This window comes from Paenibacillus auburnensis, assembly GCF_927798115.1.
Taxonomy (GTDB): Bacteria; Bacillota; Bacilli; order Paenibacillales; family Paenibacillaceae; genus Paenibacillus_AQ; species Paenibacillus_AQ auburnensis.
In genome coordinates, this window is the sequence record NZ_CAKMMG010000001.1 from 461,374 (window position 1) to 692,059 (window position 230,686).

A 230,686-nucleotide genomic window follows, 5' to 3' on the forward strand; every position below is an offset into this window, starting at 1 on the left:
ATAAGTTAAGTCGCTTACCCGCGACTGAATCACTACGTCCGAATCCGTGAAGCGGACAACCGTTGCCCCCGAATTCACCAGATGATCATCCTCAAAGACCCGGACAGGCAGTTTATGGTCAATCGCTTCCTGTAAATCGCTGTCGGTCATAAGCGGGCGGTTGATAGGCATGAGAGCACTCTCCTTTTAGCGGCAAATAATAGCTGGAAATACAACCAGTATACCTGCGGAGGAGGGATAAATCCAATCCGTTAGCCCAAAAGAATAGCTGTCTGCAGTGTAAACGTAATCACATTTGATCGTAATCGTAAGTATTTCCACCTCAAATCGGAAGTTTGACTCCTCAAAAAAAGATTTCTCCTACGTTACACTAAGTCTTGTAAGAGAAACCTTTGAAAGGGGTACAAAGGAATGAAAAAAGTAAAGCACCTGGCGCTGACGCTTGCGTCCATCATGCTTGTAGGTTCACTTGCAGCATGCGGAGGCAACAACAACGCAGGAAACAATGCTACGAAAGAAAATACAGGTAACAACGCAGCAAGCACTAATGCACCGGCAACAGAAGAAGCAAGCGCAGAGCCGGCTGAGAAAGTGGAGCTCTCGTTCTGGACACTCGGTAACGTCAACTATGAAGATCTGGCGAACGAGTACACGAAGGAGCACCCGAACGTAACGATCAAAATTCAGAATACCGGTGACCAGACGGCACACCACAACAATCTGACGACTGCTTTGTCTGCCGGTTCAGGCGCACCTGATATTTTCCAGCTTGAAATCGGTTTCATGGAGCGCTTTATCAGTGCTCAGGACAAATTTTATAACCTGAATGATCTGGGTGCCAAAGATATTCAGGCTAACTATCTGGACTGGAAATGGAAGCAGGCTTCCTCCATCGACGGCAGCTTCCAGCTTGGGCTTCCGACAGATATCGGCCCTACAGTTGTATACTATCGTACCGATTTGGCTGAAGCAGCCGGTCTGCCAAGTGATCCGGAAGGATTCAGCGCAGCTATCGACACTTGGGACAAATTCGCGGCTGTAGCCAAAGCGTACAAAGACAAAACCGGCAAATATTTCTCCGATTTGACCGATCTTACGTATAACGCACTGCGTGACCAGTCTGCAGATGAAATCTACTTCAGCAAAGCTGACGGTAAATTCATCGGCGACACCAATCCGCAAGTGAAAAAGGCTTATGACTTCACCGTTAAAGGTATTCAAGAAGGCTGGATCAGCAACTATCTGCTGTGGTCGCCTGAGTGGGGCCAAGGCATGAGCGACGGTTCGTTCGCTGTAGTTATGGGTCCAGCATGGATGGCCGGTAACATCAAGAGCAATGCTCCGGATTCCTCCGGCAAATGGAAAATCGCACAGCTTCCTGAAGGTGCAGGCAACTGGGGCGGTTCGTTCATCACCCTGCCAAAAGAAGGCAAGCATCCTAAAGAAGCCTATGATTTCATTTCTTGGTTGGTCAACAAAGACAATCAGCTCGAATCGTTCAAGACAAAGGGTCTGATGCCTTCGATTCCTGCACTGTATGAAGATCCGGCATTTGTAGATTTCAAAGATGATTTCTTTGGCGGCCAGCAAACAGCGGTTGAATTCGGTAAAGCAGCAAACCGCGTAAAACCGGTATACTACGGACCACTGCATGACCAGACTGACACTTTCTTCAAAAACGCGCTTAAAAACGTGATTGAAAAGAAAGCGGACCCTGCAAAAGAGTGGGACGATGCTGTAAAACAAGCGAAGACCTTGGCTGAACGGAGCTAGGACTCCCCGGCGCCAAGACTGATATGAACTGGATATCCGGATTCCTGGAGAGTAAGCCTCCCCGGGAATCCGGATTCTTCGGAAATGGAGTTTTCTTAATTTTCCTGGAGGTGTGACATGGCAGAACCCGTAATTACGAGTCCGCATGCCGAGAGCAAACGCCCTTTTTTAACTGAACAAAGACGGAGCCGGATTACGGCCTATACCTTCATTTCTCCGTTCTTTATTCTGTTCTCGATATTTGGACTATACCCGATTTTCTTCACCTTTTATTTGTCCTTCTTTAAATGGGATGCACTCAACCCGATGAAGTTTGTCGGCTTCAAGAACTATGATCTGGTCACTAGTGACCCTACCTTCTGGATTTCTTTTAGCAATACACTCATTATGGGGCTTATGGGAACTGTTCCCCAGGTGATGCTGGCCCTGCTGCTGGCAGTTCTTCTGCACTCAGGGATGACCAAATTCAAAAAAACGTTTCGTATTCTTTACTTCATGCCGAATATTACGTCCATTGTGGCCGTTACACTTGTATTCAGCACCTTGTTCGGAAACAACGGAATGATCAACTGGATGCTAAACGGGCTCGGGCTTGATAGCGTAGCCTTTAACTCCGGCTGGTGGGGAGTGAAGATAGCCATCTCCACCATGGTAATGTGGCGCTGGACGGGTTACAATGCAATTCTCTTCCTGTCCGGGCTGCAGAGTATTCCGATGGATTTGTACGAAGCCGCCCGCATCGACGGCGCGAACCGCAGACAGCAGCTGTTCTCGATCACTTTGCCGCTGCTTAAGCCCTTCATTATCTTCGTGTCCCTGCAGTCAACGATCGGCGCGCTGCAGCTCTTCACAGAACCTTATGTATTCCTCGGACAGGCGGGCACAGGCTCTACCCGTCAGGAAGGGATTACGATGGTTACTTATCTTTACAGCGAAGCATTCCGCAACGGATTCTTCGGTACAGCGGCGGCTACAGCAGTCATGCTGTTCCTCGTTACAATTCTATTCTCCATCCTTAATATGCTGATTTCCAGAGGCACAGGCGGAGACACTGGAGGTAGAAAAGCGTGAGTACACTGCGTATATTTAGAAAAAAAACAGATGATCTCGGGTTCTTCGGAAAATTAGGCTTCTATCTCCTCTTGATTTTTGGAGCACTCATTTCGGTCTTCCCGTTTTACTGGATGTTTGTCGTAGGAACCAATGACAAGGGCGCTGTGTTTCATGTACCGCCATTGCTGACGGTCGGAGACCAGTTCATCCACAATTTCAAGCGGGTACTGGAAAAGGCGGACTTCTTCCAGGCGCTCGGCAACTCGCTGTTCGTATCGTCAATGGTAACCCTTTCCGTTGTGTTTTTCTGTACTCTGGCCGGTTATGCTTTTGCCAAATATGAATTTCCGTTTAAAAACGGGCTGTTTGTATTTGTTATTGCCACTCTAATCGTTCCGCAGCAGCTCGGTGTATTGCCTACTTATGTCATTATGGCTAAATTACACTGGATTGACAGCTATAAGGCCCTGATTGTTCCGGCCATGGTCAATGCCTTCGGGATCTTCTGGATGCGCCAGTACATTTCTACGGCCGTTCCAACCGAGCTGATTGAGGCTGGACGGATTGACGGAGGCGGTCATTTCCGCATCTTCTGGAAAATTGCCGTACCTGTTATTACACCTGCAATGGCGACCCTGGGCATTCTCAACTTCATGACGGTATGGAATGATTTCTTCTGGCCGCTCGTAGTCTTGAAAAACAAGGAACATTATACGATTCAGCTCGCCCTGCAGCAGCTATTTACAACCCGTGACGGGCTGGATTATGGTATGATCATGTCCGCAACCTTTACCGCCACCCTGCCGCTGCTGATCGTGTTCCTGCTGTTCAGCCGCTGGGTCATTGCCGGCCTGACTTCAGGCGCAATCAAGAGTTAAGTCTGGTTTTGCTGGCAAACAAGGAAACCGGAAGTTCCATGAAGAATAGTAAATAAAGCAGAAACGTCAGAGCCGTCCTTTTTTTTAAGAGGGCGGCATTCGTTTCGCTTAAGTCAGGCTTAAGGCAGCAGGGAGAAGGTAAGGAGAAATGAAGCTACGGCGCAAAATCTTATTCGCTATTATTCTTCTCGTGTTCATTCCCGTAATTATTATGGGTACCGTTACCTACGTATATTTCTCAAGTGCGATGGAGAAGAAATCAAGTAATTTCTATTGGATCTCTCTTTTGGAGACAGACCGCAAGCTTAAATTTGCTCTCAGTGAAATCTCTTCAATCACCAATTCGGCCATTACACAGCCTGCGATTCAGCAGTCGCTGAAGCAGCCGAATTTTGTGCTGACGTATGACCGCAAGCAGGAAATCAACAATCTGCTGATTAACCATCCTATGATTACCTCCTTCAGCCTATACGGCAAGGACCGGCTGCTGTATCAGTATAATGCGCCGATGTCTTTTGCAGATATGCGTAAACAGGTGTGGTATGGCGCTATGGAAAGCGCCGAAGGCAGGCCCGTCTGGTCCGGTCCCGGGGAGAACGGCTCGGAATCCTCCGGAAATCCGGTGCTTGTACAAGCCAGAGTTATCAAAGACTATTATTCCCTTGAGGATATCGGCTACCTCGTCGTGTATGTTAAACCAGATTTGCTTGATCAGATTTTCTGGGAAGCGGCGACGCTGAAAAAAGGGGATATTCTGCTGGTTAACAAACAGGGCAATATCGTCTTCAATAAATCCGGGGAGCATATCGGACAGCGGACGGATTTTCCTTTTTTGCAGGAGGATTATACCCAGACGCAGGACTATTACATCGACAATTATCAAGGAGAGAAATCACTGATTACTTTCCTCCCTTCACATAATGCGGACTGGTATCTGGCAGCGATCACACCGATGAATCTGATTTCCTCGGAGTCAGCTTCCATCCGCAATTTAGCCATTATCTTGGGAACGGTTTCACTTTTGTCCGCCTTTTTGTTCGACCGATATTTTATCAGGAGGCTTGTGCGCAGCATTAACAGTGCGGTCAACGGGATGAAAAGGGTAAAGCAGGGGATTTTTATGCCCATATACAGCCCTGTGCGTTCCGATGATGAAAGCGACCTGCTGATCGACGGATTCAACCGGATGAGCTCACAGATTAGTGAACTGATCCAGCAGGTGCAGACGGAACAGGGACGCAAAAAGGAAGCGGAAATGCAGGCGCTCATGGCGCAGATCAATCCGCATTTTATCTATAATTCACTCGAATCAATCAACTCCATGGCGGTTCTGGCAGGTAACCGGGGCATCAGTAAGATGGTCGTCTCGCTCGGCAAGCTGCTGCGGATCAGCATCAGCCAGAATCAGGAGCTGATCCCTCTGCAAATGGAGTTTGAGCATGTCCGGCATTATCTGGATATCCAGAAATTCCGCTTTGAAGATAAGTTTAGCTATGCCATCGATCTGCCGGATCCGCTCAAACTGGTAATGACACAGAAGCTGATCGTACAGCCGATCGTGGAGAATGCGCTATATCACGCCATTGAGCAGATGGAAGAGCACGGGGTGATTACAATCGGCGCACAGGAGAACGGCAAGGATATTATCATCATTGTGAAGGACAACGGCCCGGGCTTTGATCTGTCGACCTTGATGAGTCTATGGGATAAGGAACACAGCAATCCGAAGAAATACAGCGACAACGGGGTGGGGCTCCGGAATGTGCATGAGCGTCTTAATATCCGTTTTGGCAATCCTTACGGCATTCTAGTCTGTTCATCTCCGGGATTCGGCTCGACCATCTGTATCCGTATTCCAAAAATACAGCCATGAAGAACGTGAGCGGGACGAAAGTGGGGAGAAATGCTGTGAGATGGTTAACCAAATGGGGATGGATTCTGCTCTATATTTTAATAATGGCTGGAGCGGTGCTGTTTATTACAATAGGCTACAAGGAGCCGATCGAAGACAACTCTCCCGAGAAAATCACGCTGACCTTCCGCCATTTCTGGATGAAGGAGCATGACCGGCCGCTGCTTGCTATCTTTGAAGAGGTTGTCCGGGATTATCAGAAGGACCATCCGAATGTAAAGGTAAACTTTGAAGGCTTAGACCAGACCATTCACCGCGAGCAGAAGCTGAAAAGCGAAATGGTCACCGGTACGCCGCCCGATATGTTTGTGCTCTTCGGCGGTGCCGAGATCGAGCCTTATGTTCGTTCCAACCGGCTGATGGATCTGACGGATTTCGTGCAGGAGAACGGCCTGAGAGACCAGTTCAGCGATCTGCATCTCTGGACCTTCAACAATCATATCTACGGGCTGCCGATTGAAGGGAATGCGGAACCGCTCTATTACAATAAGACTTTGTTCAATAAGTTGAGTATCAAACCTCCTGGAACGGTGGAAGAGCTTGATAAAGCGATCAGACAGCTGAAACAAGCCGGCTACATCCCCTTTGCCCTCGGCAATGAGGACCGCTGGCCCGCTGGCATTTTTGCGCATTATCTGATGGACCGTTATGCCGGACCGGAGCTGATTCAGAAGCTGGTAACAGGCAAAGATGCGGTCACCTTTAAGAATAAGGCCTATCAGCAGGCTTTTGAGCACCTGAAGAAATGGATCGATGAAGGGGCATTTAGCAGCGCTTCAAATGATACTTCACCAGAAGAGGCAGTTCGGATGTTCACGGGCGGTGAAGCCGGGATGTATCTTAACGGTAACTGGGACATTAACCTTTTTACGGGGGAGACAGCTCCTGCTGACTTTCAGAACCAGGTAGGCGTCATTCCCTTTCCTTCCTTAACCAAAGGAACGGAAGCCTCGATAGCAGGCGGGTACACGATCGGGATCGGCCTCTCTTCCAGCCTGACAGAAGCTAAGCGGGAGGCGGCATTGGAATTGATGAAAGCCTTCTATACGAAGGAAATTCAGACACGGATCGTCTATGAGGGATTAAGAATTCCCTCCATGCGTATCACCTTTGATCCGGAGAAGACGGGTCCGGTGTTCGCTCAAGTCATGTCGGTGATGGAACAGAACCACCAGAGCTTCGTGCCGTATGACAATTTACTGTCACCTGAAGTGAAGAAGACCTTCCTCAGCGTGATCGAAGATATGATCGACGGCGGCCTGTCTGCTGATGATGCTCTTGGGCAGCTGCAGTCCTCGTCCGAGCAATACTGGAATCTCATACAAAGCTCAACACTTCAATAATCTGGGAGGTGCCGGAAATGGGTGCACGGCAAGAGAAATATAAAGTGCTGCTGGTGGATGATGAGCCGATCATTCTGCGCAGCCTTAAAGTAGCGATCCCGTGGGAGGAGCTGGGTCTTACCATCGCGGGTGAAGCACGGAACGGTGAAGCGGCATTAAGGCTCATTGAAGAGCATTCCCCGCATATTGTGATCAGTGATATCCGCATGCCTGTGATCGACGGGATTGCTTTAATGAAAGAAGTGCTGCCGCGGAGTGCGAAGCTGCTGTTTATTTTTATCAGCGGCTACGGTGAATTTGAATATGCGCGGGATGCGCTGCGGCTTGGAGCGTTTGACTATCTGCTGAAGCCGATTGACCATGACGAGCTGACGGAAATGCTAACCCGCGCGCGGCTTAAGCTTGACCGGCAGAAAGAGAATGAGCAGCTAATGCATTCGGTGCAGATGCTGTCCATTCTGGCGAGAGAGAGGATGTTCACCGAGTTCACACTTGGCAATCCGCGTCCGCTGCAGCATCTGAAGTGGCTGGAGAACAGCGAGCTGGAAAGGGAATATTTCATGGCTGTAGTCCGGCTGGACGATTATGCCGCCCTTACCGCCAAGTGGAGCGCCGAGGAGAAACATCTCTGGCTGTTCGCGATCCGCAATATTCTTGAAGAGTGGTCGCTGGAGAACGGGGCATTGTCGATCTTCCCGTTCTACAACGGGGAGTGGGTGCTGCTGTTCCCAGGAAGCTTGAGTACAGTCAAAAAAGAACTCGGCGAGCGGCTGGTTGCCGATATTAAGCGCTATTCCAAGCTGCATTGCTCGGTGGGCATCAGCCGCAGCACACAGGGAATTGACCAGTTAAGCACCGTATATCCGCTTGCTGCCAAAGCGCTGTACCAGCGCTTTTACTCCGGCCAGGCAGGGGTATTCATCGAAGAGGAAACGCCGGAGGAATCCGTCCGTGAGGTACAATATCCGAAGGAGCTGGAGCTTTCGCTTATTGAGAGTATCCGTACCTTGAATATGGAGCGGATGCTGGTCCTGTTCGATGAAATGGCCAGCTTCATCGAATCCCAGTCGTTGCCAAAGGAATTAGCACAGCGGATCATCATTGAGCTTGTCGTAGTCTTATACAGACAATTTGAGCAGCTGAACATGCAGGCGGAGTGGTCGCTCGAAGGGCTGCTGGGCAAGCTGCAGGGACTGGGGACCCTAAGCTCTGTTATCAATGTGCTCAAGGAGGACTTCCGCAGCTGGATGCAGGAGGGCAGCAAGCAGGTCACCCGCGAAGACGGCCGGAGTGTCGTTGATAAGGCCAAACGGTACATTGAAGAGAATTATCATAAAGATCTTAGCATCGAAGAAGTAGCGGAAGTGGCGGACTTAAGCATCAGCCATTTCTGTACCTTGTTCAAACAGGTCTCGGGCTATACCTTCCTGGAGTTTGTGACCTACTACCGGATGGAGAAGGCTAAATATATCCTTCTGAACAGCAGTGTGAAGGTATATCAGGTGGCACCGCTCGTCGGATATCAGGACCCCAGATATTTCACCCAGGTGTTCAAGAAGGCAACCGGCAAAACGCCGACAGAATTCCGAGAGCAGTATACCCAGCAGGCGAATGAGGGATATAAATAATAGTTAAATAAGGAGAGGGTATGATATTTGTCATACCCTCTCCTTGATGTTTATGCCTTACTGTCATGACACTTCCTTCTTTATAATGATAAGTATAGATGAATGTATCCCTTACCGGACACACGAGGAGGAAACGACCAGATGACGAAGAGCAATGCTACCCAGCTCTCCAGCCTAAAAAAAAGCGTGGCCCCTTTTGAACAAAACGACCATAAAAGAAGTATAAACCAGCTTATTAATACCCTCGGACCACTGATCCTGTTATGGGCCGCAGCCTACTTGAGTCTTTCTGTTTCATATTGGCTGACCTTGCTGTTTGCAGTACCGGCAGCGGGCTTCGTAATCCGCACCTTTATTATTTTCCATGACTGCTGTCATGGTTCATTCTTCAAGAACCGGAAAGCCAACGATATTCTCGGTACGCTTACAGGGGTGCTGACCCTGGTGCCTTACCGCCAGTGGAAGCACAGCCATTCGATCCATCATGCCGGCAGCAGCAACCTCGACAAAAGAGGCATCGGCGACATATGGATTATGACAGTGGATGAATATATTGCGGCGACTCCGCTTAAACGCTTATACTATCGGATTTACCGCAATCCGCTGGTTATGTTTGGTGCCGGTCCGATTGCAGTATTCCTGATTCAATACCGCTTCAATGCCAAGGGTGCAAGACGTAAAGAGCGCATGAATACTTATCTGACCAATATCCTGATTGCGGCACTGTATGGAGCGATGATCTGGGCAATCGGCTGGCAGGCTTTCCTGCTGGTACAGCTGCCAATCGTATTCGTCTCCGGCTTTCTCGGAATCTGGCTATTCTATGTACAGCACCAGTTCGAGGATACTTTCTTTGAGCATGAAGAGGAATGGAGTTATGTGATGGCTGCTGTGGAAGGAAGCTCTTATTATAAGCTGCCGAAGGTCCTGCAATGGATCACCGGCAACATCGGCTTTCACCATGTGCATCATTTAAGCCCGAAGGTGCCGAACTATAACCTTGAGCTGGCACATAATGCTACACCGCCGCTGCAGAAAGCAACGACAATCACCATTGGAACCAGTCTAAAGGCGCTCCATTTCCGGCTGTGGGATGAGGAGAATAAGGGTTTTGTAGGCTTCAAGGAGATCAAAGCCCGGCTGCGCCATCCTTTGCCTTCGGTAGAGGGGCTGAAAGTGCGCAAACCGGAACTCCAGACTAAATAGTATGATGCGTGTTTGCAGTCAGGAGAGGAAGTCAGTCCCGGAGAATATCAGGCGGGTGTGGCTTCTTCTCTTTTTTTTCGGGGATTGCCGGTTAACGTAAGCTTTATGCTAAAATGGGGGTAATCTAGCTGGCTAAAAGGATGGCTGACATGCAGAAGTGGCATCATATTTTTCATAAAAGTACAGGTCTAAGCCCTTATGTTTGGGTTGTGTTCTACATCCTTCCGTTTTACTCGATTTTCCGGTCCTCTTCGATGGATCGGTGGGTATATGGAATTGTGATGATTATTATGTTTTTTGCCTGTTACGTGCTCGCCTTCAAATCTAAGGGATGGGTAGTTTATTTCTGGACTAGTGTGCAGATTATCGTCTCCATTACGATGACGCTAATGTTCGGGTATATGTATTTTGCACTGTTTCTGGCCTTTTTTATCGGTAATATTCAGAACCGCGGCGGCTTCTTCACCATGTACACGATCCATTTGCTGACGACCATCGTAGCCATCAACTACGAGCTGATTACCCGTAATCCAGTGTTTCTGTCGCAGCTGCCGTTTGTGCTGGTGAGTATCATTGCCGTAGTACTGCTTCCCGCCACGACCTATAACCGCAATAATCAGGATAAACTGCAGGGACAGCTGGAGGATGCGAATAAAAGGATTTCGGAACTTGTCATCATGGAGGAGCGCCAGCGGATCTCCCGCGACCTGCATGATACCCTGGGCCAGAAGCTGTCGCTTATCGGGCTAAAGAGTGACTTGGCCAGCAAGTTGATCAGCAAAAATCCGGCGCAGGCGGTCGTGGAGATCAATGATGTCCGCCAGACAGCCAGAAGCGCGCTTAAAGAGGTCCGTGAAATGATTACGCAGATGCGCGGCATCCGGCTTGAAGATGAACTTGTGAGGATCCGGCAGTTTCTGCAGGCGGCAGAAATTGAATTCGAGCTGGAGGGCAGCCCTAAGCTGACCAATACTTCACTGATTACGGAAAATGTGCTCAGCATGTGCATTAAAGAAGCCGTAACGAATGTGGTGAAGCACAGCGGCGCCACATTTTGCCGGATTGGGATCGAGCCTTCCCGGACGGATCTGGTCATCAAGGTTGCCGATAACGGGAGAGGCATTAAGCCCGCAAATCAGGAGAATAAAGGCCACGGCTTGCAGGGTATGCGGGAGCGGCTTGAATTTGTTAACGGAAGTATGGAGATTGTGCAGAACAGCGGGACAACCATAGTGGTTAAGGTACCTACGGTGATCCGGCAGCTGGAGCAGGAGGGGAAAGAGGAATGATAAAGATTGTAATTGCTGAGGATCAGCGCATGCTGCTGGGCGCACTGGCTTCACTGCTTGATCTGGAAGAGGATATGAAGGTGGTCGGTCGTGCAACCAACGGTGAGGAAGCCGTTAAGCTGGTGAAGCTGCATACGCCTGATATTTGCATCATGGATATAGAAATGCCTGCCATGACCGGACTCGAAGCAGCGGAGGCCTTGAAGAGTTCCGGGTGTAAAGTCATGATCCTCACCACCTTTGCCCGGGCCGGCTATTTCGAGCGCGCGGTGAAGGCTGGAGTGGACGCCTATCTGCTGAAGGACAGCCCCAGTGAAGAGCTGGCCCTCTCCATCCGCAGTGTGATGGCCGGCAGACGGATTTATGCACCGGAGCTCATGGATGAGGCTTACAGCAGTGAAGCCAATCCGCTGACACAGCGGGAAAAGGAAGTGCTCGGGCTGATTGCCGACGGCAAAAATACCAAGGAAATCGCCAGCCAACTGTACATTACAACAGGAACGGTACGGAACTATATCTCAGTTATTCTTGACAAGCTGGATGTAGGCAACCGGATTGAGGCAATTACACGTTTTAAGGAAAAAGGCTGGTTTAAGTAAGCGGGGTTCCGCATATATTTTATTATGAGGTGAAGCTGTCATTCGGAATGTACAGTCACACCCGATCATCACGGGGGACCGCCAAGGTCTGCCCTGTTTTTTTGCGCGGATTCGCAGAAACGATTCCGTCCCTAATTGGACGGCGAAGCCGTTTCTTCTTAGGTCTACATTCAGTTATCTAGTTCCATTCTCCTGTTTTTACCATTCGGGGGCTTGAGAGATTGGAAGAGGAAATGATTTTTGCTAAGATGAATGCAAACATGTGATCTTATTCCCTGTACTTGGGTAATAGAGATCATGTTCCAATTTTGCCCAATATTCTGTTTAATTCAGCCAAACAAGTCGGGAGGAATCTGATTTGCCTGAACTTACTTCATCCTATGTAGATTCGTTAGCACCGAATGCCGCTGCTATCAAGAATGGACAGGGGCTGGTACGCAAAAAAAGCTTCATCCAGCTTCACCGTTCTGAGAACGGAGAGCTGCTGTTCGGGCAATGTGCGGGAAGCGGAAAGACACCGTATGAATGCTCTGTAGATTTTGTGGCTCCGGAGAACCCTGTCTTCCGCTGTTCCTGCCCGAGCCGGCAGTTTCCATGCAAGCACACCCTAGGCCTGCTGTATGCCTATGTGGAAGGCCAGTCCTTTACACCTGCACAAGTTCCAGAGACGATCGCCGCCAAGCGTGAAAAGGCTGAGAAACGGGAAGAGAACAAGGTGAAGCAGGCTGCCGAAGGCACCGGAAGTAAACCGAAGAAAGTCAATAAATCAGCACTTAAGAAAAAAATATCGGCCCAGCTTGAAGGGCTGGACCTGCTGGAGAAGCTGGTGCTTTCATTGATCCGCGGCGGGTTGTCCACCATTGATGCCAAGACACTTAAGACGGTTCAGGAGCACGTGAAACAGCTGGGCAACTACTATCTGTCCGGTGCACAGATTGAACTGCGCCGGTTCGCGCTGCTGCTGGGGAAGGGGCAGGACCGTGAGCAGAGCTATACATATGCTGTGGAGCAATTGACACGGCTGCATGCCTTTATTAAGAAAGGCCGGAGTTATCTGACCGCAAGAAGCGAAGATCCGGAGCTTGCGCCGGACTATGAATCGACCATAGATGAATGGCTGGGCCACGCCTGGCAGCTGGCAGAACTGAAGGAATATGGGCTTACAGAGTCAGATGTTGAACTGCTTCAGCTCGCCTTCTATAGCTATGATGATCATGCACGGCAGGAATTCGTCGATCTCGGGTACTGGCTGGACATGGCCAGCGGTATGATCCACAAGACTGTTCACTACCGCCCTTACAAAGCAGCCAAGCTGCTGCGGGAGGATGACAGCTTCTTTGATGTTGCCAAGATTCCGCTGCTCTACAAATATCCCGGGGAACTCAATGCCCGGGTACGTTATGAAGAGATGATGGCGAGACTTGTCACTCCGGCTGACCTGGCCCAGGTTCGGGTTCATGCAGACCGCAGCTTCGCGGAAGCAATCAAGAGGGTGAAAAATCAGTTAAAGAATCCGTTAAGCGATAAGCAACCGGTTCTGCTTCTATATGCAGCTAGCCTTGGAGTGACGGAGCACGGCGAATATGTCATAACGGATGAAGCTGGCGGGCAGCTTGTGCTGGGGGATATTTCCTCATTGCCCCAGGGTACGCTCCAGCTGCTGCCATTCCTGTCTCCCGCCAGTCTCAAGGGCTGCTCACTGCTGGTGATGTTTGAACATGACCTGGACCAGGGCAGGCTGGTTGCCCAGCCGCTAAGCGTCATTACTGATGAGGGGATTACACGTCTCCTATACTAAGCAAACTTTATGAATCATAATTTTCGTATACCTTTGAGTAGGGGGACTGCCCATGAGTACAGCATTATTACAAGAGCTTCATCAGGAAGTCAGAAGGCTTTATATTGCCGGCAGCGACCTGGCGGCGGACGACTTCCGCCTGAAACGCCTGCTGCCGCAGTTTCAGCAGCTGGGTGAGCGGGCAGCCGTCTTTAAGCGGCTCGGTGAAGGTGTGGCTGCCCTTCTTAAGCAGGAGAGTGCAGGGGAGGCTGCTCCGGCGGTGAAGCTGCAGGAGTTGACCCTTCTGCTGGAGTCCGTGCTCTATACACAGGGAACTACATCACCTGCCGGTATTCCAGGCGGGCTGCCGAGCAGCCGCTTTACGCTTGAAACCAAAGTATCATACCGCAAGCTGGCTGCGGTCCGGCAGGCGCTGACCACAACAGGCAGCGGCAGATATGAGACGGTAGTAGAGGCGTTCAATGAGGGGATATTTCAAGATCTGCGCCTGCTGCCGCTGGCTATCGGTGCCTTAAGCGACCCTTATGCTGAGATCGCTGAATTTGCCATGAAGCAGATTCTGCCCTCCTACGGCCCGGCAATCGCTGATTATCTTATGCGGGAATTCGATCCTTCCGGCGGGAAAAGCGATGTACGCAAGCTGCAGGTGATCGGAGAGGCAGGCGGGCCGGAACTGCTTCCTGAGATATTCAAGGCAGCGGTGAACGGCAGCGATGATGTCCGTGTTGCTGCGATCGGCTGTCTGGCCGGACATGAGGCGTATACGACGTCATTGCTGGAATGGACGAATGATAAGAAGAAGCCGATCCGTGAAGCCGCATTTACTGCAGTAGCCGCCGGAGGCTCTCAAGCCGGCATGGAACGGCTGTTGGAGGCGTTTGCCGGGAAGAAAGACCGGGCGCTTGCAGCCGAAGCAGTCGCGAAATGGCCTTCCCCACCGCTTGCAGAGCGGTTGTCTGTGCGGTTCATGGAGGAGCTTCAGGAAGCCTTACAGCAGGACAATACCGACAAGAAAAAGAATGAGAACGTCTGGACCGGCATACAGCCTTATTTAACTGCGCTTGAGGAAGCACGGAATCCGCAACTCGACCAAATATACAGCTTTGTGATACACAATTATGAAAAGTTTATCGCTTTAGGATGGCTGCCTCTGCTGGATCAGGCAGCTTATTATGAGGAAAGGGCAGCATCGGAGCAGGGCCTGGAGCTGCTCAGGGAGCTGGAGCAGCGTAATTCGCGTTATTTGCCTCACTATTTCCGTGCGGCGCAGCAATTGCTGAGTGCTAAGGAGCTCTACAAGCAGTTCGGCGGAACAATGATGAGCAGGCTGAAATCTAAAGTATCAAAAGAAGCGGCAAAGCGTGACCAACAGCTGCTGGAAACGCTGGAGCGGCAGATTATAAACGCTGAAAGCGTAGTATATGAGGTCCCATGGGATTCCTCCAGAGACCGCCAGCAAATCTGGAGGGAAATGCTGTCTGCTGACAAAATTGCTGTAGCCTGGGATCCCCGCTGGCTCGACTGGTTCATAGACCAGGATGCGCTGGATCTGGTGTGTGCCTTTGCCCGGCCGGATTCACCAGCCGCACGCAATTACCTGCTCGGCAAACTTCAGGAGCAGAGCGGTAGACGGAGAGGCCACGATTACATGCTCCATATTTTTATGGGACTGGAACGTGCAGGACTGGCAGAACCGGAACGGCAGGAGCTGCTGATGTCCGTACTGGAGAAGGATAGACTCTATAATCCGTATATGATTCCTTATTATTTGTTTCATCTGATGCTCCGCTTTCCGTCAAGCTACTTTAGCCGGATCGAGGCCATTGCACCCAATTACCGTTATGAATCCAAAACACAGCTGGAATATCTGCTAAATCATTTGCAGAGACAGGAGTAAAGTACTTAGGAAGCTGAATTCACGGTTTACACAAAGGAGAGGTGTACATGTCAACGGGACAAGAGCAGCTTCAGGATTATATGCGGCTGCCTGCTGAGGTTTTGTACCGCGAGGAGCTTGAAGCACTGCGGAGAGAGGATACGGGCAGAATACCGGCCGGCTGGCAGATGTCACCGCGAGCGGTACTCACATTCATCGCCGGGGGGAGAGCCGGAAGCAAGGTCATTACCCCAAAATATATCGGCAACACTCGGCTGATCGAAATGGCCGTTGCTACTCTGGTCACAGACCGGGCGCTGCTGCTGATCGGAGAACCGGGAACGGCTAAATCCTGGCTGTCCGAGAATCTGGCAGCGGCGATTTACGGCAACTCCGGACTGGTGGTCCAGGGGACAGCCGGTACAAGTGAGGAGCATGTGCGCTACTCCTGGAACTATGCCATGCTGCTGGCGAACGGACCGACCCCGGAGGCGCTGGTCAAAAGCCCGATTATGCGGGCGATGGAGGACGGGGGCATCGCCCGGTTTGAAGAGATTTCCCGCTGTGCCTCCGAAGTGCAGGATGCGCTGATCTCGATTCTCTCGGAGAAGACCATCTCCGTACCGGAGCTCGGCAAGGAGGCCGGTGCCCGAAAAGGCTTCTCGATCATTGCCACGGCTAACACCAGAGACCGTGGGGTCAATGAAATGTCCGCTGCGTTGAAGCGGCGTTTCAATATCATCGTGCTGCCAGCACCGTCAGATATTGAAACGGAGCTGTCTATTGTCAAGAAACGGGTTGCTGAGATAGCTTCCTCATACGAGCTTCAGGCTGCTGTACCGGCGGATGATGCGCTGCTCAAGGTCGTGACGATTTTCCGCGAACTGCGCAGCGGGATGACGCTCGACAAGAAGGAGAAGGTGAAGACACCGGCCGGGGTAATTTCCACTGCGGAGGCGATCTCTCTCCTGACCAACAGCATGGCGCTGGCCGCAAGCTTTGGCAGCGGTGAGCTGACCGACAGTGATCTGGCTGCGGGACTCCAGGGGGCTATCGTCAAGGATGATGATAAGGATAAGCTCGTCTGGAAGGAATATCTGGATAATGTCATGAAGAAAAAAGGATCGGAGTGGCGCGGCCTGTATCAGGCCTGTAAGGAGATGAACGAGTGATTAAGGCTGCTGAAGCTGGAGTGCATATTTTCGGGGTGAGGCATCTGTCTCCCGGCGGCGCACAGCATCTGCTGGAATATCTGGATGAGCTTCAGCCTACGGCGGTGCTGATCGAAGGTCCCAGCGATGCAACGGGAGAGATTACGCATCTGACCCAAGGCGCAACTAAACCGCCGGTAGCTATTCTGGCCTTTACTGATGAACTGCCCGTACGGACGGTGCTCTGGCCGTTCGCGGTCTATTCTCCCGAATATCAGGCAATGAAATGGGCTAAGACACACGGTGCTGCTGCTGCATTTATTGATCTGCCTTCTTCGGTAACGCTAGGTTTGCAGGATGCTATGAAGCGGGGGAGAGCCGCTGTACGGGAAGCAGTGCCTGCAGCTGATCCATCGGGTGAACCTTCCGCTGCCGAGATTCAAGACGAAGAATCGCTGTACAGCCGGATCGCCCAGCTTGCCGGTGAATATGACTATGATATGTATTGGGAGCGTAACTTTGAGCATAATGCGAGCACTGGTGCTTATCTGACCTCTATCCTGTCCTTCTCTTCGCAGATGCGTGAGCTCGGTGAAGGGAAGGAGCTGCGGGAGCAGCCGTCGGAATATGCCTATAATGCGCTGCGCGAAGCATATATGAGCCGGCAGATTCAGGCGACAATTGCATCCGGTCATGAGCCGGGCAAAATTGTGGTGATCTGCGGAGCTTATCATGCTTCTGCACTTGCCGGTCAAGCAGCGCCAATGAGTGACGATGAGCTGGCAGCCCTGCCGTCCCGCAGAACCAAGCTGACGCTGATGCCCTATTCGTATTATAAGCTATCTACAATGTCCGGTTATGGGGCAGGAAATGCCGCCCCACATTACTTCGAAATGATGTGGGAGACCATTGAAGCGGGGCATCCGGAGGAACTTCCGCACCGCTACCTGTCCTCGGTAGCCAGCCATGTGCGCAGCGGCGGTACGTACCGTTCTACGGCCGAAGTCATTGAGGCGGTCAGGCTGGCGGAGTCGCTGGCCGCGCTACACGGCGGCAGCAGGCCGACCCTGCGGGACTTACGCGATGCCGCGCAGACACTGCTCGGGCATGGCGATCTTGCGGCTATCGCGGAGCCGCTGGCGAGAGTGGATGTCGGTACAGCTATCGGTTCTCTCGCTGAAGGCGTCAGCCAGACACCGATTCAGGATGACCTGAACCGGCTACTGAAGACTTACAAGCTGGAGAAATACAAATCCACAGTTGCAAGCGAGCTGCAGCTTGACCTCCGGGAGAACCGCAGAGTATCAAGCAGTGAAGCCGCTTATCTGGACCTGCACCGCTCGGTTCTGTTCCAACGGCTGAATCTGCTGGGAATAGCCTTTGCCAAGAACCGGCCAAGCAGCCAGGACAGTGCCACCTGGGCGGAGCATTGGGTCATCCAGTGGTCGCCGGAGGTGGAAATCCAGGTGGTGGAATCCACACTACTGGGCGAGACAGTAGAGGTGGCTGCTGCCTATGTGCTGCGGGAGAAGCTGCAGGAGTGCCGCTCCATAGCGGAAGCTTCGGGGCTAATCCGGATCGCCTGTCAATGTGCGATGACCTCGCAGATGGAGGAAGGCAGCCGGGTGCTGCAGAACCTGGCTGCTCTCAGCAGGGATGTCGTAGGCATGGCTGCCGCGGCCCGTGAATTGTCAACCATCCTTAGCTTCGGCGATATCCGGAAGGTCGATACCGCCCCGCTGATGCCTCTGCTGGAAGAGCTGTTCCGCCGCGGCTGCCTGTTTCTGCTGGATGCCAGCGGCTGTAACGATGAAGCTGCAGGCGCGATGCTTACAGCCATGAATGAGTTAAACGGGATATCCCTTGAGCATGGGGAAAGCCTGGATGAGAAGCTATGGCTGCAGGAGCTGCTGCTGCTCTCGGAACGGGATGACCGTAATCCGCGGCTCTCCGGCTATGCCTGCGCCATTCTGATGGAGCGGGGTGCGGTCTCGGCCGGAGAGGTCGCCGCTGAGGTGTCGCGACGGCTTTCACCGGGCATCCCTGCTGATCTTGGAGCTGGGTGGTTCGAAGGACTGTCGATGCGCGGCCATTACGGTCTCCTGTCACGTATGAGTCTGTGGGAGCAGCTAAACGACTACATCAATGCACTCGATGATGATGAATTTAAGCGGGCGCTGGTCTTCCTGCGCCGTGCATTCAGCACCTTCTCGCCGCGCGAGAAGACAATGATATCCGAGCTACTGGGTGAGCTGTGGGGTGTGAATACCGAACAGGCTGCAGAGATTCTCACCGGTGAGCTGAAGGAGGAAGAAGCCAAAATGCTGGAGGAGCTGAATGATTTTGACTTCGGGGACTTTTAGATGACGAATGAATATAAGCAGGAGAATACCCTTTCCCGCTGGCGGCTGATTCTCGGCCAGGAAGCGGATGCGGCACTGTCCGGCTACGGTGAAGGTGGACAGCTGACGCTGACGGATGAGGAGAAGATAATGGATGCGGCGCTTGCCGCTATTTATGACGAGACAGGAACGGGCGGCACCTCGGGAACGGCCGCCGGCAGCGCCAAGGGCAAGGGCTCAAGCACCGGGCACGGTGCACTGCACCTGTCCAAATGGCTGGGGGATGTGCGCAGCTTCTTCCCGGAGGACGTGGTGTCGATCATCCAGAGCGATGCCATGGAGCGCAGGGGCTGGAAGCAGCTGCTGTTCGAGCCGGAGCTGCTGGCTGCAGTCAAGCCGGATATTCAGCTTGTTGGAACGCTGCTCTCGCTGAAGGGCAAGATTCCGGAGAAGACCAAGGATACCGCAAGAATGCTTGTTAAGGCCCTGGTAGACGATCTGGTCAAGCTGCTGGAGACGGACATCCGGCGCGCAGTCACCGGAGCGCTGAACAAGCGGCAGCATTCACCGCTGCCATCGCTCAGCGGGCTGGACTGGAAGCTGACGATTCAGCGGAATCTGAAGCATTATGACCAGGAGCGTAGGATCATCATTCCCGAGCGTTTTTATTATTTTGACCGCGCCCGCCGCAGCAAGGAGTGGACGGTTATTGTCGATATCGACCAAAGCGGATCCATGGCCGATTCCGTCATTTGGGCATCGGTCATCGGGTCGATCTTCGCCAGCATCCCTGCCCTTAATACCCGTGTGGTCGTATTCGATACTGAAGTTGTGGATCTGACCGAGCAATGTGCCAATGATCCGGTCGATATGCTGTTCGGCATTCAGTTGGGCGGCGGAACAGACATCCATAAATCAGTGAAATACTGTGAGCAGTTTATTGAAGAGCCGAAGAAGACACTGTTCATTATCGTTTCAGACCTGTATGAGAACGGAAACCAGGCAGGACTGGTCCGGCGGATGCGTGAGCTCCGGGAATCCGGTGTCCGCACAATGACGCTGCTGGCATTGTCGGATTCCGGGAAGCCTTCCTATGATGAACATCTGGCCAGGCAGCTGTCGCGGGATGGAACGCCTTGTTTTGCCTGTACTCCGGCGCTGCTTCCGGCACTTGTTGAAGGTGCGCTGAAGGGGCAGGATCTTGGAGAACTGGCGAAGCGGCTCGGAACCGCATAGATTTTTAAGCTTGCGACAGACTGGAGATTTTACAAAAGGAAAGACTTACTTTTCATTCACATATTGTGTAAGCTGCGTATATCATTTATAATCGGTTATTAAAAAGCACCTATCCATAGGAGCGGCTTGAAAGGAAATGAATTTCTTATGTCAAGTAAGTTGAGAGCGGGTATTGTTGGCGGTACCGGTATGGTGGGTCAACGTTTTATTGCACTCCTTGAGAATCATCCCTGGTTTCAAGTGACCGCAATTGCCGCAAGCCGGAATTCGGCAGGCAAAACGTATGAAGAATCGGTGAAGGGCAGATGGAAGCTGTCCACACCTATGCCTGATGCAGTTAAAGGGATTATGGTTCAGGATGCTGCCAATGTAGAAGAAGTGGCTGCGGATGTGGATCTGATCTTCTGCGCTGTTGATATGAAGAAAGAAGAGATCAAGGCACTGGAAGAAGCTTACGCGAAGACCGGAACACCGGTCATTTCCAACAACTCGGCACACCGCTGGACTCCAGATGTTCCAATGGTCATTCCTGAGATCAATCCGGAGCATCTCGAGGTGATTGCCCAGCAGCGCAAACGCCTGGGTACAGAAACTGGGTTTATCGCCGTGAAGCCGAACTGCTCGATTCAGAGCTATATGCCTGCACTAAATGCACTGAATGAATTCAAGCCTTCCAAGGTCGTAGTAACGACTTACCAGGCAATTTCTGGGGCCGGCAAAACCTTTGGTGATTGGCCGGAGATGCTTGACAACGTCATTCCGTACATTGGCGGCGAAGAAGAGAAGAGTGAGCAGGAGCCGCTGCGGATCTGGGGCGAAGTGACTGATGCAGGTATCGTTAAAAGCGAGCAGCCGGTAATCACCAGCCAGTGTATCCGTGTGCCGGTCGCTGATGGCCATTTGGCTGCGGTATTTGCCTCCTTTGAACAAAAACCGTCCAAGGAAGAAATTCTGGAACGCTGGAACAGCTTTAAGGGACGTCCTCAGGAGCTGGGGCTTCCAAGCGCACCGAAACAATTCATCACCTATTTTGAGGAAGAGAACCGCCCGCAGACCAAGCTTGACCGCGACATCGAGAACGGAATGGGGGTTTCCGCAGGCAGACTGCGTGAAGATTCGCTGTATGATTACAAATTCGTCAGCCTCTCCCACAATACGGTACGCGGCGCAGCCGGCGGAGCCGTGCTGATCGCTGAACTGCTGAAGGCGGAAGGTTATATCCAGCCGAAATAATAGAGTCTACAATGCAGCCTTCCGGATCTGTTCCGGGGGCTGTTTGTGTATTTACCTGACATTCTGCCTATAGTAATGGTAAGATAGATTAAGTCTAACGAAAACTGAATACTGACGGAGTGATATTGTGGCAAAAAGTAAAGGCGGCGGCACAGGCAGAGGGACAGGCAGCAAGGGCTGGACCCGCTGGAATAAAACGGCGAAGCCGGTGAAGCCGGTGAAGCCAAAAGGCGGACCCGCCGGCAGCCAAGGGGCAAAGGGTGCTGCCAAAAGCGGCAGCGGAGCAAAAACAGGCGGCAGTAAATAATCTGGCCTTGTGCCTATAGATGGAGTACATGCAGCATCTGATTTGTACGTTGAAATCAGGTGCTTTTGTATTTTCCAGCCGGAAGGAAAGAAACGATGAAGATTGATAAGTATATGAGCATGACAGGAATCTATCCGCGCAGAGAGACTGGCAGGCTGATCCAAGCCGGCCGGATTACGATAAATGGTACAGTCTGTGAAAAGGGTGCCGAGGTAGAGGATGGAGATCTTGTGGCTGTTGACGGCCAGCCCGTTAGTTTTAGCCAAGAAGAATTTGTCTACCTGGCACTGAACAAGCCTGTAGGGATTACTTGTACAGCAGCACGCGAGGTGGAAGGGAACATCATTGATTTTGTGAATTATCCTTCACGGATCTTTGCTGTAGGCCGGCTGGACAAACATTCGGAAGGCCTGATTCTAATGACAAATGATGGGGATATCGTAAACAAAATCATGCGTTCGGAGAACCATCATGAGAAGGAATACCGCGTATCTGTCGACAAGCCGGTTACTCCCGAATTCCTGCAGGCGATGTCCGACGGCGTACCCATTCTTGGAACAGTTACGAAACCCTGTGTTACTTATCCGGTTGACGACCAGGAATTCGGGATCATTCTGACCCAGGGACTTAACCTGCAAATCCGCCGGATGTGCAAAGAGCTGGGCCAAAGAGTCCTGCGCCTGGAACGGACACGGATCATGAATATCACTCTGGATGGATTGCCGCGCGGGGAGTGGCGGCATCTGACCCGGGATGAGCTGAATGAGCTACTGGCTACACTGAACCGGCAATAGCCTAAGCGAAAACTTTTGGCTCAAACTGCTTGTTATACAAATCCTTATAGACGCCGTTCTGCTCCAGCAGTGCTTCATGCGTTCCTTCCTCAGCTATGGCCCCGTCTTTAACGACGAGGATTTGATCTGCTGCCATGATGGTTGAGAGCCGGTGGGCGATAACGATGCTCGTCTTGTTCCTTAACAGGACATGCATGGCTTGCTGAATGTAAAATTCTGAGACGGTGTCGAGTGAGGATGTGGCTTCATCCATAATAATAACGGGCGGATTCTTCAGCAGCACACGGGCGATTGAGATCCGCTGCTTTTCACCTCCGGACAGCTTGATGCCGCGGTTTCCGACCACCGTATCATAACCTTCCGGCAGCCCCATAATAAAATCATGAATATATGCGGAGCGGCAGGCCTCAATAATCTCCGTTTCTCCGGCCTCAGGGCAGGCATAGAGCAGATTCTCCCTGATCGTGCCGTTGAACAGATAGGTATCCTGAGTGACGAGTCCGATCTGGGAACGCAGCGACTCCAGTGTAAAGTCACGAATATTTCTTCCACCAATGGTAATCTTCCCCGAAGTGACCTCGTACAGACGCGGAATCAGGTTCGTAATCGTTGTTTTCCCGGCTCCGCTGGGTCCGACGAGTGCCGTCAGCGTTCCCGCAGCCGCAGTAAACTGGATACCATGCAGAGCAGGTTTATCCGGTTGATAGGCGAAACCCACATTTTCGAATGCAATGCTTTTCCCGGCGGCACTGAACGGCTGTGCCTGTGGTTCATCGACGATGAGCGGCTCCATATCAAAATAATCAAAGATCCGTTCAAACAAGGCCACCGAGCGCTTAATATCCACATACAGATTGGTCATCTGCATTACAGGTCCATACAGTCTGCCGAGCAGTGCGACGAAAGTGATGATGGTACCGACGGAAAGCTCTCCCTGGATAAAAAGAAATCCGCCATACAGGTAGATCAGCATCGGCCCGATACTCGTAAAGGTGGAGAGAACCATCATGAACCAGCGGCCGGCCATCGATTCCCGGATTTGCAGGGAGGTAGCCTCCGCATTGATGGCAGCGAAGCTTTTATATTCCGCATTCTCCTTGGTGAACAGCTTCATTAGCAGATACCCGCTGATACTGAGCGTTTCCTGGATAACCTGATTCTGCTCCGATACTTTCTCCTGTGTCTGCTTGGCGAGCTTCCAGCGCACGTTGCCCATTTTGCGGGTAGGGATAATGAACAGGGGGACAACCAGAATACCCAGCAGTGCCAGCTTCCAGTTCATGATGAATAATGCCGCAGCCGTCGATCCGAGGATAAACAGATTGCTGGCAAAATTGACAATCGTGCTATTAAACACGCCTTGGACCCCGGAGATGTCGCTTGTCATTCTCGTAATAACTTCACCCTGCTTGACTCCCGAGAAGAACTGCAGCGGCATCCGCTGGAGATGGCGGTACATCTGATTTTTCATATCATGGACGATGTTTTGGGAGATAAAGGAGTTCAGATAATTCTGCAATACGCCAAGCAGGCCGGAAATCACCGTAGTTCCGAGCGAAGCGAGCACCAGCAGTACAAGCAGCGTCAGGTTTTTGTCCGGCAGCGCAACGTCGATAATCTGCTGAATCAGGATAGGCGGCAGCAGCCCCAGAACCGCTGACACAATCAGCACAAGCATTACAACAAGCGTCTGCTTCCAGTAGGGTGCAAAATATTTGGATATACGGAGCAGCAGCGCCTTGGAGATATTCGGTCTCCTTTCGTCATCATCAAATTTTAATTTCCCGTGCCCTGGGCCACCACCAAAACCCCCGCCGGGACCAAACCCCCTAGACATTACACATCACCTGCTTTAATAGGATTTAACATTATTGGTCCTGAACCTGCATCAAATGGGCGAGCAGCTGTTTGTTCATACGCAGCAGGGACTCGATATCTTCCTCTGGAAACTGCTCCAGGGCTGAGCTCAGCATTTTGAAGGAAAAAGCTTCTTCGTTATACCGCCTGCACAGCGCTTCTCCCTCAGAGGTAAGGTACAGCTTCGTTTCTCTGCGGTCCTGCTCTGAGGTTATCCGGGATACTAAGCCCTTCTCGGTAAGTGAATCGATATGGAGGCTGACTCTGCTTTTGGCAAAAACAAGCCGCTCTGTCACCTCTTTTTGCGTTTGTCCCGGATTCTCATGAATGGAGTTCAGAACGCCGATCTGATGTACGGTCAGCCCGAGGCTGGCTGCACTCTGGTGGGCAAGCCGTTTGAGCTGGCGGGCTATTTTGAAATAAGAATGATAAACTTCAATCGTGTGTTCCGGATCAATCATCGAAAACCCTGCCCTTCTGAATATAGTTATGCTTGTAAACCGTTAACAATGTAAACTGATTTTACTCCTATACGTAAGGAAAGTAAATGCTATAATTTAACAACCGATACAATGGAGGGTCCGAACGATGTACATAGACAGTCTGGAATTTCAAAGGAACGGGTTACGTTATCTCATCAGGTCAGCGGCCGAGCAGGATGCTGCGGAGTTATCCGGGTTAAGATGGCAGATCGACGGAGAGACAGAGAATTTAGAGCGGCAGCAGGGCGAGGGCTTCATTGATGGAGAGGGTTTTGCCGGGATGATCCGGGAAGATACGGAGGCTAGCCGAAATTTGTTTTTGGTTGCCGAAGTGCAGGGGAGGCTAGTCGGATTTGCCAGATGCGAAGGAAATTCCTTATCCCGAAATGCCCACAAAGTTGAATTTGGCATCTGCATTCTGCAGGAGTTCTGGGGGTATGGGATCGGATATAGTCTGCTGCAGCAAGCTACTTCCTGGGCGGATGCGAACGGAGTTGTAAAAATATCTCTAACGGTTCTGGAGACGAACGGGCCGGCGATCTCGCTGTACCGCAAATTCGGTTTCGAAACCGAAGGTATACTTAAAAAAGACAAGCTTTTGGCTGATGGGACATACTACAGTACACTTATGATGGGCAGATTTAATTAAAAAGAACGGGTGCCGTCTCCTGAAGGAGGGGCACCCGTTCTGTGTTATTGAAATATTGCCGCTTATATTATGGTGGCATCCAGCAATTGCTGTGCTGCTGCGCGGATGTCCCCGGCTGCGGCAATTGCAGAGATCACTGAGACTCCGTCAGCACCAGCCTGGATGACCGGAGGGACATTACCTGCTGTGATGCCGCCAATCCCGACCAGCGGGATGGTAAGACCGCTGCGCCGCAATTGCTCAATGACCAGAGTACCCTGCACAGCCTGTGCATCGTCTTTGGAAGAAGTGGGATAGACCGGACCGATTCCCAGATAGTCCGCTCCGTCCGCAATCGCCTGCTTCGCCTCGGCCAGACTATGGGCCGATACGCCGACGATTTTATGCGCTCCGAGCCTTTGACGGATCGAACCGGCCGGTTCATCCTCCTGGCCGACATGAATACCGTCGGCATCAAGCGCAATAGCCAGGTCTACATCATCGTTCACGATGAAGGGAATGCCGTGTTCACGGCAAATGCCCTGGAGCTGCCTGGCCAGATCGAAAGCCGCATTACCGCGCAGCGAGTCAGGCCCCTTTTCACGAAACTGAAATATTGTAATTCCGCCTGCAATAGCCTGGGTCAGTGTCTCTGCAGGGGTCAGGCGGCAGTTTACGCTGCCCATGATAAAATACAGCTTCAGCATCCTCCGCATATCCCCGGCACTGATCTGCTTCATGGCAGCATCCCCCTTTGTCTGTTCCCGTAGGCAAAATGGTTGGTCGGCCCGTGACCGGCTCCGAACCCAAGGCTGTCCTCAATCGCAGCCTGAATGAAGGACTTCGCCGTAGCAATGGCCTCCGCTACCGTATTCCCTTTAGCAAGTCCGGCGGCTATGGCTGCTGAATAGGTGCAGCCTGTCCCATGGGTATGCCGGGTTGCAATCCGCGGACTGTCCATGTATATGAACTCCTGGCCGTCATAGAGCAGATCAAGCACTCCGGATGTTCCGTCATCGTGGCCGCCTTTCAGGACCACATATTGCGGGCCCATGGCATGGAGAAGCTGTGCGGCTCTTTCACGGTCCGGAAGTCCCGAAATGGTCATTCCTGTTAATATTTCCGCTTCGGGAATATTGGGGGTCACGACAAGGGCGAGCGGCAGCAGCTCTGCAATCAGCGCTCTCACAGCTTCCTGCTGCAGCAGCGGGGAGCCGCCTTTGGCCACCATCACAGGATCAACAACCAGTGAGCTCCAGCCAAACTGCTTGATCTTTCCGGCCACAATCCGGATAATTTCGCTGCTGAATAGCATGCCGGTCTTGACCGCGTCCGGCTGAAGATCGGTTCCGATGGAATCCAGCTGGGTGGCAACGGCATCGGGTTCCAGCGGATAGACCGCCTGAACGCCAAGCGTATTTTGCGCAGTCACAGCAGTAAGTGCCGACATGCCATATACGCCCAGCTCCTGAAATGTTTTGAGATCAGCCTGGATGCCCGCGCCTCCGCCGCTGTCCGATCCGGCGATAGTAAGAGCCTTAAATACACTAGTAGTCATTATGGAGTCTCCTTTTATTACGCTGACGATTATTGGTTAAACAGCCGGATCCGTGATTTCTCGCTATAGATTTGTGGTGTGACCATAGCCAGCTGGTTCAGGAATTCGATCTGGAAGTCTCCCGGGCCTTTGTGCGCGGTCAGCTCTGCAGCAATCTCTGCGGCTACGCCATAGAAGGAAATAGCTTCCGCGGCGGCTTCCAGCCCGTTGCCTTCACTGACAGCAAGAAAAGCCCCGACGACAGCGCTCAGCAGGCAGCCGGTGCCGGTAACTTTGGTTAAGACCGGGTGGCCGTTGCTGACAATGAAAGTGCGGCTGCCGTCTGTAATGACATCCTCTTTACCAGTAATGATAACCACAGAGCCAAGCTTGAGCGCTGCCTTGTTGGCGAGAGCAATGACGTCTCCATCGCCTGCTCCGGCATCTACGCCTTTGCTGGCCCAGCTCTCCCCGGCGACATTGGCTACTTCTGCGACATTTCCTCGCAGTGCGGTAATCTGCATCTCTTTCAACAGCCTTTGCGTGACCTCGCTGCGGTAAGCTGTGGCTCCGGCTCCTACCGGATCAAGCACCAGCGGTACATTATGTTGGTTGGCAGACTGTCCCGCCAGCACCATCGAGGCGATTAACTGCTCGTTCAGTGTGCCGATATTCAGCACCACGGCCCCCGACATAGCGGCTACATCCGCTACCTCCTCATGAGCATCGGCCATGAACGGGGAGGCGCCCAGCGCCAGCAGGCCGTTTGCCGAGAAATTGGCCACCACAATATTCGTAATGTTATGAACGAGCGGATTTAGTTCACGCAGTTTAGCTAAGTAAGTCATGATTAGTCCTCCTAAAAGTTTTGTTAGGAAATGCTTCATTGAGCGGCTTCGGCAAAACTGGCATCGGAAGCACTACTTAAGTTTTGTTAGTGTATGCTTCATTGAATGGCTCCGGCAAAACTATCATTGGGAGCATTTCTTAAGTTTTGTTAGCGTATGATCATTTGTTTCGATAAACCTGAGCACTTTGCAAATAGTTGTATTTTGTACAGTTAAAAACCGGCTTCCGGCTGTCCCAGCCCTGTAATTGCACTTTGTACAATTAAATTAAAAGATATGAGGGCAAAAGGTGATTTTACTGGATTTTAAGTGTATGAAGTGCTAATAAAGCTTAAAAACTCGCGATTTGCCCGAAAATAACTGTACGAAATGCAGTTAGCGAACAGAGACGCTGTCAAACCGCAAATCCGCAAATCCGCAAATCCGCAAATCTGCAAATCTGCAAGTCTACAAATCCACGAAAGCCCCGCTGCTCCCGGTCTCTCCCTGCAGCAGCCCGTTTTCGGCCAGCCAGTCCGCAACCTTGCTCCAGGATTCCGGGTCTTGATACCCGAAGGGCTGGGTACCTGCATCCATTAGCGGAAGGAGAATTCCGAGACTTTTCCGCTCGATCTCCGGATCGAGCGGAGCCGTACTGTCCTCATGGGCGAGTAATATATCCAGTGCGTCTTCCGGCTGATCCTGCACAAACTGCTGCCCTTTGCGGGCTGCCTTCATGAACTTGCTGAAATAATCCTTTGAATCCTTTAGACCATGCTCACTTGCAACCAGCACAAGCTCATAATAATCGGGCACGCCATACTTAGTCGGGTCAATGGAGATGACGGGATGCTTTTCCTTGTCTAAGATCAGCTGCTCATGATTGATGAAGCCGCCAATGATTCCGTCAACCCGTCCCGTACTGATAGCGGGAATCAGATCGAAACCCACATCGACCATTTTAAGCTTTTGTGGATCGCCGCCATCATGTTTTACCATCGTCCGGAGCATGGCTTCATAGAGCGGAATGGAGGAGTAGCCGGCTGTCTTGCCGGAGAGATCCTTAGGGCTTGTGATGCCGCTGTCCGCAGGAACAAGCAGATGATTCAGCGGATGCCTTACGAGTGCGGCGATCGATTTCACGGGAATCTGTTCAGCGCGTGCCATCAGCACCTGGGGCTGATAGCTGAGTGCCAGATCTACTTTACCAGCAGCGACCAGCTTCAGGGCATCATTACTGTCTGCCGGCATCTGAATCTCTACATCCAGCCCTTCCTCGGCAAAATATCCCTTCTGCTGCGCAGCATAGAGAAAGGTATGAACCGCATTCGGATACCAATCCAGCATAATCGTCAGCTTATGCGGCTGCCCGCCGCCACTTTCGGGAACGGCAGACGGCGTGGGATTGGCAGAGTCAGGCCCGCTGCAGCCGCTGACTGCAGTGAGCAGAATGATCAGCAGGAACATAGGAGTATAGCGGTGCAGGATACTTTTTCGGGAATGATTAGAACTAAAGGAGTTGCTCATCGGTGGAAGCCTCTTTTCTTCAACAATATTTTTTCAAGGACAATAATACATAGAAACAGCATGATTCCGAGAGCGGAGAGCAGGCAGACTGCGGCGAACATTTCTGCACTCTGCAGATTGCCGGCCATACGGCGGCTGTAATAGCCAAGGCCCTTGCTGCCTCCAAGCCATTCGCCGATTGTGGCGCCAATGACACAGTAGACGATGGATAGCTTAAGCCCGGAGAAGAATGCAGGCAGAGCCAACGGGATTTGTATCTTAACCAGCAGCTGACGGCGGTTCGCCCCGAGTGTAAGCAGCAGTTCCCGGTATTGCTCACCGCTTTTATGCAGGCCATCGTATGTACCTACAACTACAGGAAAGAAAGCTGTCAAAAAGACGACCGCCACCTTGCCCCCGAGTGTGTAGCCGAACCACATAATAAAAATAGGTGAAAGAGCGATCAGCGGAACCGTCTGGCTGACAATAAGCAAGGGATAAACTGCTTTTGCCAGCGGCCGGGACAGATGCATCGACACTCCAAGCAGAGTTCCGCAGACTACAGATGCAGCGAATCCAAGCAGCGTTTCCTGGAGTGTTACCGGCAAATGCAGTCCGAACAGCAGGGATCGCTGCTCCACTAGCGCGGTCCAGACCGAGGACGGGGCAGGGAGGATGAAGGGAGGGAAATGGCCCAAACGCACGGCAGCTTCCCACACCACGAGCACCAACAAGACCAGCAGGGCGGCAGGGCCATAATTCCTGAGCAGCCTGTTAATGGTTGATACTCTCATGCAGTCTCCGCTCCAGCTCTTCCCGCAGGGCTATGAACTGCGGTTGATAGTTTAGTTGATAATGTCTGGGTCTCGGCAGATCAACGGTCATTTCCTGCAGTCTTTCACAGCTGCCGCCAGTCATCAGATAGATCCGGTCGCTGAGCAGCAGCGCCTCCTCCAGATCGTGCGTGATGAACAGTACAGTTTTACCAAGCCCGCCCCACAGCTCCAGCAACCAGCGGTGCAGTTCGCGTTTGGTGATTGCATCCAAAGCTCCAAAAGGCTCATCCAGCAGCAGCAGATCATTTCCTGCGGCCAGCGTCCGCAGCAGCGCAACCCGCTGCCGCATTCCGCCGGACAGCTCCTGCGGGTAGGCCGCTTCCGTGCCGGCGAGGCCGAAGCGGTGCAGCAGACCGCGGATTTGCTGCACCGCATCCTCTTTGCTGCAATCTCGCTTTAGCTCCCAGGGAAGCAGGCAATTGTCCAGAACTGTTCTCCAGGGCAGCAGCAGATCCTGCTGCGGCATATAACCGATTTTACCCAGGCGCGAAGCAGCATTTAAGGACGGCAGCCCGCTGATCCGGATATTTCCGCTTGCGGGTTCCAGCAGGCCGGCGATGATTTTGAATAAGGTGCTCTTGCCGCAGCCGCTTGCGCCGACCAGCGAGATGAACTCTCCCTGACTTGCTTCCATGGAGAGCTTTGAGAATACCGGCTGGCTATGGGCAGCGGCAAAAGAGTATTGAAGATCAGTAATGGAGAGCAGCACTGCTTATATTCCTCCTTAAATTACGAAGTGCTGTAAACGCAAGAAGACCCATTCATTTCCGGAGGAAATGAATGGGTCTGAAAGTTTCAAATCGTTGGCAGGGATAACGCAACGCTGATCATTTCTGCTCCACTTCCCTCCGCTGGTATGATCCAGATCAGGTTCCAAGGGTCCGGAGCATAAACTCCGTCTCAGTCGGCCGACTCCCCTAGTGAAAAAACAGGTCAATATTCAATTCGTAATTGCTAATTAATATACCATAACTTAGCGGATTGTAAAGATAGTCTTCCTTAAAGCGGCTGAAGACCATCCACGAACAACGCCAGGATCCCCGCTGTAATTTGCTCTTTGGTAGAGCCATATTGCTTCTGTTGAAAAAGATACAGATCGGGGCTGAGCACGGCAATCAGCGCGGTTGCGGTGAACTGAGGATCAATTGCTGGGATCTCACCGGAAGCAGCAGCGCGCACTAGCAGCTCCTTCAGAAATTCGTTCAGCCGCCGGAAGAAAGGATGCTCAAACTGGGTAAGCTGTTTTTTGCCGGTGAACTCTGATTTGATCAGCTGTAACAATTCAGCATGCTGCTCAATGAAATCGACGATCCGGCCAATGCTGCTCCGTAAGTGGCCAAGTGCGCCTGACCCGGCTTCCGGGAACACAAGCTCATGCTCCAGGCCGGTCAGAAACCGCTCCGTACTGTCCCGCAGCAGCATGGAACAGATTTCACCTTTGTCCGAAAAACGGCGGTAGAGGGAGCCTTGCCCGATGCCAGCCCGCTTGGCGATGGCGTGCATACTGACAGCTTCCAGACCGCTGGCTATAAACAGCTCCCGTGCCGCCTCCAGGATACGCCGGACATAAGGATCTTGAGTATTTTTTTCTGCCTTACCTTGTTCCGTTACTGTTGTAGTTCCCGGCGGATTAGCCGTGTTTGAAACGGGATTCGGATCTATAGGTTTCATATTCTTTCCTTTCAGGAACACTCATGTATTTGTAGTGCCGAAAGATTCATTTGACACAGCGGACAATTGTCCGTAGACTGATTGTGGATCAACGGACAATTGTCCGCTTAGCAATTATATAGATAAAGCTGTGCCGCGGTCAATGATCTCACCGCAGCACAATATTAGGAGGAGAAGAAGCATGGAAAGTGCAGTACAGCAGGATGCTGAGTTTCGTTTATCCAGTATTCTGGTTCCGTTGCTGGCGATTATAGCCGGTGTTTTTATGGTTGTACTCGACAGTACAGCAATGAATGTGGCGCTGTCCACCCTGGTTAAGGACTTTCACACGAATTTAACGACGCTGCAATGGATCGTGACCGGGTATATGCTGGCACAGGCTTCCGTAATCCCGCTTTCGGGCTGGCTGTCTGACCGTTTCGGGGCCAAAACCGTTTTTTTGACGGCAGTGGTTGTGTTTACTATAGGTTCAATTCTGTGTGCAACACCCAGCAGTGCGGAATGGCTGATTGCCTTCCGGGTGCTGCAGGGGCTCGGCGGGGGCTGTGTTCTCCCGGTGGGGATGGCCTATGTGTACAGACTGGCTCCGAAGAGCAAAGTTGGCATTGTAATGGGGATTATGGGGATTCCGGTGCTGTTCGCTCCGGCAATCGGGCCTGTATTGTCCGGCTGGCTGGTGCAGTATCATTCCTGGCGCTGGATCTTTCTGATCAATATTCCAATCGGCATCATCTGCGTGCTGATCGGCCTGCGGAAGCTGCCGAATTCGCAGCGCGGGCAAGTTCCGGGCATGGATAAGCTCGGGATGCTGCTTGGACCGCTGGCATTTGCTTCGCTGACTTACGGTGTCAGCCAAGGTGCTGAAAGCTGGTCTTCAGACAAAACCCTCATCGGCTTGTTGCTGGGTGTGGTGGCTCTGATTGCTTTTGTAATTACGGAGCTGCGCTCAAAGACGCCGCTGCTGGAGCTGCGTATTCTACGCTCTATTGATTTCAGTACAGGGATTCTCGTGCAGTGGATTGCCCAGTTTGGTCTGTACGGGGCATTGTTTCTGCTTCCGCAATTTCTGCAGCAAGCCCGCGGCTTCGGCGCTTTTGACACAGGGCTGACTTTGCTTCCCCAGGCGATTGCTTCTGGTCTAATGATGCCTATTGCCGGGATTTTATTTGATAAGATCGGGGTACGCTGGCTGGTGGTCTGCGGGCTCACTCTAGTGTCAGGTGCGCTGTTCCAATATTCCCATGTAGATCTGACTACACAGAGCCATGATCTTATCGTTCCGCTGATCATGTGCGGTGCGGGCATGGGCATGATGATGATGCCGATGAATACCCATCTGCTCAATAAAGCCCCGAGCCAGCTTGTTAACCGGGTGACTTCACTGACTAATTCGATGCAGCAGGTCATCAATTCACTGGCCGTATCCACTCTAGTCACCATTCTAACGTCCAGGGCTGCAACGCGCGGAGCTGAAATGAAGGCTGCCGCCGCGGCTTCGGGAGTTGACGCTGCATCCGCCTCTCCGGAAATGCTGAAGCAGGCTACACAGACAGTGCTCGCCCAGGGTTTTGCCGATACGTTCCACATCATGATTTATGTCGCGCTTGGCGGTGCAGTACTTGGCCTGCTGCTGCGCAGAGGGCGTAAAAGCGCAGAAGGTGAAAGTAAGCGGCAACCTGAAATCATGCACGGATAACATAAATTGTCTGTTCAAAAATGTCCCCGCTGCACCAGTTTGGTGCGGCGGGGATTTTTTTGTCATCTGCTGCGAAAGGCGAGAAAAAATTCCGTTTTTGGGCATGATAACTTCAGTCTATGTGAAAGTCATTAATTAGCGCAGAAGGAGGAATAGGCGATGAAAAAATGGAGCCTGACTACGCTGTTACTGCTTAGCGTGCTTTTGACAGCATGCGGCAACAATACGAACAATGCAAACGACGGAGGGACTGCAGGCAATGGAGGCACGGAGGCAACGGCTGCGCCGGCCGGGCAGAATAGTCTTGAATCGGTAAAGGCGGCCGGAAAGCTGCGGATCGGGACAGAGGGGACATATTCTCCCTTTACGTATCATGATGCAAACGGGACGCTCACCGGTTTTGACGTAGATATTGCCAAAGAGGTAGCCAAACGCCTGGGAGTGGATGCGGAATTTATTGAGACCCAGTGGGACGGCCTGTTTGCCGGAATGGATGCGAAGCGGTTCGACACTATTTTTAACGAGGTCTCGATCACCGATGAACGCAAAGTGAAATACGACTTCTCCGATCCATATGTAGTTTCCAAAGCCGTGCTGATCGTGGGGCAGAACAATGAAGACATTAAGAAATTCTCTGATCTCAAAGGCAAAAAAGCCGGCCAGTCTTTGACCACTAATCTGTCTGACATTGCGCGCGAGAACGGTGCGGAGATTGTAGCGGTGGAGGGCTTCAATCAGGCGATTGACCTGCTGGTTTCCGGCCGGATTGATGCGACGATTAACGATGGTTTGTCCTTTCTGGATTTGAAGAAGCAGAAGCCGGATGTAAAAATCAAGCAGGTGGATGAAATCGCAGAAGGCTCCCGCAGTGGTGCTGTTTTCCTGAAAGGAAATGAGGAACTGGTGCAGGCAGTGAATGAGGCGCTAACTGCAATGAAGGCAGATGGGACGTATCTGAGCATTTCCGAGAAATATTTTGGGGCAGACGTGTCTAAATAACGGATGAAGGAGTTTCTAAGCGATGGATGACCGCAAGCTGCACATATTCCTGGATTCGCTGCTGCCCCTGTTCAAAGCAGGGGTGGCTTATACTATCCCGCTGGCACTGGTCTCGTTTGCACTTGGACTACTGCTTGCGGTGGTTACCGCGCTCGTGCGGCTTTCATCCTGGAGAATTCCGCAGCTAATCGCCAGATTCTATGTCTGGGTCATCCGCGGGACTCCGCTGCTGGTTCAGCTTTTTATTATCTTCTATGGCCTGCCGTCGGTCGGTATTGTGCTCGATCCTTTTATCGCCGCAGTGATCGGCTTTACGCTCAGCGTCGGAGCCTATTCCTCCGAGGTTGTCCGCGCTGCCATACTATCGATACATAAAGGCCAATGGGAGGCTGCATTTTCGGTCGGAATGACCCGGGTTCAGGCGCTGCGCAGAATTATTCTGCCTCAGGCGGCGCGCGTGTCCGTTCCCCCTTTATCGAATTCTTTTATCAGTCTCGTAAAAGACACCTCGCTTGCGGCCAGCATTACCTATGTGGAAATGTTCAGAACAGCGCAGCAGATTACGGCAACCACCTACGAACCGCTGCTGCTCTACTGTGAGGCTGCGCTCTTTTACCTGCTGTTCTGCTCAGTGCTGTCCGTACTGCAAAATATGCTTGAGAGACGGTTTGACCGTTATTCGGCAAGATAGGAGGCGGCTTCGTGATTGAAATTCAAGACTTGCACAAATCCTTCGGCCCGCTGCAGGTCCTGAAGGGGATTGATCTCCGTTTGGAACACGGGAAGGTGCTTGTTATCATTGGCCCCTCGGGTTCCGGCAAAACCACGCTGCTCCGCTGCTTCAATCTGCTGGAGATCCCTGACCGGGGAACCCTGCAATTGGCCGGACTCAGGATCGATTTCACAGATAATCGCCAAATTCCGCGGAAGACAGTGCTCAGCCTGCGCCAAAAAACAGGAATGGTTTTCCAGTCGTACAATCTGTTTCCGCATATGACCTCACTGGGCAATGTAATGGAGGGACAAGTTACGGTCCAGAAGCGTTCACGGGAAGTTGCGAAAAAACGGGGCTTGGAGCTTCTGGCTAAAGTAGGTTTGGCAGATAAGACAGAGTCCTATCCCCATCAGCTGTCCGGCGGCCAGCAGCAGCGGGTCGCTATTGCCCGTGCGATGGCAGTGGAGCCGGAGGTGCTGCTATTCGATGAGCCGACCTCTGCGCTGGATCCCGAGCTGGTGGGTGAGGTGCTGAAGGTCATCCGGCAGCTTGCTGCTGAAGGAATGACCATGGTGATCGTAACGCATGAGATGAAGTTTGCCGCCGATGTTGCGGATACGATCATCCTGATGGATCAGGGAGTGATTCTGGAGCAGGGTACTCCGCAGCAGGTACTCAGGCAGACAAGGAATCCGCGTGCCCTGCAGTTCCTGAACAGGCTCATCGGGGAGGAGTAAGCATAAAGGCAGTCCGGGAGGTCCGGGCTGCCTTTTTTTATGGATGTACAGTAATAAGCTTCCTGTTAATTACCGGATGTTGCATTGCTGCGGGATTTCAGGTAGTCCAGTGCATTGTAGAGCATTACAGCCGCTTCTGCACGGGTAAGCTCGCTTTTCGGATTAAATTTGCCGTTTGCATCCAGGGTGTTGATGTTGTATTTCAGGGAGCGCTGGACACTGCCTTGATACGAGGGATCCAGTGCATCGTCGTCAGCGATATCCACCGGGACAATATTGATCATTGGCAGATTGCCTACTTTTTCTATGCCCTGAATCAGGAAGTTCGTGAACAGTTCCTTGGTTATCGGCTTGGCCGGATCGATATCTGCCGGAATTTCAATGCCATTATAGTAGGCGTTAATGAAGGCCTCCGTATACCAGACATTGTCTTTTACCTTGCTGAAAATACTGCTGGCTACAGGAGCCTTGTTGAAATCAATCGCAGCCAGGCTCAATTGCAGACCCCCGGAGATGAACTGTATCCCCTGGGCTGTCGTCACTTTAGAACCTGGAAGGAACTGGGTATCGGATATCCCTTTGATCAGACCCTGTGCTTTTAGCGCGTTAATCTTGTCTTTGCCGGTCACATTGCTAATATCTTTGAAGGTACCGCCTGCCGCAAACATAGGACTCCCGAGCGAAAAGGAGAGGAGCGAAACCGTTGTAATTACAGCAAAAGCACTCTTTTTCATGTTCATTACCCATTCCACCTCTGGCTTTAGTTGGGCCGCTTGGCCATTTTCAACTCCTTTGACGCAGCAGAATGTGGAAAAGTTGCATGCCAGTTATAATAATGTCTTTATTGAACTGCTTACATATTCTCTTGAAATAGCAGGTTCCGGTAGGGATATTTACTGAACCGGGTTTTGAACAGCAGGGCCAGGCCGTGCTCTTCTATTGTTACAGACTTTAGAGTTTGGGCCTTGATGAATCTGCGGACCATAGTATTTACGGTTTTACTATGATTTCGGTTGATTGCCGCAGCCAGATCCTCTGCATAGCTTAGGGATACAGCAAGCTTCTTGTAAAAAGGCAGAACTGCCCGGGCTACTGCGCGGTGTACCGTGGTACTAAACGTGAATTGCACTGAGCCTGGCGGGATCGTCGTCCCATTCGTGTAGAAGGCAACAGGCAGCGGGAAAGGAAAAGAGATAAAGAATCCGATGCCGTTCGTTCCATAATTCTTCACACCGGCAAGAGTAGGTATGCAGGATAGCAGCCGGCCCATTAGACTAAGGTCTGCTTTGACCACAGCGGCCGACCATTGCCCGGCAAAGCTGTGGTTTCCGGCAATTTTCCGGTAGAAGGGCAGCATGGCCTTGGCTACCCGGCGCAGAACACGGGCCGTTACGAGAGGCTGGACTTGCTGTCTTCGGTTTGGTTGTGCCATCCGGACCATCCTCACATGTTGGAATTAACTCTCTATAAGGTATGGATTCTTGCCACTTCGCGGATGGGCGGGTGCATAGTCTGTGGATATTTTTGATTCATTGTGCGGAATTTGGGGCATTAATGGTATAATGAATGTAGGCACTTTTCATATTCCGGTAATTTTGTTATGCTTATATCGTAATGGTTACTATTAAGAGGATGATGGAAATGCTTCCGGAAAGGTGGGAGACCTGAGTGAACCCAATTACTAATATCAGCCAGCAGTTTGCCGCGCAAAACTATAAATTAACACCACAGCGTGAAGCCATCGTGAAGGTGCTGCTCGACAATGAAGAAGAGCATCTAAGCGTAGAAGAAGTTTATATGAGAGTAAAAAGCAGCTATCCGCATCTTGGCCTGGCGACGGTCTACCGTACCTTGGAACTGTTGTGCGAGCTGCATATTGTGGAGAAAATGAATTTCGGCGACGGTGTGGCGCGTTACGATTTGCGGGACTGCGACCATGCCCATATGCATCATCATCTGATCTGCAATGTCTGCGGCAGACTGGAGGAAATCAAGGATGATTGGCTTCTGGAGCTGGAGCAGCGCCTGGAGGCGGAATACGGCTTCAGCGTGACAGATCACCGGCTTGATTTCAAGGGAACCTACAATACCTGTAAGCGGTCCGGCTGCAAGGGAGAAAAGGAACGCAAAGCGGTCTCCTGACTCAGGCAGTTTGTTGTAATCAAGTTCAAGGAAATGCGGAAAAAGCAAGGCTGCACAGGTCAGCCTTGCTTTTTTGTACGCCTTGCGGTGCAATCCTTAAGGTCTGGAAGGCACAAACGATTTGATCCAGTTGCCGAAGCTGCCCGGATTACGGGTCTGCACCAGTACAACACCTTCGCCGCGGAAACGGCAGACGAGAGCTTCCCCGCTGGTCAGGCTGTTCAGCCAGCCGGTGGCGGCTTTTTCAATCTTATAGTCCATATAGTCCGGCCAGGCTACCAGGTGTCCGTTGTCGATAATCATCTCTTCACCAGGCTCCAGGTTGATCGCATGAATCGCCCCGAAAGAGGAGAGGAAGACGGTTCCGCTGCCGCTGATTTCGACAATGAAGAAGCCTTCACCGGAGAACAGGCCACGGGTCAGATTCTGCATCTTGGTATTGACCTGAATGCCGTGGGTGCCTGCAAGGAAGCCGTCTTTCTGCACGTACAGCTTGTACGATCCGTCCAGCTCAATGGCTTGAATATCACCGATCGCACCCGGAGACAGCAGTACTTCACATTGCCCCCGCGTTGCTGCCAGCTCCTGGAAGAAAAATTTCTCTCCGCTCAGCATCCGGCCCAGCCCGCGCATGAGTCCACCGTCTACCGTACCTCTTAATTCAACACCCGGAGACATGGCCACCATCGCACCCATCTCTGCCTTTACACTTTCGCCGGGATTCATCTGCACCTTTAGCATTGCAAAGGCACCATCGTACAATACATCGTATTTCATCCAATTCCTCCGATTCCGCCTTTTTATAGGCTCCGCTGCTAAATTCACTTCTATCATACCATTTTCTGATTCTGCAAGCTGCCAGCGGGAAGCCCGGTAACAGTTAATTAATACTCAAGTATTACAGGTAAAGCCATCAGAATTATGTTAAAATTAAAGTACTGTCAGCCGATAGGCAGACAGATTTTACAACTGAAGGAGTGTTGCCTGAATGGCACGCACAAAAACGCAAAAAGCCCTGCTTAAAGCAGCACGCAGCGGAACCTGGGTAGCAGAGAAAAACCGGAGAACAGGACTGGATTACAGCGCAATCTCTCAGCACGTAAGAGTTACCCCGAGCAAACAGCAAAAATTGCATAAGGTCAAACACAAGGAGCGGATCTTCCAGGATGGCGCTCCTTTTCATTTGCCCTGCAATAGGACAGGCGGTTTCACCCGGCCTACATCTGTTCTCTGCTAAATACGCGGTATTGTCTAGGCGACATTCCGAAACGGCCGCGGAACAGGCGGTGAAAGTAAGTATAGTTGGCAAAACCGCAGGTTTCAGACACATGCTCCAGCGGCATCGGACTAAAGGTGATCCGCTCACGCGCCATCTCCAGCCGCACATCATTTACATACTTAACAATGCTGGTTCCAAAAGCCTCCTTAAACAGATGAACCGCGCGCGAGACAGATATATCCACATAACCTGCTACATCCTCCAGCCGGAATGGAATGGCGGCATGCTCTTCCACATACTGCTTCATCCGGTATGCAAGGTAGCCTTTGGGTGAAATCGCCGGCTGCTCAGTCATCAGCCTGTCAATCTCCATACATAAAATCTGCAGATAACAAGCTGTAATCTCCGGTGAAGAATCGGATAACCGGCGCTGTTCCAGGACGAGCTGGCGGAAGAGGCCGAGGAAATGATCGCTAAGTGGCAAACGAAGCACAGCAGGGCGGTGCTTACGGTTCCACCATTCCTCGATCCAGGGTCCGCCGCAAAAAATGTGATAATCTCCACTTTCGACCCGCGGTTTTCCTGCGGAATAGATCTCTTTGTCAATGCTTAAGTAATAAGGGTCATTAGGTGCAAACAGCATCAAATCTCCAGCTTCTACCGAAGAAAGGACGCCGTCGATGCGGGTTCGGCTCCGGCCTTCCGTCTGAAGCCGCAGCAAATAATTCTGTACGCCGTCTGCCCGTGACATGTGGAAGGGCTTGCGGTGGAATGAGAATCCGGCAGTATAAACGTGGCATGGTGCGGTGTAGGTCATGGGTCCTCCTGAGTGGCAGAAATAATAGCTGAATTGTTCATGTTTAAATCATATTATTCATTTTATTATATACGCTTTCATATTACCATGTAGCTATGCAAAAACATATAAACCATGAAAAGGGGGCTGTGCTGCGGCTCTGAGAGCTACATAGTCAGTTTAGGATAAGTAATTGTAGTGATACGGGATATATAGGCCAGCTTAGTATAGCAGCCCTTTTGTTCAGGTGACTAACCAAGTGAGTCTGATATAAGACAGCAACAGTGTTTATGTACATTAATTCTATACCAAATAGGAGTGGGAGCAATGTTAAAACTTGGCCTTCAGCTATATACACTTAGAGAAGAATTGGAACAGGATTTCGAAGGAACACTGCGAAAAGTAGCTGACCTGGGCTATGCCGGGGTGGAATTTTATCACTTTTTTGGCCGGACAGCGGAGGAAGTAAAGGGGCTGCTTCAGGAAACTGGACTGGTCGCTCTTGGAGCACATCGTCCGTATGATGCCATGCTGAATGATACGGAACAGGAAATCAGCTTCAATCTGGAGATTGGCAACCGCAACCTGATTATTCCTTATCTGACCGAAGAGCAGCGAAACTGGGAAGAGGTCGTTGCGAATTTCCGCATCATTGGAGAAAAGTGCAAAGAACGTGGTGCGGTTTTTTCCTATCATAATCATGATTTTGAATTCACGCAGTCCTTTGGAGAGCGCACCGCCTTCGACGGAATCTTCGAAGAGGTACCGGCTGAGCTGCTTCAAGTGGAAATGGACACCTGCTGGGTCTATTACGGAGGCTATGATCCTGTAGCTTACATTCAAAAGTATGCCGGACGCCTGCCGATCATCCATCTGAAGGACATGAAGAAACTCGAAGATGGGTCAGCTGAAACCGTAGTACTGGGAGAAGGGGAAGTGAATCTTCCGGCAATCCTGGAAGCTGCGGCTCAGGCCGGTGTCGAATGGGCAGTAGTGGAGCAGGATTTCTGCAGCCGCTCGCCGCTTGCAAGTGTAGAAGACAGTATGAAATGGGTTAAAGCCTATGCCAATCAAGGAGGAAAAATTCATGTCTAACAAACTCAAAATTGCTATTATCGGTTGCGGTGGAATCGCAAACGGCAAACATATGCCAAGCTTGTCCCGTCAGAGTGATGCTGAAATGGTAGCCTTCTGCGATATTATTGAAGAACGCGCCCAGGAGGCTGCCGACAAGTATGGCGCCGAAGGTGCTGCAGTATATACTGATTTCCGCGAACTTTTGGCAACAGGCGGATTTGATATCGTGCATGTATGTACACCGAATGATAGCCATTCAGAAATTACAGTAGCTGCGCTCGAAGCGGGTAATCACGTCATGTGCGAGAAGCCGATGGCAAAGACCACTGCCCAGGCTCAGGAGATGCTGGATGCGGCCCGCCGCACCGGCAAAAAATTGTCGATCGCATATCAGAACCGCTTCCGGTCAGACAGCGAATATTTGAAAGGAATGTGCGAAAGCGGAGAACTCGGCGACATCTATTATGGTAAGGCGATTGCGCTGCGCCGCCGTGCTGTTCCTACCTGGGGCGTATTCCTGGACGAAGAGAAGCAGGGCGGAGGCCCGCTGATCGATATCGGTACACATGCACTTGATTTGACCCTGTGGCTGATGGATAATTACAAGCCGCGTATGGTTGTAGGATCGACCTTCCACAAGCTCGGCCAGCGTAAAAATGCCGCCAATGCCTTCGGTCCGTGGGACCCGGAGCAATTCAAGGTGGAAGACTCGGCCTTCGGCTTTATCACCATGGAGAATGGGGCAACCATCTCGCTCGAATCCAGCTGGGCGCTGAATGTCTCCGAGTTTGGTGAAGCCAAAACGCTGCTGGCAGGTACCGAAGGCGGCGCAGATATGAAGGACGGACTGCGGATCAACGGAGAACGTGCCGGACGGCTGTTCGAAACTAAAGTAGATCTTTCCTCTGGCGGTGTTGCCTTCTACAGCGGCTCAGCTGAGACTGAGGCTGACCGTGAAGCCCGCTTATGGCTTGAGGCGGTGAGAGAAGATAAGGATCCGGTTGTGTTACCGGAACAGGCTCTTGTCGTTACCCAGATTCTTGAGGCTGTGTATGAATCTGCCCGCACCGGCCGTGCTGTATATTTTGACGGAAGCTCGGACAACGAATAGAATTAATATGGAAACATCAGACAAACAGGAGTGGAATTCATGAGTTCAAAGAAACATACTATAGTCATCGTTGGATATGGCGGCATGGGCAGCTATCATGCCCAGCTAATCGGAGAAAATGAGCATCTGGAAGTAGCAGGCTCATTTGACCCGCTGCGGGCAAGGCAGGAAGCATCGGAGGCAGCAGGCTACAAGGCTTATGCGAGCTATGAGGAAGTGCTTTCAGATCCCGCTGTTGAGGTTGTACTGATTGCTACACCGAACGATGTGCATAAAGAAATTGCCGTCCGGGCACTGCAAGCCGGCAAACATGTTGTCTGCGAGAAGCCCGTCGCCATGTCTTCGGATGAGTTTAAGGAAATGATTGCGGCAGCGGATGAATCCGGCCGTGTGCTGATGGTCCATCAGAACAGACGCTGGGATGAAGATTTCCGTGTGATCAAACAAATGTACGAGACGGAAACGATCGGGGCGTTGTTCCAGATCGAATCCCGCGTCCATGGGGCTAACGGCATTCCGGGCGACTGGCGGCATGTCAAGGAGCAGGGCGGCGGCATGCTGCTGGACTGGGGTGTGCATTTGCTGGATCAGCTGCTGTTCATGATTGACAGCAAGGTAATCAGCGTGTCCAGCACCTTGAGTTACATTCTTGGCAATGATGTCGACGACGGATTTGAAGCGGTTCTTCAATTTGAAAATGGCATCAAAGCCATCGTAGAGGTCGGCACGACCAACTTTATCACTTTACCGAGATGGTATGTTAAGGGGATAGAAGGTTCGGCCGTAATCGAGGACTGGTCTTTGAACGGAAGAATCGTCACCCGCAACAGTGAAAGCGAGCACCGGGAGCCGACTCCGATCCGTGCCGGTGTAGGTCTCACTAAGACAATGGCTCCGCCGTCGGAAGGCTCAACGATTACTGAAGCGCTGCCTCCGGCAGCCGAGCTACCGGACGGATTCTATAATAATTTTGTGGCCGTAATTGAAGGCAATGCTGAACCTATCGTAAAGAATGCGGAAGTGCTGCGTGTACAGAATCTGATCGAGGCGATTTTTGCAGCCGCTGAGAAGAACGAGGTCATTAAAAATTTTGACACTTATGAAGCATAAGAATTAACAAATATTATCGACGAGAGGCGGCAGGTCAATGAAACTTGGAGTATTTATGGTACTTTTCGGCGGTCGCAAGCTGGAGGACGCGCTGGATTATGTAGTTTCCAAGGGACTCAAAGCGGTTGAGATCGGCACTGGAGGCTATCCGGGCAACAGTCACTGCGATCCTAAGCTGCTGCTGGAGGATGAAGCGCTACTTGGAGAATTCAAGCAAAGAATCGAATCGCGCGGTCTAATCATCAGTGCGCTCAGCTGTCACGGCAATCCGCTGCATCCGCAGAAGGAGCTTGCGCTTAAGGATCATGAAGATTTGGTTAATTCCATTAAGCTGGCCCAAAAGCTGGGAGTACAGGTGGTCAACACCTTCTCCGGCTGTCCGGGTGACCATGAAGGTGCAAAGTACCCGAACTGGCCGGTTGCCCCTTGGCCGAATGATTATCAGGAGATTCTGACTTGGCAGTGGGAGAATAAAGTCATTCCATATTGGAAGGAAATGGGCGAGTTTGCAACGCAGCATGGCGTGAAGATCGGCCTGGAGCTGCACGGCGGCTTCTCGGTGCACACACCGGCTACTCTACTGCGCCTCAGAGAGGCTGCAGGGGAGGCTATCGGTGCTAACCTTGATCCGAGCCATATGTGGTGGCAGGGTATTGATCCGGTACAGGCGATTCATATTCTCGGACGTCGTGGAGCGATTCACCATTTCCATGCCAAGGATACAGTTATTGATCCGGTCAATGTTAACATGTACGGATTGACTGACATGCAGTCCTATGGCAATATGCTGGACCGCGCCTGGCAGTTCCGCTCCGTGGGCTATGGACATGATGTGAAGACATGGGCTGATATTATCAGCGCCCTCCGTCTGGTCGGTTATGATTATGTAGTCAGTATTGAGCATGAGGACGGCCTGATGTCCATTGAAGAAGGTTTCTCCAAGGCCGTCGATAATCTCCGGCAGGTGCTGATTGAGGAACCTCTCGGCGATATGTGGTGGGTGTAGCCCTTTATGGAGAGCTTCACTAAGGTCAAACTGGATGACCGGCAGCTCGGGATGCTGGTTCTCTCCGCCTTTGCTGCGGACTTGACCATCGTCTCCAGTACGGAGCTGACGGGCGGATTTTTTAATACCGCTTATGATTTGTTGCTCAGTGACGGGAGGTCTGTCATTCTGAAGGTCGCTCCTTCGGAGGAAACGCAGACTTTGAGTTATGAGAAGGACATTATGCGGGCTGAAGTGGAAGCAATGCGGCTCGTCGCGGCAGGGGGCAAAGTTCCGGTCCCTGCCGTCTACAGCTTTGACGAGAGCCGGAGCTTAATCCCCTGTCCTTATTTTTTCATGGAGAAGGTTGAAGGCCAGCCATATAGTGAAGTCAAAGAAAGTTATTCGGCTGGGCAGAGAGCCGGGGTTGAGGCTGAGCTTGGCCGGTATCAGCGGCTGATTAATGAAATTACGGGACCGGGCTTCGGTTTGTTCGGACAGGATACAGTGGGAGCCCCGGCTTCGTGGCGGGATACGTTTACTGCTATGATATCCAATCTTCTTACAGATGCACGGAATCTGGATGCAGTCTTGCCGGTACCCGAAGAGGAAATCAGGCAGGAGCTGGAGCATTATCTGCCTGCGCTGGATGAGGTGACAGAACCGCGCCTGATTCACTGGGATCTGTGGAATGGCAATCTGTTTGTTAAAGATGGTGTAATTGTATCTATTATTGACTGGGAGAGGGCGCTGTGGGGGGATGTGCTGATGGAGTATTACTTCAGGCACTTCGAGCATTCACAGGCCTTTATTCAGGGGTATGGGCAGACTTTTGACAGTCCGAACGAACTTCTCCGTAAGAAGCTCTATGATTTCTATCTTGACCTGATCCTGGTGATTGAGTGTTATTCCAGGCAGTATAAAGATGACAATCATGTACGGTGGGCTGCAGAGAATCTGGCGGAAAGCTGGAAGTCCTTCAAACATATCAATGCTTCCTAAGTATGAATCAAGAAGGCCGGATCTCGCTCATAGCGGGTTCCGGCCTTCTTGGTTTCAGAACTGGTTGGGGATGCTGACATGAGGATTCGTATCAGCTTCGTAATTAACGCCATCAGTTTCAAAGCCGAATAGCTGGAAGAATTCCTTCCTGTAGCCGGCAAGATCGGACAGCTCATAAATATTCTCAGTGGTGATTAGGGGCCATAGCCGGTCCACTTCTGCCTGAACAGAAGGCTTCAGCTCCCAATCGTCGATGCGGATCCGGCCTTCTTCGTCAACAGAAGTGCCTTCGAGCGAATACAAGCATTCTGTGAAGAGGCGGTAAGCCTGCTCAATGCAGCCTTCGTGAAGCCCCTGAGCTTTCATCACCTTGTACAGGAGAGAGGTGTAGAGCGGGACTACAGGAAGCGCTGAACTGGATTGGGTCACCAGCCCTTTACTGACAACGACATAGGCTCTGCCACCTTGAACAGCAAGTTGCTCATTAATCAGCCGTGCGGTGGCCTCGAGGTGGTCTTTGGCCTGGCCGATGCTGCCTTTGCGGTAGATTTCCTGAGTAAGTTCAGGTCCAATATAGGAGAAAGCAAGGGTCACTGCATGATCAGCCAGAACTCCCGCTTCCCGGAGACTGTCAATCCACAGCTGCCAGTCTTCTCCGCCCATGACATGGACGGTACTTTCAATCTCTAAATCTGTAGCAGGGTCTATGGTTACAGGGCTGACTTCACCTGTGTGAAAGTTTACCGTCTTGTTCGTATAGGGCTGCCTAACCGGCTTCAGAACGGAATTATACACTTCACCGCTTACAGGGTCTGTCCGGCGTGCAGTAGCTACACTGTAGATCACGAGATCGACCTGTCCCAGCTCGCGCTTGATCAGCCGGGTGGTCCGGTCCTTGGTCTCCTTGGTAAAGGCATCGCCGCACACACTGTAGGATCGCAGGCCTGCGTCAAGCGCTGACTGCTCGAAGGCTGCCGAGTTATACCATCCGGCGGACGCGGTACGCGTGTCAGTAGCTGCACTGGGGCGGTATACACCTACCGTCGCAGCTCCGGCACCAAAGGCTGCAGCGATTCTCGAGGCCAGGCCGTATCCGGTTGAGGCACCGATGACCAGTACATTGCGCGGACCTTGTACCGTAGGCTTACCCTTTATATACTCTATCTGCTCTTGAACCTGCCGGGCACAGCCCACGGGGTGGGCAGTCGTACATATGAAGCCGCGAGTGCGTGGTTTGATGATCATGAAGGAGTCATTCCTTTCTTATTTAAGAGGGTAATTGTTAATTTAGTATGACATAACACAAGACTATATTATAGTTAACAGCTTTCAAGGATCCATTTTTGTTATAGTAATAATTATGGATTCTACAACAGTTGACCTATCCGATGATCTGACTCAGCTTGTGAAGGACTAAGAAGAGGGAAATCTGACATGAATTTGGGATGATTCATTTTCAGAAAGCTCTTGACTAAGAGGCATAAAAATAGATAAAATAATACTTATTGCCTATCTATATACTGAGAATCATTATCGTACTTTTGAAAAGAGCAGAGAGGGTGACAGGATGGAGCGCCTTTTAGAGGTAAAAGACTTAGCAATTTCATTCAAAACACGCGGCGGAGAGGTTCAAGCGATCCGTGGTGTTAACTTTCATGTGAATAAAGGTGAAACACTGGCGATTGTAGGCGAATCCGGTTCCGGTAAAAGCGTAACTTCCCAAGCGGTCATGAAACTTGTTCCTCAGCCGCAGGGGCAATACAAACGCGGTCAAATCTTGTTCGACGGACAAGACCTGATTCCGAAAACCGAAAAGCAAATGCAGAAAATCCGCGGTAAAGAAATCGGCATGATCTTCCAGGATCCAATGACTTCCCTGAATCCAATGATGAAGGTCGGCAAGCAAATTACCGAAGTGCTGTTCAAACACGAAAAAATCTCCAAGGATGCTGCTTATAAACGTGGTATCGAGCTGTTGGGCCTGGTAGGTATTCCGTCACCGGAACGCCGTTTCCAGCAGTATCCGCATGAGTTCAGCGGCGGGATGCGTCAGCGTGTCGTAATCGCTATGGCACTTGCGGCCAACCCTAAGCTGCTGATTGCCGATGAGCCGACAACTGCGCTTGACGTAACCATCCAGGCACAAATTCTTGATCTGATGAAGGATCTGCAGAAGAAAATCGATACAGCGATCATCTTTATCACCCATGACCTTGGTGTAGTTGCCAGAATGGCTGACCGTGTAGCGGTTATGTACGCCGGTCAGATTGTTGAAATGGGTACTGCTGAAGAGATTTTCTATGATCCTAGACATCCTTACACTTGGGGCTTACTTGCTTCCATGCCAAGTCTGGAGAGCAAAGGTTCCCTGCTTACAGCTATTCCGGGAACACCTCCCGATCTGATCAAGCCGCCTAAGGGTGATGCATTTGCTCTGCGCAGCACTTATGCTATGGCGATTGACATGGAGAAGGAGCCTCCGATGTATAAAGTATCGGATTCCCACCTGGTGAAATCCTGGCTGATGCATCCGATGGCTCCGGCTGTCGAGCCGCCTGAAGTGGTGAAGAAGAGACAGCGTGTAATGCCGAATGCTTATCCTCAGCCAATTTTGGTAGAAGGCAACAGCGTGTATTAATTATCGGTTTAAGTTTATACTAATAAGATTAGCGTCAGTCCGTTATACGGATTGGCGCTTTTTTGCGCGATAAACGTGTAATTCAAGTGGGTTTAGGCAGTTTTATACTTTATAAAAGTATGAACTAATATTAATATATATAAATAAAAGTATTGACTATTTTTCTTTTTCACAGCACAATGTAAGGGTATACATAGGAGGTATTCTCATGAAAAAACGCGCAATGACCACATTATTATCCTTAACGCTGTTATCCGGCTGCAGTGGCAGCGGCGGCGGGGCGCCTGAGTTCAAGAATGTTTCGGTGCATGATCCTTCCGTCATCAAGGTGGAAAATACTTATTACGTATTCGGTTCCCATCTGGCTTCGGCCAAAACCAAGGACCTGATGTCATGGGAACAGATTTCTTCCATCGTAGAAGACGGTAATGTACTTATTCCGAATGTCACCGAGGAACTCAGCGAAACCTTTAATTGGGCGCAGTCAAACACGCTTTGGGCGCCGGATGTCATTCAACTTGCTGACGGCAAATTCTATATGTACTATGATGCCTGCAAGGGAGATTCACCTCTATCAGCAATGGGGATTGCAGTATCTGATAAGATTGAAGGGCCCTATAAGGATCTGGGAATTATTCTGAAGTCTGGTATGACCGGGGTAGGCGATGACGGTGAACTGTATGACGCTACCGAGAAGCCAAATGTAGTAGATCCGGATGTGTTCTTCGATAAGGACGGAAAGCTGTGGATGGTATATGGTTCATATTCAGGCGGGATCTTTATTCTGGAGCTTGACCCGGCTACGGGCTTCCCGCTCCCCGATCAGGGGTACGGCAAGAAACTGCTAGGTGCGAATCATGCCCGGATTGAAGGACCTTATATGTTATATAGCCCTGAAACCGATTATTATTACCTGTTCCTCTCGTTCGGAGGGCTGGATGCTAATGGAGGTTATAATATCCGTGTAGCCCGCTCCAAGAATCCTGACGGACCTTTTGAAGATTCCCAGGGTCAAGCCATGATCGATGCTAAAGGTAATCCGGACAAGTTATTCGATGATCCGGTCTATTCACCTTACGGTGTGAAGCTAATGGGTAATTTTGAATTTATGAACAGTGATTCGGAACCGGCCGTAAGCGGGGAAGGATATGTATCGCCTGGACATAATTCGGCGTATTATGATGAGAAAAGCGGCCAATACTATCTCATCTTCCATACACGGTTCCCTTACCGGGGAGAAGAGCATGAAGTACGGGTCCATCAGATGTTTATGAATGAGAATGGATGGCCGGTAGTAGCTCCACACCGCTATGGAGGCGAAAAGATTGGAACTTATGCTGCCTCAGATATCACCGGTGAGTACAAATACGTAAACCACGGGAAGGACATTACTCCAGAGATTGTCGAGTCACAAATGATTGAGCTGACTGCTGACGGTAAGATCACTGGAGCTGTAACAGGCACGTGGAGCTTAAGCGGGGAACATACTGCTAAGTTAACGGTGGAAGGAAAAGAATACAGCGGTGTCTTCCTGAAGGAGTGGAATGAAGCAGTGAACGGCAATGTGATGACATTTACCGCTCTTTCCGAAGAAGGAATTGCTGTCTGGGGAAGTCACGTATTAACAGAATCTAAGGAATAGTTGAAAAAATACTGTAACAGCAACCTCCGGAGCAACGTATTGACGTTGTCCGGAGGTTGTTGTGTTACTGAAACTTCTTAACCACGATTACTGCATTGTGTCCCCCGAAGCCAAAAGAATTAGATACCCCAATATTCACTTCTGCAGTACGTGAGTGGTTTGGCACATAATCGAGGTCACAGATTTCGTCAGGTGCCTCCTGGTTGATTGTAGGCGGTATCAGACCTTCCTGGATACTCTTGATCATAGCAATAGCTTCCAGTCCACCAGCCGCACCGAGGGTGTGTCCGGTCATTGATTTATTCGCGGTTACAGGAATACGGTAGGCAGCTTCGCCGAACAGCTTTTTAATAGCGGTTGTCTCTGAACGGTCGCCGATTAAGGTACTGGTCGCATGTGCACTGATCAGGTCTACTTCCTGCGGTTGTACCCCGGCCTCCTGCAGTGCCAGCTTCATCGCCTGGTAGGCGCCAATTCCTTCGGGATGGGTTGCAACCATGTGGTAAGCATCTGAGCTGGCCCCGTAGCCTATAACCTCTGCATGAATGACGGCATTTCTGCGCAGGGCGTGCGAGAGCGACTCCAGAATCAGAATAGCGCCGCCTTCGCCGATCACAAATCCGTCCCGGTTGCCGTCAAACGGCCGGCTGGCTTTCTCCGGCTCATCATTGCGGGTCGACAAGGAAGTCGCATTGCCAAAGCTGGCCAGTGCAATTTCTGAAATTGCCGCCTCAGCGCCCCCGGCAATAACACAATCCGCACCGCCATAGCGTATCAGCCGGAATGCTTCTCCAATCGCGGTATTTCCGATCGAACAGGCGGTCACCGGTGACAGCGTAGGGCCAAGCGCCCCGAACCTGATACTGATCGATGCTGCAGCCATATTAGAGATCAGCATAGGAATTAGAGTCGGACTGACCCTTTCCGGTCCGCGGGTCTTGAGCAGCTCTGCCTGCTCCATCAGTGTATTTATTCCACCAACACCTGAACCGACATACACGCCGAGGCGTTCCCGGTCAATCTTCTCCAGCTGCAGGCCGGAATCAGCCCATGCTTCCTCAGTCGCTGCCAGTGCAAACTGGGTAAACCTGTCCATCCGGCGGGCTTCCTTGCGGCCGAATCTCGCTTCCGCATCAAAGTCCCGAACCTCTCCGGCAATCTTGCTTTTGAAGTGTGATGTATCAAATGAAGTGATCGGGGAGATCCCCGATTCACCGGCGCTTAAGCGTCTCCAGAATGGTTCTACCGAGTTACCGAGTGGTGAAATTAAGCCCATGCCTGTAATGACTACCCGTTCCATATGAATCCTCCTCGAGTCTTTTGAATACTTCCCTGTACGGGGTATAACTGTATTTTTCCACTTTGCTTATCCTATTACAAGTTGTGGTTTATACTAGTATAATTACTACTATAGTAAGATCATTAATTTGAAGGGCGGCATAGAATATGTCCAATCAGACCAGATTGCAGGCCTTGTCTAATTTCCTGAAATCGCGCCGAGCTGCGATAACGCCAGCTTCAGCGGGACTCGCGGAAGGAACCCGCAGAAGGACTCCGGGACTGAGAAGAGAGGAAGTTGCACAGTTAGCCGGAGTAAGTAGTACGTGGTACACCTGGCTGGAGCAAGGGAGGGATATTAAAGTATCTCCTTCTGTGCTGGAATGTATCGCGGGTGCGCTCAGATTGACCAAGGATGAACGGAATTATCTGTTTGCCCTGGCGCTGGAGAATGGCCCAGGCATGGCCGCGTTCCAGCAGGAGGAGGCTTCTGTGATCAGTCCGTCCCTGCAGAAAATTCTGCAGGAGCTCACAACCTGCCCGACGATTATTTCGGACCGCCGCTGCGGGATTGTCGGCTGGAATGAGGCGGCGGCGCATGTCTTTCTGGATTTTGCCCAGCTTCTGCCGGAAGAGCGCAATATGATCCGCCTATTGTTCGTGCGCAAGGAATTCCAGCGGCTGGCCGTGAATTGGGAGCAGTTCGTCAGGGGGTTTTTGTCTATTTTCCGGGCGTATTACGGGCAGTATGTGGAAGACAGCTGGTATGACGATTTTATCGCGGAGATGAAAGCACAGCACCCTGCTTTTCATGAGCTGTGGGAGGAGAGCCGGGTCAGCAGTGCACCGGACGTGGTGCTGGAATTCCGTCATGCCAAGGCGGGGAAAATGCTGTTTCACCTTACCTCACTCCAGGTGCATGGCAGTAAGGATTTACGCTGCAGCATCTATACTCCGGCTAAGGATTCCAATACGGAAGCCAAGCTGAAACAGTTAATGAAATAGCTTAGTATAAGATTGATAAAAAAAATTTATGCATTCATAAAAAACAATAAATATGCAATATCGAGTTTCCGGCATATACTTTTAATGTGATGTTAACTTTCAGATGAGCGGAAAAGGAGCTAGTATGATGGCAAAGGTGACCGGATTAGAAGGCGTAGTTGCAGGAGAAACAGATATTGGATTAGTGGATGGCGAGAAAGGGCATCTGGTCTATCGGGGCTACTGGGCGAAAGAGCTTGCAGTCAGCAGAAGCTATGAGGAAGTGGCTTATTTGCTGTGGAACGGGCATTTGCCGGATCCGGGCGAATTGGAGAAACTTAAGCAAGATATGGCTGGAGCGAGAATAATCCCGGATTATTTGAGAGGAATGATTGATTTGCTTCCTCCAACCGTTCCTATGATGCTAGTGCTGCAAAGCGCTGTAGCAGCCTTAGGAGAACCGGTGAATGCGACCTGGCCGCCGACACTTCCACAGGCGCTCCGGTTAACCTCGGTGCTGCCGACAATTATTGCTTACCGATACCGCAAATTGAATAACCTGCCGGTTATTGAGCCGCTTGCCGAGCTGGGGCATGCCGCCAATTATTTGTATATGCTGAAAGGGCAAATCCCTGAAGAAGCCCATGTACGGGCTCTCAGCGCCTATCTGATTCTTTGCATGGAACATGGTATGAATGCTTCGACCTTTGCATCCCGGGTCGTCCTCTCCACAGAGTCAGATATGTGCGCGGCTGTATGCGGGGCTATCGGAGCGATGAAGGGCCCGCTGCACGGCGGAGCACCTTCCGAAGTCATTGCTATGCTTGAGGACATCGGAACAATGGACCGGGCTGAGCCGTGGATCCGCGCTGTACTTGACAACGGAGGCAAGATTATGGGCTTTGGACACCGGATCTATAAGACGAAGGATCCGCGCGCGGAAGCGCTGATGATTGCGACCGTAGAGATGAACGGTAAAGACCCGTCCTTTGATCTGGCCATTCATGTCGAGCACACCGCTATCCGTTTGCTGGAGGAATACAAACCGGGCCGCCGATTATTCACCAATGTAGAGTTTTATGCTGCGGCCATTCTGCGTGCTTTGCAGCTGGACCCTGAGATCTTTACTCCAACCTTTACGGCGGGAAGAATTGTCGGCTGGACATCGCACATTCTTGAGCAAGCGGCGAATAACAGAATATTCCGTCCTCAATCCGTATATACCGGGCCAATGCCTGATCTCGAAGCCTAATAGGTTTGAAGAAACCATGTGAAAGAGCTGCATAATCTAGCAAAAAAACACCCCTGACCGCTTAGCGGCCAGGGGTGTTTGATAGAGGGAATGCTCATGAGTGAGTATGGCGGATACTATGGTGTTCCCTTAGAAGTCTGATGTTGCGATTTCAATGGTGCCGAAAACTGCGCCGGCAGCTGTGCTTAACAGCGCGGCAACCAGCAGCAAGTTTACTGACAGCGTAAGGCTGTTCAGTGCAGGAATAGTGTAAGTGACTACTGGAGCATTTACCCGATAGATAACGAGATCGACGGGAAATGCCGAGCCGTTGTTAACAGTAACAGCAGCGTTAATGCCTCCGGCAAGATTCTCGTAATAGGATTTACCTACCGATGGAGCCAGATTGAAGTATTGAATCGGTAATAAGATAGCCATCATGATGACCTCCTTTGTGTTTGATAGAATATCATATTCAGTAAATCTATGAGTGTTATAACGGATGTCTTGGGAGATTCGCACATTTTAATAGGCTGCTGCGTCCATAAAAGAACAGCCCCTATCCGAAATGGATAGAGGCTGCTAAAGAAGAGGGTTTTTTGCCCTATGAAGAGACCTTCGGTTCTACTTCATTAGAACGATTGCCGTAAGTCCGGTAAAGAGCCAGACCGAAGAGGGTTCCGGCTAACGACATTACTGACACAAACAGATAAAAGCTTCTTCCTCCAAAGGAACCATACAGCGCACCTCCCGCATAGGAAGCCAAAATTCCTGACACTCCGAAGAACAAAAGAGCCAGTACCGTTTGACCTGTGGCCCGCCATTCTTCCGGCACAATGCGGTACAAATACTGGATGGCCGCCGAGTAGAAGACCGGGAAAGTAAAGATCTGCATAACCTGAAGGTAGGCCAGCAAGTACGGGTCTGTGATCCAGGCGGAGAGAAAAAAGCGGATAAAATAACATGCACCCGCGAAACTGATAATCTTCAGTTCCTTACCCTTGCGCAGCCACCAGAAGCTCAGAGCGAAGACCAGAATTTCGCTGATTGCCGCCAGAAAAAATGACTGGCCTATGAGTGCTGCACTGCCGCCAAGATCCAGCAGGGTCACTCCTAAAAAGGTATCGTTCATTCTTGCCGGCACGGAGATAATGAACACCAGCAATAGGAACAGCAGGGTCTCCTTATTGCTGAAAAAATGCCTGAGGCTGTTCAGTGTGACCGGTTTCCCTGATACCGGTGCATCTGGCATCTTCCAGCTGACTAGAAAGGCCAGCAGACAGCTGCCGGCAAACAGCAGGCCCAAACCACGCGCTCCTAAATAATACATTACATAACCGGTAAGCAGAGCCATGATGCCGTATCCCAGTGCACCATAGGTGCGGATGGAACCATAGCTGATACCGCTAGCCTCGGCAATCCGGAAATTGAGGCTCTCTGTCAGCGGGTCGATCGGCATTAGAAAGAAATAGAGCAGCATCGCGAGCAGAATGAGCTGTATATAGCTGCTGGAGTCATACAGGAAGTAGCCGGTGATAGCCGAGCACAGCAGTAGCAGAAGAAGCACTTTGCGGATCGTCTTCGTCCGGTCACTGATCATACCCCATAAAGGCTGGGCGATAATAGTGATGAACCCGCCTGTCCCGATTACCAGACCTATCTGTGCCGGGGTCAGGCCCTGATCATCTAAATAGACCGGCAGGAAGGGGATAAACATGGCCAGCAAGGCAAAATACAGAAAGTTAAAGCTTCGGAGCAGAATGGATGTGTTCATAGATTTAGAAACCCTCGCGTTTTTCATAGAATAATTAGAGGCAAGCCCAGTTATTGTATCATGTCTATGAACTCCAATCAGCTTAGAATATGTTACACTTGGAATAATTCTAGTGAAAATGTAAGGAGAATGACGATGATCAAACTGGTGTCCTGGAATGTAAACGGCCTGCGGGCCTGTGTGGGCAAGGGTTTTAACGAATACTTCAAAGAAAGTGCTGCCGATATTTTTTGTGTGCAAGAAACCAAACTCCAAGAGGGGCAAATTGTCCTGGAGCAGGGCGAAGAGTATTACCAGTATTGGAATTATGCCCAGAAGAAAGGCTACTCGGGAACAGCCGTGTTTACGAGAATCAAGCCCATCTCTGTAAGATACGGCCTTGAAGAGGATTCTGAACCTGAGGGCCGGACGATCACTTTGGAATTTGACAGCTTCTATCTCGTAAATGTCTATACTCCGAATGCCAAAAGGGATCTGACACGGCTGGATTACAGAATGGAATGGGAGGACCGTTTCCGCACCTATCTGCTGGAGCTGGATAAACGCAAGCCGGTCATTGTTTGCGGGGACCTTAATGTTGCCCACGCCGACATTGATCTGAAGAATGCCAAGTCTAACCGGGGGAACTCCGGGTTCACCGATGAAGAACGCGGACGGATGACTATCCTGCTGGAATCGGGTTTTATCGATACCTTCCGGTATTTTTATCCGGAGACAGAAGGAGCTTATACCTGGTGGTCCTATATGCCAAAAATAAGAGAGCGGAATGTCGGCTGGCGGATCGACTATTTCCTGGCCTCTTCACGGCTTGCGCCGCATCTGATCGATGCAGCCATCGACTGCAATGTACTGGGAAGTGACCATTGTCCGGTAGTGCTCACAATGAAGGGCCTGGAAGCTTAATAGATATCCAGTTAGGTATTAATACAAAAGGCTATGTATCCCTTAAGGAATGTCATAGCCTCTTGTTTTGTTAGAAGGTTAAAAGCTGCAATTTACTCTATGAGATAGCCTGCGACAGAAACCGGTTCATTTGGCCCCATGGCCACATTGAAGGACTGTGTGAGTTGAATCGATTTCTCTTTTACGGTTATTTCTGCTGTGATGCAAAAAGGCGTTTCCACAAGCTGCATCGTCAATTGAAGTTTGTCCACTGCCGCCCAGGTGAAACTGGCCATTATGGCATTGGAACCCGAAGAGCTTGGCATCATATTTGCGGAGTTTGCTGTCCATTCCTCCCGCCCAAAAACTACACTCTGACGCACTGAACGATCTTGAATAGTCACAACAGCTTCATTCCCGCTAAAAGAAACTTCAAGTGAGTCGCTATCCAGCTCGTTAGCTTCCAGCTTATAGACTTGGCCGTTCAAGGTGCTTTCCAGGGTTGAAGACCGGATACATCGTGGCGGCACAATCTGCAGTGTGCGGAGCTGAGCAGCCAAGTCTGCCGCTGCAGAAGAGTGCTCTTGAAGTATAGGGGCAGAATTCATGGCCGGAAGTAGAAGCTCCCAGACAGCATCCATCACCTGCTGCGTCTCATTCGTACCGCTGGTAACCACCAGAACCGCATCCTGCTCCGGCATTATGATACAGAGCTGGCAAAAGGCACCATCTGCACGGAAGGCGCCATGCCGGCAATTCCAGAACTGATACCCGTATCCTTGAGACCATTCCCCGCTGTCCGGGCTGCCGTCACCATTCGCAATTTGCTTAGAGGTTGCAGCAGCGACCCATTCCCTGGAGAGAATCTGCCGGTCATTCCACTGTCCCTGTTGTAAGTACAGCTGCCCGAATTTGGCAATATCCTCTGTAGTGAGATTTAACCCGTACCCTCCGGTGTTGATCCCGCGCGGACAGCTTTCCCAGGTGGGATCCTTAATGCCCAGCGGAGTGAACAGCCTTGGAGCGAGATACTCCAAGAGTGTCTGGCTGGTTACCTTTTGCAGAATGGCAGAGAGCATATAAGTAGCTCCGGTATTATAGAGGAAATAACTACCGGGTACCTTCTCAACCGGAAGCTGAAGAAAGGCTCTGACCCAATTGCCGTCATGGGACTGCAGCATGTCGGTCATTGTATCCATGGTGTGGCCGGTACCCATCATCAGCAGGTGGCTGATGTTCATCTGTGCCAGGTTATCACCAGGCTCTGCGGGGGATTCGTCAGGAAAAAAAGAAACCACCTTATCTTCCAGGGATAAGAGCTGTTCTGAAACTGCCAGTCCGATGGCCGTAGCTGTGAAGCTTTTGCTGAGTGAAAACAGCATGTGAGGAAGTTCGGATCTGTACGGAGACCACCAGCCTTCTGCAACAACATGGCCATGTCTTAGAAACATCAGGCTATGCAGCTCGATGTTCAGGTTCTTAATCCGGTCCAGAAATGCAGATACCGCGGTTGAGCGGATACCTTGTTCCTCGGGAAGACTTCTTGGCATTGGAGATAAAGTTCCGGTCATGTTCATGTTCACAGCTCCTCATGGGATAAATGAATAATGGCTTGTTTATTTAGACAGGCGGGGCGGGAAGCGCCGCCTTGACGCCTGTTCAAATCCATATGCGATCGAGATCAACGTTGGCTCACTAAAGGCTGTACCGGAGAAGGTGACGCCATGCGGGCCTTTGGTAAGATATCCTCCTGGTGTAACGATTCCATTGGCTGCAAAGCCGGCGGGAACTGTAATGAGCGGATAACCTGCTCTGGCAGCCAGATCTGTTCCGTGAAACCCGGGGAACATCAGGGCATCCAGCTGATATTCCTTTAAGGCATAATCTATTCCATGATCACGTGCCTGCTCGCGGGATAGGCGAAGCTGTTCAAGGTACATTTCTTCCGTAATACCTTCTCCGGACTGTTCCAGCCATTCTAACGTGCCTTGCCCGTATTTCAGAGCTTTATCACTATGCGTGTTGTTATAGGCGATAAGCTCGCTCAAGCTATGTACGGGTACTGACCCGGCAAGTCCGGCCAGATACTGGTTCAGGCCTCTTTTAAACTCATATTGCAGCATGACCGGACTCCATTCACGGTTAAGACAGGGAAGCTCAACGGGATCAACGATCACAGCGCCTTGTTGTTCAAGAAGCTCAATCGCTTCTGCCATAATAGCCATTACTTCTTCATCGAGCTCATGATAGATTGCCCTAGGGATACCTATCCGCACCCCTTGCAAATACGCCGTATCCAAAAAAACCGTGTAATCTGCTATTGTTCTCTCCCGGGCTGTTCCGGATACCTGAGTGTCTGGTTCATCCTGTCCGGTCATCGCTCCCAACAGGACAGCTGCATCGGAGACTGTCCTGGCCAGCGGTCCTGCGGTATCCTGGCTGCCGATGCCGGGAATGATTCCAGCCATGCTGACGAGTCCCGCGGTTGGTTTAATTCCTACTATACAGTTCTGGCTGGCCGGCCCGATAATCGAGCCGGAAGTTTCCGTCCCTACGGCCGCGGCAATGAGATTGGCTGCAACGGAAGCCGCACTGCCGGAGCTGGAACCCCCTACGAACAGCTCGCCGGGTCCGTAGGGGTTGAGGACGAGCCCGCCGCGTGAACTGTACCCGGCCCACATCCCGGGAGCCATAAAATTAGCCCATTCCGTCATATTGGCCTTCCCGAGAATAATGGCACCTGCAGTGCGCAGCCGGCTGATGACCGCAGCGTCCTGAACTGCCGTTGACTCAGCCAACGCAATTGACCCTGCACTTGTGTGAAGTTTATCTGCAGTGTCTATATTGTCCTTAATAAGAAGCGGAATGCCGTGCAGGCTGCTGCGGGCTCCCGATAATTGCCGCTCTTTATCAAGCTGGCGGGCAATATCCAGTGCATCGGGATTGAGCTCCAGCACGGAGTTAATGAGCGAATCATACCTGTTGATCCTATCCAGATAAAGGCTCACCAGTTGTTCAGCAGTTAACGAGCCTTTGTTCATTTCAGCCTGCATGGCGGCGATATCTGCTTCAATAATCCATTCCTGAAAGGCAAGGCTGCCGTCCTTATTGTTTAAGTTAGTCTTAAATTGGTTCACCGGATAGATTCTCCTTTTCATTTAAGGGATAACGGTAACTCTGCTGTGTCTGCCTGCTGCTGTTTCTCAGGCCAGGTAATGATATTCCGGGTCCGGCTTAATCGTTCGTAGAACAACGGCTCCTTCTTAAACATGCTGATGACTAGATGAATAAGGAACAGCAGATCTGCCAGCAGCACTATTCCACGGGCCGGACCGGATATATCCGGTCCAAGGGTGTTTACCCATGCCGAATTAAACTGCAGAATATTCATGCCGAACGTTCCTCCATAGAGCAGAACGTATCTTAGGGCAATCATCCAAGGCCGGAGGCTGCTGCTGCAGCCCTCTACACGGATACGTACAATCCATTTCCCAATGGTCTGTCCCCGGGTCCAGCATGGAATCAGCAGGAAGTATACCCCAAGTACGATCCATAAAGGGCAGGGAACCGGGAACAGGCTTAGTATACCGGCAGCGGTCAGCCACACACAGGCGTCCAGCATAAAGGCGATGCCCCTACGGGTATAAGTGACACGTTTTGTACTAAGATTCGCCCTGCTGTCCAGTTGGTCAATTCGGGGCAGCAGTCCCGAAATCCGGAGTGCAATTCTGAATCCGGCAATTCCGCCAAGTGTATTGGTAATCAGATCATCGACATCAAAAATCCGGTACGGATTGTCAAAGAAACCGTATATGCCGGTAATTTGCGTTATTTCAAACGATAATGAAAGCACAAAGGAGAGCAGAATGCACACTACCCAGCGGGTGCGGAAATAGTAGCCCAGGAACATGCCGAAAGGAACCGTCAATACAACATTGAATAAAGCTTGAAAAAAGTCGGGGTTGCGAAAAATCGTCAAATAGGTGGACGGCTGGTCAACCGATAAACTGCTGCTGCGCAGAATTTCTCCGATAAATTGCAGCGGCACAACCTGAATGCTGCTGCCTAATAAAGGCAAATTGTGTCTGGAGGAAGGGAAGGGCAGCATAATCAGATAGAAGGCATTCAGTAAATAGAGCAGCAGCAAATAGAGCACCAACGCCCGAAGCTTGTGGATATAACCATGCCGCCGGTATTGGACTATCAGGAAGGGCAAAGTGAAGAGCATCGCCGCGACCGGAAAAGACATAAAGGCATATGAGATCGGAAACAGATACGAAGTGAACATGACCCACCTGCTGTCAACTAATTTTGGCGGAGTATGCATCATTTTACCGGCAGCTTAGCTTAGGTAATCCGAATAAATGCTCCGCAGTCAGTTAGACGCTGTATCCGTCCGGATTCACTGCAGGTATCCAATATCATTATAGAATTATCTGGAAAATGGCTCTATGTATTTAATCAATATATTTAATCTCTCCGGCATACATATGTTAGGAGAGGAGCGTGAGCAAGAATGGAAAAGAAAGTGCAGCAATACTATAAACTGAAGTCCAAACAGAAGGATATCGAGAAGGAGCTGGCTGAACTCAGACAGGAGATTCTGGCCTATTGTGCGGATCAGGGGGAGACGGAGAAGGTCATCGGCAGCTATAGAGTGAAGCTTGTTACGCAGAACCGCAAAGAATATGACGATGAAAAGCTCTACAACACGCTGGCTGACCCGCAGGTGTGGCGGCTGCTCTCCAAGGCGGACCCGTCGAAGGTCGCCAGTCTGGCGAAGCTTAATGTGATTGCTGAAGAGAAGCTGGCGGGTACGTACACGGTGAAGGAAGTTACTTTATTACAGGTGGATAAACAGTAGGACAGAAATGGATTTTTTAAGAGGCGGTTCTTCAGCGGAACTGCCTATTTCTTTTGTCTGAAAAATTTTCGGCCAATGGACAATTAATCGCCATAGCCCTCATTTTGCGTTAAAATAGCTACTGGAGCTTATTTTGAGGATAGCCATAGATCAGTCAGAGATGGAGGAAGCGAAAATAATGAAGGATTTTGAGTTGATGCTGGAGAAATATGCGGATCTGGTAGTAAAGGTTGGAGTGAATGTGCAGCCAGGGCAAGTGCTGATGATTCATTCGCCTTTGGAAACGGCTGAGCTTACGCGCCTGATCGTAGGCAAAGCCTATGAAGCCGGTGCGAAATATGTAATGGTGGACTGGGATGACGAGGCGGTTACGCGTATCCGTTATGAGAAGGCACCAGCTGATTCTTTCGGTTATTACCCGCAGTGGCATGCCGACATGCTCGAAGGGTTCGCCGAAGAGGGCGGTGCCATTTTACATATTAAAGTACCTGATCCGGAGCTGTTCCGCGGAATTGATTCCGCTAAGGTCTCCACAGCCGTCAAAGCTGCAGCTATAGCCCGCAAGAAATACCAGAATTACACGCGCAGCAGTAAAATCAGCTGGTCGCTGATTAAAGCACCGACACGCGCCTGGGTGGACAAGGTGTTCGCGGATCTTCCCCGGGAAGACCGTATTGATGCGATGTGGGAAGCTGTTTTCCAGATGAACCGTGTGGGGACTGAGGACCCGGTAGCTGCCTGGCGTGAGCATATTGCCCAGCTAAAGCAGAGCCAGGACCGGATGAATGCCAAGCGGTACAAAAGCCTGCATTACCGCGCTCCGGGCACGGACCTGCATGTGGAACTGCCCGAAGGACATCTCTGGAGGGGCGGAGGCGGTGAGAACGGCAGCGGCGTGTATTTTGTGGCGAACATGCCTACAGAGGAAATCTATACCATGCCGAATCGGACCGGGATTAACGGCACTGTAACCAGTACACTTCCGTTGAACCTGAATGGCCGTCTTGTGGACGGGATTACGTTTACCTTCACTGATGGCAAGGTTACTGCTTATGATGCTGTTTCCGGACGTGAGCATCTGACCTCCCTGCTGGAGACCGATGAAGGAGCATCTTATCTGGGTGAAGTGGCTTTAGTGCAGCATGACTCACCCATTTCAAGACTGAACAGAGTGTTCTATAACACCGGTATTGATGAAAATGCTTCCTGCCACTTTGCGCTGGGCAGCGCGTATCCGGTAAATATCGAGGGCGGCGTAGGCTTAAGCAGTGAAGAACTGCTGGAACGCGGCGCCAACGTCAGCCTGACCCATGTTGATTTCATGATCGGCTCAGCTGAGCTGGATATCGACGGTGAACTGGCTGATGGAACCATCGAGCCCGTGTTCCGCAAAGGGAACTGGGTGCTGTAACGAAGATCTGACTATATCAATATTCTCACGAGAGAGCCGTTCCCGCTGGGAAGGGCTCTCTTTTTTGCCAGGGAATGAGTAAGTGAATTTACATAAAGGGAAAACCGTTTGTGGACACGCTCCGTCTTATACATTGTAAGGATAGAGAGAGGAGGGGCGAGATGACGATGTCGGGCGTGGAGATGAAAAGGTTAACGGGTGCTGCATCCAGTGAGGAGTTGCGGTTTTATGAAGCTGTGATGGAGCATAGCGATAAGCTGTACCAGATTGCCTACAGCTATTTGGGCAACCGGGCTGATGCGCTGGAGGCGGTGCAGGAGACAACCTGCCGTGCATGGATCAAGCGGAAGACACTCAAGGAACCCAGGGCTTTTAAAGCCTGGATCATCCGGATTCTGATCTATGTCTGTATCGATGAGCAGCGGAGAAGGAAACGAAGTGTGCCTACACCTGATGAGTATATGCATGAATCCATTACTGAGACTGATACCGGCAGGATGGAAATGCTCTGGGCTCTCGAACAGGTTAAGCCGAAATACCGCCATGTGCTGCTGCTCAAATATTATAATGATATGACGCTGGGGGACATTGCTGAATTGTTGAATAAGCCTGAGGGGACCATTAAAACCTGGCAGCACAAAGGACTGAAGCAATTAAGAGGCATTATGAAGGATCGGGGGGATTGGAATGATTAACAGCAGAGAAGAACAGGCCATGCTGTCGGATGCGGCCCGTCTTCAACGGCACATTCAAGCGGAACTAAGCAGCAGTGACTTAAGGATTGCGGTTCAAAGCGGAATGGAGCGGGGCATCCGGAATAGTAAACGGTCTGCGCTAACGACGTGCTCTTTGTTCGGGTTGGCAGCTGCTGCAGTAACCGCTATTTTGCTGTTTATAATCCCTATCATACACGAAGAACCCCGTACAGCGTTGGTCCCGCAAACAGTGAATTGGGGAGAGCTGCAGGCCTTTAAGGAATTAAATACTTACGATAATGACGCAGCAACTTTAGAATCCGCAATCCGTAACGATTACATCCAGCTGATTAACAAAAGTGCTGGAGCTCAGGGATATCGCATTACTTTGAACGCCGTAACAGCTGATGAGAATAAAATGACTGTTTTATATACCGCTACCACAGGTGAAGAGCAGGAATTGTATGGTGTCAGTAGCAGTAAAATGTATAACATTATAACCCAATCTTATCTAACCAGCAGCGGGGGGATGGGTGCTCATGACAAAGTGTTAGGCCAGGACAATTATCATAAGTTTTACGGGAAGACCGTGATTGTACTGGACCGGAGCAAACCATTTCCTAAGGAATTACAGGCGGAGTTTCAGATTGCTTCCGTAAACCCCGGCAAGATGGATGATCCCAAGACTGGCACCATCCTTGCGGATATGCATTACTCGCCAAGACTCAAGATCAGCTTCACGCTGGATCCTAAGTTTAAAAAGACAGTGACCAGAATTCTATATCCGGATAAGACCGTTATCCTTGATGGTCATGAAGTCTTACTTAGTAAGCTTGAATTGTCCCCGTTAATGATATCTGCACGGTTCACTCTAAAGAACCCAGATGAGAACAGCTGGGAAGCACGGCTGAAGATTAATGAGGCTTCCCTCAGAACGGTGATAAAGTCCAAGACTGAAGATGGTGTACTGGAGATGCCTATGGTTTCAGGGAACGGAACAGAGGACGGATTTGAGAAAGTGTATGCAAGTAATCTGTTGGATAATCCGGAATCTCTCATACTGGAGCTTACTACAAATACAAGTGATGAAGCAGTGAAACTGAGGATTAACCTTTCAAAATAGACGGGAGGCCTTTTGGAGTCAGTCTGATACTCGCCCAGTCTGACTCTAAAATAGGGAATGGATCATCTCATCGAATTCAGAAAAAGGTACACGTACTTCATTAATCTCCATAGCTATATCATTCCTTATTCTGAATGTCAGTTCCCCGGCAAAGATGGCGTACCCGTAATTGCGACTAAGGCAAAAAGGATGCAGGGAAGCGGTTATTATCCGGCGACATTCGCTACCATACAGGATAGGAAAGTGTAGATCGATATCCCCATACCCGCCTCTCTACTAAAAGCATCCACGTGATATACTGTTACCCCGCTCATCAGAACCTCCTATTTAATCCCGTTGTTGAATCTGAATACAAGCTTTGTTCCATCAAAGGTTTCTTCAACAGCTTCATGGTAATCGCCCTTTGTATAACCAGCTAAAGTCTTCCGCCAAAATTTCTGTCCGGTTATATTTTTTGCGGCTGGATTGGTGTACAGCTCCCACACCCCTGCAAAACGTTCAAATACCCGAAGTGCGGCTTGGGCTGCGAGTCCTGTCCCTCTAAACGGTTGAAGTACAAAAAATTCATTTACGAAAAAATCCACACCTTTAGCACAATGAGGCGGGGTGGCTATGAGCGCGAATCCTGCGGGGACCGAGCCAGCTTTGAATAAGAAAGGAAATAGGATTCCCGGTTTCTCCCACCATATATTTTGCGCATCATATTGCTGTGCCAAAGTCCGGATCTCCGGGTCGTCTTCAAAGATTCCATGCTGGTTCATCACTGTGCCTTCAGTAAATCCATAATGGCCGGATAGGTCATGCAGATAGAGCGGATAAAGGTTTTTAATAATATGTGCTTCATGCTGTTCAGCCAGTTCAACGGTGAGATTCATGATTTTCCTGCTTTCTGAAGTGATTAGTTAATATGTTCCAAGTGTATAAACGCTTAAACGCTTGAAGCAAGTGATTGTTTATTTTAAATTAAGAAATACTTGGAGAAGCGGGAGTGGAATTGATAACGATTATCAATTAGAATGAAACATAGATTGAATTTAACTAAAATTGCCTAGGCGGAGAAGAGTGACTCTTGCAGCTTAATGGCTCACTGGAGGTATAATCGATGTTCATTCAGACCAGATCCATTGTTGTTGAAAAAGGAAACAGTGATAAGGTCATTGAGAAATTCAGTGCACCGGGTGCGCTGGAGGAAATGCCGGGTCTCATTGATATCAGCGTAATGCTCAATAAGAAGGGCAAAGATAATGAGGAGGTGCTGCTGCTGATCCGCTGGGAATCCGAAGAGGTGTGGAAGAACTGGGAGAAAAGCGATGCGCATATCCAGGGGCACCGTAACAGCAGAGGACAGGAGAAACCGGCTTTTATCCTTAGTACAACCGTAAATATGTATGAAGTGCAGAAGATAAAAGAGGGTAAAGTTTACGGTAAATAGGTTTGTTTACAGGAGAAGATACTGCCAGAGGTTGCCCCAAAGTGGATTATTCCACAAAGGAGCCAGCCTCTGGTTTTTTACTGAAAGGCTAATCCATATATTTGATATTTTTCGCTACCTCCAGTAAGACTGGGAGATCTGTTTCTTATCCTACGGCTGGGATACGGAAAAAGTTTTTAGCTCAGCTACTTGAAATCGCTAACACATAGAATTATAATAAGTTTATCGAAACGATTCGAATTAATCATTCGATTAATCAGCTTTATGTTCAGCAGCGGCACTCATTCACTATTGGAAACGAGTAAATTGTCGATTTATCACCTGGATAATTGGTTAATAGTATCTGTGATGAAGGTGTGAACGCGAAAAACAACGAATCAACTCGAATTTTTTTTCGATAGTAATCGAAACGTTTCGATGTAAGGGCTTTAATCATAGTAATCTTACGTTTGGCTACACTAAAACAGGGGTGAAAGAGAATGAAAAAGAAAACTGGCTTTACCATTGCGTCACTGCTACTCTGCTTCTCCTTGGTTGCAGCAGGATGCGGCAACTCAGACAATTCGGCTTCCGGGGACAGCAAGACTCTGAAAGTATGGTTCATGGGTACATCGGATACCGTCAAGTCGATTGCTGAAATGTATGAAGCTAAGAATCCTGGAATTAAAGTAGATGTGCAAGCGATTCCCTGGGACACTGCCCATGATAAACTGCTGACAGCTGTAGCATCCAAAAACGGCCCGGACGTTGTCCAGATGGGTACGACCTGGGTACCGGAATTTGCGGCTGCCGGCGCGCTTAAAGATATGACTCCTTATATCGAACAGTATCCAAGCATGAAAGCGGAAAACTTCTTCGACGGTGCTGTAGAAACAACCAAGTATGAAGATCAAACCGTAGGTATTCCGTTCTATGTAGAGACCCGTGCGATGTTCTACCGGAAGGACCTGCTCAGCGAGGTTGGCTATCCTGAAGGCCCGAAAACTTGGGATGAGCTGAAGGATGCCAGTAAGAAGCTGGTCGAAAAAGGCGGAGCCGGACATTATGCTTTGCCGATTGAAGGAAAAGACTCCATCTTCCCTGTTATTTTTGCCTGGCAGAACGGAAGCGACATCATTGACAAGAACCGTCAGCCGCAGTTCAATCAGCCGGCGTATGTAGAAACGGTTAACTTCCTGAAGAGCTTCTATGATGAAGGTTTATCTCCAAAAGGTACGGACCTGGATACTGTGGCAGCCTTTAAAGACGGCACGATGGCGATGTTCATCAGCGGTCCTTGGATGATCCAGACGGTTAAAGAAAAGGCTCCGGAAATTGACGGCAAGTGGGCAGTAACTACGCTTCCGGCCAAAGTAACCAATACTTCATCCATCGGCGGTGCGGATCTGTCGATCTTCAATTACAGCAAAAACCCGGACGAAGCCGCTAAGTTCATAGCTTTCATGGCTGAACAGGAAGCACAGCTGAAATACTATGAAACTTCCAACTCCATGCCTGCATTGAAGGCTGCCTGGACGAATGAAGCGCTTAGTGATCCGATGATTGCCGCTTTCGGCAAGCAGCTGGAAAATTCACGTCCTGCTCCAACGGTAAAGGAATACGAGGAAATTGCCCAGGCGGCCATGGCTGCTTTTGAACAGATTACAATTGGCGGCGCAGACACGCAAACCGAGCTGGATAAATTGAATGATAAGGCCAATGAGCTCCTTGGCAATAAATAATATCTGATTTTCCTTCAGGCGGACTGCCGGGATCTCTCCATCTGAGGTTCCGGCAGTAGGCTTGTTTCTCTTCCCGAAGGAAGGCAGTGAAAGAACATGAAAGGGTGTGAGGCAAGTGAGTTCATTAGTGAAGCAATGGAACAAGCATAAATATCCTTATATGTTTATCGCTCCGGCAGTTATTCTGCTGACGCTGTTCTCCATTATTCCGATTATTATTGCACTGGTAATCAGCTTTACAGATATGGATCTGGTGGGGCTTGCGGATTATTCGAACATTCGCGGCGTTGGATTCAGCAACTACCTTGATATTTTCAAAGATCCGGTTTTCCTCAAATCGATGTACAATACGTTAATTTACGTGGTGATTGGAGTTCCGCTTGTCGTTGTATTCTCCATGGCAGTTGCAATGCTGCTGAATTACGGGACCGGCTGGCTGTTCAAAAGCTTCCGGGTCATCTATTATATGCCTTCCATCACCAATATTGTGGCAGTAGCCGTCGTATGGGGCTATTTGTATAACGGGACTTACGGTTTGTTTAACTACGTACTCTCCTGGTTTGATATACCGGCACAGCAGTGGCTTCAGGACCCGGCCCTGGCTAAATTATCACTCATTCTGCTGGCGTTCTGGAAATCCATCGGATTAAATATGATCATTTTCCTGGCTGCCCTGCAAGGCATTCCGCGTTCCTATTATGAAGCGGCTGAAATTGACGGCGCAACCGGCTGGAAAAAGATTCGTTATATTACCGTTCCTTTGCTGGGATTCGCTACTTTCTTTGTGACCATTACGACTTTGATCGGCTGGATTCAATTCTTCGAAGAACCGCTGGTAATGACCAAAGGCGGCCCGCTGAACGCGACCATGTCTATGGCGCTCTTCATTTACAACAACGGGTTCCAGCTGAGCAAATTCGGCTATGCAGCCTCGGGTTCCTTCGTGCTGTTCATTATCATCATTATCGTGACACTGATTCAATTCGCGGTCAAAAAGAAAGAAGTAGAATATTAAGCTTCCGCTATTGCTGAAGGTTTAAGAAGGAGGGAACTGGCATGGCACTCAGAATGAAAAGACTGGAAAAAGGAATCATGATCGCGCTGCTTGTTATCGGAGGATTGCTGATGATGGTGCCGTTCATTTGGATGATTGGCTCATCCTTTAAGCCTGAGAATGAATTTACGGTAATTCCGCCGTCACTATTTCCGAATCACCCTACGTTTAACAACTACCGTGATTTGTTTGTGAAAATGGACTTTCTGATCTATTTGAAGAACACGCTGATTATCGTGCTCTGTTCATTTGTCGGACTGTTCCTGAATGCGATGGCAGGTTATGCCTTTGCTAAATTTGATTTTCCCGGTAAAAACAAATTCTTTTATGTGATACTTGCGACAATGATGATTCCGGGTCAGGTTACCATGATTCCGACCTATCTGATTATCAATCAGATGCATCTGGTGAATACGATGGCAGGGATTGTACTTCCGGGTCTTGTAGGCGCGTTTGCGATCTTCCTGTTCCGCCAGTTTATGACCACAATCCCTATGGATCTGCTGGAGGCGGCAAGACTGGATGGAGCGGGTGAGCTGCGGATCTTTTTCCAGCTGATGGTGCCGATTGTGAAGCCGGTATTTGCCGTTCAGGGAATATTGACCTTTATCGGGGCATGGAACAGCTTCCTGTGGCCGCTGATTATTGCCAATGACGAGAAACTGTACACCTTATCGGTCGGCTTGTCGCTTTTGAAAGGACAATATGGTACAGCCTTTGGTCTGCAAATGGCAGGGGCTGCATTTATGGTTGTTCCGATTGTAATTATATTTATCTTCTTCCAGAAGCACATCATAGAAGGATATACGATCTCTGGCATAAAATAGTATATAGAAGCATATTGCAGTGCTGAGGAAGGATTGAACAGGATGGCAACGATCAAGGATGTGGCAAAGCTGGCAGGGGTGGCACTGTCGACGGCCTCCTACGCGATGAGCGGGGACAGCAAAGTCAGCGCAAAAACAAGAGAAAAGGTGCTGGAAGCGGCACGGCAGCTCAATTATCAAAAAAATGGTTTTGCCATGGATTTGAAACGGAGCCGCACCAATACAATCGCCCTTATTCTAAGGGACCTGTCAGGTCCATATTATTCGGAATTAATCCGCAGCATTCAAGATGTGGCCTTGTCCAACTCCTATGATCTGATTGCCTGCAGCTCGATGGGCGGAAAAGAATCAACCGCAGTCAGATACATGCTGGAAAAACGCGTAGACGGGGCAATCGTGCTGGCCCATAACATTACAGATGAAATTCTACATGCTGCGGCGGGACCGCGTTTTCCTATTGTGGCGATGGACCGTCTGATTGCTGGCGAAGGTCTCATTAATGTGGTGGTAGATGGTGAACAGGGGGGCTATAGTGCAACCCGGCACCTGATTGAAAAAGGGCATAGCTCCATCGCTTATATCAGCGGACCTGTCGATTCCTATGACAATGCGCTGCGTTATCAGGGATTCTGCCGGGCGATGCGCGAAGCCGGACTGACCGAGAAGACAAAATGGAAGCTTAGCGGGAACTTTGTGCGTGAAGGCGGTTATAAAGCGACCAAGATGATGCTGATGCAGGGTGAACTGCCCTCAGCGGTGTTTTATGCCAATGATGAAATGGCGGTCGGGGGATTAAAAGCACTGGAGGAAGCTAAAGTTTCGGTGCCGGGTGACATTTCGGTGATTGGATTCGACGATATTCAGCTGGCTGAATACATTCAGCCTTCGCTGACCACCATCCGTCAGCCGATGTACGAGTCCGGTTCTTTGGCGGGACATCTCCTCTTTCAGATGCTTAACGGTGACCTGGTCAATGATTTCTATAAGCTTAAGATTGAGCTGATTGAACGGAAATCGGTTAAAACCTACAACTAGTTAGTGATGAAATAGCTGTGCTTATTAGCTGATGTCTTGAGGCTCCAGCTGAATGCTCCGCTCTGGGAGAGCGGGGCAGCGGTCTTATCCCGTAGAAACAGTGGTTTATCGAAAATTAGTGAAACGTTTATGAAATATTAAAATAATATATAAATAAAACCTTATAAATAAAGGGATATGGAGAAAGAAACGATTCGATATTATTCGGATCGGTGGAGGAGTTACAACTATGACTGAGCATCTGTATAACAAATATGTAAAGAACATGACACTGGAAGAGAAAATAGCCCAGCTGCTGCAACTGGCAGCTCCCTTTTATGATGAACCGGGTGATCATTCGGAGATTACCGGCCCCATGGAAGAGCTCGGCATCCAAAGCGAAACGGTACGCAATGCGGGTTCCGTGCTTGGGGTAGCCGGAGCAGCCAAAATGATGGCTGTACAGAAAGCTCATCTCGCGAATAACCGGCTGGGAATTCCGCTGCTGTTCATGGCAGACATTGTCCACGGTTTCAAGACGATTTTTCCCATCCCGCTGGCCATCGGCAGTTCATGGAATCCGGAACTTGCTAAGCAAAGTGCGGAGATCGCAGCACGTGAAGCGGCTGTATCCGGCCTGCATGTGACGTTTGCACCGATGGTCGATCTGATCCGTGATCCACGCTGGGGACGGGTGATGGAATCTACCGGCGAAGATCCTTATTTGAATGGCGTCTTTGCCAAGGCGTTCGTGCAAGGCTTCCAGGGGGATGACCTGGCAGGTGACACCAGCCGTGTGGCGGCCTGCGTCAAGCACTTTGCAGCCTATGGTGCTGCAGAAGGCGGGCGGGACTATAATACGGTCGATTTATCTGAGCGCCAGCTGCGGGAGTATTATTTACCCGCCTATAAGCAGGCCCTTGATGCCGGCGCCGAAATGGTTATGACCTCGTTCAATATTGTTGATGGTGTTCCGGCTACAGGTAACCGCAAATTACTCCGTGACTTACTGCGCGGGGAATGGGGCTTTGAAGGGGTCATCATTTCTGATTGGGCCTCCATTAAGGAAATGGTTGCCCACGGTGCAGCTGAAGATGATAAAGAGGCGGCGTTCAAGGCGATACGGGCAGGCGTCGACATCGACATGATGACCACCAGCTATCTGCATCATCTGCCTGAGCTGGTGGATGAAGGACTTGTCGATGAAGCTTGGATTGACGAAGCCGTGCTGCGCATTCTGAGTCTTAAAGAGAAGCTTGGACTGTTTGATAATCCGATGCGCGGTGCAGATCCGGTACGGGAGAAGGAAATTGTCTATTCCGCTGAGCACCGTCAGGCTGCGCGGAAGCTTGCCGAGAAATCATGCGTGCTACTCAAGAACGAAGGCGTACTGCCGCTTCGTGCAGAGCAGCGGGTGGCGCTGATCGGGCCGTTTGCGGACAGCGGAGATATTCTGGGCTGGTGGTCCTGGACTGGCTCCAAAGAAACAGCGGTGAAGTTAAGTGATGCGATGCGAGCTGTAACAGGCAATCCTGACTATATAACGGTTGCCGTAGGCTCAGGGGTTGATTCCATTACCGAAACTCAGAAGGAGGAAGCTCTAACAGCTGCAGCAGGAGCAGATGTAATTGTACTGGCCGTCGGCGAATCGTCCCATATGAGCGGGGAAGGCGGGAGCCGCACCAATATCAAGTTGCCGGATGCGCAGCTGGAATTGATCCGGCTTATGAAGGGGCTAGGCAAGCCAGTTGCCATTGTGTTGTTTAACGGACGGCCGCTTGACCTTCATGGGGTGTATGATCAGGCCGATGCTGTGTTGGAAGCCTGGTTCCCGGGCAGTGAAGGCGGATCCGCTCTGGCGGATCTGTTATACGGTAAGGCCAATCCTTCCGGGCGCCTGACTATGTCTTTCCCTAATTCTGTTGGCCAGGTTCCGGTTTATTATAATTCATTCAGTACCGGACGTCCGAAACCGGCAGTGGAAGATGAGAACCGGTATGTCTCCAAGTATATCGACAGTCCGAATGAACCGCTTCTGCCTTTCGGTTTTGGACTTAGCTATACGGCCTTTACTTATGAAGGGCTCACGCTCTCTTCCGATAACATGAAAGAGGATCAGCCGCTTGAAGTGAAAGTGACGGTCACCAATACGGGCAGGATGGCCGGAACAGAAACTGTACAGCTATATGTGCGCGACATATCCGGTGAGGTTGTCCGTCCGGTCAAAGAGCTTAAAGATTTCCGGCAGATTGAATTGGCTCCGGGAGAAAGCACTGAGGTAATATTCTATATTGAAGAAAAGCAGCTTCGTTATCATCATAGCGACTTGAGCCTATCAAGTGACCACGGACAGTTCTATGTTTATGTAGGCGGCAACAGCCGTGATGTGCAGACAGCCGGATTCCGGCTGCTTAAATAACAGAAATGTGACTACTCATAATAGCGGTGTGAAGCCGTAATAGATAAGGAAGTGAATAGAAATGACAATCACAACGAATTCCAAGGTGTCACTTCAAAAAGGCGGGCTGAAATTTACGTTCCTAAATAGCGGCGATCTCTACCAGGCAACCGGCGGTACAACGATGATTAATCAGTTGTTGTCTAACAGTGTGGATGGTGCACCGGGAAATATTTATGCACGCCTGCATCTGCCAGGCGGCATTCAAGCGTTTCCGCTGCTCGGTGTGAAATCGGGCAGCCGCTTCCGCCAGGATGGTGAGCGGCTCATTTGGCAGGGAGAGATTCCTGTTAGCCCTGGTGGTCAGGGCCTTAAGGAGGCACTCCGCTATCAGGTTGTTTTTACATTAGCTGAAGGTGATATGTGGTTCTGGGATGTGAAGATAGAAGGAAGCGGCGTAGAGCTGGATGTTATCTATACCCAGGATGTAGGGATTGCCTCACCGGGGGCTGTTACCAGCAATGAAGCTTATCTGTCCCAGTATATCGACCATGCTGTATTCCGGGACTCAGCGGACGGCTATGTAGTCTGTTCCCGTCAGAATCAGCCGCAGGGCGGGGATTTCCCATATCTGCAGCAGGGGCTGCTGGGCGGAGCTGCCGGATACTCCACTGACGGCTTCCAGTTTTTTGGGCTTTCCTACAAAGAAACCGACAGACCGGAAGCCTTGTATCAGGAAAATCTGGCGAATGAAATCTATCAATATGAATTCGCCTATACTGCCCTGCAATCAGCTAAGCTGCACTTGAAAGGTGAAGCCACCTTTACATTCTACGGATTATTCCGGGCGGATCATCCTGCGGCAATCACTGCGCTGGAGTATGCCGATGATATACAGGCTGCCTGGAGCAAATCTCAGAATCAAGGGAATGCAATAGAGGAAGGCAGCTGGCTTGAACGCACATGTACTGCCCCGCAGATTGTAGCTCCTCTGCAAACGGAGTCGATCTCTGAAGCAGAATTGGATTCATTGTTCCCTGAGCGGTTTCAGGAAGAACGGGCCGACGGGGAATTGCTGGCCTTCTTTACCGGAACCTATGAGCATATCGTCCTTAAGCGCAAAGAACTGCTGGTGGAGCGTCCGCACGGACATATTCTGATGAGCGGGAACAATGCAAAGTTGAATGCTGAGGTAATGACGACTACCTCGTATATGTACGGAATATTCAATTCCCAGGTTGTTGTAGGCAATACCAATTTTCATAAAATGATGTCCAATGCCCGCAGTGCGCTAAACGTCTATAAGACATCAGGGCAGCGTATCTATGTGGAGATGGACGGGCAGTATCGTCTGCTGACGATGCCCTCACTGTATGAGATCGGCTTCAATTATGTCCGCTGGTACTACAAGACAGCTGAAGATACCTTGGTAATTACCAACTATACAGCAGTCCATTCCCCGGAGATCAGACTGCATGTCCGTTCTGCGGCCGGGAAGGCGTACCGTTTCCTGGTCAGCAACCAGATTACGATGAATGTGGCGGAATATGAAATACCATATCACCTGTCAGAAGATACGGACGGCGGACTAACCTTCCGTGCAGACAAGGCAGGAATGAGTGCTGCCGTGTATCCGGAGCTGGCTTACAAGCTTAAGCTAGAGGGAGCCGGTTATCAGCTGGGCGATGAAACTCTGCTGGCAGCTGGGGCTGTTCCAGGCAATGCTTCGCTGGTTGTTCTTGAACTTAATGCAAGCAGCGAATGGACATTAACGTTACAAGGGCTGCTTGATGGACAAACACGTACTCCAGATATTGCACCGTTTGAAACCGAGAAAGCGGAATATCGTGAGTTTTTTGCCGGGGTCATGAATGGCTTCAAGCTGACTAAAGAAAGCGGAGCTGATGGTGAGCTGTTCAAGGTAAACGCTCTGGCCTGGTGGTACACCCATAATATGCTTGTTCACTATTCTGTACCACACGGCCTGGAACAGTATGGCGGCGCCGCCTGGGGAACGCGGGATGTATGCCAGGGTCCGGTGGAGTATTTCCTCGCGACCCACAAATATGAGCAGGTCCGGGAGATTCTCCTTACGGTCTTCGCCCATCAATATGAAGATGACGGGAACTGGCCGCAGTGGTTCATGTTCGACAAATACACAACTATTCAGCAGGAAGAAAGCCACGGCGATATTATTGTCTGGCCGCTTAAGGTACTGGGCGATTACCTGCGGGCAACACGTGATTATGCTGTGCTCGATGAGCAAATTCCTTATACGCGCAAACACAGCTTTGACTTCACGGAGCGGACATACTCGCTTAGAGAACATGCTGTGAAGGAATTGGATTACATGAAGTCCCATTTCCTGCATAATACATTCCTCTCCTCTTATGGGGATGGGGACTGGGATGATACCCTGCAGCCGGCAAATGCCCAGCTGAAGCAGTATATGGTCAGCAGCTGGACGGTAGCGCTGGCTTATCAGACCGTTCTTGGCCTGTCCGCAGTCATGAAGGAAGCGGATGCGGGCTGGTCCGATGAGCTGCGCGGAATGGCGGAGGGAATCAAAGGCGACTTCAACCGCTATATGCTCGGGACGAAGGTTATTCCAGGTTTCCTCTACTTCGAGGATCCGGAGCATGCCAAGCTGTTGCTCCATCCAGAGGATAAAGAGACAGGCATCCAGTACCGCCTGCTGCCGATGACCCGCAGTATGATCGGCGAACTGCTTACCCCTGAACAGATGGAGGAGCATTATAAGCTGATCCAGGAGCAGTTCCTATGCCCGGATGGTGTCCGTCTGATGAATCATCCAGCCCAGTACGCCGGCGGGGTCAGCACTCACTTTAAACGCGCAGAGCAGGCAGCCAATTTCGGACGTGAAATCGGTCTGCAATATGTACATGCGCATATCCGCTTCGTCGAAGCGATGGCCAAGATCGGTAAACGGGATCAGGTATGGAAAGGGCTAGCTACTATTAATCCGATCGGTATTCAGGATGCCGTTCCAAATGCTGAGCTGCGCCAGAGCAACGCCTATTTCAGCAGTTCAGACGGCAAGTTTGCCAACCGCTATGAAGCACAGGAACGTTTCGGAGAGCTGCGTGACGGAACGGTTCCGGTAAAAGGCGGCTGGAGAATCTATTCCAGCGGTCCGGGGATCTATATGAACCAGCTGATCTCGAATGTCCTGGGCATCCGTGAGGACGGCGGTGATCTGGTCATAGATCCTGTATTACCTCCTGAGCTTGACGGCACACGCTTTGATTTTGAATACGGCGGTGCCCCGGTATCCTTTATTTATCATTTGACGGAGGGGAATCTCCGCTCTATCTCAGTAAATGGACAGGAAATACAGGCTGAGCGGCTGTCCAATCCTTACCGCCTTGGCGGACTGCGGGTTAGCCGTGAAGATGTTCAGCGCCTCGGCAGCACTGAAAAAACGACAATAGATATTTACCTGTAACAAATAACAGCGGCATGGGCTTAGCTTGTATCCGGATTACGGACCAAGCAGCCCATGCCGCTTTTTTTAATTCATCTTCATGTTTACTTGAATAGGGCATCTACTCCAGAAACGCGGTCACATTGTTCAACCGGACAACGTCATCCGGCACAATCTTCAAGGTATGCAGCTCATCGCCGGACCCTCCATAAATGTAATCAAGGGCAAGCAGGCTAGTGTCAAAGATGCAAGGCAACCCGTGTCCGATCAAAGGGATGGCACCGGGATAATATCCTGTCCTCTCCACAACAGCCTTTTTATCCGCCATTTTTAGTTTGGTGTAGCCGAAGGCAAGTTTCAAGCTGTTAAAGTCCAGCCGTCCCCGCTGCGAGCTGGCAATAAGGGCGATTAAACCCAGATTCGTCTGCAAAATGAGCGTCGGCGCCGCTTTCTTAATATCGAAATAGGGCTCTGCATCTATTGTTGAGTGAATAGGTGTCTGGTGGGCAATAATCTCGAAGGTACTATCATTCTGCAGCAGATAATGTTCCAACTCCTCCAGTGTAAGCATCGAATTCACTCCCTCCAGATATGGCTTCATAGGTAAGGCAGGTGTTCTGGCAATTTGTACCCGGGATAGCTTATTAATTAGACAAGCAATATAAAAGTACCGCCTGATGCATGTACAATAAATTCTTTTTGAACTGGAATCCGGCAAAATAAGGGGAGTCTATAACCTCAGCGCTGACCTCTTCGTTCCGGTAAAACGGAGGACAGGGGTTAAGCAAAGCACCGGGACGGGTACGTTTCATCCGTTCCAGAGTGATTTGATATAGATTTAAGTACTCCGCATTCTTAAATTCACCTGGCAAAGAATCGGTCAGAATGATATCACTTTCCGGCAGAACATCCTCCAGATTGGTTAGGTATGTATAGTTATTTGTATCCGGCCCCAGCGCATTTCCAGCCGAACAAACATGATTAAAGCTAAGGTTCATAACCTTGGCCATTTCGTGCCAGGTTCTTGAAATATTACTTGCAGGTCCCACGAAGGTATAAGTCAGTTCCCGGTAATTTTCTCTGATTTGGCTGATTGAATATAAATCACTTAAAATCTCACAGGGGTGGTTACGGGCAGTCATTGCATTAATGATTGGTATAGAGGAGTGGGCAGACAGTTCAACAAGCTTGGCAAAGCTGGAATGTCTGGCGACTACACCATCGGCCCAATTTTCGAGATAATGGATCACATCGCTTGATTGCTCCCGCTTATCCAGTGTTTCCGGAGGGAACAGCATATATTTGCCGCCTAAATTCTGAATGCCCTTTTCAAAAGTAATACGTGTCCTCAGGCTGGATTCCGGAAAGAACAGGATGAAGGTTTTGTCCTTCAAAAGCTGTGCCGACTTTTCCGAGCTTAAAAGGTGGGCCAATTGAAAAAGCTCGATAATTTGCTGTGACGTCAGGCTTTCAAGATCCATTAAATGCATAATAATCCCTCCCATTAAATTTTAATCCGCAGTTCCAATAGCTACGGCTGGCGACGTTGCAGGATCGAGCTGTCTCTACCGGGCACCACCGAATCATCATTATACCTTAGAATGGTTGCATATTTATACAGCCGATGCATCAGACGCTCATAAGATATCCATCGGGTGGACATGAACCTCACTTTATTTTTTATGAAAAAAAGAGCTTCAGCAGACAATCCCGCTCAGCTCTTGTACAGAAGCTATTGTATTTAGTCCGCATTACAGTCCGAGAGTAGACCCTTTCTCCAAACGCAGAATCTGCTTCTCGCCGTTATCGGCCAGTTCGCGGAACTGGCTGATGGTTTCACGCATTTTGGGCAGTGCCTCCTGCTTGTAAGTGCTGATGGAGTCCAGTGCAGACAACACATCGGAGAACGCTTGCTTTAGCGTATCAGCAGAAATACTGGTTTCAAGCGACTGCTTATGGATTGCGGCTCCTTGCTCTTTAAGCATTCTTGAGGTGCCGCTGATCAGATTGTCTGTTGTCTGATTCAGCAGCTCGATTTTTTTCAGTACAATTCTTTGGTTATATAATGCGCTGGCAACCGTAACCGAAATCTTAAGGGCCGAGACGGTCACGTTTCTGGCTCTGTCTACGCCCCGGATCAGCTCTTTGTTATTCCGGATGACGACCTCGATGGCCATAATTCCCTGCTGGTTCACGACCAGCATTTGCTGCAGATCCATTACCCGCTGGCGGAGCGGGAACAGAACCTCCTCTGTAATAAAGCGGATTTTGTCCTCGGACTCGCCGCGCACCTTGGCAGCCTCAATCTGCGTCTCAATCTCCTGATCCATCAGGAGGCCGAGCTGGATTTCCTTTTGCAGCTTTTTGGTCAGTTCACGAAGAGTCTGCTGTTCAATTTCGAGTGTTGTATTATCATTTTTAAGAATAGTCTTGCCTTTATCCAAAGATAGAATGATGTCGAAAATAACGGCGTCAGCCTTCTGATATTTAGCGAAATAAGTGCGCAGCGGGTTAAAGAATTTGCCTAACAGCCCGCTTTTGGCAAAGTCGACGGCACTCGGGTCCAAATCTTTCAGCTGCAGATGCAGCTCTGTTAAACCTTTAGCGACCTGGCCGCCTTCATCGCCGGTTTTGGAGAGATTGCCCACGGAAACCTGAAGGAGGGTGTTCTTCTCCGATGAAGCGCGCATGGTGCCCATTCCGAAGCTGTCAATGGATTGCAGTACCGCTTTACGTTTTTCCAGAGATTCCAGATCTAACTCAAGGATACTCGAAACATTGCTTACCGCAAGCTTTTTCAGCTCAGTAATCTCTTCAGGTTCGGGCTGTACCTCTTCGGCAATCGCAGACCTCAGTTTCTCAGCGCTTGGAATTTCCATCGTAAATGACATGACAGACCTCCTTGTTAAGTGTCTTACATTTGCACATTGAGCAGATTTCCGATTTTGTAGACGACGTCATCCGTATCCGCATTGATGTTCGCGGCTTCGTTGATGCTTGAAATGCTCTCCAGCGCTTTGATGTTGGCGTTGTAGCCAATGGTGTAGACCGGAATTTTGTAGGTTTCGACGAGACCTCTAATCTCATTGAGGGAATGACCCTCGTTGGTTTCACCGTCACTGAGCAGGAAAATCACAGGCTTAACCCCGGGGTTCAGGGCGATCTCATCCTGCAGCATTTTCATTGCCACCACCAAGCCGTCAAAAGTAGCCGTACCCCCGGCAGCCTGCAAGCTGTTAACCGCACCGACAAACATCGATTGCTGGTTGGTATCATATTTGGCGATCGGGAGGTTGATGGTTACGTCACTGGAGTACGAGACAAAGCCGATGCTGTTGTCTTTTCCCAGATTCTTCTGGCCTTTAAGCAGCGATTCCTTGAGACGGTTCAGCGGTTCACCGGCCATGCTGCCGGAGACATCAGCCACGAATACCGCTGCGAGCGGAGTGCTGCCGTTTTTCTTTTCCTTCCACAGCTTTTGCGCAGAGGAGAGAAGATTACCGTCCACCGGTGCCAGTTCGGAGACGTAGTCATTCAGGCCGTTGAACCCTTTGGCCTCTGCCGACTTCTGATACTTATCCTGCGCGGCAAATTCAGCGAACTTTTGGATAATCTCCTTTTTAGCCTGCGGCAGATCCCCCAGAGCATAAAGCGGACTGTCATGCCGTACCCCAAACGGAGTGAAGACATAACCACTTTTCAGGTCGGCCGCATTGATAAAGGTCTGATATTCCAGGACAAAAGCATCGAGCATTCCGGTCTTGGCCGCATCCCGCATCTGCAGGGTAGTGGAGGCGATAAACGGTACATTAGCCTGGAATTTTTCGAACCCCTGAACCGCTTGCTCACTTAGCAGATCCGAGCTGTCAAAGGTACTTAGGGCAGTTACCAGAAAATTAAGGCCGGTCGAACTGGCAAAAGGATCGGTGTATCCCATGGCCAGCTCGTTATCAGCAATCGCATCGGTAATCGTTTTGACGTTAATTGCGCCGTATTTCTCAACCAGCTCGTCATATTTTTTCTTGCCTGTTACAACACCTGCTACATTGCCGGCAAGCCGTTTGGACACGAGCTCGGTTTGGATTCCGTTTGCTTTTACCATCTCGCCCCATAGCTCATTAGAGGGTGTAAAAGCATCCGGGACATATTTGCCGGATCTTATGTAATCGGCGGCCGTGCCGGAAGCGATATTGCGGATTTTCACGGATACAGGTTTCCCGTCCACCATGAGGTTGGAATCATTGAACGCTGATGCCACTTCATTCAGCCATCCGTCATTCCCCGTACCGGATTTCTCGGTGGAAGAGAAGATCTCGACATAGCTGTCGGTTGTGTTCTCTACGGAGACCGGGAATTTGGAGATGTCAGGCAAAGAGTCTCCGATAGCCGCAGGGTCCAGATCTATTTGTCCTTTTACCTGCTGGGCCTGCGTTACCTTAATGTCTTTATAGATCTTGTTCAGTCTTTTATCAGCATCTTCTACCGTTATCTGTGTCTTGGATTTGCCCAAGTTCGAGGTTAGGGAAATCCCGAAATAGACTAGTGCAAAGACACCGGCTGCGATCAGCGCAAGGATCAAGAGTATTCTGCCTTTCCTGGCCATATACATCCTCCTCCGGCTATTGATATAGTTTCGTCTGATTGATCAAGGCGCTTAGCTCCTGCATGCAGGGCATTTCTTCGATCCTATCGTAATTCGTGCTGTCCAGCTCCGAAATCTCCAGCAGCAGCTGATCCAGCTTGAGCAGAATTTCCTCATTGGCGCCCAGGTAGCCTTTTAATGAGGTGAAAAAGTCGTTATAAAGAGCCGTTTTCTTTTGGATCAGTTTCTCGGAGAATGGAGGAGGTTTGTGGGTATTGGCAAAAAGGGAAAACTCAGAGGTGTCGAACAAACTCAACTTATTAAGCATTCCCCTGACATTCAGATACAGCAGCTTCTCTACTTCGGCAATTACAGAACTGAACTTCCTGTAGCTTAATTCCGTCGGATCAAAGCGCACGCCCAACACACGGGTCAAGGTTGTTTTTTTCTTCTCTATCCGCTCCAGCTGATCCAAGGCGAGAAGGACATCATTTTTCAGCACCTTCACATTTTTGTATTGTTGAAGCATGGCTGTGTAATCATCAGGTGAGGTTAACAGGCGGACAGATTTAGGAGCTGGGCCTTTGAAGAGAAGATTATAACTTCCGTAGAGTACAACAAGCAGACTGATGAATAATAACGTAACGCCTGTAGCTGTTTGCAGTGTGCTTTCCCCACCGATTTCCACACCCAGCAATCCAGGTGATAAAACAGCAATATTAAGAATGACAATACCGGCAATAACGGCAAGCAGCTTAACGGGTCCGGATCTGTTCAGCATTTACACCTCCCCTTAAGAGTATATTTCGTTCGCTTCTCTTGATTCATTTATCAGACAATAAGGGTTCCGGATCCAAAGAAATACTTAGCCCTGGATAGAAAAATGTTTACATTTCATGTAATGTATATATACTTTTATTTTAAAGGAATATAAATCATCCGGAAGATTCCGGCAGGGAGGAACATCATGAACAGACGTATTAGAGTAGGGATTGCAGGCTACGGCAACTTAGGAAAAGGAGTACAGCAGGCAATTAACCAGAACCCCGATATGGAGCTGGTTGCGATCTTTACGCGCAGAGACCCGGAAGAACTGGCGAAGGAAACGGGAACAACAGTGGAGCGCCTCGATAATGCCGGGCAGTACATAAACCGGATTGATGTGATGATTCTGTGCGGAGGATCGGCGACGGATCTGCCGGACCAGACACCTCAGCTGGTGAAATTATTCAATACGGTGGACAGCTTCGACACACATGCCAAAATTCCTGAATTCTATGAAAAAGTGAACGCAGCCGCTGTGGAGGGCGGGAAGGTAGGAATCATCTCTACCGGCTGGGATCCAGGCTTATTCTCCATGAACCGGCTGCTGATGCAGGCTGTTTTGCCTCAAGGGAAAGAGTATACGTTCTGGGGAACCGGAGTTAGCCAAGGCCATTCTGATGCGATCCGCCGGGTAACCGGTGTTAAAGCTGGCGTTCAATATACAGTGCCGGTGCAGGAAGTGATTGAACGTATCCGCTCCGGTGAAACTCCGGAGCTGCCGACGCGCGAGAAACACCGCCGCAACTGCTTCGTCGTGGCGGAGGAGGGTGCGGACCAGGAAGCCATCCGCAGTACGATCACCCGGATGCCGGATTATTTTGCCGATTACGATACGACCGTGACGTTCATTACGGAAGAAGAGCTTGCCAGGGAGCATTCCGGAATGCCGCACGGCGGATTCGTCATCCGCAGTGGAGTTACCGGCAACGGAAGCAAGCAGATCGCAGAGTTCGGGCTGAAGCTGGACAGCAACCCTGAGTTCACGGCCAGCGTGCTGATCGCTTATGCTAGAGCAGCCTCGCGCCTCAGCGTAGAAGGGGTGGCAGGAGCAAAGACGGTGTTTGATATTCCGCTTGGTTACCTCTCGCCTAAGTCACCGGAAGAGCTTCGCCGTGAACTGCTGTAGGAATTGACTTCACAGGTATGTTGTTAGATAAAGAAGACGCGCCGCTGGTTTAACAGCGTCGCGTCTTCTTGTGCTTATATTCAAAAATAATGAACCTTCCCTTCATGGGCGGTCTTAGACCACTCCCTGGGCCAGCATAGCATCAGCGACCTTCAGGAACCCGGCGATGTTAGCACCGGCGACAAGATTGCCGGGCATTTCATATTCATCTGCAGCCCGGACGGCACTGCGGTAAATATTCTTCATAATGAGCCGTAGCCGCTCATCTACCTCTTCGAACGACCAGGACAGGCGCATGCCGTTCTGGCTCATTTCCAGTCCTGAGACCGCTACTCCGCCTGCATTGGCTGCCTTTGCCGGAGCGAACAGGATTCCCTGCTGTAAAAAGTAATTGACCGCCGGCAGCGTGGACGGCATATTGGCGCCTTCACCGACAGCCAGCACTCCACCTGCGACAAGGGCACGTGCCGCTTCTTCATCAAGCTCATTCTGTGTCGCGCAAGGCAGGGCGATTTGGCAAGGGAGGTTCCAGATCCCGGAGCTGCCCTCTATATATTCCGCATGCGGATGCTCTTTGAGATATTCGCTGATCCGGCTACGGTTCTGTTCCTTCAACCGTTTTACCGTATCCAGCTTAATTCCCTGCGGGTCATGTATGAATCCGCCGGAGTCGCTGCAGGCGATGACAAGGGCACCAAGCTGCTGTGCTTTTTCCATAGCGTAAATAGACACATTGCCTGAGCCGGATACCACCACAGTCTGCCCTCGGAAGTCCTGTCCCTGTGCCGCTAGCATCTCCTGCACGAAATATACGAGCCCGTAACCCGTAGCTTCTTTTCTCGCTAGGCTTCCGCCATACAGCAGACCTTTGCCGGTCAACACTCCAGCCTCATGTCCGCCGCGGATCCGTTTGTACTGTCCGAACATGTAGCCGATCTCCCGAGCACCAACACCAATATCTCCTGCGGGGATGTCCGTGTCAGGACCAATATGCCGGTACAGCTCTGTCATAAAGCTTTGGGCAAAAGACATGATCTCCCGGTCAGACTTGCCTTTGGGATCGAAATCGGCACCGCCCTTACCGCCGCCGATCGGCAGGCCGGTTAAGGCATTTTTGAAAATTTGCTCGAAGCCCAGGAATTTAACAATTCCTGAGTAGACAGAAGGGTGGAAACGGATTCCGCCTTTATAGGGACCTATAGCGCTGTTGAATTGAATCCGGTAGCCGCGGTTCACACGAATGGTGCCGGAGTCATCCATCCAGGGAACACGGAAGGAGAGACTGCGCTCCGGTTCAACGAGCCGCTCCAGTATGGCATTCTCCATGTAATGAGGATGACGTGCCAATACTGGAACCAGACATTCCAGAATTTCCTTCACAGCTTGATGGAATTCTTGTTCCAGCGGATCACGGCGTTTGACGGCTTCGAATACCTGCTGGACATAATTTGCGGCGGAAGACGAAGCTTCTGATGAAATAGTGGACACTTGAAAGAACACTCCCTGTCTGCATAATGTGACTACCTATAACTGAATTATTAAAATTTTACTTAAACCTGACATCAAATTGCCAATTAATTCTTTTTTGATAGCCAATCAATTAATTCTATAAAACTAACAGAAAGTGTTATATTTATGCAAATGTACAACCCGGGACGGCATGATAAAAAGGCAAACGCAGCCCCATTGGGAACTTCGTTTGCCTATATGTTGTGCAGAGCAACGTATTTAATCCGTGCCGATGACCGAACCGCCGGCTGCCTTAAGCAGCCTGTTCATTATAGCGGCACCTAGACCGGCTTCGGGGCAAGCCTCGGCCAGGATATAGGTAGCTCCGGCTTCATCAAAGCGCCGCAATGCGCCATAAAGGGTGCGTGCACCTTCCTCAAGGGCGTTGAGCGAGCCCAGTGAAACTATGCAGCCGGCGGCAGTGGCGGGATACAAGGCCAAGTGCTCTTCGAAAAGCAGCAGGCCGGTCTTCTCGCCGCGGGCCTGCGCTGCCTGCAGCAGCGCAGCGGCTTGGGCTGCCACACGCTGCTGCGATGACCCGCTCACGATGGTGAGCGAGCCTTGCGGCGCGTAGTGGGTGTACTTCATGCCCGGCGCACGCGGTGCCGGGCTGTTGCCGGCGTCCGCTTCCGGTCCGCCGGCTGCTTCTCCGCCACCGGATAGGGGCGGAGTGACTACAACACCGGGCACAGCCGCCAGCCGCTCGGCTGTGATCCCGCCCGGGCGGAGGATGGCGACCGTCCCATCAGGCTGCACCTGCACGACGGTCGATTCCAGTCCGACGCCGGTTGGCCCGTCATCGAGAACCCCGCCGATATAACCGGCGAGGTCTTCGCGGACATGGGCGGCCGTTGTCGGACTCGGCCGTCCCGAACGGTTGGCGCTGGGTGCCGCTACGGGGCAGGTAGCCGCGCGCAGCAGGGCAAGCGCCGTAGGATGTGCCGGCATCCGCACGGCAACTGTATCAAGCCCCGCTGTTACGCGCTCGGATAGTACGCCGGCGCGTACAGGCAGCACCAGTGACAGCGGGCCTGGCCAAAAAGCATCCATCAAGGCTTCTGCTGCTTGATCTACGCCGGTAACAAATTCAGCCAGCTGCTCACGGTCTGCTATATGTACAATCAACGGATTGTCAGCGGGACGTCCTTTTGCAGCAAACACCGCTTCAACAGCTGATGTATTACGGGCATCGGCCCCCAGGCCATATACTGTTTCTGTCGGGAACGCTACCGTGCCTCCGCCGGCTAATATTGCGGCAGCTTCCCTAATGGACTGCTTATCCTCAGCAGAATACTGCCGCTCCGCACCGGTTATACCGGCAGAACTGAGCAGCCAATATTGAGTATCATTGTATTGTCCTGTCTTCCTCTGAACAGCAAAGGAGAAGTTGTCAGGTTTCATAATTACATCACTAACTTTCTTCGAGAGTTTCTGCGTACATGCGTACTGAATTACGGATTCAGTTTATCCTGTAAATAGTAACATATCTATTTTTCAAATTGAACCCAAAAGACCAAAGAACAGGCCAGACTGGAGCTCTGTTCAGTTTGGGCAGATGAGGGTGTATCCATTCGATAAAGGTTTATTAGACTGGAGACAATTGGTAGAATTAAGAGGATTCAATTTAAACCGGATACTTTGGCTACAATTATTTTCAATAGGCTAGGAGGAGATACTGTGATTTTTCGTAAAGGATTAATACAGCTCGTAATACTCATGCTCGTGGTTGTGATATTTATTGCGGGGGGAGGAGGAGAGGCTGGAGCGGCGGCGGCTGCACGTCCGGTAAGTGTATCTGGCGGTTATGCGCATGGACTTGCTGCCTGGAGTGACGGATCGGTAACCGGCTGGGGGTATAACAAATATGGTCAGGCTGGTGATGGAACTAATATTGATCAATTCATTCCGAAAAGAATTGCCGGTTTGACGGACATTGTTCAAGTAGCGGCAGGAAACAATGCTTCTTTTGCATTGAATGCAGCCGGAGAAGTGTGGGGCTGGGGCCAAACCTATGGTTCCTATATCAGCAATGACCCTGCTTTGCCTTACCAGAAGCGAGGAGGCCCGGCTGAGCTGGAAGGACTCAACAATGTCTCCTTCCTTACTACTGACGGTTCAGCGGGGATAGCAGTCAATAAGGACGGCACGGCGACTCTTTGGTACCCGTCCTATGATGAGAACGATAATATGCGTATGAAGGTCCGCTACCTGCCGCTGCCAGGGATTACCGGAATCCGCTCTGCAGTTATCGCCGGTAATAATGCGCTGTTCCTTACAGACGACGGCAGTGTGAAGCAATTGAGCATCTATAACAGTATTATGGGCAGAATCCGCTGGGCAAGTGATCCGGTTACCGTAAATACTCTGGCTGCATCAGGGATTAAGCAAATTGCTTCCTCCGGGGATAATGCCTTCCTGCTGCGTGCGGATGGACAAACCCTGCGCTGGAATAAGACGCTGAAAGCACCTTCCGAATTAGCTGGCCTTAGCAGCGTCTATAAACTTCAGACTGGCTACAATAAGCTGTATGTGCTGAAGACTAACGGAACACTCTGGCAATGGAATTATAATTCCGGACCCCTGAACAAACCGTTTCGAGTCAAAGGTGCAGAGAGTATCACCGATTTATGGGGGAGCACGGGCAGCTTCGGATTTGCACTGGATAAGAAAGGGTCGTTATTGGGCTGGGGAGAAGGATTCTATGGCGGATTAGCCACAGGCAGCGGGACCGTTACTAATGATGATATCACCACTCCTATACCTGTTCAGGCTCCGCTAACCTTTATGGTGAACGGGAAGTCTGTTGATTTTTATGGAACCGCAGGCGTTATCGACGGAAAACTGTATGTTCCTTACAGCAGTGTGTTCAAGGCGTTAGGCGTTAAGGTGAATATGACTCAGTCCAATCCCGATCCGAAGTTCAATAATTACCGCTTTAGAGTCTGGTCATTCGCATATGGCGGCACGGTTATTCATATCAAAGCCAGTGATCCGGAACAGCTGTTCATTAACGGTAAGAAGACTGAGAGTACAATTACACTAAAAGCCTTATCCGATACCACCCAGTTTCCGCTGCAGGATCTCTGCGAGCTGCTGGGGATCAGCCTGAAGTGGAACACAGTCTCTGGTGAGGTTTGGCTTGGGGATAGCGGTGAATAGGAGAGAAACCACAAATTTAAACAATTAAAGGTTGACACCCTCTCACTTGCCGTGTAACATATGAAAAGTCGTCATGCTGATAATTATAAAACAGTTTTCGTATAACCTCGCAGCCGTTCAGGCATTTATAGGGCGAGGGTTTCTACAGGAAGCCTATTCTTCCTAACTACGATGATAAAGACCGTGCTTATGGTGTTTATCCCGGAGTTAGGATTTTTTGCGTGTAACGGCCGATACAGAAGTTTCAGGAGGCATAATAGATATGAAGGATATGAAGTACTTAATTTCGGTTCTGGTAGGAGCGATGAGCTATGGCATCTTGTCGACTATAGTTGTACTCGCGTACGGACAAGGATATCAGCTGGGAGAAGTGGTCGGTACGCAGCTGATGACTGGCTGTATACTGGCCTGGATGCTGGCTCTATATACCAAAGTGAGAGAGACACGCAAGCAGCGGAAACAAGGAATCACACCGGCAGAAGCCGGAAATGTATCCCCGCGGATGACATGGAAGCACAGACTGCTGCTTATGCTGGCCGGGGCACCGACTGTCGTCACGGGCCTGTTGTATTACCAGTCTCTCCGTTACATCCCGGCATCGCTGGCGATTATCCTGCTGTTCCAGTTTACCTGGATCAGTGTGCTGATCCAGGCGGTCAGCAAACGCCAGCGTCCGGATAAAATTACCGTATTAACGTTGTTCCTGCTGTTCGGCGGAACTCTGCTTGCGGCAGGTGTGCTTGGAGAGAGTACGGCTCACTTCGATTTCTTAGGCATTACACTCGGTCTGCTGTCAGCGGTAAGCTATTCGATGTTCATCATCTTTAGCGGGAAAGCCGTTCCCTCAGTACATCCGGCTTACCGGAGTGCCTGGATGGTTACAGGCGGTCTAGTGCTGCTCTGCATCCTGTTCCCGCCGTATTTCCTGTTCAACGGCTTGCTATGGGGACAGCTGCTGTTGTTCGGATTCCTGCTCGGATTGTTCGGAGCGTTTATTCCGCCGGTGCTGTTTGCGATTGGCGTGCCCCATATCGGAGGCGGAATGGCCGGTATTCTCGGTGCGGCCGAGCTTCCGGTGGCAGTACTGCTGTCCTCGTTCGTGCTGCATGAGCAGGTAAGCGTACTGCAATGGACCGGGGTAGTTCTGGTATTGCTTGGGGTAGTAATGCCTGAGCTGTATAAACTGCGCTGGAGAAGCACAGAGACGGTAACCTCTTGAGGTTGGCCGGAAACAACAAATAGTGTTGAGCCATATGTTGAAGAAGCCCGCATGAAATGCGGGCTTCTTGCTTTTTAATGGCCTGTCTAAGTGAGGCAGGAGGGGATTATTGTTAACTGCTGCATACAGCAATGTAATCCATATCTTTGCTGGTGGTTTTGAACGAGTTGAGATCCAACAAAAGGACGAATGAGCGGAACCAGGAGGTTCCGCTCATTCGTCCTTAAATCTATGTTAGTCCACATTTGAAGTTTCATCAATTACACCATTAAGACAGACTGTTTTATTGCGACTAAATTATTCAAGGCATAAAAAAACGCCCCTAATTGTGGCGAAATTGTGAATCTTATAAAATTATTACCTTTATTATACCATAAAATAACAGAAAAATCAAGTATTGTTTCCTAATCCGGCTGAATGGTACAACAGATGTGAGGTGATAACTAATGAAAAATAAAAGCATCACAGCGCTTGTTAGTGCATTTGCGAGAGCCTATCACGCAGAGCATAATCAGATCAAAATTTTTGATGACCGGCTCGCAAGAGAACTATTAACCAATGATGAATACACGAACATCTCCAGCAACATGTCGAAGGGGATAACATTCTTCCTGCCGGAATTTACCGGCACACAGGAGGAGTGCCTGCGGGCAATCGTTGATTGGCAGCTGTCGCCGTCTCCGCTGGGGCGGGCCGCTTTTGCGGAACAGGCGCTTCAAAATGCGGTCACACTTGGGGCAAGGCAATATCTGATTTTTGCCGCTGGATATGATACCTTCGCTTACCGCCAGCCGGACTTTGCAGATAAACTGCAAATCTTTGAAATCGATCACCCCGCTACAGGTGATGATAAGCAGCGGCGGATCTCTTCGCTACATTGGCAGATACCGTCCAATGTGCATTATATTCCGGCTGATTTTCTTGACCCTGACTGGCAGAAGGGAGTGCTGGGATGTCCCGCTTATGACCCGGATCAGATCAGCTTCAGCAGCTTACTGGGCATCAGTTATTATCTGCCCAAGGATTCGTTTAAACAATTATTGTCCGCCATTGTGATGCTGCTCCCTAGCGGCAGCAGCATCGTTTTTGATTATCCTGATGAGCTTACCTTTACACCCCAGGCAGGTGAACGGACACAGAAGCAGTTAATGATGGCAGCACAGGCAGGCGAGCCGATGCAGGCAAGCTACTCTTACCGGGATCTGGAGCAGATGCTCGAAGAGCTTAATCTGCTGATCTATCAGCATCTGACTCCAGCTGAAATTAATGTACAGCTGTTCAAGGCATATAATGACAGCCAGCCGGCTCATCCCATTACGGCCTTTGATAATGTGAATTATTGCTTGGCGGTTAAGCGGTAACAATCTTAATTCTGCAATCCGCGCTAATCGTTCCCGGTGTTCAGTTTTCTGGTCAATATTTTCGCAGATCGTCCATGTTATTTACGGAAATAATCCATGTTCAAAAGGAGCAGATTTATCTATGATAATTGTGATAATGATTCTCATTATTAATAAGATCTGAGGTGGGGTAGCAGGCATGTTAAAAGGATTAAAAGGTTTGGTATTAGCTAGTGTAATGGTTTTGGGCATTGGATCTGCAGTAAGCGTCAACGCGGCACCGGTGAATGTAGGGAAAGCCACCACGTCGGCTACGCAGAAAATTACCTATAAAGGCAAGGTATATACGGTTCCTGCAAAGACCGATAACATTGTGATCGCTGGTGCACTGGAGGCTCTTGAAGACGCACTGGTGCTGAATTTCAAGCCCAAGGGTGCCCTTACCGTAGGCGGTAAGTTTCCGGCCATGTTCTCCAAAATTACATCCGGCGTTACACCGGTAGGGGAGAAGATGGAGCCAAATTTTGAGACCATCCTCAAGCTCAAGCCGGCCGTTATTCTTAGCAGTACCAAATTTCCGGCTGAAACTAATGAGAAGCTGGCAAAGATAGCTACAACCATTCCGGTATCTCATATCGCTACGGATTGGATGGACAACCTTAAGCTGCTGGCAGCACTTACAGGCAAACAGAATGAGTCGACAGCGGCCATTCTGAAGTATCAGAATGAATTAAAAGTAGCTAAAGTGAAGCTCGCTCCTAAGTTTAAAAACAAGACAGTGATGGCTTTGCGTATCCGGACAGGCAACCTGTTCCTGTATCCGCAGGATATCTTCTTTAACCGGTCCCTGTACGCAGATCTGGGTGCAGCTGTACCAAAGGAAGTTCAGCAGGCGAAGGCCCAGCAGAACATTTCGCTGGAGGCGTTTGCGGCGATTAACCCGGATTATCTTTTCGTCCAATTCTCACCGGATGAGAACAAGGATAATCCAAAGGCCCTGGAAGAACTGCAGAAGAATCCGATCTGGAAGAGCCTGAAAGCCGTCAAGAGCGGCAATGTTTATGTCAATCTGGTTGATCCGCTGGCCCAAGGCGGTACAGCTTACAGTAAATTCACATTCCTGGAGGCTTTGATGAAAACGAAGCTTTATACAGGTAAATGAGTCAATATTCATACGAAGCATAATCGTACAAGAGAGCCGCAGGTCGGCTCTCTATTTTTATACATACCCTTCTTTTTGGAAAAAATATGGTTTTTAATCATTCCAGTTTATGGTATAATTTGGTTGATATGTCGAAATTGCTCGCTTGATTAGGGAATGGGTCGAAATGAGGAACAATACCGAACCGAAACTCTATAACAAAGAAAGTGGTGTTTTGATGAATCACAGATTTAGCGGGAAAGTAGCCATTGTAACCGGAGCGGGGAGCGGAATTGGAAGGGCTTCTGCTATCAGACTTGCCTTAGAGGGGGCTTCAGTCGTATGTGTAACCATATCAAACTCCGGAAAAGCTACTGCGCGGGAAATTACTGAACTGGGAGGGGAATCGCTTTTTATTCAGGGGGATGTTTCAAAAGAGGCTGTTGTTAAGGGCATAATCAAGGATACTATTGATCGTTACGGTAAAATTGATTGCCTGTACAACAATGCTGCTATTACCGGCGATAATCAGCTAGTGGAAGAATACCCGGTAGAGACTTTTGAAAGAGTAATTGACACGAATCTTATCAGCCAGTTTATGATGATGAAATACGCAATTCCGTACATGCCGTCCGGTTCGGCCATCCTCAATTGCGCCTCCCTTCACGGTACCATTGGGATGGCCGGTGATGCGGCCTATTCCGCAAGCAAGCACGCAATTATCGGGTTAACCAAATCTGTTGCGGCTGAGGTAGGTCCGCGCAATATCCGGGCCAATGTACTTGCGCCAGGGCCTGTACCGACAGTCATGATGGGACGTTATGAACGGCTCCTTTCAGATGACATAGAAGGTTTACAATCCGCAATTGCCAGCGGGACAGCGCTTAAACGCTACGGAACTGCTGATGAGATTGCGAATTTTGTATGCTTCCTGCTAAGCGATGAAGCCGGCTTTATTACAGGCACTGTTCATCTTATCGATGGAGGATATTCCGCTACCAAATAAGCTCTCTAAATTAACAGAAAACAGAAATTTGTTAAATACATTAATAAAATTCCTTTTTCTCTCAACTTGCTTCTAAGAACTGCCGATATAAATTTTGTAGGTACATATTTACAATTTCATATTTGGAGGAATCAGCATGCCTTACACAATGGAAGTAAATCTTCAAAAAAATCAAGTGGTGGTAAAAGCATTAGGTCTTACAGAAGCGGACGTGCCATCCTATATATCTGATTTTGAAAAAGCGATGAAGCAGCTTAAACCGGGCTTTACGGGAATAACTGACGTAACAGGTTCAGCGACCATTCTTTCCCCTGAGGTTGCCGGAATGCTTGCACCTACTGGCGATATGGCTGTTGCTAACGGCCTTGGCGGATGGGCTTATGTAGCAAACTCCCCAATCTGGAAAATGCAGATGAAGAGACTTTTCGGAAGTTTTGCGGTGCATTATCCAACTTATGAAGAAGCGGATGCTTATCTGCAAAGCTTATCTAAATAATCCCTCCATCTTTAGAGAAGGTCCAATACGGGCCTTCTCTTTTTGTTACATACGGATAACATTAAGGTCTGCGGGAGGGAGGAATACTCTGCGGATTGTTAAAGACATTACCCGGGTCATATTTAGCTTTCACTCTCCGCAGCCTCGGATAATTACTTCCATAGTACACCGGTCCCGAATTTTTAATTCCCTGGTCCGGAACGTTGATATAGGAACCTACAATATATGGCTGGAGCTTACGTCTTGTAGTGCGCACAATGGCGATATTTTTCGCGGCTTCCGATTTCTTGGTCCATGAGCTGTTCCACTCAACATAAAATTTTGCTTTACGCCAGTAGAAGGCAGTTGATTTAGGAGATTTACGGCTTACAGCACCACCCCAGTTAAGGAAAAAGAATCCCGCGGGGTCCCCGTCCACTTGCTCTAAAAATTCACGGACGCTCTTAATTGCCTTGTCCGGGAACGGCGATTTGGCGAAGCCGCTGGAGAACTGGTTACTGAACCTTTGGGTAAGCACCGGATCCGGTGCTAATAAAAAGCTAACTACCTGCGTGTAGGGTAAGGAGCTGATGAGCTTAGTTGTCGGCGTTCCTACTCCTGTAACTGGTTTTAACAGCCTGGTAGCCTCCGCTTTTGATCCGAGGAACAGCCCAAGCATACTGACGTTGCCACCTTTTTTCGGTCCGATGGATAATTCGCTGCCCAGTTTGGTGTTGACGGAAGGAGCCCATAATTGCCAAGCTTTGAAGACTTTTTCGAATTGCTCCCACGGCCAGGTGACACGGAAGACGGTAGCAGTGGCTGGAGCGCGGCGCACTTTGAATTTGTATCTTGTGTATACGCCAAAGTTCCCTCCGCCGCCTCCGCGTGAAGCCCATAGGAGATCAGTGTTACTATTTTTGTTGGCAGTGATAACATTACCCTTCGCGTCAACCATTTCGAGTCCGATCAGATTATCACTGACAAGGCCTACCGTCCGTTGAAGCGGTCCGATTCCGCCGCCCAATGTGATTCCGCCGATTCCAACCGTAGGGCTGTCGCCAAAAGGAGCAAGGTAGCCCAGGCGGGCAAGCGTATGTGCAATTCTCCCGACTGTATTTCCAGTCTCAACAATTACAGTTCCATTTTTTTTATTGAGCGTGATTTTCCGCATTTCACTTACATCGATGACTATCCCGCCGTTAACCTGTGACAGATTGACCTCCAGCGAATGTCTCCCGCTTCTAGGCCGGATGGGGACCTTATTCTCGCGCGCCCATTTGATGGCATTTGCAACATCTTGAGTTTTTTGAGCAAACACAAATACTTTCGGGAAACGATCGGTATGGGGATCCCAATTTCTTCGTGCCTTTTCATAACCCGGATCTCCTTTAAAGATAACCCGTCCGGTAAGCTGCGTTTTTAATTTCATGAATCACAACTCCTACTTTAGTTATAAATTCAATGTAAGCGAGTAAATCAAGACCTGATAGCTTATGAGGGGCATCCGTCCAGGGAGTGGGCGAAACAAAACATTTTCTGATCATGTTGTCTCGTGAACCGCTAATAAATATAAGCGCGACCCTTCGGATGGATTCCGTAACCTAACTGCTTATTGTCCGTATAAGGATAAAAAGCTTGAACCGAATCATACATTCTCCAAGGTGAATTGCAGCTATGTATATCAAATAAGACATTGAGGTTGTGCATCATATGAATGTAAATTTTACGAAGCATGTTAATGAGGGCTATCAACTGGCTGAGGAGAGGGCGGCCCGGTATTTTACATCGCTCTATAATCAGGTCAGGAACAAGTCTTATGTGCCAGCGCTGACAGAGGATATTCAAATATGGAAACGGAAGCATGTGCGCGGTTATTCGGGCGTAAGCTTCTTTTCACGGGGAAAGAAAAAACCGGATACCCGGGATTACTATCGGTACATTCAATGGCTGAATTACACAGGGAAATTGGATGATTATCTGGACCGGAGTGTCTCTTACATTTATTTGAGGGATTTGGGGAAAACGCTGGATTCACCGGTCACACAGAACCGGATTCAGAGAACCGTGGCTGATTTGAACAAACATTTGCTAAAGTCCACCAACACAAACAAAGGTGAGTCGCCGGAATTTATGAATCTAGCAGGGGTGTACAGGTGGGCACAGAAGGAAGGTACTGAAGCTGCAGTGATCTGGTTGTTCAAAAAACTAAGATCGGTAGCTTCACATATACCTGAGGGAATGAGTGCGGAGCATGCCCAGCGTAAGCTGATCAAGATTATTCTGGGCGTTGTTCTGCATGTGATGGATGAGCTGGGGGATGCTGCATCGCCCGGGGAGCGTTCCCGCAGACTTGATGAAGCGATCAGGCTTGGATATTCCTATGGTCTCACCTATCCATTCATTGATGATCTGCTGGATTCTCAGATTTTGACTCTTCAAGAGAAAGCGCAATATTCCGATCTGATTCGTTCTGCACTGCTTTCCGGAGCTGTGCCAGAGCTTGGTGTATGGACCGGGGAGAATGTGAAGCTGATTCATTATATCCATTCGGAGCTCACAGAGGCTTTTGAGTATATTAAGCAGCATCAGAGCCCTGACACTCAGCAGACCTTTTTTGAACAGTCCTATGTTTTTTTCCATGCCCAGGATATCGACCGTGTTAAGGCGCTTACACAGCCCGATTACACCAATGAGGAACTGTATATCCCTGTGATTTTGAAGTCTTCATCGTCCCGGTTGATTGCGCGTTCTGTAATCAGTGCACCTGAAGATGCCGGCTTTGAAGAGCGGACCTTCTTTTTTGGCATCTACAATCAGCTTGCCGACGATTTCGCGGATATGGAGCAGGATCTGAAGGATGGTGCGGTGACACCCTATACTTATTATTTACAATATCATGAGCAAAGACCGGATTTGATTAATCCTTTCGAATTGTATTGGGCAGTCGTTGCCAATCTCATCCGCAGTGTTTATGATTCCAATGCCAAAGTCCGTGAGGTGATATTGGACCGGGTGATTAATGGACTTAAGCGTTTCAAGGAGCGGGCAGGAGCTGAGAAGTACAATAAGACGATGGGGATGTTTGCAGCCGGCTTTCCGGAACTCAATCAGCTTATCCAGAAAATGGTGCGCAAAGCGGATGATGTTGACTTTTTCGATAAACTGCTGCGGGACCGGATGGTTGAGCATTTGAAAAATGATGCAAGGGAACAGGAGGACTTCCACACTACATTCAAAAGTGCCCGTACTCTGATTAACAGCGAGCTGAAATTCGTCAAGCCGCAGGGGATTACGGCAATGAAGGAACAGCTGATCGATGCGGCCAATTATAGTCTGGAAGGGGACGGGAAGCGGGTTCGTCCTATTCTGACCTGGGTCATGGGCGTGTATGAATACGGGTTGGAGTCTGAGGCGATTATTCCGCTTCTGAGATCACTCGAATATATGCATACTGCATCCCTGATTTTTGATGATCTGCCCTCACAGGATAATGCGTCTACCCGCAGAGGCCGGGAGACCTTGCACCAGGTTCACAATAGTGCTACTGCCGAATTAACCGGGCTGTATTTGATACAGAGAGCGATTGGAGAACAAGCCTCCCTTACCCGCTTCAAAGCGGAGACCGTTCTAGCTCTGATCCGTTACTCGTCCCAAAAGGCAGAAGACATGTGTATGGGGCAGGCTATGGATCTGGATTCAAAAGGAAAGAATTTGACCCTGGAGCAGCTGAATATGGTTTGCTTTTATAAGACTGGGGTGGCCTTTGAGGCATGCCTGGTCATGCCGGCTATGCTTGCAGAGGCCAGCGAAGCGGAAGTTATTGCCCTTAGAAAATTTGCCTATCATATGGGGATTGCATTTCAGATCAAAGACGATCTGCTCGATGTAGAGGGAGATACGGATGTGCTTGGCAAACCGGTCGGCAAGGATGTAGCGAACAATAATTCGAATTTCGTCTCGATCCTTGGAACCGAAGGTGCCAGTAAAGAGATGTGGGAACACTATTGTCTTGCTACGGAAGCATTACAAGCGATTCCCCGCAATATACCTTTCTTAAAACATCTAATGAATTATGTGGTGAACAGGGAGCGTTAAGCCCGTAATCAGAGTTATTTTGCACGAAATTCACACTGTCATTATTTCCTATAACAAGCCCGCACAGGTTGCGGGTTATTTTTATTTGGTCTGTAATGTAAAGAAAACTTGACACTAAGAATGGTTTGATATACATTGTGTATAACGAACTTAACTAGTAATTATTCTGTAGGAGGGGTACAGCATGACTTATCAGGAAAAAAAGAGCATCGTATCGATCATTAGCGCCATTCTCATTTTCGTATCTTTTAGCGCGTACAAGTATGTGCGGTATCCTGCGGAAGGAATGGAGCAGACAGAGATGTTTCACTACTGGGGCTCTTTTGTCCTCGTACTGACTTTGGTTTCCATCTTTGCGCATATCGTGATCAGTATCATTTTCAATATCGTTTTTCGGATCACGACCGGGGAGAAGGAGCCGAATTTCGCGGATGAATTGGATAAACAGATCGAACTGAAGTCACACCGAAACGGCTTCTTCATCTTTATTCTCGGTTTTCTTCTAGCCATGGGGTCACTTGTCATCGAACAGCCAGTACAGGTGATGTTTGTCATCCTGATTGTCTCGGGATTCATTTCCGATGTCGCGGGCTCTGTGACAAAGCTATATCACTACAGGAGAGGAGTCTAAAATGAGTAAAAATCTTGTTGGCAATCACATCCGCAAATTAAGATTCGAATATAACGAAATGACGCAGCAGCAATTGGCTGACAAGGTGGGTGTAACCCGGCAAACCATCGTGGCTTTGGAAAAGGGCAATTATTCGCCTTCGCTCGAGCTGGCTTTTCGCATCGCTCAGGCATTCAGCTTGCATTTGGAAGAGGTATTTTTTTATGGGGAACAAACTCGTAAAGAAGAAGATGGAGGTTAAAACATGAAATCAGCCAATTCAGCCAAATCAGCCGGGAAAGTCGTAGGATTGCTGTTTATTCTTGCAGCTGCATCATCGATCGTTGCGCTTATCCTTTACAGTCCGATTCTCAAAGATACTGGTTACCTGAATGATGGTGCTGCACACGCAAACCAGGTGATCCTGGGGGCACTGATGGAATTGATCCTTGTCGTTTCGGCGGTTGGGACGTCTGTTACCATGTTTCCATTCTTACGCAGGTACAATGAAAGCATCGCGCTTGGTCATGTTCTCTTTCGGTTCATGGAAGCAGTAGTCATTACTGTCGGCATCGTCAGCATATTGTCCCTGCTAACTTTAAGCCGGAATTATGTAGCTGCAGGCGCCCCGGATCCCTCAACGTACCTTGCGTCCGGCACTGTATTGCAAGCCGTTCATGACTGGACCTTCCTGCTTGGACCTAACTTCATGCTGGGGATTAATACGTTTATGTATAGTTACATCTTCTATCATACCAAGCTTGTTCCTCGGTTTATTTCGATCTTGGGAATGATAGGCGGGGTCTCCGTTTTCCTTGCTTCGTTGTTTGAAATGTTCGGCGTATTTTCGCAGCTTTCGGTCTGGGGCGCTCTATTCTCACTTCCTGTAGCGGCGAATGAGATGATTTTAGCGGTATATCTTATTGTCAAAGGATTTAATGAGTCTGCGGTTGCACGTTTATACAAGGGGTAGGATGTTTGAAATGTTGAAGAGGCGAGTTTGGAAAATAGCATTCTGGATGTTGGCAGCATGTGTTGCTCTGACAGCTATCGGAGCCTGTTATCAGTGGTATTGTGCGATCCAGGACAGGAAAACCTACCAGCCGGTTGGAAGGCTGTATGAGGTCAAGGGAAATAAGATGCATTTATATTCGGATGGTGAAGGGGAAACAACCGTTGTATTTGCATCCGGTTGGGGGACACCGAATCCATATGCTGACTTTTCGCCTTTATACGAAGGACTGAAACAGCATGTGAAAATCGCAGTCTACGATCGCTTCGGTTACGGATTTAGTGACGTGACAGGCAAAGAACGGAATATTGATGAGATTACAAGTGAAATTCACGAACTGCTACAAGTTTCAGGTCAGAAGCCGCCATATGTTTTTGTTGGGCACTCGATGGGTGCACTGGAGACGATCCGTTATGCCCAGCGTTATCCCGAGGAAGTGAAAGGAATCCTAATGATTGATGGCGGAAGCCCTGAATATTATGCACATAGCCCTGAACTGATCTTCATCCCAATCCTCTACAAGGGGCTCAGGGCAATAGGTGTCCTTCGGACCTTATATCATTTGGACGCCTTTAAGAATTGGGCAGCCAGCGAAAGCAACGAAGAAAGATTGCTCCCTGAAGCGCAAAGGACATTAAACCGTAAATCAATGCTTCTGCTGGCCGGTAACCGGGATATGGTTGATGAAATGCGCCAGAGCCAAGAGAATGCACAGATTGTTTTAGCCGGTGAGAAGCCGCTGCATCTACCCATTCGCGTTCTGACCGCAGATTATTTCGGCAAGCTGGCAGAGGACCCGGCATGGGCAGACAGTCAAGCCGAGCTGGTTTCATGGTCGGTTGACGGCAAGCAAATTATTGTAGAGGACAGCTCACATTACATCCACAGTTATCACCCTGATCTTATTATCAAAGAACTGTTGCAATTGATTGAGTAGTTCAGCACACCCCGGTGAAAGCGTCGAAAATAAAGCACACAGCGGTCTCCAATACTGGGGGCCGCTCTTTGGTATGTGGAGGAAGTGTGGAGAACCGAAATCCGCATATGGTTTATTTTACAAAATTATGCGCCTTTGTGTGAGAATACTTGTTAGAATAGGAGAGCTGCAAGAATTTACTCGACTAAAGGAGAGGTCTTATTGTTAAGAAGAGGATTCACACTTGTGTTCTCGATACTATTATTATTGTCTTTTAGTATCACAGCGTTTGCAACGGATAAAGTTAGCGGTGGGGCAGGGGGAACAACCCCTTCCGGGATTCCGCTAGCTGGTTTGGAAGCTTTTGTCGATGATTATGTAAAGGAATACATAGGTGAATATACCGTAGGTGCGTCTGTTGTTATGATCAAGGATGGCCGGGTGGTACTGTCCAAGGGGTACGGTTACGCCGATGTGGAGCAGCAGATCCCTGTCTCGAAGGATACGGTAATGGAGTGGGGCTCAATAAGCAAGCTTACTGTATGGACGTCCGTGATGCAGCTGGCAGAACAAGGAAAAATTGATCTGAATATAGATATCCGCAGCTATTTGCCGGAGAATTTCCTATCTAAGCTGAAATATGATGATCCTATAACGATGCTCAATCTGATGAACCACAATGCCGGATTTGAGGAGTATATGTTCGATATGGCCTATCAATCTCCTAAGGAAGTGCGGTCGCTAGAAGAGGGGCTGCAGCTTGCCCAGCCGGCACAGATTTACAGACCCGGTGAGGCTGTAGCCTATTCGAACTATGGCAACTCCCTGGCTGCATTTATCGTGGAGAGAATCAGCGGCCAGCCTTATCATGAATACATTCAGCAGCATATCTTTGATCCTCTGGGAATGAAAGATTCCATTGCCTATTCCGTCGTAGAGGACCGCCCGGAGCTGCTGAAGCATAAAGCAAAAGGTTATTTCTTCGAAAAAGAAGGGTCCTTTGCGGAAGGTTCATGGAATTATATGTCCATGTACCCCAACGGAGGGAATAACGGCACTGCAGAGGATCTGGCAAAGTTTGCGATGGCATTCCTGCCGGCAGCCGGAGAACAGTCTCCTCTATTCGAGAAACCTGAGACGCTGAACACGATGCTGGCACGGAGTTATACCTCAGGGAAAGGTATGCCGGGCAATGCACACGGGTTCTGGGAATATCCCGGACTGCACCGGACGTTAGGACACGGCGGGAATACAATTGCTTTTGCCACCAATCTGCAGATCGTCCCTGAAGACCGGTTTGCGATCGTAATTATGTCTAATCAGGCCAGCGAATCCAATATTGTTTATGGCCTGACTAAAGCGATTGTGGGCATGCGTGAGAAGGCCGCCGCTGTCAATCTACCCGATGCGTCTGAGGTTCAAGGCAAGTTTATGGCTGCGCGCCGCCCTGGACACGGCTTCATGAATCTATTCCCTTACCTTACGCTGATGACGCTTGAGCCGCAGGGAGTAAACCAGCTCCGGGTATCACTGGCAGGCATGACCGGAAGCTATGAGCAGGTACAGCCTTATCTCTATCAGAAAGTTAGCGGAGACTCGGCGCTCGATGCCTGGCCCATGCTTCATGCAACAGTCAGTGATGGTAAGGTAAAGGTGATCTCGGTGTATACCACTGATTATTTGCCGCTGCCTGCCGGTAAATCGATGCCGGTGCTGCTCTTGAGTGCCGTGCTCGCGGTGCTGGCCGTTGTCTATTTCATGTTCGCCCCGTTTGTATTACTTGTGCAGACGGTCTTACACAAACGGAGAGCGAGAATAAGCCCGGTACTGGCAGGTGCTGCCCTTAGCCGCAAGCTGGCTGCAGGCCTCACCTTAACGGGTACCGGCATTGTGGTGAACAATCTGATCCTGGCCCTGCGAATGATCAGCAATAATGAGCGTGCCTATGCAGAAGTATACCCACAGATTATAGTTAACTATAGTCTGACTGGACTGGCGGTATTGTTCTTGGCGGCACTTCTGGTACCGAAGAAGAGAAAGCGGTCTGCTTTAACTGCCCGTGACAAGTGGTCGGCCATTCTTCCAGGGGCGATGATGGTTGTTCTGGTGAGCCTGCTCGTATTCTGGCAATTCTATAGTTAACCTAGAAGTGTTCTGAGCTGAAGTGATTAGAAGAGGTGTTCCACAAGCTATTCGTATGGCAGTGGACACCTCTTTTGTTTAAATAAATGCCTAGAAATTTAGCTGGTGCCCGTGGTGATGAATAATTCGGAAACGTTTCCGATTAATGGTCTTGTCCGGATAATTTTCGTGTTATAATGCGAATTGGAATTATTAATTATTATGGGAGGTTTTGGATGGTGGATCGATATAAAACATCCCTGGTTATATTGGCGGCATGTTGTATGTTAATGACTGCATCAGGTTGTACGGAAGCGCAACCGGACAATCAAGCGGAACCCAAAGCGACAGCAACTACTCAAGCGGTAAGCCCTGAGAACACAGTAACGGCAGAACACACGGATTTGAAATCGTCAACGGATCAGCCGGATTTTACTCAGCTGGTGAATACATACGGGCATCTGGGACTGATCGACGCTCATAATCATGATGCATCTGGCAAGCAGTTTCAAAGGATGGAGGATGTATGGACGAAGTATAAAGTGCGAAATGTCATTCTTTTCGGAGACGTTTCCGAACATAGCGCAATTCTGACCGATTCTTACAGCTGGTACGCTTACCAGAGCAATCCCGACTTTTATATTCCCTATTTCTCCGGCTTTGATCTCCATGATCCTGGCAGTCTTGATGTAGTCAAAGACAATTTAGAAAAGGGCTACTTCGGCCTGGGCGAGATTGCTGCGGCTTCAACTCATTCTCCGGTACTTTCGAATGTGGAATGGAAGGCGAACGATCCCATGGATGGTTATCTTCCACAGATTTATGATCTGATTGCGAAATATAAGGCACCAATTCTTTTGCATATCGATCCGCCAAGCGGAGAGCCGGTAGCCAAGCTGGAGCAAGCTTTGAGGCAGCATCCGGATACGACTTTTATTTTCGCCCATATCAATGCCTACAACACTCCTGAAGAAGTCGATCGCTTAATGGCGAAATATCCGAACCTTTACGCTGATTTTTTTGCCGGCTTCTCCGTCTACAATCCAGAAGGAGGGCTGCACCCGGAACTCTTCATTCCTGTGATTAAAAAGTATCCCGATCGTTTTATGCTAAGCACAGATTCCGGATATGGACTTGATGGCGGGGAAGAGAAGGCCATTGAGGGTATGTACCGCATGCTGTATCTGTTAGACGATCCCCAGATAGCACAGATGATCGCCCGGGATAATCTCATGAAACTGATTCAAATGCAACCAGCGACAGAGACGCAGTTGAGAGCCATTGTTGAGCTGGAGAAAAGCACTGGTAAATCCTACGGGGAAAATCTAAGCAAGCTGGAGGCAGGGAAAATACTTGCTCTGGCGGATAAAGGTTGATAGCATAGGCGGCAACCATTAAGGACTTTTCGAAAAAGGTTGGATGCTGCTCCATCAGCGGCAGCGGAGCGAAGCCATGAATACAATTTTAGCACAAAAAGCCCGCACCCCGTGCGGGCTCTTCCTGTTGACTATTCACCAGTGGCGATAGGGTTTGAAGGATACGATATCCAGTCACTCCAGCTCCCTACATACAGCCGCCTTTCAGCAAAATGTCGGCACTCTCTTCCCGGTGTGCGATCGCATATTGATAGCCTTTTTCCGTTGCTTTGAGAAATTTGCTGATTTCTTCTGGATGTTCCTGTATTGCTGTACCGGTTTGTGATGAGCAGCGGGGTATAATAATCGAGCGCCGGATCAAGCTCACGAGCCGAAATATAGAATAGTTCCATGCCTTTAAGCTTTACTTCAATTCTTGTCCAGCCTTCGAAAATCCAGGCGAAATCAATGCTGCTTTGCGTAGGGGGAGGGTCAAGAACAAAAAGTGTGGTCGCACTCATTACGAAAAAATAACCAAAACAGCAGGCCGGAACGCTTGCAAATTTGCACCAATTTCTTTATCGTTTTATAATTGTAGCTTACAGAATCGTATTACAGGAGGAACGGGGACTATGGTGAAAAGTGGGAAATACATGCTTGTCGGTGCGCTTCTGACAGGGGTAGGCGTCTCTTTGATGACCTATTCAGCAAGTCGCTATACTTCGTTTAAACGAATCATAGCCAGCACCATCCGTTTGGAAGAAATCGCCTCTCTAGAAATCACCCGATTGTCGTCAGTTCCCGGTGAGAAGAAAGACGTCATTATTACTGATCCTGCAGTCATTAAGAGGATTTATGATGATTTTTCTCCTATTCAGTTAATGAAATCGGCCCGTAATGTAAACTCTGACACAAAATTCAGCTACTATATTACGATCGTGCAGGCTGACCGCAAGCAACGATTTGATATTATTTTAAAGGGCAGACAGCATATGATCATCTATGACAATGATTTGAACAATCCTCACTTGAATGCATATAAAATCATAAGTCCTTATTATCCGCAAGCACTAGAACAGGTGTTTGACTGATTATTGTTGACATTACCTGCTCCCGAGAATACGAACAAGCTTTCATCGTTATAACTACAGCATAAAGAGCCTGCAGCTTGTGCAGGCTCTTTATGCTGTTCTCCGTATTATCAATAGGGGTACGATTCTATAAATAACGTGTCGGTGCTAGCCGGAGTTCATATTCTGATGTCATTTTATATGTAAGTGCAGTATGGCGTAATTCCAAGTAAAGCTCTGCCTTCGTGGCATTGATGTAGGGCTGAACGAATAAGACGCCGATGCCAAGAGCCAGCAGGCCAAGCAGAATCCAGCCGATAAAGCTCAGATCAAGCACAAACATGCGAAACTTATGTCCCTTTGTCATTTGGTTGCTTAATTCTACTGCACGGTTATATCCTATATTCGGATTGTCTGCAAGGATGTAAGGTACCTGACTATACGCATAGGATTTTACTATTCCTGGAATGATCAGTAACAGGAACCATAAGAAATTCAAAAAACCTCTCCAGAGCATAGTTAGAACTATAGCCCAATACCGTTCCTTATTAAATGCATAGCCGATATTGCCCATACGGACTTCACCCTCAGCGGCCTGCTTGAAGTAACGCAATGAACCTACTGTGAGAGGAGAACCGACCAGGATATAAAATGCAATTCCAAGTACTGCGATTATGCTAACAATGAAAAATACGATAATAAGGAAAGGTCCTAAAAATCCCCAATTCAAGTCATGAACCGAGTTGGACCATTCTGAACGAATTGATGAGGAGCCTATTCTTTCATTCAAGCTAGGGATACCTGAGCCTTCTCCAAGTAAAACCAGTATTAAACTCACCACAAAAGCCTTCCAGTACGAAGTGCGGAGCACATCCTTAGCCCTTCGCTTTATTTCTTTACGATCCCACATTAATACCTCTCCCTTTGTTTGCATTTTGTTCTTTGACTTACAATAGATACCATAGATTATGCCAAAAAGAAACAATTAATTAGCATACGCACAAAAAAAACCGCGGGGGCCGCGGGGTTGACCTGTTGACTATTTACCAGTAGCTCCGTTTACTCCGGTGGCAGTATAGGACAGCTGCAGCAGTATCCATGATCTGATCTGAGCTGATAGGCCAGACAGCAGGTGGCCTTAATAGATATAGTGTTGTATGGAGGGTTGCGGTCCGTTCTGAATCTGGGCAAGATGCGGAACGGATTACGGGGAAGTCCGAATGCCTCCGGTTCGAGTTCCCAGGTCATAGCTTTGAATTGCTCGATGATAAGGTTGCGGGTGCTGTCACCTGTTGCGTTCAGGGCTTCCTCTTCCATATAGGTATATAGCTGATTATAAATTTGCTTCCATAGCATCACTGCTTTAGTTTGTGCGGCTTTGGCAAGAGCAAGAATAATCGGTCGAACATCATTCTTATAGAACAAACCAAGCTCATCTAGTAGTAATTTCCCAGAAACATGTTTGAGGCAGAAGCCGTCACGAATTTCATGGATATGGAAGGAGAATATGGGGAACCCCTCAGTGCGGATGAGCTGTACAGACATGTTACTCAGGCACAAGGAATGAGCCATCGGGTGTGCAGCCGTGAGCAGTGCATATTTGGCTCCACAAATTCCGGCGTACCAGCTGCAAAAGATGGCGGCTGCTAAACGCTTGTCCTCTGTTCCGAGCATGGAAGCATAAGTTTCGAGTAAATACTCAGCATTTGCAGGCAGGCTTAATTCGGTAAGTGAAAAAGTAACCACTGCATTCTCCGCAGCCTCCGGATAAATGAAAAATCTTTCTCCCAATTGTATGTCATCGGTTTCGCACATCCTTAAATCCCCTTTATTTCGAGTTACCCTCAAAGGCTTGAAGAACCGAATCAATCGCATAGCGGTTTGCCAGCGGAGACATGCCCACGTTAAACCAATCCTTGCCCGACATCAAATACACCTGATTCTTCTTGACTGCATTCATGTTCTTCCACAGAGGACTATCCAGCATATCTTTATAGGTTTGCTTAATCTCGGCATTGTCCTCATTATTCAGCTGAATAATAAGGTGGTCAGGATTATATTCGGGCAAATTCTCAAGTGAAATGGATAATGACGGATCTTTAGGTAAGTTCGGAATCGTCTCCAGACCAAGCGTGGTATGAATAAACTTTCCGCGATCGATCTGATCCCCGTAGAGGAGGAGACTGTTAGGCATAACCATCATATACAACACGGTTTCGTTGCCAACCAGATCATCAAGCTTCCGCTTGGCTTCAGCTTCCTGGGCTGCAAGATCTTGAATGACCTTCTCTGCAATTTCCTTCTTGCCAAGGACTTCGCCAATATCCTTCAGTTCATCACGCCAGTCATCACGCTGTGGCAGCAGAACCGTCGGTGCGATCCCGGATAACTGATCATAGTCCTTGTCAGACCACCAGACGGGAGCAAGGATCAGATCTGGTTCAGCGGCCAATATCATTTCAAAATTCGGGGTTTCTGCAATGCCCATTTTAAGAGTATCCTTGAGCGGTTCCCGCAGATAGGTTGGCAGATCCGTATGGTAATTCTGTACTGCTATTGGTGTAACGCCCAATGCCTGCAGAAACTCCGGATAAACTACGGAGAGTCCGATGACTTTGGTTGGATTGGTAGGGATCTTAATCTCGCCTTTTTCACTTTTCACTACACGAAAGTCCGCTCCAGCTGTGGCGGCATTCTCGGCCTGTCCAGTGTTATTTGAGCAAGCTGCCATTACCAGTACCATCACAATAGCCATACAGAACGCCGTTCCTGTTCTTATCTGTTTCATTTATTATGTAACCTCCTGATTTTCGATATCTTGATTCTCACTTGAGAGTGAGAATCAATATCACTGTTAGGAGTATAAAACAATCTTTCAAATCCGACTATTGACAATCTCGCCAATATTTTATGTTCGATTACGCCAAAGAGATAACGCCAGGTCAAGAATCAACTCCTGTGTGAACGATGTATACTCTGTCCATGGGAAGGGAGGGAGATGGTCAATACGCGAATATCCGGCGGGATCAGGATGCTTCCACGACTCCTTGCCCCGGAGTTCAGACCAGATGGCCTGCGAGTGGACATCCTCATCCACGATCAACAGGAGCCTGTCTGCATCCACAGACCCGAGCTCTTCCAGCGTCAATGTCTGATGTCTAAGCTTGCGATTAACAACAGACGCCGGGAGCAGATGTAGATCATCGTAGAGCACTTCACCCAAGCTTCGATTAGACAATACGGTAATCTTACGACCGGATATTCGGGCAATAAGAAGCTTGTCCTTAGTGAGTTCATGATCTAAGTCTGCCCGGACAGCCTCGGCTTTGCGTTCATATTTGTCTAACCATACCGCCGTTTCCTTTGACTTGTTAAGGCATTTTCCGATGAATCTAAATTGCGTCCGCCAATCCATCGGGAGCCGGGACACGAGATAAGTGGGTGCAAGCGCTTGAAGCTGCTGATGTATGTCCGGACTTAGCGATTGCTCCAGCCCCAGAATAAAATCAGGTTGGAGGAGGCTGAGCTGCTGTATTCTGGTATTGTCATCTTGGGCAAGAGGGAGTACCGCACTAGGCTCATATTTACGGCGGTAATAATCAGTCCAAGGATGGTCAGCCGGAGCTGCGCAGGGAATAATATTCAAGGTGAGCAGATCCCCAATCAGGCTGCCGTGGTAAGTAACAATTTTCAGCTTGGCGTTTCGCATGAATGTTGCCGGAGCTACACCGGTAATTTGCTTGAATTTGCGCCGGAAATAAGGGATGTCCTTATAACCGACGTAAGTTGCGATATCCTTCAATTCATAATTCGTTTGCGGCAGCATAAGGCTCCGGGCTTGTCTGATCCGATATTCGGTCAGGTATTCAATCGCGCTGATACCATATTTCTGCTTGAACAGTCTAATGAAATGCCTTTCGCTGGTGCCAGCTTCGCTTGCCAGCAGACGGATGGAGAGCTCTTCGCGGTAGTGTTGCTCTATATATGTCTTGACCCGCTCCATCACAGTGTCTGTATCGCTTGGCTGGAGCTGGCTGACATCGTTCAGCAGACTATACAGCAGCTCATAGAATCCGCTCTGGGCATGCAGCCGCTTCAAGGGGTTTATGCTTTCCATGGAAGCGCCGATGGCCTCACAGTGTTTGCTGTAGGTTATAGTTGATGTAATCGCTGCTTCACCTTCCAAGGGGAAGGGGATAAGAAGCTCTGATGAGCTTGTCTGTCCCTGATGTTCAGGCAGATCAAGCTGACCAAATACATCAAACCGCAGAATGTACAATCTCTGGTCTCCTGAACCCTCTAGACGGGCTTCGATCAACTGCCCCGGCAGGCAAACAAACACAAATCCTGGTCTGAGTTCAGCGTATTTTCCATCTACTGTTATCCAACCCTGGCCAAATATCGGAATCAGGAGCATATGCGATTCAAGAAATTGCAGCCGAAGCGACCACTCTTCTTTGGGATTATTGTTCTGCGTGATGCTTCGAAGCCTGAACCACATTTGGTCAATCTGTCCGAATCTTTCTGCAGGCGGTATGCCATCCTTACTGATCATTCATCGCCACCACTTTCCGTTATACAGCAACCCGCAAATACTTGCATCTGAGGCCGCGAGCCACTGGGATAAGATATCCTTTTCCCTGTTGAAGCCAACAATTCTCTGAACAGCCTGTTTGCTGTTTACCGATGAGAGATTCATGCTGCACAAAACTTTCGATTCAAAATTTGTATTAAAAACGGGACGCTTATATTCTATTCGTATATTATACTGTGCGTTAGACGACTGTGGGGAGAAACTGGGGTGAGTGGGGAAGCTATGAAGGGAATGTTCGTATTATTGAATACATCGCCAAGCGGCGTAGATGCATTGGCGATGTATTATGTATGCCCCGAAGTTAACACGGAGACAACGATTCGCTTCGAAAAATAGTTTCAGTTCAGATAATAGTTCAGTCTTCAATATTTGGACAGCTTGAACACCGGCTTCATAATCATACGGATCCAATAAGCAAATACAGTCGTACCGGTCCATGAGCTTCGCTTATTCTGTAGGTACTGATCGTTAATAATATAAGTCCTGGTGGAGGCAGGGCTCTTTAAACCGAGCTTTTCCCACTCCGCCGGGTCATTCGAACCTCCGAGTCTTTCAAGCATTTTTTCCGACGCACTATTTACTTTAGCAGGAATTTGCTCGTAGGCTTCGGTGATTTGCGCATGAAATTCGTCAATCGGACTACGGCTGGCAAGGCTCTCCAAATGGATGCTCTCGCGTAGGTAAGAAATGAACGCAAGATGTTCAGCCCAGAACTCGTCGATATAAAAAAGCCTGACCCGCTGCTCCGAAGGACTCATCGGCTTCTCGCCTTTCAGAATTCGGAGCCGCTCCTCGTATAGAAGCCGCCTCTGATCCTCCACCATATCTGAATAGCAGTTCAATTCCTTATGGATATCGAAGTTTTGACCCATAACAATACGCTGAATACTTGTGATCTTATTGCTGAGTAATGGCTCTTCAAGAGCCTTATCCTGCTTTGGATCGCGAACCGCTTTATGGATGCCGAAGCGAAGCAGTAACTCGTCCTCCATGCTTACATAAAAAACGGAAGCTCCCGGGTCGCCTTGACGGCCGGAACGCCCGCGCAACTGGTCGTCGATCCGCACGCTTTCGTTCACATGGGTGCCAATCACATATAACCCGCCCAGCTTAGCGACTACTTCTGCTTGTGCGGGGTCGCCTCCGCCGAGCCGGATGTCGACGCCGCGTCCCGCCATATTTGTAGACACTGTCACTGCACCGGTTTCTCCCGCTTTGGCGATGATGTTAGCTTCTTCCGCGTCGTTTTTCGCATTCAGAACATGGCAAGGTACACCGGCAGCCGCTAGCGCCTCAGCCAGTATGGCAGACTCTTCGACGCTTGACGTACCAATGAGAATTGGACGTTCCGTTCGATGGACGGATGAGATTTCTTGTACGAGTGCCTTAAGCTTGGCTTCTTTATGGGTATAGATCCTATGCGGATAGTCGATCCGGATGTTTGGCCGGTTCGGCGGAATTTGCACGACCTGCAGCGCATAAACATCTTCGAAGTCTCTTGCGGAAGCATGTGCGGTAGCCGTCATTCCGCAAATCTGCGGATACAGGCTGATGAAGTGTTGAATGGTGATCGTCCCGAGGATTTTTCCGCTGGTTGTGGAGGACAGCCCCTCTTTGGCCGTAAGCGCGGCTTGCAGCCCGTCCGGCAAATACCGGTTTTCCGCCACGCGGCCGGTGTATTCTTCAATCAGCTCAATTTTGCCGTCCCGGACGATATAATCGATGTTTTTCTTTAATAACGATTCCGCATGTAGTGCGCAATTTAATGACGTCAGCAAGTGACTGTTGTGACTATCATACAAATTGCCGCATCCCAGCAGCGATTCCGCTTTCTCAGCGCCTGCTTCATTCAAGTAAACGTTCCGCTGGAACTCATCGAAGTCGTAATGCTCTGCTTGCTTGAGCTGCCGGGCCACTTCTGCAAAACGAAAGCCGTCGCTCCTGGAAGAGGGTGAATCGCCGCTGATGACTAGCGGCACCCGCGCTTCGTCGAGAAGCAGCGAGTCCGCTTCGTCGACGATGACGTAGTGGAAAGGACGATGCACGGTATCGGCTTCGCTTAGTGCAATTGTGTCGCGCAAGTAATCGAATCCGGCTGCTTTAGCCGTAACATAGGTTATATCTTTGGCGTATGCTTCCCGTTTCTCGTACAGGCTCATACCTGCTTGAACCGAGTTTACCGTTAACCCGAGGAAACGATAGACCGGGCCCATCCATTCCGCATCCCGCTTAGCCAAATAATCGTTAAAAGTCAGCACATGAACGCCTTGGCCGGTCAGTGCATTTAGATATGCAGGCATAACAGCAGAGAGTGTTTTTCCTTCACCGGTATGCTGCTCGATCAAATTTCTCTCATGCAGAGCGATAGCAGCCATGATCTGGACATCGTAAGGCTGTAATCCGAGCTTTCTCTTTGCTGCCTCACAGACTAACGCATAAGCATCGATAAGCAGTTTGTCCAAAGGTGTACCTGACCGCGCTTCTTTTTGCAGCCGGAGAGATTCCGCTTGGAGCTGCTTGTCATCCCAGGCTCCCATATTCCGTTTCTTAATGAGCTCCGTTTTGTCCCGATAGACCTTTAGCTTATTCTGGTTATCGACGTTTTTGAATTTTTGCATGAACTTGACGGCTATATTCATATTAATTTGATCTCCCCTCGGTAGATACGCTTAGTTCTGAATAATATTTGCGCTGATCTGTGCCTAACCGTTTTAATAGAATCCGATGTGGCTAATCCGAAAGTGATTGACGTTTATGGTAAAACAAATGCAGCGTGCCGAGAAACTATGTGATTGAAAGGAATGGCGAACGCAGAGGAGTTTTCCAGTTATTGGTTGGGAATGATTGTAACTTATGTATTGTACAATGTAAATACTATATTGCATTCTTGGAAAGCTAAAATATTTATATAAGTATGGGATCAAATCCAACTTGGAGGCTGTTTCAGGTGTACAAAAAAGGAGCACTCCCTTACGGAGAATGCTCCTTTTTTGTATCTCTCAACGAACCAATATTTTACCTTCACCAGCCAGTGTGCGCAGCATTTTTGGAAGGCGATCCTTGTCAGCTTCAGGAATGTCCAATTGAATGCCGTAGTGAAAGGTATCAGATTCCTCCTTATACCATCGCAATGTTCCTTCTAAGTACATAGATTCTGAGGAGAGTGCCATATCCATGCCTATACGTACCAGGTTAGCTTCCGGATTAATGTTCAAAGGAATCGATAAGCGGCATCCTGAACGGCTAATGTCATGCAGTTGGGCACTTACGGGTTTGGGGGGGACGGGGATTCCGTTAATGGTAAGAATATGTAGATCAAATGTAGCAGGTTCTTTTAGAGTGTAGCGAAAAGGTTCAGTTCTGCGGTTACTGTTCATATGCTCCTCCATACTTTTCCATGTGTACTTAAAATTTATCGACACGGAAGCAGGATTAATGAAGAGCTATAATCCCGTTGGTCTCAAGTTTAAGTCGTCATGCTACTGGCCGGCTGATTAGCACTTGGCATATTGCTTGGTAAAAAATGTCGTATATCTGACGAAAGGAAGAAATATCAAGAATCTATTGACAATAACATAGTTATCCTATAGGATTTAAAAAAAGACAACTGACTGACGAATCAATCGGGAGGGGGAGATGGATTGCCTATAGATGAAAACAACGGAAACATAGACCGCAGAACTCAGCTGATGCAGATTGCTCTGGAGAAGTTTGCCAGGCTGGGATATCATCAGACGAAAATATCGGATATCGTTCAGGAAGCGGGTGTAGCGCAAGGAACCTTTTACTGGCACTTTAAGAGCAAGGAAGCAATTGCGCTGGAGATTATCGAAACGGGCGAGGAACAGCTGCTGCAAGTGATTGCCCAAGGGTATCGTCAAGATCCGGGAGATATAGCGGATATGGTAAAAGCATCAGAAGCACTGTTCCACCGGTTGTTCAATTTCGCCGCAGAGAACCGCCATCTTATGGAGATCCTCCTGATGGGAAATGGAGCCGATCAAACGATAAGGAAGCGTATTTCGGCTACCCGGAATGCAATGGAGCAAGCTTTTCGCCGGAATATAGAAAGAGCGATAGAGCTGCAAATGCTCCCTGAGGGTATAGAGGTTGAGCTACGCGCTGCTCTGTTGATGAGTATGTGTGACGGCTTGCTCTCACGCTGGTTATTTGGCTCCGAAGACATTCATTCTAAGGTTGCCGATGCCTCGGCACAGCAATTAGCGAGTGAATTGGCCAGTTTCGAATTTTACGGATTGTTGGGAAAACAATAGATAAAAGGGAGAGAAACAATAATGATAAAACGTAAATTAACTATGGTTACAATAACAGCTCTGGCTGTATTCGGTCTGGCACTAAGCGCTTGCGGAGGGAACTCAGATTCGGGAACTACGGCATCGAATGAACTGGAACAAATTAAAAAAGCGGGCGTGATCAAGGTCGGTACCATGGGAACCTATCCGCCGTATACCTTTTTGAATGATAAGAAAGAAGTTGACGGTTTTGACCCTGATATCGCCAAGGAAATTGCCAAACGTCTTGGAGTAACAGCAGAATTCACGACTCAGGATTTCTCCGGGCTGATCCCAAGTCTGCAAGCGGAGAAATTCGACATCGTGATTAGCCAGGTTACGATTACTGATGAACGTAAGAAGCAAATTGATTTCACGGATTCTTACATCACCAACAATGTCAAAATCATCGTCAATACCAAAAATTCAGATATCACGAAGCTGGAAGACTTCAAAGGAAAAACGATTGGGGTGGGACTAGGAACGAACGATGAAACCTACCTGCGTACCGAAGTGCTGCCAAAAGTAGGTGATTTCACCATCAAGACGTATGATGATGTCATTACCTCACTGAAGGATCTGGATGCAGGACGGATTGATGCGACCATTAATAATCTGTATGCCTTGAAACCGATTGTGGATGAGAATGGCTTCCAGATTAAAGCGGTGGGCGAACCGATCAAATCCGATATGGCGGGTGTAGCGCTTCGCCAGGATAATGCAGAGCTTCGGGATGCCATGAATAAAGCATTGGCAGATATGAAGGCAGACGGCACATATGACACTCTGTTTCAGAAATGGTTCAATGAGACACCTGCAAAATAAATGTTGGAGTGTGCGCCCTATGGCGGGAAGGGGGTAGTATTTATGCAACTCGTATTCGACAATCTGCCCTTCTTGCTGAAGGGCGCCGGTTACACTTTACTGTTGACGATTGTCTCGATGTTCTTCGGTTTGATGATTGGACTCGTGGTGGCAATCGCCCGCCTCAAAGGGAATCCGCCGATCCGGTGGATTGCCCGTTTCTATGTATCGGTCATCCGCGGGACACCGCTTCTTGTACAGATTGTTATCATATATTATGGGCTTGTAGATTATGGGATTACGCTTGGTTCCCTGACAGCAGCCTATATTGCGCTCAGTGTAAATGCCGGGGCTTACTTGTCTGAGACGTTCCGTGGAGCCATTTTGTCGGTTCCGAAGGGACAACTAGAGGCTGCTTATTCAACCGGAATGACGCCATGGCAGGCGATGCGCAGAATTGTGCTGCCGCAGGCCATGCGTATAGCTATACCACCTATGGGAAATACGTTCATTGGTATGCTGAAGGAGACCTCACTCGTTTCAGTAATCACGGTCAGCGAACTTCTGCGTCAAGCACAGCTCCTCATTGCCCAGTATTATCAATATATGCCTTTTTATCTGGGGATCGGTGTGATGTATTGGATTATGAGTACAGGGCTAGCCTTTATCCTGGAGCGGTTCGAACGCAGATTGGCCAAAGCTTATTGAACATGGAGATGACGTTAACATGATAACGACTACAGGCTTATCGAAGCATTTTCAGGATCATGAAGTGCTGAAGGGCATTAATATACAAGTGGCAGCGCAGGATATTGTTGTTGTTCTGGGACCGAGCGGTTCAGGCAAAAGCACATTGCTTCGCTGCTTAAATGGTCTGGAGGACATCTCAGGCGGCAGCTTTGAAGTAAATGGGATTGTGGTAGATGCCACTGCCTCCAGACGTTTGCGTCAGCAGGCCACCCGGAATATCCGTAAGCAGAGCGGGATGGTGTTCCAGCAATTTAATCTATATCCCCACAAAACAGCGCTAGGCAATGTGATAGAAGGTCTGATCACCGTGAAGAAGCTGCCAAAGGAACAGGCTGTATCTATAGGCCGGAAGCTTCTGGACCGCGTTGGACTGGCAGATCGTGAAGAATATTATCCTTCCCGGCTCTCCGGCGGGCAACAACAAAGAGTGGCAATTGCCCGTTCTCTGGCGATGGAACCCGCAGTCATGTTATTCGATGAACCCACTTCTGCGCTTGATCCTGAGCTTGTGGGTGAGGTGCTGAGTGTGATGCGTGAGCTGGCTCAGGAGGGGATGACTATGCTGGTAGTATCACATGAGATGAAGTTTGCCCGTGAAGTGGCGACCAAAATCATTTTAATGGCAGATGGTCATATTATCGAAGAAGCGGCTCCACAGCGGTTTTTTGAAGATCCCCAAGAGGAACGGACACGCAGATTCTTGCGCCAAATCAACGAAATTTAAGGAAGAAGGTAAATATAATGAAAGTGTCGACCATTTGGAAAGGTAAACGGATGTTTGATTCAACCGGTCCTTCCGGCTATTCCGTGGGGATGGATGCAACTCCTAAATACGGTGGTAACGGCGAAGGCATGACTCCGATGGAATTACTGCTGGCCGGGTTGGGTGGCTGCATGGGCATCGATATTACGATGATTCTGGACCGGTTCCTGCCGGAAATCACACGACTCGAAATTGAAGCAGATGGAACCCGCAAGGAAACGAATCCTTCCGGATTTACAGCGATTGATCTGTTTTTTCATATTGATGGAAATGTCCCGGATTACCGGCTCTGGAAAGCCATCCTGATGGCTGAGGAGAAGTACTGTGCCGTCTCGGATTCGCTTAAGGCAGAGATTCACCCCCATCTAATCCTCAATGGAGTAGAAGTAGAGAAACCAGAGAAAACAAGCTAAGGACCCTACATCGATATAACTCAAGCATAAAAGCCCGCGCATGGCGCGGGCTCTTTGTATTTACTCTTTCCCAATAGCCACCGGATTCTCCTCATAACTAACCCAATCGCTCCAGCTGCCGGCATACAGCCGGACGTTCTTAAACCCGACCTTCTCCAGCGCCAGTACATTCGGGCAGGCGGTTACCCCGGAGCCGCAGTAGACGATGATTTCGGAAGCTTTATCCAGTCCTGCGAAGTGTTCTTTAAGTTCCTCTGCACTCTTATAGCTGCCGTCTGCGTTCTGTGTGTCTTTCCAGAAGTAATTGACCGCACCGGGAATATGTCCGGCTTTCTTATCCATGGTCTCATTCATGCCCTGATAGCGGTCACCCGCGCGCGAATCGATCAATACGGTCCCTGTAGATGTGGAAGCATTAGTCCCGCCATTAACCGTCTTCTCCGATACTTGCCGAACCTCTTCAACATCTGCCAGCATTTGCGGCTGCACATTGGGCACAAATGAGCTAGGCACCCGCACCGGCTGATGATCTGTGACCGGGAATTTCTCAGCTTTCCATGCACTGAAGCCGCCCTCCAGAATGAACACCTGCTCATGCCCGAGGTAGCGCAGCAGCCACCAGAGCCGCGCAGCATTCATGCCGCTCTCATCATCGTAAGCCACGATGCGTGAATCGTTTCCGATTCCGAGCTTCGAGAGACGTGCCGCAAGTACCTGCGGATCGGGAAGCGGATGCCGCCCGCCGTGATCACCCACCGGGCTGGACAGATCCAGCTCCAAATCGAGATAAACTGCACCGGGTATATGCTCCTGTTCGTAGCTCTCCCGGCCAGCATCAGGTTTACCGAGCGTAAACCGGCAGTCTACTATAGTTTGTTCCGGCTCATAGAGTCTGGCGAGCAGCCAGCGTTTAGAGACAGTAGCATCCATTAGAATCCCATCCTTTATCCAGTGATATGTAATGGCATTATTATAACGGAAAAAATACAGAGACGCATACATGCCCATAATCCGTTTGTAAAGATTGTTATTATTCATCCAGTCGGGAGAATTGACACAGCCAGACTCTGATTTTACAATTGCCTTTGAGCTGATAGATCAATGAGAGAGAGGCTTAAGCCTGTGGAAACTATAGTAAGTAAAGCCTGGCCGGAATGGGCCGGGACGCTGAGGAGACGGAGCGGGGGCTGGAATAACACCACCTATTTTGTGGAAAGTCAAACAAAACGCGGAGTCCTCCGCATATATGATACGCATAAGGACAAAGCCAAGATTGAATTTGAGCATGCCGTACTCCAACAGCTGGGGAGCCAAAACCTGCCCTTTAAAGTACCTGTACCCGTATCAGCCGTAACTGGTGAAACGATGTATCAAATCAATGAAAGCGGCAAATTCGCCTGCTTGTTCCGGTATATCGAGGGAGATACGCCTAAGGAAGAAGCATCCGGATATGCCGAATCCTTCGGGGAGGCTGCAGGCATTCTTTCGGCTGTGCTGGCTGATATCAATCCCGGACTGACTCCTGTGTACCGGCCATATTATGAGCTGCGGACATCCTATCCGCTATGCAGTACAGAGGTTATCCGTGAGCTGTGTCTGCATCCGCCGGAACCCTTTAGGGAGTTGGGCATGGAACTGGAAATGCTATACAAAGCTTATGAGAACATTACAGATTCGCTACATGAGCTTGCGGAACTGCCGCATCAATTGGTGCATGGTGACTTGAATGCTTCTAACCTTCTGGTCCAGTCAACCAATCCTAGTGAGGTAGCTGCTCTGCTTGATTTTGAATTCTGCACCTATGACCTGCGGGTGATGGAACCTGCTGTTATACTGTCCGGGCTGCTGGGACATCCGGAAGACAAGTTGATGATCCGCAAGCTTTGCCGGGGATTTAGCCGTAGTGTCCGGCTCTCACCGGCCGAAATCAGCGCGATACCTGTACTGATGCTGCTGCGGAAGATCGATGTGTTCCTTCATTTTGTCACCCGTTTCCTTGAAGGTACCGATGAATCCGGTGTGCTGCATGAGCAGACCAGGCTTCTGTCAGCAGACCTAATCCAGCTGTCAGCCGGAACAGCGGAAATCTTAGCCGTTTTGCGTGAAGAGCAGGAATGAGCCAGGAAGGCTATAACTCATTCCCAAAGGCCGGTTTCACAGAAGCTCCTTTGCTGTTCAGGATCTCTTTATAGATCTCAAAGGCTAGTGCCCTTGAACTTTTCAGATCGACGATGGCATCCGGCCTGGGCAGATGGATAGTCTTATCCGGCAAATCTGCCAGCTCCGGCAACCAGGTGCGGATGTAGCTTCCGCTTGGATCATGCGTTTGGGATTGAGTTACCGGATTCATAATCCTGAAATAAGGCGACGCATCGAATCCGAGAGATGAGCTCCAGAGCCAGCCGCCCCGGTTCAGCACATTGTCATAATCACTTAGCTTCAGCCTGAAGTAACGCTCCCCGTAAATAAACGGACAGCCCAGATTTTTGGTCAGGAACATAGCGGTAATCATGCGCAGCCGGTTAGGCATCCATCCGGTTTCGTTCAGCTGGGTCATGGCGGCATCGATTACCGGAATACCTGTCCTCCCCAAAGACCATGCCTCAAAGTACTTCGTTCCCAGACGACCCAGATCATAAACCTTCTCATAGCTGAAAAAATCAGTATCCAGGCGGGCCTGATACAGATAGAAATCCCGCCAGGCCAGCTGTCTCAGCCATTCTTCAATTCCTGCTTCTTCCTGAGTCAACCGGCTGTACACGGTACGTGCTGAAATTGCCCCTGTATTGAGATGGCGGCTGATCCGGCTGGTGCCCTCCAGAGCGTAACGGTCGCGGCTTTTAGGATAACCCTGCAAATTCAGATTTAGAAAATGCTCAAGTGAACGGCTTGCATCTATCATCTGTCCGTCAGGGGCTGTCTGATCTAACTGCCGTTGAACCTCTTCCGGAACCATGAAGTCTTGGGCAATTTGTTCGACCAGCGCTGAAGTTTCCAGCTCAGCCAAGGCTGAAGAAAAAGGCGGCCGGAACCGCTCGGCCAGGTAGCTGCGCCAGCGGCGGTAGAACGGGGTGAATACCTTGAAGGACTCACGGCGTCCGCACCATTCCATGAAATCTTCCGGATCACAGAGCATACTGTCATGATAGAGTTTGAATGTGATGCCCAGTTCAGCCGATGTGTTACGCAGGCTCTGGTCTCTATGTAATGCATAAGGTGTGTAATCAGCATGAATCATCAATTCCTGAACCGGATAGGCCTCACTCAGCCTCCTGACAATGGTATCAGGCTCCCCATAAAGAATATGCAGCTGCTTGCCCTGAAGGGAATAGGCCTGCTGCAGGCTGGACACGTGAGCCAGGAAGTTTGTCCCGCTATGCTCCAGATAGCGCTGCTTGCGCAACAGGAAGGGCTCTAGGATAAGCACATGAAGGCTGCGTGAACCGGCAGCACGGATAGCATCAAAGGCTGGAAGATCGGTAGTCCGCAGGTCCTTGCGGTGAATGAAAAGAATCATTAACAGGATTTCCTTTCCGTTATCAATTGAATGTTTTGTTGCCACCACTTGTCCATAATACGATGGATGGTGAAGTTTTGGCGATATGCATAACATAATAAAAAAGAGAGTATGCCGGCAGCTATTTAAGCCAAGGCATACTCTCTTTGTTTGCTGCTGATCGAACGAATCAGATGATCCGGTAACCGGAAGGCAGGTTTCCAGTACGGCGTATAGTACGGATTTGAGCCAAAGTTAGCCTTTGATTGGTAGAGATGATCGATTCTACATCATTGCCGTTAATATAATCGTCCAGATCACGGATGTTATGGTTTCCGCGAAGGACCCGGAAGCTGCCTCTAAACCGGGTTCTGCTGAACAGGACTAATGTCGCATTGCTGCTGGTCGAGAAGAAACGCAGGCTTTCAATGCCGTCCAGAATATTGTCCGTGTTGCGGATGCCGAGATTTCCGGTGTACGTTCTGCGTCTTCCCCGATAATTTTCTTCCTCATACACTCTGAGGCGCGGGTAAGTCTGTGAAATATGAACCTCCGGCTTCATAGCTATTCCTCCCCTAGATAAATAATGCATGAGCTTAATCGATTCACTTGAATCTCTCATGCCACTCTATTCTATGTATCCTTGATGTTTTGGTGTGGTTGGGAGACTACTGTGGTGAAAAATAATAACATCCATATCTTTACACCATAATTATCTTAGTGTACTATGTAACTAACACACCGATACAGAAAACCTGGATACTAAATTTACTCGATATAGGGAGGATACCATGGAGCGGACAACAGTTAGCCCAGAACATGCCGGAGCCAAAAGTGACCCGGTAGTGCTGCAGATGAAGGGCGTCAGCAAAATGATTAAAGGGAAGGCTATCGTGAATCAGCTGTCTTTTGAGATTCGTAAAGGTGAGATTGTGGGGCTGCTGGGTCCCAATGGGGCAGGCAAGACAACTACGATCCGCATGATGACTGGCCTGATCAAGATGACAGAGGGGGATGTGCTTGTCCACGGTCACAGCATCCGCAATGACTTCAAAAAGGCGATTGCCCATATCGGTGCAATCATCGAGAATCCCGAGTTTTACGGCCACTTGACGGGTCTGGACAATCTGAAGCAGTATCTGCGGATGAGTGACGGAGTTGCCGAATCGCGGATCGCCGAGGTTGTAGCGCTGGTCGGGCTGCAGGGGGCGATGGATAAAAAGGTAAAGGCGTATTCGCTTGGTATGCGCCAGCGGCTAGGTATCGCCCAGGCTCTGCTGCATTCCCCGAAGCTGCTCATTCTGGATGAGCCGACCAATGGTCTCGATCCTGCAGGGATCCGGGAAATGCGTGATTATATGCGGAATATTGCGGAGGTGGAGGGGATCTCCATCTTAATCTCCAGCCACATGCTGGCGGAAATTGAGCAGATTTGCAACCGGGCAGTAGTTATCCAGAACGGTTCGCTGGTCACGGTAACTCAGCTTGGAGCAGAGGCAAAGAGTGAAGATGAGGTAACCCTTACCGTTCGTGTTGATAAGGTTGAAGCAGCGCAGGCCGTAATACAGGCAATGGATGGGGTGGAATTGACCCGTACTGACGAAATGCAGAAGGAACTGAATATCCGCCTGATTGACCATAAGGTGCCGGAGCTTGTTGTAACACTCAGCGAATCTAAAGTCGGCGTATACCGGATAACTGAGAATAAACAAAGTCTCGAAGAAGATTTCCTGAAATGGACAGGAGGGAACCGCATTGCGTAAATTTAGTAACCTGGTTCTTAACGAGTGGCTGAAACTGTTTAAGAAACGCTCCTTTTTTGTACCCCATCTGATTCTTGTGCTCTTTCCGCTGGTGCTCGGGTATATTATTCATTCAGTATCACCGGAGACGTTTGCTTCCGCTGCGGAGTTCACGAAGCAAATGCTGCTCCCGACCGGAATGGGCCAGGTCATGGCCATTTTGACCATCATCGGTACTGCAGGGATTGTAGCCAAGGAGCATAGTCAGGGAACCGTCAAATTTTTGCTCATCCGTGCCCGCAGCCGCACCGCTATTCTGGCTTCGAAATATGTAACGGTGCTGCTGTATGCCCTTAGCCTGACCCTGGTGGCAGCGGCAGCGATATTCCTATCGGGCCTGTTCTGGTTTACTGCCGGAGGCGGGGACACAGGGGTAGCGGATATCCTGCTGTCCATGCTGTACGGATTTGTGTATACGTTTATGTATGCAACTCTTGTCTTTATGCTGGGGGTGCTGACCAACTCTACGGGAGTGACCATCGGGATCGCCATGTTTGCAGTGACTATGGATAAAATCGTGATTAACCGGGAGTTCTATAAGTATTTTCTGTTCCCTAACCTGGATTTGTCCGCGTACAGCAATGGCGGTAATCCTCCGCTGCCTGGAATGACCATAGGTTTCTCGATCCTAATGCTTGCTGTGTATATACTAGTATTCCTCCTGGCAGGATTTACCGTCTTCAGACGAAGGGACGTTGCTTGATGACGATTGAATTTGACAACAACCAGCCGATTTATTTACAGATCATGAACTACCTCAAGGGAGAGATCATCACAGGCAAGCTGAAGCCCGGTGACAAAATCCCTTCGGTGCGCGAACTGGCGGCAGAACTGCAAATTAATCCAAACACGGTACAAAGAACCTTTCAGGAACTGGAGCGTGAAGAGATTGTGGAGACACGGCGCGGCATGGGCAGATATGTGACCGGGAAGGAAGAGACCATTATGAACATCAAAAAAGAAATGGCCCGGGACATTCTCGACCGGTTCATCCGCGGAATGCAGGAGCTAGGGTTTCAGAGTGAAGAAATTGTAACGGCGGTGGCGGAGAATATTGCTGCGAAGGACAGAAAGTAGGGGGATGTAAGGGTGGACAGGATACTCAAGGTAGAGCAGGTTTCGAAAAAATACGGCTCTAAACAGGCGCTGCACAATGTCACTTTTGAACTCGGCGCCGGTAAAATTATTGGACTGCTTGGCAGCAACGGCAGCGGAAAAAGCACTCTGATGAAGCTGATCGCCGGACTCGCACAGCCGGGCTCCGGCAGCATTTCCGTGCTGGGAACTCCGGTGGGCGGGGAGAGCAAATCATTGGTCTCATTCATGCCGGATCAGCCGCTGACGGAGGACTGGATGAAGGTAGGTGATGCGCTCAGGTTCATGGAGGATTTTTATCCTGACTTTGATCCGGCCAAAGCGCACCGCATGCTGGAGTTTATGAAGCTGAACGTGAAGGATAAAGTACGGGCACTATCCAAAGGGATGAATGAACGCCTGCAGCTTACGCTGGCGCTCTCGCGTAAGGCCAGACTGTATTTGCTGGATGAGCCGATTGGCGGAGTGGATCCGGTTGCCCGGACGAAAATCCTGAACGCTTTGATGGAATTTTATGAAGAGGACAGCACGATTCTGCTCTCCACCCACCTCGTGTCGGATATTGAACGGATCTTTGATGAGGTGATTTTTATTAAAGAAGGGGAACTCGTCTTGCATAGTGATGTAGAGGAACTGCGGCAGCAGCGGGGGAAAAGTATCGATGAGCTGTTCAGAGAGGTGTATGCGGAATGCTGAAGCTGATTCGTTATGATTTTAGACGCAGCCGTGACCGGATTCTTGCAACATTTGTGATTATGATTCTAATTCATACCGGGATTTGGGTATCCTCAGGCACAACGAGCAATGAGGTCATTTCCGGGCACCTGCTTACTTATTTTTCGATAGGAGTCATATTCCTCTTCATCACGGTGATTAATTATAACCGTAATCTGAAATCCTATGCGCGCAGGCTGCTTCCTGTAAATACCCTGTATACCGTCCTGGCACCAATTCTTCAATTCTGGATGCTGCTGCTGACTCTTATGCTTGTAGGACTGATCCACCTGGGGTTATATGTCCTGTTTTATTCAGCAGATTTCTTGCCGGGGAATTTCTGGACGGTTGCCTTACGAAGCGCGCTTCAGTGTACATGGTCTGCCGGATTCGTACTGCTCATGATTATGTTTGCCTGTACTGTTGCGAGAAGTCTTAGGGTCAGAGGGAAGATATGGATTGGAATTGCTGTGCTCGCGGGCCTGCAGAACGGGGTGGCTTATCTGGAGCAGCTTTTGTTCAAAAGCTATTTTTTAGGCATCGACAACGCTTTCCGGTTCGAGGTGCTCAAAGCTTCTGATGTTCCCAGTGGACTGAAGCTGAACTACGTAGGATCTAATGTGTGGCCGGTAATATTTGAAGTAGCGGTAGCAGGCCTATTAATCTATACTACAACCGTACTTGTGAAGAAAAGAACAGATTTGTAGAAGACGGGTTTCAAAATGACGAAAGCAGAGCTGTTCCGCAGCTTTGCTTTCGTTTTTGCGCAAAAAAAAGATCCCCGGGAAAGGACATCTTCTATCCATAGAATAGCGGATCTTACCGGCTTTTATTGAGCCTTGCGCGTATTTGTCCATAGCTCAAGCTCGCGCAGCAGCAGTTCCTCTTCTTCTTCATTAAGCTCTAGTCTTACTCCGTATTGGAACTGTCCAATGCCGAACATCCAGCCCCAGCGCACACTGCCTTCAAACTGCAGGTTCACGTCTGTTAAACGGAAATGTATAATTAGCTTCGTATCCCCTGAAGTAAAGCGGAGGTTCAGTGAAGTGCGTACTTTACAGCCGGAACGGCTAAGATCAAGCAGTACACCTTCTGTTAATTTACCGGCTCCCGGTCCGGAATTACCCGCTGGAACTTCAAGCCAGCATTCAATCGGCTGGTTCATTACATATCGGAACGGTTCTTTTCTGCTGGAGTCGTCCATCGTTTACCTCCGCTAGTTTTTTTGCTATTATATCGAAATGACAGAATGAGAACAATCTACTAAAGTGCTATTTTAATAGAAAATATTTTATTTATTCAGTCAGGGAACTAAAGGAGCGCTATCATGTATCAATACGACAATGAAACCTTTCAAGATCATAATTTTGATTATGCAGCTTTGCAGGACGGGGAACTGAACGGCTGCACCTTTGAACGCTGCTCCTTTAAAGGGGCTTCAATGGAAGAAATGACCTCAACCGGCTGCCGGTTTGCAGATTGTGACTTTACCGGGGCACAGCTGAATGCATCCGTACATAAAGGGGCAGCATTCACCAACTGCAAATTCACAGGGGCGAATCTATTCGTGTCTAAATTCGTGGATTGTAAGATGGTTGGCTCTGATTTCTCGAACGCTGCGATGGACGGAATTACACTGGCTGGGGGAGATTGGTCGTATACAAATCTCAGGCATGTCAATTTGGCCCGGCAGGATCTGCGTGGCATCCGGTTTCTGGAAGCAGATTTGCTGGGCTGCAATTTACAGAAGAGCAATCTGCGCGGTGCTGATTTAAGCCGTGTACGGCTGACCCAGTGTAAGCTGGAGGGTGCGGATCTGCGCGATGCGAAGTTGGATGGAATCGATCTGAAAAGTCTGGATTTAAAAGGTGTGCGGATCGATGTGGAGCAGGCTGTGCTGCTGGCCCGTTCTTTAGGTGCAAAGGTAGACTAAGCGAAATTTAAAAGCAGCTCCGCTCTTTTAATGAAGAGAACGGGGCTGCTTTTTTAAAAGATAAGAATTTATATGTTTCACACTCTAAATTATCATTCTCTTTCTCGCAGAAACGGATGCCGTCCTTAAAAAGACGGCAAAGCCGTTTCTTCTTGTTGCCTTACAGTTTGTATAGAGAAGCCATGCATTCAACAAACATTTTGTTATATTCAGAACGGGTAAGGTCATGGGTGGAGGCGATGTCGCGGCCGAGGAATTCAAACCACGTAATTTCTGTGCCATCTTTTTTGTAGGTGAACTTCTCATGCCGGATGGAGAAAGTTTCATTCTCAAAAGAAGGAACCTGCTCATATTTGAGCTCAGTACCCAGCTTCTCGGATACCAGCGTCGCTAGAAGGATAAGCATTTTAAAGGGGTCATCATACATTTCAAATTGTTCTGTCATCAACGTCCACTCCTTAATTTAGCATGTACTGCTGAGCAGAGTATACTATATCGTTCTAATGTAAGCACTATCATCTGGAGAAGTCAGTACAATTTTGATACAACATGTGAGCTTAATCAAGAAAGTACATACTGTATGCTTATCATTCGGGTATATTTATCCGATATAAAAAAATATCGACTATTTTCGACAAGGGGAATGAATGTGTATGTCGTTTAACCTGCGGACTCTATTTTCCAGCGCCTTTGCCGTAATTATCATTCTGCTCACTGCACTGCTGATTTTTGTGATCGGCAGCCAGTCTACGAAATCAGTGGAGAAAAGTATTGGAGGTTCACTGGCGGAAGAAGCCTATCAGATGGCTGAGAAGCTGGACCACTTTATGTGGTCCCGTTCCGGGGAAGTGGAAGTGTTAAGTAAGCTGAATGCTTTTCAGGAGCCATATGACAAGGCGGAAATCAGCGGTTTGCTGAATCAGCTGAAGAGCAGTCTGCCCGTATTCACTTGGGTGGGTTTTCTCGATCCTGCCGGAAATGTCCTTTCGTCAACGGATAATATTCTGTTAGCTCAAAATATAAGTCAGAGACCCGTGTTTCAGGAAGGGATTAAAGGTCTGTTTATTGGAGATGTGCATGACGCCGTTCTGTTGTCCAAGCTGCTGCCGAATCCGGGCGGTGAAGATTTGCAGTTCGTAGATGTCAGTGTTCCAATATACAGTAAACAGGGGCAAGTCACCGGCGTGCTGGCGGCGCATCTCAGCTGGGAATGGTCACGTGAGGTGGAAAAGTCCATCCTCGCTCCACTGAAAGATCGGATGACCGATGTCGAGGTGCTGGTGATCAGCCAAAAAGATGATACTGTCCTGTTGGGACCGGACAGACTGGTCGGCCAAAAAATGACGGATGAAGCACTCCGGAAAGCACGGAATGGTGAAAACTCATGGATAGTGGAAAAGCAGAAGGGGGAAGATTCTTATCTGACCGGTTATGCTTACGGAGACGGGTATTTGAATTACCCGGGTTTGGGCTGGTCCGTGATTATCCGTCAGCCGGCAGAGATCGCCTTCGCTTCTGTCCATCAGCTTGAACGGTTTATCATCCTAAGCGGAATGGCGGCTGCTGTGATCTTCGGAATTCTTGGCTGGTTCCTGGCAGGCTGGATTGCACGCCCACTGAATGCTATTTCCTATACAGCTGATTTGCTCAGCTCCGGTGCTGCTGATGCAGAGATTCCATCCTCTTCGCTTATCAAAGATGTAGCCGTTCTGTCAGCCTCCCTACGGAATCTCGTAGGCAATCTGACCAAGACGGAAAGCAAGCTAAATTATATGTCTGATATGGCGCTGCATGATGTCCTTACCGGCTTGCCGAACCGGGCAGCCCTTGAAGAATTTCTGGCTCTTGCCGTCAGTAAGGCGCAGCAAAACCGGACAACGCTCAGCTTTCTTTATTTAGATCTGGACGGATTCAAAAAAGTGAATGATACCTACGGACATGCGGCCGGGGATGCCTTGCTGCAGCAAGTAGCCGTACGGCTACTGGACTGCACCCGTGAGCATGAGATTGTTGCCCGTTTAGGGGGGGATGAGTTTGTTGTCATCCTTCATACTTCAGCGGCAAGACCAATGTATGAAGCCGAAATCGTTGCAGCGCGGATTATCAGCAAAATTAATCTTCCGGTTATGATCGGAGGCCACAGTCTTCATGTCGGCTGCAGTGTCGGTGCAGCAGTGTGGACGCCAGACGGGGCGGATACCAGTGAAACGATGCGGCTTGCTGACGAGGCGCTGTATATTTCTAAACGCAGCGGCAAGAACCGCATTACATTTGAGGCAGCCAGTTAAGCAGCTGGAAGAAGCAAAAAATAGCTCTTTTGGGAGGGGACGACTAAAAACGTCCTGCTGACCAAAAGAGCTTTTTTATGATTAAGAGTTGGAAATATTCAGCTTATGTAAATCAATTAGTGCACTCTTTTACGTGGATTAGACCACCACTTGATCCAGAGTTTTCCTTCGTCATCATGGAAGAACTTTATCCCAATCCACTTTAGAGGTGTCCAAACCTCTTTGAAATAATATGAAGGCATAGTCTATTAGACCCTCCCGTATAGTTAATTTATACTATATTTTACGCCAAAATTTACTATTTAACAATACTAGATCCATAAAATTGAAATTTAGTAGTAGGAATCCGCACAAGCCATTCAGCGGAATAAGCATTTAATGTAGAGAAAGGATGTGAAAGAATGACAAATGCCGAATTCATATCCAGAATCGCTCCCTTTGCAGTAACGGAGATGCAGCGCAGTCACATTGCCGCCTCGCTCACGATCGCACAAGCCGCGCTGGAATCCGGATGGGGTAACAGCGGTCTGACGGTAAAAGCCAATAACCTTTTTGGAATGAAAGGAAGCGGTCCGGCAGGAAGCATTGCCATCCGGACAACTGAATATTTAAACGGTAAACCTGTGCTCGTGACTGCAGCATTTCGCGCTTACCATGACTGGGGAGAATCAGTAGCAGACCACTCTGCAGTTCTCATCGGAGGGGTCTCCTGGAACCGCGGCCTCTACACCAGGGTAATCGGCGTTAACGGGCAAACAGCCGCCCGCGAGATTGCTGCAGCCGGTTATGCAACAGATCCGAATTACGCTGCCAAGCTGATCCAAATTATGGATACCTATAATTTATACCAATTTGATGAAGTGAAGGAGGATGAAGAGATGTCGGCTGAAGATAAACAGAAGCTTGCGAATCTGGAGATGGAATTAAAGGAACTGCGGGTTCTTCTTGCCGGTCATACGGACCGCCTTAGCGCAATAGAAGGCCGGACAGTGATGAATGTTCCGGTATGGGCAGGGCCGGCGGTTAATGCGGCTGTAGCTGCCGGACTGCTGGATACACCAGCTGGGGGAAGCTATGATTTTTATCGTTTGCTCACGGTGCTGAACAGAGCAGGCTTGCTGGTGCCAGGGGGGGATTAAGATGAACAATGAGGCGCTGAATAATGTGCTGGCTTTCGCCTCGGTGTTGGCTGTATTTGTTATGGCACTTGTGCAGCTGGTAAAGAACAGTGTGAACATTCCCCGTAATCTTGTTCCGGCCGTAGGTTTGGCAATCGGTTTATTCGTCGGCGCTGTTGCCTACCCCTTTACGGATATGACACTTGTTCTACGCCTGTGGGCAGGCGGACTGGCCGGTCTATCAGCCACCGGACTTTTTGAATTAGCCTTTAACAAAAGAGATGGATCGACCAAAGACAAATAGCCATATAGTGATCGTTCTGCTTAAATTTGAGCTCCTGCCTGCTGGTGATCTGAACAAGCAATTCTCTGTTGCGATCAATACAATAGGATATGCAGTAATGGAAGGAGGTGCTTTTATATGGGAACCTATCTGGATGCCAGAACTTCACAGAATGCCAGCACGGCGAACTCTATTGCCATCCCGATTCTGGCGATCAATGCCCCCCAGTTATTCGGTCAAATTGGCCTGATTACCTCGGGTATTACTACGAATCCGCGGGTGCTATTGAAAGGAACGATTTCATTACAGCTTCCGCTGGCCCTGGTTGGTATTACGATTACCATAGTCCGGGGTACGCTTCCAACAGATCCGGTGGTCTATTCCGCAACCTCTACTTTCAACCTTAGCCTTCTTGCACCACAGGTCATTGCCTTTTCTGCTGCTGATTTTAATCCGCCGGTTTCACCGCAATTGACTTATACGGCATTCGTTTCCTCTAACCTGCTGGGTACAGTCCGTGTCGGTCCGGAGAGCTTTGATGGAATTTTGGTTTCAGACTAATTGCAGCCTTACGTCTTGTCATGCCCTTAGCGGGCATGACAAGATGTTTAAGTGCCCAGTCTAATTTAAGCCGTTTCGCCCAATCTGATTGTAACAATCGTACATATTCTATTTTGTAGTCATTATTTTGAAGGAGGTTATCTCATGGGTGCAGATTGCGGATACGGCGGTAATGTAGGCGGTGCTAATGTAGGTCCGGTTGGTCCTTGGACATCTACTGGTGCGATCCTGGTTCTTTATATCCTGCTTGTTATTATCTTGAGTGCCTGCTTTATCTAAGAGCGTAAGCAAATGGCGCGTTTCCTGAAATTGTCAGGGTCGCGCCTTTTTTTGTGCGTAAAATCAGACATCGGTTAAGTTATACTGGAGGAATATGGATGAGGATTAGGAGGAGTTTATGTATATTAGGAAGCTGGCTGCCGGTGAATTGCCGCCGATGGACCTGCTGCTGTCAGCAGATCCATCACAATTAAAAGTAGAGGCCTATCTGAAAAGAGGTGAATGTTATGCAGCATTTGATGAAGAGGGAGTCGCGGGTGTTTACGTGTTGCTTCCTACACGCCCTGATACTGCCGAATTGGTAAATGTTGCTGTGGCTGAGGTCCATCAGGGAAAAGGGCTCGGGAAAAAACTTGTGTTACATGCGATTCAGTTAGCTGAAATACAAGGGTTTAAAACGGTTGAAGTAGGAACCGGAAATTCGAGCGTGGGTCAACTGGCACTATATCAGAAATGCGGCTTCAGGATTGTAGGTGTGGAGCTGGATTATTTCACGAGGCATTACCCGGAAGTTATTTATGAGAATGGAATGATATGCAGAGATATGCTGCGTCTGACCCGGGATCTTTGAAGTGATAGCTAATCTGCAATTCGCCAAATCCTGTTTTAAATGAAAAATAATTTGTGAATAGTTTGGATTCTATCCGGTGAGGAGTGCTGTCAAAGTGCGAAAAGGGTTAGTCTTGGTAATAATCTGCAGTCTGCTGTTTCTTGGAGGAATGTGGGATTTACCGGTGGTGCATGGTGCTGAAGATAAAGTAGGCGTCACCGTCAACTTCGAACCCCTAAAGGTTCCGGCTGGAATTACCCCTTTTGTAAACAGCTCGGTGGTTATGGTGCCTGTCCGTCCAGTAGGAGAAGCGCTAGGTTACGAGGTCATTTACATAAAAGAACAGAACAGCCTGCAATTGAAGGGGAATGGACGTGAGGGTGTAATTAGGCTGGGAGAAGGTACGCTTGTCCTAGGCGGGAAGGAAAGGCTTGCCATCGACGGCAAGGCTATGATTAAGAACAACCGTATATATGTACCGTTATCTTTCTTTGGAGCGCTGGTATTAATTACCGCATATGACGCTGTTTCGCTCCAAGCAGCCGTAAGCACGCCGCAGAAATACGCAGACAACGTAGTACTGTTGTTGAATTCAGGCCAGTTTGAGGAACTTTGGCAGGATTTGTTCGGTGCAGAGCTTAAAAAACTGGTTCCAGTCTCTGCACTTCAGTCGGGTTGGGCGAGTCTGGAGGGTCCATATGGTACCTTTGTTCAGTTGGACTCGGCTACTGCCACACAAGTTAACGGACAAACCGTTATTCAGGCTAAGGTGGAATTCTCCAAAGGCAATTTAAACATGATTATCACTGTGGACAATAATGCCCGGTTAACCGGCTTAAGGTTTACACCTGCTGCTGAACCCTTTGTGGAGCGGGAGCTTCCGGAAGGCTTAACCGAAGAGACGGTAGTAGTTGGCGAAGGTACTGCACATCCGTTAAAAGGAGTTCTGACACTTCCTGAGCATTCGTCTGGCCGGCTTCCGTCTGTAGTGCTAGTTCATGGATCAGGTTCAACCGATCTTGACGAAACAGCATTCGCTTATAAGCCCTTTCGTGACATCTCCTGGGGATTAGCGCAGCAAGGGATTGCTGTCCTGCGGTATGACAAGCGTTCGTACGTTTATCCAAAAGATTTTATAGGAGATATGGCAGCAAGCTTTACTGTAAAAGAAGAAACGGTAGACGATGCCATACTCGCGGCCAAGCTGCTGAAGTCGGATAAACGGCTGGACCCGGAGCATGTGTATTTGGCCGGACATAGCCTTGGAGGGATGCTGGCTCCGAGAATCGATGCGGACGGCGGTGATTTTGCCGGATTAATACTGCTGGCAGGATCTCCGCGGAAGCTATGGGAAATTGTCTATGATCAGAACATGAATGTTATCCATACGCTAGACGATAGTAATCCGCTCAAAGCTCAAACGGTCTCGGCAATGGACGGTGAACTTATGAAAGCTAAGGCATTGTCCTCATTAACCGCTGAACAGGCCAAGCAGGCACCGGCTGTGTTTGGAATCCCGGCTTATTATCTGCAGGAAATGCAGCAGCATGATACGGCGGAGCTGGCCCGAAAGCTTTCCAAGCCCGTACTCGTCATGCAAGGAGCAGATGATTTTCAAATATTTGCCGGTACAGACTTTCCTTTGTGGAAAGAAGTCCTCAAGAATAATGCTGCGGCAGAGTTTAAGCTGTACCCTGGGTTGAATCACTTTTTTGTCAATTATGACGGGGCCGGAGCCGGAACAACTGAAGAGTATAATGTACCGGGCACATTGGACCCTCAGGTCATTATGGATATGGGAATATGGATCAAAGCACAATACTATTGAGACTTTAAGTTCATATTGAAGTAACGGCCGTCCCTATAGGGACGGTTTTTTTTGTGTTGATTAGAACAAGAAATTGGTGACTCGTAGAGTTGAACTAAAGGATGCAATATGGCACCAGCCGTATGAAAAAACAGATATTTTAGCTATACGGATGTAAGTCAAAAGCTATATAATTAAGCCTGTGAATGAATAAGTAGCCGGGCGGTGTTGTGTGTTGTCGTGGGATATTGCAGGATTTATGTTTTTCTCAACGATTGAAACGGTATCATTATATTATTTGATCATGACACTCTTCCGGTTTAAATGGAGGGCGTACCTCTGGCCTGCTATGTTTATTATTTTGATCAATAATCTGCAAAGCTATCTGCTGAGAAATGAACTCGATCTGGCCAATATTTCACCTCTCATCACAATTATGGTCTTTATATTCTTTTTTGCTGCAGTTGTCAGGATGCCGTTTGTTTTTTCAGTTATTGCAACGATTTCCGGATATGTGATTTTTGCCGTTATCCAGTCAGCACTGGTGTTGCTTATGTTCGGTTCCCTTTCGCAGGTGGAGAATCACACAATCAACGGGTACATCCTGCAGACAGCATCTGCTGCTGTAGTGTTCGCAGTCTTCTGGTTCGCATATCGTAAGGGCAAGGGCTTTACCTTTGATATGGAAAAACTGAGATTTAAGCTGGAAGATATTGTACTGACTGTGTTGATCATTATTTTTCTGATCGGCATATCCGTGCTGCTGGTTTATAAAAACCTTTGGATCGATATTGCATTCTTCATCGTGATGTCCGCATTCCTGTTATATTATTCAACGAAAAAGGAGCGGGAGGATGCTTGAGAACCTGGCAGGATGGATCGCGGCAAGAATCAAAAATGTCGTCCCTGAACATCCGGCATCCTTTGCAGTCCTGAAATTTGCTGTAGCGATTATTCTCAACGTGGTACTTGTAATAGGATGTACGTTATTGATATCAGTGATTATAGGTAAAACGGCAGAAGCCGTATTAATTCTGATCTCCTTCGCGCTGCTTCGGCAAGTCTCGGGCGGGGTGCATCTTCAATCAGGACTTGGCTGCGTACTGTTTACAACGGCTTTGTTTACAGCTTTATCCTATGTGCAGGCGGATATTCTGTATGTTCAGCTAATGAACAGTCTGAGTCTGCTGCTTGTTCTGTTGATTGCACCTATCGGAATGGACATGCAGACGAGAATACCCGCGAAGCACTGGCCAAAGCTGAAATTTATCGCAGCCGCACTTGTAGTTACGAATCTCTTTATTGCATCTCCGGTTATTGCGGCCAGTTTTATGGCCCAGGCTGTGAGTTTAGTAATCGTATGGAAAAAGGGGAGCGGAAGTCATAGGAACATTTCAGCGCAAAGCCGTTTATAAACTGGCGTCGGTTTTAGCCTTCCTGGCTGTTTTAGTAGTAGATGCTGTTCCTAGTGTTCTTTTTGTACATCAGCCGGAGGTTCCGGAGGAATTATTGAAATAGTATTGGAGTTGGTCATCTTGAGTAGCATATCTGTGACCCGTGATGTGAAAGGTAACAGCGGATTGTCCGCACTCGATATTACCGAAATTACATACATGGAATTCGAAAGAAATCTATATAGAATCGTAGTCCACACAAAGGATGAAGTATTTTATACAGTCGGCACGCTGAAATATTGGGTAACGACACTTACAAGTTCAGGCTACAATTTTGTCCTGGCAGACCGCAATACCCTGATTAATGTCTCCAACATCATTCAGCTCGACAAAACCTTCCATGTCGCTTATTTCGGGGAGAATCTGAAGGGAATAGAGCAGAAGTGTTTTCTTTCGGAAAAAGGCTATAAAGAAGTCGTCAAAGACGTTAAAATCTCGCAGCCGCATATCCAATTTATTGAACTGCCTTTGTGGTAGTTCTTTTTTTATGAGCAGGAAAATATTGCATACCCGGGAACGATTCATTATACTCCCAATATAGGAATTTAAAATTTTATATATGCGGAGGGGAATTCACAAAGTGAAAAAGAAAATGATTGCTGCGTTTACTGCTTTTGCTGTGCTCGGGGGAATGGGAGCCGGAGTTGTAGCCGGTGCCAACCTTCAGGAGATCAAAGCGTTCCTGAATCCAAGTATGAAATTTAAACTCAATGGTCAGCCCGTTCAGCTTAAGAACAGCAGCGGTGCAGTGGTAGCCCCGATTACTTATAACAATACCACTTACTTACCAGTCAGAGCTGTATCTGACCTGCTAGGGGTTGCCGTTAAATTCGATCCAGCCGCCAATACTATACTCTTAGGGGAACAACTCGAAGGCGTTTCCATTGCCGCCGGCTTTGATTCTTCTTATCACACTAAAGACCCGGACAAAACGGTTTATCTGGACAAGGATTATAAAGATGTCCATTTCGACAATGGCAGCGGAACACGGGGCAGCTCCTTCATGCTCTACCCTAAAAATAAATACCAGAAGCTGTACATTCAGGTTGCGGCAATCGGCGGCGATATTAAAGACTTCACCATACAGGATAGTGATACGGACACTGTGCTCAAAAAGCAGAACATTACTGCTGAGCAAGGACTTGTAACCATAGAAGCAGATATTGCAGGAGTAGATTCAATTTATGTAACCGGGCAAGTTGAAGACGGCGCGGCCATGTTCATTCCATTGACTACTTCGTATTATAAATAAAGGGCAATAGAAATGTTCATAAAATAACAAGAGTATTTGAGGGCACCTCTTAAAGTCATCATTGGGATAAGCGTGGTTTATCCGGTGGAGATTTTAGGGGGTGTTTTGATTTATAGAAAGGATGTGGAGTTTGTGTTTTACAGGAGAAAGATTTATATCGTTAAAAATGAATTTGTTGATATCTTTAATATGCATTTTAATCAGAATAACCTGCCTAATCAAATGAAACATGGTGCCCGCCTAGTAGGAAGATGGATGGTCCCAACTACAGCTATGACTACCGAAATTTTTGCTGTTTGGGAATACGAGAGTTATGAAAAATATAAAGAAATAGAAGGAAAAGTCCGCGCTGACAGTGATCATGTTACAAGAGTATGTGCTTGGTATGAAAAAAACGGCGGCAGGGATTTCGTGCATAAGGAGTATATATTAGAAGTGAAAAATGAGCAGATCATCTCAACTATAATTTAGCATTAACACACAAAATCGAGGCCCTATTTCTAGGGCCTCTTTCATGGGAGAGGAGAAACCGGACGAAGAGCTTATGGGGAAACGTAAGCCTGCTCCGCGGTTGTCTACGACATTTTGCAATGCCGATAGTTACATGTTGTCCCGGAATGAACGTTCTTATACATCGAAGCTGAAAAATATCTGCACCTCTAAAATGACACATCCAGACAAACTTTTTATTTAACCGGACAATTGTGGTACTATAGGCTTGGACTTATGCCCTAACCGGCGTAATAAACAGAGACATAGAGCAGGTGAATCGGTGAGAGTTGTATCGGGAAGTGCAAAGGGGAGACCCTTGAAGAGTGTTCCGGGCAGCGGAACACGTCCTACGACCGACAAGGTGAAGGAAGCAGTATTCAGCATGATCGGCCCGTATTTCGAGGGGGGAACAGCGCTGGATTTATTTGCCGGCACAGGAGGCCTTGGGATCGAAGCGCTGAGCAGAGGGATGGACCGTGCGGTTTTTGTGGATATGGAGCAGAAGAGCATTGATACGGTGCGTTCCAATTTGAAGGCGGTCAAAATGGAAGACCAAGCGGAAGTGTACCGCAATGATGCCGGTAGAGCGCTTAGCGCGCTTGAAAAGCGGGGGCGTACCTTTGATCTTGTTTTCCTGGACCCGCCCTATCGGCTAAAGCACGGGGATGAACTGATGCTGGCGATGGCCCAGAAAGGTTTACTTAAACCTGATGCAGTGATCGTGCTGGAACATGAATCGGGCTACGTCTATCCTGAGGATATTCCAGGGTTCTATAGAACGCGGCAGGCTGTATACGGAGAGACGACGATCTCCATTTATCAGTATGAAGCTGCTCCGGGGGAAGCTGCCGGAAGTGGTAAGGAGGGTAATGATGAGTCTGCAAATTAGAAAAGAACGTGTCGCCATCTATCCGGGGAGCTTCGATCCGGTAACTATGGGACATATGGATATTATCCGGCGCGCAGCTAAACAGTTTGACAGACTGATTGTTACCGTACTCAATAATTTAAGCAAAAACCCGATGTTCTCGGTGGAGGAGCGCACGGAGCTGCTGCGGCAGGCTACGGCGGATATTCCGAATGTCGAGGTTGACAGCTTCCGTGATCTGCTGGTTAATTATCTCCGCCAGAAGAACGCCCAGGTGATCGTGCGCGGGATTCGAACGGTCACCGATTTTGAGTATGAACTGCAGACCGCTTCAATTAATCATAGTCTTGATCCCGAAGTGGAGACCATATTCATGATGACGAACCCGAAATATTCCTATCTTAGCTCGAGTGTAGTGAAAGAATTGGCTCACTTTGGTGCGAATGTTTCGGACTTTGTTGCGCCTGAGGTCGAACATGCTATGAAGCTCAAATTCAGCCAGCTGGACGCCCGGACGAAGTAATAGCATATACCAGGGCAGACAACAGCAATAATAACAGCAGCAATATGGATTGCAGGCTCAGCAGCTGCGGAATCATGTTCCAGACGGTAAAAGGATTTAAGGTATCCGGAGTTACTGCTGCATCTGTATGGCTGATTACCGGCAGAACAACTGCACGGACGTTAAGCAGCGGCTTCCATAGCAGAAAGGTAAAGGCGAAAGCATACAAGCCATGCAGCAGCCGGACTGCGGCGTAGGGGATAAAGCGGGCCTTGGCTTGTTTAAGTGCTGTCAATGATTGGAGCTGTCCGCAAATTCCGCTCCACCCCAGCGCTGCAGACAGGAGAGCCAGGCTGGTTACACCTGCGGAACTAAAGACAAATGGTGCTGCGGCTTGTGAAGTCAGGGCATTTGCACCCAGATGGATCTCCAGAACACTGGCAGCTAGAGACTGCGGAAGCTGGGGAAATAAGGTAGCTGCTATATTGATGACCACGGAGAACATAATCATATATCCGCCGACGACCATCAGATTCTGGACCGCAGAGGCCACAGCTTCGCCAAGCAGCTTACCGAAGCTGCGTCCATCCCGTTCACGGGCCTCTAAGATGGCCTGCTGAACACGTCTGGGTAGGGGGGGTGTAACGCGTGTGATGTCTTGCGCTACGATGTTCCTTCTACCTGCGAAGAGTGCAGCGGTGAATCCGGCAGCCAGGCCTGACAACCAGTGGATGGCAAGCAGGGTATAACCGGTGGCAGGGCTGTGCAGGAAGGCAACCCCCACTACAATAACCAGAGTTACCGGGCTTGCAAAATGGGCAAGCGCGGCCAGCCGTCCGGCCTCCTTGTCTGATATACTGCCTTGCTTATGCAGCTGCTGCACTCCCCCTGCACCTGCGGGGAATCCTGCAGTCATGCCAAGTGCCAGTGTCCACCCTCCTGCTCCGGGCAGGCGGAACACCTTGGTCATTAACGGCTCCAGCAGGACGCCGAAGCCATGAACAAAGCCTGAAGCGGTCAGCATTTCCGATAAGATCAGGAAAGGCAGCAGTGCCGGGAAGATCAGCGTCCACCATAGCTTGAGGCCCTGAAGGGAAGCTGCGAAGGAGGACTCCGGTGCTGAGACGATGGCAACTGCCAGCAGAATGGCTGCAGCACCGGCCACGAAGGGTGCAGAGGCTGAAGTTAAGCGCCGTATTTTAACATTATTCATTATGAGCATCACCTCTTCATAACTTAGGACATGGGCTGAAGACTGTTATCAATTTATGCAGTGCAGACAACCATCATGCCATAGCCGGAGAAGGTGCAGCTTCTGAAGTTCGTTTGAAGGAAGCATAGAGCCGCGGGAAAGAAGGGAAAAGCATTGAGGCAACAGAAACGCCGGGTAGGATTCCGCGCCATCGCCTACTTGTTTACTTTAGTGGTTATACTCTATGTTACAGTTTTTATGAATACCCCCTACATCGTATATCAGCCCGGCAGTGCCTCTGAGGTTGCGCCGATGATCAAGGTGCAGAATGCGGATAAGGATGAGAAAGGCACCTTTATGATGACAACGGTGTCGGCCAGCTATGCCAATGTGGCTCTGCTAATAGCCTCTTTATTTAACTCCTATTCTGAGGTTGTCCTGAAAGAAACCCGGCTTGGAGATAAATCGGAGCAGGAGTATGCGGCTGAGCAGGTGTACTATATGAACAGTTCGCAATCCTTTGCTGTACAGGCAGCATATCATGCAGCGAATATTCCTTATGAAGATGTAGTGGATTATTTGTATGTATTCTCTGTTCCAGACACGGATAATCAAGGGCAATTTCAGCCCGGCGACAAGATTATCAGTGTAGAAGGCAAGCATATTGCGGATCCGGAGAATTTATCAGCACTCTTATCCACCAGAAAAATTGGCGATCAAGTGTCGGTCGTTCTGCAACGGGACGGCAAGGAAGTCAAAGAACAGGTAACCCTGGTGGAGGTTAAGGATAAAGATACCGCTGCTGTAAAGCCCGGTCTGGGGGTGGTAATCGGGGCAGTGCAGAAAGTTAAGCCTAAGGTTGCAGGCAAAGATGTCAGCTTTGTAGACACCAATGTTGGAGGACCGTCTGCCGGACTTATGTTTACGATGGAAATTTACAACCAGCTTACTCCTGGCGACCTGTCAAAAGGACACCGTATAGCTGGTACCGGCACTATTGATGCGGATGGAAATGTTGGACCGATTGGCGGGGTTAAGCATAAGATTGTAGCTGCAGACCGCGAGAAGGCAGAGGTGTTCTTTGTCCCTGTCAAAAATTATGAAGAAGCAAAAGCTAGAGCCGATAAAATAGGCACCGACATGAAGCTGGTACCTGTGTCGACGCTGGACGACGCGCTGGAATATATGAAGAAGCTGCCGGTTACACCATAACCGGCGGCATGAAGTAATCGCTGTAAAGATCGTTGCGCAGCGGACTGCCGAAAGCTCCGGCGTATGCGGCCGCCGCCTGAATATCACGTTCCAGACCGAGATGAGAAAAGCCTGCCGGTGAGGTGATGACGGGCCACGAGGCGGTTTGTTTCATGCGTTTGAGCAATTTACGCCCGTTCTCCCGGAAACCGAGTATCCGGATATAGCCTGGACCCTGCGCTAAAGTGGAAGGGGTCATTTCTTTTTTGCTGTGATTCAGCAGTGTATGCAGCAGCAGGCGCTGAAGGCGCGTATGCGTGTAGCGCTTGCTTTTTAAGGCTTCCAGAAGCCTGCTGATTGTGAATTGCTCCAGCTGCGGCATTACGCGCTGGAGACGGTTCTCCAGCCCCTCGTTCATATCCTGGAGCAGCTGCAGCTCTGCTGCGGTCCGGGTTACGAGCACATGGCGCAGCTGGTCTCGGAAGTCTTCCAGACTCACCGGACCTCTGCCGGCCGCATGCTCTCTTTCCAGGATGGACATGCTATATTCCGGCATGTATGCAGCGGGTGATCCGCCTTCCAGAAGCAGGCGGCGGATCGCCGTGGCACTGGCAATGGACGACCCGCTCTGCAGCGGGTCGTGAAACCCTGCGCCGGTACGCGGCACGGTCAAGGGCTGCATCGCGCTCCCCAGCCGGCGCAGCGCGATGAGGTAGTGCAGGCCGAGGCTGTTATTCGGCTGCCGCAGCAGCGCCTCGGCATCAAAGGGACTCCCGTGGCCGCCGGGAGTCCCTTCCCAGGCCGCTGCCGCCGCTGCGCTGTAGGCGGCAGGGAAGCTCGCTCCGAGCGCCATGCGGCGGCGGATCTCGGCCTGTAGTTCGCTGCTCTCTTCGGCCAGGAAGGCGGCCAGCGGCAGCAGCTCACCCAAAGCGCCGGCTTCGGAGCCGAAGCACAGGCTTGAAGTGACACCGGTCGCCTCCAGCAGAGAGACGGCTCCGAAGGCGAACCATTCCGCCGGCTGCAGGGCATAGCCAACCGGCAGCTCAATGACGAGGTCGGCGCCCATATGCAGCGCCATTTCTGTGCGGGCCCGCTTGCTAACCACGGCCGGCTCGCCGCGCTGGGTGAACGGGCCGCTCATCACGACAATCGCGCTGTCCGCGCCCGACAATCGTTTGGCCTCGTTAAAATGATGGACATGCCCGTTATGTAAAGGGTTATATTCGGCTATAATACCAACAGTAGTCACGGTCGTGTCACTCCAAATTCCTAATTGATATATTGATTCATTAGTTATATCATAAGTTGTCCAGCTTCCTGAAACAATATAAAGGAAAAATGGTTGACAAAGATCGGTAATTCTAGGTATAATAATTTTTGTTTGTTTGGAGTGATGATTATGAAGATTCACTTTCGCAAAATGGCAAATGCCGACGAGTCTCTGCAATTCCAGGAAACCCTGGATGTCAGTGAACTTGTCAGAGGGCGGAAGGATATAATTGCTGTTGCACCACTCTCAGTGAACCTTAAAGCGCTGCCCGCGGAAACCGATAGTGTGAACGTGGTGGGAACATTGGAAGGAAATGTGGACATGTTATGTGCACGTTGCCTCTGTGAGGTGAACAGCAAATTGAACATTCCTTTTGCTGAGACTTTCAAATGGCTTAAGCAGCCGATTCTTCCCGAAGATGAAGATGAAGAACTCATCTACATCACGGATGAGACTGTGGATCTTGTTCCGTATGTGGAAGAAAACTTCGTACTGCACTTGCCGGATTCGGTATTGTGCAAGGCAGACTGTCTTGGTCTTTGTCAGAAATGCGGACAAAATTTGAACGAAGGCACCTGCAGTTGCGACAACACAGTGATCGATCCTCGACTCGCTGCGTTGAAAGGATTCTTTACCAAGCAAGATGACTAAGAACAAATCCCGGGTTATAACGGGTCAACAACACATTCAGGAGGTCGAAAACAATGGCAGTACCACAACGTAGAACGTCCAAGACACGCCGTGACAAGCGTCGTACACACTTTAAACTGGTAGTACCAGGTATGGTGAAATGTGAACAATGCGGAGAGCTTAAACTGGCTCACCACGTATGCAAAGTTTGCGGAACTTACAAAGCTAGAGAGATCATCAAACAATAGTTTTTAATAAAAGGTAGCACTTCATCATCTGGTGGGGTGCTATTTTTTATGAGAATAATAGAAAATACATTAGCAATACTGAAAATTATCAGGCAGGGCGTTCATTTGCAAGTTACGCAGGATGTCACTTTTAAGTCAATGCTTTATTTTTACCGTTCCATGCTTTATACTACATATTAGTACCTGGTTCTAAAATGATTTTATACCTTAATAGCTATGATAATAGCGGCCTTTTCTTTGGCCCGATGCTTTGATCTAATATAACGTTTCCGCTTGAGCATGTGCCAGGAGGTGAGCCGCCATAGAGCGGATGTCCAAGAAAGAGCGCCAGCAGCAGCTGCTGCACATTATAGATGGCAATCCATTTGTGACTGACCGTGAATTGACTCGTCAGCTCAAGGTCAGTATCCAGACCATACGGCTGGACCGGCTGGAGCTCGGTATTCCGGAACTGCGCGAACGGATGAAGCAAATGGCAGAACACTCCTACGATCAGGTGCGTTCCCTGCCTCCTGACGAAGTGGTTGGTGATATTGTTGATTTGCAGCTGGACCGCAGCGGCATTTCCATATTCGAAATCCGTGAGGAGCATGTTTTCTCCAGAAACGGGATAGCCCGCGGACACTATGTGTTTGCCCAGGCCAATTCGCTGGCAGTTGCCGTGATCAATGATGAGATTGCCCTGACGGCTTCCGCCGATATCCGTTTTGTACGTATGGTGCGGTTAGGCGAGAAATGTATTGCCAAAGCGCAGGTGCGTTCGCTTGCAGGACGGAACGGCAAGGCTGAAGTGGACGTGTTTACATATGTCGGGGAAGAACTGGTGTTTCAGGGCCATTTTGTAGTCTACCGGTCTGCAATTGAAGAATACAGCGAAGGGGGAAACCGCAGTGCTGATCGCCATTGATGCCATGGGCGGAGATAATGCACCTGAATGCAACGTTGAAGGTGCGCTGTCCGCGGCCGCGGAATGGAGCGATACACAGCTGGTGCTTGTCGGCGATGAGGCCCGGCTTGAACCGCTGCTTAAGAACAAGCCGTCCAATGTGACGGTGAGACATGCGGGGGAAGTGATCGGCTCCGACGAAGAGCCGGTGAAGGCGGTCCGCCGCAAGAAGGATTCATCGATGGTCGTAGCCGGCCGGATGGTGCGGGAAGGCGAAGCCGATGCGATGATTTCTTCCGGAAATACAGGTGCGCTCATGACTACCGGTCTGCTCGTAGTGGGAAGAATGGCTGGTATCGAACGCCCGGCGCTTGCCCCGATGATACCAACACTTGATGATGTAGGTGTACTTGCTCTCGATTTAGGAGCGAATATGGATGCGACACCTCAGCATCTGGTACAGTATGCCCTGATGGGCAGCATTTACCGTAACAAGGTGCATGGAATCGCCAAACCGCGGGTCGGACTGCTGAATGTCGGTACAGAGCCGGGTAAGGGCAATGAACTGACGAAAGAAGCGTATCCGCTGCTGGAAGCTCTTGAGGGCATTAACTTTGTCGGGAATGTGGAAGCGCGTGATGTGCTTACAGGCAATTGTGACGTGCTCGTCTGCGACGGCTTCGCCGGCAACATTCTGCTCAAAACACTGGAAGGCACGGCAGGAGCTATGTTCTCTCTGTTAAAGGAGCAGTTCAGCAAGTCCCTCAAAACTAAGCTGGGCGCAGCGATTCTGATGCCTGAGCTTAGAAGTCTCAAAGGCAAGATGGATTATAAAGAGCATGGAGGAGCGCCTCTGCTTGGCCTTAGCGGGCTGGTGGTGAAGGGGCACGGCTCTTCAGATGGCAATGCGGTGAAGAATGCGGTAAGACAGGCGCGGATCGCGCTGCAGGCTGGCTTAGTGACCAGTATATCTAAGGAAATTAGCGGGAAGTGAGTGACGATATGAATCAATTACGTTCGGTAGGTATCATCGGTACAGGAAAATACGTGCCTGAGAAAATATTAACCAACAGCGATTTGGAAAAAATAGTTGAAACAAATGATGAGTGGATCGTCAGCCGCACCGGGATTCGTGAACGGCATATTGCCGCTCCGCATGAAGCGACCTCTGATCTTGCTTATGAAGCTGCACTGAAAGCACTGGAGTCAGCAGGAATGAAGGCGGAGGAGCTGGAGCTTATTATTGTAGCTACGGTTACACCGGACAGTTCATTCCCGTCTACAGCTTGTATCCTTCAGGACAAACTGGGAGCTAAGGGCGCTGCTGCATTTGATTTATCGGCTGCCTGCTCAGGCTTCGTATACAGTCTGGCAACAGCAACGGGATTTATTAAGACCGGTATGTACAACAATGCACTGATTATCGGTGCAGATACACTGTCACGCATTACGGATTATACCGACCGCAATACCTGTGTACTGTTCGGTGACGGCGCCGGTGCGGTCATCATCGGCGAGGTTCCGGAAGGCCGCGGCTTCCAGTCCTTTGATCTGGGTGCCGAAGGCTCCGGCGGCAGCCTGCTGAAGATGGAAGCGGGCGGATCGCGTCTGCCGGCTTCCCAGCAGACCATTGACGACAAGAAGCACTTCATATACATGAACGGACGTGAAGTATTCAAGTTCGCCGTACGGGTCATGGGTACAGCTACAGAGCGGGTGCTGACCAAAGCGGGTCTCAGCAAAGAAGATATCGATCTGTTTGTACCGCATCAAGCGAACATCCGGATTATCCAATCGGCTATGCAGCGTTTAGATCTGCCGGAAGAGAAGTGCGTAATTAACGTAGACAGATACGCGAATACTTCCGCAGCTTCGATTCCGCTTGCTCTTGTGGAAGCTGCAGAAGCAGGCCGGATGAAGGAAGGCGACACTGTGCTGATGGTTGGCTTCGGCGGCGGTCTTACATGGGGCGCATCTGTCTTAATCTGGTAATCTAAAGCATGTAATAATTGAACGGAACGGTGCATCTGCCGCTTATTCCTAAGCGGTCAGGCGCTCCGGTTACGGGAAGGAGTTCATACTCATGGGTAAAATCGCATTTGTCTTTCCCGGTCAGGGTGCGCAGGCAGTCGGGATGGGTAAGGATGTATATGAAGCACTGCCGCAAAGCCGTGCTGTATTTGAGAAAGGCGACGAGGTACTCGGATTTCCGCTGAGCCAGCTTGTATTTGAAGGACCGGACAGCGAGCTTAAGCAGACAGTCAATACACAACCTGCACTGGTTACCACCAGTGTTGCCTACCTTGAAGCACTAAGCGGAAAAGGTCTCAGTCCTGATTATGTTGCAGGTCACAGTCTTGGGGAATACAGCGCTCTTGTGGCAGCGAACGTGCTGTCATATGAAGATGCTGTGAAGCTGGTACGTTTGCGCGGACGTTTCATGGAAGAAGCGGTTCCCGGCGGACAGGGGGCTATGGCTGCTGTGCTTGGTGCAGAACGTGAGGCACTGGCTGAACTATGCCGCAGCATTTCCGCAGAAGGCAGCACGGTGGAGCTGGCTAATGTCAACTGCCCTGGGCAGATTGTTGTTTCCGGCTCACAGGCTGGCGTAGACGCTGTTGTCCAGCGTGTTAAGGAAGCCGGCGGCAAGCGGGCCATTCGGCTCGAAGTAAGCGGTCCGTTCCATTCCTCGATGATGAAGGAAGCTGCTGAACGCCTGGCTGCTGAACTGAAAAGTATAACCTTTAATGCTCCTTCTGTGCCTGTGATTGTCAATGTCACCGCTTCACCGGTCACTGATCCTGAAGAGATTCGTGAACTATTGGTACGCCAGGTGTTTTCACCGGTACTTTGGCAGGATAGTGTAGAGTGGCTGATCGCGGCTGGTGTAGATACTTTTGTAGAGATTGGTTCCGGAAGTGTGCTTGCAGGACTGATCCGCAAAATCGACAAGAACGTTAAGGTAATTAACATCAATAGTCTGGAAAGTCTTGAGACTGCACTGTAATTACCTGTTCCATGACCTAATCACAGAGCATGATGAATGAAAGGGGAATAAAAGAATGTTCTCAGCACTAAGAGGCCAGACGGCCCTTGTTACCGGCGGCTCACGCGGCATTGGACGCAGTATCGCGCTGGCACTCGCAGAGCACGGTGTGAAAGTTGCCGTGAACTATTCCGGAAGCGAAGCTGCGGCTCAGGAGACGGTATCCAGAATCGCCGAGCTGGGCTCTGAAGGGATTGCCCTGCAGGGTAATGTCGGTAACAGTGAGCAGGCGGAAAACCTGGTAAAAGAGGTTATTAACACATGGGGCAAGATTGATATTCTTGTTAATAATGCCGGCATTACCCGGGATAATCTGATTATGCGCATGAAGGAAGAAGAATTTGATCAAGTCATCGAAACGAATCTCAAAGGCGTATTTAACTGCCTGAAGGCAGCTACACGGCCGATGATGAAGCAGCGTTACGGGCGGATTATTAACATTTCTTCCGTTGTGGGTGTGACTGGGAATCCGGGTCAGGTAAACTATACCGCCGCCAAAGCGGGTGTTATCGGTATGACGAAGTCTGCGGCACGCGAGCTGTCTTCACGGGGAATTACTGTGAACTGCATCGCACCGGGGTTCATTGATACAGATATGACCCGGGAGCTGTCCGATGAAGTTCGCAGCGAGCTGATCAAAGGGATTCCCCTTGCTAAGCTCGGGCGGGCGGAGGACATTGCTAATGCGGCTGTATTTCTTGCTTCGGAAGGGGCAGCCTACATGACAGGCCAGACACTTCATGTGGATGGCGGAATGTACATGTAAGGTCAAATAAGCTTATAGCATTATATGGGAAGCGGGAAGAGGCGGCCGGAAAGCGTTTTTTGAGCTCTATGGTATTTTGACTTCATATCTCGTATAATACCAAAAGAGGAGGTGAACCGGATGTCCGATGTATTGGAGCGTGTAAAACGCATTGTCATCGACCGCTTAGGTGCCGATGAAGCTGAGGTAACATTAGAAGCGTCTTTCAAAGATGATTTAGGTGCTGATTCTCTTGATGTAGTAGAATTGGTTATGGAATTGGAAGATGAATTCGATATGGAAATCTCTGATGAAGATGCAGAGAAGATTACGACCGTGGGTGAAGTTGTGAAGTACATACAATCTCATACCTAGAGTCATATGATTGAGGGTCCCGTTCCTGTAAGGGCGGGACTTCTCCTCATTTTACACGTCAAACGGCAAGACAAAAGGCTGCTATATGCACCTTTAAACGGAAAATAACAGAACCGCAGATTGTTAATCTTGCGGCGACTGCAGTTTATATAGAGTTTTCAGAGAGCAAACAGCTTCGGAATAATGAAGCATACAGCCTACAGATGGGGTGATTGCGTTTGAGTCATAGAGTGGTTGTTACCGGTATGGGCGTAATAACGTCGCTGGGCAAGGATTTGGATACGTTTTGGGATAATCTGATGCACGGTAAATCCGGTGTTTCATTGGTTGAAGCCTTTGATGTCAGTGAGTACACCACACGAATTGCAGCGTCAGTAACAGATTTTGACCCGGAGGAGCGTTTTGGCCGTAAGGAAGCCCGCAAGATGGACCGTTTTGTACAGTTTGCGGTAGCTGCCGGTGAAGACGCACTGAAGGACAGCGGACTTAAGATCGGTGAAGATATTGACCCGGAGCGAATCGGCGTATCGGTCGGTTCCGGTATCGGTGGACTAGGTACTTGGGAAGATAATCATAATCTTCTGCTGGAGAAGGGACCTAAGCGGGTGAGCCCGTTCTTTATCCCGATGATGATTGCAAATATGGGTTCCGGACAGCTGTCGATTAATCTCGGCGCTAAAGGCCCGAACACAACGACAGTAACGGCCTGTGCAACAGGAAGCCATTCCATTGGGGAATCCTTCCGGCTGATCCAGCGCGGAGATGCGGATGCAATGATCTGCGGAGGTTCGGAAGCTACGATCCGTCCGACGGGTATGGCTGGTTTCTGTGCGATGAGAGCCATGTCGACCCGCAATGATGAACCGCAGAAGGCAAGCCGTCCGTTTGATGTTGACCGCGATGGTTTTGTTATGGGAGAAGGCGCCGGCATTCTGATTCTGGAATCGCTTGAGCATGCTGAGAAACGCGGTGCGAAGATCTATGCCGAAGTTATCGGCTACGGTCTGAGTGCGGATGCTCATCACATGACTGAGCCTGATCCTGATGGTGCTGCGCGCTGCATGAAGATGGCGATTCGTGATGCCGGCATTGCGCCGGAAGATATTGATTACATCAATGCGCACGGTACCTCTACGCCGGTAGGTGACAAGTCGGAAACGGCTGCCGTCAAAAAGGCGCTGGGAGATCATGCTTATAAAGTTGCAATCAGCTCCACGAAATCGATGACCGGGCATTTGCTGGGTGCAGCCGGTGGTGTGGAAGCAATTATTTGCGGACTTTCCCTGCAAAAGAACATGATTGCGCCTACGATCAATTTGGACAATCAAGATCCGGAATGCGATCTGGACTATGTTCCGAATGTGCCGCGTGAGGCCGAGCTTAACATTGTCATGTCCAACTCCTTCGGATTCGGGGGACATAACGCAACCGTTATTCTCAAAAAATATAAACAGTAAGGGGAGAACAGTGCAGTGAAAGGAGACCTGAAGCAGTTACAAAATCAACTTCAAATCCAATTTCACGATCCTGTACTCCTGAAGCAGGCCTTTACCCATGCATCTTATGTGAATGAACACCGTTTCAACCAGCATCAGGACAATGAACGCCTTGAGTTTCTGGGCGATGCCGTGCTCGAACTTACGGTTTCTGAATATTTGTACAACCTTCTGCCAGACCGGCCTGAAGGTGAACTGACCAAGCTGCGGGCAGCCATTGTGTGTGAGCCCTCACTGGTCAAGTTCGCCGAAAGTCTGGGCTTCGGACGGTTTGTATTGCTGGGTAAAGGGGAAGAACTTACGGGCGGACGAACCCGCCCGGCCTTGCTGGCCGATGTGTTTGAATCCTTCGTGGGAGCGCTTTATCTTGACCAGGGTCTGGAAACGGCCCGCAGGTTCCTTGATAATCACGTATTCCCGCTGGTGGAGACGGACGGCAAGCTGCAAATGCAGATGAGCGATTTCAAGACGGAGCTTCAGGAGCTGATACAGCATCACGGTTTGGGTACGCTGGAATATCGGATTATTGAAGAACGGGGACCCGCGCATGAGCGTGAATTCGTTTCTGAAGTGTATATGGCTAATCAGTCTCTCGGCAGAGGCAACGGCCGTTCCAAGAAAGAAGCCGAACAGCAGGCTGCCGCAGCGGCGCTATTGCGTTTGAAGGAAGACGGCGCTTGAATCTTGTAGTTGCATTTGAACAAAGATTGGCTTACCCGAGGCAAGTAAGTTAGCGGAGGAGAGCAGCAATGGTCTGAATGCCGGCGTTTAGGCGGAGGTCAGACTTTTGCTGCTCTTTTTCGGATGAATAACCGCGCTATTCTTTCAGATAGGGCGGGCTATTTTAGGCTATAAACGCTATGTTATAATAGGTCAGAGGTGATAGGCGAGTCATGTTTTTGAAACGGATTGAATTAGCTGGCTTTAAATCTTTTGCTGACAAAACTGAAATGGAATTTGTGCGCGGCATTACGGCAGTAGTCGGGCCAAACGGCAGCGGCAAAAGTAATATTTCCGACGGTATCCGCTGGGTACTGGGCGAACAGAGCGCCAAGTCGCTGCGCGGCGGCAAGATGGAGGATATCATCTTTGCAGGAAGTGATGCGCGTAAAGCGGTGAACTATGGTGAGGTTTCGCTGACGCTGGATAACGAGGATCATGTGCTGCCGCTGGATTTCAGCGAAGTGACTGTGACCCGCCGGGTACACCGCAGCGGTGAAAGTGAATACTTAATTAACAAACAGGCCTGCCGGTTAAAGGATATCACGGAGCTGTTTATGGATACAGGGATCGGCCGTGAGGCGTATTCGATCATCGGCCAAGGCCGGATTGAAGAGATTCTCAGTACTCGGTCGGAGGACCGTCGCGGGATTTTTGAAGAAGCATCAGGTATTGTTAAGTATAAATCGCGTAAAAAGGATGCTGGACGCAAGCTGGATGAAACGGAGCAGAATCTGCTGCGGATTCACGATTTGATTAGTGAGCTGGAGGATCAGATTGGTCCGCTTAAGGATCAGTCCGAGAAGGCGATTCGATATAAGGAACTGCGTGAACAGCTGAAACAGCTGGAGATTTCCGTATATGTACACCAGATCGAAGGGATTCATACTGCCTGGAAGGAAGGTAATGACCGTCTCGAGGTGCTTAAGCATGAACAATTGGCACTGTCGACGGTGGTGTCCGCCCACGATGCCAAGCTGGAAAGCGGACGCGCTGAGCTTCGGGCATTGGAGGAGCAGGTCGAGAAGCTGCAGGAGCAGCTGCTGCGTTACAGTGAAGCCTATGAGAAGAGTGAAGGCTATGGAGAAGTGCTCAAGGAACGCAAACGCAATCTGGAGAGCAACCGTGAACAGCTGATGCTTACGTTAGGTTCTGTAGGCGAACGCTCAGAAGGCCGCCAGCGTGAGCTTGCAGAGCTGGAGCTGAAGCTTGCGCAATCGCGGCAGGCGCTCGAGGATTTACGCAGCCAGCTAGCGGATGAAGAGACCCGGCTGGAAGGCGTCACCGGGGGCATCAGCCAGAGTAAAGAAGAGAAGCTGAAGAGCGCCTTGCTCGAGCTGATGAATCTGATGGCCCAGGCCCGCAATGAAATCCGCTATGCGGATCAGCAGAAGGAAAGCCTTGAGCGGCGCATGAGCCGAAGTAGCGAAGAAAGCGGCAAATGGGTTGCAAGACTGCAGGAGTTGTCTGCCTCCCAGAAGACGCTGAAGGATAGAATTACCGCACTCGGCAAAGAGATCGGTGCTCTGCGCAATGCTTATATCACGGAAAGTGAGCAGTCAAGCAAACGTCAGAAGCTGCTGGAAGAAACGCAGTCTGGTCTCCGCAAATGGGAGCAGAAGCGTGAAGCGCAGGTATCCAGGCACGAGACGATGAAGGAAATGCAGGATGATTTTGACGGCTTCATGCTTGGTGTCAAGGAAGTGCTCAAAGGTGCGCGTAAGGGTCAGCTAAACGGCGTCCATGGCGCTGTGGCTGAGCTGATCTCTGTACCTGAGAAGCTGGAAATGGCCGTTGAAACGGCATTGGGTGCTTCACTGCAGCATGTCGTTATGGACAATGAAGCGGTATCCCGGCAGGCGATTGCTTTTCTAAAACAACGCCAGCTGGGCAGAGCGACGTTTCTGCCGCTGGATGTTATCCGGCCCCGTCAGATTACAGGCAGCGACCGGGGGATGGTTGAAGGAGCCGAAGGTTTTGTCGGCATTGGATCTGAACTGGTAGGTTATGAAGACAAATATGCAAGTATTATCGGAAGCTTGCTCGGCAACGTGGTTATTGCTGAAAGTCTGGAGCAGGCTAACCGGATTGCCGCCAAATGCCAATACCGCTACCGTGTTGTAACCCTTGAAGGGGATGTCGTGAATGCAGGCGGTTCCATGACCGGGGGCAGCCAGCATAAAAAAAATAACAGCCTGCTTAGCCGCAAACGCCAGCTGGATCAATTGCTCAGCGAGATTGAAGAAAGCGAGCTGCAGATCAGCAAGCTGAAGCAAGGCATTACCCGCTTGAAGGACGAGCAGGAGAATGCGTCGCAGAAGCTGGAAGAGCTGCGTCATGACGGTGACGAAAAACGTCTGGAGGAGCAGCGGGTTGCCGGTGATCTGAAGCAGCTGGAGCAGGAATTGCGCCATGTCCAGGAACAGGTGGATGGGGCAGGGGCGGAGCGCAGCGGGTTTGAAAGTGAAGTCAAAGCACTGGAAGAAAGCCGGGTCCAGGCAGTCAAGGAGCTAGCGCGTCTGGAGCAGGAAGAGAAGGATGCCCATGAGGCGATCCGCAATGCTGAATCAGAGCGTAAAGCGAGCGAATCTGCCAAGGAAGAGCTTCAGGGTAAGCTGACCGGGATGAAGGTAACGGAGGGCAAGCTGGATCAGGAGATTTTCTCACTGGAAGAACAGCTGCGCCGGATGAGACAGGATGCCGGATCGCAGGAGAAAGAGCTGCGCCAGAGCCGCAGCCTGCTCATGACGATTGAACAGGATCTGGAGGAGAATGCCCGGGAAGCTGTGAAGCAGAAAGAGAACCTCAACACTTACCGGCTGAAAAAAGATGAAACAGCGGCAGCGCTGGATTTGGCGCGGGCTGACCGCACGGCTCTGACACGCAAGCTTGAGCTGGCCGAAGGGGAAACCAAAGACCAGCGCCAGGCCCTTAAGTCTGTAGAGGACAAGCTCCGTACAACTGAAGTGTCTGTCGGACGGTTGGATGTCGAACTGGACAATATCCTGCGCAAGCTAAGTGATGACTATGAGCTGAGCTATGAGCTGGCGAAGCAGCGTTATCCTGTTCCCGAAGATGTGCCGGCAGCCCAGACTGAGGTCCAGCGGCTCAAACGCAGCATCTCTGCCCTGGGTGAAGTCAGCTTGGGGGCAATAGAGGAATATCAGCGTGTTCATGAGCGTTACACCTTCCTCAGCGGACAGAAGGATGATCTGGTAGAAGCTAAGACAACTCTATACCATGTAATTCATGAGATGGAAGAAGAAATGTCCAAACGCTTCAAACAGACCTTCGATGCGATCCGCCGGGAATTCGGGACGGTATTCTCGAAGCTGTTCGGCGGCGGCCGCGCGGATTTGCAGCTTTTGGATCCGGAGCATATGCTTGAGACGGGCATTGATATCGTGGCCCAGCCTCCCGGCAAAAAACTGCAAAATCTGCAGCTGCTGTCCGGCGGCGAGCGCGCTTTGACTGCGATGGCTCTGCTGTTTGCTATTTTACAGGTGAAGCCGGTTCCGTTCTGCGTGCTGGATGAGGTTGAGGCTGCGCTTGATGAAGCAAACGTAGTCCGATTCGCACAGTATTTACGGGAGTTCTCTGAGCAGACGCAATTCATCGTGGTTACCCACCGCAAAGGTACGATGGAGGAAGCGGATGTGCTTTATGGGGTGACGATGGAGGAAGGCGGCGTATCCAAGCTAGTCTCCGTGAAGCTGGAGGATGAAGAGGCCGAAATTGCATAGGTTTATTAGAAACAATAAAGGGAAAAGTGGCGGAAGGGAATTTTGGAACTGTAGGAGCGGTAGTGTCCGCCTTTGTCTGCGGATTTCAAGCGCGAACAGCGGGTATAAACAAGAAATCTGCAGACAACAGCGGCCGAAAGTCCAAATATTCTCTGGAGTCACGACTAATCCCATAATTGAGGAGGAACCATATGAGCTTTTTTAAAAAATTGAAAGAAAGCATTTCCGGTAAAACGGAAAGTGTGACCAAAAGCTTCCGCGACGGGCTGGAGAAGACCCGCAAGGGCTTCGTCGAGAAGGTCTCAGATCTGATCATCCGCCGCAAAAAGATAGATGAAGAATTCTATGAGGAACTGGAAGAAATTCTTATCGGTGCAGACGTAGGCGTAAACACGGTAATGACGCTCGTTGAAGAGCTGCGTGCCGAAGTGAAGCAGAAGCGAATCGAGGATGCAGCGGAGCTGCAGCCGATTCTCTCCCGCAAGCTGATGGAGCTGCTGCGCGGTGATGACGACAATAGCCTGAAGGAGAATCCTGACGGCATCACCGTTATTTTGTTTGTTGGAGTCAACGGTGTCGGCAAGACGACAACAATCGGTAAGCTGGCGCACCGCTACAAACAAGAAGGTAAAAAGGTTCTCCTGGCTGCAGGCGATACATTCCGTGCCGGAGCGATTGAGCAGCTGGAAGTCTGGGGCCAGCGGGCCGGTGTAGACGTTATTAAACAGCAGGCGGGGTCCGACCCGGCAGCGGTGATGTTCGATGCGGTACAGGCTGCGAAGCAGCGGAACGTGGATGTGCTGATCTGCGATACAGCAGGCAGACTGCAGAATAAGAGCAATCTGATGGAAGAGCTGAACAAGATTTTCCGGGTCATTCAGCGTGAAATTCCGAGTGCGCCACATGAGGTGCTGATGGTGCTGGATGCGACTACCGGGCAGAATGCGTTAAGCCAGGCCAAGCTGTTTGGCGAAAAAAGCGGTGTAACCGGACTCGTGCTTACAAAACTGGACGGCACCGCCAAAGGCGGTATTGTCGTAGCCATCCGCCAGGAAATGAATTTGCCGGTGAAGCTTGTCGGGCTCGGTGAAAAGATGGAGGATCTGCAGACCTTTGATTCTAGCCAATTCGTGCATGCCCTATTCGCAGGGATGATCAGCGAGGAAGAGCAGGCTGAAGAGCAGGAGTAAACAGTTTCTCCTCATAAATTAGTATCTATAAGACATCAGGATTCAGCATAACCAACCTTATAACGAACATCAAAAGGCCCGTATCCAGTTTTATCTGGAGAACGGGCCTTTTTGCGGTTGATGGGACAGCCGCGACCCGCGCTTTTAATAGAAGAAACAGCGATTCAGGCAATTTATTAACAGATACCTTAAAAATACAACATATGAAAAATTCATAATAGTACTGCTTGTCAACGCTCCTGCATACAATTCAATGTAGAATTTACATTTCAGCTCCCTCCAAGTAACGTGTGAGAAAGGAAGCGATTCCAATTAGGCGAGATGGTTCACAGATTCCATTTTGCTGTTATATATATTGACATAAAGATTAGCATTTACGTATTATTAAAGTAGTATTTTATATTTTCACGGAAAATTCTTTAAATATAAGGTTTCTTGTCAACAAACTTCACACATTTTGATGATCCGAAAGGAGTCGGGCTCATGTCCAAACTAGATCCTTTGCCCGGTATTTCCCCGTATCCGCTGCAGCATTTTTTTGATGAAATGTATGCTGATGAACAGAGTATCCGGCCTCATTATAAACATGTTAACCGCATGTTTTCCGGAATGAGCCCCGAAGAGCTGCAGGGTAAGCAAAGACTGATGCAGCGTCGGATGATGGAAGAGGGAATTACCTTTACACTGTACAATCCGGCTCAGGATCAACCGATGGAGCGTACGATTCCCTTCGATATGATTCCGCGGATCATTCCGAAGGGCGAATGGGAAAGACTCGAGGCTGGAATCGTCCAGCGGATTACGGCTCTAAATTTATTCATACATGATATCTACCATGAGCAATACATTGTAAAGGACGGCATTGTACCGCGGCGAATGATCATCTCCAATGTATATTTCCGTCCGGAAATGGCGGGACTCAGAGTTCCTGGCGGAGCTTATGTCACCACATCCGGCATTGACCTGATCCGCCATCATGACGGGGAATATTACGTGCTTGAAGACAATCTGCGGACTCCTTCAGGCTTTTCCTACTTATTTAAAGGCAGATCGCTCATGAATCAGCTGTTCCCGGAATTATCTTTTGCCAGTTCGATTAGGGATGTGGATCACAGCTTGAACCGTTTCCTCTCTGTATTGCGCAGCCTGTCCCCGTCGCGGACAAAAGATCCGGTGATCGCGCTCTTAACGCCCGGGGAATATAACTCAGCTTACTATGAACATGCTTATCTGGCACAGCAAATGGGCATTCATCTGGTAGAAGGACGCGATCTGGTAGCACAGGATCACAAGATCTATTTAAAGGAAATGAACGGCTTGCGCCGGGTGGATGTGCTGTACCGCCGTTTGGATGATGATTTTATCGATCCGCTCGCCTTCCAGCCAAGTTCCCTTCTGGGTGTCGCCGGTCTGATGAATGCTTACCGGGCAGGCAACATCGCCATCGCTAACGCACCGGGAACGGGAGTCGCCGATGACAAAGCTATGTACGTCTATGTTCCGGATATGATCCGTTATTACCTTAATGAGGAACCGATTCTGGGCAACGTGCCCACCTATCTCCTGTCTCGGCCGCAGGAACGCCAGTATGTGCTTGATAATCTGTCCGAGATGGTGGTCAAGGAAACCTCGTTGTCCGGCGGATACGGCATGCTGATCGGAAGCGAGGCCACAAAGGAAGAGCTGGTGGACTTCCGGCTGAAAATCCTGGCTGATCCGGCCCGATATATTGCCCAGCCGATTATGTCATTATCGAGAGCACCTGTGCTGTCCGGCGCAACGATGGCACCGCGTCATATCGACCTGAGGGCATTCGTGCTGATGGGGGCGGACCGTAAGCCACATGTCATTCCAGGCGGACTGACACGGGTAGCCATGAAAGAAGGCTCGCTGGTCGTCAACTCTTCTCAAGGCGGCGGGGTCAAGGACACCTGGGTTATGGCATAGGGCCGGAGATTAAGCTTATGAATTAACAAAGTGCGGCATCAATATGGGTTAGGTGGAGGAGTGGTAACGATGCTGAATCGCAATGCGGAAGCTTTGTTTTGGATTGGCCGTTATATTGAACGGGCGGAGAATCATGCGCGGCTAATCGATGTTCATTATCACATTCAGCAGGAAGAGGATTTCCAGGCGGAGGGTCATAAGTGGTCACGGCTGATCGATGCCCTCGGAGTCAGAAATGAATACCTGCAGCAATTCGAGAGCTTTGCTGAACAAGATGTATTATCCTTTATCACGCTGGACCTCGGCAATGCTAATTCCTTATTTTCATGCGTGCATCAAGCCCGGAATAATCTGCGTACGCTGCGCCAGCATCTGCCGAGCGAGCTCTGGGATATTGCCAACGGCTTCAATCTCTGGCTTGGGGAACAGTCCGTGGCAGATATCATGAGCGGTCCGCATCAGTTCTATCAGCAAGTCAAGGAGCGCACGGCAATGTTCCTGGGGGCAGAGCAGTCAGTGATGCTGAGAGGCAACGAATGGCATTTTATTGAAAGCGGACGGTTCCTCGAACGGGCCGAGAATACGACGCGGATTCTGCAGGCCGTAACTGTATCCTGCAAATCCAAGGAGATCAACTCTATATACACCCAGCTGCAGGCAGTGTTGAAATCCGTGAGCGGCTACCAGGCTTTTCGGCGTTATTATGCGGATGATATGTCACCGGAATGCATTCTGGAGTTCCTGATTGTAAATGCCTATTTCCCGCGTTCGATCCGCTTCTCGTTCCATAAACTGGAGGAGCATTTAGCCAAACTTGAGCTGGATAGCTCCGAGAAGGGTTCAGGACATGAGAAGGTAATCCGCCAGGCCGGTAAGATCAAAGCTGATCTCGATTATATGGAAAAAGAAGAAATGTCCGGCGATCTTGTCGATGATGTGCTGAATTCGCTGAAGATTTCCTGCCAAAGATTAGGGAAAACGATGGAGGGCGCTTTTTTTCGGCGTGAAGGAGTACGTGTATGAAAATACAGATCAACCATACAACAACCTACACGTATCCCGAACCGGTTACGGACAGTGTCAATGAAGTCAGGCTGACTCCGCGCACAAACTACCGGCAGTCCTGTTATCATCACGAGGTAGAGGTAACTCCAGCCGCTAACCTGCTGACCTATGAGGATTTTTTCGGTAACCGGGTGCATGCCTATTCTGTGAATAAGCCGCACACGGAGATGATTATTCATACCAAGGCGACAGTTGTTACGCTTGATAAAGCGCAGGGTACTGATCTGCCGCATCTTCCGCTGGAAGAGCAGGTCAGGCTGCTGAATGATGAGAAGTTCCAGAACCGGTATATTGAGTTTATTTTGCCGACACGCTACACGGAAGTAACGCCGGAACTGGTTGAGTTTGCTTCACAGCATCCTTTTGACGAAGCGGACGATATGTATGAATGGACCAAGAAGCTATCCTCTACAATCTATGAACAGTTTACCTATGATCCCGAGGCTACGAGTGTAAATACCACGGTCAAAAAAGCACTAAAGCTTAAGCGCGGGGTCTGTCAGGACTATGCGCATTTGATGATTGCGGTCTGCCGCAGTGTCGGATTGCCTTCCAGATACGTCAGCGGCTACCATTTTGTCGGTGACCTGCAGGGCGGAAATGCGGATTTCGAGCAAGCCTCACATGCCTGGGTGGAGACGCATATTCCCGGGACGGGATGGCTGGGCTTTGATCCGACGAACAACGTGGAAGTGAACTGGCGGTACATTAAGCTCGGGCATGGCCGGGATTACAAGGATATCGTGCCGGTAAAAGGCGTATACCGTGGTGTATCCGGGACGCTGACGGTCAAAGTCGATGTTCGCAAGCTGGAGAATTAGAAGGGTTAGTACAGAATAGAATGAATACAGCGCGTGCCTGAATTCATGGGTGTGCGCTGTTTGTGCTGGATCAGAGATAGCTGTAACTCTCAAGCAGATTATGGGTTTATATTTTTGGAATACGGGAGGAATAATGTGATCATTAAAGGAAAAGGCACGGTAATAACACTCATCTTCACTAATAAAAAATAATAGTCTCATTTTTGTGCAACTTTTGCACAAAGTGATTATAAACAAGGTACATTTGGGTAATCTTGAAACAGAGCCATGAATATGGACGATGTGGAAGGAGAGTGTACATGTGAGCCCAAATATAGCTAAAAAACAGCGGTTTATCGGAAAAACAGCCATAATTACAGGTGCGGGCTCGGGGATCGGCCGGGCGACGGCCATCCAGATGGCGCGTGAAGGCGCCAATGTAGCTCTTTTTGACCTGGTGAATGAACGTACCTCCGTACTTGAGCAGAAGCTGAATAAGCTGCGCAAGGACTGTGCACTGGCGATTGATGTCGATACTTCCGATGCTGAGCGGATGGAAGAAGCAGTACGGAGAACCATCGAGCATTTCGGCAGTCTGGATGTTGTGTTTGCCAATGCAGGGATTAACGGAGCAGTCGGGCCGATCGAGGAGCTCAGTCTAAGCGATTGGGAGCGTACGATGTCGGTCAATCTGACCGGAACATTTCTGACGCTCAAATATACTATTCCCCACCTTAAGGATAAGGGCAAAGGGAGTATCATCATTACGAGCTCGATCAACGGAAACACGCGGTTTACCAGCTTCGGCTGGTCGCCCTACAGCACTACCAAAGCGGGACAGGTGGCATTTGCCAAGATGGCCGCGCTGGAGCTGGCGAAGTTCAAAATCCGCGTCAACGTAATCTGTCCGGGTGCGATTTCAACGAATATCGATGAAACGACGGAGTTCAATGAGGATGTGGAGGAAATCGTCATCCCGATTGAGTTCCCGGAAGGTGCCCAGCCGCTCGCGGACGGGCCGGGTAAAGCGGAGAATGTCGCTGATCTCGTCTCCTTCCTTGCTTCCGATGAATCGATTCATATCACCGGAGCGCAAATCGTGATTGACGGTGCAGAATCGCTATTAAGTTAATCTGTTAAAACCCAGCAACGAGAATTTTATACTGCATTTATAGCTGGCAGCCTTACTCTGCGGTCTTAGATCAGGAGTAGGGCTGCTTCGCGTCTATATAGGGTTGTAAAAGATACAAGATATGGTAAAATCTCTGCATAGCCTGAAGCAGAAAGTAGGAACGATATCATGTCTACCCGGCCAACATCAACAGCTCAAGCAATTCGCGTGCTAATAACCGGATCAACAGGAATGGTTGGCGAAGGTGTGCTGCATGAATGCCTGGCTCATCCGTATGTCGAAGAGGTTTTGGTTATAAACCGGAGAACCTGCGGGATTACCCATCACAAGCTGACTGAAATTCTGCTTACAGATTTTTTTGAACTTTCCGGCTTTGAGGAGCAGCTGCGAGGATATAATGCCTGCTTTTTTTGTCTGGGATCCACCTTGGCAGGAGTGAGCGAGGCAGCATATACCCGATTGACGCATGATCTCACGTTATATATGGCAAGGGTTTTTGCGGAGCAGAATCCGGGAATGGTCTTCTGTTATGTGACTGCCTCCGGAACGGACCGTACAGAGCAGGGGCGCAGCATGTGGGCCAGAGTCAAGGGGAAGACGGAGAATGCGCTGAACAAGCTGCCTTTTGCCAGAACATATTTTTTCCGTCCGGCATTTATCCGTCCTACACCGGGACTGACCCGGACCCACAAGTATTACTATGCAATACAATGGCTGTATCCCCTGCTCCGGTTGCTGTTTCCTAACTATGCGGTTACACTACGGGAGATCGGACAAGCCATGATTCATGTAGCCAGCCAGGGGTTTGACCGGGAGATTCTGGAGAGCCGTGATATCGCCGCCGCAGCCAGGCAGTAGGATGTAAATCATCATATACTATGGAGAAAAGGTGATCCCATGAATGAACAGGTTACAGATTTTATTAACAGTGTCAAACTGCCCTGGCAAACTGAAATCTGCAATAAACTCCGCCAGCTGATTCATGAGTCCATCCCTGAAGTGCAGGAACGGATGCAATACGGCAAACCGCATTTTCTCAAGAACGGGAAATATGCGGCGGTGATTACAACAGCTAAGGGATGGGTCACCTTTACGATCTTTAATGCGGCGGAGCTCGAAGTTCCGGAGGGAGTGTTTGAGCCCGGTAAACCGGAACGGATTACAGCCAAATTATTGGAAGGCAAACCTGTTAATTATGAGCTCTTCGCAGGGATGCTCAGTCAAGCTTCGGCTGGACTGTAAACGATGAAGGAGTGTTGAACATGGCAAACCTGTCATGGCTGGCGGAACAGCGGATCCAGGAAGCGATGAGGAACGGTGAATTTGAAGATTTGCCGGGCCATGGGAAGCCGCTGGAGCTGGAGGACCTGTCCGGAGTTCCTGAAGATCTGCGGATGTCGTTCAAAATTATGAAAAACGCCGGTATTCTGCCGGAAGAAATCATCCTGCGGGGCGAATGTGTAACACTGGAAGGATTGCTTGCGGCATGCCACAGCAGCGGGGATACCGGAAGTAGTGAGATGAAGTCGCTTCGCACAAAATTGACTGCAAAACGGATGAGGCTGCAGGAGCTGCTGCGTGAACGCGGTTTGGAGAGCAGCAGCGTCTTCACAGAATATGGCGAACAAGTCCGGCAGCAGTTATTGAATGATGAAAAATAGAGTTGTATAAAGCATTCGATCCATGCGGATTGAATGCTTTTTTATGTGGAATAACAGCATCTTGAAATCCAGCGCAATTTCGCCCATGATTATGAAGTGAAGAGTTTGGAGACAGAGTGTCCAAATGTTCCTGAGACTATAACAGTTATGGAGAGAAATAATGAAGCAGCTTCCAATTATGCAGGTGCTCCCTGACCTGAAAAAAATACTAGAAAGCAGTAAAGCCGCCGTGCTGATCGCCGAACCCGGAGCAGGGAAAACCACCGGTACGCCTCCGGCTTTTCTAGACGAGCCCTGGATGGACGGCAAAACGATTCTGATGCTAGAGCCCAGACGGCTCGCCGCCCGGTCAGCGGCTGTGTACATGGCTGCTTGCCTCGGGGAACAAGTGGGACAGACGGTCGGTTACCGGATGAGAATGGACAGTAAGGTAGGCAAGCAGACGCGGATTGTTGTGGTGACTGAAGGCGTGCTGACTCGGATGCTGCAGAGTGATCCTTCCCTTGGGGATGTCGGGCTTGTTATCTTTGATGAATTTCATGAGCGTAGCCTCCATGCCGATTTGGGGCTGGCGCTGACACTTGAGGCACAGTCCGTTCTGCGTGAGGACCTGCGGATTCTGATCATGTCGGCTACACTGGACGGTGAGCGTGTCTCGGCGCTGCTGGGCGGTGCTGCCGTGGTGGATTGTCCGGGCCGGACCTATCCGGTGGAGACGTTCTATGCTCCCCCACAGCGAGATACTCAGCTTGAGCAATCCGCTGCAGCGGCTGTCTTGCGCGCACTCACTGAGCAGCCCGGGGATGTGCTTGTGTTTCTCCCCGGTGAACGGGAGATCCGCCGGACCGAACGCGAGCTTGAAGGGAGCCGGCTTCCGGCGGGAACGGTTGTGCGGCCGCTGTACGGCCAGCTTCCGCAGGCGATGCAGGATGCTGCGGTGGCCGCGGCTGTACCCGGCGAACGCAAAGTCGTGCTGGCGACATCCATCGCCGAAACGAGCTTAACGATCGAAGGGGTGCGTACGGTAATTGATACCGGCCTAAGGCGCACCCAGGTATTCTCGCCGCGTACTGGCATGCCGCGGCTGACGACGGTGCCGGTATCCAAGGCGTCCGCCGACCAGCGGCGCGGCCGTGCGGGCCGGACGGCACCGGGTGTCTGCTACAGGCTGTGGAGCAGGGAGGAGCATACCCGTCTTCCGGATGACAATGTGCCGGAAATCATGGAAACCGACCTGGCGCAGCTCGCCCTGGAGCTGGCGCTATGGGGCGTGCGCGATCCTGCCGCGCTGCCCTGGCTGGACGCGCCGCCTGCCGCGCCATACGCGCAGGGCGTGGCGCTGCTGTGCCAGCTAGGCGCGCTTGACGCCGGCGGCGCCATCACGCCGCACGGCCGCAGCATGGCCGCGCTTGGCGCGCACCCGCGTGCCGCGCATATGCTGCTGCGCGCGGCAACTCTTGGCGAAGCGCCGCTCGCCTGCCGGCTGGCGGCGCTGCTGCAGGAGCGGGACCTCTTCAAGGGTCCCGCGAATCAGAGCAGCGACCTCACGCTGCGCGTGGAGGCGCTGCTGAGGAACGAGCGCTCCGGCGACACCGGAGGCGCGGACCCGGCCATCTTGCGCGCGGTGCAGCGCGAGAGCCGGAACCTCCTGGCGCAGCTGCAGGCAGCGCCGGGGGAAGTGCCCGGCGACCTCAGCCGCATAGGCCTGCTGCTGTCGTTTGCCTATCCCGACCGGGTCGGGCAAAAACGCGGTGATGGCGCGTTTCTGCTCTCTGGCGGCCGGGGGGCGGCCATGCGGGAAGGGCAGCCGCTTGCGCGCTCGCCCTATATTGTAGCCGCCGGGGTGGATGACCGCGCCGGACAGGGCCGGATTATCCTGGCTGCGGACTTGCCGGAAGCCGAGCTGCTGAAGGAGCATGCAGACAGCCTGACCGAGGAACGGGAGGTCTATTGGGATAAAGAGAGCGGAAGCGTCAAAGCACGCCGGCGGACCCTGTTTGGTGCTCTTGCTCTAAAGGAAACTACACATGAACGCCCCACCGCAGAAGAGACAGAGGAAGTGCTGCTGTCTGTGATCTCAGCGGAAGGTTTAGGAGTGCTACCGTGGGATAAAGGTACTATCCAGCTGCGGCAGCGGATGGCCTTCATGCATGCCGTACGGACAGATTGGCCGGATGTATCGGACGAAGCGCTACTGCACTCCCTGCAGGAGTGGCTAAGGCCATATATTCAGGGAATGCGCAATCTCCGGGATCTGCAGCGGGTGCCTTTATCCAAGGCGCTGGAAGGAATGCTTGATTGGAGTAACCGCCAGACCTTGGATAAAGAAGCGCCTACACATATTACTGTGCCCAGCGGATCACGTATACCATTAGACTACGGAAATCCGGGGACGCCGGTACTGGCGGTAAGGCTGCAGGAGATGTTCGGCCAGGTGGATACACCGCGGATTGGGCTCGGAAAGGTTCCTGTGCTTCTGCACCTTCTCTCCCCGGCACGGCGGCCGATGCAGGTCACGTCCGATTTGGCCAGCTTCTGGAAGAGCACTTATTTTGAAGTGAAGAAGGATCTGAAAGGGCGTTATCCCAAACACTATTGGCCGGATGATCCGTTACAGGCTGAACCGACAAACCGGACGCGCCCGGCCAAATAAAAAAATTCATCTGAATGCATGCCGTTGTTTGATTCACCCGTTATAGGGTAATAATGTAGCGAACCACAATTACGAAGGAGGGCTTCAAGTGACTAACAAAATCGTAGGCATCTTCGAAACGGAACAAGAAGCGACCAGAGCAATTGAAGGACTGCACAGACAAGGGATTAGTAATGATGAAATCTCGGTTATCACAAGAGACCGTGATGAACTCAAAAACATTTCTGATGATACAGGTACCATGGCTCCAGAAGGAGTAGCGACCGGAGCAGCTACAGGCGGTGTAGTCGGCGGGGTAGCCGGACTGCTGGCCGGTATCGGAGCGTTGGCGATTCCGGGAATCGGGCCGATTCTTGCCGCCGGACCGATCGTGGCGACGCTGACAGGCGCAGCTATCGGCGCCGGTGCCGGCGGACTCGTTGGCGGACTGATCGGGATGGGCATTCCTGAAGATGAAGCACGCGAATATGAGGGTTATGTCGACAACGGTAAAATTCTAGTCCTTGTGGATGATAACGGAAGAGGACATGATATTCATGATGTTTTCCGCGGCAACCGCTCATTGAACACCAGCAGGTATGACTCTTTGTACGCTAACAACGGGTCAACGAATCCAGGCCTTATTACGGATGACACTACCGTCGGAAATACATTGGGCAACCGGGGTTCGATGAATGCTGACAGCGACCCGGATCTCTATAACCGTAACAAAATGTAACGGAATGTAAGTGAATAACTGAGGATAATCCATACAATTAGTTTTACGAATACAAAGACTGCATTTTCGGGCTGATGCCCGGGATGCAGTCTTTTTTTACGATAAATAGTAGATATCATTAAGCAACAGGAGCACCAACAAATAGAGGTACAAACCCTGTCCCACTAATAACCAAATTACAGCATATGAAAAATTCACAATAGAAATTTATCTAAAATGACCCTATCCACATACCACTATCAAATTCCATACTATGTGTTATCTATCTACAAACAACCCCCGAAAAAGTGGACTCAGTCCCAATAAAATAGCATGGTATATTCAAATTATGAAAGTTGGTAAATAGAGTTTATACTAGAGTTGTGCCGATAGTTTTGGTGTATTTATACAATATGACTGACTATACCTAAGTTCAATCAGGAGGGATTCCATGGCGTTTATGATTGCCCAGCGGGCATTTATTAAAGTGTATTTGATTACGAAGGTTGAGCAGCATAAGGGGTATGGATATCAGATGCTGGAGGACTTGCGGAGAGATTTCAAGGCCTATGGCTATTCACCTCCCCAAAGTGAGGTTTACCGTGCCCTTCATGAACTCGTGCAGCAGGGGATACTGTACCGCACGAAACAGCTGAAAGGGAATGATCCCAAGGTCGATTTTCAGGAAATCGTCCTGTATCATTTTACGGCTGACGGGGAGGAGAAAGCCAGACTCTACAAAAAACAGGTGAAGACGGATTTGGACCGCTGCCTGGGCATATTAAACAAAGCCGTCACAGACAATTATTAGGTTCACGAATCCCCTTCTCCGGTGTCTTGTCCCGGAGGAGTAACAGGGGAACTCGCACTGCCGTAATCCTCTACAGAGTCCCATGCTCCGGCGTCGTCGAAGCGACCGCTTTGCTCTTGGCGGCCCTGGCCTGCTCCGGCTGGCGGAGGTGTCATCACCTGCTCCTCGACAGGGCGTTCACCGGAGTTCGAACGTTCCGGAGAATACTCTACCGCATAGGCGGTATGTGGGATGGCTTCGAGACGTTCATAAGGGATATTTTGTTTACTTACAATGCAGACGCCATAGGTACCGTCTTCCATCCGCTGCAGCGCAGCGTCGATTTCAGCCAATTCATCGTTTAATGCGATGTTGATCCCGAGATCCCGGCTTCTTTCAAAGGTCTCCGTACCTGAATCTGCCGGGTGATTGTCGACAGAGGAGAGTTCACCGGTAGACATTTTTAGCGAATCGCCAATTAGGCTGTTTTCTTCGCCGTTATCTTTAAAGTGCTGCTCGATTTCCTGTTTATGCTGCTCCAAGGCCGCTTTAAGCTTGGCCAGCTGTGAATCTGTTAAATGACTCATTGTACCCTCTTCCTTTCAGTAGTTAGAGTATTTTTGTTAGTGTATTCTTTCCTTACCCTTTTCACCGGAGAGACAATCAACAGAGCCCTGTAGCGGGAAACTGCAACTATAGTGATATTTTCAGGCTGCTTTCAGCCTGCTATAATGAGAACTGCCGATAAAACACAGATAAAGCTTGGAGGAAACAACCATGGACGAACATATGAAACGCCGGCTGGATAAGCAAAGAAAGCTGTTCAGCCAGCTCGGCATCACACTTGATGCACTCACCATTCACGAGAAAGAGTTCAGTATGAAGCTGCGCGGGTACGATGCAGAGGAAGTGGATACCTTTCTGGATAGCGTAATTAAGGATTACGAACGTTTTTATGCAACGATTGCCGATTTGATGGATAAATGGCAGGAGCAGCAGATCGAGATGCGGGAATTGAAAGCAGAATCGAAGGCAGCTGCGGCAGCACCGGCACCTGTTGTCAGAGGCATTGATCCGCTTGAGCTAGAGGATATTATCATCAGGCTGGAGAGTAACCTGCGCCAGTTGAAGGACAAGCTTCCCCGCACTGAAGGGTACTTATAAGCTGAGTGAGGGCAAGCGAAGCTTGTTGATATTTTTTCCATCGTTTACAATTAGAGGGGCGGTATATATTTGCAAGCCAGATGGAGGTTGAACCTTTGCTTAATAAACAGGCTAGGAGCTTGAATATTCGAGGCAAAATCGCGCTTGGCTATATCGTAATTTTAGTAATGTTAGGCCTGTTTTTGATAATTGTTTCGAATCGGATTACTGATTTGGAGAAAGAAACAGTCTACCTGAGCGATCACGATATTAAGATTCACGAGCTTACATATCAGATAGAAAAAAATGTGCTGGACATGGAAACAGGGCAAAGAGGGTATGCGCTAACCGGAAACAACACTTATCTGGAGCCCTTTAACGATGGTCTATCCGAGTGGGATGTGAATTACTCGAAACTGAAGCCCCTGATTGCAGATAATCCGGAGCAAGTGCAGAATCTGGACAATATCAAAGCGGATATCGAAAAGTGGGTTACGGTGGCTGGCCAATATGTGGTCAACCTCAAGAAAAACGGCCGGGATGCAGAAGTCGCTGCGTTCTTTCAAGACGATTCCGGCAAAATCATAATAGATTCAATCCGCACACAATCCGATTATTTTCGGGATAAAGAACGGGCGCTTACCAGTGAACGCATTAAGAGTCTTAAGAACGGGAATCATAAGCTCATTAACACGATGTATATTTTGTGGGCTCTAGTAGCGCTGTTGGCCTACCTTATAACACATCTGCTCTCATCAAGCATCGTAAGGCCATTACAGCAAGTGATCCAGGCCATTAACAGTATTGCCGCCGGCGGCAACATGTCTGAACGGATAAAAGTAAGAACCTTAGATGAAGTTTATGATCTTGGTGAAGCGACTAACGGGCTGCTCGATAAGGTTCAGCAGGATCAATGGAGTGCGGAACAGCTGGCTAAGATGTCTCTCATACTGCAGGAAACAACCGATCTTTCAGTAATGTGTCAAATTTTTATGAATAAGCTCTCGAAAATTTTTGAGATCCAATATAGCGCTATTTATGTTCTGAATCATGAAGAAGAAGTATATAAGCGGATGTACGCCTATGCCGGCAGCAGCGATAAAGATGCCTCGTTCGGTGCAGATCGAATTCAGCCGGGTGAAGGACTTGTCGGACAGAGTGCTCTGGATAAGTCAGTCAAGTTCATTGAGAATTTGCCGGAGGACTATATCAGTATTAATTCAGGACTCGGCAGAACCGCACCGCGGTTTGCCGTGATTGCACCGGTCATTTTTGAGAACAAGACGTTGGCCGTTCTGGAAATTGCATCACTCACGAAGTGGGCTCCTTATCATCTGAAACTTCTGGAAGAGCTGCTTAAGACCATGAGCGTCTCATTGAATTCTGTAATCACACGAAGCGAGATTCAATCACTCTATCATGATTCTCAGGTGATGAATGAGGAACTTCAGGTACAATCTGAGGAATTGCAGGTGCAGTCTGAGGAATTGCAAGTGCAAGCAGAAGAACTGCAGAACCATACGAATGAACTGCTTGTTCTGAACAGAGAGCTTGAAATCCAGAAATCTGTAGCTGAGAATGCAGCCGTTGAACTGGATAGATATAACAAGCAGCTGGAACTAAGCTCGCGCTATAAAAGTGAATTTTTGGCTAACATGTCCCATGAACTGCGCACACCGCTTAACAGTATGCTGATTCTGTCCCAGCTGCTTATAGAAAACCGCAGTAATACATTAAGCGAAGAAGAACTAGGGTATGTATCGGTGATTCATTCCTCCGGAAGTGATTTACTCGCCATGATTAATGACATTCTTGATTTTTCCAAAGTTGAAGCTGGCAAAATGCAGGTGGAGATGGACGCGGTTAATCTCACTGAACTCCCGGCACTGCTCACAGGTTACTTTGACAAAACAGCGGCGAAGCGGAGCTTGGAGTTTTCTGTCCAGGTTGAAGAGGATGTACCTGACTTATTTTTCACAGACGAGATGCGGATGCATCAGATTTTACGTAATTTGCTGTCCAATGCTTTTAAATTTACAGAGCATGGCTTTGTTCAAGTGAAGATAAGCTGTGCGGAGAATCCCTTTGCTGTACAAGATTACCAGCAGGAGCGGATGCTGGCTTTTGCGGTAATAGACAGTGGTATCGGTATTTCCGAAGCAAACCGTGAACTCGTTTTTGAAGCCTTCAGGCAGGCTGACGGGACAACCGCCCGTAAATACGGAGGAACAGGACTTGGGCTGTCCATTTCACTTCAGCTGGCCCGGCTGCTGGGTGGACATATCACACTGCAAAGTGAAGAAGGCAAAGGAAGCACCTTTACACTTTACCTCCCTTACCTCCAGGAGGAGACGGATATCCCTTTAATTCCGCTGGGAGCATTGTCGCCTGTTGCAGCAGCTAGTGAGCAGGCTTCAGCTTTGAATGAGAAAATCATGTTCGAGAAGGAGCATCGCAAGCTGCATGGCAGGACTGTATTGATTGTTGATGATGACTCACGTAATATTTTTGCCCTGCAGAACGGGCTTGCTCCCTATGATATGAATATTCTTACAGCTCAGACCGGCTTTGAATGCCTGCAAATTGTCAGAGAGCAGCCAGAGGTGGATATTGTCCTGCTGGATATTATGATGCCGAATCTGGACGGTTATGACACACTCTCCATTATCCGTGAAGAGCTGCTGCTGACGGAGCTGCCGATCATAGCGGTGTCTGCCAAGACTATGAAAGAAGACCGGGAGAAATGTCTTGCTGCTGGAGCCACCGATTTCATGAGTAAACCGGTTATCTTGCAGGATGTTGTAACCCGGATGTGCAGATTAATCAGACCGGCAGAAGGATAAGACATGGGCTCGGCTTGACTTTTCTAAATTTACCATTGACTCAAATATGGGCTATGATTTATGATGGTCTCATAAATGATCATTTATACAACAAACGAATGGCGTGTTACCGTAAAAGGGCATGAGCCAAGGATTGTCTCCATTAATCATATGGAACGGTTCTTGGCTCTTTTTAATGCAAAAATCTTGAATATAAGGGGAGGAGGGAGAACTTGTCGCGGGAAATCGAACAATTTCAAGTCTTGCGAGTGATTGGGAATAATGTGGTTATGGTCCAGGGAAGCAAGAACGGCAAGGAATATGTCATTATCGGCAAAGGCATCGGTTTTGCAGTGAAAGATGCCGGAGTGATTGATAGCAATGATCACCGGATCGAGAAGCTGTTCCGCCTGGAAGACCGGGAGGAATGGAGCCAGTATCAGATTTTGCTGGAAGACATCGATCCTAAGGTTATGAAAATTACCGATGAAATTATCGGGGATATCACCAGTCAGTTTCCCGGCAAGTTAAACGACAAAATCTATTTGGCGCTCCCGAGTCATATCCAATTTACCATCTACCGATTGAGAAGCGGAATGGATATCATCAATCCATTTTTACAGGAAACCAAAATGACGTTTCCCAAAGAATTTGAGATCGCTTCCAATGCGGCAGAGAAAATCAGCGCTGAATTCAAAGTGCAGATTCCTGAAGATGAGATAGGCTTTCTCACCTATCATGTCTATTCCGCGGTGAGTAATGTACCCGTGGGCCAGGTGGTGAAGGCTTCGAACATTGTTAATGAACTGCTTGATCTGATCCGGACAGAGCGTAAGATTACTTTTGCGCAAGGCAGTATGAACCATGTGCGGCTGATGATCCATCTGAGGTTTAGCCTGGAACGGATTTTACAAGGATCGCTCATTGACAACCCGTTCGTGAAGCATATTAAAAAAGAATTTAAAGCGGAATATAAGCTGGCGCAAAAACTCGGAAAAGTCATGCAGAGCAAACTTGACGTAGAGGTACCGGAAGAGGAGTTATGCTTCCTGGCCATGCACTTGCACCGGCTATTCCAGACTTTAAACAAAAATAATCAATAGCAGCCCGGGAGGAGTGGTGCGGATGTTTTCCAAATGGAGATCCAAAAAAGAAGAGCAGCGTACTGGACATATAATCGAAATTGCAGCGCCTATCAGCGGGCAGGCTGTGCCGTTAAATGAAGTTCCCGATGAGACCTTTGCCGGAGGGCATATGGGTAAAGGACTCGCTATAGAGCCTGCGGAAGGCAAGCTATTGGCGCCTTTTGACGGTAAAGTCGCCCATATTGTGAAATCAGGTCATGCATTAATTCTTGAACACGCTTCCGGTTTGCAGCTGCTGCTGCATATCGGGATCGATACGGTCAGCCTGAAGGGCAGCGGATTTCAGAGTCATGTGGCTACCGGAGACACTGTAAAAGCCGGTCAGATTTTAATTGAATTTGATCTGGAGGCTATACGATCTGCGGGGTTATCCGCAATCTCGCCGGTCATCGTAACGAGCATGGAGGAAACTCCGCCAGAGGTTGAATGCCTATACGGGCAGGTTACAGCGGGATCGGATCTGGTTCTAAAAGTAGCCACACAGTAATAGCACATAGAACTTTACCTATTATGAAATTGAGGAGATGATTTAATTATGTTGGCTTTTTTACAAAAGTTAGGCAAGTCTCTGATGCTTCCGGTAGCAACCTTGCCTGCGGCAGCTATTTTGCAGGGATTCGGATTAATTGACTACGAAAAGGACTTCCATTTGGGGAGTGCCGTTGGTGGATTTTTGAATCAGTATGTTGGACCTTTCCTTAATGCCGGCGCAGGGGCCATCTTCTCGAATTTGGCCTTGATTTTCGCGATTGGGGTAGCCATCGGATTTGCCGGTGATGCTGTTGCTGCCTTGTCAGCGCTGATTGCTTACATGGTGCTCACTAATGTGCTGAAGATTGTTCCCTTGCAATTTTCCTTCATTAATGATGATGTAGTGCTGAACATGGGTGTGCTTGGCGGGATCTTTGCCGGTGCGTGGGCAGCATTCCTTTACGAGAAATACCACGGTGTCAAAATGCCTGATTGGCTTGGATTCTTTGCCGGCAAACGTTTCGTCCCGATTATCACAGCAGCTTCCACTATGGTCCTCGCCGTATTTATCGGAATGATCTGGAGTCCAGTTCAGGACGTTATCAGTGATTTCGGAAACTGGGTTGTAAGCCTTGGGGCAATCGGCGCATTCGTATTTGGTACGGCCAACCGTTTGCTGATTCCAATCGGCCTGCACCATGTCATTAATACAATTGCCTGGTTCCAGATCGGTGACTTCACCAATGCTGCAGGAGAAGTCGTACATGGTGACCTCACCCGCTTCTTCGCCGGAGACAAAACAGCCGGGATGTTCATGACAGGCTTCTTCCCGATTATGATGTTCGCATTGCCTGGTGCAGCCTTGGCATTCATCCATACCGCCAAGCCTGATAAACGTAAGCTGGTAGCATCTATCTTCATCGGCTCGGCGATCGCTTCCTTCCTGACAGGGATTACCGAACCCCTGGAATTCTCCTTCATGTTCGTGGCGCCGCTGCTCTATCTGGTGCATGCCGTTCTCACAGGTCTGGCAGGTCTGCTGATGTACGTGCTTGAGGTCAAACTCGGTTTTGGGTTCTCAGCCGGTCTGCTGGACTACCTCCTGAATATGAAGCAGTCTACTAATGCATGGATGCTTATCCCTGTTGGTCTTGCTTTCTTCGTACTCTATTATGTGCTGTTCCGCTTCATTATCGTGAAGTTTAACCTGAAAACACCAGGACGCGAAGATGATATGGACGATACATTTGAAGAAGTTAGCGTTGGCGGAACCAGCGGAAACTCATCATCAAGAGCCGCAAAGATACTGGAAAATATCGGTGGACCCTCCAACATCCGTACCATTGATGCCTGTATCACACGACTGCGGTTGAATGTGAAAGATGAAAAAGCAGTCAAGGATGCCGCACTGAAGCAGCTTGGCGCATCCGGGGTGATGAGACTGGGTCAAGGTGCAGTGCAAATTGTATTTGGACCCCAATCCGAACAGATCAAGGATGATATTAAGAAATTAATGTAATTCATCATCAGAAGTTCATAAAATAACGTAAAGCAAGGGCGGATCCATTACATCCGTCCTTGCTTTTTTGTTGTCTTCCGGCTTGTCAGCTAAAAAGGAAGGCTCCTTTTACCGATATACTATTGTATGCATTTTGTATAAAGATGAAGGGATGAGAGAAAATGGATATGGGAATTCCGGCGGAACGTCACAAACAATCAGTGCAGACATTAAGCACCTCATCCGGTTACAGTATATTTGAGACTGATCTAATTGCCAGGCGGAATCAGATAATGGCCTACCTTATATTACTTATCTCTGTACTGGCCACCATATTCCTCATGATATCGGAAGGGATGATAACTGGACTTATCGCAGTCACGCTAAGTATAGTTGTGAATGTACTCCTGTTCGGTGCTGCTAGGAGAAAGATTGCCACCCGGCAAATTCCTTATTTCGTAGCTATCTTTTCATCCTTCCTAGTCCTGTATGCTAACCTAACGCAGCCGGAATTAATTACGATACTCTCGTTTGCGCTGCTGCTGTTATTATATCCAACCTATGGCCCGCTGCTGGTCTACAGTATAGTCAGCTTCATCCAATTGAATGTTTTCAGAATACATCCTGCTGTCACTGATTCGCCTCCGTACCAATGGGGAGATAATCTAAAGCTGTTTATTCCGCTGGCTGTAGTATTTGTGCTGTCCGTACTCTTTCGCCAGCTTCACATCAATCTATTCAGACAAACATCGGAATCTGAAACGGCTAATGCACGGATGGAGACACTGTTGGATCAAATGAGAAGCTCGATTCAAGAGATGGGAGCTTTTAAACAGAAGCTGCAAAGGAGTGTGATAACCACGGGGTACATTACCAGCGAACTGACAATGGGCTTTGCCGAGATGACCAAAGGGATTGAAATCCAGGCAGCCAGCGTCGGTGATATCTCAGAAGCCATTAGTGCTGCAGGTACGGCCCTTCAAACAGTAGCGGATAATTCCAGCATGATGCGCGAGCTGTCGAATGCTTCAGCACGTACCGTTGAACGAGGCAATGAGCAGGTAAACTTGTTATCACAGAGTATACTGGAAATCAGTGCGATGATTAATAATATAACATCTGTGATGGAGGAGCTTAATGAACAGAATAACAGTATTGGCTCCATTGTGGAGACGATTCAATCGATCGCTTCCGAGACAAATCAGCTCGCAATGAATACTGCTTTGGAGGCGGAGGGTGCTGCCGGTCATGGGCAGAGCTGGGATGAAGTTACCGCCCAGGTGAGCAGGCTTGCAGAGCATTCGAATCAATCAGCAGAAGAAATATCCGGGCGTTTAGGTAATCTGAGAGTAAAAGTTATGCAGATGACAAACCAGATAGAGCAGGGTAAGCTCATGATTGAGTCCAGTGAATCTACAGTCAAGCAATCGGAGGAGGTCTTCCGTGAGCTGTCGAATATTGCTGTGAAGGTGGTTAAGCAGGCAGAGGAAGCAGCGGAGAAATCTATTGATGTGGCTAACTCTTCAAGTGTGATCATCGGCGAAGTCGACTCCATCTCCGCGGTGACAAAGGAATCCAGGGCCGCCTCGCGGGAAATCCTTGCCAGTGTTGAAGAACAAAAGACGATTGTGGATCAGGTGGTTGCAGGATTTGAGCGTTTGGATGAACTGATTGGAGCATTACAGGTGCTTTCCGGAATGAAGCAGCCAGCATAAAGGTAGACCAAAGCACGGCGGGCATATAGATGTCCGCTTTTTTTTTGCGCAAAATGGCTTTTTTCTCCTTGAGACTATTGCAATATACATAATACCGAGTATAATACTTGGTATAAATGGATTAAGGAGTCGGTACACATGTCAGTCGATGATTATCTGGATCTTCTAAACTATGCCAAAGCAATTAACGATGGACAGTGGCAGGCTGACATCATTGAGACTTTGAAGAACTTTAAGGCAACGTCGGAAGAATACAGAAGAGAAGAGAATGTCCGGGAGCTATGGAACCGGTTCGATGATATTAATCGTAATTTGCTGATGTTGTTTGACAAGCTAAGAGAGAATGATGGTTCAGAGGACAGTTACCGGTGGAAAGAGCAGATCTGGGAGCTGAAGATGGAGCGGATTACAATAGCGAAGCAGATTCAGGAGCGGTACATCAAGATTAGATAAAACAAGCAGAATAGATATAAAAAAATGGCATGCAGTTGGTCTGCTCTGCCAAGACTTGCGAATATCCGGTTAATGTGAATTTAACGGATTCACGGTAACCTATGAATTCATGATTACTTAGACATTTGCATTCCTTCGCGCATCATAGTCATACACATGGTCATCATTTCATCGCAGTCTTGCATTTTCTTCATCATCATGTCCATGTTCATGTCCATCATTTTCATTTCGGACATCATTTCCATGCACATCTTCATTGAGTTCATCTTAGCCATCATGTCTTCCATACACATGTTCATCATCATTTCCATGCACATTTTTTCCATTGTTAGCTCCACCTCTCAATTGATAATAGATTACGCTTTTAAATTACTATATTTACCTGCTGACTTCAACAGAAAAAATTTAAATGAATACTTATCATGTCTATAACATCAAATAAGCGCCCATTTGATCCGGAATCCGGTTCAAAAAGGGCGCTTGTTTGCTAGCGGGACGGCCGTCACTGTTTCACACCGAGCTCAATCCAATCCGTAGACCAGTTTCCGATTTCCCCCAGAATAGGAGCAAGAGCCGTTCCTTTCGGGGTAAGCGAATATTCAATGCGCACTGGCATTTCAGGATACACTGTCCGTTGAATGATGCCTTCGTTCTCCATTTCCTTCAAGCGGTCGGAAAGAACCTTGCCGCTGAGATTGGAGAGACAGCTTTCGATTTCACCGAAACGGCGGGGGCCTTGCATCAATACAAATACGATCAATGCGACCCAGCGTTTGCTAAGCACGTCTACCGCTTTCTCAAAGCGTGGACACATCTCAAATTCATTCATTTAGATCACCTCTGCATTCATTATATCACAAACTTACAATAAGTAATTATAATTATTTAAATATATATTATAACTTGACGAAGTTATATTACAATGATAAACTAACTTACAAATAGTTACTAGTAAGAAATTAAATTATTAAAATTTAGGACGGTGCAATCATGATCAAACCGGATATCATTTCTATATTGCAGAATAAAATCAAATGGATCACTAACGATAACAATACTAACATATTAGTTGGACCGATTACATTGCCTGTTAATCTGGACGGAGAGACAATTACATTTAAATGGTACAGCTGGATCAAAGCTTCTGATGCTGACCTGCTTCAAGGCGATTCCAAGGAGGCCACAGAACTGCTTATTTCGCGGTTGTCTTCCATGAAGCTGGCGGACGGGCAGCAATCGAGTGTCCTCGTCTATGGTGACTTTGAATATTCGGACGAAGCGCTCATCCGGATGCACAGCATCTGCCATACCGGCGATATTTTTGGCAGCAAACGCTGCGATTGCGGCTTCCAGCTCCGCCAGTCCATGAAGATGATTGCCCAGCATGGTTCCGGGGCGCTGTTCTATCTGGCCAACCATGAAGGAAGAGGGATCGGCCTGTTCAGCAAAGCTATGGCCTATATTCTTCAGGAAGAAGGCTATGATACTGTGGAAGCCAATCTGGAGCTCGGTTTTGCCGATGATTCCAGAGACTATACGGATGCGATCAGCGTACTGCAGCATCTTCGCAGCAAACCGGTAACTCTGATTACCAACAATCCTAAGAAGATGGAAGCTCTGAAGGCAGCAGGGATGAACACCGGGAAGAGAATTCCGCTCTGGGGTGATGTCTCCGTCTTCAATGAAAAGTACCTGCGGACTAAAGTTACACGCTCCGGCCATCTGGAGGCAGTGAAGACACCGGAATTCTTTGAAGGCCGGGTCGCGAAATAAAGAGGGTAGTGCTTTTCCATTCTGTACATTATAATGGAGAACTGAACCATAACTTTTAGCTTAGCGAGGTACTCTATGAACGCAATTGAAGTGCAGGACTTGCGCAAAACCTTCAAAGTCCAAAAAAACCGCGAGGGCCTCAAAGGGGCCTTCGCTGATTTGTTTAAACGGCAATATTCTGAAGTTACAGCTGTGAAGGATATTTCATTCACTATTCCCCAAGGGGAAATCTGCGGCTATATCGGCGAGAACGGAGCAGGCAAATCAACGACGATCAAAATGCTCTCGGGAATCCTGGTTCCGACCTCAGGCAGTGTGTCTGTCGGCGGCTTTGTTCCTTATGAGGAACGCGAGAAATTCGTGCAGAATATTGGCGTTGTGTTTGGCCAGCGCAGCCAGCTCTGGTGGGATATCGGTGTTATTGAGTCTTTTCAGCTGCTTCGTAAAGTGTACCGGGTATCCGAGCAGGATTTCAAAAAACGGCTGGACGAGCTGGTCGAACGGCTGGAGCTCCAGGATCTGCTTAACCGTCCGGTCCGCAAGCTGAGTCTTGGCCAGCGGATGCGCTGTGAGCTTGTGGCTGCGCTCCTGCATAATCCGTCGATTATCTTCCTGGACGAGCCGACCATTGGACTTGATATCGTCGTGAAGTCAGAGATCCGCGATTTTCTCAAAGACATGAACCGTGAGCATGGTACTACCATTCTGCTGACAACCCATGACCTGCAGGATATCGAAGCGCTGTGTTCACGAGTAATTATGCTGGATGACGGACGAATTATCTATGATGGCGGGCTTGAGGAGCTGAAGCAGCGCTGGGGAACCGGACGCGAGGTGCAGTTCCAGTTTGGAACAGCGACTAAGCTTGCGCAGCTGGTGCAGTGGACGGACGGGATGCCCGTGTCCTGGTCGGCTGAGAATGAGCTGGGTGCCAAGGTATGGATTCCGCTGGAGCTGAATGTATCTGATGTGCTGGCCCGGGTTGTCGGTCAAGCGGATATAACCGACATCAAAATTATCGAAACGAATACTGATGAGATTGTACGCAGCATTTATCAGTCCGGATCTGCCGAGAAGCCGGAAGAGATGATTGCGGGCTTGCAGGATGAGAAAGAGGCCACTCATGTCTAAAGCTCTAAAGACTGCTGTCTCCACCTCTGGTGGAGGCTCTTCGTCAGGCCATTCCCCGGAAAACGGGCGACGTCTGCTGCTTGGTGCTTACTTTGATTTTATCCGCATCCGCTTTCTGACTATGCTTGCTTACCGGATCAATTATTATTCTGGTATTCTGATTTATACTCTGAATATCGGGGTGAATTATTTTACCTGGAAGGCCATATACGGCGGCGGTGAATCGTTAGGCGGCTTTACAGGGGCACAAATGACAACTTATGTTGCCGTCTCCTGGATGGCGAGGGCCTTTTATTTCAACAATCTGGACCGTGAGATTTCTACGGATATCCGTGACGGCAGCATCGCGATCCAGTTCATCCGCCCGTATAATTACGTGCTGGTCAAAATGATGCAGGGACTCGGTGAAGGGCTGTTCCGGTTCATGATGCTGATGATTCCGGGGATGATTATAGCGGTACTACTGTTTCCTGTGCAGCTGCCTACGGAGCTTTCGGCATGGATCGGATTCCTGGTCATGCTCTTCTTCAGCTTCCTGATCAGCTCACAGATTAATGTAATCACAGGCCTGACGGCCTTTTTTGTCGAGAATAATGAAGGCGTAATGCGGATGAAGCGGGTAATCGTGGACCTGTTCTCCGGTCTGATTGTGCCGATCACCCTATTTCCGGGCTGGCTGTCTTCTGTGCTTCACGTATTGCCTTTTCAAGCCATCACTTACCTGCCGGGCTCCGTATTTACGGGCCGGGTACAAGGGGTAGGCATCTGGAATGTGCTCGGTGTCCAGGTCTTCTGGTTCCTGGCGCTGATCATTCCTATTGTCTGGCTATACCATGCGGCGCGTAAGCGGCTGTTCGTGCAGGGAGGTTGATGACATGTATTACTTGGGATTATTATTTGAATATTTGAAAAATTATATGAAAACCCGGTTAACCTACCGCGCCGACTTCTGGGTAGAGGTCATATCGGATCTGCTGTTCCAGGCGACCAACTTTATCTTTATTCTGGTTATCTTCATGCATACGGACAGTCTCGGCGGCTGGAATCAGAATGAAGTAGTGTTTGTCTACGGCTTCTTTATGGTGCCCTTTGGTGTCTTCAGCTGCTTTGTGAATATGTGGGGCTTCAGTGAGCGATACATTGTTAAAGGTGAGATGGACCGTGTCCTGACGCGTCCGGCGCATAATCTGTTTCAGATTTTCCTGGAAAATGTCGATCCGCCGTCTCTGGTCGGTTCGTTCATCGGACTGATAATTATGGCGATCAGCGGCGCTAATCTTGGCCTGCCTTTCGAATGGTGGACTATTCCGGCATTGCTTGTACTGACATTAAGTGCGGTTGCGATATACACAGGGATCTATACGACCCTGACTTCCTTGTCGTTCTATTCCGATGCGCCAACCGGCATTTTGCCGCTCATGTACAATATTCAGACGTATGGACGTTATCCGGTGACGATCTACAACCGGGCGATTCAGGTGTTGCTCACCTGGATTGTTCCATTTGCTTTTGTCGGAATCTATCCGGCAGCACTGTTCCTGCACAGGGATGAGATGAGAAGCATGGCATTACTAACACCGGTAGTCGGCGCAGTGTTCCTCTGTATTGGACTTCTAAGCTGGAATTACGGAGTCAAACGGTATAAGGGAGCAGGCTCTTAAGACAGATACGTTAGTTATTCAAGGCAGGCGGATGAGACATCTCCGTTTGCCTTTTTTTGCTTTGTGAACACAATAAGAAAATACTATAAAGTTGCGATAAAAATCCTAACCTCTCTTTGCCAGAAATAGCATACTAAGAATAGTAACTGGACACTTAAGGAAAAGAAGGACGGGTTCTATGAACAGCTACATATTAGGTGTCGATTTAGGCGGAACGAATATCAAAGCCGGGTTGTTCGATGATGGATTCACCGCCGTAGATGAATTGTCTCTATTAACGGAAGCAGCAAAAGGGCCGGCACATGTACTCGAACGGATCAGACTTGCAGTGAAGCAGCTGACGGATGGGAACGGGATTGATCTTCAGCAGATTGAATGTATGGGTATGGGGATACCTGGCCTTTTGGACCCGGTAGAAGGGCTGTCTATCTTCTCCCCGAACTTTCCGGGGTGGGAGCAAATACATATTGTGAATGAAATGAAGCATCATTACGATTTCCCTGTCTATATTGATAATGATGTACGGGTCAATTTATATGGGGAGTGGCTGCATGGTGCCGGAAAAAACTGCAGCAATCTGGTGCTGCTGACTCTCGGTACAGGCCTGGGATCGGGAATTATCCATGACGGAAAGGTGCTGTACGGGACGACCTATAGCGCAGGAGAAATCGGGCATATGAATATGTACAGAGACGGCAGGCCCTGCCGCTGCGGCAGCTCCGGCTGTCTAGGGCGGTATGTCTCAGCTGTAGGCATGGTCAAAACCTTCAAAGAAAAGCTGGCAGCAGGCAAATCCAGTGTCATTCAAACCTGGACGGACGGCGACAACGGCCAGATTACCGCCTTAATGATCTCAGAGGCATATGACCAGGGAGATGAGCTGGCGCTAGAAGTGATGCATGAGACAGGGAGACTGCTTGGTTTCGGGCTGGCAAATGTGATTAATCTGCTGAACCCTGAGCGGATCATAATTGGCGGGGGAATGGCGGCGGCTGGGGACAGGCTGCTGGGTGTTGTGCGCGAAACCGTGAACGGCCATGCCTTGAAGCTGTCAAGCGGCAGCTGCAGTATCGTACAGGCCGAGTTGGGGAGCCGTGCTGGTACTTTAGGTGCGGCATCATATGCCCATAAGAAGTTTATGGGATAAAGCTCTGCTGCATTTTTTGAAAGATCAGCTTGGCATGATATGCTGTAGTTATCGATTAAGCAGGAGGGTAATGATGAAACGAGACATTCAGCATGTGCCTTATGGTTATGAGCCGCCGGCCAAAGAACGTAAAGGGACTTTGATTTTCTATGATTCATTTGAGCGTATCACGGATCAGGAGCTGGAAATGGCTGCGAGAACTGCGATAGATCGCAAATTCACTAAGCTGGTGCTATATCCGCTGCATGAGGAAACGGTGAGACGTATGACGAAAGAGCCCGTACAGGCTTACTACAAGCGGGAAGACCGTCTTCATGAGTGGAAAAGAGAGCAGGGACTCCCGTTTGTCACCGTGGAGAGCCTCGAAGGTAAGCGGAAGAAATACACGCCGCTGGATTCGGCGCTACGTCATATCAGCGATGTCTATCCAGCGCCGTATTTTCTGTATCTCACTCCGGAAATGGCCAATTTGTTTGCTTCATATTCTTCGTTTGAGGAATGGATTGTCAAGCTGCGGCTGCTCCTGTCAGAAGAACCTGACCAGATTCACCCCCGTCTGGCAAAATTCCGCCACCGCTGGGATATCGCCGGGGCAGTCCGGGAGGAATAGCGCTTTAGAATAAAGCATGCTTCATTAATGGGGGAGGCAGGTTTGGATGAATGAAGTGTTTAGATTTGATATCAGTCTGCAGCCTGATGCAGCTATAACACTGGTGAGGAACGGTCTGACGGAACAATCGGAGCTGTTGCATCAGGAGCTGCATGATCTTGGAGACGGACGGATGATTGGAACACTGGTGTATGAACGTTATTACTTACGCGCCGGCAATCAGGCTGCACTGGTGGTGATTGTGGATAATTTCAGTGGGGTGAGTAAAGTCCGGCTCATTTCGGCGGGAAGCTCGAACAGTATGGTCTTTAAATTCGATTGGGGCGCAGGCAAAAGCTTCGCCTCGTCTGTAGAGAAGATCCTGTCTTCCTACATTTTGAAATGAACAATACTGAGTAATTCACGGCAGCACCGGCAGGTAATTAATTATTTGCCCGATGCTGCCTGTTTGCGTCTGTAGTTGTACATTTTCCATTGATAGTGGATAAAGCAGCCGATGCAGAATCCCAGAATGGCGACAGTTGCAGCGGTCGCTACCAGTGCCGTGAAAATATACCCAAGAACTGTCCAGCCGGCCAAAAAGCTGACCAGTCCGGCAGCAAGGCAAAAAACAGCGATGCTCTGATTGAACTGCTGCTGATCCCAGTCTTCCTGCAGGTAAGAGGAAGGCTCTTTCCTCAGAAAATTAGCGGCTAGCTTAATGACCGGATTATATCCAAACAACAGACCAGCCAATCCGGCGGCCAGCGGGAGCGCAAGCAGCAAATAGGCTCCTGTGATCCAGGTCAGCAGTACAGAAAGGACGATAAAAGCCTGATTGGTTTTGACTAGAGGTCTGGGAATCCCTTTGGTTGTGCTGATTTCAGTCATCATAAAACACACCTTTCTGATTGGAATAATAATATTATACTTGATTGGACTTCAGATTAACAATTGGAATGTTACTTTCTATTCTAAAGAATAATTAAGACCGGGATGAAAATTAAATTTGAAACAATTAAATGTTGACAAATAGTTAAAATTTATGGTTTTATTATATAGACCGATTGTTATAAAAGAAAAGGAAGTGTTGAGCTTGTCGAACAAGCACAATGCACGTGAGGCGATTGTGGACACCGCTTCAAGATTGTTTTTCACACAAGGTTATCATGCGACCGGCTTGAATCAGATCATTAAGGACAGTGAATCGCCGAAGGGATCGCTTTATTATTATTTTCCACGGGGTAAAGAGGAACTGGCCTTAACCTGCATCAGCCGGACAAGTGAGATAGTTGCCCAGCTGCTCCGTTACTACGCGGATAAACAACTGGGTACAGCCGTAATGGTACAGGATTTCATTCTGGATGTAGCCAGGAAGGCTGAGGAGACTTCTTTTGAAGGGTTAGTTCCGTTCAGCTTTTGGGTTGCTGTTGAAACCTCCTGTGTCAGTAACGAGCTGCGCTCGGCCTGTCAATCGGTGTTCAAGGACTGGCAGGATGTTATTATGCAGAGTCTGCTTCAGGAAGGCGTGGAGGACACAACTGCTGCCAATAAGGCTTCGGTCGTCATCTCGCTGTACGAAGGTGCACTTCTCCAGGCGCTGACACACAAGAGCACACAGCCGCTGCTTGCTGCGGCACAGAGTATACCTGCCATACTGGGTTAACAAACAGAAAGCTAGAGAGAGAAAATTATCGATTATCAGGAGGATACAAGAGTGGAAGCAACCATGCAAAGCAAGCAACAACCCCAAGCAAAACAGTTCAAAACGATCCCGATTCTTGTTTCTTTACTGCTCGCCGGATTCATCGGGATGTTCAGTGAAACAGCACTGAATGTGGCACTGAGTGATTTGATGACTGTGCTGAACATTACACCTACGACAGCGCAGTGGCTGACAACCGCTTATCTGCTTACACTGGGCATCCTCGTACCTATTTCCGGACTCTTGCTCCAATGGTTTACGACCAGACAGTTGTTTGTAGCAGCGTTAAGCTTCTCGATTGCAGGAACCTTCATTGCGGCGATGGCTCCGAATTTTGAGTTTCTGCTGATGGCCCGTATCGTTCAGGCCATGGGGACAGCGCTGCTCCTGCCGCTGATGTTCAATACGATTCTGGTCATCATTCCTCCTGAAAAAAGAGGGGCGGCAATGGGACTCATTGGTCTGGTCATTATGGTCGCGCCTGCGATAGGACCAACAATTGCCGGCCTGCTGATCTCGAATTTAAGCTGGCACTGGATTTTCTGGCTGTCACTGCCTTTCCTGGTCATCGCACTGATTTGCGGAATCCTGTTTATGCAGAATGTATCAGAGGTCACCAAGCCGAAGATCGATGTGCTTTCCATTGTGCTATCTTCGTTTGGCTTTGGCGGCATCGTGTACGGATTCAGCAGCGCTGGTGAAGAGAGCGGGTGGAGCAGTCCCAAAGTAATCATTGCGATTGCTATAGGTGTTATAGCCCTTGTGCTGTTCGCCATCCGCCAGCTGACAATGAAGCAGCCGATGATTAATCTGCGTGCCTTCAAGTTCCCTATGTTTACAGTAGGGGTACTGATGATCTTCATCTGCATGATGGTTATCCTGTCTTCGATGCTGATTCTTCCGATGTATCTTCAGCAGGGTCAAGGCTATAGTGCATTCAAAGCAGGTCTGCTGCTCTTACCCGGCGGGATTATCAACGGCTTGATGTCACCGCTGATGGGACGTTTGTTTGATAAATACGGTCCGAAATGGCTTGTTATTCCGGGTCTCGTGGTTGTGGCAGTATCACTCTGGTTCTTCTCCAGCATCACTGCTACGTCCACAGTCATATTTGTAATCGTTCTGCACAGCGCCCTGATGATCGGAATTTCGATGATTATGATGCCTGCCCAGACGAACGGGATCAACCAGTTACCGCTTGAGTATTATCCTGACGGCACAGCGATCATGAACACGCTGCAGCAGGTAGCCGGTGCCATCGGCACTGCCCTGGCTGTAAGCATCATGACCTCAGGCACTAAGAATTATATGAAGACAGTCACTGACGCTGCCGATCCGTCGAATGTGTTGGCGGCATTTACCCATGGGGTGCAGAACGCCTTTATTTTCGGAATGATAATGGCGGTTATCGGTCTGATTGTTGCGTTCTTCCTCAAACGGGTTGTTATTCAGCATAAATCACAAGCACCGATGCATTAATCCTTGTGTTAAGTAATCCTGGCGATTCACTGCCGGAAAGGCATATCCGCACTGCGGGTATGCCTTTTTTGTGCTGGACTTCCTGAGGGGGATAATGTAACTTATAGAGCGTAAATATTTCCGGATTCTGGACGAAGGAGGAGAAGGATGCCGCAGAAAGGTGAACAAGACAATAACGATAATATTAAGAAGCGTTATAGAGTGGCAAGAATGACTGTAGTAATCATCCTGCTTGCAGGCATGGGTGTATTACATGCAGAGAACTACGGCTTAGCACAGACAGCTGTAACAGGTCAGGATACACCCGGAGTACCGGCGAAAAACAGCGTGGTGAAGAAAAATAATCTGCCGGAGGGATTTGTTTACCTTGATGAAGTTGTTCCGGAAGCACAGTATCAGATCCGCTACTACGGCAAAAATAATTTTACCGGAGCACCGGTAAACGGGTACAAGGCGCCACTGGCGATCTTCACCCGTACAGCGGCAACTGCCTTGAAGAAGGTCAGTACCGATTTGGCCGGCAAGGGTTATATTCTGAGAATCTATGATGCCTACCGTCCGCAGAAAGCGGTAACCCGGTTTGTAGCCTGGTCCCAGGATTCTTCGGATACCAAGAACAAACAGCTCTATTACCCGCAGCTAGATAAACGCAATCTGTTTAAGCTGGGCTTTATTTCCAAGAAATCCGGGCATTCCAGAGGCAGCACCATAGACTTAACGCTGGCTGACAAAAAAACAGGAGCTCTGGTGGATATGGGCAGCCCGTATGATTTTTTTGGAGAGATCTCTTATTATAATACCGTGCTTGTGAGCAAGACCCAGCATCAGAACCGGAAAATCCTGAAAGATGCGATGGTCAAACAGGGCTTCAACCCTTATAGCAAAGAGTGGTGGCATTTTACGCTGAAGAACGAGCCATATTCGTCACACTATTTTAATTTTGATGTAGAATAACAAATGTTCTGAAATGATCTTAAGCAGATCTTTTTTTTACGAAAAATGGGTTATATTTTTGAGAAAATCGGTTATTGTTTAATGTGAGACTATTCCCTTCAGACTCTGTGTATACTAATTCTAATACAGGAGAGGTGGAATCGATTTGAAGACTAGAATCGCAGCCGTTATCCTAAGTATTCTGTTAGTGGCAGCCGGAACAGGGACTTTTGCAGCACAAGAGGTAAAAGCCGCGCCGAACATGAGTGTTATTTTGAACGGACAAGCTCTTTCGCTCACAGATTCGACGGTATACAAGAGCGGAGCTGCCGTGATGGTGCCTCTTCGTGAGGTTGCCGAGGCTCTGAAGTACAAGATTTCCTACCAGGGAAGTACCGGAAAAGTTCAATTAAGCAGAGTCAACGAAATCATTGAGTTCCAGGTTGGCGGTCATGAGATTGTAATTGGAGAAAAGGACAAAAAGAAGGTTTCTTTCAAAGGTGCAATTGAAACCAGGGAAAAACGGCTTTATGTCCCGCTATCTTTTCTGAACTCGATTGGCTTAATCGCCGGATATAGCACGGCTACGAATCAATTAGAGATTTATACGCCTGAGGTGGCGGCTGGAGCGGTTTCGACATTGCTGGCAACAGGCCAATATCAGGAGCTGCAGACCCGGTATTTTAACGATAAATCCGGGCAGATGCCTGATTTACCGCTCATTCAAAAGAACTGGGAACAGATCGCAGTTCCGGCGGGGAAATATTTTGGAGTGAAATCTACAGCCAGTGACTGGGGCGAAGAGACGCTCACTATTCAAAGTATTTTGTCTTTTACAGAAGCCGAGGCTGTGCTAACGCTTTCATTGGATAGTGCCGGTAAAATCACCGGTCTGAAACTGGAACCCGTGGCTGCTGAAGACGAATCTCATAGCTAACAAGCAAGAAGGCGACCGAACTCTTGAATGGGGCGGGTCGTCTTCTTTTTGTGTAACTGTAACGGTATAGGCTATTGACATCACGGGAGAAACGGTATAGATTAAATTTGGATTAAACAGTGTTTAAAACGGCGTTTAGAAATCCTTTTCAAAGGGGTGATATTCATTTTATTATGACCAAAGCCACTAACTACGCAGATTCTTCAGAGAAGGATACGAAACAGACGATTCTTGATGCTACAGTAGAACTGATCCGGGAAAAGGGGTTCGGCTGCGCCACACTCCGCAACATTGCCGCTAAGGCGGATATCAACCTTGCACTGGTGAATTATTATTTTGGTTCAAAGGATCATCTGCTTGGGGCTGCCGTAAGAGTGCTCGTGTCCACTTTTAACGATGCCTTTCAAGTGCTGGAGGATGATCTATTGCCGCCGAGAGAGAGGCTTAAGGAGTTTTTTATCCGGTATATCACTAACCTTGAACGTTATCCGGGACTGGCGAAACAGATGCTTGATCAGAGGCATGTGATTCTCGGCTCCCAGGATGAATATGCAAGGTATTGCAAGATGATGAGAATTGAAAAAATTCTTGCTGCGTTGCAGGAAATTACCGGAGAACAAGACAAAGATCAGCAGATGACTATGCTTTTTCAGCTTTACGGTGCAATTGTTTATCCCGTAGTTATGGCATCGAGCCTGCCCCAAGATCAGGATGATATTCTGCCGGTCTTTCAGCTCCCTCCAATTGGAGATCAGATTGACGGGTTGTTTGACCGTTTTTTTACCAAACCAAATCATAATTAGAGAAAAGAGTGGAGAAAAAAATGCCAACGATGACGAATGAGAATCCTGCTGCAGCTGAGCAGCCCTTCTCGCTAAAAGCCATACTGCCGCCATTGCTGGCAATTATAGTCGGGATGATTATGGTTATCCTGGACGGTACAGTTGTCAATGTGGCAGTACCTAAGCTGGTTGATTATTTTAATACGGATCTAAAAACCGTCCAGTGGGCAATTACAGGCTACACCTTAGCCTTGGCTGCCGTGATTCCGCTGGCGGGCTACATGACGGACCGGTTCGGTTCCAAACAAGTGTTTGTTGCGACAGTAGCAATGTTCGTGCTGGGTTCGATGTTATGCTCTCTTGCGCAGACGTCTACACAGCTGGTTATTTTCCGCGTTATTCAGGGTCTTGGCGGGGGAATGGTTGCTCCAATCGGGATGGCCATGGTATTCAGGCTGGCACCTCCGGAACGCAGAGGTACCATTATGGGGATGCTGGGCATTCCGATGCTGCTCGCTCCTGCACTGGGTCCGGTGCTGTCGGGTTGGCTGGTGGAGTATGTAAGCTGGCATTGGATTTTTCTGATTAATGTGCCGATTGGCATTGTGGGGATCATTCTGGGCATCAAATATTTGCCGACCACCGAGAAGAAAGGCAAAGCGCATCTTGATGTTCTCGGGATCATCCTGGCTCCGGTGGCCTTCTCAATGCTGGCTTACGGTGTCAATGAAGGCGGAAGCAACAGCTGGTCAGCTACCGGAACCATTGTCGGACTGTCTGTAGGCGGTGTGGCCCTAGTGCTCTTCGTTATTGTAGAGCTGCTCCACAAGCATCCGCTGCTGGAACTGCGTGTATTCCGTTCATCGGACTTCACCCGCGGTATTCTGCTCTCCTGGGTTACTCAGGCTGCATTATTTGGTTCCATGCTGTTCGTCCCTCTTTATCTGCAGCAAATCCGTAATTACACCCCACTGGAAACCGGCCTTATTTTGCTTCCGCAAGCTTTGGCTTCGGGAATCGGAATGCCGATCGGCGGACGGCTGTTTGACAAAATCGGCGCCCGTCCGCTATTGTTTGTGGGGCTAAGCATTATCTCAACAGCGCTGTTCATGTTATCTGGTATTACCACGGATACAAGTCTTCCGCTGATTATGTTCTGGCTGTTTATGATGGGTCTGGGAATGGGCTTATCGATGATGCCTGTCAATACACATGTACTGAATTCCGCACCGCGTGAATGGGTTGGCCGGGTTACTCCCCTTACAGCTGCTGCACAGCAGGTGGTAGTCTCCTTTGCCGTTGCAGGCATGACCGGCTATTTAACGAGTCAGATTTCGGTCCACACCAAGGAATTGACCGAAGGCGGCAATCCGCTGACGGCTGCGGTTCTTGGATTTAATGATGTTTTCTTTCTCTCGGCATGCATCGCTGTAGCGGGAGTGGTAATCAGTCTAATCCTGCGCAAGCCTAAGCAGCTTCAGCAGAAGGCTTCTGCGGATGGGCAGAACCCTGACCCGGCAATGATAATGGGACATTAACGCTAAGCTTGGCAAAAAGCCGCTGCAGCCTGTGGTAGTTAACACAGTGCTGCAGCGGCTTTTTTTGCGCTATTTAGTTTAGATATCCGCTCTGTGTTTCTTGAGATACCGGGGGAAATGGGAAGCTGAGGACATTTTGCCGAGCAGCTCGGATGCGACAATACCCAGCATAACCAGAGCAGCTCCGGCATATCCCTGCATCGACAGCTGTTCTCCGGCGAACCAGTAACCGAAGAAAGCGGCGAATACGGGCTCCAGAGAAAAGATCAGCCCCGTACGCGTCGGGGTAGTGAACTTCTGTGCTACCGGCTGCAGGATGAAACCGCAGGCACTGCACAGAATGCCAAGTGCCAGAATCGCAATCCAGCCCGGCATGGTGGATGGGAGGTGGGGAGTTTCGAAAATAGCAGACAGAACAAGCGCATAGCCGCTCACGAACCCGAGCTGGAGAATTCCGATGTTCAGCGAATCACAGCTTTTTACCGCTTTGCTGGTGACAAGGATTTGAACGGCATAAAACAGGGCTGACAGAATACAGAGGAAATCACCCGGTTGAATGTGTAATGCAGAATTCAGCGTAAGCAGTCCAATGCCGGCGATGGCAAGTATTGCACCAAATACTTGCGCAGCGGCGACTTTTTTACGGAAGACCAGCACATCAAGCATCGGTACAAAAATAACGGTCAGGGCGACCAGAAAACCTGCGTTGGAAGTTGTCGTTGTCTGCAGCCCAAACGTGATGCAGGTGAATACGCCGAGCAATAAAAACCCGAGCAAGGCCCCGTATCTCAATGTTCTGATATTGATGCTGCGCAGCCGTTTGTGGAACAGAATTGCTGCTAAGATAAAAGCAAGTACGAAGCGGAGAGCAATCAGGTTGAATTCCCCGAGAGTGCCCAGCCCCATCTTCATAAATATATAGGAGGAACCCCAGAACATCGTTACAATCAGGAGCAGTAGCTCGGCCTTGAGCGGCTTCATCGTTGGTATCATCTTCCTTTTCCTTATCATCTGAGTATAGTATAATACGGTCAAATACATAAGTTAACTGAATGTTTATCATAGGATACATGAGAAAAACTCATGTTTAGGGAGGAGATGGAGAGATGAGCCTGAATAAGTACGAAGTCTTTCTGAAAGTGGTGGAGCTGGGCAGTTTAACCAAGGCAGCAGAAATTCTGGATTTCACGCAATCAGGAATCAGCCATACCATCAGCAGTCTGGAAATGGAGTTCGGGTTCTCCCTGCTGCTGAGAAACCGTTCAGGAGTCAAGCTGACGGTGAACGGAGAACAGGTTGTGCCGGCGATGCGTGAGATTCTCAAGTGGAACGAGCAGCTGAAGCAGCAGGTTGCAGATATTCACGGGCTGGAAACGGGGACGATTACCATCGGAACATTTACGAGTGTATCTGTGCATTGGCTCCCGGGGATGATTAAGGAGTTCCGCCGGGAGTATCCTTATATTGAATTTAAGCTGATGGAGGGCGGGTATCTTGAAATTGAGCAGTGGATTGAATCCGGTGTGATTGACTGCGGCTTCATCTCCCTGCCTACGCGCGAGAAATTTGAAGTGTTCCCCTTGAAAAAGGACCGCATGCTTGCGATTCTCTCCAAGGATCATCCGCTCTCTCAGGCTCCATATATGCCGCTGGCGCAAATTGCGCATGAGGATTTCATTATCCAGAAGTCGGGTTCGGACTATGATGCCCGGCGGGTACTGGACAAGGCCGGAATCCATCCGAATATTAAATTTACTGCAGGGGATGACTCGGCGATTATCGCGATGGTTGAGAACGGCCTGGGGATTAGCATTCTTCCGGAAATGGTCATCACCCGCCAGAACCACAACGTAGCCATGCTGGAGCTGGAAGAACGCAGCTTCCGTTCGCTGGGTATCGCTGTGAATTCACTAAAACATGCTTCACCGGCTGCCCGGCGGTTTCTGGCGCATGTGCAGGCCTGGCTGAAAGATTCTTCGGAATAAGACACGGCGTAGTTGAATGTACGGTTGACGGGCGCCAGTCCCCATGAGAAAATGTACGCGATGTATATTAAGCGTTTACAATCTGGTTCGCAGGCAGCGAAAATGCATGATCCTCTCAACCATGCTGGCGGCAGCGCTTATCGTTTTTCATCAACTACAACTGATCTCAAGGAGGAGTAAGATGAAACAGCTTCGTATTGGAATGATCGGCTACAAATTTATGGGCAAGGCCCATAGCAATGCCTACCGCAGTCTGCCTATGTTCTTCCCGCAGGCTATGAAGCCGGAGATGTCCGTGATCTGCGGCCGGAATGCTGAAGCGGTAGGAGCCGCAGCTGATCAGCTCGGCTGGGCGGAAAGTGTAACCGACTGGCAGGAGCTGGTCAACCGTGATGATATCGATCTTATCGATATCAACGCTCCGAGCAATGCGCATAAGGAGATTGCTCTGGCGGCGGCTAAGGCTGGCAAACATATTTTCTGTGAAAAGCCGCTGGCGCTGAATCTGGCAGATTCCCGCGAGATGCTGGATGCTGCCAATGCCGCAGGAATTAAGCATATGATCGGTTTCAATTACCGCTTCTCTCCTGCGGTCAGGCTGGCGAAGCGGCTGGTGGAGAGCGGCCGGCTGGGGAAGATTTATCATTTTCGTGCATGGTTTCTCCAGGACTGGATTCTGGATCCGGAGTTTCCGCTTGTCTGGAGGCTGCAGAAGGAGGTTGCCGGGTCCGGGTCCCATGGCGACCTGGGAGCGCATTTAATTGATTTGGCTCATTTCCTGGTTGGAGAGGTGCAGGAAGTCATCGGCATGAGTGAGACGTTCATCAAGGAGCGTCCTCTTGCAGCAGAAATGACCGGACTAAGCGCCAAGGCGGGGAAAGACGCACCAAGGGGCGCCGTTACGGTAGACGATGCCACTGTATTCCTGGCCCGTTTTGCGAACGGTGCACTCGGCAGCTTTGAAGCTACACGGTTTGCCGCCGGTCACCGTTCAACGAATTCCTTTGAAATCAACGGAAGTCTGGGCAGTGTGAAATTCGATTTCGAGCGGATGAATGAGCTGGAAGTGTATCTGACCTCTGACGCTGAGGATGTGCAGGGCTTCCGCCGTGTCCTGGCCACTGACCCTTCTCATGATTATGCCGAAGCCTGGTGGCCGCCGGGGCATACGATTGGCTTCGAGCATACGTTTATCCACGAAATGCTGGAGCTGTCCTCCGCCATTGCTGAAGGCCGCCAGCCCGAACCTAACTTTAACGACGGTGTGAAATGCCAGGCAGTGCTGGAAGCGGTAGAACGCTCAATCACAGAGCGGCGATGGGTCGAAATATCGGAAATGTAACCTTGCTGTATCATAGACGAAGAAGAGCACCGTTCACTCACCGTGAACGGTGCTCTTTTGTTGCATTTTAACGCCTGGCTCCGGATGGTGTAAGCCCTTTATATTGTTTGTAGAGCTTTGTGAAATAATTAGGATTATCACAGCCAACCTTCCCGGCAATTTCGGTTACCGAATAATCCGTCTCCAGCAGCAGCCGCTCAGCTTCATTTACCCGGCACAAGTTCACATAGTCAATAAAGGTGCGGCCGGTCAGTTTTTTGAATGTTTTACAGAAGTGGTAGGGATTCAGATTCACAAACCTGGCAGCAAACTCAATGCTGATTTTCTCGTCGATATGGCTTTCCAGATATTCCAGCAGCGGTTTGAAGCGTTCCCTGCTCTGGGAATACCGTTCGTTCTGATGCCTGTCACTCATCTGCTGCGGGGGGAAGGCGCGGGCCAGCAGTGTGAAGAATAAATGCAGCTGATTCTTAACTACAAGCTGAAAAGCCGGGCCCTGCTGCATCACTTCAGAAATAATGGATTCCAGCAGATGGAAATATGAGGAGCAAGCGGAATGGTGATCGGCCGGCTTTACTGGGAACTGATACCGGTTATTTAAATAAGGAGCCACAAACTGCTCATGCTGCGAGTCCTGATTCCGATCTTTAAACAGGGAGGCGTGAAATACGATAGAGACGTATGCGATATCTCCTTGTACCAGGCTGTATCCGACGTGCAGCCCGCCGGAAGGAACGATGATTACGTCTCCCGGTGCTGCGTAATAGGGCTTGCTGTCCACATGAAAGATAGCGCTTCCCTGCTGCATGACTATAATCTCGAAATGTTCATGCCAGTGCATGAACAGGATATTCTGTTCTGCTTTGGCGTCTTTGCATTCATTGAAAAAAAGCCGGAAGGGGTACGTTTTCTCTTCAAGCTCGGGATATTCCATGAGCTCCTTCGGATAGGTCACTGCATCATCAACTCCCACAAGATTCTGCTATAATAGCACAAGATAAGAAGAGATTTCACTTATGATCGGCTTTATACTTGGTTTATTGAACTTAATATAAACCAATATTGGAGTGGTACACAAGATGGAAGATTATTTGAGAATCGGTACCCTGGTCGGCGGCGGAGATGCCGTAAGCGTCATTCCGCAAATCGTTAAACACGGCTTCGAATCCTTCAGCCTGACCTTCTGGCAGACTACGGGAGCTACCAATCTGGCAGAAACCGCTGCCCGGGTACGTGAACTGGCCGCTGAGCATCATTTTGTGATCTCTGCAATTGGTGTATTCGGCAATCCGTTAACAGGTACGGGAGACAACGCAGACACTTTGGCCAGCTGGGAACGGCTGATCGATCACGCCCATTTGTTCGGCACTGATATCGTAAACGGTTTCACAGGACGTCTGACCGACTGCTCTATTGATGAGTCCATACCTAAGTTCGCGGAAGTATTCGGAGAGCTATCCAGAAGAGCTGCTGATAAAGGAGTCAAAATCGCCTTTGAAAACTGCTCCATGGGCGGGAACTGGCAGACCGGAGATTGGAATATCGCACACAATCCAACAGCCTGGGAAAAAATGTTCAATGCTGTCCCTGCGGATAATCTGGGGCTGGAGTGGGAGCCGTGCCACCAGATGGTTGCGCTCATCGATCCGATTCCGCAGCTGCGGAAATGGACGGACAAAATATTTCATGTACATGGCAAAGATGCGACGATTGCCTGGGATATCGTCAAAGAGTACGGCATCCATGGTCCAAAAGAGTATGTGTGGCATCGTACGCCAGGTTTTGGAGACACCAATTGGACAGATGTTATCAGTATTCTACGTCAAGCCGGATACAAAGGCACAATCGACATTGAAGGCTGGCACGATCCGGTCTACCGTGATGAGCTTGAAATGACCGGCCAGGTCCATGCACTGAATTATTTAAAAACCTGCCGGGGCGGAAGCTTTGTGCCTAATCCGCGCTAATCCAGATGGGGGGAGAACAACTTATGACAGCAGAATACCGCATAGCCCTGGCCGGCTGCGGAGGGATGGCGAATGAGTGGCTTGGCTATGTCTTGAAGCGGCGGGATGCTGAGATTGTTGCACTGGTGGATATCCGCCTGGAATCGGCTGAAAATATGGCGCTTAAGCACGGACTTACTGTTCCGGTCTTTACCGATATCAAACAAGCTATAGAACAGACCGGTGCGAATCTGGTATTTGACGTGACCGTTCCATCAAGCCACTTTAATATTGCCCGCACGTCTCTTGAGCTGGGCTGCAATGTGTTCAGTGAGAAGCCGCTGGCTGAAACGCTGGTTCAGTGTACTGAGATCGTTGCAATTGCCGAACGTACCGGGCACTCCCATGCCGTAATGCAGAACCGCCGGTATGATCCTAGAATCCGCGCTCTGCGGGAACAGATTGAATCCGGGACGATCGGCCGGGTAGGCTATGTCGGGGCGAGCTTTTTCCTGGCACCGCATTTCGGAGGATTCCGCGATGCGATGGACAGCCCGCTGCTCCTGGATATGGCGATTCATACCTTCGACCAGGCCCGGTTTATCAGCGGGGCGGATCCGGTTACTGTGTACTGCCAGGAATTTAATCCACCGGGGTCGTGGTATGCCGGGAATGCCTCAGCTGTATGCATTTTTGAAATGTCAGACGGTTCAGTATTCAGTTATCAGGGCTCATGGTGTGCGGAAGGTGCGCCTACCTCGTGGGAATCTTCCTGGCGGGTTCAGGGTGAGAAGGGGGCCATCATCTGGGATGGTCTTGGCATGCCATATGCCGAAGTACTGGATACAAGTAATGCTGCAGGCAAGTTCATCAATGATTATGTACGGATTGAAGGAGCAGCAGCTGACATGGAGGAGACGTTCCATCATGGCTGCCTCCAGGAAATGTTCCTGTCTCTTAGCGAGCAGCGCCGCGCCGAAACGGATTGCAGGGATAATATCTATAGTATGGCAATGGTGTTTGGAGCTCTGGAAAGTGCCCGGACCGGCCGCAAGCTGGAAATTGCCGAAATGATGAACGTCCCGGATAACCGTTAAAGCAGGAAACTTAGCTATAAAATTCCCGGGAAAAAGAGAATCCCAAAGCCATTCTTGTGAATCGAAAAAGCATCCCCAATCCGTCAAAATTTGCGGGTTGGGGATGCTTTTTTACCTACACTTCAAACTAGAAACCTTTATATTGCGGTTCCTCTTGTTCAAGCTGTGTAACACGGCCTTCGACCTGTTGAACAATCTGCTGTGTCTGCTCAGCAGCGTTCGTAAACAGGGTTTTGGCTTCTTCGTTTTGGGTTTCCATAGCGAACTGCTCCAGACTTGCTTGTGCGCTTTTTAAAGAAGACAGGCATGTCTTCACTTGTGAGGCAACAGTCATCTCTTATATCCTCCTAATTGTTGAGTAAATGATCGTTTTCTAGTATTTGACTACTTGCTTGCAGTCATTCAGGTAAAATTTACCGGCTATGTTATATAGGTTTCTTCAGCAGCGTCATACAAGAAATTATTGCTAGTCTAAGCTAGCCTTTTTTGACAAATAATGTTGGTACGAATGTCGGAATGCATAAAAATCAAATGGAGGGTTCAAAATGGCGGAATGGCTTGAAGTGATCATAAGAACATTATTTGCTGTTGTTGTGTTATTCTTTTTGACAAAACTGCTTGGTAAAAGACAGGTTTCGCAGCTATCCTTTTTCGAGTATATAACGGGTATTACTGTGGGGAGTATCGCGGCTTACATATCACTGGATACCGATAAAACCTGGCATTTGGGCCTGATCGCACTGGCTGTCTGGGTCGCATGTTCCTATGGTATCGAGTTTCTACAGATCAAGAGTAAGAAAGCCCGGGATTTCATTGACTTCAAATCGACGGTGCTGATCAAGGACGGCAAGATTCTTGAGGAGAATATGAAAAAGGAAAAGCTGTCGACGGATGAGCTGCTGGAGGAACTGCGGAAGAAGGATGTCTTCAAAGTGGCAGATGTTGAATTTGCCATTATGGAGTCGGATGGTGCGATTAATGTGCTGCTTACGCGCGAGAATCAGCCGCTGACACCGAAGCATCTGGGGATCAAGGTAGCACCAGAGCAGGAGACGCAGGCGGTTATCATGGACGGGAAAATTATGGACGAACCGCTCGATACCCTGAATCTGTCCCGCGGATGGCTGAATGGTGAGCTTGAAAAGCAGGGGCTTACCGTAGAGAATGTCTTTCTCGGTCAGGTTGATTCTTACGGGGAGCTGACGGTAGATTTATACGCCGATAGTGTGCAGCTTCAGCCACCGCAGGATAAACCGCAGCTCTATGCGCTATTAAAAAAATGTGAAGCTGATCTTGAATTATTCAGTCTATCCACCAAAAACCAGGACGCCAAGCAGTTGTACGAGGATTGCTCGGGTAAGCTGCAGAAGCTGCTTCAAGCCTTAAAGCCTTTTATCCAGAATTGAATGATGGAGGGGACCGGCTGCAGAGCTGGTCCTTTTTGCTAACTGTAAGCTGCGGTTCTGCGTATATTTCCAGTATGTCTTGGCAAACTAAGTCAGATTCTCCAGCATACCTGAAGGAGGTGAGACGCATGACTAAGAGCATACTTGACGGTATACAGGAGCAGCTTGCCGGCTGCAGCGATGCGGTATACCAATCTATTAATGTTTATGGTCATTCTTGCATGCTGATTTATATTCCCTCCATCGTGGATACGCTCAGTCTGCAGGAATTTGTCTCTACACCGCTGAAGTCGGAGGCGAATTCGGAGCCGGACTGGCCGCGTTTTCTGGAGCGTCTGGATTATGGCTCTGCCTTTGCCATTCCCTATATTAAAGTATATGACTTGGATAGAGCGGTAGAGCTGGCAGTCAGCGGTAATGCGGTGCTCTATATCGAAGGATTACCTTATCTTTATTACTTTGAGATCACCCATTACCAGAAAAGAGCGGTATCAGAATCGCAGAATGAACTGGTTGTTATCGGGCCGCAGGAAGCTTTCATTGAAGATGTTGCCACGAATCTCTCTCTATTGCGCCATAAAATCAAACATGCCGATCTGAAGACAAAACACTTCTCCATCGGGAAATATACGAAGACAGATGTATATCTGGTATACATTGAAGGACTTTATAAACCGGAGATTCTGGCTGAAATCGAAGGCGTATTGCAAGGCCTCAATGTAGACGGATCGCTTGGGGTCAGTTATCTGGCAGAACATATGAAGCAGGGTCATTTCTCACCGTTCCCCGTATTTCAATATACGGAGCGTCCCGACTCCGTCGCCGCTTCGCTTATGGAAGGCCGTGTGGGTATACTCCAGGACGGGACTCCGTCCGCATTGCTTACGCCAGTAACCTTTTTCTCGCTGCTGCAGTCTTCGGAAGACTATTATCAGAACTTTTATGCCGGCAGCTGGATCCGGCTGGTCCGGTTCTTTTTTTCGCTGATTTCGCTGCTGCTTCCGGCATTATATGTAGCCATAACCACTTTTCATTCGCAGATTATACCCTCGGACCTGCTGCTTACGATCGCCTCTGCCAGGGAGAATATCCCGTTTTCCGCCTTAACGGAGGCGCTTATTATGGAGCTTACCTTTGAAGCGCTTAGGGAAGCCGGCACCCGGATTCCCAAACCTGTAGGGCAGACTGTCTCCATCATTGGCGGGATTGTCATTGGACAGGCAGCAGTTCAAGCGGGGATTGTTTCCGCACCTATGGTCATTGTCGTCTCTATAACCGGTATAGCCTCGTATATCATTCCCCATTTGGAGCTGGGTCTGACCTTCAGGCTACTGCGTTTTGTCCTGCTTGTGCTAGGAGGCACAATGGGGCTGCTTGGAGTTATAGTCGCCGTTTTTGTTATTTATGGGCATTTGGCGCATCTTCGATCCTTTGGTACACCTTACCTGCAGCCTGTTGCGCCGCTTATATTAGAGGATTGGAAAGATACTTTACTGCGTGTACCGAACCCGTTCATGACCAAGCGGAGCACCGCGTTTACTGATCGAAAGAATGACAGGAGGCAGAGAAAGCAATGAAACCGATCAAGCTTGGGGTTGTTCTCCTGCTGCTCCTCAATCTGACCGGCTGCTGGTCCAAGATCGAATTGGATCAATTAACGTTTATTTTTGGCATGTATATTGATGTCGGTAAGGAACCGGGAACTGTGGAGGTTTCCATCAATGCCCCGCTGCCCAATCGTCTGATGTCCAGCACACCAGCAGGAGGCTCGCAGGGGAAAAGCTACTCCCTGGTAACTAAAACCGCTTCGACCATTACAGATGCCATCATCCTGATTCAGAAAGACCTATCCAGACGGCTGGATATTTCACATATTAAAGTGATAGTTATCGGAAAGGAATATGCGGCACGGGGAATTTATGAATTGTTGGAATGGACCAAACGGCAGCCTGAACTTCCAATAGGAACCTATATCATGGCCGCTCCCGGCAAAGCGAAGCAAATTGCCCGATTATCTGCGATCTTTGAACAATTACCTGATCAGGTATTGCGGAATTTCTCAGAGCTTAATCTGACCTATGCAACAACGATCAGGAATTGTCTGCAGGCTGAGGCAAACAACATGGGTTATGCGATGAATTATTTGTCCTTTGGAGAGAACCCGGACGAGATGGAGCAGGGGAAACCGGTACAATGGGCAGGAGTGCAAGGCGTCATGTTGTTCAATAAAATGAAAATGAAGGATACACTGAGCGGTGCGGACAGCAGGGCGCTTTCGTGGGCAGCCGGAGATTTGGCCGGTCATATAGCGCTACCTATGTATACGGTAAAGTGGGAGGAAGACAGTAAGGGGAAAGCCAGTGCGCTTTTCTATAACAATTCAGTTTCACATTCCGTAAAGATGACAGGGGAAGGCCCTGTCTTCTACATCAAATTGAAAGGTAAAGCGAGCATCACATTATTTAGGGATAATGGCGCCGAGAATGCTATTGATCACAGTGGAACTATTAAGCGAAACCTGGAGGAAAGGGTCACTGCAGATGTACGCAGGGCCATCCGTAAAACGCAGGAGGCGGGAGCGGATGTCCTGCAGCTTGGGATGCTGCTCGAATGGAATCATCCTAAAGAGTGGCGCAAGCTAAAGGAAAAATGGGACGAGTATTATGCCAAGGAAGCAGAAATTAGGGTAACTGCGGATTTCAGTATTGATGATTTTGGGGCGAGTAAATAGCGAAATGATGAAAGGAGACACTATGCGCACAACGAACTGGCAAATGTTCCGCTTCAGCCTGGTTTACTTCAACTCCCAGACATCGATCTTTATTATCCCTGCTATCGTTAGCAGCTCCGGTTATCAAGGCTGGATCTCAATTGTGCTGGGAAGCGTTGTGTCCATGATCTTGTTATTCGTTACCATTCAGGTGGGGAAGCTAAGTGCAGACCGGGCCTGGGTTGGCTTTGGCAAGGAGGTTATGGGCAAATGGATACATGGTGCAATTGTATTCATACTGCTCTGTTGGTGTGTGTACTATGCATCCTTAGACATTGAGAATTTTGTTCTGTTCTTCGGAACTAATTATATGAGAGGAACTCCGCAGCTATTTATTCAGCTGGTACTGGGTGGGGTCATTATATTTACAGCTTCGCGGGGACTCTCCACAATGGTGTATATGTCTGACGGGATTTTTCTGCTGCTTATAGCGACTACTTTTTTTACATTTTATTTGTTTTTGCCAAACGCGGAGTTTGAAATGCTTCCGGCTTTCATCCACTATCATGAACCGGGACTTATCTTTCACGATACGGTCACAGCGACTTCCTGGTTTGCCGAGTGGGTTGTGTTTTTGTTTTTGGCTCCGGATTTGAAGATTAACAATAAGCTGCTCAAAAAACTCCTGATCTCGGAAGTAGTACTTACCTTTTTCGTGCTGGTCGGGTGGGTGATGACGCTGCTCAACTTTGGCCCGCATTTAGGAAAAGCTCTGCAGTACCCTTATCTGGAGATGGTTCGCAGCTCTTCCCATGATGATATATTAGGTAATCTGGATCCGCTACTGATCGGCATCTGGTCTGCCTCCATGTTCATGCACAGCTCATTTTTAATTTATGTCGCGTATAAATGCGCCCTGTATCTCACAAAGCAAAAAGTAAAGAAATATATGATCCCGTTTCTGGTGTTCTGTTCGGTATTCATTGCCTATCTGTATTCGCGCAGCATCACCCGGTATTACAGAGATTACGAATCCTTTATAACAGTCATTCTCTGGTTATGTGTGGAATGTATTCCGGTGTATTACTATATTGCAGCCTTTATCCGTTCCAAAATAAGTAAGCCTGCTGGCTGAGGCAGCGACTTATTTATTATAAAATGGATGCGCTTTCTGGTATGATTAAGCTTTGGTACATACCTTATAAGCGATAGGATGGTGGTATTCTTCATGAATCTACAAGAGGCCAGCGGGCTGATAAGCTCGATCCGGATGAATCTATCAAAAGTTATTGTCGGAAAAGAGACAGGGGTGGACCTTCTGCTGACAGCACTGCTCGCAAACGGCCATGTGCTGCTGGAGGACGTCCCCGGTACCGGGAAAACACTGCTGGCCAAAACACTGGCCCGCTCACTTGACTGTGCGTTCAAGCGTATACAGTTTACACCGGACTTATTGCCCTCGGATTTAAGCGGGATCAATTACTATAACCAGAAGAGCGGAGAGTTCGAGTTCCGGCCGGGTCCGGTATTTGCCAGCATTCTGCTGGCGGATGAGATCAACCGGGCGACGCCGCGGACCCAGTCAAGCCTGCTGGAATGTATGGAAGAACGGCAAATTACGATCGACGGCGTGACCCATGAGCTGGAAGCACCGTTTCTTGTAATCGCCACACAGAACCCGGTGGACAGTCAAGGAACATTCCCGCTGCCGGAAGCGCAGTTGGACCGTTTCTTGATGCGGATTACGACAGGTTATCCTTCCTTTGAAGAAGGAGTGCATATCTTGCAGCGGTTCCGCCAGAGCAACCCGCTGGAAGATACGGCTGCGGTTGCTACCGCCCAGCAGATTCAAGCTGCGCAGCGGCTGACTGCGGCCGTGAATGTCAGTGATGACTTACTGGCCTATATGATCCGGATTGTTGAAGCTACCCGGAAGGCGGTAGCCGTCAAGCTCGGAGCCAGCCCGCGTGCAGGCTTTGCGTTACTGCGCGCTTCTCAAGGATATGCCTTACTTCAAGGCAGGGATTATATCATTCCGGATGATATTAAGGCTGTAGCTGTACCGGTGCTTGCCCATCGTCTGCTATTACAGCGCGGTCCGGGCTCCAGGGAAGGCCAGGCTGCAGAGACAGTACTGCAGATTCTGCGCGAAGTGGAGGTTCCGGCCGAGCCGTCTATGGCGGCAAGAGGCGGAAGGGTGGATTGAGTCATGTCCCTTCCTTGGTTCATCTTCAGTACGCTTATTCTGCTGCTTCTTGTGTCCGTGATCTATCAGCGTTATGCACTTAAGAAAGTCAGCTACACTCGTTATTTCTCTGCGGCCGCCGCCTATGAGGGGGAGCAGATTGAGATGATTGAAGAGATTGTCAACCGCAAGTTGCTTCCGCTGCCGTGGCTGCGCCTCGAATCCAGCTTTGCCCGGGGCCTGAAATTCGGCAGGCAGGAGAATCTGGGCGTCAGCAGCGGTGAAATTTATCAGAATCATATCAGTATGTTCTATATGCGTCCCTACCGCCAGATCAGACGCCGTCATGTGGTCCGCTGTGATCAGAGGGGCTTATACCGGCTTGAATCCGTTACAATGACAAGCGGAGATCTTTTTGGAATGAGCCGGAAGAGCAAGACATATCCGCTGAAGCTGGAACTCCTGGTCTATCCTGGGATATCCAATTTCTATGAGCTTCCACTTCCGGTTCACAGCTGGCTGGGCGAGTTGCCAGTCAAACGCTGGATTGTAGAAGATCCGTTCCTGACCGCTGGTACACGAGAGTATAGTCCCGGGGATTCTCTGGGGGCCATGAACTGGAAAGCCACTGCACGGACCGGCATTATGCAGGTGCACCAAAAGGATCATACCGCCGATTCCCGGCTGATCCTCTGTCTGAATGTGGAGATCAGCGACTCCATGTGGCGGAATATAACAGATGCCGCGCGGATTGAACTGGGCATAAGATATGCGGCTACGGTAGCTGATTATGCCATAGGCCATGGTCTTGAGACAGGTCTGCTGTGTAATGGCAAGCTCGAAGGCGGAGGCGAACGTAATCCGGTAACCGCCGGGCCGATGGGAAGCCTGGAAGAGGTGCTCGGCCTGTTGGCCCGCCTGCAGCTCGACTGGACAATACCGATGTCCCGGCTGCTGGAGCATGAAGTGGAGAATTGTCCCGAAGGCAACGATTATTTGATCATCACCTGCCACCGGGGGCAGGAGCTGCAGCTGGCAGCCGAGGAATTAAGGCTGCTGGGCAATGGTGTAGCCTGGCTGGACATTCCGGGAGAGGAGAAGGAGAGCGCATGAGTACCGATCCTGCGAAGCGTCTGCAGGTTTCATTAAAGTTATGGTTAGCCTGTGTTATTGTATGGCTGCTGTTTCTCCCGCTCTGGGTGCTGTTGGAGGTATATCTGCCACCGGAGCGGGGACTATTCCCATGGTTTTATGTGCTTCCGTTCCTGTCATTAGCGGGTGTGCTGCTGCGCTATGTATGCAGCCGCAGATGGATGCAGCTACTGGCAGCCTTGCTGCTAGGTGCAGCAGCAGGGTTAATATGCGCCGGATTGAGTATTAAGGCCCTGCCGCTGGTTGCCGTTAGCGTATTATTTGCCTATCTCGGAATGAACGTACCCTCCATGGATCAGCGGATGAGAGCTTATGTCGCCGGGCTGACAGTATATTTTGCTGCGGCCATTGTTTTTGCTAGAGTTTCTGAACTTCAGCCGAGCCTGAAGCTGTTGACCTGGAGCGGCAGCCTGTGCCTTGTACTTGCGCTATTTGATTCCAATATCAGCTTTTTGCGATACAGCTCTTTTTCAGCTGATAGTTCACGCTTGCCGTCAGACATGCGTCGGCATAACCGTGTATTCGTACTGCTGTTTGTTGCAGTTGCGGCAGCGCTCGCCGCAGGTGCGGGCAAAGCAATCGGAACGCTGCTATGGAATGCAGCGCGACTGATCATCGGCTGGCTGTCCCGGCTACTGTCCGGTTCTGAGAAATCCACACCAATCGAGACAGTTCCACAGGCGGCGCTTCCGAAGCTTCCGAAGACTAAAGTACACGAGTCCGGTCTCCTGTCGATGATTTTCGAAATCATCTTCTATGGTATTGGAGCAGCCGTATTGCTTCTGCTGCTGTATTTGGGTTTGCGCTGGCTGTACCGGAATACGGGAGGTTTATTCCGCAGAGCGATCGATGCGCTCCTGTCCATGCTGCGCAGAGAGTCGCCGCAGGAGCATGCTGCTTTTCAGGATGAAGAGGAGAATATCTTCGCCTGGGAGAAGACCGTCCAGGGCGTCCGGGAATACTGGCTGAACCGGCTGAAGCCGGGCGGCCGCAGGGACCGCTGGGAGTCAATGAACGGCAGCCGTGAGCGCATTCGCTGGCTATACCGTCATTGGCTAGGCGCGAAACAAGCCGAGGGCTATGAGGTTAAAGGCTTCCTGACACCGTCGGAGACCGGAGAAGACGTAACGGAGTGGGCTGAGAACAGGAAGCAAATGCGTAAGAGTGGCGGCGGCAGCGAAGTCTCCCCTGACGAACTGCTTCAACTATATAATCAAGCCAGATATGGCAATGATGAGGCTTCAGGCAAGGATCTGGAGCAACTCAAAAAGCAGCTGAAGCTTTGAATTCTGCGGACAGGTGAGAGGAGCAGAAACATGGGCCAATATTTAAGCGGTGAAATGGCCAAAGCGGCAAAGGTGAATATAGAGACGCTGAGATATTATGAGAAGCACGGACTGCTTCCCGCACCGCAGCGTTCAGAATCGGGCTACCGTCTGTATAACGAAGAGACCCTGCAGAGGCTTCTGTTTATCCAGAATGCCAAACGATGCGGATTTACACTGAAGGAAATCAAGAAGGCGCTGGTTAAATCTGCAGCTGGTAGCATCGGCATTGCTGATTTTGTGGCAGTCATTGAACGGAAAATGATTGAGATAGATGTAGAGATTGCGAAGCGGGAACAGACCAAGGCAATGCTCAGTCAGCTGAAAGGGGAACTTCAAGCTAAAGACAAACATCCGGGTGTCCGGGAGGTTCTGGGAATTCTTCAGATGGATTCCTAATCCATGAATTGTTAGCTTGGCGGCATGCTTGACTCTGTACTTTACTACAGGGTTTATGATGCAGGTATCAAACCTTGCAGGAGGAGATCCACGCATGCCAACCCCAATCCATCAGCTTGAAGCAATCAAAAGGTTTTTGCGTCAAAACCGCGGTCCATCCGGTAAGTCAATAGAGCAAATCCGCAATGAAATGGCGGAAGCGGCAAGACAGCTTCCAAGATGTCCAGATATAAAAGCGGAATCTGTTAATATCGGGGAACTGTATGGCGAGTGGGTCAGTATAGAAGGTATGACAGATGTTGCGGCAGAGAGAGCGTTCCTCTACTTCCACGGAGGAGGGTTTATTGCAGGCACTTGCGAAATGTACCGCGATCTTGCCGCCCGGATATCAGGAGCGTGCGGTATCAAAGTGCTGACCTTTCAATACCGTCTTGCACCGGAGCACCGGTATCCGGCAGCTAACGAAGATTGCCTGTCCGCCTTTTACTGGCTGCTAGGGCAGGGGTTTTTGCCGGAAAATATTTTTCTTGGCGGGGATTCGGTTGGTGCTACCCTTGCGTTGATGACGCTGATTTCGCTTAGAGATGCAGGGGAAGCAATGCCTGCAGCAGCCGTTTTGCTCTCTCCGCACAGTGATCTTGTTCATTTGGACGGAGAGTCGTATACCAGCAGGGCCATGACGGACCCCACAGGCAGCCTTGAAGGGAACCGGAAGATTGTAGAAGATTATGTAGGCGGGTGTGAGGGGGGCTTACCGGCACTGCTCTCCCCGCTGCGCCTTGATCTGCATGGTCTGCCTCCCATTCTGATTCAGGCGGGAGATCAGGAGGTTCTGCTGAGTGATGCCGAACGCTTGGCCGTACAACTCCGGACTGCAGGGTCTGAAGTGAAGCTGGAAATATGGGAGCAGATGTGGAGTGTCTTTCAATTTATGGCCGGCCTTCTGGTTGAGGGGGAGCAAGCCATTGTCAGCATTGGAGAATTTGTCAGAACAGTAAGCGCAGCAGCATCAGGGACAGCACGCCGGTAACTACCGTGCCCAGCAGGCTGCGTGTCTTAACCGCAACCCAAAAAGTAGGCAGCGCGGCGATCAGTTCCACATTCGTAGACAGAGCGGCAAACCGGCCTTCGTCGATGAACAGCTCTTGTGCAACCAGGGCAGACATCACGGCGATGGGCATATAATTTAACCAGCGCATCCCCCATTCGGGAATCGTGATCCGGCTGAGCAGCATGAGCGGGAGTACCCGAGGTATGAAGGTGACCAGCGCGGCACCAAGAATAATCAGGAATATATCCGGTCTTACTTCCATTTCTCAATCACGGCTCCAATCGTTGAGGCTATAACTGCTGCGGCAATGACCCCGAAGCTGGGTGACCACACTATAGATACACCGACAGCGATGATCATGGCTATAAGGCCTGTAGCTATATCCAGTGCGTATTTGCTTCTGCTGATGAGCGTAAGCACAAGCAGGCCGATGAACATGGCCGGCAGGGCGAAGTCCAGTCCCCATTCTTCCGGACTTGAGATCCATTGCCCGAGAACTGCGCCTGCGATGTTGGCAAGCAACCAATTCAAGTAGGCCGTGATATTGAGGCCGTGCATCCACTTCTCACTGATTGCTTTTTTGGCGGCACTCTTCTGGATAGCGACACCAAACGTCTCATCCGTAAGCAACGTACCAATCAGCAGATTCCTCAGCGGTGTCAGATGACGGAAGTAGGGCGATATGGCTGCACTAAGCAGCAGGTGTCGGAGATTAACGAGCAGGATCGTAATGATGATACTGGTGGCCGTACTTCCTGCGGCGATCATTCCCGCTGCTATAAACTGTGCAGAACCGGCATACAAAATAATCGATATTAATGCTATTTCAGCCAGTGAGAGGCCTGCAGTTTTTTCGACAACCCCGGCAGCAAATCCGATACTTAAGTAGCCTAATAGTGTCGGAATACAATCTTTAACCCCTTGCCAAAAGCTGTCTTCACTGACCCGGGCTGCAGGGAAATCAGCCTGTACAGATTCTGTCTTCATGAATCGGACTCCTTTCAGCCTGTCTTTGTTCACCGCGCTGCAGTACATGCAGATTATCTTAATATCTAACAATTTACGGCGGTTGGCAAGGGGGAATCTTCATACGAGTGTCAGACAATGATTGGAATAACTCGATACAAAAGATCGATCACGAGGAGGAATGAATTTTTGCAAGTCATAACAGAACGTCTTATCATTACTGCTTTCAGTCAAGAAAATTACAAGAAGGTATCTGAAACGTATTCTATTGGAAAACATATCGTCAATTATTTAGATAACCTTAAGGAAGATCCTGAATTGTTGGGCTGGGGAGTGTGGTTTGTATCTTCAATTGATAATAACCAAGTTATTGGCGACATTGGATTTAAGGGAAAGCCTGATAGTCAAGGAACTGTAGAAGTTGGGTTTGGAATTATTCCGGAAATGCATAACAAGGGGATAGCTACAGAGTCAGTTGGAGCAATTATTGAATGGGCATTATCTTCTAAAAGAGTAGAAAAAATTGTGGCAGAGTGTCTTATCGATAACCTTCCTTCTATTAAAGTTCTGGAGAAATTAAAGATGACGAGAACTGGAATAACGCATGGAATGATTAACTGGGAAATACTAAATGATCATAATTGTTAAACTATCGGCAAACATTAGTGTAATAAAACAGCGACAGCCAAGGACTTTGTACTAACATCCTTGATTGTCGCTGTTTCAATTTATTCAGAAAAAATACACCGAGAACGGAACAGAGTTCCATTAGCGTAGCGCACCTGTTCTGATTCTATTGCAGTACTAAGACCCCGAAGCCCTCCATGGTGTATTTCCCCGAAAGCTCCTGACCCGTCAGTAAATCCGTCCGCGGTTCTTTGAGCACAATTTCCGCAGATGCTTCATTATAATTCAAAAGGAACGTCAGGCTGGTGGTATCGCTGCGGCGGATCTGCAATTCAACCTCGGCGGGCAGCTCAAGCCAGTCCGCAGCCGGAGAGCTAATATTCAAGCTTCCGATGATTCTTAGCGCAGCTTCCTCATTGAAGACCGCCCCGTAATACCAGACCTCGCCCTTGCCGCGTTTGTTCCGGGTAACTGCCGGTTTGCCGGCATAATAATCGGTAGCGTAACGGCCCATAACTTCCACAGTGTCTTGTTCCACCTGCAGGATATCATTAAAGGCATCTGCTCCGGTAAGCGCTTCGTCCCCATGAGTCCAAGTAATCGATGTAGGTGCACGATTCCCTTTGACCGTTGTAAATTCTTCAACGGTTATCCCGCAGAGTTCCTTGGCAGCTCCGGGAAATGCGCGCATGTAGCATTGACCGCGCGAATCCTTATATCCTGTACGGCAGCCGAAGATAAGCGTGCCGCCTTGCTGTACGTACTCGTCAAGCACCGCTGCCGTGTCGTCCGTCATAATCGCCGGATGAGGATAGACCAGCACCTGATACCGTGCCAGTTCCTTAGCCGTTGTCTTGCTGCGCAAGTAGACAATATCTGTTGGAATATGCTGCCGCTGCAGTGCCTTGAACCATTCTTTATTGCTGGTCCACATAAACGGCCCGTGCCAAATATCGTATTCACCATCCCACTCATTATCATAATCGCGCAGAATCGCTACCGAGGCCTCGGCACGGGTTCCGATAATCGCTTTACCCGCAGCCGCCAGCTCTCGGCCGATTCCCGCCGCTTCCCTGACTCTGCGGTTAGGCAGGTTATGGTAATCGTTAAGGCCATGCCAGTAAATTTCATTGCCCATTGTTGCTGTCCGCCAGCGGAAATATAGCACCATATCCGCACCGTGGGCGATGGACTGGTATGTCCAGAGCCGCATCTGTCCGGGTTTCGGGGAAGGCATATCCATCCGGTTGACCCAGCCGCCGGGACCCGATTGCTGCTCCATAATGCAGTAGTTAGAGCTGATCGAGCGGACAACGGACAGGGACAGGCTCCAGCTCCGGTCGCCGAGCGGATTCTTTTCGTTCGGGTCATAATAAATACTGGAGAATTGCGGATAGGAATCATAGCTGAAGAAATCCAGCAGCTCATCCTGCAGTTCATGGCTGTCGAGGTGCCCGAACAATCCGTTCGTCGTTACCCATTGATCCGGTGCCTGGGCACGAATAATATCCGCCTGTATTTTGGCGAAAGAGATGGTGTTGTCAGAGATGAAGCGTTTCTCATCCAGCGCCTGGTGCGGGTTAGGCTGCTTCGGCACCGGAGTAGGACGCGGCAAATACACCTGCGACCAGCTGGTATAACTCTGGTTCCAGAAGACGGCACCCCAGGCCTCATTTAATTTCTCCAAGGTTACATATTTGCGCTGAAGCCACTCACGGAAGGCATTGTGATCGCTTTCAGAGTAGAATTCATTGATCTCACAATTTAGCTCATTATCAATCTGCCAGCCGGCCACACCGGGATGGCTGCCGTAATGCGACGCCATCTGCGATACGATCCCAGCACACAGCTCACGGTATTTTGGACTGCTGTAATTATAGTGGCGCCGCATACCGTGCTGCAGAGTAACACCTTCATAGGTTACATTCAGTACTTCAGGATACTTCTCGGTGAGCCAGGCAGGGGGAGTTGCCGTAGGTGTGCCGAGCACTACTTTGAGCCCGTGGCGGTGGGCCAAATCGATGGCGCGGTCAAACATCCCGAATTGATAGCTGCCTTCCTCGGGTTCAAAAATAGACCAGGCAAATTCACCCATCCGGACAATGGTAAAGCCTGTCTCCACCATGCGGCGGTAATCGTCCTCCCACATGTCCTCCGGCCAATGCTCCGGATAATAGCACACGCCAAGCTCAAACTGTTTATCAGCGACTGGTTTCTTCATCTTAACCTCCAAGTGTAAAAATATGCTTTGTGAACGCTACAAATCTATTGTAATATCAGCTCATAGGAATCTCATATAACATAATATTGCTTTTATATTATTATCTTGCGTGCTAGTTATTTAGAATCATTAAGGAGGGAATTATATGAAACAGCAATGGGTATTACCAGCCCCCGCCTATGCCCATTATGTCTGTTATCCGGAATTTCTGGGACATTACAGCGATTTCCCGCAGCATGCGGAGCGAAGAAGTGAAGGGATGCTGAACAGCTATAATCTGCATTTGGTTTTTGACGGTTCCGGCTATGTTTTTCAGGAGGGCGAACGGATCCCAATGAGCAAAGGAAGCGGTTTTCTTTATCCTAAAGGAGCCTATCAGCAGTACGGTTCTGATCCGTCGCAGCCTTGGGAGGTGTGCTGGGTTCACTTCAATACGGCCCTATCCCTGCCCCTTTTGGAGGAAGCAGACCAGTCACGCGGTTATTTCTTTACATTTGATCTAAACGCTGGCCTTGCGTCCAGATTCGAGGAGATGTACCGGCTTAGCGCTGCCTACGAGACACGCAGTGAACCGCGGCTCTCCGCAGTACTCTATGAAATTCTGGTTACGCTGCTGCAAAATTCTGAACCGCTGCATGGCTCCGTGCCACTTGAGATCAGGCATTCCATCCGCCGCACGGCAGATCTCATTCATCAGGAATGTGAGCGGCCCTGGACGCTTGAGAGCATGTCGAGGCTTGCAGGGTACAGCAGCTACCACTTTTTACGGCTGTTCCGTTCCATTATGGGGAAGACACCGAACCGTTATTTAAGCGATTGCCGTTTGGCAAGGGCCAAGCTGCTGCTTGTCTCAACAGAACTGCCTGTCGAGCAGATCGCCCTTCAGACCGGCTTTCATCAGTCCAGTTACTTCATCAAAGTGTTCAAACTGGCGGAAGGATTGCCTCCGAGCCAGTACCGGCGGTCATTCAGTTCATAGATTAAGAGTCACTGTGGAACAAATATTAACAAATCACTTTCTAAAAACAGCGCTAATGGTGCTGTTTTTTTGCGTAATTGGGATAAAAAGTTACAAGCAGACGGGAAGAGTTACAAATTGGATACAATTCCCTGTGTGCTAGCAACTATAATAACTCTAGCAAATATTTCTGGGAGGAAATCCATGAGACCGATCAATAAAAAAACTATTGCACTGCTCCTAAGCAGCTTTGCTATAGCCCAGTTGGCAGGAAGTACGGCAGCTCCAGCCGTTCTGGCCGCAGGGACAACCGGGCCGGCAGCTTCAGTTACTGCAGCAGCCAAGGTGAATCCAATTACACTTGGGGCAGGTGTTACAGCAGCGCTAGAGGATGTTAACATTTGGACGCAGTCCGGCGGTAACATTCTGGCTTACACACTGAAGATTACAAATAACAGCGGTTCTAGTGCAAATCTGCAGCGCTACTTCTCCCGTGTGGTTACACCGGGCGGTTCTGTGATACCCGGTAATCCTGTAACCGCAGACGCGACGAAGAAGAAGGTGCCTGCAAAGGATAGTATGAGTATTACATATTATGTGAATATCGGACAAACCACGTCGCTGAAAGGCTTTAAAATCGCCATGTACGTGTGGGACACGAAGACTAAAGGCTACTTAAAGCATGCTGGATCTATTGCTGTGCCGGCTAATTATTCCACGGCTGTTGAGCTGGGGAAGAGTCTTAATACGAAGATGAATGACATCCCGGTTACAGCAAGTGCAGATTCACTTCAGCTGTATAAGTACGCCGGTAAGGTCTATGCCAAGGTGGGGATAAATCTTACCAATAAAGGCAACAAAGTGCTGAGTGATCCGGGTTATTCGGCCTACCTGGTTACGGCGAGCGGGACTTCGTTTGAGCTTGCACTAAGCAGTTCCCAGACAGGCTACAAGATTCAGCCGCAGGAGAAGAAGAGCATTTATTATCTGACGGAAATTCCTGCATATCTCAAAACGGCCAACATGAAGCTGCAATTCACGCAAAAGGATGAGACGCTGAAGCTTGAGCTCCCGAAAACTTCTTATAAACTTCCGGCAGCAACCACCCCGGATCTGGTTGTAGCCAGCGGGGCCGTTAAAAAGCTTGTCATAAGCAATAACACCGTTGATACAAGGCTTACCAGCGCTTCAGTGTATGCGGAGGATGCCAAAGCGGTATGGTCGTTCCAGCTGCAATTAAAAAACACCGGGAACAAGGCGGTAACGCTTCCTGTTTATGAGTTGGCGGTCAAATCGGCCAAAGGGACCGCTTTCCCAGTGAATTCCAAGGGGTTAAGCGGACTTAACCTAAAGCCGCTGGAAACGAAGGTTGTCCCGCTGACGGTTGAAATCCCGCTTGAGGTGGAGCAGTCTAATCTGCAGTTGCAGATGATCGAAGCTGTCACCGCTGCAGCCGGAACCGGGTCAGGGCCGTCAGAACCGTCAGGAACAGCAGAAACGCCCGAGCCTTCTGCCAAGCTGATTTTTCCCGTAGCTTATTTTACAATTCCGTACACCTTGCGAGCCGATGTGCACAGCGGCCAGGAATATGGGGCTACTAATCAATACGGCTCTTTCTCTTACAGTCTGCAATCTCTACAGCGTTATCCCTGGAAGGATGATGATATTGTCATCGCCAAGCTGAGAATTACCAATACCCAGTCTGTCAACCTCACAATTCCTGAATTGAAGGGGGCTCTGAAGCTGGATACCGATAATCTGGCCTCAACTACCGATCTTCTGATGGACAAAGAGTCGTCAGTGCTTGCTCCCGGTAAGTCTGCTGAACTTTCGCTGCTGACCAAAATCCCTTACACGGACGAGTTCGAGAATGTCAGAATTAATTTATCCGTCAAATCGGATACGGAGAATATTCCGTTTCTCGATCTGAGCACGAACAGCTTCATAAGTGCTATAGACAATCTGAAGCGTGGTGATACCTATACAATTACTGGAAAAGGTAAAAACGCCACTGTTCAGGAGAGCAGAACTACAGTCTATCCAGGCAGCAATGCCAATATCGTATACACAGAGCTGCTGATGAGCAGCGGTGAGAAGCGTCAGAGTAAAATGGCCCGGCTGCAAGCCTATTACAAAACAGCGGATGGACAGTTCTATGAAGCCAAAGTGAATCAGACAGATAATGCGGCGACACCCGGAGGCAAACAGCTGATTACGTTCTGGGCCAAGCTGCCCAAAACAGCTGCTACTGCAGATGTCTCCATGTATTTAGGAACAGGGGTGACGGGCAGCAAGCTTAGTGAAAGCGGTGAAGAACCGACAGGGTTTATTAATGTGTCTTCACTCCTCCTTACCCCGCAGGCTGTTACTCCGGCAGCTAATCTGCAAAAAATAGCCCTATATCCTTACACCTTAACAGTGTTAGCCTCGGAAGGCAGACATTTGGAGGCCAGCGATACCGTCACCATGAATATGAGCTACAATTTGTCACGGGATAACAGTCTTGATTCCGGAGACTCCGAACACAAGCTTATCCTTAGAATGACCGACCCTTACGGTCAATCCCAGGATAAAGTGGTAGCATTCGGTACGGACCTGACCGAGGGGAATAACAATATGTTCTCTATGTCCTTCAGCAAAAGCCTGTATAAGCAAATGACTGGCGGGACTTACAGACTAACGTTATACGATGAATTCCAAGGCGAGCGGCAGGAGCTGGGAAGCCAGGTATACACCATACTCTTCGACATGCTGCCGAAACCGGAAAAAGAGGAGAAATAAGCTTTCTACATCCTAAGTGCACAAAGGAGCAGCTTCCATGTTGCGAGTTGAAAATATTAAACATGCGTTCAAAACCGGCAATGAATGGACCACAGTATTGCACGATATTAGCTTCGAGGTGAAAGAAGGAGAGATGGTGGCGCTGCTCGGCAGCTCCGGCTCCGGCAAATCTACTCTGCTAAACCTGATGGCGGGCCTAATGAAGCCGACCGAAGGGCACATCTATATTGCTGACCACGATATTGTGCAGATGGGTGAGAACAAGCTGGCGGAATTCCGCCGGAAGCATATCGGCTTTATCTTTCAAGCCTATGAGCTGATCACCAGTCTTACGGTGCGTGAAAATGTCGAGCTTCCGCTCGTATTCCAATCCGTCTCACCGTCTGTCCGCAAGGAAAAAGCGCTGGCTCTCTTGGAGCAGGTCGGGATTCCCGATAAGGCGGATTTATTCCCTTCACAGTTGTCAGGCGGCCAGCAGCAGCGGGTCAGTATCGCCCGTTCGCTGATTACGGAGCCGTCCGTGATCTTCGCAGATGAACCGACAGGGAATCTGGATTCCAAGACAGAGGAAGAGATCATCGCGATTCTGCTGAGGCTGAACCAGACGATGAAGACTACCTTCATAGTGGTAACACACGAGCATGAGGTGGCTGAGCAAATGCAGCGCACGTTCTCGCTGCGCGACGGGTACTTAATTCATGATCTGAACTCTGAGCCGGATACAGTGCCCGCCCCGGGAGGTGCAGGATGAAGATTCGAGATATATCCAGGATGGCCTGGGATCAGGTCAAACGGCGTAAAGTGGTTACCGGCCTGTGTATGACAGGAATTTCGATTGGCTGTGCGGCGATTATTGTGGCGCTTAGCATCGGCCAATCCGCCCAGGTCTATGTGACCGATGAAGTGAACCGCAATTTCAAAATGGATGAAATCATTGTATCTCCAGGCGGAGGGATTCCTTCTCAGGGGAACGGAAGCGGGGCACCTGCAGAGAGTAATGATAACCTGAATCCCGGTAAGCTGACCGCCCAAAAGCTGAAGATTATCCAGGGGCTCAATCATGTAGTTGCCGCTGCGCCATTTGAAGATGCAGGCTATATGCAAATGCTGACCATTGACAATAAAATTGCCGATGTCCAGATCAAAGCCACGGATTTACGGATGCTGACCAAATTTGGCCATAAATTTAAACAAGGCGGGGTCACGGATCTGCCGGGAATGGTCGTGCTGAACTATGGGGCGACGCTTGGCCTGATTGATAATGAGACCCGTCAAAAGCTGTACGAGCGGCTTGGCGCAGAACCTTTTAACCAGGAATTAATGGATCAATATAACAGCATGTCAATCTTGCCCACAGAGATGTACCGGCAGCAGATACAGATGCAAGCTACCGATTATTCCAATTCTGCTGGTAATATCAAGCTCAGTTCACCGCTCCAGGTAGGCGGCATTCTGGCTAGCCCGGAAGGGACTGACGACCTGAGGGCTTCCTATGAGAAAATCGTCTATGTCTCCCTTGAAACGGCTGCACAGCTTGCGAAGGAATTGTCTTTTACGGATACCAGTATGACTGCAGAGCCGGAAGAGGACACCTATAAATCAGTGACGGTCAAAGTTGACAGTGTTGACCAAATTAAGCAGGTGGAAGCCATGATTCAAAAGCTGAGTCTGTCGGCCAGTGACAATCTGTACCAGCAGGAACAGCTTAAACAAACCTTTGATATGATGAAAATGGCAGCACTGGGCATCGGGGTATTCATTCTGGTTATCGCCTCGATCTCTATTATCGTAGCGATGACGATGTCCACACATCAACGCAGACGGCAGATCGGGATTATGAAAGTGCTTGGCGCGAATATGGGGCAGATCCGCAATATGTTCATTACAGAAGCTGCCTTGCTGGGGCTGCTTGGAGGAGTTTTAGGAGTTGTCTTCTCGTATCTGATTATTATGGGACTTAACAAACTGGTCGGCACAGCCGGTGACGGGTTAAACTTCTTTATCCCGCTGATGACGATTCCGGTTGGACTGGCGTTTGCCATCATGACCGGTGTGCTGTCCGGAATCTATCCGGCGATCAGTGCCTCCAGAACTGATGCGCTTACAGCCATCAAACGGGATTAGCGTGCCGCGCAACGTATATTAGCAATTCAAGCTGAAAGGAAGCCCGACAATGAAAAGGATTATTAAGCGCAGCCTTAAGTGGATTATTATCGCGGTTATTGTGATAGGTGCAGGTTATATGCTGTACGAAAAGGTATTTAAGAGTGGTGAAGCGGAAGTGGTTATGGAGCCTCCGCAGGTGATCAGCTTCCCGGTGACCCAGGAGACTGTAACCAGCTCTGTCCAGGTCAAGGGACGATCGCAATACCAGGAGGAAACGCTTGTCTATGCACCGTTCGCCTCCAAAGTAACCGGCTGGAAGGTTGAGAACGGCGGGCAGGTGAAGAAGGGGGATGTGCTGTTCACGCTGGACCAGTCATCGCTGAAGAATGAGATCGCGGCGGCAGAAGCGGCCATCCGCAAAGCGGAGCTGGAGTCGGAGCTTAACGCTTTTGTCAGCCAGCAGGAGGACGAAAGTGCTACGCCTATCGGTACTGAGGCAGAACGTCTGAAAGCCCTTGCTGCAGAAGAGGCAACGCGGCTGAATAATGAGCTGAACCAGGTCAATACGCAAATTCAGGAACAGGAGCTGGCTGATAAGAAGGCTAGACTGAGAACAGCCGTATATCATGCCCCGGCTACCGGTATCTTCCTATATGACAGCAGCAGCAGTGAACGGCCTCAGACGGTTACGGACAATCAGTACATCGGCAAAATCGTTGATCTGAACAAGCTGGAGTTCATTGCCTCTGTCGGGGAGCAGGATATTTTCCGGATTAAGCAGGGGATGAAGGTGAAGGTCAAAATGACTGCGATGAAGGAGCTGACGCTGAACGGGGAAGTGACCAAGGTCTCGAAGTTCGCTACCACAACCACTGGGCAAAACACAGCCGGGCAGATACCGCAATTCGAGGTCGTCATCTCCCTTCAGCCGGACGAGCATCTAATAGGGGGCTTAAGCCTTAGCGGGGATATAGAGACTATGCGCAAAGAAAATGCGGTCGTAGTCTCCAGCATGGCAGTTATGCATGAAGGGGAACAGACCTTTGTCATGCTGGATAAAGGAAACGGACAATATGAGCGTCAGGAGATAAAGATCGGACTGGAGACTACGGAGAAAACTGAAGTGCTTTCCGGACTGAAGCCAGGCGATACGGTAGTTCTTCAATAAAAAACAGGAGTTCCGGCAAACTTAACCGGAACTCCTGTTTTTACTTCTTGATCGTTTGGAGCCAAGCCTTTATGTCGTTGTTGAGTGCCGGCAAATCAGGCACAGACAGGGGCTCGTCACTAAGATGATACTTTTCCTTCAATGCAAGGATCCGGTAGACACTATCGTTGATCCGTGACTCGGATATAGTACCTTTCTTGACAGCTTCTAATAGTGCTTTCCGTACCATCTGCTCGTTGGCGTATTCATGGGCTATGAGCAGTATGTCACTGCCTGCAAGTACCGTATCGACCGCTGCTGCCGGCAGGGTGTAATGTTCAGTAATTGCTCCCATAGTCAGATCATCGGTGATAACAACCCCGTCAAAGCCCATCTGACCGCGGAGCAATCCGCCGATAATCGTTTTGGAAAGGGAAGCAGGCTTCTTGGGGTCAAGCTTGGGATACAGGATATGGGCAACCATCACCGCATCCGCATTCTCCTGAATGGCTGCCTGGAACGGCAGCCATTCGAGCTTAGCCAGTTGGGCTGCAGTTTTGTTCACGACCGGCAGCTCCAGATGGGAATCAACGGAGGTATCGCCGTGGCCGGGGAAATGCTTGATGACCGGAATGGCACCTTCTTCGGACAACCCTTTCATCTCGGCAATGCCCAGACGGGTAACGATATCAGCATTACTGCCGAAAGAGCGCTCACCGATGACCGGGTTAGCGGGATTACTGTTAATATCGAGTACAGGGGCAAAGTCCATGTTGAAGCCCGCCGACAGTACTTCTCTGGCCAGCAGTCTGCCCATCGTTCCGGCTGCATCGTCATTTCCTGTTATTCCAACCTTGGCGTTAGAGGGGATAGCAGTATAGTCAGCAGGCATCCGGCTGACCTTGCCGCCTTCCTGGTCTACACTCATGAACAGGGGGAAGGTATTCCCGCTGTTGCTCTTCTTGAGATCATTGATGAGAGTAAGCATGCTCTTCAAGTTTTGGATGTTGTCTTTGTAAAGGATGATTCCACCAACCTCATCCTCAGAGATCATTCTCTTGGCGCTCTCCTCCAGCTTCGTACCGTCAATCCCGACCAGCAGCATCTGGCCGATTTTCGCTTCAAGCGTCATTCCGGCGACCTGCCTTGCGAGCGGATCATCATTAATGCCGGTATCCGGAGATGCTGTGGGAGCAGCCGACGGTGAAACCGGGGTACCTGGCGTTGGCTCTATGCCTGCTGTCTTGTCCGGCGCTGTGCTTGCTCCCGGCATTACAGTTACCTCAGGGGAAGGCTGAACAACAGCTGTATTATTATCTTCGCTGCAGCCTGCAATCAGGAGTACCGTGGCAAGGGCGGCGATTACCATTGAATATCGATAGAATATGCTGAGTTTGAAGCAGGGGAAGCAATGTCGGTTCATCAAAATTCGATCGTCCTTTCGTTTGCGGATTCACTGGCACTGATGATAAGATGATAAGGATCAGAAGGTATTACATATGGTTGAACTAATTACAACTTATAAGGATGAGGTGACGTGCTAATGAAGGAAGAATTAATGAAAACACTTAATGAACAGATGAATTTTGAGTTTTATTCCGCCCATGTATACCTGGCAATGGCCGCTTATTGTTCCGGTGAAAGCTTAGACGGGTTTGCTAACTTTTTCCTAGTGCAGGCCGAAGAAGAACGTTTTCACGCGATGAAGATTTACAAGTTCCTTAATGACCGCGATTACCGCGTCACGCTTGCTGCATTGCCGGAGCCGAATAATAACTACACTTCCATGCTGGATGCGTTTGAGCACGCTTTTGCCCATGAGCAGCAGAACACCAAGAAGTTCTATCATCTGGCCGATCTGGCACTGGATGAACGTGAGCATGCAACAATCTATTTCCTCAAATGGTTCATTGATGAGCAGGTAGAGGAAGAGGCGCTGTTCAGCAATATTATTGCCAAGCTGAAACGCATTGAGACGGACAGCAACGCGTTCTATATGCTGGATGCGGAGTTTGCCGCCCGTTCCTTCACACCACCTGCTGAATAACCGCCTGCTGGTTAAGCATAGAGTCAATCCATTGGAATAGACAGACACGGAGTTTATCCTGCGAGGATACGCTTCGTGTCTTTTATTTTGTACCGGAGTGCTGTTATTGAATGGAGGCCGGCAGTTTGATCCCCAACAGTTTCCCGCTATTACGCACAATTAGTATATTTCCGGTCTTCAGGGTGGACGCAAAATCACGCGAACCGGCATTTACTGTGAACAAAGGCTTGTAGCTGATCAGGTCATAGGCATGGAACAGGCCGTCAGATTGCCCTGTATAGATGGTTGTGCCGAAGATATCGAACTGAACCGTGGGATTTTCGCCTGGTGAGAGACGCATTACCTGTCCATTGGCTAATTTGAGTGCAGCAAACGTCTGATCGCTATAGTTGAAGTATAACATCCGCTGTTGCATCACTTTATTCAGCGGGTATTCACTCTCGAGAATAGACTGCTGCCACACCTGCTCAGGTTTTCCGTCCGCTGTATAGTTCCAAAAGTCATAACGTGCGAATGTCTCCCCTCGGAATACATAGAGATTGTTACCATCCAGGAAAGCGGAGCCATAGGCACCTCCTGACCGGAATCCGATATCCGGATCTGCCTTTTCGGTCCAGCGGTACAGCCGCTCACCCTTGATTTGCCCGGTTTTTAAGCTAATCACTGAAACATGGATTTTGCGGTTAACGGGATCTTCATCCAGCATCGTCAAATTCTTCTCGGAGTACAGAAGCCCGTCCTTGATAGCCAAAGGCATGTAATGGCGGTATTGTTCCCACAGCTTTTTACCGGTTTGGGCATCATAAGCCACAAGCGAGGAGAGGGATATGACACTTTCTCCAATATATGTGCGCAATACAACGCCATCTGATTGAGCAAGCGAATCGGTTCCATAGTAACTGGAATTCTCATTAATCTTCCATTTCAGCTTGCCGCTCGCTGCATCGACCGCTGCAAGATAGATTCCCTGTGTAACGTACACGGTTTCGCCAATCCGCTGAATGCTGGAAGCATTAGGCAGTCCAAGATCCGTTGACCACAGCTTTTTACCGTTTGGATTGACGGCATAGAGTGCGCCTTTTTGTGTTAACCCGTAAATATTCCCGCTGCTGTACGTGAAAAGCGGGGCCAGCGCATTGCCGTATTCCCATATTTTTTTGCCTGTGGATGCATTGAGTGCGATTAGCCTGTAGTTTTTCTGGAGCGCAAATACGGTTCCATTCTCAGCCAGTGCGGTAACGGCTTGCTTCGCTTGCGGATCTTTTATTGTAGCCGTTGAAAAGCTCCAGAGCGGTTTAATGACCGGCGCTGAAACTTTTGTATAGTAGGGATTTCCTGTGCTTACCTCGGCCGGTTCAGCAAAAGCATTGGGTACAAGCCAGCTTCCGGCAAGCGGCAGCAAAATAGCGGCTGCGGCAGCAGCGGAGACTATTTTGCGGATTCGTGAATGTAACATCGGACATCTCTCCTAGTTGAAAATGAATAATTAAGCGCTGAGGTAGATCATCACTTTTTATAGACTCCCATTATCGAAAAAAGTTACATAATTTTACTGAAATGCACCAGCTTGCCGCCCTCCCTATTAACAAATGTTGTTCAGAGGCAAACAATGTTACATCCGGCAAAACACTTCCGGCCCTCCAACTCTATTTGGCAGGGTTAACTATTACGCCATCCGGCAACACTGTTTCTCTAGACCCACCCGTTTGTCAGCGTGTAGTATAGAACAATACTATTCTTTGGAGGTTCTTTTTTTTGGAAAACTACAGCGACATCAAACAAAGTGAAAAAGGGGCCTGGCTCAGTCTGATTGCATATATCCTATTATCAGCAATCAAACTGTTCATCGGGAATGTATCTGGATCCCAGGCACTGTTAGCCGATGGTCTTAATAATAGTACTGATATTATTGCTTCTATAGCTATTCTAATCGGACTTAAGATATCCAGAAGACCCCCTGATTCCAATCACAGCTACGGGCATTTCAGAGCAGAGACGGTTGCTGCACTGATTGCTTCTTTTATCATGATTGCTGTAGGTGTTCAAGTTCTGTACCAAGGAGTGAACAAGTTTATTCAGCCGGCGCTGGAAACGCCTGATCTGCTTGCCGCCTGGACAGCCGCGGGCTGTGCAGTGGTGATGATCGCCGTATATCTTTATAACATCAGGCTGGCCCGTGCGCTTAACAGTAATGCTATGCAGGCAGTAGCCCAGGATAACCGCTCGGATGCCATGGTCAGCATGGGTGCGTTCATAGGGATTATCGGTTCACAGTTCGGGCTGCCTTGGCTGGATCCGGTAACGGCAGTGATTGTCGGGCTGCTGATCTGTAAGACAGCCATTCAAATCTTCAGTAAAGCTACACATGATCTGACAGACGGCTTCGATGCCGGTGAGCTGGAGCTGATGAAGCAGACGGTAGCTGAAATTGAGGGCGTAGAATCGATCAAGGACATTAAGGCGAGAGTTCATGGCAACAATGTGCTGGTGGATACGACAGTGCTGGTGGATTCCAGACTTAATGTTGTGCAGAGCCATGATATCACGGAAGAAATTGAGGATCAGCTGAAGGGCCGCCATCAGGTAGCTGATGTGCTGGTACATATAGAGCCGGTGTAAAGCCGGTTCTGATACAGAAGCAAGCCTGAGCAATCAGGCTTTTTTTGTGTTTGCTTTTGAGCGGAAATCCACAATCATCCATTTCTTGCTTGACAGTTATATTAACCTTCGGTATATAATAACAATATGATATTAACAAAAGGATAATAATAAAATATAAACATAAAAATGACCTTAAAAGGAGCGGCAAGATGAATAAACGACCCTTAACCGATGCTCAGGGATTAACCGAAGAGCAATTTCTGCAGACCTATGATGCCGGTGAGTATGAGCGTCCGTCCGTGACCGTGGACATGCTGATTTTTACTGTAATGGAACGGGAACAGGATAACTACCGCAAGCTGTCTGATAAATCGCTGCAGCTTTTGCTGATTCAGCGGGGACAGCATCCCTACCTCGGACAATGGGCACTGCCCGGAGGGTTCGTGTCGGTCCATGAGAGCATTGAAGAGGCTGCACGCAGGGAACTGTTCACGGAGACGAATATCGACAACATTTACATGGAGCAGCTGTATACCTGGGGAGAAGTGGAGCGTGATCCGCGGATGCGTGTCATCAGCTGTTCCTATATGGCTTTGGTTGACCGGACTACGCTCCATGTTCAGGCTGGAGATGATGCAGCTGATGCAGCCTGGTTCGAGGTATCGCATCAGCTAATCGAGAGCAGCCGCAAAGAGCTGGAGCAGGGCTATGAACTGGTGAAGCTGATCCGCATTACTCTGCAGAACGAGCAGACAACACTTTCAGGCGTAGTCGAACATGTGGAGACGGTTCAGGGGCATGTCCGCAAAACACACAGCCGGATTGTCGAAAGCGAAGGCCTGGCCTTCGATCACCTGCTGATGATGCAGTACGCAATCGAACGCTTGCGCGGGAAGGTGGAGTATACGGATATTATTTTTAATCTGATGCCGCCGCTATTTACCTTATCTGAGCTCCAGCGAGTCTATGAGATCATTCTCGGCAAAGAGCTGCTGGCAGCGGCGTTCCGCCGAAAGATTGCCGATCGAGTAACCGAGACTGAGGAGTACACGAAGGATGCCGGACATCGGCCATCCAAGCTGTACCGGTACAATATGAACCGGGAATAATCGTTAAGGGAGTAAAGGGGAGTAGGGAAATGGAGAAATTCACGTATTTTTACCGGAGCCATTCACCGTTTTCACAGTGGTATATGTGCGCTTTTACGGTCGATGAGATCCGCTTTAACTGTGCTGAGCAGTATATGATGTACGGTAAGGCACAATTGTTTGGGGACGGAGAGATAAGCCGGAAGATTCTGCTGGCCCGGACACCGAGAGAGCAGAAGGAGCTCGGCAAGCGGGTACGCGGTTTCGTGCAAACCGAATGGGAACGCCACTGCAAAACCATCGTCTATGAAGGAAATAAAGAAAAGTTCATTCAGAACCAGGAGCTGCTACAGCTGCTCTTAGATACCAGAGGCACAACGCTTGTGGAAGCAAGTCCAACAGACCGGATCTGGGGTGTCGGATTAACCGAGGATGATCCGGCCATCCGCAGCAGAAGCACTTGGCGCGGTACAAACTGGCTGGGTGAGGTTCTGACAAAACTGCGGGATGATCTTATTGACGGATCGTAACGGGCATTATTATTAGAATGGAGTGAAAACCTATGAACGCTAAAAGCAGTCCTAGAGATAAAAGAGCCGCAATTGCTCAGGAGACTTTGGATCTGATTGCAAAGGGCAGCTATATGAACATTGCGGGACAGCTAGTAGATATTGCAGAATCCGTCCAGTCGGCAATTGCCGGTTCGCAGCTGTACTCACCGGAGCAGCTGACCACGCTTAACGGGGACATTATTACGCGGATCCATCATCAACCGCAACATAAGGCGGCAATTGAGGTCAGCGGTGAAACCACACTGCAGGCAGCGCAGCGGCTGGTAGAACAAGAGGGAATTAAGCACACCGTGTGTCTTAATTTTGCTTCCGCCAAGAATCCCGGCGGCGGCTTCCTTGGCGGAAGCCAGGCCCAGGAGGAGAGCTTAGCCAGAGCATCTGCCCTTTATCCCTGCATCTCACAAATGAAAGAAATGTATGACTTTAACCGCAGCCGGAAAACCTGCCTGTATTCGCATTACATGATTCATTCTCCAGGCGTTCCAGTGTTCAGAAACAGGCAGGACGTCCTGCTCGCCAAACCTTTTGCGGTTTCGATGATTACTGCGCCTGCTGTGAACGCTGGGGTGGTTAAGGAGCGGGAACCCCATGAGGTACCGCGGATCGCCGAAGTGATGCTGGAACGGATCCGCTATATCCTGACGGTCGCAGCAGCGCATGGACATTCTGCAGTTGTGCTGGGAGCTTACGGCTGCGGTGTTTTCCGCAATGACCCGCTAGAGGTTGCCGGTTACTTCCGTCAGGTGCTGCTGGAAGAGGGCTACCAGACCCTTTTTGACACAATCGTGTTTGCTATTTTGGACCAGTCGCCGCACCAAGGGGTCATCAGTGCTTTCCGCCGGACTCTACTATAATACGCTAAGCAACTTAGCGACTTGATAGCAGGCTAATTAATGATCAGTTTTAAGACCGCCAGTATAAATAAAGCTCCCAGGACGATCCAGCCCAGCGGGTGCCGCGGGTTCAAGGTCCAGCCCAGACCTGATGATTTCGGGACTATGATTGAGATTTTTGAAGGATTTTTACGAAACATTTTCTATTCTCCTGTCATTAAATGATGGGTTAGAAGAATGATGCTATTCTGAGTATTCACCAATTTCCAATAAACTGCAATACCTCTCAGACGCAAGAGATAATCTTGCGTTTTTTGCGTTAAAGCTGATAAAATCAGTTGCAGTTATTTGTTGAATATTGTCGTGTGATGTTGTTAACAGAACTTTCATCCGCAAATGTGGAAAATAAAGTATGTGTATTTTTACATAAATTTTTGGAAAAGGGCAAGGTGAGTTATGATCGATTGGAAGGAATCTTATAACATTGGTGTAGAAAAGATCGATTGCCAGCACAGACAGCTGCTTGTGAAGCTGAATGAATTTTTTGATGCATGTACTAACCAGAAGGGCAAAGAGAAGATCGAAGAAACACTGAGGTTCCTTAAGAAATATACGATTGAGCATTTTGGCAGCGAAGAGCAGCTGATGGCAGATATCGACTTTCCTGAACTTGCCGAGCACCAGAAGACACATGCCGAATTTGTCCAGACTGTTCTGGAACTCGAAGAGAGTGTGAAGACCAAAGGTGTATCCGTATTGTCGACGATTAAACTGAACAGAACGCTGACAGACTGGCTGCTCAGTCACATCAGCAAATGCGATCAACTGATCGGGGATTGCATCGCCAGCAAAAATAAAGCGGTATAACTATATTATTTGAAGCGAAGATGCTGCAAGGTATCTTCTTTTTTTACCCCATTTTTAGGGTGGACATAGCTCTGTTGATGGTAAGCAGAGGCAGAATTTATACCTCGCAAATACTTTGTGCTATGATTTGAAGTAGAACGTATAGAAAAGCTTTTAGCTAAAGGAGTTGGATGATGAGAAATTTGCGCATGCTCATTTCAGGGACTGTTATGCTGCTGTTACTGGGACTTGTTAATTTTTACATTGGCTATCATCTCTGGGTTCTGCTGGAGAACCTTCTGCCGGGTATTTCAGCAGGTGTATACTGGACGGTATTCATGGTTATTGCGTTTGCTTATATGATCGGTATGGTGCCGTGGCCGAAGGCTGTAAAGCCAGCCTCCAGACTGTTTAAGGTGGTCGGCTCTTATTATTTGGCCTGTATGGAGTTTGCTGTTATTATGCTGCCGCTGACGGATCTGCTTTATTGGGTGCTGGGTCTGACGGGCTTCGAACGAACCGCATTCACGGCTGAGGCAGGGACCACAATTATACTGCTGCTCGCGGTTTTCCTGCTGTGGGGTTCACGGAATGCTTGGAGCACGATCGTGCGTACGCATCCTATCCGGATTGATAAATCCATCGGGACGAGCAGCCCGCTTACTATTGCTGTTGCGTCGGATCTGCATTTGGGCAATATCGTCGGCAACCGCCATCTGCGTAAAATGGTGGCCGAAATCAACCGGATGAAGCCGGATATTATTCTTTTGGCCGGAGATGTGCTGGATGACAGTATCGAGCCGTTTATCCGTAACGGAATGATTGAACATCTGAAGCAGCTTAAGGCCCGGCACGGTGTGTTTGCCGTTCTTGGTAACCATGAGTATTATGGAGGTTCTATCGGCCAATATACGGAGCTTATGGCTAGCAATGGCATTCGCGTGCTGCAGGATGAAGTGGTGGAAACTGCAGGCGTATATATTGTAGGCCGTAAAGACAAAACAGCGGAGTCCATGGAAGGCGGCAGATTAAGTGTACCTCTACTTCTGGAAGGTCTTGATCTTTCCCGTCCGATTATTATGATGGACCATCAGCCGACAGGATTCGATATCGCCGCAAAAGCCGGAGTTGATGTTCTGTTGTCAGGTCACACCCACCGCGGGCAGATTGCGCCGAATCACTGGATTACAAAACGGCTGTTTGAACTGGACTGGGGTTATCTGCTCAAGGATAAATTGCATGTGGTCGTCTCCTCCGGGTACGGAACCTGGGGACCTCCAATCCGCCTGGCCAGCCGCTCCGAGTTGATCAAGCTGGAGGTGCTGCTGGAAGGCAGCAAAAGCTACAGTGAAGAACCGCTGTCAGCCAAGACGGTATTGATCTGAACAGTAATATATCCTTACAAACCCTTTGAGCCCCCTGTACTCCATTGTGGAGGACGGGGGGTTAACCCTGTTGAAGGAGTGGGAATCCTGAAATATATCGAGTTTGGCATCGGAAACAGCTGGTTTGTCCGGACCGAGACAGAATTGGCGGATGGAATTGAATTTGAGGTGAAAGGGATCGCCGGTCCGATAAGGGTCCATTCCCTATACATAAGATGTTGGGTAGGAACAACAGTCTGGGTATTTGACATCAGATCGGGCTTTAAAAAAATCCGCAAAAGTCGAAAAACCTTTAAACTGATAATTGGCGTAAGCAGTTATTTGGAAGAATAATCTTTGACAGCGGGTGAAGAAGCGGGTACATTAAAGTAGTTAAGGCATTAACTACTTGGAGCTGAGCCGGAATGATGGACGATTTACAGAAGCTTGTGCTGGAGCAGCCGCTCCCTACCTCGGCTTTCTTTAGCCTGGTGGAGGCGACCGCGAATGTTGTAGCTGTCTCAGAGAAATATTGGCAGTCGCATGGATTGAATGGAGCGAGAATCCGGATTCTGGTGGAGATCGCCAAACATGGCGGCAGTATTCTTCCTTCAATTCTTGCAGAGAAAATCGGTGTAACCAAAGCTAATATAAGCCTGCTGCTCTCCCCGCTGGAGAAGGAAGGTTACATTGCAAGAGCTGGTCACGCTCAGGACGGCCGCAAGACAGTGATTTCGATTACCGGTGAAGGTCAGTCCTTGCTGCTGGAGCATCTGCCGCACAACCGGCAAGCGGTAGCAGAGCGGATGAACAGGCTGAACGAACAGGAGCTTGTCCAGCTGATGTCACTGCTACAAAAGCTGAACCGCCCCTAATAGAAAAGAGGGAGTGACTTAGGGAACTGATGTTTTTGTCTATTTAGTTAAAGGCTTAACTAAATTAATGTAGAAGGGAAGCTACTTATGCAAATAATGATTACTGGAGCGACGGGGCAGCTGGGAGGCTTAATTATAAAGAATCTGCTGCAGAGGATACCTGCCGGGCAGATCATCGCTGGTGTGCGTGATCCTTATAAAACTGCAGAAATGCATCAACTTGGCCTTGAGACCCGGATCGTAGATTACGATGCCCAGGATACGCTGGATGAAGCTTTTGCCGGTGTTACCAAGCTGCTGTTAATCTCAAGCCCGCATTCTGATGATCGGGTCCGCCTTTCCCAGCATAAACGGGTGATTGATGCAGCGCAGAGAGCTAGCGTACAGCATATTCTCTATACCAGCTTTGCTTTTTCACAGAAAGGAAACATTGATAATGTCCATTCCCTAACGGAGAAGACGATTGTGGATAGCGGACTAAGGTATACTTTTTTGCGCAATGCCCTTTATATCGATTTTGTAAATGTGCTTGGTCTAAATGAAGCGATCAGTAGCGGCGTGCTCACAACAAACCCGGGGAATTGGCGGTTTAATGCCGTTTCGCGCAGTGATCTGGCTCTGGCAACGGCGGCTATTCTTGCTGAAGGCGGACAAGAAAATCAAAGCTATGAGTTAACCGCTTCACAGACCTGGACCTTTGATGATCTCGCCAAAGCACTGGGCGGGCTGGCAGGTAAACCCGTAATCCACCGCGAGGATCCCGGAATACAGCATTGGATCTATAAGTTCCTGTCTACTATAGACACCGTTTCGACCACTACTGATCTGGAGAGATGGATGGGGCGGGAAGTTACCCCGCTTAAAGAGAGTATTGCGCCATTTATCGGGCCACAGGAGCAGCGGAGGTCTTGAGTGCAGTTACTTAATCAACACTATTTTGTCCGGCATGCCATTCTTCACCAGCATCTGTACACTCAGTTGTCATCCGTTAGCAATGTTGCTACGATAGAGGACAGCTATATTGGAATATGGGAGTGAGATTCTGATGAAAAAAATTTTGGTTGCCGATGATGATGTCCATATCCGTACGCTGCTGCGGCATGTGTTGACCAGAGAGGGCTATCTTACGGTTGAAGCAGGAGACGGGCGGGAAGCCGTAGGACTGATGAAGGAGAGCACAGTGGATCTGGCGGTGGTGGATGTAATGATGCCGCAAATGGACGGACTGGAGCTGTGCCAATACATTAGGGAAACCTACGACATTCCGGTTATTCTGTTAACTGCGCGTCAGCAGCTCAGTGATAAAGAGCAGGGGTATTTGAGCGGAACGGATGATTATGTGACCAAACCATTTGAGCCGGAAGAGCTGCTGTTCCGCATCAAAGCGTTGTTCCGCCGCTACTCTGTAGCTTCGGATGACAAAATCCGCCTAAACTCCCTCGTGATTGACCGCAAAAATTATGAGATCAGCGACGGAAATGATGTATTCCTGCTGCCGGTCAAAGAGTTCGAGCTGCTGGCTCAGCTTGCACAGTATCCGGGACGCCTGTTTTCGCGCAGCGAGCTGATTGAGCTGGTCTGGGGTGCAGATTATGAAGGGGATGAGCGGACGGTGGATGTGCACATTAAGCGGCTTCGTCAACGGTTCGCCGAATATCAGAATAATTTTATCATCCGGACCGTCCGCGGGATCGGCTATAAAGTGGAAATGGTGAACGCATGAAATCCTTGTATGTTAGAATGTGCCTGCTGTTTTGTTCGATGATCGTCATGAGCAGCATTCTCGGCTTTCTTGTATCCAATTTATATTATCAGGCCAAAATCAAGCCGCAAAACGATGCCAAGCTGACGAAAATGGCTATCGGCCTGCAGGGGTTTATCCAGGATCATCCCGATGGAGCGGGGGAATATCTGCTGAGCACAGCCTCTCTCGGCTATAAGCTGTATCTGTCCGATGGTCAAGGTGATGAACGATTCTATGGCCTGCCTTTCCGTAAAAATGATCTGCCGGAAGAGAAGCTGAAGCAGGTACTAGACGGCAATATCTATCATGGGGTGGCGGAATTTCCGAGCAAGGCATTTATTACCGGTTTTTTTGATAACCAGCTAAGCAATACGATCGGGGTTCCGGTGCAGATGGGCGGGCATACGTACGCCCTGTTTATGCGACCGGATGCAGAGGTGCAGTTCGGTGAGCTGCGGATCTTTTTTGCCGTGCTGCTCGGTGTCAGCGTCCTGTTCAGCTTATGGTTTGTGGTAGTTTCCGTGCTGCATGTGGTCAAACCGATCACGCGTCTTACTGCGGCTACACAGCGCATTTCAAGCGGCAGATATGATATCCGGCTGAACACGAGACGCCGTGACGAAATCGGACAGCTGGCCTCTCACTTTATGATTATGAGCCGGGAGCTGGAGCGGACCAACCGGGCACGGCAGGAGTTTGTCGCCAATGTCTCCCATGAGATCGAATCGCCGCTGACCTCCATTCAGGGCTTCGCCCATGCCCTTAAGGATCAAGAGCTGCCGGAGGGCCAGCGGCTGGAATATCTCTCGATTATCGATCAGGAGAGCCGCCGGCTGTCGATGCTCAGCAAGCAGCTGCTGACATTGTCTACCCTGGATTATGATGAGAATACGCTGCATAAGCAAAAGGTAGACCTGCGGGCACAGCTGCGCCAGGTGGTGCAAATTATGGAATGGAGGCTGACAGAGAAGGAATTGGCTGTACGGCTGCATGTGGAGGATATTTCACTGCATGCCGATTCAAATCTGCTCTATCAGGTGTGGATGAATCTCGTATCCAATGCCATCAAATATACCCCTCCAGGCGGTACGATTACCCTGTCAGCAGCGGCTGCGAATGGAGTTTGCACGGTCAAGGTAGCTGACACAGGAGAAGGCATTTCCACCGCAGAGCTGCCGATGATTTTTGACCGGTTCTATAAAGTCGACCGTGCACGTACCCGTGACAGCAACAGCAGCGGACTTGGCCTTTCGATTGCCCAAAAGATTGTACAGGCACATAATGGTACGATTGAAGTCTCCAGTACGGCGGGTGAGGGCACGACCTTTACTGTTACGCTGCCGTATTTGTAATTGTTTATTCATACTCCGTTCATTTTCGCCCTCTACACTGTAACCATACAGAGATGAGGGAGTGGTAATATGTTTTTGGCGTTAAGGGAGATGAGGCACTCCAAGGCTAGGTACAGCCTCATTATGGTGATCATGCTGCTGGTTTCTTTTCTGGTGCTGTTCGTAACCGGACTGGCGCGCGGACTGGCGTATGCCAATATTTCCGCAGTTGAGAATATGCCGGCGAACTATTTTGCAGTTCAAGCCGATGCTGATCATGCGTTTAGACGTTCCCAGTTAAGTGATAAAGAGCTTGCGGCTGCACAGTCTGTTGTCGGCGCGGATAAGGCCACCGCATTAGCAGTGCAAACAAGCACAATTACCGCAGATGATGCTGATATTAAAGCGGACATTACGTTTTTTGCAGTAGATATGGAGGGGATGCTGGCCCCCAAAGTAGCACAAGGTAATGCTATTACCAATGGTTCAACGGGCAGCGCGGTTGTAGATGCGAAGCTGGAGCAGTCCGGTGTGACGATCGGCAGCACGATCCGTGATCAGGCTTCCGGGATGAGCTGGAAAGTGGCTGGTTTTGTAAAAGATAGCTCCTACAGTCACACGCCTGTCGTCTATATAACACAAGCTGATTGGCAGGCGATGAAGGGTGGTTCAGTACAGGATGGTGCCGGGGAGCAGGCTACTCCTTACAATGTAATCGCACTAAAGGCTTCTTCAGCCCAGGCTGCTGAAATCACCAGTAAATTAGATCATGTCGATACCATTACGCAAAAGCAGGCAATTGCCAGCGTCCCTGGCTATTCCGCGGAGCAGAATTCCCTGCTGATGATGATTGTGTTCCTGTTCGTAATCGCAGCTTTTGTGCTGGCTGTATTCTTTTATGTGATCACGATCCAGAAGACGAGCCAGTTCGGCATCCTGAAGGCAATGGGTACCAAGATGTCTTATCTGGCCTGGAGCGTCGTTGGTCAAGTGATGATTCTGTCCGTAGGGAGTCTGGCGATCAGCCTGCTGCTGACCTTCGGGATGACTATGAGCCTACCGGATACGATGCCATTTCAGCTTGAAGGCTCGACAATGATTCTGACCAGCGTGCTGTTTATTGGGATGTCACTGCTTGGATCCCTGATTTCTGTTGCTAGAGTAGCGAAGGTAGATGCCTTAGAAGCGATTGGGAGGACTGGAGCATGAGTGCTATGCTGATGATGAAGCAGGTAACCAAAACCTATGGGGATGGCGGCCAAACCATGTCTGTACTTCATAACCTCGATCTTACGGTGAACGAAGGGGAGTTCGTCGCAGTGCTGGGACCTTCCGGTTCCGGCAAAAGCACCTTTCTCTCTACCGCGGGAGCGCTCCTGACCCCGACCAGCGGTGAGATTTACATTGATGGTGAACCGCTCAGCAATAAGGATAAACGTGAGCTGACCGAGCTGCGGCTGCAAAAGATCGGCTTCATGTTTCAAAGCGCACAGCTGCTTCCTTACCTGAAGGTGGAGGAACAACTGCTCTACGTGGCCAAACTTGCGAAGCTGGGGACTAAAGAGGCCAAAGTTAGGGCCACCTATTTATTAAAGCGGCTCGAAATATGGGAACGCCGCAATCATTATCCCGAGCAGCTGTCCGGGGGAGAGAAGCAGCGTGTGGCGATTGCCAGAGCCTGGATGAACAAGCCGGCGATACTGTTCGCGGACGAGCCGACAGCCAGCCTCGATTTCCAGCGCGGCAAGGAGGTCGTGCGGATGATTGCAGAAGAGGTCAAAAGCGAAGGCAAAGCCGCAGTTATGGTCACCCACGATGAACGGATGCTGGAATGGTGCGACCGTGTACTGCATCTGGAGGACGGAATCTTGATAGAGCATCTATAGTTCCGAAGGTAAACCTGATCCCATAGCGGGGTCAGGCTTTTTGGACTGTAAGCAGCTTCTCCATAAAGACGCGCACAGCCATCGCAGCGGAATGTTCCTTGCGGCGGATGATTAAAAAGTCTCTCTCCGGCAGTTTCTGCCGGATCCGCAGTTCTGTAATTTCTCCGCCAGCCAGCTCTTTGCGCACAATCCAGCGCGACATCAGGGCGATGCCAAGACCGGCGGCAACAGCTTCCTTGACGCTCTGGCTGCTGTTAAACACATATGCGCGTTTGATTGAAAGACTGCCTTCCAGCAGAAAATGATCGCTGTAGGCGCGGGTCCCGGAGCCAGGTTCACGCAGCACCCAAATCTGATTCTGCAGCATGTCCTCATCGGTGGTAAGCGCTCCGGCCAATGGATGACCGGAAGAAGCGATGATGATCATCTCATCCTTCATGTAAGGAATGATATCCAGTTCGCGGTCACTGGTTTCACCTTCAATGAATCCCATATCCAACTGATTTCCTTTTACGGCGGCAATAATCTCCTCCGTGTTCCCGATTGTAACCTGAACATTGACCTGCGGATACTGCTTGGCGAATTCAGCCAGCCGGCCCGGCAATAGATATTCCCCGATCGTAAAGCTGGCCCCCAGGTGGAGACTGCCGGTAACTTCATCCCGCAGCAGCTGAATTTCAAGCCCGGCTTCTTCATAATGTGCCAGGATTTGTTTCGCATGTTTATAAAGTATTGCTCCGGCTTCCGTCAGCCGTACTTCTTTCGGAGAACGGTGCAGCAGCTTGCTGCCCAGCTCATTCTCCAGGTTGCGGATATGCAGACTAACACCGGGCTGGGACAGATTCAGCAGCTCACCCGCCCGTGAGAAGTGACGCTGTTCAGCCACCGTAACGAATACCCGCATTGCATCTGTAATCATAATAATCCCTCATTTATAATTTGATTTTGTTATGAAAACCACCCATAAACTTCATATTACCATAATAATTCGAGTCAATAATAAGTTTTATTAATGATTAACATAGCAAAACGGTATTTCACTTTCCTGATGTACTCACTTATAGTGAGATCAGAAGAGCCGTGAAGAGTACGGCAAACAGGGAGTGGAAGTTATGCAAATTCAATCATTTCAGCAGATAAATAAACTTCAGCAGTTTAACAAGCTAGACAGGAAGTTTCTCAGAATTCGGGGATTCAGTGAAGGCCTGCTGCTTACCTTGCTGCTGGCTTTTGCGGCCAAATACATGGCTCAGCTGCCTTTTCTCAGCATAATGGGCCAGCTTGTCTTAGCGATCCTGCTGGGGATTGTGTTCCGTGCAGCGGTTGGTACACCGAAGAGGATTACTGAAGGGATCCAATTCTCCAGCAAAAGATTGCTCAGAGCAGGTATTATTCTGCTCGGCTTAAGGCTTAATATCCACGCCATCGTACAGGCGGGTCCCAAAGTGTTGGTGATAGCCGTAATCCATATCGTTATCACGCTACTTGCTGTCTACGGACTCAGCAGATGGATGAAAATAGACCGGAGACTGGGCATCCTGACCGCCTGTGGGACTGCGATCTGCGGTGCGGCTGCTGTGGCAGCTATCTCTCCGCAGATTAAGGCTAGTGATAATGAAACGGCAGTAAGTGCTGCAACGGTGGCGATTCTCGGCACGATTTTTACGCTAATCTATGTTGCAGCGTACCCCCTGCTTGGACTCAGCGAAGTTGGTTACGGCATATTCGCCGGAGCAACACTCCATGAAGTCGCCCATGTCATTGCTGCTTCCGCACCAGTCGGTCAGCAGGCGGCAGATCTGGCGGTCGTGGTAAAACTGACCCGGGTAGCGCTGCTTGCACCAGTAGCTCTGGGGTTCGGGGTTTGGGAGACCCGCAGAGAACGCAAACAAGCGGGTCAGCGTGGCGCGGGAACTGGAAGCGTGGCAGGTGAGACAGGTGCACACACGAAGCTGCCCGTCCCTTGGTTTATCGGCGGTTTTCTACTGATGAGCGGAGTGAATACCCTGGGCTGGATTCCCGAGAGGGTTACAGCAGGTTTGCTTGTGCTGGCCTATCTGCTGCTGGCAATGGCAATGGCCGGACTTGGGCTCGGTATTGATCTCAATACATTCGCAAGGCTGGGACGGAAGCCGTTTATCGCCGGTCTCGCCGGTTCGCTGCTGCTCTCAATGCTGGGGTTTCTGCTCATACATGTTATGGGTCTTGCCTGAAGCTGACTGTTGTTATCTGGTACTGCTGCGGTAAGCGGACGGAGA

The 230,686-nt window shown here is 49.5% G+C and carries 224 protein-coding genes and 2 riboswitches (2 of these 226 running past the window's edge); of the genes, 165 read left to right on the forward strand and 59 right to left on the reverse strand.

Going from position 1 to position 230,686, the window contains the following annotated elements:
• On the reverse strand, positions 1 to 171 hold the 5' portion of the coding sequence (locus L6H70_RS02110; RefSeq protein ID WP_054940297.1) for a hypothetical protein. It extends 42 nt beyond the left edge of the window; only the first 171 of its 213 coding nucleotides appear in the window; it begins with the start codon at positions 169 to 171; the stop codon falls past the left edge of the window.
• A gap of 240 nt (positions 172 to 411) precedes the next feature.
• On the opposite strand from L6H70_RS02110, the gene L6H70_RS02115 reads away from it, so the two are divergent.
• From L6H70_RS02115 to L6H70_RS02195, 17 genes are all read left to right on the forward strand, one after another.
• Positions 412 to 1,773: an ABC transporter substrate-binding protein gene (locus L6H70_RS02115; RefSeq protein ID WP_236329301.1), complete on the forward strand. Its 1,362-nt coding sequence runs from the start codon at positions 412 to 414 to the stop codon at positions 1,771 to 1,773.
• 117 nt (positions 1,774 to 1,890) lie between these two features.
• Entirely contained in the window at positions 1,891 to 2,844 is a 954-nt protein-coding gene (locus tag L6H70_RS02120; protein WP_236329303.1) for a carbohydrate ABC transporter permease, read from the forward strand.
• A complete protein-coding gene (locus tag L6H70_RS02125; protein WP_236329304.1) occupies positions 2,841 to 3,704 on the forward strand; it encodes a carbohydrate ABC transporter permease in 864 nt (287 codons plus the stop codon). The genes L6H70_RS02120 and L6H70_RS02125 overlap by 4 nt, the downstream gene beginning before the upstream one ends.
• A gap of 148 nt (positions 3,705 to 3,852) precedes the next feature.
• Positions 3,853 to 5,577: a sensor histidine kinase gene (locus L6H70_RS02130; protein ID WP_236329306.1), complete on the forward strand. Its 1,725-nt coding sequence runs from the start codon at positions 3,853 to 3,855 to the stop codon at positions 5,575 to 5,577.
• 35 nt (positions 5,578 to 5,612) lie between these two features.
• Positions 5,613 to 6,959, forward strand: a complete 1,347-nt coding sequence (locus L6H70_RS02135) for an ABC transporter substrate-binding protein (RefSeq protein WP_236329308.1) — start codon at positions 5,613 to 5,615, stop codon at positions 6,957 to 6,959.
• Between the two features lie 17 nt (positions 6,960 to 6,976).
• Positions 6,977 to 8,587 (forward strand): response regulator, encoded by a 1,611-nt coding sequence (locus tag L6H70_RS02140; protein ID WP_236329310.1) that lies wholly within the window; start codon positions 6,977 to 6,979, stop codon positions 8,585 to 8,587.
• 141 nt (positions 8,588 to 8,728) lie between these two features.
• Positions 8,729 to 9,793, forward strand: coding sequence for a Delta(5) desaturase DesA (gene desA, locus L6H70_RS02145; protein WP_236329312.1), 1,065 nt, complete (start codon positions 8,729 to 8,731; stop codon positions 9,791 to 9,793).
• 149 nt (positions 9,794 to 9,942) lie between these two features.
• Positions 9,943 to 11,082 (forward strand): sensor histidine kinase, encoded by a 1,140-nt coding sequence (locus L6H70_RS02150; protein ID WP_236329314.1) that lies wholly within the window; start codon positions 9,943 to 9,945, stop codon positions 11,080 to 11,082.
• Positions 11,079 to 11,681, forward strand: coding sequence for a response regulator transcription factor (locus L6H70_RS02155; protein WP_236329317.1), 603 nt, complete (start codon positions 11,079 to 11,081; stop codon positions 11,679 to 11,681). The genes L6H70_RS02150 and L6H70_RS02155 overlap by 4 nt, the downstream gene beginning before the upstream one ends.
• A 358-nt stretch (positions 11,682 to 12,039) precedes the next feature.
• Positions 12,040 to 13,479 carry an SWIM zinc finger family protein gene (locus L6H70_RS02160; RefSeq protein WP_236329319.1) on the forward strand — a complete coding sequence of 480 codons (1,440 nt, stop codon included), beginning with the start codon at positions 12,040 to 12,042 and terminating at the stop codon, positions 13,477 to 13,479.
• Between the two features lie 52 nt (positions 13,480 to 13,531).
• The gene (locus tag L6H70_RS02165) at positions 13,532 to 15,376 is read left to right on the forward strand and encodes a HEAT repeat domain-containing protein (RefSeq protein WP_236329321.1); all 1,845 of its coding nucleotides are present in this window, start codon (positions 13,532 to 13,534) and stop codon (positions 15,374 to 15,376) included.
• 47 nt (positions 15,377 to 15,423) lie between these two features.
• Entirely contained in the window at positions 15,424 to 16,527 is a 1,104-nt protein-coding gene (locus tag L6H70_RS02170; RefSeq protein ID WP_236329323.1) for an AAA family ATPase, read from the forward strand.
• Entirely contained in the window at positions 16,527 to 18,869 is a 2,343-nt protein-coding gene (locus L6H70_RS02175) for a DUF5682 family protein (protein ID WP_423802798.1), read from the forward strand. The genes L6H70_RS02170 and L6H70_RS02175 overlap by 1 nt, the downstream gene beginning before the upstream one ends.
• Positions 18,870 to 20,084 carry a VWA domain-containing protein gene (locus tag L6H70_RS02180; protein WP_236329327.1) on the forward strand — a complete coding sequence of 405 codons (1,215 nt, stop codon included), beginning with the start codon at positions 18,870 to 18,872 and terminating at the stop codon, positions 20,082 to 20,084.
• Between the two features lie 147 nt (positions 20,085 to 20,231).
• Positions 20,232 to 21,317, forward strand: coding sequence for an aspartate-semialdehyde dehydrogenase (asd, locus tag L6H70_RS02185; protein WP_236329328.1), 1,086 nt, complete (start codon positions 20,232 to 20,234; stop codon positions 21,315 to 21,317).
• 124 nt (positions 21,318 to 21,441) lie between these two features.
• The gene (locus tag L6H70_RS02190; RefSeq protein WP_236333068.1) at positions 21,442 to 21,624 is read left to right on the forward strand and encodes a DUF3934 family protein; all 183 of its coding nucleotides are present in this window, start codon (positions 21,442 to 21,444) and stop codon (positions 21,622 to 21,624) included.
• A 95-nt stretch (positions 21,625 to 21,719) separates the two neighbouring features.
• Positions 21,720 to 22,418: a pseudouridine synthase gene (locus tag L6H70_RS02195; RefSeq protein ID WP_236329330.1), complete on the forward strand. Its 699-nt coding sequence runs from the start codon at positions 21,720 to 21,722 to the stop codon at positions 22,416 to 22,418.
• 1 nt (position 22,419) lies between these two features.
• Here L6H70_RS02195 and L6H70_RS02200 read toward each other — a convergent pair whose 3' ends face one another.
• Complete coding sequence (locus L6H70_RS02200; protein ID WP_236329332.1) at positions 22,420 to 24,255, reverse strand: ABC transporter ATP-binding protein; 1,836 nt, start codon at positions 24,253 to 24,255, stop codon at positions 22,420 to 22,422.
• A 31-nt stretch (positions 24,256 to 24,286) separates the two neighbouring features.
• Positions 24,287 to 24,736 carry a MarR family winged helix-turn-helix transcriptional regulator gene (locus L6H70_RS02205; RefSeq protein WP_236329334.1) on the reverse strand — a complete coding sequence of 150 codons (450 nt, stop codon included), beginning with the start codon at positions 24,734 to 24,736 and terminating at the stop codon, positions 24,287 to 24,289.
• A 127-nt stretch (positions 24,737 to 24,863) separates the two neighbouring features.
• Here L6H70_RS02205 and L6H70_RS02210 point away from each other — a divergent pair, with 127 nt between their 5' ends.
• On the forward strand, positions 24,864 to 25,406 hold the full coding sequence (locus L6H70_RS02210; protein WP_236329336.1) for a GNAT family N-acetyltransferase: 543 nt from the start codon (positions 24,864 to 24,866) through the stop codon (positions 25,404 to 25,406).
• A 62-nt stretch (positions 25,407 to 25,468) separates the two neighbouring features.
• On the opposite strand, the gene thiE is transcribed toward L6H70_RS02210, so the two are convergent.
• The 7 genes from thiE to L6H70_RS02245 form a co-directional block, all read right to left on the reverse strand.
• Positions 25,469 to 26,125 (reverse strand): thiamine phosphate synthase, encoded by a 657-nt coding sequence (thiE, locus tag L6H70_RS02215; protein ID WP_236329339.1) that lies wholly within the window; start codon positions 26,123 to 26,125, stop codon positions 25,469 to 25,471.
• Positions 26,122 to 26,943, reverse strand: coding sequence for a bifunctional hydroxymethylpyrimidine kinase/phosphomethylpyrimidine kinase (gene thiD / locus L6H70_RS02220; RefSeq protein WP_236329341.1), 822 nt, complete (start codon positions 26,941 to 26,943; stop codon positions 26,122 to 26,124). The genes thiE and thiD overlap by 4 nt, the downstream gene beginning before the upstream one ends.
• 29 nt (positions 26,944 to 26,972) lie before the next feature.
• Complete coding sequence (thiM, locus tag L6H70_RS02225; protein ID WP_236329343.1) at positions 26,973 to 27,770, reverse strand: hydroxyethylthiazole kinase; 798 nt, start codon at positions 27,768 to 27,770, stop codon at positions 26,973 to 26,975.
• 447 nt (positions 27,771 to 28,217) lie between these two features.
• Positions 28,218 to 29,276, reverse strand: coding sequence for an ABC transporter substrate-binding protein (locus L6H70_RS02230; protein ID WP_236329345.1), 1,059 nt, complete (start codon positions 29,274 to 29,276; stop codon positions 28,218 to 28,220).
• Complete coding sequence (locus L6H70_RS02235; RefSeq protein ID WP_236329347.1) at positions 29,273 to 30,049, reverse strand: ABC transporter permease; 777 nt, start codon at positions 30,047 to 30,049, stop codon at positions 29,273 to 29,275. Before L6H70_RS02235 ends, L6H70_RS02230 begins: the two co-directional genes overlap by 4 nt.
• Entirely contained in the window at positions 30,030 to 30,800 is a 771-nt protein-coding gene (locus L6H70_RS02240; RefSeq protein WP_236329349.1) for an ABC transporter ATP-binding protein, read from the reverse strand. Before L6H70_RS02240 ends, L6H70_RS02235 begins: the two co-directional genes overlap by 20 nt.
• A 117-nt stretch (positions 30,801 to 30,917) precedes the next feature.
• A riboswitch (TPP riboswitch) is annotated at positions 30,918 to 31,020 on the reverse strand.
• 70 nt (positions 31,021 to 31,090) lie between these two features.
• Complete coding sequence (locus tag L6H70_RS02245; protein WP_236329351.1) at positions 31,091 to 31,762, reverse strand: TetR/AcrR family transcriptional regulator; 672 nt, start codon at positions 31,760 to 31,762, stop codon at positions 31,091 to 31,093.
• A 181-nt stretch (positions 31,763 to 31,943) separates the two neighbouring features.
• Between L6H70_RS02245 and L6H70_RS02250 the strand changes: the two genes are divergently transcribed.
• The 4 genes from L6H70_RS02250 to L6H70_RS02265 all read left to right on the forward strand — a co-directional run bounded on the left by L6H70_RS02250 (position 31,944) and on the right by L6H70_RS02265 (position 35,909).
• Complete coding sequence (locus L6H70_RS02250; RefSeq protein WP_236329353.1) at positions 31,944 to 33,458, forward strand: DHA2 family efflux MFS transporter permease subunit; 1,515 nt, start codon at positions 31,944 to 31,946, stop codon at positions 33,456 to 33,458.
• Between the two features lie 159 nt (positions 33,459 to 33,617).
• Entirely contained in the window at positions 33,618 to 34,457 is an 840-nt protein-coding gene (locus L6H70_RS02255) for an amino acid ABC transporter substrate-binding protein (protein WP_236329355.1), read from the forward strand.
• Between the two features lie 22 nt (positions 34,458 to 34,479).
• On the forward strand, positions 34,480 to 35,148 hold the full coding sequence (locus L6H70_RS02260) for an amino acid ABC transporter permease (protein ID WP_236329357.1): 669 nt from the start codon (positions 34,480 to 34,482) through the stop codon (positions 35,146 to 35,148).
• Positions 35,149 to 35,159: 11 nt separating this feature from the next.
• Positions 35,160 to 35,909 (forward strand): amino acid ABC transporter ATP-binding protein, encoded by a 750-nt coding sequence (locus L6H70_RS02265; protein ID WP_236329360.1) that lies wholly within the window; start codon positions 35,160 to 35,162, stop codon positions 35,907 to 35,909.
• 65 nt (positions 35,910 to 35,974) lie between these two features.
• Here L6H70_RS02265 and L6H70_RS02270 read toward each other — a convergent pair whose 3' ends face one another.
• The gene (locus L6H70_RS02270) at positions 35,975 to 36,649 is read right to left on the reverse strand and encodes an S-layer homology domain-containing protein (RefSeq protein ID WP_236329362.1); all 675 of its coding nucleotides are present in this window, start codon (positions 36,647 to 36,649) and stop codon (positions 35,975 to 35,977) included.
• A 113-nt stretch (positions 36,650 to 36,762) separates the two neighbouring features.
• The gene (locus L6H70_RS02275) at positions 36,763 to 37,341 is read right to left on the reverse strand and encodes a hypothetical protein (protein ID WP_236329364.1); all 579 of its coding nucleotides are present in this window, start codon (positions 37,339 to 37,341) and stop codon (positions 36,763 to 36,765) included.
• 236 nt (positions 37,342 to 37,577) lie between these two features.
• Here L6H70_RS02275 and L6H70_RS02280 point away from each other — a divergent pair, with 236 nt between their 5' ends.
• The gene (locus L6H70_RS02280) at positions 37,578 to 38,051 is read left to right on the forward strand and encodes a Fur family transcriptional regulator (RefSeq protein ID WP_236329366.1); all 474 of its coding nucleotides are present in this window, start codon (positions 37,578 to 37,580) and stop codon (positions 38,049 to 38,051) included.
• Positions 38,052 to 38,147: 96 nt separating this feature from the next.
• On the opposite strand, the gene L6H70_RS02285 is transcribed toward L6H70_RS02280, so the two are convergent.
• Positions 38,148 to 38,828 carry a TIGR00266 family protein gene (locus L6H70_RS02285; RefSeq protein WP_236329368.1) on the reverse strand — a complete coding sequence of 227 codons (681 nt, stop codon included), beginning with the start codon at positions 38,826 to 38,828 and terminating at the stop codon, positions 38,148 to 38,150.
• A gap of 211 nt (positions 38,829 to 39,039) precedes the next feature.
• Here L6H70_RS02285 and L6H70_RS02290 point away from each other — a divergent pair, with 211 nt between their 5' ends.
• Positions 39,040 to 39,288: a hypothetical protein gene (locus L6H70_RS02290; RefSeq protein ID WP_236329370.1), complete on the forward strand. Its 249-nt coding sequence runs from the start codon at positions 39,040 to 39,042 to the stop codon at positions 39,286 to 39,288.
• Here the strand turns inward: L6H70_RS02290 and L6H70_RS02295 are convergent.
• A complete protein-coding gene (locus L6H70_RS02295; protein WP_236329372.1) occupies positions 39,269 to 40,087 on the reverse strand; it encodes a helix-turn-helix domain-containing protein in 819 nt (272 codons plus the stop codon). The genes L6H70_RS02290 and L6H70_RS02295 overlap by 20 nt on opposite strands.
• 306 nt (positions 40,088 to 40,393) lie before the next feature.
• On the opposite strand from L6H70_RS02295, the gene L6H70_RS02300 reads away from it, so the two are divergent.
• From L6H70_RS02300 to L6H70_RS02320, 5 genes are read left to right on the forward strand one after another with little or no spacing between them, the layout of a single operon-like run.
• Complete coding sequence (locus tag L6H70_RS02300) at positions 40,394 to 41,161, forward strand: sugar phosphate isomerase/epimerase family protein (RefSeq protein ID WP_236329374.1); 768 nt, start codon at positions 40,394 to 40,396, stop codon at positions 41,159 to 41,161.
• On the forward strand, positions 41,154 to 42,254 hold the full coding sequence (locus L6H70_RS02305; RefSeq protein ID WP_236329375.1) for a Gfo/Idh/MocA family protein: 1,101 nt from the start codon (positions 41,154 to 41,156) through the stop codon (positions 42,252 to 42,254). The genes L6H70_RS02300 and L6H70_RS02305 overlap by 8 nt, the downstream gene beginning before the upstream one ends.
• A gap of 39 nt (positions 42,255 to 42,293) precedes the next feature.
• Complete coding sequence (locus L6H70_RS02310) at positions 42,294 to 43,364, forward strand: Gfo/Idh/MocA family protein (RefSeq protein WP_236329378.1); 1,071 nt, start codon at positions 42,294 to 42,296, stop codon at positions 43,362 to 43,364.
• Positions 43,365 to 43,401: 37 nt separating this feature from the next.
• The gene (locus tag L6H70_RS02315; protein WP_236329380.1) at positions 43,402 to 44,370 is read left to right on the forward strand and encodes a sugar phosphate isomerase/epimerase family protein; all 969 of its coding nucleotides are present in this window, start codon (positions 43,402 to 43,404) and stop codon (positions 44,368 to 44,370) included.
• A 6-nt stretch (positions 44,371 to 44,376) separates the two neighbouring features.
• Positions 44,377 to 45,351, forward strand: a complete 975-nt coding sequence (locus tag L6H70_RS02320) for a phosphotransferase family protein (protein WP_236329382.1) — start codon at positions 44,377 to 44,379, stop codon at positions 45,349 to 45,351.
• A 54-nt stretch (positions 45,352 to 45,405) separates the two neighbouring features.
• On the opposite strand, the gene fabV is transcribed toward L6H70_RS02320, so the two are convergent.
• Entirely contained in the window at positions 45,406 to 46,596 is a 1,191-nt protein-coding gene (gene fabV / locus L6H70_RS02325) for an enoyl-ACP reductase FabV (RefSeq protein WP_236329384.1), read from the reverse strand.
• 322 nt (positions 46,597 to 46,918) lie between these two features.
• On the opposite strand from fabV, the gene L6H70_RS02330 reads away from it, so the two are divergent.
• Both L6H70_RS02330 and abnB read left to right on the forward strand, forming a co-directional pair.
• The gene (locus L6H70_RS02330) at positions 46,919 to 47,989 is read left to right on the forward strand and encodes an ABC transporter ATP-binding protein (RefSeq protein WP_236329386.1); all 1,071 of its coding nucleotides are present in this window, start codon (positions 46,919 to 46,921) and stop codon (positions 47,987 to 47,989) included.
• A gap of 223 nt (positions 47,990 to 48,212) precedes the next feature.
• On the forward strand, positions 48,213 to 49,631 hold the full coding sequence (gene abnB, locus L6H70_RS02335) for an arabinan endo-1,5-alpha-L-arabinosidase AbnB (protein WP_236333070.1): 1,419 nt from the start codon (positions 48,213 to 48,215) through the stop codon (positions 49,629 to 49,631).
• Between the two features lie 64 nt (positions 49,632 to 49,695).
• Here the strand turns inward: abnB and fabF (L6H70_RS02340) are convergent, their stop codons facing one another.
• Positions 49,696 to 50,931, reverse strand: a complete 1,236-nt coding sequence (gene fabF / locus L6H70_RS02340) for a beta-ketoacyl-ACP synthase II (protein WP_236329388.1) — start codon at positions 50,929 to 50,931, stop codon at positions 49,696 to 49,698.
• Positions 50,932 to 51,077: 146 nt separating this feature from the next.
• Here fabF (L6H70_RS02340) and L6H70_RS02345 point away from each other — a divergent pair, with 146 nt between their 5' ends.
• Together L6H70_RS02345 and L6H70_RS02350 are read left to right on the forward strand one after the other, a co-directional pair.
• Complete coding sequence (locus L6H70_RS02345) at positions 51,078 to 51,914, forward strand: helix-turn-helix transcriptional regulator (protein WP_236329390.1); 837 nt, start codon at positions 51,078 to 51,080, stop codon at positions 51,912 to 51,914.
• Between the two features lie 127 nt (positions 51,915 to 52,041).
• Positions 52,042 to 53,145, forward strand: coding sequence for a citrate synthase/methylcitrate synthase (locus L6H70_RS02350; RefSeq protein ID WP_236329392.1), 1,104 nt, complete (start codon positions 52,042 to 52,044; stop codon positions 53,143 to 53,145).
• A gap of 129 nt (positions 53,146 to 53,274) precedes the next feature.
• Here L6H70_RS02350 and L6H70_RS02355 read toward each other — a convergent pair whose 3' ends face one another.
• Positions 53,275 to 53,562 carry a hypothetical protein gene (locus L6H70_RS02355; protein ID WP_054940336.1) on the reverse strand — a complete coding sequence of 96 codons (288 nt, stop codon included), beginning with the start codon at positions 53,560 to 53,562 and terminating at the stop codon, positions 53,275 to 53,277.
• A 166-nt stretch (positions 53,563 to 53,728) separates the two neighbouring features.
• Positions 53,729 to 54,898, reverse strand: a complete 1,170-nt coding sequence (locus tag L6H70_RS02360) for an MFS transporter (RefSeq protein ID WP_236329394.1) — start codon at positions 54,896 to 54,898, stop codon at positions 53,729 to 53,731.
• 138 nt (positions 54,899 to 55,036) lie between these two features.
• Here L6H70_RS02360 and L6H70_RS02365 point away from each other — a divergent pair, with 138 nt between their 5' ends.
• Entirely contained in the window at positions 55,037 to 55,801 is a 765-nt protein-coding gene (locus L6H70_RS02365; RefSeq protein WP_236333072.1) for an exodeoxyribonuclease III, read from the forward strand.
• Positions 55,802 to 55,893: 92 nt separating this feature from the next.
• On the opposite strand, the gene L6H70_RS02370 is transcribed toward L6H70_RS02365, so the two are convergent.
• From L6H70_RS02370 to L6H70_RS02380, 3 genes are read right to left on the reverse strand one after another with little or no spacing between them, the layout of a single operon-like run.
• On the reverse strand, positions 55,894 to 57,357 hold the full coding sequence (locus L6H70_RS02370) for a serine hydrolase domain-containing protein (RefSeq protein ID WP_236329395.1): 1,464 nt from the start codon (positions 57,355 to 57,357) through the stop codon (positions 55,894 to 55,896).
• A gap of 39 nt (positions 57,358 to 57,396) precedes the next feature.
• Positions 57,397 to 58,938 (reverse strand): amidase family protein, encoded by a 1,542-nt coding sequence (locus L6H70_RS02375; protein ID WP_480243755.1) that lies wholly within the window; start codon positions 58,936 to 58,938, stop codon positions 57,397 to 57,399.
• Entirely contained in the window at positions 58,935 to 60,068 is a 1,134-nt protein-coding gene (locus L6H70_RS02380) for a VanZ family protein (protein ID WP_236329397.1), read from the reverse strand. The genes L6H70_RS02375 and L6H70_RS02380 overlap by 4 nt, the downstream gene beginning before the upstream one ends.
• A gap of 228 nt (positions 60,069 to 60,296) precedes the next feature.
• On the opposite strand from L6H70_RS02380, the gene L6H70_RS02385 reads away from it, so the two are divergent.
• From L6H70_RS02385 to L6H70_RS02400, 4 genes are all read left to right on the forward strand, one after another.
• On the forward strand, positions 60,297 to 60,644 hold the full coding sequence (locus L6H70_RS02385) for a hypothetical protein (RefSeq protein WP_236329400.1): 348 nt from the start codon (positions 60,297 to 60,299) through the stop codon (positions 60,642 to 60,644).
• A gap of 178 nt (positions 60,645 to 60,822) precedes the next feature.
• Positions 60,823 to 62,055, forward strand: coding sequence for an aminopeptidase (locus L6H70_RS02390; protein ID WP_236329402.1), 1,233 nt, complete (start codon positions 60,823 to 60,825; stop codon positions 62,053 to 62,055).
• A gap of 161 nt (positions 62,056 to 62,216) precedes the next feature.
• The gene (locus tag L6H70_RS02395; protein ID WP_236329404.1) at positions 62,217 to 62,750 is read left to right on the forward strand and encodes a sigma-70 family RNA polymerase sigma factor; all 534 of its coding nucleotides are present in this window, start codon (positions 62,217 to 62,219) and stop codon (positions 62,748 to 62,750) included.
• Positions 62,743 to 63,873 (forward strand): DUF4179 domain-containing protein, encoded by a 1,131-nt coding sequence (locus tag L6H70_RS02400; RefSeq protein ID WP_236329405.1) that lies wholly within the window; start codon positions 62,743 to 62,745, stop codon positions 63,871 to 63,873. The genes L6H70_RS02395 and L6H70_RS02400 overlap by 8 nt, the downstream gene beginning before the upstream one ends.
• Before the next feature lie 323 nt (positions 63,874 to 64,196).
• On the opposite strand, the gene L6H70_RS02405 is transcribed toward L6H70_RS02400, so the two are convergent.
• Complete coding sequence (locus L6H70_RS02405; protein WP_236329407.1) at positions 64,197 to 64,748, reverse strand: hypothetical protein; 552 nt, start codon at positions 64,746 to 64,748, stop codon at positions 64,197 to 64,199.
• A 227-nt stretch (positions 64,749 to 64,975) separates the two neighbouring features.
• On the opposite strand from L6H70_RS02405, the gene L6H70_RS02410 reads away from it, so the two are divergent.
• The 7 genes from L6H70_RS02410 to L6H70_RS02440 all read left to right on the forward strand — a co-directional run bounded on the left by L6H70_RS02410 (position 64,976) and on the right by L6H70_RS02440 (position 75,785).
• Complete coding sequence (locus tag L6H70_RS02410) at positions 64,976 to 65,305, forward strand: antibiotic biosynthesis monooxygenase (protein ID WP_236329410.1); 330 nt, start codon at positions 64,976 to 64,978, stop codon at positions 65,303 to 65,305.
• Between the two features lie 479 nt (positions 65,306 to 65,784).
• Complete coding sequence (locus tag L6H70_RS02415; protein WP_236329413.1) at positions 65,785 to 67,026, forward strand: sugar ABC transporter substrate-binding protein; 1,242 nt, start codon at positions 65,785 to 65,787, stop codon at positions 67,024 to 67,026.
• Positions 67,027 to 67,186: 160 nt separating this feature from the next.
• Positions 67,187 to 68,041 carry a carbohydrate ABC transporter permease gene (locus L6H70_RS02420; RefSeq protein ID WP_423802799.1) on the forward strand — a complete coding sequence of 285 codons (855 nt, stop codon included), beginning with the start codon at positions 67,187 to 67,189 and terminating at the stop codon, positions 68,039 to 68,041.
• Positions 68,042 to 68,082: 41 nt separating this feature from the next.
• Positions 68,083 to 68,907: a carbohydrate ABC transporter permease gene (locus tag L6H70_RS02425; protein WP_236329418.1), complete on the forward strand. Its 825-nt coding sequence runs from the start codon at positions 68,083 to 68,085 to the stop codon at positions 68,905 to 68,907.
• 42 nt (positions 68,908 to 68,949) lie between these two features.
• Entirely contained in the window at positions 68,950 to 69,942 is a 993-nt protein-coding gene (locus L6H70_RS02430) for a LacI family DNA-binding transcriptional regulator (RefSeq protein WP_236329420.1), read from the forward strand.
• A 229-nt stretch (positions 69,943 to 70,171) separates the two neighbouring features.
• Positions 70,172 to 72,340: a beta-glucosidase BglX gene (gene bglX / locus L6H70_RS02435; RefSeq protein ID WP_236329422.1), complete on the forward strand. Its 2,169-nt coding sequence runs from the start codon at positions 70,172 to 70,174 to the stop codon at positions 72,338 to 72,340.
• Positions 72,341 to 72,401: 61 nt separating this feature from the next.
• The gene (locus tag L6H70_RS02440; protein ID WP_236329424.1) at positions 72,402 to 75,785 is read left to right on the forward strand and encodes a GH36-type glycosyl hydrolase domain-containing protein; all 3,384 of its coding nucleotides are present in this window, start codon (positions 72,402 to 72,404) and stop codon (positions 75,783 to 75,785) included.
• A 100-nt stretch (positions 75,786 to 75,885) separates the two neighbouring features.
• Here L6H70_RS02440 and L6H70_RS02445 read toward each other — a convergent pair whose 3' ends face one another.
• From L6H70_RS02445 to L6H70_RS02465, 5 genes are all read right to left on the reverse strand, one after another.
• Positions 75,886 to 76,365, reverse strand: coding sequence for an aminoacyl-tRNA deacylase (locus L6H70_RS02445; protein WP_236329426.1), 480 nt, complete (start codon positions 76,363 to 76,365; stop codon positions 75,886 to 75,888).
• 43 nt (positions 76,366 to 76,408) lie between these two features.
• Positions 76,409 to 77,254 carry an ornithine carbamoyltransferase gene (locus L6H70_RS02450; protein WP_236329427.1) on the reverse strand — a complete coding sequence of 282 codons (846 nt, stop codon included), beginning with the start codon at positions 77,252 to 77,254 and terminating at the stop codon, positions 76,409 to 76,411.
• Positions 77,255 to 77,515: 261 nt separating this feature from the next.
• On the reverse strand, positions 77,516 to 78,655 hold the full coding sequence (locus L6H70_RS02455; RefSeq protein WP_236329429.1) for a toxic anion resistance protein: 1,140 nt from the start codon (positions 78,653 to 78,655) through the stop codon (positions 77,516 to 77,518).
• A 23-nt stretch (positions 78,656 to 78,678) separates the two neighbouring features.
• A complete protein-coding gene (locus L6H70_RS02460; protein WP_236329431.1) occupies positions 78,679 to 80,367 on the reverse strand; it encodes a VWA domain-containing protein in 1,689 nt (562 codons plus the stop codon).
• 16 nt (positions 80,368 to 80,383) lie between these two features.
• Positions 80,384 to 81,127, reverse strand: coding sequence for a hypothetical protein (locus L6H70_RS02465; protein WP_236329434.1), 744 nt, complete (start codon positions 81,125 to 81,127; stop codon positions 80,384 to 80,386).
• A 186-nt stretch (positions 81,128 to 81,313) separates the two neighbouring features.
• Here L6H70_RS02465 and L6H70_RS02470 point away from each other — a divergent pair, with 186 nt between their 5' ends.
• Complete coding sequence (locus tag L6H70_RS02470; RefSeq protein WP_236329435.1) at positions 81,314 to 82,297, forward strand: diaminopimelate dehydrogenase; 984 nt, start codon at positions 81,314 to 81,316, stop codon at positions 82,295 to 82,297.
• A gap of 114 nt (positions 82,298 to 82,411) precedes the next feature.
• Here the strand turns inward: L6H70_RS02470 and gdhA are convergent, their stop codons facing one another.
• Both gdhA and L6H70_RS02480 read right to left on the reverse strand, forming a co-directional pair.
• Complete coding sequence (gdhA, locus tag L6H70_RS02475) at positions 82,412 to 83,785, reverse strand: NADP-specific glutamate dehydrogenase (RefSeq protein ID WP_236329437.1); 1,374 nt, start codon at positions 83,783 to 83,785, stop codon at positions 82,412 to 82,414.
• Positions 83,786 to 84,025: 240 nt separating this feature from the next.
• Positions 84,026 to 85,207 carry an L-threonylcarbamoyladenylate synthase gene (locus L6H70_RS02480; RefSeq protein WP_236329439.1) on the reverse strand — a complete coding sequence of 394 codons (1,182 nt, stop codon included), beginning with the start codon at positions 85,205 to 85,207 and terminating at the stop codon, positions 84,026 to 84,028.
• 276 nt (positions 85,208 to 85,483) lie between these two features.
• Between L6H70_RS02480 and L6H70_RS02485 the strand changes: the two genes are divergently transcribed.
• The 6 genes from L6H70_RS02485 to L6H70_RS02510 all read left to right on the forward strand — a co-directional run bounded on the left by L6H70_RS02485 (position 85,484) and on the right by L6H70_RS02510 (position 92,167).
• Positions 85,484 to 86,965 (forward strand): stalk domain-containing protein, encoded by a 1,482-nt coding sequence (locus L6H70_RS02485; protein WP_236329441.1) that lies wholly within the window; start codon positions 85,484 to 85,486, stop codon positions 86,963 to 86,965.
• Positions 86,966 to 87,042: 77 nt separating this feature from the next.
• Positions 87,043 to 87,154: riboswitch (purine riboswitch) on the forward strand.
• An 82-nt stretch (positions 87,155 to 87,236) separates the two neighbouring features.
• Positions 87,237 to 88,184, forward strand: a complete 948-nt coding sequence (locus L6H70_RS02490; RefSeq protein ID WP_236333075.1) for an EamA family transporter — start codon at positions 87,237 to 87,239, stop codon at positions 88,182 to 88,184.
• Between the two features lie 446 nt (positions 88,185 to 88,630).
• Positions 88,631 to 89,545: a class I SAM-dependent methyltransferase gene (locus L6H70_RS02495; protein WP_236329443.1), complete on the forward strand. Its 915-nt coding sequence runs from the start codon at positions 88,631 to 88,633 to the stop codon at positions 89,543 to 89,545.
• 178 nt (positions 89,546 to 89,723) lie between these two features.
• The gene (locus L6H70_RS02500; RefSeq protein WP_236329445.1) at positions 89,724 to 90,686 is read left to right on the forward strand and encodes an ABC transporter substrate-binding protein; all 963 of its coding nucleotides are present in this window, start codon (positions 89,724 to 89,726) and stop codon (positions 90,684 to 90,686) included.
• A gap of 217 nt (positions 90,687 to 90,903) precedes the next feature.
• Entirely contained in the window at positions 90,904 to 91,671 is a 768-nt protein-coding gene (locus tag L6H70_RS02505; protein ID WP_236329447.1) for an SDR family NAD(P)-dependent oxidoreductase, read from the forward strand.
• A 136-nt stretch (positions 91,672 to 91,807) separates the two neighbouring features.
• Positions 91,808 to 92,167 carry a hypothetical protein gene (locus L6H70_RS02510; protein WP_236329449.1) on the forward strand — a complete coding sequence of 120 codons (360 nt, stop codon included), beginning with the start codon at positions 91,808 to 91,810 and terminating at the stop codon, positions 92,165 to 92,167.
• A gap of 61 nt (positions 92,168 to 92,228) precedes the next feature.
• On the opposite strand, the gene L6H70_RS02515 is transcribed toward L6H70_RS02510, so the two are convergent.
• Entirely contained in the window at positions 92,229 to 93,578 is a 1,350-nt protein-coding gene (locus tag L6H70_RS02515; RefSeq protein ID WP_236329451.1) for an FAD-binding oxidoreductase, read from the reverse strand.
• A 272-nt stretch (positions 93,579 to 93,850) separates the two neighbouring features.
• Between L6H70_RS02515 and L6H70_RS02520 the strand changes: the two genes are divergently transcribed.
• The 7 genes from L6H70_RS02520 (at position 93,851) to L6H70_RS02550 (ending at position 102,279) form a co-directional block, all read left to right on the forward strand.
• Positions 93,851 to 96,244: a polyprenyl synthetase family protein gene (locus L6H70_RS02520; protein ID WP_423802763.1), complete on the forward strand. Its 2,394-nt coding sequence runs from the start codon at positions 93,851 to 93,853 to the stop codon at positions 96,242 to 96,244.
• 184 nt (positions 96,245 to 96,428) lie between these two features.
• Positions 96,429 to 96,875: a hypothetical protein gene (locus tag L6H70_RS02525; protein WP_236329455.1), complete on the forward strand. Its 447-nt coding sequence runs from the start codon at positions 96,429 to 96,431 to the stop codon at positions 96,873 to 96,875.
• Between the two features lies 1 nt (position 96,876).
• A complete protein-coding gene (locus L6H70_RS02530) occupies positions 96,877 to 97,116 on the forward strand; it encodes a helix-turn-helix transcriptional regulator (protein ID WP_206104621.1) in 240 nt (79 codons plus the stop codon).
• Positions 97,117 to 97,119: 3 nt separating this feature from the next.
• On the forward strand, positions 97,120 to 97,827 hold the full coding sequence (locus L6H70_RS02535) for a DUF4386 domain-containing protein (RefSeq protein ID WP_236329457.1): 708 nt from the start codon (positions 97,120 to 97,122) through the stop codon (positions 97,825 to 97,827).
• Positions 97,828 to 97,993: 166 nt separating this feature from the next.
• Entirely contained in the window at positions 97,994 to 98,803 is an 810-nt protein-coding gene (locus tag L6H70_RS02540) for an alpha/beta fold hydrolase (RefSeq protein WP_236329459.1), read from the forward strand.
• A gap of 246 nt (positions 98,804 to 99,049) precedes the next feature.
• Positions 99,050 to 100,924: a serine hydrolase domain-containing protein gene (locus L6H70_RS02545; protein WP_236329461.1), complete on the forward strand. Its 1,875-nt coding sequence runs from the start codon at positions 99,050 to 99,052 to the stop codon at positions 100,922 to 100,924.
• 176 nt (positions 100,925 to 101,100) lie between these two features.
• A complete protein-coding gene (locus L6H70_RS02550; protein WP_236329464.1) occupies positions 101,101 to 102,279 on the forward strand; it encodes an amidohydrolase family protein in 1,179 nt (392 codons plus the stop codon).
• A 131-nt stretch (positions 102,280 to 102,410) separates the two neighbouring features.
• On the opposite strand, the gene L6H70_RS02555 is transcribed toward L6H70_RS02550, so the two are convergent.
• Entirely contained in the window at positions 102,411 to 102,779 is a 369-nt protein-coding gene (locus L6H70_RS02555) for an ABC transporter substrate-binding protein (RefSeq protein ID WP_236329466.1), read from the reverse strand.
• A gap of 111 nt (positions 102,780 to 102,890) precedes the next feature.
• Between L6H70_RS02555 and L6H70_RS02560 the strand changes: the two genes are divergently transcribed.
• Entirely contained in the window at positions 102,891 to 103,349 is a 459-nt protein-coding gene (locus L6H70_RS02560) for a hypothetical protein (RefSeq protein WP_236329468.1), read from the forward strand.
• A 127-nt stretch (positions 103,350 to 103,476) separates the two neighbouring features.
• Here the strand turns inward: L6H70_RS02560 and L6H70_RS02565 are convergent, their stop codons facing one another.
• The 4 genes from L6H70_RS02565 to L6H70_RS02580 form a co-directional block, all read right to left on the reverse strand.
• The gene (locus L6H70_RS02565; protein ID WP_236329470.1) at positions 103,477 to 104,238 is read right to left on the reverse strand and encodes a DUF975 family protein; all 762 of its coding nucleotides are present in this window, start codon (positions 104,236 to 104,238) and stop codon (positions 103,477 to 103,479) included.
• Between the two features lie 149 nt (positions 104,239 to 104,387).
• On the reverse strand, positions 104,388 to 105,203 hold the full coding sequence (locus L6H70_RS02570; protein ID WP_236329474.1) for a hypothetical protein: 816 nt from the start codon (positions 105,201 to 105,203) through the stop codon (positions 104,388 to 104,390).
• On the reverse strand, positions 105,157 to 106,116 hold the full coding sequence (locus L6H70_RS02575) for an ABC transporter substrate-binding protein (protein ID WP_236329476.1): 960 nt from the start codon (positions 106,114 to 106,116) through the stop codon (positions 105,157 to 105,159). The genes L6H70_RS02570 and L6H70_RS02575 overlap by 47 nt, the downstream gene beginning before the upstream one ends.
• Before the next feature lie 120 nt (positions 106,117 to 106,236).
• Positions 106,237 to 107,883, reverse strand: a complete 1,647-nt coding sequence (locus L6H70_RS02580) for an AraC family transcriptional regulator (RefSeq protein WP_236329478.1) — start codon at positions 107,881 to 107,883, stop codon at positions 106,237 to 106,239.
• Between the two features lie 246 nt (positions 107,884 to 108,129).
• Between L6H70_RS02580 and L6H70_RS28670 the strand changes: the two genes are divergently transcribed.
• Positions 108,130 to 108,258 carry a hypothetical protein gene (locus L6H70_RS28670; RefSeq protein WP_279306720.1) on the forward strand — a complete coding sequence of 43 codons (129 nt, stop codon included), beginning with the start codon at positions 108,130 to 108,132 and terminating at the stop codon, positions 108,256 to 108,258.
• A 26-nt stretch (positions 108,259 to 108,284) separates the two neighbouring features.
• Here the strand turns inward: L6H70_RS28670 and L6H70_RS02585 are convergent, their stop codons facing one another.
• Both L6H70_RS02585 and L6H70_RS02590 read right to left on the reverse strand, forming a co-directional pair.
• The gene (locus tag L6H70_RS02585) at positions 108,285 to 110,561 is read right to left on the reverse strand and encodes a preprotein translocase subunit SecA (RefSeq protein ID WP_236329480.1); all 2,277 of its coding nucleotides are present in this window, start codon (positions 110,559 to 110,561) and stop codon (positions 108,285 to 108,287) included.
• A 360-nt stretch (positions 110,562 to 110,921) separates the two neighbouring features.
• A complete protein-coding gene (locus tag L6H70_RS02590; RefSeq protein ID WP_236329483.1) occupies positions 110,922 to 111,299 on the reverse strand; it encodes a PilZ domain-containing protein in 378 nt (125 codons plus the stop codon).
• 312 nt (positions 111,300 to 111,611) lie between these two features.
• Between L6H70_RS02590 and L6H70_RS02595 the strand changes: the two genes are divergently transcribed.
• From L6H70_RS02595 to L6H70_RS02615, 5 genes are read left to right on the forward strand one after another with little or no spacing between them, the layout of a single operon-like run.
• On the forward strand, positions 111,612 to 112,196 hold the full coding sequence (locus L6H70_RS02595) for a TetR/AcrR family transcriptional regulator (protein ID WP_236333078.1): 585 nt from the start codon (positions 111,612 to 111,614) through the stop codon (positions 112,194 to 112,196).
• A gap of 21 nt (positions 112,197 to 112,217) precedes the next feature.
• The gene (locus L6H70_RS02600) at positions 112,218 to 113,039 is read left to right on the forward strand and encodes a substrate-binding periplasmic protein (protein WP_236329484.1); all 822 of its coding nucleotides are present in this window, start codon (positions 112,218 to 112,220) and stop codon (positions 113,037 to 113,039) included.
• 42 nt (positions 113,040 to 113,081) lie between these two features.
• Positions 113,082 to 113,726 (forward strand): amino acid ABC transporter permease, encoded by a 645-nt coding sequence (locus tag L6H70_RS02605; RefSeq protein WP_054940381.1) that lies wholly within the window; start codon positions 113,082 to 113,084, stop codon positions 113,724 to 113,726.
• A 19-nt stretch (positions 113,727 to 113,745) separates the two neighbouring features.
• Positions 113,746 to 114,492 (forward strand): amino acid ABC transporter ATP-binding protein, encoded by a 747-nt coding sequence (locus L6H70_RS02610; protein WP_236329486.1) that lies wholly within the window; start codon positions 113,746 to 113,748, stop codon positions 114,490 to 114,492.
• 17 nt (positions 114,493 to 114,509) lie between these two features.
• Positions 114,510 to 114,944 carry an OsmC family protein gene (locus L6H70_RS02615; RefSeq protein ID WP_236329488.1) on the forward strand — a complete coding sequence of 145 codons (435 nt, stop codon included), beginning with the start codon at positions 114,510 to 114,512 and terminating at the stop codon, positions 114,942 to 114,944.
• Positions 114,945 to 115,004: 60 nt separating this feature from the next.
• On the opposite strand, the gene L6H70_RS02620 is transcribed toward L6H70_RS02615, so the two are convergent.
• Positions 115,005 to 115,874 (reverse strand): sulfurtransferase, encoded by an 870-nt coding sequence (locus L6H70_RS02620; RefSeq protein WP_236333079.1) that lies wholly within the window; start codon positions 115,872 to 115,874, stop codon positions 115,005 to 115,007.
• A gap of 192 nt (positions 115,875 to 116,066) precedes the next feature.
• Between L6H70_RS02620 and L6H70_RS02625 the strand changes: the two genes are divergently transcribed.
• Positions 116,067 to 117,062, forward strand: a complete 996-nt coding sequence (locus tag L6H70_RS02625; RefSeq protein WP_236329490.1) for a phosphotransferase enzyme family protein — start codon at positions 116,067 to 116,069, stop codon at positions 117,060 to 117,062.
• A gap of 10 nt (positions 117,063 to 117,072) precedes the next feature.
• Here L6H70_RS02625 and L6H70_RS02630 read toward each other — a convergent pair whose 3' ends face one another.
• Positions 117,073 to 118,461 carry a cryptochrome/photolyase family protein gene (locus L6H70_RS02630; protein WP_236329491.1) on the reverse strand — a complete coding sequence of 463 codons (1,389 nt, stop codon included), beginning with the start codon at positions 118,459 to 118,461 and terminating at the stop codon, positions 117,073 to 117,075.
• Between the two features lie 169 nt (positions 118,462 to 118,630).
• Positions 118,631 to 119,002 (reverse strand): hypothetical protein, encoded by a 372-nt coding sequence (locus L6H70_RS02635; RefSeq protein ID WP_236329494.1) that lies wholly within the window; start codon positions 119,000 to 119,002, stop codon positions 118,631 to 118,633.
• Positions 119,003 to 119,231: 229 nt separating this feature from the next.
• Here L6H70_RS02635 and L6H70_RS02640 point away from each other — a divergent pair, with 229 nt between their 5' ends.
• The 5 genes from L6H70_RS02640 to L6H70_RS02660 are packed head-to-tail and all read left to right on the forward strand — an operon-like array spanning position 119,232 to position 122,758.
• Positions 119,232 to 120,203: an ABC transporter ATP-binding protein gene (locus L6H70_RS02640; protein WP_236329496.1), complete on the forward strand. Its 972-nt coding sequence runs from the start codon at positions 119,232 to 119,234 to the stop codon at positions 120,201 to 120,203.
• Positions 120,196 to 120,945, forward strand: coding sequence for an ABC transporter permease (locus L6H70_RS02645; RefSeq protein ID WP_236329498.1), 750 nt, complete (start codon positions 120,196 to 120,198; stop codon positions 120,943 to 120,945). Before L6H70_RS02640 ends, L6H70_RS02645 begins: the two co-directional genes overlap by 8 nt.
• A complete protein-coding gene (locus L6H70_RS02650) occupies positions 120,945 to 121,319 on the forward strand; it encodes a GntR family transcriptional regulator (RefSeq protein ID WP_236329501.1) in 375 nt (124 codons plus the stop codon). Before L6H70_RS02645 ends, L6H70_RS02650 begins: the two co-directional genes overlap by 1 nt.
• Before the next feature lie 12 nt (positions 121,320 to 121,331).
• Complete coding sequence (locus tag L6H70_RS02655) at positions 121,332 to 122,033, forward strand: ABC transporter ATP-binding protein (RefSeq protein WP_236329502.1); 702 nt, start codon at positions 121,332 to 121,334, stop codon at positions 122,031 to 122,033.
• Positions 122,027 to 122,758 carry a hypothetical protein gene (locus L6H70_RS02660; RefSeq protein ID WP_236329504.1) on the forward strand — a complete coding sequence of 244 codons (732 nt, stop codon included), beginning with the start codon at positions 122,027 to 122,029 and terminating at the stop codon, positions 122,756 to 122,758. Before L6H70_RS02655 ends, L6H70_RS02660 begins: the two co-directional genes overlap by 7 nt.
• A gap of 122 nt (positions 122,759 to 122,880) precedes the next feature.
• On the opposite strand, the gene L6H70_RS02665 is transcribed toward L6H70_RS02660, so the two are convergent.
• Complete coding sequence (locus tag L6H70_RS02665; protein ID WP_236329506.1) at positions 122,881 to 123,255, reverse strand: PilZ domain-containing protein; 375 nt, start codon at positions 123,253 to 123,255, stop codon at positions 122,881 to 122,883.
• Between the two features lie 123 nt (positions 123,256 to 123,378).
• Between L6H70_RS02665 and L6H70_RS02670 the strand changes: the two genes are divergently transcribed.
• Positions 123,379 to 123,984: a pentapeptide repeat-containing protein gene (locus L6H70_RS02670; protein ID WP_236329511.1), complete on the forward strand. Its 606-nt coding sequence runs from the start codon at positions 123,379 to 123,381 to the stop codon at positions 123,982 to 123,984.
• Positions 123,985 to 124,144: 160 nt separating this feature from the next.
• Here the strand turns inward: L6H70_RS02670 and L6H70_RS02675 are convergent, their stop codons facing one another.
• Positions 124,145 to 124,429, reverse strand: a complete 285-nt coding sequence (locus tag L6H70_RS02675) for a hypothetical protein (protein WP_236329513.1) — start codon at positions 124,427 to 124,429, stop codon at positions 124,145 to 124,147.
• Between the two features lie 208 nt (positions 124,430 to 124,637).
• Here L6H70_RS02675 and L6H70_RS02680 point away from each other — a divergent pair, with 208 nt between their 5' ends.
• The 15 genes from L6H70_RS02680 to coaD all read left to right on the forward strand — a co-directional run bounded on the left by L6H70_RS02680 (position 124,638) and on the right by coaD (position 135,459).
• Positions 124,638 to 126,272, forward strand: coding sequence for a sensor domain-containing diguanylate cyclase (locus tag L6H70_RS02680; protein WP_236329515.1), 1,635 nt, complete (start codon positions 124,638 to 124,640; stop codon positions 126,270 to 126,272).
• A gap of 401 nt (positions 126,273 to 126,673) precedes the next feature.
• Positions 126,674 to 127,411: a glycoside hydrolase family 73 protein gene (locus L6H70_RS02685; protein WP_236329517.1), complete on the forward strand. Its 738-nt coding sequence runs from the start codon at positions 126,674 to 126,676 to the stop codon at positions 127,409 to 127,411.
• Between the two features lies 1 nt (position 127,412).
• Positions 127,413 to 127,694 carry a holin gene (locus L6H70_RS02690; RefSeq protein WP_236329519.1) on the forward strand — a complete coding sequence of 94 codons (282 nt, stop codon included), beginning with the start codon at positions 127,413 to 127,415 and terminating at the stop codon, positions 127,692 to 127,694.
• A gap of 117 nt (positions 127,695 to 127,811) precedes the next feature.
• Positions 127,812 to 128,234, forward strand: a complete 423-nt coding sequence (locus tag L6H70_RS02695) for a hypothetical protein (protein WP_236329522.1) — start codon at positions 127,812 to 127,814, stop codon at positions 128,232 to 128,234.
• A gap of 144 nt (positions 128,235 to 128,378) precedes the next feature.
• Complete coding sequence (locus L6H70_RS02700) at positions 128,379 to 128,513, forward strand: sporulation protein YjcZ (protein WP_197071804.1); 135 nt, start codon at positions 128,379 to 128,381, stop codon at positions 128,511 to 128,513.
• Positions 128,514 to 128,631: 118 nt separating this feature from the next.
• Positions 128,632 to 129,084, forward strand: coding sequence for a GNAT family N-acetyltransferase (locus L6H70_RS02705; protein ID WP_236329524.1), 453 nt, complete (start codon positions 128,632 to 128,634; stop codon positions 129,082 to 129,084).
• A 94-nt stretch (positions 129,085 to 129,178) separates the two neighbouring features.
• A complete protein-coding gene (locus L6H70_RS02710; RefSeq protein WP_236329526.1) occupies positions 129,179 to 130,891 on the forward strand; it encodes an alpha/beta fold hydrolase in 1,713 nt (570 codons plus the stop codon).
• 328 nt (positions 130,892 to 131,219) lie between these two features.
• Complete coding sequence (locus tag L6H70_RS02715) at positions 131,220 to 131,732, forward strand: hypothetical protein (protein ID WP_236329528.1); 513 nt, start codon at positions 131,220 to 131,222, stop codon at positions 131,730 to 131,732.
• Entirely contained in the window at positions 131,725 to 132,285 is a 561-nt protein-coding gene (locus tag L6H70_RS02720; protein WP_236329530.1) for an accessory gene regulator ArgB-like protein, read from the forward strand. Before L6H70_RS02715 ends, L6H70_RS02720 begins: the two co-directional genes overlap by 8 nt.
• 1 nt (position 132,286) lies before the next feature.
• The gene (locus tag L6H70_RS28860; protein WP_423802800.1) at positions 132,287 to 132,388 is read left to right on the forward strand and encodes a cyclic lactone autoinducer peptide; all 102 of its coding nucleotides are present in this window, start codon (positions 132,287 to 132,289) and stop codon (positions 132,386 to 132,388) included.
• Positions 132,389 to 132,405: 17 nt separating this feature from the next.
• Entirely contained in the window at positions 132,406 to 132,801 is a 396-nt protein-coding gene (locus tag L6H70_RS02725; protein WP_236329532.1) for a LytTR family transcriptional regulator DNA-binding domain-containing protein, read from the forward strand.
• 103 nt (positions 132,802 to 132,904) lie between these two features.
• On the forward strand, positions 132,905 to 133,576 hold the full coding sequence (locus L6H70_RS02730; protein WP_236329534.1) for a stalk domain-containing protein: 672 nt from the start codon (positions 132,905 to 132,907) through the stop codon (positions 133,574 to 133,576).
• A 132-nt stretch (positions 133,577 to 133,708) separates the two neighbouring features.
• Positions 133,709 to 134,047, forward strand: a complete 339-nt coding sequence (locus L6H70_RS02735; protein ID WP_236333081.1) for an NIPSNAP family protein — start codon at positions 133,709 to 133,711, stop codon at positions 134,045 to 134,047.
• Positions 134,048 to 134,294: 247 nt separating this feature from the next.
• Positions 134,295 to 134,957 (forward strand): 16S rRNA (guanine(966)-N(2))-methyltransferase RsmD, encoded by a 663-nt coding sequence (gene rsmD / locus L6H70_RS02740; protein ID WP_279306721.1) that lies wholly within the window; start codon positions 134,295 to 134,297, stop codon positions 134,955 to 134,957.
• A complete protein-coding gene (coaD, locus tag L6H70_RS02745; RefSeq protein ID WP_236329538.1) occupies positions 134,941 to 135,459 on the forward strand; it encodes a pantetheine-phosphate adenylyltransferase in 519 nt (172 codons plus the stop codon). The genes rsmD and coaD overlap by 17 nt, the downstream gene beginning before the upstream one ends.
• On the opposite strand, the gene L6H70_RS02750 is transcribed toward coaD, so the two are convergent.
• Entirely contained in the window at positions 135,431 to 136,651 is a 1,221-nt protein-coding gene (locus L6H70_RS02750; RefSeq protein WP_236329541.1) for a nucleoside recognition domain-containing protein, read from the reverse strand. The two genes, coaD and L6H70_RS02750, sit on opposite strands and share 29 nt — an antisense overlap.
• A gap of 153 nt (positions 136,652 to 136,804) precedes the next feature.
• Here L6H70_RS02750 and L6H70_RS02755 point away from each other — a divergent pair, with 153 nt between their 5' ends.
• A complete protein-coding gene (locus tag L6H70_RS02755) occupies positions 136,805 to 137,842 on the forward strand; it encodes a SepM family pheromone-processing serine protease (RefSeq protein WP_236329542.1) in 1,038 nt (345 codons plus the stop codon).
• Here the strand turns inward: L6H70_RS02755 and L6H70_RS02760 are convergent.
• Positions 137,832 to 139,070 carry a nucleotidyltransferase gene (locus tag L6H70_RS02760; RefSeq protein ID WP_236329545.1) on the reverse strand — a complete coding sequence of 413 codons (1,239 nt, stop codon included), beginning with the start codon at positions 139,068 to 139,070 and terminating at the stop codon, positions 137,832 to 137,834. The two genes, L6H70_RS02755 and L6H70_RS02760, sit on opposite strands and share 11 nt — an antisense overlap.
• A 150-nt stretch (positions 139,071 to 139,220) precedes the next feature.
• Between L6H70_RS02760 and L6H70_RS02765 the strand changes: the two genes are divergently transcribed.
• The 22 genes from L6H70_RS02765 to L6H70_RS02870 all read left to right on the forward strand — a co-directional run bounded on the left by L6H70_RS02765 (position 139,221) and on the right by L6H70_RS02870 (position 162,936).
• Complete coding sequence (locus tag L6H70_RS02765; RefSeq protein ID WP_236329547.1) at positions 139,221 to 139,742, forward strand: YceD family protein; 522 nt, start codon at positions 139,221 to 139,223, stop codon at positions 139,740 to 139,742.
• A 53-nt stretch (positions 139,743 to 139,795) separates the two neighbouring features.
• The gene (gene rpmF / locus L6H70_RS02770) at positions 139,796 to 139,969 is read left to right on the forward strand and encodes a 50S ribosomal protein L32 (RefSeq protein WP_019911234.1); all 174 of its coding nucleotides are present in this window, start codon (positions 139,796 to 139,798) and stop codon (positions 139,967 to 139,969) included.
• A 310-nt stretch (positions 139,970 to 140,279) separates the two neighbouring features.
• The gene (fapR, locus tag L6H70_RS02775) at positions 140,280 to 140,876 is read left to right on the forward strand and encodes a transcription factor FapR (RefSeq protein ID WP_206104656.1); all 597 of its coding nucleotides are present in this window, start codon (positions 140,280 to 140,282) and stop codon (positions 140,874 to 140,876) included.
• Complete coding sequence (gene plsX / locus L6H70_RS02780; RefSeq protein ID WP_236329549.1) at positions 140,860 to 141,849, forward strand: phosphate acyltransferase PlsX; 990 nt, start codon at positions 140,860 to 140,862, stop codon at positions 141,847 to 141,849. Before fapR ends, plsX begins: the two co-directional genes overlap by 17 nt.
• Before the next feature lie 8 nt (positions 141,850 to 141,857).
• Positions 141,858 to 142,847, forward strand: coding sequence for a beta-ketoacyl-ACP synthase III (locus L6H70_RS02785; protein WP_236329551.1), 990 nt, complete (start codon positions 141,858 to 141,860; stop codon positions 142,845 to 142,847).
• A 91-nt stretch (positions 142,848 to 142,938) separates the two neighbouring features.
• Positions 142,939 to 143,862 carry an ACP S-malonyltransferase gene (fabD, locus tag L6H70_RS02790; protein ID WP_236329553.1) on the forward strand — a complete coding sequence of 308 codons (924 nt, stop codon included), beginning with the start codon at positions 142,939 to 142,941 and terminating at the stop codon, positions 143,860 to 143,862.
• Between the two features lie 55 nt (positions 143,863 to 143,917).
• A complete protein-coding gene (gene fabG, locus L6H70_RS02795) occupies positions 143,918 to 144,667 on the forward strand; it encodes a 3-oxoacyl-[acyl-carrier-protein] reductase (protein WP_236329555.1) in 750 nt (249 codons plus the stop codon).
• Between the two features lie 120 nt (positions 144,668 to 144,787).
• Entirely contained in the window at positions 144,788 to 145,021 is a 234-nt protein-coding gene (locus L6H70_RS02800; RefSeq protein ID WP_019911228.1) for an acyl carrier protein, read from the forward strand.
• A gap of 218 nt (positions 145,022 to 145,239) precedes the next feature.
• The gene (fabF, locus tag L6H70_RS02805) at positions 145,240 to 146,478 is read left to right on the forward strand and encodes a beta-ketoacyl-ACP synthase II (RefSeq protein ID WP_236329557.1); all 1,239 of its coding nucleotides are present in this window, start codon (positions 145,240 to 145,242) and stop codon (positions 146,476 to 146,478) included.
• A gap of 15 nt (positions 146,479 to 146,493) precedes the next feature.
• Complete coding sequence (gene rnc, locus L6H70_RS02810; RefSeq protein WP_054940417.1) at positions 146,494 to 147,198, forward strand: ribonuclease III; 705 nt, start codon at positions 146,494 to 146,496, stop codon at positions 147,196 to 147,198.
• 212 nt (positions 147,199 to 147,410) lie between these two features.
• The gene (smc, locus tag L6H70_RS02815; RefSeq protein WP_236329559.1) at positions 147,411 to 150,980 is read left to right on the forward strand and encodes a chromosome segregation protein SMC; all 3,570 of its coding nucleotides are present in this window, start codon (positions 147,411 to 147,413) and stop codon (positions 150,978 to 150,980) included.
• 191 nt (positions 150,981 to 151,171) lie between these two features.
• Positions 151,172 to 152,170 carry a signal recognition particle-docking protein FtsY gene (gene ftsY / locus L6H70_RS02820; protein WP_236329561.1) on the forward strand — a complete coding sequence of 333 codons (999 nt, stop codon included), beginning with the start codon at positions 151,172 to 151,174 and terminating at the stop codon, positions 152,168 to 152,170.
• A gap of 483 nt (positions 152,171 to 152,653) precedes the next feature.
• Positions 152,654 to 154,117 carry a circularly permuted type 2 ATP-grasp protein gene (locus L6H70_RS02825; protein ID WP_236329563.1) on the forward strand — a complete coding sequence of 488 codons (1,464 nt, stop codon included), beginning with the start codon at positions 152,654 to 152,656 and terminating at the stop codon, positions 154,115 to 154,117.
• 69 nt (positions 154,118 to 154,186) lie between these two features.
• Positions 154,187 to 155,140 carry an alpha-E domain-containing protein gene (locus L6H70_RS02830; RefSeq protein WP_236329565.1) on the forward strand — a complete coding sequence of 318 codons (954 nt, stop codon included), beginning with the start codon at positions 154,187 to 154,189 and terminating at the stop codon, positions 155,138 to 155,140.
• Positions 155,137 to 156,003, forward strand: a complete 867-nt coding sequence (locus L6H70_RS02835; RefSeq protein WP_236329567.1) for a transglutaminase family protein — start codon at positions 155,137 to 155,139, stop codon at positions 156,001 to 156,003. The genes L6H70_RS02830 and L6H70_RS02835 overlap by 4 nt, the downstream gene beginning before the upstream one ends.
• A gap of 280 nt (positions 156,004 to 156,283) precedes the next feature.
• Positions 156,284 to 157,114 carry an SDR family oxidoreductase gene (locus L6H70_RS02840; RefSeq protein WP_236329569.1) on the forward strand — a complete coding sequence of 277 codons (831 nt, stop codon included), beginning with the start codon at positions 156,284 to 156,286 and terminating at the stop codon, positions 157,112 to 157,114.
• Between the two features lie 168 nt (positions 157,115 to 157,282).
• Positions 157,283 to 157,972 (forward strand): NAD-dependent epimerase/dehydratase family protein, encoded by a 690-nt coding sequence (locus L6H70_RS02845; protein ID WP_236329570.1) that lies wholly within the window; start codon positions 157,283 to 157,285, stop codon positions 157,970 to 157,972.
• Between the two features lie 39 nt (positions 157,973 to 158,011).
• Positions 158,012 to 158,356, forward strand: a complete 345-nt coding sequence (locus tag L6H70_RS02850; RefSeq protein ID WP_236329572.1) for a DUF1801 domain-containing protein — start codon at positions 158,012 to 158,014, stop codon at positions 158,354 to 158,356.
• Positions 158,357 to 158,376: 20 nt separating this feature from the next.
• Entirely contained in the window at positions 158,377 to 158,775 is a 399-nt protein-coding gene (locus L6H70_RS02855) for a DnaJ family domain-containing protein (protein WP_236329574.1), read from the forward strand.
• A 160-nt stretch (positions 158,776 to 158,935) separates the two neighbouring features.
• A complete protein-coding gene (hrpB, locus tag L6H70_RS02860; RefSeq protein ID WP_236329577.1) occupies positions 158,936 to 161,428 on the forward strand; it encodes an ATP-dependent helicase HrpB in 2,493 nt (830 codons plus the stop codon).
• 88 nt (positions 161,429 to 161,516) lie between these two features.
• Complete coding sequence (locus L6H70_RS02865; protein ID WP_236329580.1) at positions 161,517 to 162,146, forward strand: general stress protein; 630 nt, start codon at positions 161,517 to 161,519, stop codon at positions 162,144 to 162,146.
• Between the two features lie 430 nt (positions 162,147 to 162,576).
• Positions 162,577 to 162,936, forward strand: coding sequence for a replication termination protein (locus L6H70_RS02870; protein ID WP_236329582.1), 360 nt, complete (start codon positions 162,577 to 162,579; stop codon positions 162,934 to 162,936).
• A gap of 2 nt (positions 162,937 to 162,938) precedes the next feature.
• Here L6H70_RS02870 and L6H70_RS02875 read toward each other — a convergent pair whose 3' ends face one another.
• Positions 162,939 to 163,502 carry a TraR/DksA C4-type zinc finger protein gene (locus L6H70_RS02875; RefSeq protein ID WP_236329583.1) on the reverse strand — a complete coding sequence of 188 codons (564 nt, stop codon included), beginning with the start codon at positions 163,500 to 163,502 and terminating at the stop codon, positions 162,939 to 162,941.
• Positions 163,503 to 163,692: 190 nt separating this feature from the next.
• On the opposite strand from L6H70_RS02875, the gene L6H70_RS02880 reads away from it, so the two are divergent.
• The 7 genes from L6H70_RS02880 to L6H70_RS02910 all read left to right on the forward strand — a co-directional run bounded on the left by L6H70_RS02880 (position 163,693) and on the right by L6H70_RS02910 (position 172,162).
• On the forward strand, positions 163,693 to 164,079 hold the full coding sequence (locus tag L6H70_RS02880) for a DivIVA domain-containing protein (RefSeq protein ID WP_236329584.1): 387 nt from the start codon (positions 163,693 to 163,695) through the stop codon (positions 164,077 to 164,079).
• A 212-nt stretch (positions 164,080 to 164,291) separates the two neighbouring features.
• Positions 164,292 to 166,901: a CHASE3 domain-containing protein gene (locus L6H70_RS02885; RefSeq protein ID WP_236329586.1), complete on the forward strand. Its 2,610-nt coding sequence runs from the start codon at positions 164,292 to 164,294 to the stop codon at positions 166,899 to 166,901.
• A 212-nt stretch (positions 166,902 to 167,113) separates the two neighbouring features.
• On the forward strand, positions 167,114 to 167,983 hold the full coding sequence (locus L6H70_RS02890; protein ID WP_236329588.1) for a PRD domain-containing protein: 870 nt from the start codon (positions 167,114 to 167,116) through the stop codon (positions 167,981 to 167,983).
• Between the two features lie 22 nt (positions 167,984 to 168,005).
• Positions 168,006 to 168,512: a PTS sugar transporter subunit IIA gene (locus tag L6H70_RS02895; RefSeq protein WP_236329590.1), complete on the forward strand. Its 507-nt coding sequence runs from the start codon at positions 168,006 to 168,008 to the stop codon at positions 168,510 to 168,512.
• 48 nt (positions 168,513 to 168,560) lie between these two features.
• Complete coding sequence (gene nagE / locus L6H70_RS02900) at positions 168,561 to 170,015, forward strand: N-acetylglucosamine-specific PTS transporter subunit IIBC (RefSeq protein ID WP_236329592.1); 1,455 nt, start codon at positions 168,561 to 168,563, stop codon at positions 170,013 to 170,015.
• Positions 170,016 to 170,287: 272 nt separating this feature from the next.
• Positions 170,288 to 171,709 (forward strand): methyl-accepting chemotaxis protein, encoded by a 1,422-nt coding sequence (locus L6H70_RS02905; protein WP_236329594.1) that lies wholly within the window; start codon positions 170,288 to 170,290, stop codon positions 171,707 to 171,709.
• A 138-nt stretch (positions 171,710 to 171,847) separates the two neighbouring features.
• On the forward strand, positions 171,848 to 172,162 hold the full coding sequence (locus L6H70_RS02910; RefSeq protein WP_236329596.1) for a hypothetical protein: 315 nt from the start codon (positions 171,848 to 171,850) through the stop codon (positions 172,160 to 172,162).
• 113 nt (positions 172,163 to 172,275) lie between these two features.
• On the opposite strand, the gene L6H70_RS02915 is transcribed toward L6H70_RS02910, so the two are convergent.
• Together L6H70_RS02915 and L6H70_RS02920 are read right to left on the reverse strand one after the other, a co-directional pair.
• Positions 172,276 to 172,428 (reverse strand): hypothetical protein, encoded by a 153-nt coding sequence (locus tag L6H70_RS02915; protein WP_423802765.1) that lies wholly within the window; start codon positions 172,426 to 172,428, stop codon positions 172,276 to 172,278.
• A 236-nt stretch (positions 172,429 to 172,664) separates the two neighbouring features.
• Positions 172,665 to 172,991: a winged helix-turn-helix transcriptional regulator gene (locus tag L6H70_RS02920; protein WP_054940433.1), complete on the reverse strand. Its 327-nt coding sequence runs from the start codon at positions 172,989 to 172,991 to the stop codon at positions 172,665 to 172,667.
• Positions 172,992 to 173,152: 161 nt separating this feature from the next.
• Between L6H70_RS02920 and L6H70_RS02925 the strand changes: the two genes are divergently transcribed.
• The 7 genes from L6H70_RS02925 (at position 173,153) to L6H70_RS02955 (ending at position 178,869) form a co-directional block, all read left to right on the forward strand.
• Entirely contained in the window at positions 173,153 to 173,935 is a 783-nt protein-coding gene (locus L6H70_RS02925) for a GTP cyclohydrolase II (RefSeq protein WP_236329600.1), read from the forward strand.
• A 75-nt stretch (positions 173,936 to 174,010) separates the two neighbouring features.
• Positions 174,011 to 175,066 carry an ABC transporter ATP-binding protein gene (locus L6H70_RS02930; RefSeq protein WP_236329602.1) on the forward strand — a complete coding sequence of 352 codons (1,056 nt, stop codon included), beginning with the start codon at positions 174,011 to 174,013 and terminating at the stop codon, positions 175,064 to 175,066.
• Positions 175,067 to 175,142: 76 nt separating this feature from the next.
• Positions 175,143 to 175,937, forward strand: a complete 795-nt coding sequence (locus L6H70_RS02935) for an ABC transporter permease (protein WP_236333083.1) — start codon at positions 175,143 to 175,145, stop codon at positions 175,935 to 175,937.
• Positions 175,938 to 175,941: 4 nt separating this feature from the next.
• Positions 175,942 to 176,727: an ABC transporter permease gene (locus L6H70_RS02940; RefSeq protein ID WP_054940436.1), complete on the forward strand. Its 786-nt coding sequence runs from the start codon at positions 175,942 to 175,944 to the stop codon at positions 176,725 to 176,727.
• A gap of 178 nt (positions 176,728 to 176,905) precedes the next feature.
• On the forward strand, positions 176,906 to 177,874 hold the full coding sequence (locus L6H70_RS02945) for an ROK family protein (RefSeq protein WP_236329604.1): 969 nt from the start codon (positions 176,906 to 176,908) through the stop codon (positions 177,872 to 177,874).
• A gap of 73 nt (positions 177,875 to 177,947) precedes the next feature.
• On the forward strand, positions 177,948 to 178,484 hold the full coding sequence (locus L6H70_RS02950) for a hypothetical protein (protein ID WP_236329606.1): 537 nt from the start codon (positions 177,948 to 177,950) through the stop codon (positions 178,482 to 178,484).
• A gap of 46 nt (positions 178,485 to 178,530) precedes the next feature.
• Positions 178,531 to 178,869, forward strand: a complete 339-nt coding sequence (locus L6H70_RS02955) for a DUF6054 family protein (RefSeq protein WP_236329608.1) — start codon at positions 178,531 to 178,533, stop codon at positions 178,867 to 178,869.
• Between the two features lie 41 nt (positions 178,870 to 178,910).
• On the opposite strand, the gene L6H70_RS02960 is transcribed toward L6H70_RS02955, so the two are convergent.
• Positions 178,911 to 179,354 carry a DUF4395 domain-containing protein gene (locus L6H70_RS02960; RefSeq protein ID WP_236329610.1) on the reverse strand — a complete coding sequence of 148 codons (444 nt, stop codon included), beginning with the start codon at positions 179,352 to 179,354 and terminating at the stop codon, positions 178,911 to 178,913.
• Positions 179,355 to 179,550: 196 nt separating this feature from the next.
• On the opposite strand from L6H70_RS02960, the gene L6H70_RS02965 reads away from it, so the two are divergent.
• The 6 genes from L6H70_RS02965 (at position 179,551) to L6H70_RS02990 (ending at position 185,837) form a co-directional block, all read left to right on the forward strand.
• The gene (locus L6H70_RS02965; protein WP_341482688.1) at positions 179,551 to 180,129 is read left to right on the forward strand and encodes a TetR/AcrR family transcriptional regulator; all 579 of its coding nucleotides are present in this window, start codon (positions 179,551 to 179,553) and stop codon (positions 180,127 to 180,129) included.
• Between the two features lie 63 nt (positions 180,130 to 180,192).
• Positions 180,193 to 181,647: a DHA2 family efflux MFS transporter permease subunit gene (locus tag L6H70_RS02970; RefSeq protein WP_236333085.1), complete on the forward strand. Its 1,455-nt coding sequence runs from the start codon at positions 180,193 to 180,195 to the stop codon at positions 181,645 to 181,647.
• Between the two features lie 147 nt (positions 181,648 to 181,794).
• A complete protein-coding gene (locus tag L6H70_RS02975) occupies positions 181,795 to 182,601 on the forward strand; it encodes a M15 family metallopeptidase (protein ID WP_236329614.1) in 807 nt (268 codons plus the stop codon).
• A gap of 145 nt (positions 182,602 to 182,746) precedes the next feature.
• The gene (locus tag L6H70_RS02980; protein ID WP_236329616.1) at positions 182,747 to 183,517 is read left to right on the forward strand and encodes a stalk domain-containing protein; all 771 of its coding nucleotides are present in this window, start codon (positions 182,747 to 182,749) and stop codon (positions 183,515 to 183,517) included.
• A 173-nt stretch (positions 183,518 to 183,690) separates the two neighbouring features.
• Positions 183,691 to 184,320: a TetR/AcrR family transcriptional regulator gene (locus tag L6H70_RS02985; RefSeq protein ID WP_236329618.1), complete on the forward strand. Its 630-nt coding sequence runs from the start codon at positions 183,691 to 183,693 to the stop codon at positions 184,318 to 184,320.
• 20 nt (positions 184,321 to 184,340) lie between these two features.
• Positions 184,341 to 185,837 (forward strand): DHA2 family efflux MFS transporter permease subunit, encoded by a 1,497-nt coding sequence (locus L6H70_RS02990; protein ID WP_236329620.1) that lies wholly within the window; start codon positions 184,341 to 184,343, stop codon positions 185,835 to 185,837.
• A 78-nt stretch (positions 185,838 to 185,915) separates the two neighbouring features.
• On the opposite strand, the gene L6H70_RS02995 is transcribed toward L6H70_RS02990, so the two are convergent.
• A complete protein-coding gene (locus L6H70_RS02995) occupies positions 185,916 to 186,818 on the reverse strand; it encodes a DMT family transporter (RefSeq protein ID WP_236333087.1) in 903 nt (300 codons plus the stop codon).
• A gap of 125 nt (positions 186,819 to 186,943) precedes the next feature.
• On the opposite strand from L6H70_RS02995, the gene L6H70_RS03000 reads away from it, so the two are divergent.
• Together L6H70_RS03000 and L6H70_RS03005 are read left to right on the forward strand one after the other, a co-directional pair.
• Positions 186,944 to 187,822, forward strand: coding sequence for a LysR family transcriptional regulator (locus L6H70_RS03000; protein ID WP_236329622.1), 879 nt, complete (start codon positions 186,944 to 186,946; stop codon positions 187,820 to 187,822).
• A gap of 181 nt (positions 187,823 to 188,003) precedes the next feature.
• Positions 188,004 to 189,164, forward strand: coding sequence for a Gfo/Idh/MocA family protein (locus L6H70_RS03005; RefSeq protein ID WP_236329624.1), 1,161 nt, complete (start codon positions 188,004 to 188,006; stop codon positions 189,162 to 189,164).
• A gap of 67 nt (positions 189,165 to 189,231) precedes the next feature.
• Here L6H70_RS03005 and L6H70_RS03010 read toward each other — a convergent pair whose 3' ends face one another.
• Positions 189,232 to 190,137 (reverse strand): helix-turn-helix domain-containing protein, encoded by a 906-nt coding sequence (locus L6H70_RS03010; protein WP_341482689.1) that lies wholly within the window; start codon positions 190,135 to 190,137, stop codon positions 189,232 to 189,234.
• 106 nt (positions 190,138 to 190,243) lie between these two features.
• Here L6H70_RS03010 and L6H70_RS03015 point away from each other — a divergent pair, with 106 nt between their 5' ends.
• Together L6H70_RS03015 and L6H70_RS03020 are read left to right on the forward strand one after the other, a co-directional pair.
• Entirely contained in the window at positions 190,244 to 191,131 is an 888-nt protein-coding gene (locus L6H70_RS03015) for a sugar phosphate isomerase/epimerase family protein (RefSeq protein WP_236329625.1), read from the forward strand.
• 23 nt (positions 191,132 to 191,154) lie between these two features.
• A complete protein-coding gene (locus L6H70_RS03020; protein ID WP_236329627.1) occupies positions 191,155 to 192,207 on the forward strand; it encodes a Gfo/Idh/MocA family protein in 1,053 nt (350 codons plus the stop codon).
• A gap of 127 nt (positions 192,208 to 192,334) precedes the next feature.
• Here the strand turns inward: L6H70_RS03020 and L6H70_RS03025 are convergent, their stop codons facing one another.
• Positions 192,335 to 192,541 (reverse strand): DUF1657 domain-containing protein, encoded by a 207-nt coding sequence (locus L6H70_RS03025; RefSeq protein WP_054940448.1) that lies wholly within the window; start codon positions 192,539 to 192,541, stop codon positions 192,335 to 192,337.
• Positions 192,542 to 192,752: 211 nt separating this feature from the next.
• Between L6H70_RS03025 and L6H70_RS03030 the strand changes: the two genes are divergently transcribed.
• The 9 genes from L6H70_RS03030 to L6H70_RS03070 all read left to right on the forward strand — a co-directional run bounded on the left by L6H70_RS03030 (position 192,753) and on the right by L6H70_RS03070 (position 202,414).
• A complete protein-coding gene (locus L6H70_RS03030; protein ID WP_236329629.1) occupies positions 192,753 to 193,613 on the forward strand; it encodes a DUF421 domain-containing protein in 861 nt (286 codons plus the stop codon).
• 128 nt (positions 193,614 to 193,741) lie between these two features.
• Entirely contained in the window at positions 193,742 to 195,190 is a 1,449-nt protein-coding gene (locus L6H70_RS03035) for a spore germination protein (protein ID WP_236329631.1), read from the forward strand.
• Positions 195,187 to 196,344, forward strand: a complete 1,158-nt coding sequence (locus tag L6H70_RS03040; RefSeq protein ID WP_236329633.1) for a Ger(x)C family spore germination protein — start codon at positions 195,187 to 195,189, stop codon at positions 196,342 to 196,344. The genes L6H70_RS03035 and L6H70_RS03040 overlap by 4 nt, the downstream gene beginning before the upstream one ends.
• A gap of 22 nt (positions 196,345 to 196,366) precedes the next feature.
• Positions 196,367 to 197,458, forward strand: coding sequence for a GerAB/ArcD/ProY family transporter (locus L6H70_RS03045; protein ID WP_236329635.1), 1,092 nt, complete (start codon positions 196,367 to 196,369; stop codon positions 197,456 to 197,458).
• A gap of 93 nt (positions 197,459 to 197,551) precedes the next feature.
• Complete coding sequence (locus L6H70_RS03050; RefSeq protein WP_236329636.1) at positions 197,552 to 198,529, forward strand: AAA family ATPase; 978 nt, start codon at positions 197,552 to 197,554, stop codon at positions 198,527 to 198,529.
• A 3-nt stretch (positions 198,530 to 198,532) separates the two neighbouring features.
• Positions 198,533 to 199,621, forward strand: a complete 1,089-nt coding sequence (locus tag L6H70_RS03055; RefSeq protein ID WP_236329638.1) for a DUF58 domain-containing protein — start codon at positions 198,533 to 198,535, stop codon at positions 199,619 to 199,621.
• Positions 199,618 to 200,946 carry a hypothetical protein gene (locus L6H70_RS03060; RefSeq protein ID WP_236329640.1) on the forward strand — a complete coding sequence of 443 codons (1,329 nt, stop codon included), beginning with the start codon at positions 199,618 to 199,620 and terminating at the stop codon, positions 200,944 to 200,946. The genes L6H70_RS03055 and L6H70_RS03060 overlap by 4 nt, the downstream gene beginning before the upstream one ends.
• A gap of 30 nt (positions 200,947 to 200,976) precedes the next feature.
• Positions 200,977 to 201,384 (forward strand): MerR family transcriptional regulator, encoded by a 408-nt coding sequence (locus L6H70_RS03065; protein WP_236329642.1) that lies wholly within the window; start codon positions 200,977 to 200,979, stop codon positions 201,382 to 201,384.
• A gap of 94 nt (positions 201,385 to 201,478) precedes the next feature.
• On the forward strand, positions 201,479 to 202,414 hold the full coding sequence (locus L6H70_RS03070; protein WP_236329644.1) for an alpha/beta hydrolase: 936 nt from the start codon (positions 201,479 to 201,481) through the stop codon (positions 202,412 to 202,414).
• Here L6H70_RS03070 and L6H70_RS03075 read toward each other — a convergent pair.
• Entirely contained in the window at positions 202,371 to 202,697 is a 327-nt protein-coding gene (locus L6H70_RS03075) for an AzlD domain-containing protein (protein ID WP_236329646.1), read from the reverse strand. The two genes, L6H70_RS03070 and L6H70_RS03075, sit on opposite strands and share 44 nt — an antisense overlap.
• A complete protein-coding gene (locus tag L6H70_RS03080) occupies positions 202,688 to 203,422 on the reverse strand; it encodes an AzlC family ABC transporter permease (RefSeq protein ID WP_236329648.1) in 735 nt (244 codons plus the stop codon). The genes L6H70_RS03075 and L6H70_RS03080 overlap by 10 nt, the downstream gene beginning before the upstream one ends.
• A gap of 168 nt (positions 203,423 to 203,590) precedes the next feature.
• On the opposite strand from L6H70_RS03080, the gene L6H70_RS03085 reads away from it, so the two are divergent.
• Positions 203,591 to 204,049 carry a GNAT family N-acetyltransferase gene (locus L6H70_RS03085; protein ID WP_236329650.1) on the forward strand — a complete coding sequence of 153 codons (459 nt, stop codon included), beginning with the start codon at positions 203,591 to 203,593 and terminating at the stop codon, positions 204,047 to 204,049.
• Positions 204,050 to 204,194: 145 nt separating this feature from the next.
• Here the strand turns inward: L6H70_RS03085 and L6H70_RS03090 are convergent, their stop codons facing one another.
• A complete protein-coding gene (locus L6H70_RS03090; protein WP_236329652.1) occupies positions 204,195 to 206,249 on the reverse strand; it encodes a beta-galactosidase in 2,055 nt (684 codons plus the stop codon).
• 145 nt (positions 206,250 to 206,394) lie between these two features.
• Here L6H70_RS03090 and L6H70_RS03095 point away from each other — a divergent pair, with 145 nt between their 5' ends.
• From L6H70_RS03095 to L6H70_RS03115, 5 genes are all read left to right on the forward strand, one after another.
• A complete protein-coding gene (locus L6H70_RS03095) occupies positions 206,395 to 207,228 on the forward strand; it encodes a helix-turn-helix transcriptional regulator (RefSeq protein WP_236329655.1) in 834 nt (277 codons plus the stop codon).
• A gap of 183 nt (positions 207,229 to 207,411) precedes the next feature.
• Complete coding sequence (locus L6H70_RS03100) at positions 207,412 to 209,988, forward strand: hypothetical protein (protein WP_236329657.1); 2,577 nt, start codon at positions 207,412 to 207,414, stop codon at positions 209,986 to 209,988.
• A 37-nt stretch (positions 209,989 to 210,025) separates the two neighbouring features.
• Complete coding sequence (locus L6H70_RS03105) at positions 210,026 to 210,739, forward strand: ABC transporter ATP-binding protein (protein WP_236329659.1); 714 nt, start codon at positions 210,026 to 210,028, stop codon at positions 210,737 to 210,739.
• Positions 210,736 to 212,112: an ABC transporter permease gene (locus tag L6H70_RS03110; RefSeq protein ID WP_236329661.1), complete on the forward strand. Its 1,377-nt coding sequence runs from the start codon at positions 210,736 to 210,738 to the stop codon at positions 212,110 to 212,112. The genes L6H70_RS03105 and L6H70_RS03110 overlap by 4 nt, the downstream gene beginning before the upstream one ends.
• 49 nt (positions 212,113 to 212,161) lie before the next feature.
• Positions 212,162 to 213,262, forward strand: a complete 1,101-nt coding sequence (locus tag L6H70_RS03115) for an efflux RND transporter periplasmic adaptor subunit (protein ID WP_236329663.1) — start codon at positions 212,162 to 212,164, stop codon at positions 213,260 to 213,262.
• A gap of 40 nt (positions 213,263 to 213,302) precedes the next feature.
• On the opposite strand, the gene nagZ is transcribed toward L6H70_RS03115, so the two are convergent.
• The gene (gene nagZ / locus L6H70_RS03120) at positions 213,303 to 214,610 is read right to left on the reverse strand and encodes a beta-N-acetylhexosaminidase (protein WP_236329665.1); all 1,308 of its coding nucleotides are present in this window, start codon (positions 214,608 to 214,610) and stop codon (positions 213,303 to 213,305) included.
• A gap of 174 nt (positions 214,611 to 214,784) precedes the next feature.
• On the opposite strand from nagZ, the gene L6H70_RS03125 reads away from it, so the two are divergent.
• Complete coding sequence (locus L6H70_RS03125; protein ID WP_054940465.1) at positions 214,785 to 215,288, forward strand: ferritin; 504 nt, start codon at positions 214,785 to 214,787, stop codon at positions 215,286 to 215,288.
• A gap of 103 nt (positions 215,289 to 215,391) precedes the next feature.
• Here the strand turns inward: L6H70_RS03125 and L6H70_RS03130 are convergent, their stop codons facing one another.
• A complete protein-coding gene (locus tag L6H70_RS03130; protein WP_236329667.1) occupies positions 215,392 to 216,744 on the reverse strand; it encodes an outer membrane protein assembly factor BamB in 1,353 nt (450 codons plus the stop codon).
• Positions 216,745 to 217,043: 299 nt separating this feature from the next.
• Between L6H70_RS03130 and L6H70_RS03135 the strand changes: the two genes are divergently transcribed.
• The 4 genes from L6H70_RS03135 (at position 217,044) to L6H70_RS03150 (ending at position 220,403) form a co-directional block, all read left to right on the forward strand.
• On the forward strand, positions 217,044 to 217,907 hold the full coding sequence (locus L6H70_RS03135; protein ID WP_236329669.1) for a cation diffusion facilitator family transporter: 864 nt from the start codon (positions 217,044 to 217,046) through the stop codon (positions 217,905 to 217,907).
• Positions 217,908 to 218,098: 191 nt separating this feature from the next.
• Complete coding sequence (locus L6H70_RS03140; protein ID WP_236329672.1) at positions 218,099 to 218,998, forward strand: NrtR DNA-binding winged helix domain-containing protein; 900 nt, start codon at positions 218,099 to 218,101, stop codon at positions 218,996 to 218,998.
• Between the two features lie 29 nt (positions 218,999 to 219,027).
• Complete coding sequence (locus L6H70_RS03145) at positions 219,028 to 219,507, forward strand: NADAR family protein (RefSeq protein WP_236329674.1); 480 nt, start codon at positions 219,028 to 219,030, stop codon at positions 219,505 to 219,507.
• Between the two features lie 32 nt (positions 219,508 to 219,539).
• A complete protein-coding gene (locus L6H70_RS03150; protein WP_236329676.1) occupies positions 219,540 to 220,403 on the forward strand; it encodes a TIGR02452 family protein in 864 nt (287 codons plus the stop codon).
• A 32-nt stretch (positions 220,404 to 220,435) separates the two neighbouring features.
• Here L6H70_RS03150 and L6H70_RS03155 read toward each other — a convergent pair whose 3' ends face one another.
• Entirely contained in the window at positions 220,436 to 220,582 is a 147-nt protein-coding gene (locus L6H70_RS03155; protein ID WP_236329678.1) for a DUF5808 domain-containing protein, read from the reverse strand.
• Between the two features lie 256 nt (positions 220,583 to 220,838).
• On the opposite strand from L6H70_RS03155, the gene L6H70_RS03160 reads away from it, so the two are divergent.
• The 9 genes from L6H70_RS03160 to L6H70_RS03200 all read left to right on the forward strand — a co-directional run bounded on the left by L6H70_RS03160 (position 220,839) and on the right by L6H70_RS03200 (position 228,428).
• Positions 220,839 to 221,249 carry a bacteriohemerythrin gene (locus tag L6H70_RS03160; RefSeq protein ID WP_236329680.1) on the forward strand — a complete coding sequence of 137 codons (411 nt, stop codon included), beginning with the start codon at positions 220,839 to 220,841 and terminating at the stop codon, positions 221,247 to 221,249.
• 173 nt (positions 221,250 to 221,422) lie between these two features.
• Positions 221,423 to 222,613, forward strand: a complete 1,191-nt coding sequence (locus tag L6H70_RS03165) for a metallophosphoesterase (RefSeq protein WP_236329682.1) — start codon at positions 221,423 to 221,425, stop codon at positions 222,611 to 222,613.
• An 87-nt stretch (positions 222,614 to 222,700) separates the two neighbouring features.
• Positions 222,701 to 222,946, forward strand: a complete 246-nt coding sequence (locus tag L6H70_RS03170) for a DUF3977 family protein (protein WP_236333091.1) — start codon at positions 222,701 to 222,703, stop codon at positions 222,944 to 222,946.
• 71 nt (positions 222,947 to 223,017) lie between these two features.
• Positions 223,018 to 223,467, forward strand: coding sequence for a MarR family winged helix-turn-helix transcriptional regulator (locus L6H70_RS03175; protein ID WP_236329684.1), 450 nt, complete (start codon positions 223,018 to 223,020; stop codon positions 223,465 to 223,467).
• A gap of 87 nt (positions 223,468 to 223,554) precedes the next feature.
• Positions 223,555 to 224,379, forward strand: coding sequence for an NAD(P)H-binding protein (locus L6H70_RS03180; protein WP_236329686.1), 825 nt, complete (start codon positions 223,555 to 223,557; stop codon positions 224,377 to 224,379).
• Between the two features lie 133 nt (positions 224,380 to 224,512).
• On the forward strand, positions 224,513 to 225,190 hold the full coding sequence (locus L6H70_RS03185; protein WP_236329689.1) for a response regulator transcription factor: 678 nt from the start codon (positions 224,513 to 224,515) through the stop codon (positions 225,188 to 225,190).
• A gap of 17 nt (positions 225,191 to 225,207) precedes the next feature.
• The gene (locus L6H70_RS03190) at positions 225,208 to 226,563 is read left to right on the forward strand and encodes a sensor histidine kinase (protein WP_341482691.1); all 1,356 of its coding nucleotides are present in this window, start codon (positions 225,208 to 225,210) and stop codon (positions 226,561 to 226,563) included.
• A gap of 123 nt (positions 226,564 to 226,686) precedes the next feature.
• Positions 226,687 to 227,751, forward strand: coding sequence for an ABC transporter permease (locus L6H70_RS03195; protein WP_236329692.1), 1,065 nt, complete (start codon positions 226,687 to 226,689; stop codon positions 227,749 to 227,751).
• Positions 227,748 to 228,428 (forward strand): ABC transporter ATP-binding protein, encoded by a 681-nt coding sequence (locus L6H70_RS03200; RefSeq protein WP_236329694.1) that lies wholly within the window; start codon positions 227,748 to 227,750, stop codon positions 228,426 to 228,428. Before L6H70_RS03195 ends, L6H70_RS03200 begins: the two co-directional genes overlap by 4 nt.
• Positions 228,429 to 228,459: 31 nt before the next feature.
• On the opposite strand, the gene L6H70_RS03205 is transcribed toward L6H70_RS03200, so the two are convergent.
• Positions 228,460 to 229,347 (reverse strand): LysR family transcriptional regulator, encoded by an 888-nt coding sequence (locus L6H70_RS03205; RefSeq protein WP_236329696.1) that lies wholly within the window; start codon positions 229,345 to 229,347, stop codon positions 228,460 to 228,462.
• A 193-nt stretch (positions 229,348 to 229,540) separates the two neighbouring features.
• On the opposite strand from L6H70_RS03205, the gene L6H70_RS03210 reads away from it, so the two are divergent.
• The gene (locus L6H70_RS03210; protein ID WP_236329699.1) at positions 229,541 to 230,641 is read left to right on the forward strand and encodes a YeiH family protein; all 1,101 of its coding nucleotides are present in this window, start codon (positions 229,541 to 229,543) and stop codon (positions 230,639 to 230,641) included.
• Between the two features lie 12 nt (positions 230,642 to 230,653).
• Here L6H70_RS03210 and L6H70_RS03215 read toward each other — a convergent pair whose 3' ends face one another.
• Positions 230,654 to 230,686, reverse strand: the end of a protein-coding gene (locus L6H70_RS03215; protein ID WP_236329701.1) for a helix-turn-helix domain-containing protein. It continues 795 nt past the right edge of the window; the window shows 33 of its 828 coding nt (coding positions 796-828); its start codon lies off the right edge, out of view — the gene reads right to left on this strand; its stop codon occupies positions 230,654 to 230,656.

What these genes read in the sequence shown, in the direction of transcription:
- L6H70_RS02115 (WP_236329301.1), top strand. Translation starts at nt 412, where the DNA reads ATGAAAAAAGTAAAGCACCTGGCGCTGACGCTTGCGTCCATCATGCTT.
- L6H70_RS02120 (WP_236329303.1), top strand. Translation starts at nt 1,891, where the DNA reads ATGGCAGAACCCGTAATTACGAGTCCGCATGCCGAGAGCAAACGCCCT.
- L6H70_RS02130 (WP_236329306.1), top strand. Translation starts at nt 3,853, where the DNA reads ATGAAGCTACGGCGCAAAATCTTATTCGCTATTATTCTTCTCGTGTTC.
- L6H70_RS02140 (WP_236329310.1), top strand. Translation starts at nt 6,977, where the DNA reads ATGGGTGCACGGCAAGAGAAATATAAAGTGCTGCTGGTGGATGATGAG.
- desA (WP_236329312.1), top strand. Translation starts at nt 8,729, where the DNA reads ATGACGAAGAGCAATGCTACCCAGCTCTCCAGCCTAAAAAAAAGCGTG.
- L6H70_RS02150 (WP_236329314.1), top strand. Translation starts at nt 9,943, where the DNA reads ATGCAGAAGTGGCATCATATTTTTCATAAAAGTACAGGTCTAAGCCCT.
- L6H70_RS02155 (WP_236329317.1), top strand. Translation starts at nt 11,079, where the DNA reads ATGATAAAGATTGTAATTGCTGAGGATCAGCGCATGCTGCTGGGCGCA.
- L6H70_RS02165 (WP_236329321.1), top strand. Translation starts at nt 13,532, where the DNA reads ATGAGTACAGCATTATTACAAGAGCTTCATCAGGAAGTCAGAAGGCTT.
- L6H70_RS02170 (WP_236329323.1), top strand. Translation starts at nt 15,424, where the DNA reads ATGTCAACGGGACAAGAGCAGCTTCAGGATTATATGCGGCTGCCTGCT.
- L6H70_RS02180 (WP_236329327.1), top strand. Translation starts at nt 18,870, where the DNA reads ATGACGAATGAATATAAGCAGGAGAATACCCTTTCCCGCTGGCGGCTG.
- asd (WP_236329328.1), top strand. Translation starts at nt 20,232, where the DNA reads ATGTCAAGTAAGTTGAGAGCGGGTATTGTTGGCGGTACCGGTATGGTG.
- L6H70_RS02195 (WP_236329330.1), top strand. Translation starts at nt 21,720, where the DNA reads ATGAAGATTGATAAGTATATGAGCATGACAGGAATCTATCCGCGCAGA.
- L6H70_RS02200 (WP_236329332.1), bottom strand. Translation starts at nt 24,255, where the DNA reads ATGTCTAGGGGGTTTGGTCCCGGCGGGGGTTTTGGTGGTGGCCCAGGG.
- L6H70_RS02205 (WP_236329334.1), bottom strand. Translation starts at nt 24,736, where the DNA reads ATGATTGATCCGGAACACACGATTGAAGTTTATCATTCTTATTTCAAA.
- L6H70_RS02210 (WP_236329336.1), top strand. Translation starts at nt 24,864, where the DNA reads ATGTACATAGACAGTCTGGAATTTCAAAGGAACGGGTTACGTTATCTC.
- thiE (WP_236329339.1), bottom strand. Translation starts at nt 26,125, where the DNA reads ATGAAGCAGATCAGTGCCGGGGATATGCGGAGGATGCTGAAGCTGTAT.
- thiD (WP_236329341.1), bottom strand. Translation starts at nt 26,943, where the DNA reads ATGACTACTAGTGTATTTAAGGCTCTTACTATCGCCGGATCGGACAGC.
- thiM (WP_236329343.1), bottom strand. Translation starts at nt 27,770, where the DNA reads ATGACTTACTTAGCTAAACTGCGTGAACTAAATCCGCTCGTTCATAAC.
- L6H70_RS02230 (WP_236329345.1), bottom strand. Translation starts at nt 29,276, where the DNA reads ATGAGCAACTCCTTTAGTTCTAATCATTCCCGAAAAAGTATCCTGCAC.
- L6H70_RS02235 (WP_236329347.1), bottom strand. Translation starts at nt 30,049, where the DNA reads ATGAGAGTATCAACCATTAACAGGCTGCTCAGGAATTATGGCCCTGCC.
- L6H70_RS02245 (WP_236329351.1), bottom strand. Translation starts at nt 31,762, where the DNA reads ATGAAACCTATAGATCCGAATCCCGTTTCAAACACGGCTAATCCGCCG.
- L6H70_RS02250 (WP_236329353.1), top strand. Translation starts at nt 31,944, where the DNA reads ATGGAAAGTGCAGTACAGCAGGATGCTGAGTTTCGTTTATCCAGTATT.
- L6H70_RS02255 (WP_236329355.1), top strand. Translation starts at nt 33,618, where the DNA reads ATGAAAAAATGGAGCCTGACTACGCTGTTACTGCTTAGCGTGCTTTTG.
- L6H70_RS02260 (WP_236329357.1), top strand. Translation starts at nt 34,480, where the DNA reads ATGGATGACCGCAAGCTGCACATATTCCTGGATTCGCTGCTGCCCCTG.
- L6H70_RS02270 (WP_236329362.1), bottom strand. Translation starts at nt 36,649, where the DNA reads ATGAACATGAAAAAGAGTGCTTTTGCTGTAATTACAACGGTTTCGCTC.
- L6H70_RS02275 (WP_236329364.1), bottom strand. Translation starts at nt 37,341, where the DNA reads ATGGCACAACCAAACCGAAGACAGCAAGTCCAGCCTCTCGTAACGGCC.
- L6H70_RS02285 (WP_236329368.1), bottom strand. Translation starts at nt 38,828, where the DNA reads ATGAAATACGATGTATTGTACGATGGTGCCTTTGCAATGCTAAAGGTG.
- L6H70_RS02290 (WP_236329370.1), top strand. Translation starts at nt 39,040, where the DNA reads ATGGCACGCACAAAAACGCAAAAAGCCCTGCTTAAAGCAGCACGCAGC.
- L6H70_RS02295 (WP_236329372.1), bottom strand. Translation starts at nt 40,087, where the DNA reads ATGACCTACACCGCACCATGCCACGTTTATACTGCCGGATTCTCATTC.
- L6H70_RS02300 (WP_236329374.1), top strand. Translation starts at nt 40,394, where the DNA reads ATGTTAAAACTTGGCCTTCAGCTATATACACTTAGAGAAGAATTGGAA.
- L6H70_RS02305 (WP_236329375.1), top strand. Translation starts at nt 41,154, where the DNA reads ATGTCTAACAAACTCAAAATTGCTATTATCGGTTGCGGTGGAATCGCA.
- L6H70_RS02310 (WP_236329378.1), top strand. Translation starts at nt 42,294, where the DNA reads ATGAGTTCAAAGAAACATACTATAGTCATCGTTGGATATGGCGGCATG.
- L6H70_RS02315 (WP_236329380.1), top strand. Translation starts at nt 43,402, where the DNA reads ATGAAACTTGGAGTATTTATGGTACTTTTCGGCGGTCGCAAGCTGGAG.
- L6H70_RS02320 (WP_236329382.1), top strand. Translation starts at nt 44,377, where the DNA reads ATGGAGAGCTTCACTAAGGTCAAACTGGATGACCGGCAGCTCGGGATG.
- fabV (WP_236329384.1), bottom strand. Translation starts at nt 46,596, where the DNA reads ATGATCATCAAACCACGCACTCGCGGCTTCATATGTACGACTGCCCAC.
- L6H70_RS02330 (WP_236329386.1), top strand. Translation starts at nt 46,919, where the DNA reads ATGGAGCGCCTTTTAGAGGTAAAAGACTTAGCAATTTCATTCAAAACA.
- abnB (WP_236333070.1), top strand. Translation starts at nt 48,213, where the DNA reads ATGACCACATTATTATCCTTAACGCTGTTATCCGGCTGCAGTGGCAGC.
- fabF (WP_236329388.1), bottom strand. Translation starts at nt 50,931, where the DNA reads ATGGAACGGGTAGTCATTACAGGCATGGGCTTAATTTCACCACTCGGT.
- L6H70_RS02345 (WP_236329390.1), top strand. Translation starts at nt 51,078, where the DNA reads ATGTCCAATCAGACCAGATTGCAGGCCTTGTCTAATTTCCTGAAATCG.
- L6H70_RS02350 (WP_236329392.1), top strand. Translation starts at nt 52,042, where the DNA reads ATGGCAAAGGTGACCGGATTAGAAGGCGTAGTTGCAGGAGAAACAGAT.
- L6H70_RS02355 (WP_054940336.1), bottom strand. Translation starts at nt 53,562, where the DNA reads ATGGCTATCTTATTACCGATTCAATACTTCAATCTGGCTCCATCGGTA.
- L6H70_RS02360 (WP_236329394.1), bottom strand. Translation starts at nt 54,898, where the DNA reads ATGAACACATCCATTCTGCTCCGAAGCTTTAACTTTCTGTATTTTGCC.
- L6H70_RS02370 (WP_236329395.1), bottom strand. Translation starts at nt 57,357, where the DNA reads ATGAACATGACCGGAACTTTATCTCCAATGCCAAGAAGTCTTCCCGAG.
- L6H70_RS02375 (WP_480243755.1), bottom strand. Translation starts at nt 58,938, where the DNA reads ATGAAAAGGAGAATCTATCCGGTGAACCAATTTAAGACTAACTTAAAC.
- L6H70_RS02380 (WP_236329397.1), bottom strand. Translation starts at nt 60,068, where the DNA reads ATGTTCACTTCGTATCTGTTTCCGATCTCATATGCCTTTATGTCTTTT.
- L6H70_RS02385 (WP_236329400.1), top strand. Translation starts at nt 60,297, where the DNA reads ATGGAAAAGAAAGTGCAGCAATACTATAAACTGAAGTCCAAACAGAAG.
- L6H70_RS02390 (WP_236329402.1), top strand. Translation starts at nt 60,823, where the DNA reads ATGAAGGATTTTGAGTTGATGCTGGAGAAATATGCGGATCTGGTAGTA.
- L6H70_RS02395 (WP_236329404.1), top strand. Translation starts at nt 62,217, where the DNA reads ATGACGATGTCGGGCGTGGAGATGAAAAGGTTAACGGGTGCTGCATCC.
- L6H70_RS02400 (WP_236329405.1), top strand. Translation starts at nt 62,743, where the DNA reads ATGATTAACAGCAGAGAAGAACAGGCCATGCTGTCGGATGCGGCCCGT.
- L6H70_RS02405 (WP_236329407.1), bottom strand. Translation starts at nt 64,748, where the DNA reads ATGAATCTCACCGTTGAACTGGCTGAACAGCATGAAGCACATATTATT.
- L6H70_RS02410 (WP_236329410.1), top strand. Translation starts at nt 64,976, where the DNA reads ATGTTCATTCAGACCAGATCCATTGTTGTTGAAAAAGGAAACAGTGAT.
- L6H70_RS02415 (WP_236329413.1), top strand. Translation starts at nt 65,785, where the DNA reads ATGAAAAAGAAAACTGGCTTTACCATTGCGTCACTGCTACTCTGCTTC.
- L6H70_RS02420 (WP_423802799.1), top strand. Translation starts at nt 67,187, where the DNA reads ATGTTTATCGCTCCGGCAGTTATTCTGCTGACGCTGTTCTCCATTATT.
- L6H70_RS02425 (WP_236329418.1), top strand. Translation starts at nt 68,083, where the DNA reads ATGGCACTCAGAATGAAAAGACTGGAAAAAGGAATCATGATCGCGCTG.
- L6H70_RS02430 (WP_236329420.1), top strand. Translation starts at nt 68,950, where the DNA reads ATGGCAACGATCAAGGATGTGGCAAAGCTGGCAGGGGTGGCACTGTCG.
- bglX (WP_236329422.1), top strand. Translation starts at nt 70,172, where the DNA reads ATGACTGAGCATCTGTATAACAAATATGTAAAGAACATGACACTGGAA.
- L6H70_RS02440 (WP_236329424.1), top strand. Translation starts at nt 72,402, where the DNA reads ATGACAATCACAACGAATTCCAAGGTGTCACTTCAAAAAGGCGGGCTG.
- L6H70_RS02445 (WP_236329426.1), bottom strand. Translation starts at nt 76,365, where the DNA reads ATGAAGCCATATCTGGAGGGAGTGAATTCGATGCTTACACTGGAGGAG.
- L6H70_RS02450 (WP_236329427.1), bottom strand. Translation starts at nt 77,254, where the DNA reads ATGCATTTAATGGATCTTGAAAGCCTGACGTCACAGCAAATTATCGAG.
- L6H70_RS02455 (WP_236329429.1), bottom strand. Translation starts at nt 78,655, where the DNA reads ATGTCATTTACGATGGAAATTCCAAGCGCTGAGAAACTGAGGTCTGCG.
- L6H70_RS02460 (WP_236329431.1), bottom strand. Translation starts at nt 80,367, where the DNA reads ATGGCCAGGAAAGGCAGAATACTCTTGATCCTTGCGCTGATCGCAGCC.
- L6H70_RS02465 (WP_236329434.1), bottom strand. Translation starts at nt 81,127, where the DNA reads ATGCTGAACAGATCCGGACCCGTTAAGCTGCTTGCCGTTATTGCCGGT.
- L6H70_RS02470 (WP_236329435.1), top strand. Translation starts at nt 81,314, where the DNA reads ATGAACAGACGTATTAGAGTAGGGATTGCAGGCTACGGCAACTTAGGA.
- L6H70_RS02480 (WP_236329439.1), bottom strand. Translation starts at nt 85,207, where the DNA reads ATGAAACCTGACAACTTCTCCTTTGCTGTTCAGAGGAAGACAGGACAA.
- L6H70_RS02490 (WP_236333075.1), top strand. Translation starts at nt 87,237, where the DNA reads ATGAAGTACTTAATTTCGGTTCTGGTAGGAGCGATGAGCTATGGCATC.
- L6H70_RS02495 (WP_236329443.1), top strand. Translation starts at nt 88,631, where the DNA reads ATGAAAAATAAAAGCATCACAGCGCTTGTTAGTGCATTTGCGAGAGCC.
- L6H70_RS02500 (WP_236329445.1), top strand. Translation starts at nt 89,724, where the DNA reads ATGTTAAAAGGATTAAAAGGTTTGGTATTAGCTAGTGTAATGGTTTTG.
- L6H70_RS02505 (WP_236329447.1), top strand. Translation starts at nt 90,904, where the DNA reads ATGAATCACAGATTTAGCGGGAAAGTAGCCATTGTAACCGGAGCGGGG.
- L6H70_RS02510 (WP_236329449.1), top strand. Translation starts at nt 91,808, where the DNA reads ATGCCTTACACAATGGAAGTAAATCTTCAAAAAAATCAAGTGGTGGTA.
- L6H70_RS02515 (WP_236329451.1), bottom strand. Translation starts at nt 93,578, where the DNA reads ATGAAATTAAAAACGCAGCTTACCGGACGGGTTATCTTTAAAGGAGAT.
- L6H70_RS02525 (WP_236329455.1), top strand. Translation starts at nt 96,429, where the DNA reads ATGACTTATCAGGAAAAAAAGAGCATCGTATCGATCATTAGCGCCATT.
- L6H70_RS02530 (WP_206104621.1), top strand. Translation starts at nt 96,877, where the DNA reads ATGAGTAAAAATCTTGTTGGCAATCACATCCGCAAATTAAGATTCGAA.
- L6H70_RS02535 (WP_236329457.1), top strand. Translation starts at nt 97,120, where the DNA reads ATGAAATCAGCCAATTCAGCCAAATCAGCCGGGAAAGTCGTAGGATTG.
- L6H70_RS02540 (WP_236329459.1), top strand. Translation starts at nt 97,994, where the DNA reads ATGCATTTATATTCGGATGGTGAAGGGGAAACAACCGTTGTATTTGCA.
- L6H70_RS02550 (WP_236329464.1), top strand. Translation starts at nt 101,101, where the DNA reads ATGCGAATTGGAATTATTAATTATTATGGGAGGTTTTGGATGGTGGAT.
- L6H70_RS02555 (WP_236329466.1), bottom strand. Translation starts at nt 102,779, where the DNA reads ATGAGTGCGACCACACTTTTTGTTCTTGACCCTCCCCCTACGCAAAGC.
- L6H70_RS02560 (WP_236329468.1), top strand. Translation starts at nt 102,891, where the DNA reads ATGGTGAAAAGTGGGAAATACATGCTTGTCGGTGCGCTTCTGACAGGG.
- L6H70_RS02565 (WP_236329470.1), bottom strand. Translation starts at nt 104,238, where the DNA reads ATGTGGGATCGTAAAGAAATAAAGCGAAGGGCTAAGGATGTGCTCCGC.
- L6H70_RS02570 (WP_236329474.1), bottom strand. Translation starts at nt 105,203, where the DNA reads ATGCGATTGATTCGGTTCTTCAAGCCTTTGAGGGTAACTCGAAATAAA.
- L6H70_RS02575 (WP_236329476.1), bottom strand. Translation starts at nt 106,116, where the DNA reads ATGAAACAGATAAGAACAGGAACGGCGTTCTGTATGGCTATTGTGATG.
- L6H70_RS02580 (WP_236329478.1), bottom strand. Translation starts at nt 107,883, where the DNA reads ATGATCAGTAAGGATGGCATACCGCCTGCAGAAAGATTCGGACAGATT.
- L6H70_RS02585 (WP_236329480.1), bottom strand. Translation starts at nt 110,561, where the DNA reads ATGAATATAGCCGTCAAGTTCATGCAAAAATTCAAAAACGTCGATAAC.
- L6H70_RS02590 (WP_236329483.1), bottom strand. Translation starts at nt 111,299, where the DNA reads ATGAACAGTAACCGCAGAACTGAACCTTTTCGCTACACTCTAAAAGAA.
- L6H70_RS02595 (WP_236333078.1), top strand. Translation starts at nt 111,612, where the DNA reads ATGCAGATTGCTCTGGAGAAGTTTGCCAGGCTGGGATATCATCAGACG.
- L6H70_RS02600 (WP_236329484.1), top strand. Translation starts at nt 112,218, where the DNA reads ATGATAAAACGTAAATTAACTATGGTTACAATAACAGCTCTGGCTGTA.
- L6H70_RS02605 (WP_054940381.1), top strand. Translation starts at nt 113,082, where the DNA reads ATGCAACTCGTATTCGACAATCTGCCCTTCTTGCTGAAGGGCGCCGGT.
- L6H70_RS02610 (WP_236329486.1), top strand. Translation starts at nt 113,746, where the DNA reads ATGATAACGACTACAGGCTTATCGAAGCATTTTCAGGATCATGAAGTG.
- L6H70_RS02615 (WP_236329488.1), top strand. Translation starts at nt 114,510, where the DNA reads ATGAAAGTGTCGACCATTTGGAAAGGTAAACGGATGTTTGATTCAACC.
- L6H70_RS02620 (WP_236333079.1), bottom strand. Translation starts at nt 115,874, where the DNA reads ATGGATGCTACTGTCTCTAAACGCTGGCTGCTCGCCAGACTCTATGAG.
- L6H70_RS02630 (WP_236329491.1), bottom strand. Translation starts at nt 118,461, where the DNA reads ATGATTCTTTTCATTCACCGCAAGGACCTGCGGACTACCGATCTTCCA.
- L6H70_RS02635 (WP_236329494.1), bottom strand. Translation starts at nt 119,002, where the DNA reads ATGAAGCCGGAGGTTCATATTTCACAGACTTACCCGCGCCTCAGAGTG.
- L6H70_RS02640 (WP_236329496.1), top strand. Translation starts at nt 119,232, where the DNA reads ATGGAGCGGACAACAGTTAGCCCAGAACATGCCGGAGCCAAAAGTGAC.
- L6H70_RS02650 (WP_236329501.1), top strand. Translation starts at nt 120,945, where the DNA reads ATGACGATTGAATTTGACAACAACCAGCCGATTTATTTACAGATCATG.
- L6H70_RS02660 (WP_236329504.1), top strand. Translation starts at nt 122,027, where the DNA reads ATGCTGAAGCTGATTCGTTATGATTTTAGACGCAGCCGTGACCGGATT.
- L6H70_RS02665 (WP_236329506.1), bottom strand. Translation starts at nt 123,255, where the DNA reads ATGGACGACTCCAGCAGAAAAGAACCGTTCCGATATGTAATGAACCAG.
- L6H70_RS02670 (WP_236329511.1), top strand. Translation starts at nt 123,379, where the DNA reads ATGTATCAATACGACAATGAAACCTTTCAAGATCATAATTTTGATTAT.
- L6H70_RS02675 (WP_236329513.1), bottom strand. Translation starts at nt 124,429, where the DNA reads ATGACAGAACAATTTGAAATGTATGATGACCCCTTTAAAATGCTTATC.
- L6H70_RS02680 (WP_236329515.1), top strand. Translation starts at nt 124,638, where the DNA reads ATGTCGTTTAACCTGCGGACTCTATTTTCCAGCGCCTTTGCCGTAATT.
- L6H70_RS02685 (WP_236329517.1), top strand. Translation starts at nt 126,674, where the DNA reads ATGACAAATGCCGAATTCATATCCAGAATCGCTCCCTTTGCAGTAACG.
- L6H70_RS02690 (WP_236329519.1), top strand. Translation starts at nt 127,413, where the DNA reads ATGAACAATGAGGCGCTGAATAATGTGCTGGCTTTCGCCTCGGTGTTG.
- L6H70_RS02695 (WP_236329522.1), top strand. Translation starts at nt 127,812, where the DNA reads ATGGGAACCTATCTGGATGCCAGAACTTCACAGAATGCCAGCACGGCG.
- L6H70_RS02700 (WP_197071804.1), top strand. Translation starts at nt 128,379, where the DNA reads ATGGGTGCAGATTGCGGATACGGCGGTAATGTAGGCGGTGCTAATGTA.
- L6H70_RS02705 (WP_236329524.1), top strand. Translation starts at nt 128,632, where the DNA reads ATGTATATTAGGAAGCTGGCTGCCGGTGAATTGCCGCCGATGGACCTG.
- L6H70_RS02715 (WP_236329528.1), top strand. Translation starts at nt 131,220, where the DNA reads ATGTTTATTATTTTGATCAATAATCTGCAAAGCTATCTGCTGAGAAAT.
- L6H70_RS02720 (WP_236329530.1), top strand. Translation starts at nt 131,725, where the DNA reads ATGCTTGAGAACCTGGCAGGATGGATCGCGGCAAGAATCAAAAATGTC.
- coaD (WP_236329538.1), top strand. Translation starts at nt 134,941, where the DNA reads ATGAGTCTGCAAATTAGAAAAGAACGTGTCGCCATCTATCCGGGGAGC.
- L6H70_RS02750 (WP_236329541.1), bottom strand. Translation starts at nt 136,651, where the DNA reads ATGAATAATGTTAAAATACGGCGCTTAACTTCAGCCTCTGCACCCTTC.
- L6H70_RS02765 (WP_236329547.1), top strand. Translation starts at nt 139,221, where the DNA reads ATGAAGATTCACTTTCGCAAAATGGCAAATGCCGACGAGTCTCTGCAA.
- rpmF (WP_019911234.1), top strand. Translation starts at nt 139,796, where the DNA reads ATGGCAGTACCACAACGTAGAACGTCCAAGACACGCCGTGACAAGCGT.
- fapR (WP_206104656.1), top strand. Translation starts at nt 140,280, where the DNA reads ATGTCCAAGAAAGAGCGCCAGCAGCAGCTGCTGCACATTATAGATGGC.
- L6H70_RS02785 (WP_236329551.1), top strand. Translation starts at nt 141,858, where the DNA reads ATGAATCAATTACGTTCGGTAGGTATCATCGGTACAGGAAAATACGTG.
- fabD (WP_236329553.1), top strand. Translation starts at nt 142,939, where the DNA reads ATGGGTAAAATCGCATTTGTCTTTCCCGGTCAGGGTGCGCAGGCAGTC.
- fabG (WP_236329555.1), top strand. Translation starts at nt 143,918, where the DNA reads ATGTTCTCAGCACTAAGAGGCCAGACGGCCCTTGTTACCGGCGGCTCA.
- L6H70_RS02800 (WP_019911228.1), top strand. Translation starts at nt 144,788, where the DNA reads ATGTCCGATGTATTGGAGCGTGTAAAACGCATTGTCATCGACCGCTTA.
- smc (WP_236329559.1), top strand. Translation starts at nt 147,411, where the DNA reads ATGTTTTTGAAACGGATTGAATTAGCTGGCTTTAAATCTTTTGCTGAC.
- ftsY (WP_236329561.1), top strand. Translation starts at nt 151,172, where the DNA reads ATGAGCTTTTTTAAAAAATTGAAAGAAAGCATTTCCGGTAAAACGGAA.
- L6H70_RS02825 (WP_236329563.1), top strand. Translation starts at nt 152,654, where the DNA reads ATGTCCAAACTAGATCCTTTGCCCGGTATTTCCCCGTATCCGCTGCAG.
- L6H70_RS02830 (WP_236329565.1), top strand. Translation starts at nt 154,187, where the DNA reads ATGCTGAATCGCAATGCGGAAGCTTTGTTTTGGATTGGCCGTTATATT.
- L6H70_RS02835 (WP_236329567.1), top strand. Translation starts at nt 155,137, where the DNA reads ATGAAAATACAGATCAACCATACAACAACCTACACGTATCCCGAACCG.
- L6H70_RS02840 (WP_236329569.1), top strand. Translation starts at nt 156,284, where the DNA reads ATGTGGAAGGAGAGTGTACATGTGAGCCCAAATATAGCTAAAAAACAG.
- L6H70_RS02845 (WP_236329570.1), top strand. Translation starts at nt 157,283, where the DNA reads ATGTCTACCCGGCCAACATCAACAGCTCAAGCAATTCGCGTGCTAATA.
- L6H70_RS02850 (WP_236329572.1), top strand. Translation starts at nt 158,012, where the DNA reads ATGAATGAACAGGTTACAGATTTTATTAACAGTGTCAAACTGCCCTGG.
- L6H70_RS02855 (WP_236329574.1), top strand. Translation starts at nt 158,377, where the DNA reads ATGGCAAACCTGTCATGGCTGGCGGAACAGCGGATCCAGGAAGCGATG.
- hrpB (WP_236329577.1), top strand. Translation starts at nt 158,936, where the DNA reads ATGAAGCAGCTTCCAATTATGCAGGTGCTCCCTGACCTGAAAAAAATA.
- L6H70_RS02870 (WP_236329582.1), top strand. Translation starts at nt 162,577, where the DNA reads ATGGCGTTTATGATTGCCCAGCGGGCATTTATTAAAGTGTATTTGATT.
- L6H70_RS02875 (WP_236329583.1), bottom strand. Translation starts at nt 163,502, where the DNA reads ATGAGTCATTTAACAGATTCACAGCTGGCCAAGCTTAAAGCGGCCTTG.
- L6H70_RS02880 (WP_236329584.1), top strand. Translation starts at nt 163,693, where the DNA reads ATGGACGAACATATGAAACGCCGGCTGGATAAGCAAAGAAAGCTGTTC.
- L6H70_RS02895 (WP_236329590.1), top strand. Translation starts at nt 168,006, where the DNA reads ATGTTTTCCAAATGGAGATCCAAAAAAGAAGAGCAGCGTACTGGACAT.
- nagE (WP_236329592.1), top strand. Translation starts at nt 168,561, where the DNA reads ATGTTGGCTTTTTTACAAAAGTTAGGCAAGTCTCTGATGCTTCCGGTA.
- L6H70_RS02905 (WP_236329594.1), top strand. Translation starts at nt 170,288, where the DNA reads ATGGCCTACCTTATATTACTTATCTCTGTACTGGCCACCATATTCCTC.
- L6H70_RS02910 (WP_236329596.1), top strand. Translation starts at nt 171,848, where the DNA reads ATGTCAGTCGATGATTATCTGGATCTTCTAAACTATGCCAAAGCAATT.
- L6H70_RS02915 (WP_423802765.1), bottom strand. Translation starts at nt 172,428, where the DNA reads ATGAACTCAATGAAGATGTGCATGGAAATGATGTCCGAAATGAAAATG.
- L6H70_RS02920 (WP_054940433.1), bottom strand. Translation starts at nt 172,991, where the DNA reads ATGAATGAATTTGAGATGTGTCCACGCTTTGAGAAAGCGGTAGACGTG.
- L6H70_RS02925 (WP_236329600.1), top strand. Translation starts at nt 173,153, where the DNA reads ATGATCAAACCGGATATCATTTCTATATTGCAGAATAAAATCAAATGG.
- L6H70_RS02930 (WP_236329602.1), top strand. Translation starts at nt 174,011, where the DNA reads ATGAACGCAATTGAAGTGCAGGACTTGCGCAAAACCTTCAAAGTCCAA.
- L6H70_RS02940 (WP_054940436.1), top strand. Translation starts at nt 175,942, where the DNA reads ATGTATTACTTGGGATTATTATTTGAATATTTGAAAAATTATATGAAA.
- L6H70_RS02945 (WP_236329604.1), top strand. Translation starts at nt 176,906, where the DNA reads ATGAACAGCTACATATTAGGTGTCGATTTAGGCGGAACGAATATCAAA.
- L6H70_RS02950 (WP_236329606.1), top strand. Translation starts at nt 177,948, where the DNA reads ATGAAACGAGACATTCAGCATGTGCCTTATGGTTATGAGCCGCCGGCC.
- L6H70_RS02955 (WP_236329608.1), top strand. Translation starts at nt 178,531, where the DNA reads ATGAATGAAGTGTTTAGATTTGATATCAGTCTGCAGCCTGATGCAGCT.
- L6H70_RS02960 (WP_236329610.1), bottom strand. Translation starts at nt 179,354, where the DNA reads ATGACTGAAATCAGCACAACCAAAGGGATTCCCAGACCTCTAGTCAAA.
- L6H70_RS02970 (WP_236333085.1), top strand. Translation starts at nt 180,193, where the DNA reads ATGCAAAGCAAGCAACAACCCCAAGCAAAACAGTTCAAAACGATCCCG.
- L6H70_RS02975 (WP_236329614.1), top strand. Translation starts at nt 181,795, where the DNA reads ATGCCGCAGAAAGGTGAACAAGACAATAACGATAATATTAAGAAGCGT.
- L6H70_RS02985 (WP_236329618.1), top strand. Translation starts at nt 183,691, where the DNA reads ATGACCAAAGCCACTAACTACGCAGATTCTTCAGAGAAGGATACGAAA.
- L6H70_RS02990 (WP_236329620.1), top strand. Translation starts at nt 184,341, where the DNA reads ATGCCAACGATGACGAATGAGAATCCTGCTGCAGCTGAGCAGCCCTTC.
- L6H70_RS02995 (WP_236333087.1), bottom strand. Translation starts at nt 186,818, where the DNA reads ATGAAGCCGCTCAAGGCCGAGCTACTGCTCCTGATTGTAACGATGTTC.
- L6H70_RS03000 (WP_236329622.1), top strand. Translation starts at nt 186,944, where the DNA reads ATGAGCCTGAATAAGTACGAAGTCTTTCTGAAAGTGGTGGAGCTGGGC.
- L6H70_RS03005 (WP_236329624.1), top strand. Translation starts at nt 188,004, where the DNA reads ATGAAACAGCTTCGTATTGGAATGATCGGCTACAAATTTATGGGCAAG.
- L6H70_RS03015 (WP_236329625.1), top strand. Translation starts at nt 190,244, where the DNA reads ATGGAAGATTATTTGAGAATCGGTACCCTGGTCGGCGGCGGAGATGCC.
- L6H70_RS03020 (WP_236329627.1), top strand. Translation starts at nt 191,155, where the DNA reads ATGACAGCAGAATACCGCATAGCCCTGGCCGGCTGCGGAGGGATGGCG.
- L6H70_RS03025 (WP_054940448.1), bottom strand. Translation starts at nt 192,541, where the DNA reads ATGACTGTTGCCTCACAAGTGAAGACATGCCTGTCTTCTTTAAAAAGC.
- L6H70_RS03030 (WP_236329629.1), top strand. Translation starts at nt 192,753, where the DNA reads ATGGCGGAATGGCTTGAAGTGATCATAAGAACATTATTTGCTGTTGTT.
- L6H70_RS03035 (WP_236329631.1), top strand. Translation starts at nt 193,742, where the DNA reads ATGACTAAGAGCATACTTGACGGTATACAGGAGCAGCTTGCCGGCTGC.
- L6H70_RS03040 (WP_236329633.1), top strand. Translation starts at nt 195,187, where the DNA reads ATGAAACCGATCAAGCTTGGGGTTGTTCTCCTGCTGCTCCTCAATCTG.
- L6H70_RS03045 (WP_236329635.1), top strand. Translation starts at nt 196,367, where the DNA reads ATGCGCACAACGAACTGGCAAATGTTCCGCTTCAGCCTGGTTTACTTC.
- L6H70_RS03050 (WP_236329636.1), top strand. Translation starts at nt 197,552, where the DNA reads ATGAATCTACAAGAGGCCAGCGGGCTGATAAGCTCGATCCGGATGAAT.
- L6H70_RS03055 (WP_236329638.1), top strand. Translation starts at nt 198,533, where the DNA reads ATGTCCCTTCCTTGGTTCATCTTCAGTACGCTTATTCTGCTGCTTCTT.
- L6H70_RS03060 (WP_236329640.1), top strand. Translation starts at nt 199,618, where the DNA reads ATGAGTACCGATCCTGCGAAGCGTCTGCAGGTTTCATTAAAGTTATGG.
- L6H70_RS03065 (WP_236329642.1), top strand. Translation starts at nt 200,977, where the DNA reads ATGGGCCAATATTTAAGCGGTGAAATGGCCAAAGCGGCAAAGGTGAAT.
- L6H70_RS03070 (WP_236329644.1), top strand. Translation starts at nt 201,479, where the DNA reads ATGCCAACCCCAATCCATCAGCTTGAAGCAATCAAAAGGTTTTTGCGT.
- L6H70_RS03075 (WP_236329646.1), bottom strand. Translation starts at nt 202,697, where the DNA reads ATGGAAGTAAGACCGGATATATTCCTGATTATTCTTGGTGCCGCGCTG.
- L6H70_RS03080 (WP_236329648.1), bottom strand. Translation starts at nt 203,422, where the DNA reads ATGAAGACAGAATCTGTACAGGCTGATTTCCCTGCAGCCCGGGTCAGT.
- L6H70_RS03090 (WP_236329652.1), bottom strand. Translation starts at nt 206,249, where the DNA reads ATGAAGAAACCAGTCGCTGATAAACAGTTTGAGCTTGGCGTGTGCTAT.
- L6H70_RS03095 (WP_236329655.1), top strand. Translation starts at nt 206,395, where the DNA reads ATGAAACAGCAATGGGTATTACCAGCCCCCGCCTATGCCCATTATGTC.
- L6H70_RS03100 (WP_236329657.1), top strand. Translation starts at nt 207,412, where the DNA reads ATGAGACCGATCAATAAAAAAACTATTGCACTGCTCCTAAGCAGCTTT.
- L6H70_RS03105 (WP_236329659.1), top strand. Translation starts at nt 210,026, where the DNA reads ATGTTGCGAGTTGAAAATATTAAACATGCGTTCAAAACCGGCAATGAA.
- L6H70_RS03110 (WP_236329661.1), top strand. Translation starts at nt 210,736, where the DNA reads ATGAAGATTCGAGATATATCCAGGATGGCCTGGGATCAGGTCAAACGG.
- L6H70_RS03115 (WP_236329663.1), top strand. Translation starts at nt 212,162, where the DNA reads ATGAAAAGGATTATTAAGCGCAGCCTTAAGTGGATTATTATCGCGGTT.
- nagZ (WP_236329665.1), bottom strand. Translation starts at nt 214,610, where the DNA reads ATGGTAATCGCCGCCCTTGCCACGGTACTCCTGATTGCAGGCTGCAGC.
- L6H70_RS03125 (WP_054940465.1), top strand. Translation starts at nt 214,785, where the DNA reads ATGAAGGAAGAATTAATGAAAACACTTAATGAACAGATGAATTTTGAG.
- L6H70_RS03130 (WP_236329667.1), bottom strand. Translation starts at nt 216,744, where the DNA reads ATGTTACATTCACGAATCCGCAAAATAGTCTCCGCTGCTGCCGCAGCC.
- L6H70_RS03140 (WP_236329672.1), top strand. Translation starts at nt 218,099, where the DNA reads ATGAATAAACGACCCTTAACCGATGCTCAGGGATTAACCGAAGAGCAA.
- L6H70_RS03145 (WP_236329674.1), top strand. Translation starts at nt 219,028, where the DNA reads ATGGAGAAATTCACGTATTTTTACCGGAGCCATTCACCGTTTTCACAG.
- L6H70_RS03150 (WP_236329676.1), top strand. Translation starts at nt 219,540, where the DNA reads ATGAACGCTAAAAGCAGTCCTAGAGATAAAAGAGCCGCAATTGCTCAG.
- L6H70_RS03155 (WP_236329678.1), bottom strand. Translation starts at nt 220,582, where the DNA reads ATGTTTCGTAAAAATCCTTCAAAAATCTCAATCATAGTCCCGAAATCA.
- L6H70_RS03160 (WP_236329680.1), top strand. Translation starts at nt 220,839, where the DNA reads ATGATCGATTGGAAGGAATCTTATAACATTGGTGTAGAAAAGATCGAT.
- L6H70_RS03165 (WP_236329682.1), top strand. Translation starts at nt 221,423, where the DNA reads ATGAGAAATTTGCGCATGCTCATTTCAGGGACTGTTATGCTGCTGTTA.
- L6H70_RS03175 (WP_236329684.1), top strand. Translation starts at nt 223,018, where the DNA reads ATGATGGACGATTTACAGAAGCTTGTGCTGGAGCAGCCGCTCCCTACC.
- L6H70_RS03180 (WP_236329686.1), top strand. Translation starts at nt 223,555, where the DNA reads ATGCAAATAATGATTACTGGAGCGACGGGGCAGCTGGGAGGCTTAATT.
- L6H70_RS03185 (WP_236329689.1), top strand. Translation starts at nt 224,513, where the DNA reads ATGAAAAAAATTTTGGTTGCCGATGATGATGTCCATATCCGTACGCTG.
- L6H70_RS03190 (WP_341482691.1), top strand. Translation starts at nt 225,208, where the DNA reads ATGTGCCTGCTGTTTTGTTCGATGATCGTCATGAGCAGCATTCTCGGC.
- L6H70_RS03195 (WP_236329692.1), top strand. Translation starts at nt 226,687, where the DNA reads ATGGTGATCATGCTGCTGGTTTCTTTTCTGGTGCTGTTCGTAACCGGA.
- L6H70_RS03200 (WP_236329694.1), top strand. Translation starts at nt 227,748, where the DNA reads ATGAGTGCTATGCTGATGATGAAGCAGGTAACCAAAACCTATGGGGAT.
- L6H70_RS03205 (WP_236329696.1), bottom strand. Translation starts at nt 229,347, where the DNA reads ATGATTACAGATGCAATGCGGGTATTCGTTACGGTGGCTGAACAGCGT.
- L6H70_RS03210 (WP_236329699.1), top strand. Translation starts at nt 229,541, where the DNA reads ATGCAAATTCAATCATTTCAGCAGATAAATAAACTTCAGCAGTTTAAC.